Genomic DNA, 230,686 nt, shown 5'->3' on the forward strand with positions numbered 1-230,686 from the left:
CTTGGTGGGGTGGGGGCTGGGCGCTCGTGGCGGGGTGTGTTCCCGGTTCGATTGCGGATCCGCACTCTTTCTCGGCATTCGCCCCAGTGCAGGTCCTGAGAGAGTGCGCAGATTCTGGTTTCGGCTTGGTGGGGTGGGGGCTGGGCGCTCGTGGCGGGGTGTGTTCCCGGTTCGATTGCGGATCCGCACTCTTTCTCGGCATTCGCCCCAGTGCAGGTCCCGAGAGAGTGCGCAGATTCTGGGTTCGGCTTGGTGGGGTGGGGTGCTGGGCACTCGTGGCGGGGTGCGTTCCCGGTTTCGAGCACCGATCTGCACCCTTTTCTCGGCATCGACCCGGCAGTAGGGCCCTAATTCTCGGAATCCGCCCGGCAGTAAGGCCCTAATCCGGGTGTGCGATCCCGATAGAGGTGCCGATTCCGTTGCCCGCGTGGGGGATTGGAAGGTGCTCACCCGTTGTTTGACCTGCACACCCGGTATAGCGGGTGTGCAGGTTAAACAACGGGGGAGCGGTTCAGGCTATTCGCCGTCTACGCGCTCGCGGGCGCGTTCTACCCGTCGTTCGGCTCGGTCGAGTTGCTTTTGGGCTGAACGTAATTGGTCCTGGGCTGTGCGTTCGGCTGTGCGGCTGGACTGGCGTTCTTGTTCGGTCTGTGCGAGTGCTTCTTTCAGCTCGGCGATTCGAGAGTCGATGTCGTTCAGCTGATCTTCGGCGCCTTCGGCGTCCTCGTGTGCTGAATCTCTTGCCGCACGGGCGGATTCGAGCGCTTCCAAAGCCTCGTCCAGCTCCTGGCGAGGGTTGTCGTCCGCCGGGGCGGGAGTGGCGGGTGCCTCGTCTTCGACCGCGACCAGGCCGGGACCGGCGGGGCCGAACCCGTCGTAGGTCGCCGCAGTGGCCAGTGTCCCGGAATGCACCTGCTCGGCGACGGCCGGATCGGCCAGCGCTGCGTTCAACGTCTGCCCGACCTCGCGCAGCACACCCTCGCTCACCGGATGCTCGTGCTCGGCGGCCAGCGTGCCCGCCTTCTTGGCCAGCGCGTTGACCGCCTGCTGCCGCTGCCCGGTGAGGGTGCGCAGCTCGGCGCCGGACAGTTTCCGCTGCGCCGAGCGCAGCGCCGCACCCAGTTGTAGCAGCGCTTCGACGTCGTCGGGCGCCTCGCGGGCCAGCAGATTCACCGTCCACGCGGTGACCGTCGGTTTGCGGAGTTTGCCGATGGCGGTCGCGAGTTTCTTGTCGCCGTCGTCCTTGGCCGCGTTGACCTGGGCCGTGCGGGCAGCGACGAACTCGCTCGGAGCGAGTCCGTACAAGTCGCGGGCAACGTCGTCCAGCGTCATACTGGCCAAGCGTAACGACTCGGTCTGTCGAAGCGAAAGAACCCACGTGTTGGACGAATGTCCACGTTATGGGTAATACGCGAAAGGCATTGCTAGTGAACTCGTTTGGATTTCAATTGCTCGGCCGTCTGCTTCCGAGCATCCTCGGATACGCCCTCCTCGGCATGTGGAGCACCTGGTAGTCCGCGCTGCCCACGCAGTTCGATATCACCCGTAGCGCCGATGCGGCCGTACTCGGCGTCCGGGTATCCTCACCGCGTTCGCGAGCGGCGTGAATGTGTTCGGTGAGAGAGGTTTTCAGGTGAAGTTTCCAGGAGCGAGGCTGCTGGCACGCGTGGTGCTTGCCCTCATAGCGGTGGCGGCGGTGATCGTGACGATCGTCGGTTGTTCGTCGGCCAAGGATGACAGCACGTCCGGCTCGGCCAAGGTCGGTGACTGCATCGTCAAGGGTGGCGCGGCCGACGCCAAGACGGAGAAGGTCGACTGCTCGTCGGCGCAGGCCGTCTACAAGGTCGCGCAGACCTCCGACAAGAAGGTCGACTGCGCGACGGATTACACCGGTTACCAGGCCAGCGGCGCGTTCCTGTGCCTGGCGCCCAATTTCAAGCAGGGCAGCTGCTACAACGAGACCAGCAGCACTGCGGCCAAGAACGTGGACTGCACCTCTGCCGAGGCCACCTTCAAGGTGGTGCAGCGGATCGACGGCCAGGCCGACGAGCTGCTGTGCGGGGCCGACGCGGACAGCTTCCGCCTCATCTCCGAGGCCCCGAAGGCCACCTTCTGCCTCGCCAAGCCCAAGGCCTGATCACTCCAAAAGGGCGACCGACGCGATCCGGTGCAGCGTGAAGTGCCGGATCGCGCCCGTCACCGGGTCGAGCGCGTCGAGCTGGCCGTTGCCGACCTTGAGCGGTTCCACCACGCGCTGCGTCGCGACACCGGACGCGTCGACATAGCCGATATTCACCGAGCGCCGCACCCGCGCCGCCAGTTGCAGCAGGGCCAGGGTCGCCGCGGTATTGGTGCGGGTGCCGTCCATTCGCACCGACTGCCCGGAGCGCGCGCTGGTGGCGCGTTCGGCGGCGCGTAGTTCGGTGACGAGCAGCTCCAGCTGTTCGGTGCTCGGCGGCGTCGGCCGCCACGGCGGCCTGGCATTGGGCCGGGCGGAGATCCGGGCGCCGCGCTGGCGCAGATCGACGATGATGCCCGCCGAATCCTCGCCGGCCGGTGCGAAACCGGCCGCGCGGAGTTGTTCCAGCACCTCGCCGAGTGGTGCCTGGGCGATCGCCACCGTCGGCGCGATGGCCCGCAGCGCCAGCGTCCCCGCCACCGGCGCGGCCAGCACCTGGGCCAGCAGCGCCGGGTCGTCGCTGCGCAGGAACGACTGCGCCATCCCGGCGCGCAACTGCCCGTGCCTGCGGGCGACGTCGTCGATCAGGTAGGTCAGGGCCTGTGGAATCGGGGTCCGCGAGTGCTTCGTGAACAGCGCGTGCAGTTCGGCGGCGGTGAGCCCGGCATCGAGCGCACGCCGCACCGACGTCTCGCCGATTCGGTAAACCGTTGCCGCACCGGCGGATTCGACATCGGCGACGAGCTCGATCCGCTGCTGCAGATCCGCGGTGAGCGGGCCGGGGGCGATCACCGTCAGGTCCGCTTGGACCAGCACGTGATCGACCGGCGCCGGCAACGCCGACTCCATCGCCGCCTCGGCATCGGCCGCGCTGGTCGGCGCGCCGTGCAGCAGCGCGCGGGCCGGTGAGCCGAGCGCGCCGCGGCCGACGAAGCCGAGCGCCTCGGCCTCTGCGAGAGTCTGTTCCACCGCCTCTAGCCGAAAGTGCCTGCGCCAGCGCGGTTGTCGCCAGGCGAGAACCCGGCCGATATCGGCGGGGGTAAGTGCGTTGCCGGACGGATATTCGGCGAGCAGGCCGAGGATGGCGTGCCGGTCGCGGGGCGCGTGCGGGGTGCGCAGCTCCAGCGAGAGGGCCGCCAGGGGTTTGTCATTGGCGTCGCGCAGGCCGATCATCCATGGCATCCGGTCCAATTCGAGCCACCCGAGGGCCAGCACCGTCCAGCGCCGGGCCAGCGGCGCCTCCAGCCAGGCGTCGACCGCGGGGGTCGGCGCCCAGAAGTCGTCGGTCGAATCGACCTCCGGCGGCGGGTCCGGCAAACCCTTTTCGATCAGTCGCGCGGCCGCCAGCAGTTCGACCAGCAAACCCGCTCGCGGCTCGTCGATGCCTGCCTGTTTGGCGATGCGGCGCAACTCCCGCACACCGAGCCCGCCTGCGCGCAAGGCGGGTGCGGGCGCCTGACCGAGGATGTCCAGGATCGCGGCGCAGTGCCGCAGCAGTTCGCCCACTTCGCCCGCGGCGACGGCGTTCACGTCGGCGGAGGTCTGCTTCTTCGGCTTCGGGGTGGGTGGGGTCAGCGCGTGCGGATGCGTGACCGGCTCGTTGCGCAGCACCTGACCCACGGTGACGGGCAGTTCCACCGTCTCATCGTCGATCCGGTTCAACAGCCTGCGGGTAAGTAGCTGCTGGACCGGGCGATCGGCCGGGGTGCCCGGCGCGGCGTCCCTGGTGCGGCCGCGCGGACCGGTGGTGGCCAGCTTGTCCAGCAGGGCCCGCGCGGCCGAGGTGAGTTCGGGCAGCGCATCGCGGACCTCGGGTTCGGTGAGCGAGTCCGGGATCTCGGTGGTGCTGCCGATCGGCCACGGCAACGCCTCGACCGCGGCTGTGATCAGATGCAGCCCATCGTCGCTGGTCCACACCAGTGCGCGGGCGGTCAATCGTTTGATCGCCGCCTCGATCGCGGCGGTCGGCACGCGTTCGTTCAGCTGCACGTGCAACTGGTCACGGGTCAGCGGAGCGCCGTTGCTTTCGGTACGCGTCACCCCGTGCACCGCAAGGGTTTCCAGGATCGCGAAATCGAGAGTGTCCAGGTCATCGGTGGCGCGCAGCACGGAAGCGCGCTGCTCGGCCCGCGCGGCCAGCACGGCCATCGACGAGGGCAGCGGCACAGCCAGATCAGGCCGGAGTTCGAGCAGTGTCACCAGTTGGGCATCACTACGTGCACCGAGCCATCCGGCGAGGGAGGTCGCGGTCATCCGATCCAGCCTACGGTCTTGCTCGGGCGCTCGCCGGTGCGGCGCAGGGCGCACAGCGTATTCCCAGGTCACGATCGATTTCGCGCGCACATCGGTAGCTCGTCGAGCACCGGCTGACGCACACCCTCGGAGCCGTCGATTTGCCAACGCGAGGAGTTTGCCGACTAGGTCCGGCCTGACGGGTCAGCGGGACCGCCAGCCGCTAGCATGTGCTTGTGGTGAACAAATCGAAGAAACCTTATGTCGACAACGGCTGGCCGAAGGTCGCCGAAGGTGATCACGCGGTCACCGAACTCTCGTCGGCCCGTTCCGGTGGCCTCTCGCCGTACGGTGAGGACACCGAGTTTCCGGTCCCGGCAGATCAGCTGCCTTACATGCACCCGAACACGGTGATCAACCGCTGATTTCCGGACGGAAAAGTCCGCAGATACGAATAAGGCCCCGCATCCGAGGATGCGGGGCCTTATTCGTGGTTGATCAGGAAGGCAGCAGACCCTTGTTCGCCTCGTAGAAGTTCACGATGGCGGGATCGAGCTTGGTGTTGCTCGCCTTGGCGGCGTTGAAGAAGTCGAAGGCTTCCTTGGGCACCTGGACGCCCTGGTTCTGCACGACCTCGAGTGCGCGGTCGACGGCCGTGAAGACCTGCTGGGTGCTGTCCGGCGCGGCCTGGGCGGCCTGCGGCGCGGGTGCGGGGTTCCAGCGCGGAGATTCGTTGGTGGCGGCGGGAGCGGAGCGCGGGGTGGGCGCGCTGCTCAGACCCAGCTTGGAGGAGCAGCTCGGCCAGGCACCCCAGCCTTGCGAGGCGAGCACCTTCTCGGCCACTGCGATCTGCTGCTCGCGGGAGGCCTGGTTGGCGCTGGCCGCGTACTCGCCGCCGCCGTGGGCCTTCCAGGTGCTCGGGGAGAACTGCAGTCCACCTTGGAAACTGTTGCCGGTATCGATGCCCCAGTTACCGCCGGCCTCACACTGTGCGAGGCGATCCCAGTCGGAGTCGGGTGCCGCGCTGGCGGTGCCAGCGAGGGCCACACCTGCGGTCCCCATGATCGCACCGGTCACGGCGACCTTGGCTACCGTGCGTCCGGTGGAGCTTGGCTTGCGATGGCGTCCACTCATATCGGGTTCGTCTTCCTCTCGACGCACCTACGAGGTCATCGGTATGGGCTGGACTGAGAGGTCGTCATGCCCGCCCTCGCCCCTACGTTTCCGTCGGGTTTCCGGGTCCCGCGGGGCGAGGTTCGGTGCGGCGGGCCGGTGTGTGCCGGTTGTCCCGGCTCGCTAAGAACCGTACGACGATCGCCGGGAAAAATCACCATTTGATAACCGGCGTGTACGAGCGGGTCTCGGTGCGGTCTCGGGCTGGAGGTCGGCCCTTCTGCGCAGCTAGGAGCGGTGCGCTCAGACCAGTGCCCGGTCGTCACCGGCCCGTGACCTCTCCGTTATGTGATGAGGATCACAACCAGGATTTGGTAACGACAGACTCGGGTAACCCGTTCGCAGCGCACCGGTGACCTCCGGGCCAGATCGGCGGTAATCGCCAGGTCGGATCCCCAGGTGACGACCGGGTAGCTCAGCGCGAACGCCTACCTGAACGCAGTGCGTACAACACCGCGACCAGGAATCCCAGCGGCGCGAGCATCGCGGCGAAGTAGAGCCACAGCCCCGGCGATCCGTCCGACAGCACCGGGATCAGGAAGATCGCGATGATCGCCAGCAATCCCAGCGCGAACAGGCCGAGCGCGAGCTGTAGCAACCAGTCACCCGGCCTGCGCTGCCCGCCTCCGGTCGACGAGGGGTCGGCGTCGTGCGGCGGTGGTGGAGCGGAAGGGTTCGTCACCGGACGACCGTAAAACTGATGTGCTTGCGTTATAGGCACCGGGGTAGACTCGTAGGCAAGCGCGTCCCGCATCACTGCTGGGCGCGTTCTTTTCGCAAACAGACGTGAACCTGTGCGCGGCGTTGTGCCGCACTGGGTTCCGTGAACAGATGTGCTCGGGCCGGTGGGGTTCGAGTTTTTCGATGATGAACAGGTGAGCGCAGTGCCGACCGGCAGGGTGAAGTGGTACGACGTCGAAAAGGGCTTCGGCTTCCTTTCCCAGGACGAGGGTGAGGACGTCTATGTCCGTTCGTCCGCGTTGCCCGAGGGTGTCGAGGGACTCAAGCCGGGCCAGCGCGTCGAATTCGGCATGGCCGCGGGCCGTCGTGGACCGCAGGCGCTGAGCCTGAAGCTGCTCGAGGCCCCGCCGTCGGTTCGACAGGGGCAGGAGCGTCAGGAACGCGAGCGCGTCCGCAAGGAGCCCGTCGCCCGCAAGCACACGCCGGACGAGCTGCACGGGATGGTCGAGGACATGATCACCCTGCTCGAGGCGACGGTGCAGCCGGACCTGCGCAAGGGTCGTTACCCGGATCGCAAGACGGCGCAACGCATTTCAGAGGTCGTCCGCGCGGTCGCGCGCGAACTCGACCACTGAATTATTGGCCGCGTGGCCGCGGCGTGTTCGCGGCCCCTGGGTGTCTCGCGTCCGAGCGTCCGAGACTCGCGCCTGCGGCGCATGCGCTTCGGCCACTCGGACGCGAGACGGGCCGCGAACGGCGCTCGCAAAACTCGCGCTGTGCTTGCTTGACTTGTCGAGTGACGTCGCCAGTCGGGCGTATGCCCTAAGCCGCGGTGCTGATCGACCAGGCCGCGTGGGGGAGGTAGAACTCCTTGCCGGTGTCCTTGTCCCGCGCCAGGATCGGCAGCTGCAGCTCGACCCCGACCAGACGCAGGTCCGGTTCCGGATGCGAGTCGATGCTCACCGCCAGCGCGCCGGCCGCGAAGTCGGCGTGGCTGATCACGCGGTCGATCCGGTCACCGTTGGGCAGCGCGTAGACCAGCTGCGCCAGCCACGGCGCGTCCGCGATCTGCTTCGGCAGCGACAGCTGCAGCGGGTAGTCCTTGGGCACGTCCAGCGCGACGGTCTGCCCGTAGCGGCAGTCCTCCATCCGCACCGAGCAGTACACGTACGGCGTGACGTTCACCGTCTTGCCGTGGGCGTAGGCGGTGATCACCGGATCGTGTTCATCCGCATTACGGACCAGCACCACCAGGACCCCGACGAACGCGACGGTGACCACTAGTAGCGCGGCAAGGATCAGCGCGCCGATCGCGCGAGGGCTGAGCTTGGTCACACCGCCACCCCGCGGACAGTCGGCTCCGCCGTGAGCACAGCTGCCGTGTCGATGGTTCGCTCGCTCACTGGCTGGGGTCTCCTATTCCTCGTTGGATACGGGTCGTCTCGCCGCCGCTCGTCCCCGGTCGACGGTATGCGTTCGAAGTCTGTGGCATCGGCCGGGTCGACGGAACTTCCTGTTCCGCGTGTTGCGGACGATTTCCGCCGAGGCCGGGCAGCAGCGAATGGCCGCGGTAACTGACGAACGTCTGCACCAGACCGATCACGAGTATCGCGGTGACCACCGCGAACCCCTTCCAGTAGTCGGTCGGCAGCAGCACGCCCGCCGCGCCGCCGACGACCCAGCTGAGCTGCAGCACGGTCTCTGAACGGCCGAAGCCGGACGCGATCGACTCGGGCGGCAGATCGTCCTGGATCGAGGCGTCCAGCGACACCTTCGCCAGCGCGCTGGTGCCCGCCGCGACCAGGGTGGCCAGCGCGGCGCCGAGTAGGTTGTTGGCGAAGGTCGCGAACAGCGCGACCAACGCGCAGGCCGCCGTACAGCCGAGCACGATCAGCGTCGGCTTGCCGAGCTTGAGCCTGGCGCCGGTCGCATTGCCGGTGAAGTTGCCGATCGCCGCCGCCGCGCCGACCACGCCGAGCATCGCGGCCTGCTGGGCCGGGCGGTGCTCGGTGGCCTTGGCCACGAACGCGACATAGAAGGTGAGGAACCCGGTCAGCACCCGGATGGCGCTGTTGCCCCACAGCGAGGTCACCACCGAGCGGCCCAGCGGCTGCCTGCGTTTGCGCGGCGGCGTCGCGGCTTCCTTGTCCGGCGAGAGCGCCTCGGTGGGCGCGTGGTAGCTCAGCGTCGCGGGCACCTCGCCCTCGGTGACCTCGACCCAGGACGGGATCCGCAGGCTGAGATACGTTCCGGCGCAGGCGATCACCGTCGCGAAGATCAGTGCGCCGCTGGAGCCCGCGATCGCGGCGGACAGCGCGGCGATCCCGCCCGCACCGATGGTGCCGCCGACCAAACCGAAGACCGTGAGCCGAGAGTTGGTGCGCACCAGGTCGATATCGGGTGGCAGCACCCGTGGCGTCACCGCGCTCTTGAGCACCGAGAACGATTTACTGCCGATCAGCATGCACAGCGCGAGCGGATACAGTGCCCAGCTGTCGAATTCGAGGATCAGCACCACCGCGACCACCGCGCGCAACGCGAACGAGGTGGCCAGCGCGACCCGGCGCCCGTGCTGCAGCCGGTCCAGCATCGGGCCGATCAGCGGGGCGATCACCGCGAACGGGGCGATCGTGATCAGCAGGTACAGCGCGACTTTCGTCTTGCTCTCCGCGGTGGCGCTGGCGAAGAACAGGGTGTTGGCCAGCGAGACGGCGACCGCGGCGTCGAGGGCGAAGTTCGCCATCGTCGCGTAGGTCAGCGCGGTGAGGCCGGATTTGTCGGCGCCGTCGGCCTTCGCCGCGCGCTGGAAGGTGGCGATGCCCTTTTCGGTCAGCTGGCGGCCGCGCATGGCGGCGACGCGGGTTACCGTGAGTTTGCGCGGAACACGTTGGGTGCCAGGCGGAATGGGGGCTTCGCCGGCGGCGTCCGGCTGCTCGGGCAGCGGCGTGGTGGGCGGCGGGAGCGCGGCCTTCGGCTCCGGGCGCGGCGGTTCGGGATGGTGCGGCGGTTCCGGAAGACGTGGTGGTTCCGGACGATGCGGGAAGACGCGGCGCGGGGTGGTGGCGTCCGCGGGATCGGACACGTGGTCGTCTTCGCGCCGAGCTCCCCAGCGCGGTGCGCCGTGGCGGCGGGTCTTGGCGTCCGCCGGATCGGGTGTGGCGTGGCGGCGGGTCTCCGCCTCGGACGGGTCGGGTGACTCGCCGCGCCGGGCTTGCGGGTCCAGCCGGTCGGGGTCGAGCGGTGGCAGCGGCCGACGGCCGGACGGCGTGTTGGGCGGTGGATATCGATCGAAACCCGGGTGCCGTTCGATCGGTGGGTACTCCGCGCCGTCCCACCGATCACGGTCGGGACCGGAAGGTTCGCGGGGAGTAGTCACGTCTTCAATTCTGTCGTACTTCGGTGCTGGGCGTTCACTCGCTCTCGAAGGTGTCGGCGGAAGGTGACGTTCATCGCGTCGTAGACGGCGGTGCATGTCACCGGACTTCCCCGCACAGCGAATCGCATGCGAATCGCTGTGCGGGAAGTCACGGCGATCCGGCGGGCACGAAGCGGACCTCGAAGGTGGTCGGCCAGTTCTTACCGGCCAGCAGGAACCGGTCGGTGCCGGGAATCTGGGCGATCCCGTTGAGCGTGTCCTCGCCCGTCGGGATGATCGTGCGCGGCAGCAGGCCGCTCGCGTTGATCTGCGCGAGCACCTCGCCGGTGTCGGGGTCGATGCGCAGGATGTGGTCGCTCGGCCAGTCGTTGGCGTAGACCGAACCATCCTCGGCGCAATCGAGTTCGTTGAGCCGCGCGTTCTGGTGGCTGGTGAGCCGGATCGAGCCGGTCGGCGCGAAGGTGACCGGATCGCGGAAGGTGAGCGTGTCGGAGCCGTTGCTCATCACCAGTTGTCCGCGGCGGGTGCACAGGCCCCAGCCCTCGCCGTCGTAGGACACGCGGCCGACTTCGGCGAGCGTGTGCGGGTCCCTGGCGAAGGCCGTGTGGTCCTGCCAGGTCAGTTGCCACAGGATGTCCCCGGCGAGGGTCAGTCCCTCGCCGAAGTACGGCGCGGGCAGATCGACCCGGGCCAGTTCCGCACCGGTGTCACGGTTCGTCGCCCGCACACTCGACGCGCCCGACAGGCCGGTGCCTTCGTAAAGCACGTTGCCATCGATTTCCAGACCCTGAGTGAATGCGTGCGGATCATGCGACCGGGTGGCCACGACCTCGACATTCATCGCGGGCGACGCATCTTGCGCGGCCCCACACCCGCTGAAGATGACCAGACCGACCAGCACACCGATGGCCAACGTCCGCCGATTGCGTTTCATACGGCAAAATGTAGGCCGTGAGCGCAGTTTCTGTTTCTGAGTCCGGTGTCAGGCCGATTCTGGCCGATGCCGTCGATCTGGCCCGCCGTGCGCTCCTGGAGTTGGAACCAGCCGGAGTCGGGGCGCATCTCGGCGTGGCTACCGAGGACGACAGCGCGGCAACCCACCGCTTCGAGGCCACGCTGCCCGGTTATCGCGGCTGGCAGTGGGCGGTCGTGGTGGCGGCCCCACCGGAGGCCGACTATGCGACGGTGAGCGAATCGGCGCTGCTGCCGGGGCCGGACGCCCTGGTCGCGCCCGACTTCGTGCCGTGGGACCAGCGGGTCAGGCCCGGCGATCTGGCACCGGGCGATCTGCTCGCCCCGCCGCTGAACGATCCGCGCCTGGTGCCCGGCTACGTCGCCAACGGCGACCCGGCCGTCGACGAGGTCGCCCTGGAGATCGGCCTCGGCCGCACCCAGGTGCTCAGCCTCGAGGGGCGTGAGGAGGCCGCCGAGCGCTGGTACGGCGAGTTCGGCCCCGACGCCGACATGGCCAAGGCGGCCCCGTCCACCTGCGGCCTGTGCGGCTTCTACCTGCCACTCGCCGGTGCCCTGCAGGCCGCCTTCGGCGTCTGCGGCAACGCCATGGGCGCCGACGGACACGTCGTGCACGCCGCCTACGGCTGCGGCGCCCACTCCGACACCGTGGCCCCCACCGGCGGCGGTTCGCCGCTGTACGAGGCGTTCGACGACGCGGCCGTGGAAATGATCCCGACCGAAGCGCTGGTCGCACCGGTCGAGGAAACTCCTGCGGCCGATACCGAATCCGTGGAAGCGTCTGTCGCTGAGGTCGAATCGGTTGTCGATGCGACACCGGCAGAGGTCGTGCCGAGTGCCGAGACTGGATCGGTCGATGCGCCGGCGGTTGCGGATGCCGAGGCCGCGCCGAATGTGCCTGTCGCCGACGCCGAATCGGTCGATGCGCTGGTAGAGCCGGATGTCGAGGCTGTGCCGGATGCCGAAGCTACTGTCGCCGAGGTCGAGTCGACGGACGTGAGTGTCGCGCCGACTGCGGAAGCGACCGGTGTTGTCGAATCAGCTGCGGCTGCCGTCGATGCGCCGAGTGCGGACGTCGAGTCGGACAGTGCATCCGTGAACGCGGATGTGCAAGCCGGTGACGAAGGTGGCGCTGCCACTGCGAGCGCCGAGTCTGCCGCGGACGGCGAGGTAACCGCGGATGGCGGGTCCAGCGTCGAGGTTGTGGCGGAGCCGAGTGTGGAAGAGGCCGTGCTCGCCGATAGTGGTGACTCGGTTGTGGCTCCGAGTGCGGATACGCATGGTGGCGACGAAAGTGGTTCGGCCACTGCGAGTGCTGACTCACCTTCGGCCGATGCGAGCCAGGCGGACACCGACGTCGCAGACAGCCCTGCCGACACCGGTGTGGATGCGGCGCAGGCGACTTCGGGCGACGAGCCGGTTGTCGACGGCGATGGCCGGGCGGTCGAGTCATCGCCGCAGAGCTGACCGAGACGGCCGATCCGTTCGGCACCTCGGGGTTGCGGGTGGGAGTTCTTGCCGCGTGGCGTGATTCGCCGACTCGGTTGCGGGAAGACGCTGCGACCGAGGCGGACCTGGTGCGTGCCGGTTACCGTGACCGGCTGCTGACCGAGCTGGCCCAGAACGCGGCGGACGCCGCCGCCAAGGCCGGTGTCGCGGGTCGGCTGGTGGTGCGGCTCGATGGCGGCGTCCTGCATATCGCCAATACCGGTGCGCCGCTGGATCTCTCCGGCGTGTACGCGCTCACCGCGCTGCGAGCGTCCGGGAAGTCGGAGGTCACGGCCGTCGGCCGGTTCGGCGTCGGTTTCACCGCGGTGCTGTCGGTGAGTGACGAGATCGAACTGCGTTCGGCCACCGGCTCGCTCGTGTTTTCTCGCGATCTGACCTGGGATGCCCTGCGGCAGCACGATATCCGTATCCCCGACAGCTCGGCCGACGACACTGCGGACGGGTTCGCGCCGCCGGTGCTGCGGATGGCCTGGCCGTCCGAGACCGCGCCGGTGGACGGCTTCGACACCGAAGTCGTGCTGCGCCTGCGCCCGGACATCGACGCCGCCGCACTGCTCGCGGGTATGCACGCGGAAGCCATCGACCTGCTGCTGGAACTGCCCGCGCTGCGGCACATCACGATCGAGACCGCGGAATTCACCAGCACCACCACCGATCTCGGCAACGACCTGCAGGAGATCCGCGTCGACGGTCCCGGCGACGCACACCGGGCCTGGTGGCAGTACCGCGCACCGCACGCCCGCTGGCTCCTCCCGCTTCGCAACGGCAGGCCCACCGCCGCGGCCCCGGATGTGCTGCGCGCGCCGACCCGCTCCGACGAGGAACTGTCCCTGCCAGCCCTGCTGATCGCCGACATCGCCATGCAGCCGGACCGCCGCCGCCTGCTCCCCGGCGCCCGCCTCACCGAATTAGCTCTCGGCTACGCGGATTTCGCCCGCGCCCTGCCACCACGCGACCGCCTGGTTCTGGTCCCCACCCCCGCCTTCGCCCGCAGCGAGGCCGACGGCCTGCTCCGCGAGGCCCTCGTCCGAGAGCTCCAGACCCAGCCCTGGCTGCCGATCGTCGTCGCGCATCCCGTGACCGCCGGTGCGGGCGACCAAGCGGCTGAGGACCCGACTGGGGGCCTGTACGACCCCGCGCCGCGACTCGATCAGCCCGCAGCGACCTCGCCCAGCGAGCAGCTGTCCGCGGCTGCCGAATCTCCGGTCGACCAAGGTCTGTTCGACGCCGTGGGCGACCCGTATTCGCCGCAGAGCGGTGCCGCACCGGCGTGGCCCGCCCACGTGGCTGCCGAAATACTCGGCGGCGCAGACCTGTTCGACGTACCGACCGCCGATTCGACCGACGTCGCCATACCGACGCGGGCGAGTGTGCTCACCGGGCTGACCGAGGAATTGGCGCGTCTGCTCGACGATGTGGTCGGCCCGTTGGTGATTCCGGAGTTGTCCGGCCGCGAGCATGCCGAGGCACTCGGTGTGCTGGATGTGCACCGACTCGGTTTGGCGCGGCTGGCGGAGTTGTCGAGCGGTCTGGAGCGGGCACCGCACTGGTGGTATTCGCTGTACGAGGCGCTGGAGCTGTTCGTGGTGGATCCGCTGGCCGCCGAAGAGCTTGGGGCGCTTGCGGTTCCGCTGGCCGACGGGCGGTTGGTCACCGGGCCCCGGACGACCGTGCTCGATGATCAGCTCGAGGTCGCGATCCCGGTGCATTGGGCCAGGCTGGTGCATCCGGAGGCCGCGCATCCGCTGCTGGCCAGGCTCGGCGCCCGTTCCGCGACTGCCGAAGATCTGTTGAGTGAACCCGATCTACGCGCCGAGCTGGAAGATCACCCGGACGACGCGGACACCATCGACGCGGTCCTGCGGCTGGCCGTGCTCGCCGAGCCGACCGCGCTGCCGTCCTGGCTCAGTCTGATCGAATTGCCCGACGTCGACGGCGAATTGCGCCCGGCCGACGAGCTGCTGCTGCCCGACGCGCCGCTGCGCGAGTTGCTGATCGAGGATTCACCGTTCACCGCGATCGACCCTGCCGTGGTGGAAGGCTATGGCGCGCAAGCGCTGCGGGCCATCGGCGTCGGCTGGGACTTCACCGTGGTCACCGAGGCCGATCCGACCGGACCGGACCATAATCTGGACGACGAAGACCGCTGGTGGTCGACGCTGTCGGACGATCCGCCGGAATTCGCCGCGATCCGCGATCTCGACCTGGTGGACGACGCAGCCTGGCCGGAGGCGTTGTGGCAGTTGGCTTCCGCGCCGCGCACTCGTCGTCTGCTCACCGACCGCAATGGTTACACCGCCTGGTGGTTGCGCACCAACGCACGCATCGACGGCACGCCGCTCGGTCTGCTCCGGCACCCGTCGGACACCGAATTCGCCGAGCTGCTGCCGACCTTCACGGTCCCCGGTCTCGCCGACGACGCGAACGCCATGCGCGCGATATTGGCCGACTCGGCCGTGCTCACCCCCGAGCTGGCCGCGGCCTTGCTCAACGCGCTCGCCGATCCGTCGAAAACGCCTACTCCCGAGGTGGTTTCGCGTACGCACGCGAGATTGGCCGGCGCCGTCGCCGCGGATCAGCTGGATCTCGGTGATCTCGACCTGCCCGATCGAGTGCGCGCACTGTCCGGTGCGGTTGTCGATCCGGCGCAGGCTTTCATCCTCGATCAGCCGTGGTTCGGCTTCGCTATCCCGCCAGATCGCTTGGTAGCGGGCGATATCGACACCGCGCCCGCCTTGGCGACCCTGCTCGACCTGCCGCTGGTCTCCGAGTCCGTCACCGCGGAGGTCGTGACCACCGGCCGTCGCACCACCTGGTCCGCCGAGCCACTGGGAGTGGTACTGCGACAACTCTTCTCGTTGCCGCCGCAGGCGGGCGACCTGGTGCTGCACGACGATCTGCAGGTGCGCCTGCACGGCGCGTTCGAAGCCACCGCGTCGGTGCCCTGGTGGCGCGAGGGCGACACCGTGCATTTCAGAGTGCAGCAGTAGTTTTCCGGGAACCGGCGAATTCGACTGTGCCGCAGCTGTTAAGCCGCGTACTCGGCGATCATCTGGCTGAGCAGATCGAGCTGCGAACGCACGCTCTCGCTGTCGTTGTCCACCAGCCAGCGCAGCACGACTCCGTCGATCACATTGAGGGTGAATCGGCTCAACGACTGCAGCGGGACCGACCACTGGTTCGCGGTCGCGTCGCGCGCGTGTTCCAGGATGTCGGCGACGGTGGAGTCATTGAAGTTGTACTGCTCGCGGGCGATCGCGAGTTTCGCCGGAGTTTGCTCACCCTCGCGCAGTGCGTAAGTGGTGGTTTCGTAAGTGAGCAGCTGACGTTCCGGAGTGGCCTCTATGTTCAGCCACATCAGTTCCAGTCCGGCCCGGATCAATTTTTGAAGTGCTTCTTTTCCACTTCCGACGTCTTGCCATACTGTTTCATTGGCGTCGACAGAATCACGTAATTCCATCGACAACGCCTTGACCAGCTCGGTCATCAGCGCGTCCTTGTTTTCGAAACAGTAATGCACCACTCCAAGCGAGACTCCTGCCGCTTGGGCGACATCGCGCGTGGTCACGCCCGCAACGCCCTTTTTTTCGGCAAGACCGATAGCGGCCTCGATAAGGTGGGCCCGTCTTTCTTCGACGCTCAATCGGGAGGACACCCCAGGGAGTTAAGCGCCCGGGGAGCGTGCAGTCAATTCGCCGGTAGAAAAATCTCGACTGGACGAGTGACCAGTTGTATGGTTCGCTGCCATCAGGATCGAAGGAGACGCGTATGCCGCTGTCGCGCAGAACCGTTCTTGCCCGAACCGTTGTCGGTTCGGCGACGCTGGCCGCCGCGGCGGCGGTGCCCGCCATGTCCGGCCCGCTCGGCGCACCGGCCGCGGCCGCCCCCGGTTCCGGTGGCTATGAGTTAGGTGTCGGGATTTCCGACATCACCGGCCCCGCCGCGGAATGCGGAATGATGGGTTATTCCCAGCTCGAGCAGCAGACGGCCGGTATTCACCTGCGTCCGAGGGCTCGGGCGTTCATCATCGGCAGCGCCGGACAGCGCGTCGTTTTCGTGGTCGCCGAGAACGGCATGATCTTCCAGTCCGTGCACCGCGGCGTACTCGCGGAGCTGGCCCGCCGGTTCGGCGATCGGTACACCGAGCAGAACCTGGTGCTCACCTCGACGCACTCGCACGCGACCTGCGGCGGCTCCAGTAACGATTACGCATACAACCTGTCCATCTTGGGTTTTCAGCAGCAGGTGTACGACGCGGAGGTCAACGGCATCGTGGAGGCCATCGCGGCCGCCGACGCCGACCTCGGCCCCGGCTCGCTCGCACTCGGCCACGGCGAGCTGCACGACGCGAGCGTCAACCGGTCCCGGGTGGCCTGGGAGCTCAATCCCGTTGCCGACAAAGAACACTTTCCCGAGGCCATCGACCCGGCGGTGACGGTGCTGTCTCTTGTCAAGGGTGGTCGGCAGGTCGGCGCCATCACCTGGTTCTCCACCCACTGCACCTCGATGACCAATGAGAACCGGCTGATCAGCGCGGACAACAAGGGTTACGCGTCGTTCTCCTACGAGCACCTCGAGCACGGCGTCCGCTACCTCGACGGCGCACCGGATTTCGTGGCCGCCTTCGCGCAGACCAACGCGGGCGACATGTCCCCGAACCTGAACCTGCGCCCCGGCTCCGGCCCCACCGAGAACGAGTTCGACAACACCCGCATCATCGGTGAACGCCAGTACCAGGCGTCGAAAGACGCGCTGGCCCAGGCGCGGTCGATGGGCGGACCGATCGACTCGATGCTCTGTTACATCGACCTGGCCGACATCGCCGTCGACGGCCGGTTCACCCCCGACGGGCAGCCGAGGCACACCGCGACCGCGGCCGCGGGCGTCTCGCTCGCCGCGGGCAGCGTCGAGGACGGACCGGGCTTCCCCGGCGCGCCCATCCCGGAAGGCGTGCGCAATCCCTTCCTGGACGCGCTCGGTGGCGCCAACACGCCATCGCCCGCCTGGCTCGCGGATGCCCAGGCGCCCAAGGCCATTGCCGCGCCGCTCGGCCTGATGCCACCGGTGGCCTGGATTCCGAATGTGTTGCCGATTCAGGTCGTTCGGCTCGGCGAGCTCTACTTGGCCGCCGCCGGTGGCGAATTCACCATCACCTCGGGTCTGCGGGTGCGCCGCGCGGTCGCGGACGCGCTCGGCGTGCCGCTGGAGCAGGTGCTGATGCAGGGTTACGCGAACGCGTACCACGAATACGTCACCACCCCTGAGGAATACGACTCGCAGCAGTACGAGGGTGCCTCGACCATGTTCGGCCGCTACACACTCTGCGCCTACCAGCAGGAATTCACCCGGCTGGCAACGGCATTCGCCGCCCGCCAGCTCGTCCCGCGCGGCCCTGCCCCGCGCGACGTGTCCAACCTGCAGCCGAACTTCCAACCGGGCGCTGGCCCGGACACCACCCCGCCCGGCCGCAACTTCGGCGACGTATTGACCCAGCCCGCCCCGGCCTACGCGCTCGGCACCCAGGTCGCCGCCGAATTCGTTTCCGCCCACCCGAAACACAACACCCGCCGCAACAGCACCTTCCTGGAAGTGCAGCGGCTGCACGCGTCAGGGGAGTGGGTACGGGAGGCCAACGAGGGCGAATGGGCGGTGAAGTTCTTCTGGAGCAAGCGCGGCGCCGCCGAGTCCGTGGCGCGGTTCACCTGGGACATCCCCGCCGACGCGACGCCGGGGCGGTATCGGTTCCAGCACTACGCCGACAGCCTGAGCCCCGACGGCGCGCTGCATCCGTTCACCGGTACTACCAACGACTTCGAGGTCGGCTGAGGCCGGTGCGAGGTCTACAGACCCGTCTGCGCACCCTTGTCGCCGCGGCGTGCCCCGCGCCGCTGGATCAGGAAGATCCCGAGGGCGAGCACGCCGACCACCAGGCCCATCAGGCAGACCGGCAGCACCGATGCCCATCGGTCACCGCTGGCCCACACCACCAGGGTGGCCACCAACCACAGCGCGCTGCCGACCGCAAGCACCGGGCGAGGATCTGTCAGCCGCGGCGGGATCTGTGGCACTTTCTCAGTCACGGCACCAGCGTAGCTGCGAGAACGCGCGTCCGACGCGCACCCGTCCCGTATCGTTCACCTCTGTGACAACGCCATCCGATGTTCGAGCCCTCGCCGGTGAGCTCTCACTGGCAGTGGTTCGACTGACGCGTCATCTGCGCGGCCGCCGCGCCGACTCCCAGATTTCGCTGACTCAGCTCTCTGCCCTCGCGACCCTGGCGCGCGACGGCGCGATGACACCAGGGGCGCTGGCCGCCAGAGAACGCGTGCAGCCGCCGTCGATGACGCGCGTGATCGCCTCGCTCACCGACCTGGGCATGGTCGAGCGCAAGCCGCACCCCACCGACGGCCGCCAGATCATCGTGTCGCTGTCCGAGGCGGGCACCGCGCTCATCGCCGACGAGACGCACGCCCGCGAGGCCTGGATGACCGACCAGCTCTCCAACCTCACCGAAGAACAAATCGTGGTGCTCACCCGCGCCGTCGGCATCATGAAGCAGATAGTCGCCGAATCCGAATAAGGATGAGTCAGCGCGCCCCGAACGGCTGATCACTGTCCACGATGTCGCGCCCGAGCGGGAACAGCGACAGCGGGATCAGCTTCACATTGGCCCAGCCGAACGGGATTCCGATGATCGAGACGAACAGCGGAATGCTGGTCAGCAGGTGGCCGAGCGCGAGCCACCAGCCGGCCACGATCACCCAAATGATGTTGCCGACCAGCGATCCCGCGCCCGCACCCGGCTTCTCCACCGTGGTCCGGCCGAACGGCCACAGCGCGTAGGCCGCGATCCGGAAGGATGCGATGCCCCACGGGATGGTGATGATCAGGATGCAGCAGATGATCCCGGCCAGGATGTAGCCGAGCGCCATCCATATCCCGACGAACACCAGCCACAGGACGTTGAGGATCAAACGAATCGGCGCCATGTGAACAGGATGCCAGTCGAAGCGAGCACCGGGCATCAGGGTTTCCCCCGAGCCGTCGCGTGATCAGTGCGACGTGACCGCCTGCACCTGTCTCACCGGTGGCTCCGAATACGTGCGGGCGTCGAACCTTTGACCGGTGAGGTCCGTCACCAACGGACCGCGACAGGGCGTTCCGTCCAGCTCGTAGAACATCGCACTCGCCGATCCGAGGAACTCGTCGCCGCGCACGGTCACCTCGAACCGCACAACGCCCCGGCATATCGATTCCGGATGCGAGCGGTCGACGGTGAACTCGACGAACGCTCCCGACACCGTCGTGCCATCCGTATGCCAGGTACCCATGCCATTGCTGTCGCTGGTATGCCGGTTACCGTGATCCGGATTCGACTGGAGCATGGTGCCGTCCGCGTGGAACAACATGACATGGTGCGCGAACGGGGCACCGTCGGCCCGCACCTCCCACACTCCGACGATGCTCATCGCGCCCCGCACAGGTCGGCCAATATCGCTATGCCACGGTCGATCTCGGAATGGGACACGTTCGCGAAACTCAGTCGCATGCTGTTGCGCGGTGCGTCCGCCGCGGCGTAGAACATGCTGCCCGGCAGGAAGGCGACGCCGGCGTCCAGCGCCCGGCCGAGCAACAGTTCGGCGTCGAAATCCGCAGGGCCCTCGACCCATACGAACATTCCGCCCTCGGGCTCGGTCCAGGAGAATCCGGACGGCAGGTGCTCGCGCAGCGCCGCGGTGAGCGCGGCCAGCTTCGCGCCGTAACTCTCGATTGCGAGCGCCACATGTGCGGCACCCGCCGCGCTGCGCAGGAAGGCTGCGGCAATCGCCTGGTTGAAGGTCGAGGTCTGCATATCGATGCCCTGCTTCATCGCGAGCACGTGCTCGAGCAGGTGCTCCGGCAGCACCGCGATACCGGTCCGCAGTGCGGGCGCAACGGTTTTCGACAGTGACGTGATGTAGACGGTGTTGTGCGGTGCGTAGGACCAGAAAGCCGGCAGCGGGTCGCCCCGATACCTGAGGTCGACATAGACGTCGTCCTCCACCACCGTCACACTGTGTCGCAGCACAACTTCGGCGATCTGCTGACGGCGCACGGCCGACATCGTTCGCCCGGTCGGGTTCTGGAAGGTCGGCAGCAGATAGACCATTGCCACCTCCTGCCGTGTCAGCGCGACATCCAGTGCCGCGGGCAGGATTCCGTCGATATCCGACTCGACACCGGTGACGACCGCGCCGTGACTGCGGAACACCTTCACCGCAGGCCCGTAGGTCGGTGTCTCCACCAGCACCACCGCGCCTGGATCGAGCAGCGCCATGCATGCGCTGTGCAGGGCACCGGAGCCGCCCGTGGCGATGTGTGTCAGATCAGCAGGGCTGGTGATCCCCCGTTCCCGCAGCAGCACCTGCGCCTGGTCGAGCAGCGGCGGAAACCCCCGGGTCATCCCGTACTGCAGGGCCGAAGTCCCGTGCTCGGCAATGACTTCGGTGGCCAGCGCGGCCATCAACTGGCCGGGCAGCAGGGCCGGATCCGGCGCGCCGACGGCGAACGAGATCACCTCCGGACGCAGGGCCAGCGTCGTGAAGATATCGTCGATCGGCCCGCTGCGCACCGCGGCGGCACCGCGACTGATCACGGCTGTCATAGACCCGCGCCCGCCGGCGCGAGATCACGGCGCAGCCGGGCGACCGCGTCCGCGACCGCACCGTCGTGCTCCGGGGTCAGCACCACATCGTCGTTGAACATCGGATCGGTGCGCATCTCCACCGCGATGAGATCCTCAGTCTCACTGAGGTTTACCGCGGCGTGCAGCACCCCCTCGGGGATGTACACGAACTCCCCGGGGCCGTGCAGATGGGGCGTCAGATCCGGACCGACCAACGTCGCCGCGCGGCCGCGCAGACAGATGACGATGATCTCGCTGTGCGCGTGATAGTGCGCCTTGGACACCTTCCCCGGCGGCATATTCACCATTCCGGCCGAAATCCCCTGGCTCCCAGCAGTTTCCCGAGTGATATACGGGACGAGATGCTGCCCCTGCCTGCCGATCTCCTGCGCGACGTCGGTTGCGGCGACTACGCGTACTGCTCTCGGAGTGTTCATCATCAGCTACCCCAAACTGTTCGGTCGGATGTAGCTGAACTTAAAGGATTAGTACCGATAGAAACTAATCCGGAACCCGAGTTCACCCGGCATTTTCCGGCGCGTATCCGCCCGTCGATCTACCCGCCACCGTAGGCGTCGGGCGGTGGCGCAGTCGGCCTCAGCAACCGCGCCGACCGGCCTAGAAGAACCAGCCGAGGACCGCGTCGCGTTCGGTGGCGAAGGCCTCGTCGAGGGCGCGTGCCTTGGCGGAATCCTTGGCCTGCAGGCGGTTTGCCGCCGTGAAGACGCGCGCGGGGTAGGCGCCGAGGTACATGCTGGCGAGAACGTCGATGCCGAGCTCGACCTCGGCCGGACGGGTGGTCGGTGCGCATTCGGCGATGCCGTCGCGGATGGTGAGGGCGAAGGTGCCACCCGCATTGCGGAACGGATCCGCCACCGCGAGTACGACATCCAGGTCGCGCTGGTAGGTGCGGGCGGTCAGCGCGGCGGGAATGTCCATGAGCCGCAACCACAGTGCGTCATAGCGCGCGTTGGTCCGGACCAGCCGGACGTCAGTGAGCAGGTAGGGCAGCGGGTCGTTGTCGCTGAGCACCGCATCGACTCGCTGCACGAGCTCGAGCCCGACCAGCGCCCGCCACAGCGCGGCATGCGCGTCGGAGGTGACCGCCCGGATCTCGACCACCTCGGCGACATTGACGTTCTCGGCACGGCGGTGGCGGTACAGCGCGTAGCCGTCCGGGTGCACGAGTGTGAAGAGGTCGGTGCCGCCGCCGCGAACCGCCACCGGGTCGGCGAACAGCATCGCCCAGTTGGCCTCCGGGCGCACCTGGGCACCGGGCACGATCCGGCGCCAGCGGTCATAGATCGCCCGCACCTGATCGGTCACCTCGGCGAGCGTGGCCAGTTCGACGCCACCCGGATCCGGTGCCGACGGCCGGAATTCGGCGAACCGCCGATCGATGCTCACCGCGTTCTCCCGCACCGTCGGCCCGTAACCGAAGCGCCCGTAGATGGTGCCCTGACTCACCGTGAAGATGGTCAACGCCACCCCGTCCGCCTCGGTGCGCCGATGCTGCTCGGTGTACATCGCCCGCAGGATGCCGCGCCGCCGATGCGTCGGCGCGACACAGACGGCCGCGATCCCGCACGCCTCGACCGCGCGCTCACCCGGCACCGTCAGCGTCATCCGGGTCGCCTTCGTCGCCCCGACCACCCGTCCGCCGTCGACCGCGACCACGGCGTTCTCGATGGTGAAGACCCTGGCCTCGGGTGCCAGCGTCGCCGAGGGCGACCGCATGCCGAAGGCGGTATCGGCGAGCAGCGTGATGGCCGCGTCGTCGGCCGCGGTAGCCGACCGAATGGTGATTCCGTTTGGCAGCGTCATGGCACGACCTTCGCACGCCGCCCTACCGTGCCGCATTCGAATTACCGCCGGACTCGGCCGAACCGATGGCGGCGCCGCGCGCCCTGCCCAGGCAGGATGTAGCCGTGGCCGAAGTGATCGATATCGACGACCCCGCCGACCCGCGGGTCGATGACTTCCGCGACCTCAACTCCGCCGACCGCCGACCCGATCTGCCAGGACGCAAGGGCCTGGTGATCGCCGAGGGCGTGGTGGTCGTGCAGCGGATGCTTGACTCGCGATTCGCGCCGACCGCGCTGCTCGGCGTCGAGAAGCGGCGACAGGAACTCGCCGACGACCTGGCCGGCGTCGAGGTGCCGTACTACCGCGCTTCCGCCGAGGTGATGGCGGAGGTGGTCGGCTTCCATCTGAACCGCGGCGTGCTCGCGGTGGCACCGCGCCCGGCGGCGCTCACCTTGGACGACGTGCTCGAACAGGCGCGCACGGTGGCCGTGCTGGAGGGCGTCAACGATCACGAGAACCTCGGTTCGATGTTCCGCAACGCGGCCGGCCTGGGCGCCGAGGCGATCCTGTTCGGCGACCGGTGCGCCGACCCGCTGTACCGGCGTGCGGTGCGGGTATCGATGGGCCACGTGCTCCGGGTGCCGTTCGCTTCCGTCCCCGATTGGCCGCACGGTCTGGATATACTGCGGCGCAAGGGTTTCCAGATCATCGCTTTAACCCCGAACCCGGCTGCGGTGAATCTGGCCACGGCGATGACGGGTGAGCGGGTGGCTTTGTTGCTCGGCGCCGAAGGTCCGGGGTTGAGCGAGGACGCGATGCGAGCCACCGATGTGCGGGCGCGAATTCCGATGTCACCCGGCACCGATTCGCTCAATGTGGCGACCGCGGCCGCGATGGCGTTCTACGAGCGGGTGCGCACGTGAGTTACCCGCCGTACCAGGGCCCGACCCCGTGGGGCACGGGCATTACCGTCGCGATCATGGTGGGGCTGCTCGCCACGGTCGCGGTGTTCTCCTTCGGCCGGGCGCTCGCCGAGGTGCATCCGCTGCTCGCGGTGGCGGTGAACCTGATCGCCGCCGGTGGTGCGGCGCCGACCGTGTGGCGGTGGCGGTGGACGCCGGTGACCAGGTGGGTGGTCGGCGGCGGCACGGCGGGTGTGCTGCTCGGCTGGGTGGCGCTGCTGATCAACGGGTTTGCGGGTTAAGAGACCCGGTCGTGGCCGCGCAGCCAGCCGAACAGGCCGCGTCGTGGGCGCACGCTGTCCGGCTCCTCCTGCTGCGGCGGCATGCGGGTGGCCGGGTCGGGCGCTTGGCCTTTCGGATACAGCGTGAACCCGCACACCGCGACGTCGCCGGGCACCAGCGCGCCCTCGGCGGCGGGGGAGCGATAGTGGAAGCCGAGCCATTCGTTGTTGGCGGCGTCGGCGAAATCGGGTGGATCGAACGGCAGCGTCTGCGGGTCGGGCAGCTCGCCCGCGCGCCAGTGGACCGGATGGTCACCCGCCCAGTACGGCCGCTCCCACACCAGCGGCAGGCCCTCGTCCTCCAGGATGTTCACCCGGCTCGAACTGAACGCCCTGCGGAATTCGCCGCGCTCCCAATGCGCGAACGCGCCCCAGCCGTGCGTGGTGTCGAACGACACCAGATAGGTGTGCTCGGAGGCCAGCGGACGGACCAGCAGTTCCGGGATCTCGGTCGGGTGGATCCGCGCGGCCTGCGCCGAGCACACGACCGTCACGCCCGGGTAGCAACCGATGTACACCTCGTCGAGGTCCGGGCCCGCACACCCCGCGAGGGTGCCGACCATGATCGGCAGCACATCCCGGTCGCTGTACAGCTGCTTCGCCAGCGCCAGTGCGGCATCGGGATCTGGATCATGGTTGGCGCGCAGGACCGTCAACGGATCGGGTGCGTCGACGTACCAGAGCGACGAAGCTTTCGATAGCATTTCCGGCACCTCCCGATGGTTGCACGAATCAGCTCCGCGAACTTCGAGCAACGCACGGTGATGTCGAGCGATTCACCGACTCAGTGCTTCGCTCGCCACCTTGCGCGTCGTCGACCACACCCTAAAAATCTACTCTGTTCCGCCTCTCCGCGTATTCAAGCCAGACTTAGGCGCGTTGCGAGTTGCGTTGGCGGCCAGCGGTGATGCGGGTGCGGCGTTAGCCGGTCCCCGACGAGTTACCCATGTGCTCACGAAATCAGTTGCCACGCTGAGAAGTGCATGTTCTCCGGCGGGCAGCGCTGATGTGACACCGTGCTGTGGTCGAAGCCTTTGTACCGTGCAGTTCCACGACGGAAGCAGCGGACAATCGTCTTAATGCCCCGAGCTGCGGACGCCGAGCAGCACGTCCTCCCAGGACGGCATAGGCGCCTTGCCACGCTTGGTGCGGGCAGACTTAGCAGGCGCTTTTCCGTTCGCAGCGGGCTTAGCGGGTTCCTCGACGGCAGGCTTCGTCGACGCGGCAGGTGCGGCGGGGGCGGTCTCCGCAGGAGTGCTCGGCGTCGTCGGCGCAGGCGCGCTCGGCGCGGGCACCGGGTTTGCCGCAGCGGGCGCCGCAGTGGTTGCGGCGGTGGGGGTTGCGGTCGCGCCCGCCGTGATGGCAGGCGTGTTCGCGCCACCGGCCGCGACGGCACGCTGTTCGTAGTACTCGTCCAGGGTGGGCTGGCTCTGCTGGCGTGCCGCGGGGCGCGCGGGCGGCGCGGCGGGTGCGGGACGCGGTTCGACGGTGGGTTCCGGCTGCGGCGCGGGGGCGGCGACCTCCGGCTCGGCGGGCAGGATCGTCGCGAGGCCGCGTAGCGCGCGGCCGAAGTCGGGATCGATCAGGTCGGAGGCGGGGTCGTCGAGCGGGGAGACCGATCCGCCGTGCGCGTCGGGCTGGTAGCGCCAGTGCGCGGCGATCTCGGAACGCCCGTTCTGCCACTGCAATTGGGCGACCCAGAAGCCCTTTTCGTCCTTCCAGGCGTCCCATTCGGCGCCCTCGATGTTGTGCCCGCGCTCGGTGAAGGCGGCGGTGACGACATCGATGAGGATTTCCACGGCGGGGCCGTCGGGGCGGACAGGATGCGCCTTCTGTGCGAGTTCGGCTGCGCGGGCCCGTTCCAGCAGCACGGGGTAGGCGAACCGCTCGACGCGGCTGGCCGGCATGCCGGATTCTTCGGTGACCTGGTCGACGGAGGCGCCGGCACGGATACGAGCCTGAATATCGCGAGGACGCATAGTTGCTTCCATTTCGATCTCGATCTGGCCGAATCGGGCAAGGTCTCCGCGCGCTGCGGCTCGTAGCTTGTCGTCGGCGGGAAGCCGGTATTTCGCGCCGGACTCGGTGTCGATACACACGATGTGCGTGGAGTCGGGCGTCACCCCGATCACTCGAAGTTCACGCACCGTTACCTCCTTACCGCGTCGACCCGCGACACCGCCCACTTTCCGAAACAGTAGTGCACTTCTGGGATTCGTGGGGCGAGACACGCGGGGCGGAAATCTCCGAAGAGACTCCCGCACCCCGCTAATCTGCTCTGTTCGACTTACCGCAGTTCTCGGCGCGGCGTGTCATCTGTGGCGTGTCGCGCTCGATCCCGGTGTGTCAGCCCAGATTCTGCACGACCCAGTCGATGCTGCGGGTGAGCTGGCTGACGTCTTCGGGGTCGATGGCCGGGAACATGCCGACGCGCAACTGGTTGCGGCCCAGCTTGCGGTAGGGCTCGGTGTCGACGATTCCATTGGCGCGCAGCACCTTCGCCACCGCGGCCGCGTCGACCGAGTCGGCGAAGTCGATGGTGCCGACCACCTGCGAGCGGTGTGCCGGGTCGGCGACGTACGGCGTGGCGAATTCGCTCGACTCGGCCCAGTTGTACAGGCGCGACGAGGAATCCAGCGTCCGCTTGACCGCCCAGTCCAGGCCGCCGTTGCCGTTGAGCCACTCGATCTGGTCGACGAGCAGCAGCAGGGTGGCCAGCGCCGGGGTGTTGTAGGTCTGGTCCTTGGTGCTGTTGTCGATCGCGATCGGCAGCGAGAGGAACTCCGGGGTCCACCGGCCCGAGGTCTTGATCTCGTCGACCCTGGCCAGCGCGGCGGGGCTCATCAGCGCGACCCACAGGCCACCGTCGGCGGCGAAGCTCTTCTGCGGCGCGAAGTAGTAGACGTCGGCGTCGGCGATGTTCACCGGCAGACCGCCCGCGCCCGAGGTGGCGTCGATCGCGATCAGTGCGTTCTCCGAACCCGCCGGGCGCTGCACCGGAATCGAGACGCCGGTGGAGGTTTCGTTGTGCGCCCAGCCGATCAGGTCGACGGACGGATCCGACACCGGCTCCGGCGCGCTGCCCGGCTCGGCCGAGATCACGATCGGGTCGCCGATGAACGGGTTGCCCTTGGCCACACTGGCGAACTTCGAGCTGAACTCACCGTTGGTGAGGTGCAGCGAACGCTCCCGGATCAGGCCGAACGCGGCGGCATCCCAGAACGCGGTGGTGCCGCCGTTGCCGAGCACCACCTCGTAACCGTCCGGCAGCCCGAACAGTTCGCGTAGACCCGAGCGCACCCGGGCGACCACATCCTTCACCGGCTTCTGCCGATGACTGGTTCCGAACACCGAGGCACCGACGGTCACCAGGGACTGCAACTGCTCCGGTCGCACCTTGGAGGGGCCACAGCCGAATCGTCCGTCGGCGGGCTTGAGGTCGTCGGGAATCGTCGGGAACGCAGTGGTCATGCGAACAGGGTAAAGCGTGTCGGACCAGCCCGGTTCGTGCGGGTCGGCACCAGTGCTCGAGGCCACGGGCGCCCGCGCGGGCGCGCCACGCCGGATTCGGCACGGTCTGCTCGGGTTGCGGTGGTATTGCTGTGTCGCCGACCACACGCCAGCTAACCTTTGCGCCCATGAACATGGCGTCGGCGAACTCGGGGTGGCGATTGCTCGGACGACGGCCACGAACCTTCGGGCGGCACATCGGCGCGATTTCCGATGGCGCGCGGCGCGAGTTGCTGATGCGTGGCGCGCTGGGTTCGGCGACGATCCTCGGCGTGCGATCGAGCACCAAATCGACGGCGGGCGAACTCGAGGTGAGCGGGGCGTCGGGGCAGGTGTTCTGGGTGCGGGTACTGGTCGACGGCATACCGCCGTACGAGACCAGGGTGCGACAGCGGGTGTCCGAGGCGAATCTGGAATGGATGCAGCCCGGCGATGTGGTGTGCTGCCGCGTCGATCCGGGCGATCGGGATCGGTTGGTGCTCTACGTGCCCGATTTCGCGGAGACCGGCCGGGCCAGCATCTCGAAGATCCTCGCCGACGGCCGCCGCGCCGACGCGACGGTGCTCGCCGCGACCCCGGTCGCCGCGGACTACTCCGGTCGCGACGATCCGGTGCTGCGTCTCGACCTCGAACTGCGCGCCTGGGACGAGCCGAAGCCGTGGCTCGTCCGCCTCGTCCAGCCGGTGCCGCTGGCCGCGATCGGCCTGGTCGATCTGGGCCAGCACCTGGAGGTCGCCTTCTTCACCGTCGACCACGGCGAATCGGTCGCGGTCGACTGGGCGGCTTCGCTCGGCGAGGACTGACCCCGCACGCCTGCTGATTTCCCGCACCGAAAATCGCATGCGATTCTCGGTGCGGCTCGGCGAAAGGCGTGCGGCTCAGAGGTGTACGAAGGTAAAACCCATGTCCCGGATGGTCGGCAGGGCGGCGATCATGCCCGCGCCGGTGCCGGACTGCGGGCGGTGCATGTGCGCGAGTGAAATCGCTCCCGGCGCAGCGGCATTCATCGCGGCCTGCACCTTGGCGGCGGTCGCGGTGGCACCGTAATCGGCATTGATGCTGAAACCGACCGGGGTTTCCCCTAATTCGTTCACGATGGCGACCGCGACCTCGTCGTAGTGCGCCGTGCCCGCCCGGAAGAACCGCGGTGGCTTGCCGACCAGTCCGGTCAGTCGCTCGTGATTGGCCCAGACCTCGTCGGCCGCCTCCTGCGCCGAGCCGGTGCCGTTGATCCCGTAGGCGGCGCGCCCGTTCACCGACAGCGGCCGGTGTGCCACGCCGTGATTCGCCAGTTCGAACAGCGGGCTCATGGCGAGTTGGGCGGCCCGCCCCTGATTCGCATCGATCCAGCGCTTGTTCAAGAACAGGGTGGCCGGAATCTGGTGGGTGATCAGAAAGTTCACCAACGATTCATCTATGTCGTTGTTGCCCGGCCCGCCGCACGCGTCGAAGGTCAGCGCCATCTGCTTGCCGGTGGCCGCGAAAGTGCTGAGGATGCCCGTCATCTCGACGCCCCACTGCTTCGGCTGGTCACCGGCGTGCCTGGCGGCCACGGCGGCGGGGGAGTTGGTCGGCGCGGGCGCGGCCTTGTCGACCACCGGGGAATCGCCCGCGACCGGGTAGGGACTCGTCGAATTCGGCTCCGCGAACGCCGTATCGCTTTGTGCCGTGCCACATCCGGTGGTGGCGAAACCGGCGGCCAGCGCGGCGCCGACGCCGAACATCCGCCGTCGTGACAGCCCTCTGTCGAACATCCGTCAACCCCTCTTTCCGAAGTCAGTCACGGATGCTACGCGAGCCGAACGTCCAACTGGTGCAGGACATTCGGCTCGCGGCCATACCATTCAACTATTGCTATGCGTGCGAGATGGCTGCCCAGCCCGCGACGTCCTCCGGGCGGCGCGGCGCGGGCCCGGTGTAGATGGCCGCCGGACGCACCAGCTTGCCGAGCTGCTTCTGCTCGAGGATGTGCGCACACCAGCCGGCGGTGCGGCCACAGGTGAACATGGCGGGCATCATGTGCGCGGGCACCTCGGCGAAGTCGAGGATCACCGCCGCCCAGAACTCGACGTTGGTCTCGATCGCCCGGTCCGGGCGACGCTCGCGCAGCTCGGCCAAAGCGGCCTGCTCCAGCGCGGCGGCCACCTCGTAGCGCGGCGCGGCGAGTCGCTTGGCGGTGGCGCGCAGCACGCGGGCGCGCGGGTCCTCGGCCCGGTACACCCGGTGCCCGAAGCCCATCAGCTTTTCCTTGCGGTCCAGGATGCCCTTGACCAAACCACGGGCGTCGCCGGTCTTTTCGACCTCTTCGATCATCGGCAGCACGCGGGCGGGGGCGCCACCGTGCAGCGGGCCGGACATCGCGCCGATCGCGCCGGACAGCGAGGCCGCGACATCGGCGCCGGTCGAGGCGATCACCCGCGCGGTGAAGGTGGAGGCGTTCATGCCGTGCTCGGCGGCCGAGACCCAGTAGGCGTCGATCGCCTCGGTGTGCTTCGGGTCCGGGTCACCCTTCCAGCGGGTCATGAACCGCTCGGTGACCGTATTGCACTCGTCGATCTTCTTCTGCGGCACCGCGGGCTGGTAGATGCCGCGCGCGGACTGCGCGACGTAGGACAGCGCCATCACCGAGGCGCGGGCCAGGTTGTCGCGGGCGGTCTCGTCATCGATGTCGAGCAGCGGCTGGTAGCCCCAGATCGGGGCGAGCATGGCCAGGCCGGCCTGCACGTCGACCCGCACGTCGCCGGTGTGCACCGGCAGCGGGAAGGGCTCGGCGGGCGGCAGGCCGCGGCCGAACGCGCCGTCGACCAGCAGGGCCCAGACATCACCGAAGGTCACCCGGCCCTCGACCAGGTTCTCGATATCGACGCCGCGGTAGCGCAGCGCGCCGCCGTCCTTGTCGGGCTCGGCGATGTCGGTGGTGAAAGCCACCACGCCCTCGAGGCCACTGACGAAATCACTGGGTACGGCGGTCTGCCCGGTAGGCACCGCGGGGGTGGTAGTCATGGTGTGACTTCTCCTTGCAACTTCGGGCCGCATGATGCTCGCGTCGATCAGGGGTTGATGAGGCTCGCCGAGCACATGCCGATCACCATCACCTTAGATCCTTGCTACCGCGGAGTAACGTCTGGCCCATGCGTGACCTGGACAATTCACCCGGCGGCCAGGAGACGGCCGATATCCCGCCGAGCACCGATCTCGCGGGCATGCGCGCCGACTACGGCGGCGCCCCGTTCGGCAGCGGCGAAGACGTCGATTTGGACGAAACATGGCTGGCCGGCGGCTGGGAGCCGTTGTTGCGCCACTGGATCGAGCAGGCGACCGCGGTCGGCGTCGCGGAGCCGAACGCCATGGTTCTGGCCACCGTGTCACTGGCCGACGGCACGCCACGACCGGTCGCCAGGACGGTGCTGTGTAAAGGGCTCTCACCGGAGGGTGTGACTTTTTACACCAACTACGACTCGGCCAAGGGCGGCCAGCTCGCCGCGGTCCCGTTCGCCGCCGTCACCTTCGTCTGGCCCGCGCTCGGCAGGCAGGTGCATGTACGCGGCGCGATCGAGCGGGTCGCCGCCGAGACCACCGCGGTGTACTGGCGCTCCCGCCCGCGTGATTCGCAGCTCGGCGCGTGGGCCTCGCACCAGTCCAAGCCGATCGGGTCGCGCGCCGAGATGGACCGCCTGATGGCCGAGACCGTCGCGCGGTTCGACACCGTCGACGAGATTCCGGTGCCGCCGCACTGGGGCGGCTTCCTGCTCCGCCCGGACGAGGTGGAGTTCTGGCAGGGGCGTCGCGGCAGGCTGCACAACCGGATCCGGGTGCTCATCGACAAGGACGAGATGACGGTCCAGCGACTACAGCCCTGAGGTATTCCCGACGCGCGGGTGACAAATATCTATTCGAGTCGATCGGCGTCGACTGGTTACGCTGCCGCCGGTGAGACTGCTGGCCGACACGGCACCACTGCGACATAACGATTTCCGGCGCCTCTGGACCTCGGGCATTGTCACCGTTATCGGTGCGCAGCTGTCCATTGTCGCGGTGCCGCAGCAGATCTTCCAGATCACCGGCAGCTCGGGCTATGTCGGCTTGGCCGGCCTGTTCGGCCTGGTCCCGCTGATCGTGTTCGGCCTGTGGGGCGGCGCGCTCGCGGACGTGATGGACCGGCGCAAGCTGATGCTCATCACCAACGCGGGCACCGGGCTCACCGCAGTGGCGTTCTGGGCACAGGCCGCGTCGGGCATCGACAACGTGTGGGTGGTGCTCGGCCTGTTCGCGGTGCAGCAGGCGTTTTTCGCGGTGAACCAGCCGACGCGCAGCGCGACTATCCCGCGGCTGCTGCCGGAACACCATCTGGCCGCGGCCAATTCGCTGAGCATGACGGTGATGCAGTTCGGTGCCATCGCCGGACCGGTGCTGGCCGGCGCGCTGATCCCGGTGGTCGGGTTGTCCACGCTGTACCTGATCGACTCCATCGCCCTGCTCGCCACGATCTGGGCGGTGTGGCGACTGCCCGCGCTGCCGCCGACCGGATCCGTGCGCCGGGCCGGATTCCGCACGGTGCTGGACGGTTTCGGCTACCTGGCCACCCAGCGGATCCTGCTCGCCTCGTTCGCGGTGGACGTGATCGCCATGGTGTTCGGCATGCCGCGCGCGCTGTTCCCGCAGATCGCGCACGAGACCTTCGGCGATCCGACCACCGGCGGCGTGGCGCTCGGCCTGCTGTTCGCGTCCATGTCGGTGGGCGCGGTGCTCGGCGGGGTGTTCTCCGGCTGGATACCGCGCATTCGGCGGCAGGGCCTCGCCGTGCTCGTCTGCATCGCGCTGTGGGGCGTGGCCATGGTCGGCTTCGGCGTCGCCGTCGGATTCACCGAGCACGGGCTCGGTCTCGGCGTCGGGCTCTGGCTCGCGCTGCTCTGCTCGGCCTTCGGTGGCGCGGTGGACATGGTCTCGGCCGCGCTGCGGGTGACCATGCTGCAGCAGGTCGCCACCGACGAGATGCGCGGCAGGCTGCAGGGCGTGTTCATCGTGGTTGTCGCAGGTGGGCCGCGAATCGGTGATGTTGCCCACGGTTTTGCGGCAGCGAGTCTGGGTACCGCCGTCGCCGCGGCGGGTGGTGGCGGACTGGTGGTGATCGGCGTGGTGATCGCCGCCGTCGCATTCCCGGCATTCGTGCGATACCGGGTAGGCCGCGCACATGCGGAAATAGTGGCACCATGAGCTCGGCGAACATTCGGCAACTGTCGTGGGACGAGTTGTTCGGACCGCACTCGCCCACGAGATGATTGTGCGGAGCCGCAGGACTACCCTCCTGGTTGTCCGTGTCGGTGAACGTCTAGCGTTGAGACAAGTGCATCGTGCGCCGACCGCGACGATGCCTACGGTTCTAGCCTGAGAGGGATCCTTCCGTGCCCGCTGAGAACATCATCAACGTCGACGAAGACGCCAAGCCGGTGCTTACCTACCCCGGCGGGGAGTTCCCGATGACGGTCGCCAAGGCCGCCGAAGGCAACGACGGAATCGAGCTGGGAAAGCTCCTGGCCAGCACGGGGTACGTCACCTACGACCCGGGCTTCATGAACACCGCCCCGACCAAGTCGGCGATCACCTACATCGACGGTGAGGCGGGCATCCTCCGCTACCGCGGTTACCCGATCGACCAGCTCGCGGGCACGTCGACCTTCATCGAGGTCAGCTACCTGCTGATCTACGGCGAGCTGCCCACGCAGACCCAGCTGGACGACTTCACCGACCGGATCCGCAGGCACACGCTGCTGCACGAGGATCTGAAGCGCTTCTTCGACGGCTTCCCGCGCAACGCGCACCCGATGCCGGTGCTGTCCTCCGCGGTGAACGCGCTGTCGGCCTACTACCAGGATTCGCTGGACCCGCGCGACCCCGAGCAGGTCGAGCTGTCCACCATCCGGTTGCTGGCCAAGCTGCCGACCATCGCGGCCTACTCGTACAAGAAGTCCGTCGGCCAGCCGTTCCTCTACCCGGACAACTCGCTGAGCCTGGTGGAGAACTTCCTCCGGATGACCTTCGGGTTCCCGGCCGAGCCGTACGAGGTCGACCCCGAGGTCGCCGCGGCGCTGGACATGCTGCTCATCCTGCACGCCGACCACGAGCAGAACTGCTCCACCTCGACGGTCCGGCTCGTCGGCTCCTCCGACGCCAACCTGTTCACCTCGGTGTCCGGCGGCATCAACGCCCTGTGGGGCCCGCTACACGGCGGCGCGAACCAGGCCGTGCTGGAGATGCTCGACGGCATCAAGGCCGACGGCGGCGATGTGAAGGAATTCATCCGCAAGGTCAAGAACAAGGAAGACGGCGTGAAGCTCATGGGCTTCGGGCACCGCGTCTACCGCAACTACGACCCGCGCGCCGCGATCGCCAAGAAGCACGCCGACGCGATCCTGAACAAGCTCGGCAACGACGAGCTGTTCGACATCGCCCAGGCGCTGGAGGAGGCCGCGCTCACCGACGAGTACTTCGTCGAGCGCCGCCTGTACCCGAACGTCGACTTCTACACCGGCGTCATCTACAAGGCCATGGGCTTCCCGACCCGCATGTTCACCGTGTTGTTCGCGATGGGCCGGCTGCCGGGCTGGATCGCGCACTGGCGCGAAATGCACAGCGAGCCACTGAAGATCGGCCGCCCGCGGCAGATCTACACCGGCTACGGCGCGCGCGACTACCGCGAGATCACCAATCGTTAGTTCCACCGTTTCACCCACCATCACCTAATCGAAGGGGATACGCCGAATGACCAAGCCGGAGATCGAGTTCCAGGGCGGCCCCGCGCCTGCCGAGCTGGTGATCAAGGACATCATCGAGGGCGAAGGCAAAGAGGCCGTGCCCGGCGGCAACGTCGAGGTGCACTACGTCGGTGTGGAATTCGATTCCGGCGAAGAATTCGACTCCTCGTGGAACCGCGGCGAGTCCATCAACTTCCCGCTGCGCGGCCTGATCCAGGGCTGGCAGGACGGCATCCCCGGCATGAAGGTCGGCGGCCGCCGCCAGCTCACCATCCCGCCGGAGCTGGCCTACGGCCCGGCCGGTGCAGGCCACCCGCTCGCGGGCAAGACGTTGGTCTTCGTCATCGACCTGCTGGACGCCAAGTAATTTGCCGCGTGGCCGCGGCGTGTTCGCGGCCCCCTGGTGTCTCGTGTCCCAGCTGTCGAGACTCGCGCCTGCGGCGCATGCGCTTCGACAGCTGGGACACGAGACGGGCCGCGAACGGGTCGCTCGTAAGACTCGCTCCGTAGTGGTTGGGTTGTATGGTCCGTGTGCCAGCTCTCTGGGATACGGGCCATCGCCGTTTCTACTGCCGGACGACCTCGACCGGATCGGTCAGCGCCAGGGCGAGTGCGGACTGCTGGGCTGTGCTGCGCTGGGGGAGGGCATCGACGGCCTTGTCGGTCTGCGTGCTCAGGTTGCCGACGATGGTCTGCAGCTGAGTGATGCCGCCGGTGAGTTGACTGATGGCGCTGACCAATTGGGCCCCGCCCTGGTCGGCCAGCCGAGGCAGGTCTTCGGCCAGCTTCGCGCCCTCGTTCAATTGCGCACTGGCACTGGTCAACCGGTCGACCACGGTGTGCAGCAGGGTGCCAAGATCGGTGTTCGGGTCGACCGCGCCGCCGACCAGCGAGCCGAGGCCGGTGAGCTGAGAACCGGCCTGGCCCGAAATGCCCTGCAGGGCTTCGAGCTTCTTGATGATGTCGGCCAGCGCCGGATCACCGGCGAAGGGCAGCGCGCGCAGCGGCGGGAGGATCTGGTCGAGGCCGGAGTTAACGGTGTTCGCCGTCTGCTCCACCTGCGCGATCGTGATACCGGTCGAATCCAGCGCGGCGGCAAGCTGATTCGCCTGTGCGGTGGCGCCGTCGACGGTGGAGTTCAGCAGCGCGATGGCCGAAGTCAGTTGCGCGGAACCCTCTTTGGCGAAGTTCAGGAAGCCGAGCAGCTGGTCGGTGCCCGAGCTGAACTGCTCGGTGCCCGCGGCGGCCGCGTTCACCCCGGCCTTCAGCAACTGCGCGGTGAACTGCGCCTGCGTCATCTGGCTGCGCGCCTGCCCGACCGCGGACAGCGCGGCATCCACTCCCGCCGCGCCGACCCGATGCGTCACCTCGGTGACCGCGCCGTTCACCAGGCCGGTATCCGCGCCCTTGTGCGTGTCCACGGTGACCTTGGCCCGGCGCGGCTGCGCACCGGCCAAGGTGCCCATGGATTCGGTGAGGTCGGCGGGCAGCGTGATCACCGCGGCGTAGTCGTCGGTGCTCGCCTCGCCCGGCTTGGCCGCGGTCCACTCGTACCCACCCGCATCCTGCAACGCCTTGATCACCTTCGCCCCCGTCGGCCCGGTATCGGCGTTGACCAGGGCAATACCGGTGGGGCCGCTGTCCGATCGGCTACACGCGCTGAGCCCGGCGCCGAGCGCGCCAGCACTGACAAGAGCAACGGCGAGAAGACCCCAGCGGGCGCGTTTTCCGATCACAAGCCTGACCATAGAACCCTCACATAACCCACCCACTGGCGTTTCCATGAGAGTTCACTAAGGACCCTCGCGCACGTTTTCGCCCCTCGCGCACGAATTCGCTAGCGATTTCGTGCGCGGCCCGAGGAGATGTGCGCCGCGCACGAAAACGTACGCGGCGGGGTGATCGGAGTGCCGCGCACAACTCCGCGGGCTGCGCACGGACTTGCCGGCTGTTTCGTGCGCGGGGCGAGGAGATGTGCGCGGCGGTTAGGGGGCGGGGAGGTCTAGGACGAGGCGGATGCCGCCCAGTGTGCCGTCGTCGAAATAGGCTCGGCCGCCGTGCAATTGGGCCTGCTGGGCGACCAGGGCGAGGCCGAGGCCCGAGCCGCCCTTGCTTGCCTGGCTGCCGCGGAAGAAGCGGTCGAATACGGCCTGTCGCTCGTGCGGCGGGATGCCGCGACCGTTGTCGTCGATGCTGATCACGATGTGCCCGCTCGGTGCTCGGTGCGCGGACACCAGGGCCTCGGTGGCGCGGCCGTGCTTGACCGAGTTGGCCAGCGCGTTGTCCACCGCGAGGCGCAGTCCGGCGGGCAGGCCGCGGGTGACCAGCTCGGTATCGCTGTCGATGCGGACCTTCAACCCGGGGAAGTGCCGCATGGCGTCGTGCGCGGCCTGGTCGCACAGGTCGCCGACATCGGTGGCGACATGGTCGCGCTCGTTGGTGAGGTCGCCGGTGGCGAGTCGCTCCAGCGCGGCGAGGGTGGTTTCCACCCGGCCCTGGCTGCGTTGCAGGTCGGCGAGGATCTCCGCGCGCTGCGCCTCGTCCAGGTCGAGGGTGCGCAGTACCTCCAGATCGGTGCGCATTGCGGTGAGCGGCGTGCGCAGCTCGTGCGCGGACACGGCGGCGAAATCGCGCGCGGTCTCCAGCGCAGCGGCCGTCGCCGACTGCGCCTCGTCCACCCGCTGCAGCATCGTATTCACCGCGTCCGCAAGCTTTTCCGCCTCGCGCACGCCCGACCCGTCCACCGGTGTCTGCGGGTTCCGCGGATCGGGCAGGCCGCTGCGCGCGCCGACCTGACGGGTGAGCCGCACGATCGGACGCACCGCGCGCCCGGCCAGCAGCCAGCCCAGCGCCGCGGCGGCCGCGATGGCGAACAGGGCGCCGCCGAGCACCCAGCGTTGCTGCTCGGCGGTCGCCGCGGCCGACGAGGCGGCGGGCAGACCCATCGAAACCACCCGGCCCCCAGGCTGATGCTCGGACGTCGAGAGGATGCGGTAGGGCGTGCCGCCGACCGGGACGGTCCGGGAACCCGGTGCCAGATCGGGCAATTGGGTCGGGGTGCTCGCGATGACATTGCCGTCGTCGCGAACGGTGACGGCGATGTCGTTGTCCAGCCCTGGCACCAGGCTGATGAACCGGACCACGATGACCGGCTCGATCAGCACGATGCGCGAGGCGACCTTGAGCTGCTGATCGGATTGCCGCACATTGTTGCGCTCGATCGCGTGGATGCTGATCACGCTGATCACCGAGACGATCACCACCGCACCGGCGGCAGCGGCGCCCGCGACCCGGGTCCGTAGCGAAAAGGCCGGACGCCGACGGGTTTTCGGCGCGGTGACCGAGGTCATTTGGGCATCCGCAAGACGAACCCGACCCCGCGGATCGTGTGCAGCAACCGGGGCGCGCCATCCACCTCCAGCTTGCGCCGCAGATAGCCGACGAAAACATCGACCACATTGGTGTCGGCCGCGAAGTCGTAGCCCCACACCAGTTCCAGCAGCCGCTCCCGGCTCAGCACCACCCCGACATTGCGCGCCAGCGTGGACAGCAGCTCGAATTCCCTTTTGGTGAGCTCGATTTCGGTGCCGTTCAGCAGCGCGCGATAGCCCGCCACATCGACCTCCAGCGGGCCGACGGTGATCGCGCCCGGTGTGGTCGGCGACTGGGTATCGGTGCGCCTGCGCAGCAGCGCCTTGATCCGCGCGACGAGTTCGGCCAGCACGAACGGCTTGACCAGATAGTCGTCGGCCCCCGATTCCAGCCCCGAGATCCGGTCGTCCACCGACGCCCGCGCGCTGAGCACACAGATCGGCACCTCGTTGCCCATCGCGCGCAACGCGGTCACCACCCCGGCGCCATCGAGCACCGGCATGTTCATATCGAGCACGATCGCGTCCGGCGCGTGCTCGTTCACACTGCGCAGCGCCTGCCCACCATCCCTGGCCACCAGCACGTGGAAGCCGGAAAGCCGCAGCCCACGCTCGACCGACGCGAGCACGTCCTCGTCGTCATCGACGACGAGGACGGTCGGAGTCGTAGGTGTCACGTCAATCATTCTGCCGTCACCGAACGGTCCAGCCGGTCAGGTAGGGCACGCCCGCCTGTCAGTAGTTGTGGCAAGAATCGGCGACGGCTTGGATGGTGCCGCTCAGTTGGGCGAAGCGCGGGTCGTTCTGGGCCTGCTGGGCCGCGTCCGGGTTCGCGTCGATGGCCCGCTGCAGTTCCGCGCGGCGCTGCTCGACCGGCTGGTCGAACTTGCGCTGCAGTTCGGCCTTCTGCGACGGGTTGTCATCGAGCATCTTGGCGAGCTGCGGCGCCTTCGCGTGCAGCGCGGCGTCGACCTGGGCGAACGTACAGTCCGAGTTCAGCAGCGGACCGGCGAGCTCCATCGGACCGGCCGACGCGATCGCCGGGCTGAGCAACACGGCAACGGTGGCCAGCCCGCCCGCGGCGAGTGCGGCGACGGCGGGACGGCCAACAGAACGCTTCATGGGTGTGACTCCAGTTCGTCGAGGGGTTCGTACCTAGCGCCCTCGACGCTAGGCGGCCGCACTGGCACCTGTGTGAACGTTCCCTAAGGAAACTCTGAGCACGCGCCAATCCCTAAGCGGGACGAACGATTTCGCGAGGAAGGTCAGGCGGGTGAGCCCACATCCGGTGTCGCCACCGGGTCCTCGGTAACCGATGTGGCGCGGTTCGCGGCGTGAATCTGCTCCTCCAGCGCCTCGAGCACCGCCGGATCCTCGATCGTCGACGGAACCTCGTACGGCTCACCGGAGGTGATCTGCCGAATCGTCTTCCGCAGGATCTTGCCCGACCTGGTCTTCGGCAGCGCGGTGACGATGACGGCGTCGTGCAGCGTGGCGATCGCGCCGATCTGCGAGCGCACCCGCTCGATCAGTTCGTCGCGCAGCTGCGCCGGGTCGACCTCGACGCCCGACTTGAGCACCACATACGCCAGCGGCCGGTGCCCCTTGAGCTCGTCGGGCAGGCCGATCACCGCGCACTCGGCGATCGCCTGGTGGCCCGAGATGGCCGCCTCGATGCTGCCCGCCGACAAGCGGTGCCCGGCCATATTGATCACATCGTCGCTGCGGCCGAGGACGTAGAGGTAGCCGTCTTCGTCGAAGTAACCGGAGTCGCCGGTGAGGTAGTGGCCGGGGTAGGCGGACAGGTACGAACGCTTGTAGCGCTCGTCGTCGTTCCACAGTCCGGTGAGCGTGCCGGGCGGCAGCGGCAGCCCGATCACGATGTTGCCCTCGATATTCGGCGCCACCGGGTTGCCCTCGGAGTCGAGCACCCGAAGCCGGTAACCGGGCACCGGCACCGACGCCGAACCCGCCTTGATCGGAAGTTGTTGCAGACCAAGAGGATTCGCGCAGATCGGCCAGCCGGTCTCGGTCTGCCACCAGTGGTCGACCACCGGGCAGTCCGTGCGATCGGCGAGCAGGATCTCGTCGGCCCAGGCGTAGGTCGCCGGATCTAGTCGTTCGCCCGCGCAGAAGAGCGCGCGCAGCGACGACAGGTCGTGGCCGTGCGCCAGCTCGGCCTCCGGATCGGCCTTGCGGATCGCTCGCAGCGCGGTCGGCGCGGTGAACAGTACGCGAACATTGTGTTCGGCCACCACCCGCCAATAGGCGCCCGCGTCGGGTGTGCCGATCGGCTTGCCTTCGTACAGCAGCGTGGTCGCGCCGACCAGCAGCGGCGCGTAGACGATGTAGGAGTGCCCGACGACCCAGCCGACATCGGAGGCCGTCCACATCACCTGGCCGGGGCCGATGTCGTAGATATTGCGCATGGACCAGGCGAGGGCAACCGCGTGTCCGCCGTTGTCCCGTACTACCCCTTTGGGTTTCCCGGTGGTGCCCGAGGTGTAGAGGATGTAGAGCGGATCGGTCGCGGCGACCGGGACCGGCTCGGCCGGTGGCGCATCGCGGACAGCGTCGTCCCAATCAAGCCATTGGGCCGCGATGGTCTGTGCGGAACTCGGCAGTGATTCGGTCGCGGCCTGCGGCGCGGAGAAGTGAATCGTCGGGAACTGCGGGCGCTGCTTCACGATCACCGTGCGCGGCGCGGTGGTCTCGGCGAGGTCCAAGGCTTGCAACACAATCGGCGGATATTCGAGCTGTTTGCCCGGTTCCAGGCCGCCCGACGCTGTGATGATCAACACGGGTTCGGCGTCGTCGATGCGCGCCGCGAGCTCGGGTGCGGCGAAGCCGCCGAACACCACCGAGTGCACCGCGCCGATTCGCGCGCAGGCCAACATGGCGATGACGGCTTCGGGGATCATCGGCAGGTAGATGATGACGCGGTCGCCCGCGACGACCCCGAGCCTGCTCATCGCACCTGCGAATGTGGCTACCTTTTCGAGCAATTCGGCGTAGGTGAAAACGCCTCTGGTGCCGGTCATAGCGGAGTCGTATATTAAGGCGGGCTGATCAGCTAAGCCCCCCTCCGCCGCAGCGCCGCCGTGCACATGCCGGTCGAGGGCGTTGAAGGAGGTGTTGAGGCGAGCGTCGGTGAACCACCTGGCCACCGGACGTGCTGCCGGGTCGAGGATCTGGGTTGGTGGCACCACCCAGTCGATCGCTTCAGCCGCCCCGGCCCAGAACTCGGCGGGGTCGACCAAGCTGGTCTGATAGACCGGTCGGTACTCGTGCCGCACGTTCAAACCCGTGACTCCCTAGCCTCGCCTCGATGCCCGCCTCGATAGATCTGGTTGATTGTGGCAGACTTCACGCGACGCCCGGGTGGGTGTTGTGACCTTTGGTTTTGCCTGGAACGGCCAGGTCAAGGATCGCATGCTTACTCGGAGTCACCCAAGAAGTTATTGATCCGTTAGAATCTGATGTCACTTATTTGGGCCGTCGTAGACGCAATTTCTCGGCCAGCCGCAGTTCTCGGCCAGCTCCGCCTGTCGAGCCAGTATGCGTGTGGAGGTTCGCTGATGGCGCGTGGTTGGGGCCAGTTTGGAAAGTGAGTGGGAGATGCGTGAGGCCGCTAGGTCCGGCAGAAGGCGCTGGGCGCTCGGCAACTGGGACCTGCGCTGGAAGGTGACGGCAGTTCTCGCCGTCCCCCTGGCAGTCGCGGTAGGCCTTGGCGTGTCCAGGATTTCATCGGAGTTCACCAACTCGGGTCGGCTCGCCGACGTCGCGGAGAACGTCCAGGCGATCCCCGCCGTCACCGCGCTCAGCGCGCAGACGGCGACGGTGGTCGGCTCGCAGATGATCGCTGTCGCGGACAACGTGTCCGTGGTGACCGATCAGAACCTCGCCGATCTCGACAAGGCGATTGCCAACGCGGACAAGGCCGCCGACAAGCTCAGCGGTGTGTCCGGTGCCCGCGCGGCGTTGGACAGCATGCTCACCCAGGCGAAAGCCGTGCGTCAGCAAGGCAAGGCCGTCAGCACCGGGCGGACCGAGGACGCCATCGCGCTGATCGACCGGGTGCGTAACGACAGTGTGCGGATCGTCGAGACGACGGTCGGCCAGGTCAGCGACACCGCGGTCGACACGGCCAAGTTGCGCCTCGTCGATTCGCTCAACACCCGTGCCACGCTGGTCGGCGAGGTCGCCGCCTTCCCCGCCGTGTTGAAAGATCCCAAAACGGGCACCGCAGGCTTCCTCACCGCGGCCAACACCGAGCGCTCGCTGCTCGGCGTACTGGCACACCGGTTCTCCGACGGCGACACCTCGATCGCCGATCTGCGCGCCGGCATCGATACCCGGGTATCGCTGCTCGGCGGCACCGAGGCGCAGGCCGGGAAGATTCCGGTCGGCGATCTGAAGAAATCGCTGACCGACAGCCTCGCGGTGTACGAGCTCGTGGTGAGCAAGGCGACCAAGGACATCGACGGCGCGATGAACTCGCTGGTGTCCACCGCCCAGCGGGACGCGTGGACCTACACCGCGGTCGTCGTCGCGACCATCCTCGCCGCGCTGCTGCTCGCCGTGTTCGTCGCACGCTCGATGATCGTGCCGCTGCACCGGTTGCGCCTCGCGGCGCTGCGGGTCGCGGAAAGCGATCTGCCGCACGAGGTGGCCCAGCTCCGTACCGGTGCCTCGCCGGAAGAGGTTCCGCTCGAGCCGATGCCGGTGCGCAGCACCGAGGAGATCGGCCAGCTGGCCCGCGCCGTCGACGACATCCACGGCCAGGCGCTGCGGCTCGCCAGCGACCAGGCGCAGATGCGTTCTCAGGTCAACGACATGTTCGAGACGCTGGCCCGGCGATCCAAGTCGCTGGTCGACCATCAGCTCAGCCTGATCGAGGCGATGGAGTACGACGAGAAGGATCCACGTCTGCTGGAAAACCTTTTCCGGCTGGACCATCTCGCCGCCCGTATGCGTCGAAACGGCGACAACCTGCTCATCCTCGCCGGCACCAGGCAGCGCCGCGCCAAGTCCGCCCCGGTCGAGATCGCCGACGTGCTGCGCGCCGCGATCTCCGAGGTCGAGGACTACGAGCGAGTGAAACTGGGTGCCACACCGCGTGGTTCGCTGGTCGAGCCCGCCGCCTCCGACATGGCGCACCTGTTCGCCGAGCTGTTGGACAACGCGCTGCGCGCCTCCCCGCCGGAGACCGACGTGAAGTTCACCTTCGCACAGGCGCACGACCAGGGCATGCTCATCGAGGTGGCCGACCGGGGTATCGGTATGCCGCCGTCGGAGATGGCCGATATCAACCGGCGGTTGGAACAGACCGCCGAGCCGGGGCCCGATACCGCCCGGCACATGGGTCTTTTCGTGGTCGGCAGGCTGGCCGAGCGGCACGGTCTCACCGTGCGACTTCGGCCGACCTTCGACACCGCCCGCGATCCCGGTGTCACGGTGACCGTGCACGTCCCCGGCGGCCTGATCGTCGCGGGCAAGCCGATCACGGCGCAGCCCGTCACGCCGTCTCCGCAGGCCCCCGAGCGGCCGCGGCCGTCTGGCCCGTCGTCGATGCAGATGCGGTCGGTCACCCGTACCCCTGGTGGCAATGTCATGGTGACCGTCGATCCCGGTGTCAGCGGACCGATCCCGGTCAGTAATCCGAATGCCTCGTCCAGCGGGCCGATTCCGGCCGGTGGTGGCCTGCCGCAGCGGCAGCCGGGCAATTCGATGGCGTCCGGGCTGAACGCGCAGCAGTCGGGTCCGACGCTGCGACCCGCGCCGGGTCAGCAGTCCAGCGGACCGCAGCGCGGCAAGCTCGCCGCCGCGAACCTACCCAAGCGCAATCTCAATCCGGGCGGTCCGCCGCCACGCCAGCCGGGTGGTCCGGCCGAGCCGACCGTGACGGGTCTGCCGCCGCGGGACGCGAATTCGGGCGAACTGCCGAAGCGTCAGCCCGGTAGCAACGGCGTGCCGCAGCCGAGTATCAGTGGGCTCGCACAGCCGCCGAGCGGTCTGCCGCAGCGTCAGCGTGGCGAGAACGGGCTCCCGCAACGGGATTCCGCGCCCGGCGTGCTGCCGCAGCGGGACCCGAGCGCGGGTGGACTGCCGCAGCGCGACAGCGGTTCCGGTGGTCTGCCGCCGCGGCAGACCGGCCCCAATGGTCTGCCGCAGCGTGAAGGCTTGCCGCAGCGTGACCCGAATGCCGGTGGCCTGCCGCAACGCGAGCCGAGTGCCGGTGAGCTGCCGCAACGCGAGTCCGCCTCCGGTGGCTTGCCGCAACGGGAGCCGACTGCCGGTGGTCTGCCGCAACGCGATTCGACGGCGGGTGGTCTGCCGCGACGTCAGCGTGGCGAGAACGGGCTGCCGCAGCGCGAGTCCGCGTCCGGTGGTCTGCCGCAGCGTGATCCGAGCGCGGGTGGCTTGCCGCAGCGCGATTCGAGTCTGCCGCAGCGTGATCCGAGCGCGGGTGGTCTGCCGCAGCGGGAGTCCGCGTCCGGTGGTCTGCCGCAACGGGACTCCGCGCCCGGCGTGCTGCCGCAACGCGATCCGAGTGTCGGTGGTCTGCCCCAGCGTGATCCGAGCGCGGGTGGCTTGCCGCAGCGCGATTCGAGTCTGCCGCAGCGTGATCCGAGCGCCGGTGGCCTGCCCCAGCGGCACGCCGCGGCGGCGAACCTGCCGCAGCGGGACGCGACGCCCACCGGGCTGCCGCAGCGCCAGCCGGGCACCCAGGTGCCGCCGAACCTGCCGCAGCGCGAGCCGGGTGACGGCCTGCCGCAGCGGGCCGCATCGCCGGGTCTTGGTCTGTCGCAACGTGGTCGGGGTACGCTGCCCGGCAACGACGAACAGCCGAAGGACGCGGAGGCCGCAGGAGGCGATCCAGGCAGGCACAGTTACCGGGCCAACCCGACCAGGACGGCGTCGTTCTTCCAGACCAGGCTCCAGCCCGCCGTCGAAACCGGTGATTCCGTGATGGGCGGGACACCAATTTTCGCGGAAATGATGTCGGCATGGCTGTCAGACCCGAATATGGACAGGTCCACCGTGGCCGCCTCCTTCGAATCACCGGGTGATGAAGGTTGGCAGGCGGCCCGCGCGGCCAGCGAGGCACAATCCGAAACAAGGACGGCGGCCGGGTTGCCGCAACGCAATCCGGGCGGAAGGCTGGTCCCGGGCGCCGTCAACGGTGCGGTGGAACGAGCACCGAGCCGCGATCCAGAAACGATCAGGTCCAGCTTGAGCCGCCATCAGCAGGGCGTCCGGGATGGCCGCGCAATGAGAGCAATGAACTTAACCGGAGATAAAGGAGACCGATGAACCCCGATCTAGGTGGTACGAATCGTCAGCTGGATTGGCTGGTTTCGAACTTCGCCAACGAGGTTCCTGGCGTAGCCCATGCCGTCCTGGTCTCGGCTGACGGCCTACTCATGGCCGCGAGTGCTCAGCTGCCCGTCGACCGTGCCGAGCAGCTCTCGGCCGTCACCGCCGGACTGGCCAGCCTCTCGGTCGGTGTCTCGAACCTGTTCGAGGGCGGCACCGTGCTGCAGTCCGTCGTCGAGATGGAGCACGGCTACCTGCTACTCATGGCTGTCGGCGACGGCTCGTACCTTGCCGTGTTGACCAATACGTCGTGCGACATCGGTCAGGTCGGCTACGAGATGGCGTTGTTGGTCGAGCGGGTTGGCCAGACAGTGCAGGCCACGCCACGTGTCACGATGGGTTCCTGATGGTGGGATGGACATAGAAGATCACCGCTTGGGGAGCGCCGAGCCCAGTCTCGTTCGCCCATACTCGTTGACCGCAGGCCGAACGAGGCCCGCGGTCGAGTTGGCGTTGGAGGCACTCGTCGCATCGCATCCGGTCGCCCTGGAGCGGCAGTTCGAACTGACCAACATCGAGACGTCAATCGTGGAGTTGTGCAGAGAATCGCCGTCCGTCGCTGAGGTAGCAGCCCGATTGGGTATCCCCATCGGGGTGGCTCGCGTGCTGGTTGCCGACCTGATCGAGGCCGGGCATGTACGCGTTTCGGCGACTTTGAAAGACGATTCCAGCGACGATGAACGTCGCGAGCTGATCGAAAGGGTTCTCAGTGGACTCCGGCGTATTTGATTCGACGGCGCAGGTCGACACCCGCACCAGCAAGCCAACGTCGGCGAAGATCGTTGTCGCGGGTGGCTTCGGTGTCGGTAAGACCACGATGGTCGGTGCTGTCTCGGAGATCGTTCCGCTGCGCACCGAGGCATTGGTAACCAATGCCAGTACCGGAATCGACAATTTGACGGGCATTCCGATGAAGTCGACCACCACCGTGGCGATGGACTTCGGCCGGATCAGCCTCGCCGACGATCTGGTGCTGTACCTCTTCGGTACGCCGGGCCAGTACCGATTCTGGTTCATGTGGGACGACCTGATCCGCGGCGCCATCGGCGCCGTGGTGCTCGTCGACACCCGCAGGCTCGAGGACAGCTTCGCGGCCGTCGACTACTTCGAAGCGCGCGGCCTGCCATTCCTGGTGGCGCTCAACGAATTCGACGACGCGCCGCGATACCCGATCGAGGACATCCGGCAGGCCCTCGCGGTGCCTGCGGACGTGCCGATCCTGTCCATCGATGCCCGGCGTCGCGAGCCGGCCAAGCAGGCCTTGGTCGCGCTCACCGAGTACGCGCTGCGCAAGGTGATGCAAGGCTACTGAGTGCGCGCGCGGCAGCCCGCCCGTCCGAATACGAGTGGATAAGCTCCCTCGGTGAGGATTTCGGCGCGCGAGCTGCTCGGGCAACTGCTCGACACCGACTCGTATGTCAGCTGGGACCGGCCACCGATCACGGTGGCCGCGACCCCGCGGTACCGCGAGGCGTTGCACAAGGCTGCGGTCGCGGCGGGCACCGATGAGTCGGTGCTCACCGGCGAAGGACTGCTGCGTGGCCGTCGGGTGGCCGTAATCGCCTGTGAGTTCGGCTTTTTGGCGGGTTCGATCGGCGTCGCCGCGGCTGAACGGATCGTCACGGCGGTCGAGCGCGCCACCGAGCTCGGGCTGCCACTCGTCGCCTCGCCGACCTCCGGCGGCACCCGCATGCAGGAGGGCACCGTCGCGTTCGTGCAGATGGTGAAGATCGCCGGTGCCGTCGCCGCGCACAAGGCCGCGGGCCATCCCTATCTCGTCTACCTGCGTAACCCGACCATGGGCGGCGTGTTCGCGTCGTGGGGTTCGTTGGGGCACATGACTTTTGCCGAACCCGGCGCGCTGATCGGGTTTCTCGGACCGCGCGTCTATCAAGCCCTGTACGGCCAGCCGTTCCCCGAGGGCGTGCAGACGGCCGAAAACCTTTACCGCCGTGGCGTTATCGACGGTGCCGTGCCGATCTCCATCTTCCGCCGCATCGCGCACCGTGCGCTCAGTGTCTTCGGCGGCATCCCGGTGCCGGATTCGACTGCGGGCGAACAAGTTCCGCTCCGTGATCAGCAGCGGGCGACCGAAGCGGTCTCGGCGTGGGAGTCCGTGGTCATTTCGCGACGGCCGGACCGGCCGGGCATTCGCGACCTGCTTCGTCATGTGACACAACGGGTTCCGTTGAGTGGCACCGGACAGGGCGAGTCCGATCGCACCGTGGTGCACGCCCTGGCGCGCTTCCGCGGCCAGCCGTGCGTGGTGTTCGGACACGACCGCGCCGGACAGCAGGGCGGGTACTCGATGGGGCCCGCCGCACTGCGGGAAGCACGCCGCAGCATGGCGCTTGCTGAAGAGTTGCGGTTGCCCCTCGTCCTGGTGATCGACACGGCGGGGGCGGCCTTGTCGAAGGAGGCCGAGGAGCGCGGATTGGCCCCCGAGATCGCTCGCTGCATCGCGGATTTGGTGACCTTGGACACGCCGACCATCTCGGTGCTGCTCGGCCAGGGCACCGGCGGCGGCGCGCTGGCCCTGCTGCCCGCCGACCGCGTCCTGGCCGCCACCCACGGCTGGCTCGCCCCGCTGCCCCCGGAGGGCGCGAGCGCCATCGTTTATCGCGATACCGAACACGCTGCAGAACTGGCTCAGTCGCAACGCATCCGGGCCGCCGACCTGCTCGCCGACGGCGTGGTCGACCGCATCGTCGGTGAATTCCCCGACGCGGCCGACGAACCGGTCGACTTCGCCCGCCGCATGGGCATAGCCATCGCCGACGAGCTCGCCGGGCTACGTCAGCGACCCGCCGCCGAACTGCGCGCACTGCGCAAGCAGCGTTACCGACGACTCGGTCTCCCGAACGCGGTCAACGGCTGAGTGCCGTGCCCTACGCCGCGCTGAGCGCCGCGATCAACTCGCGATACCGCCCGAACGCCGGCTTCGGCGTGTAATCCGAACGCAGCAGTCCGAATTCGAAGTTCATATCCTGTCGCCTGCTGTCGGCGTCGCGCAGCGCGAAGTGCTCATAGGTGTCGATGTTGAGCGTCGGCGCGAGTGTGTCGACCGTGCGAATCACGGTGTCGAGCACCTCTTCCTGCCGTGCGTACGGCCGATCCGGGCCGGTCGGCCAGCCGTTCTCGGTGACGTGGATCGGTGTGGACTCCGGAATACCCGCGGCGGCGAGGCTCTGCTCCCGGAAGCCGGTCAGCACCGCGGTGACCGCGTCGGCCAACGGTGTCGAATCGATGGGCCGGAACACATCTGGAAAGAAGTCGAGGCCGACATAGTCGAGCGCGTCGACGAACTCACTGCCACCGCGCCGACCCAGATCGGCCCAGAACTCCTGGGCCGGATCGAAAATCGGCGTCGAATTACACCCGATCCGCACATCGAGCCCGAGTCGACCGACCTCCTCCTTGGCGGCGAGCACACCCTCGACAATCGCTTGCCGCACAGCGGGATACCCGCCGTCGCCGCCGGGACCCGCATGGTTGGCCTCCTCGGCGACCTGCAGTGACGCGAGCCGCGACCCGAACCGGCGCAATTGGGTGCGGAGGTGGTCCAACCACCCGGTCAGATCGCTGCCACGTTCCCGGAAGCTCACCACCAGATCCACCTTTCGGTTCGCCCCTGCGTATTGCGCCACGTCCGGTGGTGCCTCCAGCGTGCCGCCGATGTCCTCGCCATAGAGCAGATATCCCCGGGCCAAGAACGGATGCTGGCCATGCAACGCGTCGAGCGCCGCAGTGATGTGTTCTGCCTGTTCCGGCGGGCCCGGTGTGAGATTGCCGTGTTCATCGGCGCCGAGGCCGCCCGCGTAGATCCCGAATCGAAGAGCCATGGCCCGACCGTAGCATCGATTCTTGGTGTCACACCAAAATTGGTGTCACGCTATAGTTCGACCCGTCGACAAGGAGGAACGTGGCGCTGCGCGAGGAAAAGAAGCGGGCCACCCGGCTGGCCATCGCCGATGCCGCGCTCGGCCTGTTCGTCGCGCACGGCTTCGACCGGGTGACCGTCGCCGAGGTGGCCGAGGCGGCCAAGGTCTCGATCAACACCGTCTTCAACTACTTCCCGACCAAAGAGGACCTCTTCTTCGATCGGCAAGACGAGGTGATCAACCGGCTTGCGGTCGCGGTGCGCCAGCGCGCCGACGACGAGTCGCCCGCCGCGGCGGTGCGGTGCCTGTTCATGGACGAATTAAGGCAGCACGAGCCGACTTTGGGCCTGTCCGCCGACGCAACGACGTTCTGGCGGGTGATCGATGCGAGCCCTGCGCTGCAGGCCCGCCAGCGCCTGCTCGGCGAACAGGCCGAAGCGGCCCTGGCCGAGGCCATCGCCGAGTCGGTCGGCACCACTGAACGCGACATCAGGCCTCGGCTGTTGGCCGCCGCCCTCGCCGGGATAGATCGCGCGCTGCACGCGGAGATCCGCCGCCGGGTCACGGCAGGCGACTCCGTGAACTCGGTGCGCCGCGACATAGGCAAGGCCGCAGCGGCCTTCGACGCGGTGGCGGACCTAGGTGCGTAGTGCGCCTTACCGAGTTTCTTAGCAAGGCTTACTGAGTCGTGACCGTCACTGTCAGCCAGCGAGAAAGTGCAGGTCGAGCGGTAAACCGAGGGCCAACACGCCAAGGGCCAGCGTTGACGGCTCGCCGCCACACTTCTACCGTCGCAGGGTGACCTTCAGAAGCGAGACCTCCGCTATCCCCTCGATCGTCCTGAACGACGGCAACGTGATCCCGCAACTGGGCTTCGGCGTTTTCCAGGTGCCCGACGACGATGTGACCCCGGTGGTGACCGCGGCGCTGGAGGCCGGCTACCGCAGCATCGACACCGCCGCGATCTACGGGAACGAGGAAGGCACCGGTCGCGCGATCCGCGAGTTCGGCCTGCCGCGCGACGAAATCTATGTCACGACCAAGCTCTGGAACTCCGAGCAGGGCTTCGACTCGACGCTGCGCGCGTTCGACACCAGCATGAAGAAGCTCGGCCTGGACTACCTCGATCTGTACCTGATCCACTGGCCGGTGGCCGTGGCCGATCGCTATGTCGACACCTTCCGCGCCTTCCAGGCACTGAAGGCGCAGGGGCGCATCAAGTCGATCGGTGTGTCGAACTTCACCGCCGCCCACCTCGAGCGGCTCATCGGCGAGACCGGCGAAACCCCGGTGGTGAACCAGATCGAGCTACATCCGCGGCTGGCCCAGCGCGAACTGCGCGACTTCCACGCGGGTCATGCCATCGCCACCGAGGCGTGGAGCCCGCTCGGCCAGGGCACCCTGCTCGACGACAAGACCATCGCCTCGGTCGCCGCCGCGGTCGGCCGCACCCCGGCCCAGGTGATCATCCGCTGGCACCTGCAGCTCGGCAATATCGTCATCCCGAAGTCGGTCACCCCGTCCCGGATCGCGGAGAACTTCGACGTCTTCGGCTTCGAACTCACCCGCGACCAGATGGACGCGATCAACGCACTGGACACCGGCTCCCGCGTCGGCTTCGACCCGGACGAGATGACCGCGGGCCTGGACTAACCCAGGCCCAGATAGCCGGTGAGCTCCACGGCCGCCGCCCGCCCCGCGCGGTTCGCGCCGATCGTGCTCGCGGACGGTCCGTAACCGATCAGGTGGATGCGCGGATCGGCGGCCACCTGGGTGGCCAGTCGTCCGGTCATGGTGATGCCGCCGCCGGGCCCGCGTAGTCGCAGCGGCGCCAAATGGTCCAGCGCGCTGCGGAATCCGGTGGCCCACAGGATCACCTCCGCGTGCTGGAACGAGCCGTCCGCCCAGCGCACCCCGTCCGGTTCGATGTGGTCGAACATCGGCAACCGGTGCAGCACGCCGCGTGCTTTGGCGGCCTGGAGCCGGTCGTCGAGCCGCAGCCCGGTCACCGAGACCACCGACCCGGGCGGCAGCCCTCTGCGCACCCGATCCTCCACCTTGGCGACCGCCGCGCGCCCGTCCTCCGGGCCGAACGACGCGTCGCGGAAGATCGGTTCGGTCCGCGTCACCCAGGTGGTCGAGGTCACCTGGGAGATCTCGTCGAGCAACTGCACCGCGGAGATACCGCCGCCGACCACCACCACGTGCTTGCCCGCGAACTCCGCCGCGGTGCGGTAGTCGCGGGTGTGCAGCTGGCGTCCGGCGAAGGTCTCCGCGCCGCGATAGCGCGGGATGAAGGGATGTTCCCAGGTACCGGTCCCGTTGATCAGGCCGCGCACCCGGATCGTGCCCGCCGAGTCGGTCTCGACATTGAGGATCGGGCCGTGTTCGGCGGGGCTGCCGTCCTCGGTCCGGTCGCACACCACTTTCACCGACACCTGTCGGTGGACCCGCAGGTCGAAGTGCTTTTCGTAGAGCTCGTAATAGTGCGGCACCGCGGTCGCCGCGGGCGCGGCCTCGGAACCGGGCGGCAAGGTCTCCGCGAACGACATGCCCGGGAGGTCGTGCACCCGATTGACCGTGGTCAGGGTGAGCGACGGCCAGCGGAACTGCCAGGCCCCGCCCGGCCCAGGTGCATGGTCCACGATGAGAAAGTCCTGCTCGGGGCGCAGCCCGAGGCGCTGGAGGTGATACCCGGCCGACAGCCCTGCCTGACCAGCGCCGATCACCAGGATAGCGAAGTCTGTCGGCACAGCCGAAGATCGTATCCGCTTCAGCGGTCTGCGCCGTCGGCTGTGGCAAAGTGAATGTAACTAGACGGATCGTTCAGTTGGGGAGGTCGCATGCTCGGAGTTAGCCGAGACGGTGACGTGGTGACCATCGAACTTCAGCGGGAGGAACGGCGCAACGCGCTGAACCTCGAGCTCATCACGCTGCTGCGCGAAGCCGTACTTGCCGCCGTCGCCGACGACGCGCGGGTAATCGTGATAACCGGACGTGGCCCGATCTTCAGTGCGGGCGCGGATTTGTCCGGTGTCTATTCCGACGAGTTCCTCACGGGCCTGCAGGACATGCTGCACACCATCGAGTCGGTCCCGGTGCCGGTGATCTCGGCGATCAACGGTGGCGCGCTCGGCGCGGGCGTGCAGCTGGCGCTCGCCTCGGACCTGCGGGTCATCGCGCCGGACGCCTACATCGCGGTGCCCGCGGCCAAGCTCGGCATCTCGGTGGACCGGTGGACGGTGCGCAGGCTGGCGTCACTGATCGGCGGCGGCCCGGCCAGGACCATCCTGCTCGGCGCGGAGTCGGTGACGGCGGCCGACGCCTACAGCTTCGGCTTCGCCAACCGGCTCGGCTCGTTGGCCGACGCGCAGGCCTGGGCCAAGCAGATCGCCCAGCTCGCGCCGCTGTCGTTGCGGCACATGAAGTTGGTGCTCAACGACGACGGCACCCGCGAGCCGGACAGCGCGCAGCAGCGCGCCGCGCTGGAGGCGGCGTGGACCAGCGCCGACGCACAGGAGGGCCGATTGGCCAGACAAGAGAAGCGCGCCGCGAAATTTGTGGGGCGATGATGAACCTGCGCAGCATTGTCGGCACGGCGGCGGGCGCGCTCGGCCTCACCTGGGTGGTCCGCGCGGCGTGGGGCATCCCGTCCGCGATGGGCGCCTCGATCTCGGCCATTCAGCCGTACGCGACCGGCGCGACCACCTACCGCGACCGGCAGTTCCACAACACCGAGCCGAGCAGCCAGCTGGCCGCGGGATCGGCTCCGTCGCTGTTGATTTCGGCGCTCACCAAGCGCAACGCGGGCCGCCCGACCGGGGTGATCCCGCTGCAGACGCCGCAGCTGCCCGAGACCGCCGCCGATCTGGCCGTCACCTGGTACGGGCATGCCACCGCGCTCGTCGAGATCGACGGCTACCGGGTGCTCACCGATCCTGTTTGGAGCGAACGGGTTTCGCCGTCCGCGCTGGTCGGCCCGAGCCGGATGCATCCGGTGCCGACGCCACTGATCGAGCTGCCCGCGCTCGACGCGGTGCTCATCTCGCACGACCACTACGACCATCTGGACAAGGACACCGTCCGCGAGCTGGTGCTGCGTCAGAACGCGCCGTTCCTGGTCCCGGTCGGCATCGGCGCGCACCTGCGGCACTGGGGTGTGCCGGAGCATCGGATCATCGAATTGGATTGGGGCGGTTCGGTTTCGCTGTCCGCGCTGGGCCGGGCGCACGAGGGCTCGGACCTGGTGCTCACCTGTACCGAGGCGCGGCATTTCTCGGGGCGCGGCCTGGTCCGCAACACCACGCTGTGGGCGTCCTGGTCGATCGTCGGCCCGACCAAGCGGGCGTACTTCGGCGGCGACACCGGATACACCAAGGCGTTCGCGGAAGCCGGTGCGGCACTTGGCCCGTTCGATCTGACGCTGCTGCCGATCGGCGCCTACGACGAGCGCTGGCGCGACGTGCACATGAACCCGGAGGAGGCGGTCCGCGCGCACGCCGATCTGTGCGCGGGCGACCCGGGCCACGGCCTGCTGGTGCCGATCCATTGGGCGACCTTCAATCTGGCGTTCCACGGATGGTCGGAGCCGGTGCGGCGGATGGTGACCGCGGCCGAAGCGGCTGGTACCGCGATCGCGGTGCCGATGCCCGGTCAGCGGGTCGACCCCGGTAGTGCCCCACCACGGGATTCGTGGTGGGAAGATGTGGGTTGACGACATCCTGCTAGTGGGCTAGAGGAAGGAACGAACGCTATGAGCTTCGCGGATACTCTGAAGGGCCTCGTCGGCAAGGGCAAGGACGCGGCGGCCAAGAACGCCGACAAGATCAACGACGCCATCGACAAGGGCGGCGACTTCATCGATCAGAAGACCCAGGGCAAGTACTCGGACAAGATCGCGAAGGGCAAGGAGGCCGCCAAGAAGGTGGTCCCGCCGGAAGATCAGCCGGGTGCGCCTGGCCAGCCGGGCGGTGCCGGTGCGCCGGGCACCACGCCGGAGTCGCCGAGCGCCACCGATACGACGGGTACCGACACCGCGGGCACCGACACGTCGAGCTCACAGATCTGACGAGCGGCGGGGAACCGGCAACTTGTCGGTCCCCGCCTCTAAAATCGGACACATGGCATCCCGCCGGAGCTTCGGTGGCATCGAGGTTGAACTCAGCAACCTCGACAAAGTGCTGTATCCGGCCACCGGCACCACCAAAGGCGAAGTCATCGCCTATTACTCGGCCATCGCGCCCGCCATGCTCCCGCACATCGCCGGTCGCCCGGTCACCAGGAAGCGCTGGCCCAACGGGGTAGACGAGCCGTCCTTCTTCGAAAAGAATCTGCCTGCGCACGCGCCGTCCTGGATCGAACGGCACACCATCCAGCATTCCGACCGCAAGGTCACCTACCCGGTGATCGATTCCGAGGCCGGGCTGGCCTGGCTCGGGCAGCAGGCGGCGCTGGAAGCCCATGTGCAGCAGTGGCGTTTCGACGGCGACGCGGTGGGCCCGGCGACCCGGCTGGTGTTCGACCTCGATCCGGGGCCCGGCGCCGAACTGGCCGATTGCGCGCGGGTCGCGCTCGCGGTCCGCGACATGATCGAGGACATCGGCCTGCGCGCGTTCCCGGTTACCAGTGGCAGCAAGGGTATTCACATCTACGTGCCGCTGGATCGCGAGGTGAGCTCGAGCGGCGCGTCCACCGTGGCCAAGCAGGTGGCCACGAATCTCGAACGGCTGCACCCGGATCTGGTGACCGCGACCATGTCGAAGTCGGTGCGCGGCGGCAAGATCTTCCTCGACTGGAGCCAGAACAACGCGTCGAAGACGACGATCGCGCCGTACTCGCTGCGCGGGCGCGCGCAACCCAACGCGGCGGCACCTCGCTCCTGGAAGGAGATCGAGCACCGGAAGAAGCTGCGGCACTTGCGGTTCGACGAGGTCCTGGCCCGCTGGCAGGACGACGGTGACCTCCTGGCCGAGCTCGATCCGCCACTGCCGAAGGGCGCCACCGGTTCGCCGGAGTCGGGTGCCGACGCGCTGGCCAAGTATCGGTCGATGCGCGATCCGGCGCGTACCCCCGAGCCCGTGCCCGCCGATCGGCCGGAGCCGGGGGAGGGCAATCGCTACGTCGTGCAGGAACACCATGCGCGGCGGCTGCATTGGGATGTGCGGCTGGAGCGCGGCGGCGTGCTGGTGTCCTGGGCGGTGCCGAAAGGCCCACCGACCAGCACGGACCAGAATCGGCTCGCGGTGCACACCGAGGATCACCCGCTGGAGTATCTGGACTTCCACGGCGCCATCCCGAGGGGGCAGTACGGCGCGGGGGAGATGACGATCTGGGATTCCGGCACCTACGACACCGAGAAGTGGCGCGACGACGAGGTGATCGTCGAATTCCACGGCCAGCGGCTCAACGGCCGCTACGCGCTGATCCAGACCAACGGCAACCAGTGGCTGATGCACCTGATGCGCGAGCAGCACGACGACAAAGCGAAAGCGCTCGGTGCGGAGCCGAACGCGCCGTCCGGCCGGATCATCCGGGTGCCGAGCGGACCGTCACCGTTCCCGCGCGGACTCGCGCCGATGCTCGCCACCCCCGGTGACGTCGCCGATCAGGACGCCGGCGAATGGTGCTTCGAGACGAAGTGGGACGGCTTCCGGCTGATCGCTGAAATAGAGTCCGGCACACTGACTTTGCGCAGCCGGGTGGGCAATGTGGTGACCGCGAGGTATCCGGGCATCGCGGCGCTCGCCGACGAATTGGCCGGGCACAGCGTGGTATTGGACGGCGAGGCGGTGGTGTTCGACGACCACGGTGTCGCCAATCTCGGCCTGCTGCAGGCGGACGCGGCGCGCGCGGTGTTCGTCGCCTTCGACGTGCTCTACCTGGACGGCACTTCGCTTGTCCGCAAACGGTATTCGGATCGGCGCCGGGTGCTTGAGGCGCTCGCCGCGACCGCGCCATCGATGATCGTGCCACCCCGGCTGGACGGATCCGGCGCCGACGCGGTGCGCTACAGCCAGGAGCACGACATGGAGGGCGTGGTCGCCAAGCGCAAGGATTCGGTGTACCTGCCTGGCAAGCGCGGTCACTCGTGGGTGAAGCAGCGCAACTGGCGCACCCAGGAGGTGGTCATCGGCGGCTGGCGGCGCAGCGACGCACGCGACTTCAAGTCGCTGCTGGTCGGCATCCCGTACGAGGGCAGGCTGATCTACGTTGGCCGTGTCGGCACCGGATTCAACGAATCCACCATGCAGGAGCTGGCCAAGCGACTGAGCCCGACAGAGCGCAAGACCAGCCCGTTCGACAACGACCTGACCGCCGAGGAACGCAAGGAAGCGGTCTGGGTGACGCCGAAAATCCATGGCACCGTGCGCTTCATGAACTGGACCGAAACCGGCCGCCTATGGCACCCGGCCTGGCTGGGCACCTCGGACTGAGCGCGGACCAACGGCAGGCGACTCGGTTCCGCCACGCCTATTAAAGTGATCCCCGGCGGGACCGATCTCGAACGAGGAGTACACGGTGGACTTCAAGAACTTGGCGAACAAGGCGCTCGACCTGGCCCAGCAGAACGCGGACAAGGTGGAGACCGTCATCGACAAGGCGGGCGATCTCATCGACCAGAAGACCGACGGCAAGTTCGCCAGTCAGGTCGACTCGGCCCAGGAAGCCGCCAAGAAGGCGCTCCACCAGGAGAAGTGACCTCCGTCCAACGAAGCATGGCGGCGGATGGCTCTGGAACTCGACTGCGCCAACGGCACTTTCGACCGCTCGGGCCAGCAGCCGACGGACATCCGCGGCGATGCGACTGACCATGAATGACCGCTGCCGGGCCCGCTGATCTGCCAGTACCGTGAATGCCCCGAGGCCGGAGCGCGTCGGCGGCAGCGTGGCACCCGCCGCACTCCGTCGCGCCTCGCCGGACAGGGGAGGCCTCCATGTGCAGCATCCACGGAGCGGCCGGGGTCGATTCGCCCGCGCTGATCGTGCGGCTCGGCCGAATGTGTCGTTCCGGCAACAAATTAGGGGCGTCGGCGAAACGTCGAGCGAGTGCCGACGGGTTCGGCCACCGGCAAGGTAGGTTGCCTGCCATGGCGACTCCGGACGGAATCGGTAGGGGGACATCGCTCCTCGGCAGCACGGCAATATCCGAGACACCGGTCGGGCGGATCGGCGCGGCGCTAGCGAGAGTCGGCTCGTCGGCGGCGGTCGCCGCGGCGTTGGTGCTGGCGTCGTCGCTGATCACGGCACCGGCCGCGCACGCTCAGGTGCCACCGCCCGACGCTGATCCGTTCTACGCCGCGCCCGCCGACCTCGCCGCCTATCCAGAAGGCGCGATTGTGGACTCGCGCCAGACCGCGTTGTTCGGTCTGCCGCTGCCGGTTTCGACGTGGCAGGTGAAATACCGCAGCACCGACGCGCGCGGCGCCGCGGTGGCCGATGTGGCCACCGTCATGGTGCCGATGGTGCCGTGGCTCGGGCCAGGCCCGCGGCCGCTGCTGTCGTATCAGATCGCCGAAGACAGCCTCGGCTCCCGCTGCGCGCCGTCGTACGCGCTGCGCGGCGGCGGCGACCCCGGCGGTACCCAGGCGTTGATCGACACTCCGTTCATGGCCGTCGCGCTGAGCCGCGGCTGGGCCGTGGTGACCAGCGATCACGAGGGCCCGCAGTCGCGGTTCCTCGACGGCGTCAATTCCGGACGCGGCGTGCTCGACGGTATCCGGGCCGCCCGCGACCTGCCCGCCGCAGGCCTCGGCCCGGCGACTCCCCTTGCCGCGTGGGGCTATTCAGGCGGCGCCTTCGCCACCCTGTGGGCCGCGCAGATGCAGCCGCAGTATGCGCCGGACATCCATTTCGCTGGCATCGCCGCCGGTGGCGTTCCGTCGAACTGGCCCGCCATCGCCCAGCACGTGGACGGCACCATGCAGGCGGGCTTGGCCATGCTGATCGTCATCGCGGCCACCCGCGACAACCCGGGCGCCGGAATCATGGACCTGCTCAACGACCGTGGCCGCGCGATGATCGCCGCCGACAGCGCCGCGTGCGGTCCGGACCTGGTGACGAAGTACCCCAACGCCCGCGTCGACGACTACGCCACGGTCCCGAACCTGTTGGGGCAGCCCGCCTTCCGTGCGGCCACCGACCCGCACGAACTCGACGCCCCGGCACCGAACGTGCCGATGTACCTGTACCACAGCACCAGCGACGACGTGGTCCCCGTTGCCGGGTTCACCGACCTGCTCGGCCGGTACTGCGCCCAGGGTGCCGCCATCACCTCCGTGCATTCCGTACTGCCCGGCCATAACCCGGCCGCCGTCGGCGAGTCGTTCGGCGCGATGGCCTATCTGGCGGACCGGGTCGCGGGTGTGCCGGTCGCACCGGGCTGCCACGAGCGATAACGCGCGGTCCCGGGCGGTCGGTATGCCGATTGCCTTGGCGCACAAACAAAGACGCGGCCCGTACCGAGATTCGGTACGGGCCGCGCCGGTAGTTGTGCGTCAGTTCTTGGAACGGCCGGTCTCGTCCATCCACTTGGTCGTCCCCGGCGCCGCGGTGAGCGTGCTGATCAGGTCGATGCCCGCCACGATCAGCGTCGGGCCGCCCGCGACGATGGTGCCGATGATCCCGCCGACGGCCGCCCCCGCCAGCACGCTGGCGATCACGGTCGGTCCGCCGAGGATGCCGGTCAGCCCGACCAGGGCGCCGATCGCGGTGCCGATGAAACCGCCGATCGCGGTGGCGATGCCGAACGAGGACAGGAACGCGTCCTGCGCGCGCTGGTTCTCGAACGGCGAGGCGATCGGGGTCGCGGTGACCGGACGCGCCTGCGCGACGTCCTTGACCACGGTCAGTTCCAGCACTCGGCCCGCGTCGCTGACCGTGTGCGGCAGCGGGAACTCCAGCCCGTCCTGCCGGAACGCCAGCGGCATGCTGACCACCGTGTTCCCGGCCTCGTCGCGCACGTCGACGACATTGCCGACCACTTCGAACGATCCGCCGGTCAGCGTGGTGATGATCGTGTCCCCCACCAGTTTTGCCTCATAGCCGATCTCGGGAGTCGACGCCACGGCAGGCTGAGCATAGGCAGTGCCCGCGCCGACCGCGACGGCGGCGACGAGGGGCACGGCGGCCGCGGTGATTTTGCGGAGAATCATTCGGGTGTTCCATTCTTCATCAGGTTTCAAGCATTGGAGAACGCCGCGCACGTCGAATTCCTTTCCCCCACTGTGGTGCGCGGTCGAGATGTGATCCAGAGAACAGCTACTCCGCAGATAACTCTACCTCTAGAAAATAGGTTCAGCCCCTGAAATAGGGGGCAAAGGTCCTGTTTAAAGACCGCGAATCAAGTTATAGCAGTTGGCTATTCGGGTTGGTTCAGTGCAGCACATTGATCGCGCGCGCGATGACCAGGGCGGCCAGAATCAGCGAGATCGCCGACTGCGCCATCATCAACGCCTTCGCCCAGCGCGACATCGGCATCACGTCGGTCGGGCTGAACGCGGTCGCGTTGGTGAACGACAGATACAGGTAGTCCATGAACTGCGGCTCCCACTCCGGGCTGGCCAGTTCCGGGTTCTGCATCTGGACGAACATGAAGTCCGGCAACGGCTTTCGGGCATGCGCCCGGGCGGCGGGGCCACCGCGGTCGAACTCCCAGTAGCCGAGGCCGAACACCACCACGTTGGTCAGCCAGACCGCGCCGCCCGAACCGAGCAGCCGGGCCGGATCGTCACTGAGCGTCCCGTCGATCAGTCCGACCACCAGTCGGTCCGCCGAGTACGCCGTCGCCACCGCGAGCAGCCCGACCAGGCCGAGCCCGAGCCAGCGCAGCCAGGTCTCCTCCCGGTCGACCCGGACCGGGTTCGCGATCACCACGACCACCAAAAGCAGCGCCTCCAGCCCCGGCAGCAACCATCCAGGCTCGGGCAAGAATCGATCCGGCAACACCAACTGCAGCCCAATTATGGCCAGCACGGCGGCCGTCGCGGCCAGCCGCGATTCGCCCGCGGTCCGCCGCTGCCAAGCCGGTACTCCGTCGCCGTCGCTCACCCGGCCAGTATCGCCCGCGACGGTCGGCTCGCGCGTTAGGCGTGCGGCCTCGGACCCTCGTCCTCGCAAGCGCTCCTAGCGGCCCTACAGCAGCGACATGCCGAGCGCGAAGGCGCCCGCGCACACCGCAACGACGATGACCAGCGCGATGGCATCACTACGCCCAGGCGAACTGGGATACGCGGCGAGCTCACCCGTGCCGCCCCGCGCGGTGATCGCCTCACCGAGTTCGCCTGCGCGGCGGGTGGATACGGCCATCGCGGCGGTGAGGATATCGATGAGCGGGTTCTCGGTGGCCAGGTAGAGCGGGTTGTCCTTGGGGCGCAGCTTGCGGGCCGCGCGCAACACCCGGATCTCGTCCATCAGCAACGGCAGACCGCGCAGGGTGAGCGCGACCACGACGGCCCATTCGTCCACCGGCACCCGGAGCTTGCGCAGCGGCGCGGCGAGTTTGGCCAGCGCGGGCGCGATATCGCTCATCGGCGTCGTCCAGGCGACGACGAACGACGCGGCCACCATGATCAGGGCGAAGACCACCGTCTGCGCGTAGCGCACCACGGCCTGGGTACCGACCGGCACGTTGATCGCGCCGCCGAGGAGGAGCAACGCCCAGAACCACCACGGCAGCCGTGGCAGGGTGCCGAGCGGCAGTCGTGCGAGCACCCCGATCAACACCAGGAACACGATCATCACGCCGAGCACCGGCCAGGTCGGCAGGAACATCAGCAGGAAGCTGATCAGGAACGCGCTGATCATCTTGGTGCCCGCCCACAGATTGTGGATCGGGCTCGACACCGGCACCCGGCGAAACAGCACCATAGTCATGATCGGCCTCCGCGCTCGAGCCGCCAGGCGGCGTCTCCCGGCTGCCGCAGCGGTGCGGCAGGACGTGAATCATGTTGCTGCGCCGCGTCCTTGGGGACGGCGGCGGCGTCGGACGCCGAGTCGGCGGCGAGTAGTCGACCGGAGCGCAGGTGCACCGTCCGATCGACCACCGCGGCCATGTCCGCCACGTCGTGCGAGATGACGATCAGCGTTAATCCGGAATCCCGCAGCCGCGCAAGCAGTTCCACGATATCGGCGCGGCCCTCCGGGTCGAGTCCGGCCAGCGGCTCGTCGAGCACGACCACCTGCGGGTGGCAGGCCACGATCGCGGCGAGCACCACCCGTTTGGCCTGTCCGCCGCTGAGCTCCTCGATGGACCGCGCGGCCAGCGACCGATCCAAGCCGACCGCGTCGAGCGCCCGTCCGACGGCGCCGGACCCGGTGGTCCGCCCGCCCCAGTCCGCGATCTCCGCGCCGACCGTCTGCTTCTGCAGTTGCAGCCGAGAGTGCTGGAACGCCAACTCGACTCGGCCGATCTGCTTGGTGACCGCCTTGCCCGCGAGTTCGCAGCGGCCGGAGCTCGGTGCGATCAAGCCGGCCATGATCCAGGCGAGGGTGGACTTGCCCGACCCGTTGCCACCGACGATGAGCAGCGCCTCGCCGCGCCGCACCGTCAGGTCGACCGAGTGCAGCGCCGCTGCCTCCCAAGGTGTTCCACGGTTGTAGGTGTATTGGACGTCGCGCAGTTCGAGGATCGTGTCGCCCATCGGCCTGCGCCGCACGTCCCGCACCGGCCGCGGCCAGGCGGCCAGCCGCTCGACCGCGCGGCCATGGTCCAGGTGCACCACCCGGTCCGCTGCGGCCGCATCGGCCTCGTGATGGGTCACCAGCACGACCGCCATCGAATGCCGTTTCGGCAGTGCCGCAAGCAATTCGACGAGCTCGCGTCGTCCTTCCGGATCGATCATCGAGGTGGCCTCATCGGCGATGAGCAGCGCGGGTTTCCTGGCGAGCGCCGCGGCGACCGCGAGCCGCTGCTGCTGCCCGCCGGACAGCGTCGCCGTTTCCTTGTCGCCCATGCCGTCCAGGCCCACCTCACCGAGCAACGCGTCGACATCGACTTCGGCGGCGAGCCCGGTCGAGAGGCCCCACACGACATCATCGGCGACGAGCACGCCGAGCGTCTGACTCTCCGGCCGCTGCAACACCAGTGCGGTACCGCCTTGATGTCCCAGCCCCGCGGACCCGGGCCGCTCGACCGTTCCCGCGGTGGGCGGGAGCCCGGCCAGCAGCCGGGTCAGCGTCGACTTCCCGGAACCGTTGTGCCCGACGACCGCGACGAATTCGCCGACCTCAACGGTGAGGTCGATCTCGCGCAGCGCGTCGCGCACGGTACCCGGGTAACGGAAGGCCGCCCCGCGCAAGGTCACCGGCAGCGGCGCGATCGCGCGATCGTCCAGCGGCGCGTCGAGCCGGTCCTGGCCGGGCAGCCAGGTCAGCCGGTCCAGCACCGAGCCGAGCACGAACCAGGAGAAGATCGCGGTCGCCACCATGCCCGACGCGACGCCGCCGCCGACCCAGGCCCACCACCAGCGCAGCACCGAATCGGTGAGGTCGGCGGCCGCGCGCCCGAGCGGCTCGAGCTGCTGCTGGCGCGCCGCGAGATCCTGGAGGCCGCGCGAGGTGTTGCGCAGGGTGTCGAACAGCAGATTCCGCCCCGCGGAGAACAACTGCAGCAGGCCGACCGCGAACCCGGCCCACACCAGGCCTGCGATGGTGGAAAGGCCGAGCACCGAGACGAATCCGCCGCCGCGCCGTTTCGTGGTCCCGATGATGCCCGCGATCGTGGCCGTCGCCATCAGCCCGGTGGTGGCGAGCAGGCCGGTCGCGACGAAGGTGACCACCGTCGCCGCGACGGCGGCGGTGACCAGCGCGCGCAGCCGGTAGCGCTGCGCGATCAACCCCATCGGCACCGCGGCCACCAGGTTCAGCGCGGCCGCGAACGGCATGACCGAGCCGACGGTGACCAACCCGACGGTGGCACCGCCCAGCACGGCGCCGACGGCCAGCTCGATCGGTCGTAGCGGCCCGTGTTCGGCCGTTCCGTCAGCTATCGGGCGTCCAGTCACGGCACAAGTCTGCCAGTGTGTGCACTCGGCGCGCCGTCAAGCGGCCGGGCGGCTTCGGACATTCGTCCTCGCAAGCGCTGCTAGGTGAGGGTGTAGTCATTCGGGTCGAGCCTGCGGATGCGGCGGCGGTAACTGGTCTGCGAGCCCGGCCAGTTGTTGGTGATGCGGCCCGCGGCGTTGCGGTACCAGCTGGAGCAGAAGTTCCACGGGGTGCGGGCGAGCCGTTGCTGCAGGGCGGCGTTGAAGCGTTCTTCCTGATCAGCACGGACCTCGAGGCAGCGCCCTCGGCGTTGATCGAGCAACTCGACGGCCTGCCGGATGTAGCGGGTCTGCGATTCGATCATGTAGATGATCGAGCCCGCACTGAGATTGGTGTTGGGCCCATAGACAAGGAACAGATTCGGGAAGTCCGGCACCGAGATGCCGTAGTAGGCATGCGCGCCGTCGGTCCACGCGTCGGACAGCTTGTGGCCAGCGCGGCCGTAAATGTTCATCGGCCACAGGAATTCGGTGCCCTTGAACCCGGTGCCGTAGATGATCACGTCCACCGCGTGCACGGTGCCGTCGGCGGTGCGCACACCCTCGGGCACCACCTCGGTGATCGCGGTGGTCTCCACCCGCACGTTCGGCTGCGTCAACGCGGGGTAGTAGTCGTTGGAGAACAGGGCGCGCTTACAGCCGATCGGATAGTCGGGGGTCAGTGTGGTCCGCAACGCCGGATCGGTCACCTGCTTGTGCAGATGACGGTCGGCGATCCGCGCCACCAGCCGGGCGATGGCCGGGAATTCGACGAGGCCGAGCGACACGAAATCCGCGATGGCCCACCAGCCGAAGCGCTCGACCAGCAGCGCGCCGGGCAGCCTGGCGAACAGCCGGTGCTGAATCGGCGAGTAGTCGGTGTCGAATTTGGGGATCACCCAGGCCGGGGTGCGCTGGAACAGGGTGAGCTCGGCGACCTTCGGCTGGATCTCCGGGATGTACTGGATGGCGCTGGCGCCGGTGCCGATGCAGGCGACGCGCTTGCCGCTGAGTTCGACGCCGTGGTCCCAGGTGGCGGAGTGGAACGCCGGGCCCGCGAAGGTGTCGAGGCCGGGGATGTTCGGCAGCGCGGGCCGCGACAGCTGGCCGACCGCCGAGATCAGGACGTCCACGGTTCGCGCCGCGCCATCCGCGGTGCGGACGGTCCAGTGCCCGGCCGCGTCGTCGAATTCGGCGTCGGTCACCTCGGCGCCGAACCGGATCGCGTCGAGCACACCGTTGCGCTCCGCGACACCGCGCAGATAGCCGTGGATGGCGTCGCGGCCGGAGTAGCGCTGCGGCCAGTCCGGTTTCGGCTCGAACGAGAAGGAGTACAGCGGGGACGGCACGTCGCAGGCGGCGCCGGGATAGGTGTTCTCCCGCCACACTCCGCCGAGGTCGGCGGCCCGCTCCAGGATGGTGATGTCGTGGAACCCATTGCGGCGCAATTCGATCGCCATGCCGATGCCGCCGAAGCCCGCGCCGATGATGAGGACCGACGGTCGATTGCCCGTTGTCATGTGACGCTCCTCACAAGACTGAAGATAATTCCACTGTAGGGGGCGTCGGGATAGTTGATCGAGAAATTCGGCCATACTGAGCGGCGTGGAGCGGGTGCAGGATCCGGGAATCCGCGACTGGAACTTTCCGCGCGGGATAGCCAGCGTGGCGCTGATGGTCGGCTACGCGGCCGAGCGTGGCGTGCCGGTCGGGCGGATGCTCGCCGGAACGGGCTTGTCCGAGCCGGTGCTGCGCGACCCGGACGCGCAGATCGACGCGCACATCGAGCTCACCGTGGTCCGCAATCTGGTGCGTGAACTGGCCGATTGGCCCGCGCTCGGCGTCGAGGTCGGCCGCCGCTATCGGATCACCACCTTCGGCATCTTCGGCTTCGCGTGCGTCAGCAGCCCGACTCTCGGCGAGGCGATCTCGTTCGCGCTGCGGTATCTGGAGTTGAGCTTCACCTTCAGCCTGCCCGTCGCCGAATGGCGTGAGGGGGAGTTCATCGCCTGGGTGCACGATGAGCTGATACCCGCGGATGCGCGGCAGTTCCTGGTCGAACGCGACGTCACCGCCATGCATCAGGTGATGAGCGATCTGCTCGGCAGGCACTTGCCGCTGGCCAGGGCCGAGTTCCGTTTTCCGGAACCGGATTACGCCGATCGGATCGAGGCGGTCACCGTGGTGCGCCCCAAGTTCGGGCAGCCGCGCAACCTGTTCGCGATCGAGCCCGCGGTGCTGGATCAGCCACTGCCGCAGGCGAATGAGCAGACCTGGGCCATGTGCCTGGCCCAGTGCCGCGACCTGGTGCATCGCCGCCGGGCCCGCACCGGCATCGCCGCCGAGGTGCGTGAACTGCTGGTGCCCGGCGGCATCGACGGATTCGCCGGGCCGCCCGGAATCGACTCCGTCGCACGCGATCTCAACATGAGCACCCGAACCCTGCGCCGCCATCTCGACGCCGCGGGCACCAGCTATCGCGCGCTGCTCGACGAGGTGCGCCGCGCGCTGGCCGAGGAAATGCTCTCCGCCACTCCGCTTTCGGTGAGCGACGTGGCGATCCGGCTCGGCTACGCCGAATCCTCGACGTTCATCTACGCGTTCAAGCGCTGGACCGGCGCGACGCCCGCGGCCTATCGCCGCGAACGGGCGGTCCGCCGCTGACCGGCTCGGGTCAGCTCGGCAGCGCGCCGAGCCAGCCGCTCATCGGGACGGTGCGGAAATGTGTTGTCAGGCTGTGTTTCTCATCGATCAGATGCAGCGCGACGGCCGGGTCGGGCGCGTAGTCCATCACGTGGTCGGGCAGGTCGAGCTCCCAGACGCCGCCCAGGACCGACGCGGTGCTCGGCGCCACCAGCAGTGGCCGTCCGGCGAATGTCGTTGTCGCCGAGGAATGTGCGTGACCGGTGAGCACCGCGATGATGCGTTTGTCGCCGGCCACCAGTTCGGCGAACTTCTCCGGCTCCTCCAGCGAGATATCGTCGACGACCGGGCTGAACAGATACGCGGGCGGGTGATGTAGCGCGAGCAGGATCGGCTTGTCGGCCGGGGCAGTGGCGAGCACACCGTGCAGCCAGGTGTACGTCTCGTCGCCGATCCGGCCGCTGTCCGCGCCGGGAATGCTCGAATCCAGCAGTGCGACGGTCAGATCCCCGACGCGGTGGGCGTGATTGATCGGTGCGGTCGAGGCGGCTTCGCCGAGCAGCGTGCTGCGGAAGGTGGCGCGATCGTCGTGATTGCCGGGGATCGCATACACCGGAATGTCGATGTCGAACGCGAGTCTGGCCTCGGCGTATTGCTCGGCCTTGCCGGAATTGGTGACGTCACCGGTCACCAGGATCGCGTCCGGCTTGCGGCGTAAGCCTGCGAGAAAGGTCATGACCCGCTCGACCCGTTCGGCGTTGCGGGCGCCGAGATCGAAATGTGTGTCGCTGACCTGAGCCACCAGGATCATCGGCATTCGCTTTCTCTGGGGGATCGCTCCGTTGCGTCAGAGTGTGCCCGCCTCCCGTGCGCGACACATACTAAGGCTAGTTGACCTGCGTGTTACGCGTCGCCATGAGGCTCACCACCAGCGGAAACCTGCGCGGCGGTCTGTGTTCGCGCTCACGGGGACTGCTCGCCGACGGTCGCCGACAGCGTCTGCAACGACCGCAGGAAGGCCCGCCGATCCGCCGCGGGCAGCTGCGACAGCAGGCGATTCTCCTGCTCCTGGATGTCGGCCTGCACTCGGTCGCGCAGCGTGCGCCCGGCCGGGGTGATCGACACCAGGTTGACCCGCCGATCCGCTGGATCCGGGGCGCGCTCGATCAGCCCGCCCTGCTGCAGTTCATCGAGCACTCCGATGATCCGAGTCTTGTCGGCATTGATCGACTTGGCCAGCGCCGCCTGCGTATAGACGGGTTCCTTACCGAGTCCGAGCAGCACGGAATATCCCCACATCGACAGCTCATGCCGTTCGAGCACGGGCAGTTCCGCCGCGATGAGCCCCCGGATCAGCGGGGCCATCATCGCGGCGAGGTCGGGGCGAGGAGCTTCGGACATGGCTAGAAAATACCGCTCGACAGATGATAGGCGTGTGCATACGATGTGCTCGTACTTATTATTATGGACTGAGGAGCAGCCGACTATGACCGCCGAACCGAATATCAGCGCTGAACTGCGCACCCTCGACACCTTGCAGAGCAGCATCGACCTCATCGCGTTCAACGCGCAGGCGGTGCGGACGAGCATCGGCCTGGTCGACCAGTTGACCAGCGCTGACCTGAGCAAGCCGACGCCGTGCGCCGGTTGGACGCTGCACGGGCTGCTGACGCACATGATCGCCCAGCACTACGGATTCGCGGCGGCGTCCCGTGGTGACAGCGACCCGGTCCGGTGGAAACTGCGCCCGCTCGGCGCGGATCCGGTGGCGAGCTATCGCGCCGCCGCCGAGCATGTCATCGAGGCGTTCGCCGAGCCCGGCGTGCTCGACCGGAAGTTCTCGCTGGCGGAGTTCAGCGCCGACTACGAGTTCTCCGGCGCTCAGGCGGTGAGCTTCCACTTCATCGACTACGTCGTCCATTCCTGGGACGTGGCAAAGACTTTGGGACTGACCGTGCACTTCGACGCGGAACTGGTCGAGGCCGCGTTCCCGGTGGCGCAAGCGGTCCCCGGCGGCGATATCCGACTCGCCCCCGGCGCCGCGTTCGGCCCGGAGGTCCAGTGGTCCACCGAGGATCGGCTCGACCAGATCATCGCGATGCTCGGCCGGTCACCGGAGTGGCCGCGCTGAGCTAGCGGGTACCGCTCAGCAATTCGCCTGCGCGGCGGAGCAATTCGTCGGTCTCGTCCGGCTCGGCCTGGATCGGACGCCAGAAGTCCGTGTCGGGCGTCGCTGCCAGGGCGAGTTCCGGCGGGGTGCGCCAGTCCGCCGTCAGGCCGAGTCGCCACGAATGCAGATAGGTCCGCTCGTGCGCGCCCGACTTGTCGAAGAGTGGATCGCCGACGATCGGGTGGCCGATCCACGCCAGTTGCACCCGAATCTGGTGGCGGCGCCCGGTGATCGGGCGCAGCGCGAGCACCGCGTGCTCGTCGCGGCGCAGCACCGTCACGAAGTCGGTGCGTGACGGATAGTTCTTGGTATCGAGCAGATCGGCGTCGTCGACGAACCAGCGATCCGCCGCTCGGTGAATGCTCTCCCGCGGCGCCGCGATGCGGACGCGGTTCTTGCGCCCGACGCTCAGCGGCAGGTCGATCACGCCCGCGTCGGGCAGCTCGCTCGACGCGACGATGGCGAGGTACGCCTTCTCCGCAGTCTGCTTGTTGAACTGCCTGGTCAACTGCCCGTGCGCGCCCAGTTCCTTGGCGAGCAACACCAGCCCTGAGGTCACCTTGTCGATCCGGTGCACCGGGTAGAGCGTCTCGCCCGCCGCGGCCGCCAACTCGACGAGATCGGTGTCGTGCCGCTCCCCGGTGACGGAGATCCCGGCGGGCTTGTGCAACGCCAGGATCGCGTCGTCCTCTTCGACGAGGAATCGCGCACGCAGCTCGGACCAGTCCATTTCCACTGGCACGAGCTTAGATCGCGGTAGCGGCCGGGCTCGAGCGCGGTGGCCTCAGTTGTTCTTCTCGTTGCGGCGCAGGATGTGCGGGCGCAGGCGATTGAAACCGCGGACGCGGACGCTGCGCAGGTTCTTGATGATGAACTCGGGATCACCGTCGAGCGCGACGGCGGCCTCGTCATCGACGAGCACCGTGCCGGGCCGGGCGACGCCGGTGAGGCGGGACGCGATGTTCACGACCGAGCCGTACAGGTCGCCGAACCGTTGCAGCACTTCGCCGTACGCCACGGCGACGCGCAGTTCGGGCGTGCCGCCGACCATCATCGTCGACTCCTGGATGGCCAGCGCGATGCGGGCTGCGTTGGCGGCGCTGTTCGCCGCGAACATGACTTCGTCGCCGACGTTCTTGACCACCCAGCCGCCGTTCTCGGTGATCGCGGCGGTGGTGGTGGATTCGAACGACTCCAGCAGCAGCGAGAGCTCGTCCGGGTGCAGGTGCCTGGTCAGCCGGGTGTAGCCGACCATGTCCGCGAAGCCGACCGCCAGCTCGCGGATGGTCTCGCCGGCCGAGGTGCCCGGGTCGAGCGACCGGGACAGCGCGGCGGCGAGGTGCCGACGCCAGGCGTAGGTGTTGAGCTGTTCGAGCGTCGCGATGGTGCCCTCGGTGGCGGTGCGAATGGTTTCCTCGGGATCGGCGGCCGGGTCGGCCGCGGCGATGCGTTCGCCGATCTCGGCCAGCACCAGGTCGACCTGCCATTCCGCCAGCCGGGCCATGCCCTGGCCCAGGGTGCGCGCGGTCGCCGCCTGCTGCCTGGCGTCGGCGGAGGAGAGGATGTTCAGGTCGCGGAAATTCCGCAGCGCCGAGATATCGGCCTCGGTGTAGTCGATGGCATCGTCGTCCAGCCCCGCCGGAAAGCCGAGTGCGGTCCATAACCGCTTGGTCAGCGCGGTGGTCGTCCCCGCCTGCCCGGCCACATCGGTGCGGCTGTACTGCCGGTTCCCGTCCAGCAGATACGACTCGACGATCGACTGCACCAGCTCGGACTTCTCGGTGGGCACCATGCCCGTACCTTACGACGACCACCCCACTACCCGCCGTGAACACCGCCACCATTGGGTGACCTCACAGCGGGCGGCTCACTCCGGCTCGGCGGATTCGCCGACATAGGCCGCAAGGGAGTCCCAGGACCAAGTCAGCGTGCCCGCGGCGAGATCGCCGACAACACCGTCGACCCAGCGCAATTCGGCCTCGGTGACAGCGCGCAGGTATTCGTCCTCCAGCATCACCACCCGCGGCAGGTCGATGCCAGCCATCTGTTCGGCATCGGCGTCCATCTCGGCCAGCTGTTCGCGCAAAGTCGTTGCCCGCCGGGCTAATTCGGTGCGGGCGCGGTCCGGGCCGAGCAGCATCAGCAACGACAGCGCGGCCGGGAAGTCGGGGTACTCGTTGCGTGGTATCGCGATCATCTCGGCCAGCCAGGTCGTGCAGGCGGCGCGGCCCGCATCAGTGATCTCGTAGACCGTGCGCTCCGGGTACTGCTGATCGCGCCCGGTCTCGCGGATCGCGACCAGCCCGGCCTCCAGCAGCCTGCCGATCGTCTTGTAGAGCGCGGCGCGCTGGCTGACGTTGACGACCTTGTCCTTGCCCCACTCCTTGATCCGGCGCTGGATCGCGTACGGGTGCATCGGCTCGAGATTCAGGATGCCGAGCACGACCATCGCCAGGGGGGAGCGCTTGAACTGCGCCGATGCCGTCATACCACTCATTCTAATGGTCGCCGGAAAACTAGGGTTATAAAAACTAGTTGCCAAAGAACTAGTTCTCATGTCACTATTGATTCAGCCCGAGGAACCACCCCCGAAAGGACTTCCCGACATGATCACCAAGGCCACCCCCGTCCAGATCCACGTCGATCACGGCACCACCAAGCGCCTCGGCGACTGGACCGACGCCACCGCCTTCGACCTCACCGTCCGCTACGGCAGCGTCGTCATCGACCTGCGCTCGCCGCAGCTGGCCGGCGACGGCGATATCGAGGTGCACGCCAACCTCGACCACGCCATGGTCAAGCTGCTCGTCCCCGACGACGCCGTCATCGACCAGTCGGCGCTGCAGTGGACCGGCCGCGGCCGAGTGAAGGACTTCGCCCGCCCGCAGCAGGCCGCAGGCCGCGTCATCCGACTCACCGGCACCAGCACCACCAGCGAATTCCGCGTGCACCGCGGCGGCATCGCGGTGCTGTCCGCGATGTTCTCCCGCGAGTTCTTCGAGGACGCCCGCCGCGCCAACCGTGAGGGCCGCACCCCGACCCTCGCCGACCCGGCCAACGCCCCACGTTGACCGAAAACGCAAGAATGCCCCGGACTTTCGAGTCCGGGGCATTCTCGGTGGTAGCTCGATACCGGATCAGGCGGCGACCGGTGCGGAACCTGTGTTCTGCCAAACGGTTCCGCGACGTTCGTAGGAGATCAGCTGCTCAACGGCGTGCGCGACGCGGGGGCCGAGTTCACGTTCCAGCAGATACAGCCCGACGTCCAGACCCGAGGTCACGCCTGCGCCGCAGATCAGATCGCCGTCATCGATGACGCGGGCGGGCACCGCGATCGCGCCGGTTCGCGCGAGCGCCTCCATGCCCAGCGGATGCGTGGTCGCCGGACGGCCTGCGAGTAAACCGGCGAACCCGAGCAGCAGTGAGCCGCCACAGACGCTCGCGACGGTCACTCCTGGCCGGTCGACGGCTTCCTTCAGTAGCGCAGGCAGTTCGGTGCCCAGGGCACGGGTGAGGACGGTCAGGACGCTGTCGTCCCCGTGATCGTCCGCATCCGTCGGCATGCGGCCCATCCCGCCCGGCACGATGACCACGTCCGTGCGGCTCGGGTCCAGTTTTCCGGTGGCGCGCAACGCAATCGGCGGCACCCCGCTCGGCACCTCGCGCGCTCCCTCAGCGGACACCAGCTCGACCTCGAGCAGGCCGCCGGTGACCGTGTCACCGGCGCCGAGCACCTCGAACGGCGCGATCACATCCAGCGGGTCGAATCCATCGAATAGCACGAACTGTGCGAGCATCGAAATCTCCTTCTACCTCGGTGATTACGACGCTAGGTGCCCAGCCGACGGTCGAGAAGTAGCTCGATCGTCAGCTTCCAACGGATTCTCGCCAGTTGGGTTGTGGCCGAACCGGTTACTTGACGCGGGCCAGGAAAGCGTCGATGGCGGCCCACATCTGCGGGTTGAGCTGGGTGTGTGTGCCGGTGCCCGTGACGGTGTGGAAGTCGACGCCGTTGGCGGCGAACTGGGCGGCCAGGGTCGCGTGCAGCGGCGACGGGACCGTCGTGTCGGTGACGTTGAGCAGTAACAGGATCGGGGCGTCGTAGCCGGACGCAGGCACGGTCAGGTAGGACTCGTAGGCGGTGCGAACCCGGCTGTCGGACAACGGCTTCGACAGCAGCTCGCCGATGCCCATGCCCTCCACTCGCGCTTCGATCTCCGGCTTGCACATGGTGCCGATCTCATCGAGCAACTCGTGCCCCACTGGGCTCAGATACTGGTTGAAGTCGATGTCGGTGCGCGCGGCCCGCACGCCGGCGAAGATGGTCGATATGAAGCCGAGCGTTTCCGCCGTGCCCGGCACCGTCGGTATCGCGGGTCCCGCGATGGGCAGCGCCTTTTCGACATCGGACGCCGGGTCGATCGCGACCGTGCCGCGGTAGTCGAGGTCGGGCGCGTAGCTCGACTGCAGATAGCCGGTGCCGAGCGCCGCGTGCCCGCCCTGCGAGGGGCCGAACGCGGCCCAGGTGCGCGACAGCTCGGGATGCGCGGAGCGCGCGGCGCGCAGCAGGTCGATGGTTGCGGTCGCCTCGGTCTTCAGTTCGAGGTACGGGTGCGGCCCGGTATCGAACAGGCCGAGCCCGAGATAGTCCGGAGCGACCACCGCGAAGCCCTGTCCGATCAGGCGCTGCATGATGTCGTCTTCTTCGGCATGCCAATGCGAGTTCGGCGCCGTGCTCGGATCGGATTCACCGCCACACCCGCGCCCGAGCCCGGTCGTGCCGTGATCGAACGCGATGACCGGCCACCCGCCGGGCGGCGGCGTGCCATTGGGGATGAACAGCGCCCCGCTCGCCTGCTTCGGCGTGCCATCCGACCCGGCCATCCAGTAGGTGATCACCGAACCGTTCGGCATCGGCCGCCAGCCGTCGGCCTGCGGAGTGTCCGAGATCAGCATCCCCGGAGTTTCCGCGGTGGCCGGCGCCGCCTGCAACCCGAGCATGACGCTTGCCGAGACCGTGGCCACTGCCACAGAACTCTTCCAACCACGATTAACGCGCATCGAAGACTTCTCCTTGGTGCTGGACGGTCGTCCAGTTGAAGAGCAGCTTAGGACGGTTGTGTATCTACCACATCTATCAGTGGCGAATTGTAAGCAAACCCACGCTACCTCGCGCCGTCGCAGATAAGAGGAAGGCGGGCGAGTAACTCCGTGCGGCTACTGAGGCACGTCCAGCTCTATCGCGGCGGCGCGGAGTGCTTCGGCGGTCCTGGCCGCCGCCTCGCTGAGCGGGGACGGCAGCCGGGCGAGCACGAGTCGCCGGTGTTCCTGCGGGCCGCCGCGGACCGGGAGGACGCGCACGCCGGGCAGGGCGGCGGGGGCGAGCACGGCGGGGATGGTCGTCAATCCGCAACCGGCGGCGATCAATTGGAGTTTGGCGAGCCAGTCGCGGGCGGTGTGCGCGATCTCGGGGCGTTCGTCCAGGCCGGGCCAGACGCCCATCAATCGGTCGTCGCTGGTGTTCGGTCCGGCGATCCATTGCTGGCCGTGCAGGTCGGCGACGTCGATGTAGTCGCCGCGCGCGAGCGGGTGCGTAGCGGGGACGGCCACGCACAGGCTGCGTTCGGTGAGGGTGCGCAGGATCAGTGCGGGCGACTCGGTGTCCGGCGGTCGGAACGGCGGCTCGGAGCCGATCAGCGCCAGGTCGACACTGCCCGCGCGCAGTGCGCGGACCAGCGCGGGTGTGCTGCCTTCCCGGCTCTGGACAGTGATGCCGGGATGAGTCTGGCGCAGCACCGCGATGGCCTTCGGCAGCAGAGCGGCACCCGCGCTGGGGAACCAGCCCACCCGTACCGTCGCGGCCTGGGCGGGCAACCCCGACAACTCGCGGGCGGTCGCGTCGATCTGATCGAGCACGGCGGTGGCCCGCCGCAACACGAGATGCCCCGCCGCAGTGAGCTTTACGCCCTCCCGACGCCGCTCCAGCAGCTCCGCGCCCGCCACCCGTTCGATCGAGGCGATCTGCCGCGATACCGCGGACTGCGTGTAGCCGAGCGTGCCCGCCGCCGCGGTGAAGGTGCCTTGCTCGGCAACGGTGCGGAAGACGCGCAGCGCGGTCAGCGAGACATCGGTGAAGTCCATGACTAATACGCATACCATGCGTGCCCAATTCTCGTTGGACTCATGGATGGCCGCTGCCTAACTTGGAGTCATGAACAACCCACGCATTGCCCTGGTGACCGGGGCGAATCAAGGTCTGGGCCGGGCACTCGCCGAGGGCCTCGCCGCCCGAATGGACCCGGCGGATCTGGTGCTGCTGACCGGACGCAACCTGCAGCGGGTTGCCGAGGCCGCGGCCGAGATCGCCGCCGCGTCCGGCACCCGCAGCCAAGTGCAGGGCCGAGTCCTCGACGTCGCCGACGCAGAAAACATCACCGCACTCGCCGCCGAACTGCGGGAAAGCCACGGCGGAGTGGACATCGTCGTCTCCAACGCCACCACCCGGGTCCTGCCGAATCAGTCCCAGTCCGCGCTGGCGGACGAGTACATCGACGTCGCCAACACCGCGACCCACACGATCCTGCGCTCCTTCGCCCCGATCCTGCGCCCCGGTGGCCGGCTGCTCGTCGTCGCCAGCTCGCTCGGCACCCTCGGCCACCTGCCCGTGCAACTGCAGCCGCTGTTCGACAACGCCACCCTCGACCAGGTCGAGTACGCCGTCGAATCCTGGCGCAGCGCAATCCATTCGAAGACGGCCGAAGAGGCGGGCTGGCCCCGCTGGCTGAACACTCCCTCGAAGGTCGCCCAGGTCGCCGCCGTGCGCGCGGTAGCCGCCGAGCGTCGCGCCGAGGACCTGGCCACCGGCACGTTGATCGCCTCGGTCTGCCCCGGCATGGTCGACACCGCGACCTCTCGCCCGTGGTTCAGCGACTTCAGCGACGCCCAGACGCCCACCGAAGCCGCCCGCGCTGTCCTCGATCTGGCGCTGACACCGGGCGTCGACCCGGATCAGTACGGCGAACTGACCCAATTCGGCAAGGTGGTGCCGTGGCATTCCGGCACCCCGCTGGACGAGCAAGCGCTGCAGCTCATTCCATGAGTCAGGCGATACCGAAGTCCTTGATCTTCCGATAGATGGTGGCCCGCGACATGCCGAGTGCCGCGGCCGCCTCGGACTTGCTGCCGCCGTTCTCCTGCAGGCTGCGCACGATCGCGTCGCGCTCCAGCGCCTCGAGCTGGCTGAGCCTGCGCCTGGTCAGCGAACGGCATTGCGGCGGCAGTTTGTCGGCCTGGATCAGGCCGGATCGTTGCACGGCAATGGTTTCCGCGAGAATCCGGCGGAGCTGGGTGACGTTGCCCGGCCACGGCAGCTTGCCGAGTTGGCGCATGGCGTCCGGGGCCAGCCGGACGTCGGCGCCCTTGGTGAGCTCGCGCAGCAGGAACGGGACCAGGTCGTCGAGGTCCTCGATGCGATGTCGCAGCGCGGGCACGCCGACGGTGTGCGTGAAGAACGGCAGCAGCAGCGAGTCGACGGCGGGCGCCCTGGTCGCCGAATTCATGGTCGCCGCAATCCAGCCGCGACCCGCGCAGGCCTGCAGGATCTCGGCCAGCGGCTCGATCACGTCGGTGGGCAGCCGCTCCAGATCGGTGAGCACGACATTGAACTCGTTGCTCGCGGTCTCGGTGCTCAAGGCGCTGAGCATGTGCTCCGCGTCGGCGAAATCCGAGGTCCGCAGCACCCGGACCATCTTGTCCGCACTCACGTGGGCGGCGACGGCACGGGCCAGTCGCGTTCGCCCCGAGCCCTTTTCGCCGTCGAGAACCACCCATTCGCGATCGCGACAGCAGCGCTCCACCTGCTGACAGCTGCGCCGCCACGAGCTACTGCGTCCTGCGACGCCGGGCACCGTGAAGGTAGCCTGCCCGATCGTTCGGCGCACGGCGCGATCGACGGCCAGCTGCACGTGCAGCACGACGCCGCGCACCCCACCGCGCACCAGAATCCGCTCCACCGCCGTGACTTTCGTGGTGTGCCCGCTCGGCAACTGCGCGACCAGGGTGTCGACGTTCCCGGCGCCACTGGCCAGATCGGCCGAAAGTTCCAGCAGCGCAACCTGATCGTGCGCGTCCAGCGCGTGCCGCAGGTACTGGTTCATCAACACCACGTCGCCGCCGATCGCGAGCACACCGAGCGGGTACCGGCGACATTGGCGCAGATACGTTTCCAGCAGCGCCGTTTCGCTCTCGCTGGCCAACGAGCTGAGCCGATCCTCGATCTGACTGCTCGCGCTCTTGGCGAGGGTGAACAGCAGCGGATCGGATCGGCTTGCCCAGCAGGTCAGGTCGATCACCCCCAGTACCGCCCTGGTCAACGGATGTCGGATGGGCGAGCCCGCGCAGGCCAGCCTGCCCAGCGTGCCCAGATAGTGTTCGCCGCCGCGAATGAAGGTGGGGCTGGCGGTTTCCAGCGTGGTGCCGATGCCGTTGGTGCCGACGAACATCTCGGCGTAGCTGTATCCCGGCGCGAGCTGCACGCTGTCCAGCAGGTGCATGATCGTCACCTCGGAGGCATAGCGCTCGAGCACCAGTCCGTCCGACGAGGTCAGGATGACGCTGACGGTCTGTGCCGCAAGATCATTGGCGAGCCGCTGCAGCACCGGCGCGGCGGCATTGGTGAGCGGCGAATCCAGATTCGGGTCGCGCACATACGGCAGTTCCACCCGGTCCGGGTGCACGCGCAGCGCGCGCGAACGACGCCAGGAATCGAGCACCGTGCTGCGCACCGGCAGGGTGTCCACGGGTCCGGCGGTAAGAAACCTTTCCCTGGCTTGCTGCAGGCTGACAACGGCGTCGACATGGGGATCCGACATTGCTCTCACCTCGAAACTGGCCAGCGGTAATCCACGCTAACCGCGTCTCAATGTGCGACGCGTCTCACATTGAGACGTCCAGCGTATCGCTTTCACTGTGTCATGGGTCACAGGAAACGTGTACCGCAGCCGCAGCAGGAGGAAGACGTTGAGCAGGCAAAGCCTGAGCAAGGCTCATAAGAAGATCACCGAACTGTCGTGGGAACCAACCTTCGCGACACCGGCCACCCGGTTCGGCACCGATTACACATTCGACAAGGCGCCGAAAAAGGATCCGCTGAAACAGATTCTGCGCTCCTACTTCCCGATGGAGGAGGAGAAGGACAACCGGGTCTTCGGCGCGATGGACGGCGCGATCCGCGGCAATATGTTCCGTCAAGTACAGCAGCGGTGGATGGAATGGCAGAAGCTGTTCCTGTCGATCATCCCGTTCCCGGAGATCTCCGCGGCCCGCGCGATGCCGATGGCCATCGACGCGGTGCCGAATCCCGAGATCCACAACGGGCTCGCGGTCCAGATGATCGACGAGGTACGGCATTCGACGATTCAGATGAATCTCAAGCGCCTGTACATGAATCACTACATCGATCCGGCCGGTTTCGATATCAGTGAGAAGGCGTTCGCCAACAACTACGCGGGCACCATCGGCCGCCAGTTCGGCGAGGGCTTCATCACCGGCGACGCGATCACCGCGGCGAACATCTACCTGACCGTGGTGGCCGAAACCGCCTTCACCAACACGCTTTTCGTCGCGATGCCCTCGGAGGCGGCAGCCAATGGCGATTACCTGCTGCCGACGGTGTTCCACTCGGTGCAGTCCGACGAGTCGCGGCACATCTCCAACGGCTACTCGATTCTGCTGATGGCGCTGGCCGACGAGGACAACCGGCAGCTGCTCGAGCGCGACCTGCGCTACGCCTGGTGGAACAACCACTGCGTGGTGGACGCTGCGATCGGCACCTTCATCGAGTACGGCACCAAGGACCGGCGCAAGGATCGCGACAGCTACGCCGAGATGTGGCGGCGCTGGATCTACGACGACTACTACCGCAGCTACCTGATCCCGTTGGAGAAGTACGGCCTGACCATCCCGCACGACCTGGTCGAGGAGGCCTGGAACCGGATCGTGAACAAGGGCTACGTGCACGAGGTCGCCCAGTTCTTCTCCACCGGTTGGCCGGTCAACTACTGGCGCATCGATCCGATGACCGATCAGGACTTCGAGTGGTTCGAGGAGAAGTACCCGGGTTGGTACAACAAGTACGGCGTGTGGTGGGAGAACTACAACCGCCTGCGCTACCCGGGGCGCAACAAGCCGATCGCCTTCGAGGACGTCGACTACCAGTACCCGCATCGGTGCTGGACGTGCATGGTGCCGTGCCTGATTCGCGGCGACATGGTGACCGACAAGGTCGACGGCCAATGGCGCACGTACTGCTCGGAGACCTGTGCGTGGACCGATATCAAGGCGTTCCGTCCGGAGTACGAGGGCAGGCCGACCCCGAACATGGGACGGCTCACCGGCCATCGCGAGTGGGAAACCCTGCACCACAACCAGGATCTCGCCGATATCGTGCAGCACCTCGGTTATGTGCGTGACGACGGCAAGACCCTGATCCCGCAGCCGCACCTGGATCTCGACGATCCGAAGAAGCTGTGGACGCTGGATGACTTGCGCGGCATCAACTTCCAGAGCCCGAACATCCTGTTGAACGAGATGTCGGACACCGAACGCGAGGCGCATGTCGCCGCGTACACGGCCGGCGGTCCAGGCGGTCGTCCGGCGAAGGTCGGCTGATCCCATCGACGCCCGGCGTCCGTGCACGCGGGCACCGGGCCCCACCCGAGGAGTTTCCCGTGGGGGACACCCATCGCATCCGGTTCGAGCCGGTCGAGCTGGAGATCGAGGTCGACGAGGACGAGACCATTCTCGATGCGGCTTTCCGCCAAGGGGTTTCGCTCATGCACGGCTGCCGCGAGGGGCAGTGCTCGGCGTGCAAGTCGTTCCTGCTCGACGGCGACATCCAGATGGATCGCTACTCCACCTTCGCGCTCGCCGACTACGAGAGCGAGGAAGGGTATGTGCTGCTGTGCAAGTCGCATGCCTACAGCGACTGCGAGATCGAGCTGATCAACTACGACGAGGACGAGTTGCGCAATGCGGTTCCGCTGCAACAACTGCTGACTCGCATCGTCGCGTTGACCGACCTCACGCACGACATCGTCTCGCTGGAAGTGGAGCTGATCGAGCCCGCAGCCTACACCTTCAAGCCGGGTCAGTACTCGGACGTGATGATCCCCGGCACCGAGGAGCACCGGTCGTTCTCGATGGCGACCACGCCGACCGAATCCGGGCGGCTGCAATTCATCATCAAACGCTATCCAGGAGGCCGGTTTTCGGGCCTCTTGGAAGGTGAGCTCGCCGTCGGCGACGAATTGCGGCTGCGCGGCCCATACGGCTCGTTCACCATCAAGAAGGATTCCGAGCGCGACATCGTCTGCATCGGCGGCGGGGCGGGGATGGCGCCGATTCTGTCGCTGCTGCGCCATCTCGTCGAGATCGGCAGTACCAGGCCGGTGCATTACTACTACGGCGCCCGCACCGCCGCCGACCTGTTCTATCTGCCCGAGCTCACCGAACTCGGCGATCGACTGGCTGACTTCACCTTCGTCCCAGCGCTTTCCGAGCAGACCGACGCGGACTGGGCCGAAATCGGAGTCACCGACGGCGATTTCGGCTTCGTCACCGACGTGGTCGACCGGCGCGAGCCCGATCTGACCGAAGCCGAGATCTACCTCTGCGGACCACCGCCGATGGTCGATGCGGCGATGCGGATGCTCGACGGCAAAGGGGTTGCGCGCGAACGGATCCACTTCGACAAGTTCACCACGACGATTCCGCAGACCTGAATTCCAGAGAAAGAGAGCAACAGTTATGAGTGCACCCGCCGCCGAGCCAGCGACGAAACCGGAGCGCAGTTTTCCCAAGCCGGAATTCACCGACGCCGAAGCGGGCGCCCTGGAATTTCCCAGCTCGGGCAGCCGGTCCTACAACTACTTCACGCCCGCGAAGCTGCGGGCCACCACCTACGAGGACGTCACGTTCGACGTGCAGCCCGACCCGGCGCGTCACCTCAGCCAAGGCTGGATCTACGGCTTCGGCGACGGCCCCGGCGGCTACCCGCACGAGTGGACGGCGCTGAAATCCAGTGACTGGCACAAGTTCCGCGACCCCAACGAAGAGTGGGAACAGACGATCTACCGCAACAACGCCAACGCGGTGCGGCAGATCCAGCAGAACCTGGACAACGCCAAACTGGCCGACGCCTACAACTCGTGGACCCCGGCCTGGACCAAGTTCGTCGAGCGCAACCTCGGCGCCTGGATGCACGCCGAACACGGCCTCGGCCTGCACGTTTTCATGGCCGCGCAACGCTCCGCCCCGACCAACATGATCAACAACGCGATGGCGGTGAACTGCGCGCACAAGCTGCGTTTCGCGCAGGATCTCGCGCTCTACAACCTGGATCTCAGCGAATCGCTCAGCGGCTTCGACGGTTCCGCGCATCGGGCGGTGTGGCAGACCGATCCGGTCTGGCAGGGCGTCCGGCGCAACGTCGAATTGCTCACCGCCGCAGGCGATTGGGCCGAGGGACTGTTCGCGGCGAACGTCGTCTTCGAACAGCTCGTCGGCGTGCTGTTCCGCAGCCACCTGGTCATGCAGATCGCCGCACGCAACGGCGACTACGTCACACCGAGCCTGGTCGGCTCCGGCGAGCACGACTACAACCGCGATCTCGGCTACTCCCGCGTGCTGTTCTCGCTGCTCACCCGCGACGAGGAGCACGGCGCGCACAACCGCGAGGTGCTCGGCGGCTGGCTGGCGAAGTGGGTGCCGCTGAGTGTCGCGGCCGCCCGTGAGCTGCAACCGATCTGGTCGCAGCCGCAAGAACGAACGATCCCGTTCGCCGAATCGTTCGAAGCCGCCAAGTCCGGCCTGCGCAGCGTGCTTGCCGACCTGGATCTCGACCAGCCCGAGGAGCTGAACCGATGAGTACTGCAATGGAATTCGGCACCGGCGTCGGATCGTCGAACATGTGCGGCATCACCCTGATGAACAACCAGAACGGCTACGTCGTCGCGGAAGTGATGGGCCGCAAGGACGGTGTGAAGATCACCGAGTATCCCTCGATGATCCGGGTCGACGGCAACAAGGTGCTGACGTTCGACTTCGCCGAGATCACCGACGCGCTCGGCATGGAGTTCACCCTGTCCGACTTCGAGGAGATCATGTCCACCCACTACGGGCGGATGGTGCATTTCGACGACCGGACAATGCTTTTCGCTAATCCCGAGGACGCCGCCGAGTACATCGATTTCGACCTGAAACCGGTGTGATGACCGTCGCGCTCAGCCGCACGCACGCCCCGGCAGGCCTCCAGTCGGTCATCGCCCGACTGGAGGCCGCCGGTTGGCGGATCGACGAGGTGTGGATCAGCCACCGCACTGCCGCCGCCACCAACAGCCCACAGACTCGTTAAGCATCGGAGCACCACCATGTACGAAAAGGACGGCGAGAAGTACTTCATCGTCGACGGCCACATCCACTTCTGGGACGGCGGACCGAGCAATCAGAAGAACCGGTACGGCAAGGGCTTCACCGGCTGCTTCTACGACTATCACCGCAATCTCTCACCGGCCGAGGAGGTTTGGACGTTGGAGAAGTTCGGCAGCTACACCGAGGCCGACCTGATGCACGACCTGTTCGAGGTCGGCTATGTCGACAAGGGCATCTTCCAGCCGACGTATCTCACCGACTTCTACGTCAACGGTTTCAACACCACCGAACGCAACGGCGCGCTCGCCGAGAAGCATCCGGACAAGCTGATCACCAACGGCGCGTGGGATCCGCGCGACGGCGAGGGCGGTCTCGACGAGCTCGAGGCGCTGCACCAACGCTGGAACCTCAAGGGCGTCAAGCTCTATACGGCCGAGTGGAAGGGCGAATCCAAGGGCTACAAGCTGACCGATCCGTGGAGCTACCGGTACCTGGAGAAGTGCGAACAGCTCGGCATCCGGAATATCCATATTCACAAGGGCCCCACCATCTATCCGCTCAATCGCGACGCCTTCGACGTCGCGGACGTCGACGACGTGGCGACCGCGTTCCCCAACCTGAACTTCATCATCGAACACGTCGGCCTGCCGCGGCTGGAGGACTTCTGCTGGATCGCGACCCAGGAACCCAACGTCTACGGCGGCCTCGCCGTCGCTATGCCGTTCATCCACACCAGGCCAAGGTATTTCGCGCAGATCATCGGCGAGCTCCTGTACTGGCTCGACGAGAACCGGCTCACCTTCGCCAGCGACTACGCGATCTGGAAGCCGGCCTGGCTGATCGAGAAGTTCGTCGACTTCCAGATCCCCGAGGACCTGCAGTCGGAGTACGGCACCATCAGCACCGAGGCCAAGAAGAAGATCCTCGGCCTGAATCTGGCGCGGCTGTACGGGTTCGAGGTGCCCGGTGAGGCGGTGCCGTCGCAGGACGGTCAGCCCGCCGCCAACCGGGTTCCGGCATGACCACCGTCGCACAGTCGAATACCGTCGCCGAGCGCGTGTGGGCCGCGCTCGACGCGGTACGGGACCCGGAGCTCGACGAACCGATCACCGCCCTGCGGTTCGTCAGCGAGGTACTGGTGACGGACGGGCGCGACGTCCGCGTTCGGCTGCGGTTGCCCGCCTACTTCTGCGCGCCGAACTTCGCGTATCTGATGGTCGCGGACGCCCACGACGCGGTCGCGGCGCTGCCGGAGGTCGATTCGGTCACGGTATTGCTGGAGGACCATTTCGCGTCCGAGCAGATCAATGCCGGTGTCGCGGAGGGCGCGGGATTCACCGGCAGTTTTCCCGGCGAGGCGACGCGCGAACTGGACGAGCTGCGAAAGACGTTCCAGCGCAAGGCCTACATCGCGGCGTTGGAGCGGGTCGTGCGCAAACTGTCGGCGGCGGATCGAATGACCGACGCGCCACTGGAATTGACGCTCGGCGACATACCCGACGGGCGCGAGCGCGCCTCACTGGAACGTCGGCGTGCCGCCATCGGCCTCGAAACCAGTCCTGGCGCAATGCTGCTCGTCGATGAGCACGGCGCCGCGCTGCAGTCCGGCGATCTGGCGATTCGACTGCGTTACGCCCGTGCGGTGCGGGTCAGCATCGAGGGCAACGCGCATTTCTGCCGTGGCCTGCTCGCCACCCGTTACGGCGAAACATCCAGTACCACAACGTATGAGAACGGAGCAGACCGATGAAGGCCGTGCAATTGGCCGCCTACGACTCGAAGCCGGAACTGGTCGAGGTCGCGGATCCGACGATCGAGTCGCCACTGGACGTGATCGTGAAGATCGGCGGGGCCGGTGTCTGCCGCACCGATCTGCACATCATCGAGGGGCAATGGGAGCAGAAGAGCGGCGTCACGCTGCCGTACACGATCGGCCACGAGAACGCGGGCTGGGTCGAGGCGGTCGGTCCGGCGGTGACCGGTTTGCAGGCGGGCGATCCGGTGATCCTGCACCCGCTGATGACCTGCGGTCTCTGTCGCGCCTGTCGCGCCGGTGACGATGTACATTGCGCCAGTTCGCAATTCCCCGGCATCGACACCAATGGCGGTTACGCCGAATACCTGCGCACGAACGCCCGCGCGGTCGTGAAACTGGATTCGGCACTGGTGCCCGCCGACGTCGCGGCACTCGCCGATGCCGGTCTCACGGCCTATCACGCGGTCGCCAAGGCCGCGCGGGCGCTGCGGCCCGGTGACAAGGCGGTGCTGATCGGCGCTGGTGGGTTGGGGCACATCGGTATTCAGGTGTTCGCGGCGCTGTCCGCCGCGGAAATGATTGTGGTTGACCGATCTCCGGCCGCCTTGGCCTTGGCGCAGGAGATCGGCGCACACCACACGGTGCAGGCCGACGGAAACGAGGCCGACGCCGTCCTCGAGCTCACCGACGGCAACGGCGCCGAGGCGGTGATCGATTTCGTCGGCGAGGGCGGTGCGATCGAGGCCGGTGTCGCGATGTTGCGGCGGGCGGGCAACTACTACGTCATCGGCTACGGCGGCGTGCTGTCGGTCCCCACCATCGACATCATCTCCACCGAAATCAACTTCATCGGCAATCTCGTCGGCTCCTACAACGACCTCGTCGAGCTGATGGTGCTCGCGGCGCAGAACCGGGTGCGGCTGCACACGACGCGATACGCGCTGGACGACTTCGCGACCGCGCTGAGCGATCTCGACGCGGGCCGGGTCCGCGGCCGCGCGATTCTCGTGCCCTGACCGGGCTTTTCGACAACTGAACTTCGACCAAAGGTGTGTGCGATATGGCCAAGGAACTGCGCTTCGGCGCGAACGCCCGCGGGCTGCTCGAACAGGGCGTCAACGCCGTCGCGGACGCGGTGAAGGTGACGCTCGGGCCGAAGGGCCGCAACGCGGTGCTGGAGAAGCTCACCGGCGCCCCGACCATCACCAACGACGGCGTCACCATCGCGAAGGAGATCCAGCTGCGCGATCCCTTCGCCAACATGGGCGCGCAGCTCGTCAAGGAGGTGGCCACCAAGACCAACGGCGTGGCCGGCGACGGCACGACCACCGCGACCGTGCTCGCCCAGGCGATGGTGCGCGAGGGGCTGCGCGCCGTGGCCGACGGCGCGAATCCGATCCAGCTCAAACGGGGTATCGAGCATGCGACAGCTGCCGTCGTCGAGCTGCTGCGGGAACGCAGTCGTGGCATCACTGAGGAGGCGGAGCTGCGGCACGTCGCGATGCTCTCGGCGAACAACGACAGCGAGATCGGCGACGTGATCGCCGCGGCGCTGGCCAAGGTCGGCGTGAATGGTGTTGTCACCGTGGAGGAGTCGCCGCAGCTCGGGCTCGGGCTCGGCTACATCGACGGCCTCGAGTTCGACCACGGGTACCTCTCGCCGTACTTCGTGACCGACAAGGACCGGATGGAGGCGGTGCTCGACAACGCGTACGTGTTGCTCACCAATCAGAAGATCTCCACCGTGCAGACGCTGATGCCGGTGCTCGAGCAGGTGCAACGCGCCGGGCGACCGCTGGTGATTCTCTGCGAGAACATGGACGGCCCGGCACTGAGCATGCTGGTGACCAACAACGTGCACGACACCTTCCGCTCGGTGGTCATCCGCGCGCCCGGGTTCGGGCATCGCCGGGTGGCCGAATTGGAGGATCTGGCAACGGTTCTCGGCGGCACCGTGGTGAGTGCCGACTCGGGCGTCGCGTTGGAGAACATCCGGATCGAGCACCTCGGCCGGGCGCGGAAGGTGACCGTCACCGAACGGTCGACCACCCTCGTCGACGGCGCGGGCGCGCCCGACGACGCGAAGGCGCGGATCGCTCAGCTCGAGCGCGAACTCGAACGCGCCGAGAACGAGCATGATCAGGACAATCTGAAACTGCGCATCGCCAGGCTGTCCGGGTCGGTCGCCGTCGTGCACGTCGGCGCGGCCACCGATGTCGAGCTCAAGGAGAAGCTGCACCGGGTGGAGGACTCGCTGTCGGCGACGCGGGCGGCGATGGAGGAGGGCGTGGTCGCGGGTGGCGGCACCGCGCTGCTGCAGGCGCAACCGGCGCTCGACCTGCTCGAGCTCACCGGCGATGCCGCCGAGGGGCGCGAGATCGTGCGCCGTGCCGTCGAGGAGCCGTTGCGCTGGATCGCGATCAACGCCGGATACGACGGCGACGAGGCGGTGGCCACCGTCGCAAAACTGCCGGTCGGGCATGGCTTCAACGCGATGACCGACGCCTACGTCGACATGTTCGAGGCGGGCGTGATCGATCCGCTCAAGGTTACCCACTCGGCGCTGCGCAGCGCCGCGTCCATTGCCGCGCTGCTGCTCACCACCGAGACACTGATCGTCGAGGAGATCATGGTGAACCCCGGTGCGATCATCGCGCCCGGATTCGGTGACCTGGCCGAGGGGCTCGTTCGGCCCTCCAACATCTACTGACCGTCCGACAATGGGGTGTTCGTCACGATCGCCGCCCGGCACCAGCGGGAGTCGGGCTGTGTCGCGGCAGCCCGACCCACCGCAGAGGGAGCGCCATGATCTTCATCGTCGTCAAATTCAAGACCAAGCCCGAATGGACGGACAAGTGGCTCGATTTCGTCGCCCCGTTCACCGCTGCCACCCGCGCGGAAGAGGGCAACCTGTGGTTCGACTGGTCCCGCAGCGTCGATGATCCGGCCGAATTCGTTCTGGTAGAAGCATTTCGCGATGCGGCGGCCGGTGGCGCGCACGTCGGCAGCGACCATTTCAAGGCCGCGATAGCGGACTTGCCGCAGGCCCTCGCGTCCACGCCGAAGATCATCAGCCAAACCATCGATGCGAGTGGCTGGTCCGAGATGGGGGAGATGAAGGTGGGGTAGGCCCCGGGGTTTCGGCCTCAGCGGGAGACGATGTCGCGGAGTAGGTCGGCGGTGGCCTCCCACAATTCGCGTTGGACGGTTTCGTCCCGCCCCGGTTGCGGGCATTGCAGGGGAGCGGCGTCTTTCACCGAGAAGTAACCGCCGGTGGTGCCCGCTAGCGAGGGGTCGGTCGCGAGTCTGGCGATGATTCCAGCGCCGCGCCCGGGATCGCCTATTCGCAGACGCTTAAGGATCCTTTCGAGCGTGCCCGCGAAGGGCAGTTCGCGCCCGAGGCCGCTGGTGTTGAAGCCCGGGTCGCAGCAGTTCGCGGTGACACCGGTGCCGGTCAGTCGCCGGGCGAGTTCCTGGCTGAACATGATGTCCATCAGTTTTGTTCGCCCGTACCGCCTCGACGATTCCCGGCGGCTGTAGTCGTCGGTGCGGGTGAGGTCCCGGGTGGGGTCGATACCGCCGCTGTGTCGCGCGGCCTCGGACGCGACGGTGACGACGCGTGCGGGTGTCGATGCGACGAGCTTGCCGCGCAGGGTATTGGTCAGGACCCAGGGGGCGAAGTAGTTGACCGCGGTCATCTCGCTGAACCCGTCCGGCGTTACGCGCTGCGAGAAAGCATGCAGCCCAGCATTATTGATCAGAACGTCGATGCGTGGGTAGTAGGCGTCGACCTCCTCTCCGGCGCGCCGGACCTCCGGCAGCGACGTCAGGTCGGCCGCGAACGAGTCGACGGGCGCGGCCGGGGCAAGCGTCTCGATCTCGGCACGAAGGTCGTCGACCTTGCCGGGGTTGCGGGCGATGATGCCCAGTCGGAACCCGCGGTGGGCGAGGTCGAGGGCGACGAGACGGCCGAGGCCATTGGTTGCCCCGGTGATGACAGCTACCGGTCGATCGTTCATGGCATGCTCCGCTTCACCCGATAGTGAGGTACCTCAACAATGTAGCATTGCTGAGGTACCTCACAATCTAGGGAGTGTCGATGGGCAAGCAGGGGCGCGACGTCGAGACCGTCGGGCTGCGCTATCTGTCAGTGGCTTATCAGGTGCGCAGGGCGGTCGACGGGCACATGGCCGACAATGGGCTGTCGCTCGCGCGGACGAAGATTCTGCGCATCCTCGACCAGCATGGACCGGTCCGGCAAGGTTCCCTCGCCACCGAGCTCGGGCTCGCCGCCCGTTCGATTACCCAGGCCGTCGAAGGCCTGGAGCGCGATGGGCTGGTCGAGCGCGACACCGATCCCGCCGACCGCCGGGCCAAACTGGTCGCCCTTACCGCGGCAGGCAGCGCGGCACTCGCCGCGGGCACGGTCGCTGGGGAGCGAGTCCTTCGGCAGATATTCGGCAGCCTCACTCGGGAGCAGTCGGCGAGCCTGGACGACCTGCTCGGACTCATCGAGGACGCCGCCGCTAGTGCTCGCCGCTAATGGAGTGTGCGTGTCTGCAGTCTGTGCTTCGCGGCAGCTTCCGGCCGGCCGAGGGCAGTGGCGAGCTCGGCCAGGTAGTGGGCGACCGGCTCGAGGGTGATCAGGCCGCTGCCTGCTCCGGCGAGTTCTGTTGCGGCGGGCAGTAATTGGTCGTAGCAATGGCGCATTGTCGGTTCGTCGCCGAGGGTGAGGGCGGCGCGGGCGAGCAGGCAGGTGCGTAGTTCGAGCAGCAGGTCTCGTGGCGAGCCGGGGACGGTTTTCAGTGCTGCGGCTGCTTCGTCGCGAAGTCCGTTGTCCAAGAGGATGATCGGGCGGACCCAGGGTTCGTATGGTCCCCATCCGGTGGGCGCGTCTTCAGCTGGCATTCCGTGTTGCAGGCGCAGACAGAGCAGGGCGAGGGGGAGCAGGCCCTGTTCGACTCCGGGCATCCCGCTGCCGGTGAGCAGTTTGGCGGCGGCGCGATACGCGGTCTCCGCGTCGTGGTGGCTGCCGGTGATCGCGGTGCGGAGGGCGGCGTACCAGTGGGTGAATACGCTGACCATCGGTAGTCCGTAGTCGGCGGCCAGTTGGTCTGCTGCGGCTGCGTGAGTGGTTGCGGAGGTGAGATCTGCTGTTGCGCAATCTGATTGAATGCGGACGAGATGGCCGAGGACCTCGAAGACGACCAATCGATGTTGGCTGCCGAGCGTGATGAGTTCGTCGCCGATGCGGGCGCGTTCCGCGCTCAGGCCGGTGCGCTGGAACGTGTGCATGAATCGGCCGTTGAGGGCGAAGGCCAGCAGTGCGGGATCGTCGAGCTCCCTGGCGATCGTCTCGGCTTCCTCGGCCGCGTGGAGTCCGCGGTCGTCGGCGGCGCCGCGGAGTTCGAGGGCAATCGTTGTGCACAGTCTTGCGCGCAGTTCACGGTCTTCGGCGGGGAGGACCGCGAGGGTGTGCTCGGCGGCGGTCACGACGTGGTTTGCCAGGTCGGGATCGTCGTTGGTGGTCCACACGGCGGGGACATCGAACGCACTGATCACGCGGGCGGCTCGTACTGGGTCGGCCCATTGTTCGGCTTGTGTGATGGCCAGCCCGCGGTAGTGGCGAGCCTCGGCGAGGCCGCCCGTGACCGCCAACGTCCTGGCGAGTCCGATGGTCGCTTCGAGTTGCGCGGGGAGGTCAGGTTCGGGCATTCGGTCGAAGGCCTCGAGGGTTGCGCGCCACTGCCGTACCGCCTCGGTGAGGGCGAATGCTCGTTCGGCCTCGAGTGCCGCGGCTCCGGCGTACCGCGCGGCGCTCGCCGCGGTGGCACGGCTCTGTGCTCGGACGAAATGATGTGCCAGAACGGAAACATCTGTGGTGCTGATCTTTTCGAGGAGTACACCGATCTCGCCGTGCCACTGGGCGCGGCGTGGGCCGCTGATGTCGCCGTACACGGTATCGCGAACCAGAGTGTGGGTGAAGCGCAATCCACCTGGTATTTCAGTGAACAACCCTGCTGTGAGCGACATTTCGAGGCCGTCCAGTGCGCGGCTCTGGTCGCCCGCGAGGTCGATGAGGATCTCGCGATCGATGTCTTCGCCGAGCACGGCGGCCTGCTGGACCAGGGTCTGCGCGGACCGCGGCAGCATGGACATGCGATGCCGGATGACCTCACGGACGCCTGGAGGGATGGTGTCCAGCGCCGCTGCCCCTTCGTCGCGGAGCAGCCGGGCCAGTTCGCGAACGAAGAAGGGATTTCCGTTGCTACGCCGGTGAATTCGCGGGCCGTACTGTTCGGCGGTATCGGGTCCGGCGATCCCGTTTACCAGTGCGGCGGTGTCGGTTTCGGATAGGCCACCCAGGTACACGCGAACCGGTTCAAAGGGAGCCACCTTGCCCAGCGTGGCGGTGAGTTCGGTGCTGATCTCCGTGCTGCGGTATGTGGCCAGTATGAGCACCGGGCCTGCGACGCCTGTGGTGACGAGAGCAGAGAAGAGATCGAGGGTTTCCGCACCGGCGTTGTGGATGTCGTCGAAAACCAGTAGAACGGGGGTGCTTTGGGACACCGAGGCCAGATAACCGGCAGCGGCCCGATGAAACAGGAACCGTGCCTCGGCCGGATCTGCGGCCACGACCTCGGCGGGACCGCGCGCATCCGCTGGCGGTGCTGCTCCTGCAGCGGTTAGTCCCGCGAGAATCCTGGTCCACGCCCAGCCCGGCGGGACGCCGAGGTCCGCTGGACTTTCGCCACGTGCAGTGATCCAGCCACTGGCGGCGAGGGCGGACGAAATCTCTTCGGCGAGCGCGCTTTTCCCGGCACCGGCCTCGCCTGCCAGCAAAGCCAACCGCACCCGGTTGTGCCGGGCAGAGTCATTGGCGGCGTGTTGTATCGCAGTGAATTCCAGTCGTCGCCCGACGAAATCCCTTCCGGACGGCGAAGTTCGGGCGGCGGGGAGCAGGTGTGGCGGGTGCGCGTCGATGTCTGCCGCCACACTTCGACGCCCGACGAAACCCTGTCCAGGCGGCGTAGTTCGAGCTGCGGGGAGCAGGTGCGGTGCGTGCGCGAGGATGTCTGCCTCCACACGCTGGAGCTCAGGACCAGGGTCGGCGCCCAACTCGGTGCGCAAAAGGTGACGGATGCGGCGCAGCGCTGCCAGGGCGTCGCTCTGCCTGCCCGATCGGTAGAGGGCGACGGCGAGCAACTGCCACGCGTGTTCACGCAAAGGATGCTCGGAGAGCAGGGAATTCAGTGCAGGCACGGCTTCGGCGGCCCGCGCGAGATCGATCAACGCGGCAGCACGATGCTCGACGGCCAACACCCGCAGCCCGTCGAGCCGATCGACTTCCGCACGCGCCCAACCCTGTTCGGCAAACTCCGCATACGGCGGGCCTTGCCACAGCGCCGATGCCGCATCGATCGTCGTCAACGCTCGATCGAACTGTTCGGCCGCGAGCAACTCGGTGGTACGAACAACAGCGTCCTCGAACCGGTCCGCGTCCACCGCCGCCGCCTCGGTACGCAACGCATATCCGGTCGCGACCGTAACCAGCACCTCAGCCGGTGCACGCGGTGCACGATCGGGTTCCAGCACTCGCCGCAAGTCGGCGACGAACGTCTGAATCGCCCCCACCGCACCCCGCGGCGGCCGCTCCCAGAGGTCATCGATCAGCTGATCCACCGAGACCATCCGCCCCCGCGCGACGAGCAATCGCGCAAGCACCGCCCGATGCCGCGGCCCCTTCAACGGAAGTGCTTCTCCCGCCCGCTCAGCGCCGATGGGGCCGAGCACACCGAACCGGAGCTGGGTCATGCGCCCACCGCCGCACTCAGTCGCTGCTGACCCGTTGCTGAGTGCGCGCGCAAAGACTGTCCGGCGTCACCCACGAACACCAAAAGGACACCTCATGACATCGAAGATTACCGGATTCACCTACCAGCGAATCCCCGTCGCCGACCAGGTAGAACTCAACGTCGCAGTCGGCGGCACCGGCACCCCCATCGTGCTCCTACACGGATTCCCACAGACCCACCTCATGTGGCGTCACGTCGCCGCCGACCTGGCCGCCGACCACACCGTCATCTGCCCCGACCTACGCGGCTACGGCGACAGCGACAAGCCGATCGAGACCGACGCCAGCACCTACTCCAAGCGCACAATGGCCGCCGACATCATCGCGGCCGCCCGCACCCTCGGCCACGACCGATTCGCACTGGCAGGCCACGACCGCGGCGCCCTCGTCGCCATCCGCGCCGCCCTCGACCACCCCGACACCATCACCCACCTGGCGTCACTCGATGTCCTCCCCACCCTCGACATGTGGGACGTCATGCACGGCGTCACCGCCGCAGTCGGCTTCCACCTCTACCTGATGGCACAACCACCAGGCCTCCCCGAACAAATGATCGCGGCAACGTCCGACGCCTTCTTCGGCCACTTCCTCGACATCTGGACCCGCGACCCCGCCGCCATCCCACCCGAAATCCGCACCGCCTACCTCCGCGCCAGCGCCGCCGCCGTCCCCAGCATCGTCGCCGACTACCGAGCCTCCGCAGGAATCGACCTCGAACACGACCAAACCGATCGCACCGAAGGCAACCACCTCCGCATGCCGGTCTCTGTCCTCCAACAAGATTGGGGCGCCGCCCTCGGTTTCAACGCCGAATCCCTCTGGCGCACTTGGGCCCCCAACCTGAAGCACACCACCGTAAGCTGCGGCCACTTCATGGCCGAAGAATCCCCGGCCACCGTCACCCAAGCCATACGCGAGCTCCTGACCCGCTGACATACCGCGCGCCCGCACTGATCCCGCAGTGCGGGCGGCACGCCTAGTGTTGCCAGACGTCAGCGAAACCCGGTACCGCCGTTAATTCTTCGACCCACCGCCACCGATGCAAGTCTGCGCGCTCTTCTTCAAGGCTGGTCATCATTCTCGGCACCAAGGGCGCCGCCACCGCAACTGTGCCATCGAGAACTGACGGGAACTGTTCGACACGCAAAGATCTCGTGCGCCCTCGGCAGGGCAAGGTAGTGCGGGTGCCAATGGATGATGATTCATATACCGATCTTCAGGCACTCTCTTAGCAAGTGATCGATATATGAATCTTTTCGGTCTCCGAGTACGTGTGCCCGCTCGCGTAGCGGCTGATGGTGACGCCGCATGCCTGGCATCGATCACCGCTCATTGTGTCCTTCTAGACGCTCTCCGCTGCACTGAGCTGGGCGAACCAAGTCATGATGGATCGCTTGTAGCCGTCTGGCATGTTCAAGCCCGCTATCTCGCCTTCACCAAACAACCCGACTTCCTTGTGTTCGTGGGACAACACTGGCTCGGCGTCGGTGTCCGGGTAGCAGCCGTAGGTCACGACGAACACATGCTTCTCGACCGCGTTGATGTAGTAGATCCATGAGTCGAGAATTGGCCCGGTGGTGACCGGCCACTGCGTCTCCTCAGTGATCTCCCGAGCCACGCATTCCTCAGGCGTTTCGTCGATTTCGATTCTGTCGCCTGGCAATTCCCACTCTTCGCGCTCGTTCTTCAGCAGCAACACCTGGCCGTCGCGGACAACCACGCCTTTAACTGAAATCGAGTACATGTGCGGCACGTAACCGGAAGTCATGCCGCGACGCTAGCACCGGCCACCGCCTAGGAACTGCTGGTCGGCGTTGACCGTTTGTCAGTGGACGCCCCAGTGACCCACAGCGCACGGTTGAGCCCATGTTGGTTGACTTGCAGCAGGATTGGGCGGCAGGTCAGCAAGTCGAAATTGACGGAGTGATCGCTCGGTTCAGGTCGGCACACTCGCAGGCTGCTCGAGAGGGCGACCGATCCGGCGGGCCGAAGCGGACGGTCAATGGCCTTAGCGCCGACGACGATGATCGGTGACAGCGGAAGGCAAGCGCCGGGCGTTCGGATGACTGCCATCTGGTGATTTCCCACAACACACCTCGGTTTGGCGTTGTGTGAGCAGTTCAGCGTCGGGGGCCTTCGGTAAGGCGGATCGCCGATTGGCAGGGTTCACGGCCAGCCCTCCAGTAGTATGCATTTCGTTGGGTAATAGCCTACTGAATGCATACTCTTTGGGAAGGTGGTGCTGGTGACTGAGCGTCGCAGCACTTTGTTGCCTAGTGAACTCTGGCGAGTACCGCTGCGGACCGTGCGGCCGCAGGACTTGGCTGGTATCTACGCTCAACCGCGGCCCGAGGTGGCGCGGCTCGTCGATCGAGGTGTGTTGCACCGCGTTGCTCACGGCTACTACATCATCGTCCCGCCGGACTATGTCGGCCGGATCTGGTTGCCTGGACTCGAGGCGGCCGCCGCAGGTATCGCGTCGTCGATTTACGGAGCGGATCGGGCCATTGTCATGGGCATCAGCGCGGCGCGCATGCTGGGAGCCGTACCTCGTGCGCTGGCGAACGCGGTGGTTGCGGTTCCGAGTCAGCATCGGCCGATCGCACTGACCGACCGCTCGGCACAGGTTCGTTTTGTCCGTCGTGATACCGGCGCACTCGACGCTGAGCGCGTCGAAACGCCACTGGGTCCAGCACTGGTGACCACTTCGGAACAGACCGTACTCGATCTTGCCCGTCGCCCGGAGCTGGGCAATGCCGAGGCCGAGGTACGTTCGGCGATCGCGACGCTCTACCGTCGTAGCGATTTGTCGAGACTTGCACAGCTCGCTGCAGATCAGCATTTGGGCGCGGCACTTCGACGTGTGGAAGGTTGGGTCGGGGCATGAGTGTCGGCGAACGTGACAGTGTCGCAGTGCAATTCGGGGTCGCCCCGGAGCAGGTAGAACGCGACCACCTGATCTCCCATCTGTTAGCGGCAATCAGCCGCGGGTTCGGTGACCGGGTGCACTTCATCGGCGGAACTGCTCTTGCCCGTACACATCTGGTGAACGGCAGGCTCAGCGAAGACATCGATCTGGTCGCGTTGGACAACCGGACGGTACTGGCAGCCGAACTGGACGCTGCTTTGCCGCGATCGGTCGCGCGGAGTTACGGTCGGCTGGAATGGGCACCGACGCTGAGCGGCGTCCCGGATACCGGGGCCGCCAATCTTCGCTCGGCATCCGGTGTGTCCGTCAAGATCCAATTGCTGTCGGCCCTAGGCCGAACGGTGTGGCCGACCGAACTCCGCGGTCTCGAGCAGCGATACAGCGACGTGCCACCGGCCGAGCTGTTCGTACCAACTTTGCCGGCCTTTGCGGCAGGCAAGACTACGACATGGCACGACCGGCGCGCAGCACGCGACCTCTGGGATCTTTGGGCGCTGAGCGACATCGGCGCGATCGACGGCGCTGCGGGAGCGCTCTACCGCAAGTACGGTCCGACCAACCGGCTCCCCGCCCCGCAACTGTTCGATCGTGCGCCAGATGAAGATGACTGGAACGCGCAATTGGCCGGGCAGACACAGTTGGTGATCAGTGCCGAGATAGCGCGGGCCGCGGTTCGAGATGCCTGGGAGCGTGTTGTGCAGGGACGGGCGTAGCCCTGCGCCAATACTGTGCCCTCGGCAGGATTCGAACCTGCGACACCCGCTTTAGGAGAGCGGTGCTCTATCCCCTGAGCTACGAGGGCTGGCCCGGTGGAGACCGGGACGTCGGGGAGTCTACCGGGTGGAGGGGCTGAGGCCGAAACGGATTCGTTGGTCAGGGTTTCTTGGTGCCGATGGCGATGATGTAGTCGGCCCATGGGCCCCAGAGGGTGAGGCCGGGGCGGCTGAAGGCTAGGCGGAGGGCGGGGTTTACTCGGCGCATGTCTTGGTCGCGGAGGCGTTTGGTGAGGTAGGTGGCGAGGGGGGCGTAGACCTCGCGGCGGATGGAGTAGGTGGTGACGTTGCTGAAGCCTGCGTCGATCAGGGCCTGGCGGTAGTGGTGGATGTCGAAGAAGTCGCGTTCGTGCAGGGTGCCGGGGAGGTTGCGGACGCCGGGGCGGTCGGAGAGGCGGACGATGGCCTTCGAGGCGCGGTTGGTGCGCGGGACGATGTCGGCGGTGACGAGTTTGCCGCCGGGCCGCAGCACTCGGTAGGCCTCGGCGAAAAACTTTGTGTACGAAGGGAAATGGAAGGCGGATTCGAGGGCGGTGACCTTGGTGCAGGATTCGTTCTCGCGCGGCAGGTCGATCGCGGAACCGTATTCGTAGCGGATGCGGTGGTCGAGGCCGAGTTCGGCGGCGCGTCGGCTGGCGATCTCGATCTGTTCGACGGCGATGTTCATGCCGATGATCTGCTTGGGTTTGAATTCCTCGGCCCACAGGAAGTCCTGGTCGCCGTAGCCGAAGCCGACATCGAGTTGGATGTCGTCGGGGCCGAGTTCGGCCTCGCGGGCCACCAGGCGGGCCAGATCTTTGCTCGCCTCGTCGAGGGTGGCCGGATTGTCGCGCCAGTAGCCGAGATTGATGAACAGCGAGTCCTCGCCGAAGAGGTTCTGCGGGCCGACTACGTCGTAGACCCGGCCGACCCGCTCGCTGGACGGCAGGAACGGCACCTTCGACCACTCGTAGCATTCCCTGGCCCAGCGCCGCGATCGCGTGCGCAGGTCCTCGACCGGAATATCGGCTGTGGTCAGCGTCATGAGCCCTCCCAGCATTGCTCTCGACCGGCTGCCGCCAGCCAATCCGGAATCGAGATGCTGACAGTCTCAGACAGTTTCGCCTGGACGTCAAGAGCCGTTGGTCAGCCAGCGGGCCGCACGGTCGAAGGCGGAGTCGCGCTGCTGATCGAATTCCTCGTCGGTGAAGACGGGCTCGGTGAACTCGGGTGGGATGCCCGCGCCGTCGAAGGTCCGGCCATCGGAGGTCAGGAATTCCTCGTTCGGCACGCCGAACCACCAGTCCGCGTGTGCGGTGCCGGGCAGCTTGCGCTCCATCACGTCGGAGAAGACCCCCTGGGTCGATTGGCCGATTCTTGTTGTGCGCGAAGGGCGTTCCAGTAGTGCCTGGGTGAAGGTCTCGCCGGCGCTGACCGTGGAGCCGTCGATCAGCAGCGCGATGGGTCCCGCGAAACCGGCGCGGGCAGGGTCGACCCGCTGCGCCTGGGGTTCGGTGGTGCGAGTCTTCTTGGCGTAGGCGAAATACGGTCGGTCGGTGAGGCGAGCGGCCAGTTGCAGGCCGAGGCTGTCCGAGCCGCCTCCGTTAACGCGTAGGTCCAGGATCAGTCCGCGCAGCCGGGACAGCCGGTCCGCAGTGAAAATCGCGTCGAGGGCACGGTCGAGTTCGGCGCTGTCGGCGGCGAAGGTCCGTTCCGCGGTGTAGCCGCTGAACGAGGAGACCCGGAGGTAGCCGTAGTCCTGTCCGGGCAGATCCGCGTAACCGATGCGGCCGTTGGCGTACTCGGTCAGCGGGTGCTGGAGGTCGCGACGCTGGACGAACTCTTTGACCCGCTGGTCGAGTTGCGGGCTCGGGATGGCCGTTCCCGGCCTGCCCGCGCCGAAGAATCCGGTGTCGCCCGCCGACACGACCACGTGTGCGTCGCGCAGCGGTGCGACCATGTCCCGGAGGATCGCGAAGAGTTCGGCGTCGTCACCGCGCTGCTCGGCAAGGTTGGCCTGATCCCGATAGCGGTCCCGAACCTGCTGCCAGTCAATGCCTTTCGCCGCGAAGAACGGATAGTTCTCCTGGAACGTCTGCCAGAAGACATCGAAGGCGGTGGGCTCGGCAGTGCCGGTACACGTTGTCGGCAAGGCGGGAAGTCGCCGGAGAGTGCGGTCACCCGGTGATCCGTCGATGTGCAGCGTGGCCCGATCGCGGTCACCGGGCCGCAGGGTGAGCACGTCCTTGCCGTCCGTGACGTACCTGCCCAGGTTTCCGGAGCGGGCGGCGGTCTCGTCTTTCAGGCAGCTGAGTGCGGTGAGCTGGTAGGTCTCCAAAGTGTCGCCGTGCACCCACAGCGCACTGCCGTAGTCGTCCACCTGCCAGAACCCGGCCGGAAAATCGGCTGCCGCGTTCCCGCACGCCGTGGTGATCGCGCCGACAGCCACCAATGCGGCGGCAATGACCGCGGTTCTCCTGCGCTGCATGATCATTCGTCAACCGTCCAGCACAGCAGGGTAGGGCCGCAACCGTGCAGGCGCGCGGGTCGGGGTGGGGCTAGCCGTACGCCGGACTAGACCCGCTCAGAAACTGCCGCCATCGAACCCGCCACCGCTGTCGAACCCGCCACTGTCGAACCCGCCACCGTCCCAACCACCACCGTCGAATCCGCCTGCGTCACTGCCGGAGTCGTAACCGGAGGTGTCACCGGAGCCGCCGACATCCCCGCTCGCGTCGTACCCGCCGTCACTGCCCCCGGCCGCCAACCCGTCCTGATACCCGTCCCCATATCCGCTCTCGAACCCCTGCGCGTCGTACCCGATCCCGGACATCCCGGAGAACAGCGACGAAAACAGCAGCGCCGAACCGAGACCCCACGCCCCACCGATCAACGCGGGCTTCCACCACGGCTCGGAGTACCACCCCGCGGGCACGGGGCGACCCGCGACTCGACCGCCGGGGTAGTAGTTCGGTGTCGCGGCAGACGGATCCGGCGAGGCCGCGATCTCTCGGCCGTCGTGCTCGACGACTCGGTTCTCCGTGACCTTGCCCGCCGCGTTCTGTCCGTCCAGGACGGGAACTTCAGGACCGGGATCCATCCCCATCGCACTACGCGCGGCCCGAATGTAATAGAGCCCTTCCAGCGCGGTCTGCTTCGCCAACCGCGCCTGCGCGGGCGTGCGCGCCTGATCGAGCTGCGATCCGGCGGCGAGCTGCCGCTCGGACGCGTCGACCAGGGCCTGCTTGGCCGCCTCGTTCGAGCCGGTGAGGTTGTAGATCTGCCCGCCGAGCCGCTCGTTGACCTGGCGAGCGTCGGCCAATGCGTCGGCGAGTTCGTTGGCCGTGCGCTGCTTGCTCTGCCGGGATTGCACCACGATGAGGGCGCCCACCGCCACGATCACCACGACGATCAGTAGCCACAACACCGTGCGTACCTCTTCCATTGCCGGGTCCGGAACAATGCCCAGTTTACTGGGCACTTGCTGAGATTCGGCTGAAAACAGACGGCGCGGTACGAAAGCTAGTGCACCGCGGCCAGTGGCCGTTCGGCCTGCGCCTCGTCGTAGTCGGCCAGGTCGAAAGTCTTTGTCTTCCAACGATAGAGCACGGTCGCGCCCGGCCAGTTGTTGGTGATGCGGCCCGCCGCGTTGCGATACCAGCTGGAACAGAAGTTCCACGGCGTGTCTTTCAGCCGCCGCTGCAGCCAGTCGTCCCACTGCTGTTCGGCGTTCGCGCGGGCGGCGAGGTAGCGGCCCGGCCGGTCGGTGAGGTACTGCACCACCTGCCGGATGTAGCGCGCCTGCGATTCCAGCATGTAGATGATCGAACCGGAGCCGACATTGGTGTTCGGGCCGTACATCATGAACAGGTTCGGGAAGTTCGGCACGGACAGGCCCAGGAAGGCGCGCGCCCCCTCGTCGCCCCAGACGTCGGCCAGCTTGCGGCCGCCTACGCCGTAGATGTTCATCGGCGCGAGGAACTCGGTGCCCTTGAATCCGGTGCCGTAGACGATGACGTCGACCTCGTGCTCGACGCCGTCGGCGGTGCGGATGCCGGTGGGCGTGATCGCCTCGATCGCGGTGGTCTCCACCGTGACGTTCGGCTGGGCCAAGGCCGGAAAGTACTCGTTGGAGAACAGGCCGCGCTTGCAACCGGCCGCGTAGTCGGGGGTCAGCTTGTCGCGCAGTTCGGCGTCGGGAATCTGCTTGACCCGATGCCGGTCGGCCAGCGCGATCACCGGCGTCTTCATCGCCGGAATGTCGGTCAGCGCCAGCGCGAGCACCTCGAACAGCGACCAGATCGCGAACCGTTCGGCGAGCCGGGTCGGCGGCAGGTACTTGAACACGGCCTTGTGGGCGGTGCTGTATTCGGTATCGAACTTCGGCAGCACCCACGCCGCCGAGCGCTGGAACAGCGTGAGGTGCGCGGCCGCGGGCTGAATGCGCGGAATGTATTGGATCGCACTGGCTCCGGTGCCGATGCAGGCGACGCGCTTGCCGGTGAGGTCGACCGTGTGATCCCACTCGGCGGAGTGGAAGGCGGGCCCGGCGAAGGTGTCGATGCCGGGGATGTTCGGCATGGCAGGGCGCGACAGCTGACCTACCGCGGGCACCAGAACGTCCGCGGTCAGCCGCGCGCCGTCGGTCGTGCTGACCGTCCACTGCCCGGTCTGCTCGTCGAACTCGGCGTCGGTCACCTCGGTGCCGAACCGGATGAACCGCTCCAGGTCGTGCTTCTCGGCGACGCCGCGCATGTAGGCGTGGATATCGCGCTGCTCCGAAAACCGCCGTGGCCAATCGGATTTGGGCTCGAACGACCAGGAGTACAGCGGCGACGGCACGTCACACGCGGCACCGGGATAGGTGTTCTCCCGCCACACGCCGCCCAGATCGGCGGCGCGTTCCAGGATGGTGAACGAGTCGAGCCCGGCCCGCCGCAGCTCGAGCGCCACGCCGAGCCCGGCGAAACCCGCTCCGATGATGATGATGGACGGCGTTGTCATGTTCCGAGCCTAAATGCCGAACCCGCAGGTCCGAAGAGATCCGCGGTCACTGAATCGGCATTTTCGGCCACGATGGGCGGTCAGTTTCCCGCGAGTTGGCGGGCGATGACGAGCCGCTGGATCTGGTTGGTGCCCTCGAAGATCTGCATGACCTTGGCCTCGCGCATGTAGCGCTCGACCGGGAAGTCCTGGGTGTAGCCGTAGCCGCCGAGCACCTGGACGGCGTCGGTGGTGACCTTCATGGCGGCATCGGTGGCGATGAGCTTCGCGACGCTGGCCTGGCGCGAGTAGGGGAGTCCGGCGTCGCGGCGCCGGGCCGCGTCGAGGTAGGTGGCGCGGGCCGAGTCGACGGCGGCGGCCATGTCGGCGAGCACGAAGCCGAGGCCTTGGTGATCGATGATGTGGCGACCGAACGCCTCGCGCTCCTTGGCGTAGGCGACGGCATCGTCGAGCGCGCGCTGTGCCAAACCCGTTGCGACGGCGGCGATGCCGAGGCGGCCGGAGTCGAGGGCGCTGAAGGCGATCGAAAGTCCTTGGCCCGCTTCGCCGATCAGTCGCTCGGCGGGCAGGAACGCGTCGTCGTAGGCGGCGGTGGTGGTCGGCACGGCGCGCAGGCCCATCTTCTCCTCGGGCTTGCCGAAGCTCAGGCCCTCGGTGTCGCGTGGCACCAGGAAACACGAAATGCCCCGGGAGCCTTCGCCGGTCCGTGCGAACAGGGTGTAGAAATCGGCGCGACCGCCGTTGGTGATCCACGCCTTCGCGCCGTTGATCCGGTATCCGCCTTCGACTTTCGTCGCCTTGCAACGCAGCGCCGCCGCATCGGAACCCGCGTGCGGCTCGGAAAGGCTGTAGGCGCCGACGGTTTCGCCGGACAGCATGCCGGCGAGCCAGCGCTGCTGCTGCTCGCCGGTGCCGAAGGTGAACAGCGGATGGCACGACAGGCTGTGCACGCTGACCGCCACCGCGACCGCCGCCCAGCGTGCCGCGAGTTCCTCCAGCACCTGCAGGTACACCTCGTAGGGCTGGGCGCCGCCGCCGAACTCCTCGGGATACGGCAGGCTCAGCAGGCCGGCCGCGCCGAGGGCGGGAAAGACGCCGTCGGGGAAGGTCCCGGTCTTCTCGCATTCGACCACCCGCGGCTCGAGCACCTTGTCGGCGATATCGCGGGTCAGCTCGAGCAGGTCCCGAGCCTCGGACGTCGGCAGCATTCGATCCACTGGCATACCCCTACGCTAGCGAGCGGACGCGCGCGGTGGGCGTCGGACCGCTATCGACCATGCAGGCGCGTCGCGTGACGGATGTGATCGATCGCTCATGGCGCGTGTAACCCACTGTGCCCGTTCGTCATCCGGCGGACGGTACATTCGATACGAACCTCGCTGGAAGGAATTCGACGATGCGCGGTATCCCTCGCGGTCGCCTGACGATCGTCGTGCTCGCCCTGATCGCGCTGAGCATGCAATTCCTGCTGGCCGAACCGGCATCGGCGCAGGCCGCGCCGGTGGTCGAGCGCAGCTTCGCCAACGCGGCGGGTGCGCGGGACTACTACCTGCATGTGCCGCCGGGAGATCCGACGGGCAAGCCGCTGATGATCTACCTGCACGGCTGCACCGACCCACAGCGCCAACTCGCCGACACCGGATTCTCGCTGACCAGGATCGCCGACGAGCTCGGGTTCGTGCTCGCCTACCCGATCCAGACCGAGGCGGCCAACGAGCGGTACTGCTGGAATTGGTTCGATCCGGCGAATCAGCCACGCGGACAAGGGGAGTCGTCGATCATCGCCGATCTGACCACCGCCTTGATCGGCGAGTTCGGGCTGGATCGTTCGCGCGTGTACATCGGCGGATACTCGGCGGGCGGCGCGATGTCCACGGTGCTGGCCGCGGCCTACCCGGACCTGTACGCGGCCATCGCACCCATGGCGGGCGGGCCGTATCAACTGGATCCGCAGACGTTCAGTGCGGATCTCAGTGGCGCGTCGATCGTCGCGGCGATGGGAGCGCGGGCGCGGCCGGTGCCAGGGTTCTTCTTGCAGGACTTGGCCGATCAGACCAGCCTGTATCCGATCGGCCGTGCGAACCTGGCGCAGTGGCTCGGCGCGTACCGGCTCGCGGGCGACGCTGCGGTGCCCACGATGCCGAGTATGGTCACGGCGACCTCGGATCCGGTGCCGACTACGGTCGAGCGGTACGACGCGGGTAGCTGTGCCCTCGCCGAATTCCGCACGCCGATCGGGCCCGACCACATCGCCGGCGGGTTGCTGATGCAATCTGAACGTGGCATCGGGCTGCAACGCGACATGATGAATTTCCTTCTGGCCCATCGGCTCGGCGGATCACGCCAGGCCTGCGGATGAGTATTCTGTCGGTAAATCCGACATAGACGACCGGTCGGCCTTCTATAGGCGTGCAAATGTAATTGCATTTCGCGGGCGCGAGCCTTGCTGTGGCATGGGCGAATTCGCGCTGGTCACGGCGGTAGCCGCTAGTTGTCCGGCTGCGGCCGGATGTCGGGTTTTGTCTCATTCGGATGTTGTTCGGCAGGTTAGCTGGCGCAGTAGCGCCAAAGCGACTAAGACAGTGAACGGTTCGATGGGGACGGACCGGCATGTCGGCGGCCACGCAGGGGGTGTCGCCGCCATTCCGGTCCGGTGGGGATTACTTCGGCAATTCGAGGTAGTCATGACCCATTCGGCTGGTCTATTATCTGCGTATGAATGCAGATAGCCAGGAAGGTCGGCCGTCACTCGCGGAGGACCAGGTCGGCCTGGTTGTCGAGGTTTTCCGGATGCTGGCCGACGCGACCCGGGTCCAGGTGCTGTGGGCACTCGTCGACCGCGAACTGTCGGTGAACGACCTCGCGGGCTACATCGGCAAACCCGCGCCCTCGGTCTCCCAGCACCTGGCCAAGCTGCGGATGGCGCGCCTGGTCAGCACTCGCCGCGCCGGCACCACGATCTACTACAGCCTGGAGAACGAGCACGTCCGGCAGCTGGTCGTGGACGCCGTGCACAACGCCGAGCACGCGGGTCCCGGCGTGCCGCCGCATCACCGTGGCGACGCCGTGCGTGAGCTGCCGGCGCACCGTACCGGAACCGCGGAATGACCTGCACGAAATAGAGGACTGGACAACGGATCTCGGAGCGTGGCGTGGTGAATACGACGGATAAGAACGGCGACGACCGGAACGGGCATTCCCACGGGCATGGCCAGGAATCCGGGCACGTCCATGACCACGCGGCGACGCACACGCACGGCGAAAGCCACCGGAACCATGCAGGTTTCGCGCACCAGCACGCGCACGGCGAGCACACCCACGAGCATCCGACGGGATTGCGCGGAGTCATGCGCGAGATCTTCGTGCCACACAGCCACGACGCCGCCGACAGCGTCGATGACGCGCTCGAGGCCAGCACCGTCGGCATTCGGGCGGTGAAGATCAGCCTTGTGGTGCTCGGTGTGACCGCGGTACTGCAGGTACTGGTGGTCGCGGTCTCCGGGTCAGTGGCGTTGGCGGCGGACACTATTCACAACTTCTCCGACGCGTTGACCGCGGTGCCGCTGTGGATCGCGTTCGCACTCGGGCGACGCGCGGCCACCCGGCGCTACACCTACGGGTTCGGTCGCGCCGAGGATCTCGCGGGTCTGTTCGTCGTCGCGATGATCGCGCTGTCCGCCCTGATCGCCGGGTACGAGGCGGTCCGCCGACTGATCTCACCGGTGCCGATCGAGCATCTCGGCTGGGTCGCCCTCGCGGGCGTGATCGGCTTCCTCGGCAACGAGACCGTCGCGCTGTACCGTATCCGGGTCGGGCGGCAGATCGGCTCGGCCGCCCTGATCGCCGACGGCCTGCACGCCCGCACCGACGGCTTCGCCTCACTCGCGGTGCTGGTCGGCGCGGCAGGCGTCGCGCTGGGCTTCCCGCTGGCAGATCCGATCGTCGGCCTGCTGATCACTGTGGCCATCCTCGCGGTGCTGCGCACGGCGGCCCGAGATGTGCTGCGCCGCCTGATGGATGCGGTCGAGCCGGGTCTGGTGTCCGCCGCCGAACAGGCCCTCGCCGCCGAACCGGACGTGCAGGGCGTGCGCAGCCTGCGGATGCGCTGGATCGGCCACCGGCTGCACGCCGACGTCGAACTGGACGTCGCCCCGACCATCACCCTCGCCGACGCCCACCGCGTCGCCCACGAGGCCGAACACACCCTCACCCACGTCGTCCCCAAACTGAACACCGCGGTCGTGCACGCTTACCCCGCCCACGCCGGGTAGGCGACGACACCGATGCCAGGTCAACAACTGATTTCGTGAGCACATGGGTAACTCGCCGGGCACGGGCCAAAACACCCACGATGCCCCCGTCGGCCGCCAACGAAACTCTCGCAGCGCCTGAGTCTGGCCTGAATACGCGGAGAGGCGGGCAAGCGCTGCCCCAGTGCCTTTACTCTTCGGTAGCATTCGCCATGTGATGTGGCTCATGGTTGGTATGTGCTGAACCATGCTGACGCGCGTCCGGAACCTCTCGAAGCTGCCTGACCTGCTCCATCGGAGCCGGATCCCGGACGATCTCGAGTCCGTCGCGTCCATCGGCACCGAAGCTGAGCCGACTGCTCTCGGGTTGCCGTCCGACTACGCCGAGCGGATCTGGCGGCGGATGCAGGTGGTGTACCGCAGCGGCGTCCATCCGGCCGTCCAGGTGTGTATTCGTCGGCACGGAGTGGTCGTCTTCGACCGCGCACTCGGCCACGCACTCGGCAACGGCCCGGACGACGACGCGGCGACGCCGAAGGTGCTCGCCACCCCGAGTACACCGTTCGTCACCTACTCGGCCTCGAAGGGCGTCACGGCGTTCGTCGTGCATCTGCTCGTTGATCGCGGCTTGATCGAGCTGAACGCGCCGATCAGCCAGTACATTCCCGAATACGGTTGTCACGGTAAGGAATCCATCACCGTAGGACAGGTGCTCGCGCACCGATCCGGGGTGGCGAACCTGCCGAGGGAGGCACTGACAGCCGAGGCCGTCGCGGATCGTGCACTGCTGGTACGGAATCTATGCGCGGTGCGGCCGTCCGTGCCACCTGGCCGATTCCAGTCCTACCACGCACTATCCGGCGGATTCATCCTCGGCGAGGTGGTCCACCGCGTCACCGGCAAGGACATCCGCACCGTCCTGGACGAGGAGATCCTGCGCCCGCTGTCGTTCCGCTGGACCAATTACGGTGTGGCGCCGCAGGATTTCGCCGCTCTCGCCAGGAACTACCGGACCGGCCTCACGCCGCTGCCGCCGCTGTCGCTCGCGATGGAACGGCTGCTCGGGGTGTCCTTCGCGGAGGCCGTCGAAACCGGCAACGACCCCGCCTATCTCGGTGTCATCGCGCCCGCCGCGAACGTGGTCAGCACCGCGAACGAGCTGAGCCGCTTCTACGAGATATTCCGGCGCGGCGGCGAACTCGACGGCGTGCACGTGATGCGCCCGGAAACCATTGCGGCCGCGCTGGTTCCGCAGTCCCGGATCGAGCCCGACCTCTCGCTCGGCATGAACTTCGGCTTCGGCTACGGCCCGATGCTCGGCGGCCGGGTGGTGAGCCTTTTCGGCCCCGACACCCGTAAAGCCTTCGGCCATCTCGGCTTCACCAACAACGCGGCCTGGGCCGACCCGGAACGCGCGCTGTCGTGCGCCGTGCTCACCAGCGGTAAACCGATCCTGTATCCCGAGCTGATCCGCTGGGTCGCGCTGCTCTACGGGATCACGTCGGAGACACCGAAGGTGGCCGAAACAGACTTGGCTTTCTGAGTGGAAGTCACTGAAGAAAAAGGAGTTCCGATGTTGAGCACTATGCAGGACGAGCCTTTGTCGCTGGCGACGTTGCTGCGCTACGCATCGACGTTTGTCGGCGATTCGACCGTGTCCACTTGGACCGGTACGGGCGTGCGCACCATGACCTATCGCGAAGTCGGCGCGGACGCGGCGCGGCTGGCGAACGCGTTGCGCGAGTTGGGCATCGGCATCGGCGATCGAGTCGGCACCTTCATGTGGAACAACAACGAGCACCTGGTGGCCTACATCGCGGCACCCGCGATGGGCGCGGTGCTGCACGCGCTCAATATCCGGCTGTTCCCCGACCAGCTGGTCTACGTGGCCAATCACGCCGAGGACAAGGTGGTGCTGGTCGACGGCACGCTGCTGCCGATGTTCGCCCAGTACCTGCCGAACCTGAAGACGGTCCGGCACGTCATCGTGGTCAACGGCGACGCCTCGACGCTGTCCGCCCCCGAGGGCGTGCAGGTGCACTCCTACACCGAACTGCTTGCCGCGCAGCCGGATACCTACGACTTCCCGGTGATCGACGAACGGTCCGCCGCGGCAATGTGTTACACCTCCGGCACCACCGGCGACCCGAAGGGCGTGGTGTATTCGCACCGCTCGAACTGGTTGCACGCGATGCAGGTGTGCTCGCCGAGCGGCATGGCCTTCACCGGCCGCGACACGATCCTCGCCATCGTCCCGCTGTTCCACGCGAACGCGTGGGGCATCCCGTACGCGGCGCTGATGTCGGGCGCGAATGTGCTGATGCCGGACCGGTTCCTGCAGCCGGGCCCGCTGCTGGAGATGATGGCGGCCGAGAAGCCGACGTTCGCCGCCGCGGTGCCGACCATCTGGGGCGGCGTGCTGGCCGGCCTGGCCGCGCACCCGCAGGACATCACCCACCTGCGCACCGCCGTGGTCGGTGGCTCCGCGGTGCCGCCGTCGATGATGCGCGCCTTCCAGGAAAAGCACGGCGTGCGCATCCTGCACGCGTGGGGCATGACCGAGACCTCGCCGCTCGGCAGCGTCGCGCATCCGCCGACCGGCGTGACCGGCGAGGACGAGTGGGAGTACCGCTACACCCAGGGCCGGTTCCCGGCGAGCGTGCAGGCCAGGCTGGTCGGGGACGACGGCAGCGTGGTGCCGAACGACGGAGCAGCGCTGGGCGAGTTGGAGGTTCGTGGTCCGTGGATCACCGGCTCCTACTACTCGCCGGACGGCACCGAAGTCGACCCGGACAAGTTCGACGACGGCTGGCTGCGCACCGGTGACGTCGGCAAGATCAGCAAGGACGGCTACCTCACCCTGGTGGACCGGTCCAAGGACGTGATCAAGTCCGGCGGCGAATGGATTTCGTCGGTGGACCTGGAGAACGCCGTGATGGGCCACCCGGCCGTCGCCGAGGCGGCGGTGATCGGGGTGCCGGACGAGAAGTGGGACGAGCGGCCGCTGGTGGCGATCGTGCTCGCCGAGGGCGCCGAGGCGAAGGCCGACGAGCTGCGTGACTTCCTCGCCGACAAGTTCGCGAAATGGCAACTGCCGGAACGCTGGACGTTCATCGCCGAGGTGCCCAAGACCAGCGTCGGCAAGTTCGACAAGAAGCGCCTGCGCGCCCAGTACGCCGATGGCGACCTGACGGTCACCACGCTGTCCTGATCGCGGACTGCCCGGCGCGGCCTGAATTCGCTTGCCGCGCCGGGCTTGTCCGTGCGTCGATCAGCAGTTACGCAGTTCCGGGCTCTGATTCAGCAGCTGGGCCCTGGTGCCGATGAACGTGCTGTAGGTCTCGCCACCGACCGCGGAAAGCGGGAAGGCGGCCACCCGATGGCAGTTCTGGAAGGCGAGCTTCACGCCGAAATGCCGCTCCAGTCCGCCGCGGATCGCGTCGGAGGCCATGGCGCGCAGCAGCTGCCCACGTGCCACCTCGTCCGGCGGCGCGACCAGGTTGTCGGCGTATTCTTCACTGCCGGAACGCAGTTCACCGGCGACCCGGCTGACGACTTCGTAGGCGTAGGGCAGCGACTGGCGGACCACCTCGACGAAATCGGCGTCATCGACTTCGCCGCGTTCGGCACGTTCGAGCAGTGGGGCTGGTACATCGAGGGACATAGCGCTCTCCTCCACGGGTGGATGGCTGATGCGATGCGACTCGATTCTAATCGAAAGTCGTTGTCAACAATCCTGGATTCGCCGCGAAAGTGCCGAGTTCAGTGCGGTTTTCGTGTCGGCCGCAAGCGTGCGGACCAGTTCGCCAGCTGGTAACTCCGGTGCCAGGGTGTGGGTCTGTCCCGCCCAGAGATTGACGTTGTCCGAGTTGCCCGCGGCCCGTGCCTCGGCGCGCAAAGGCGCGGTGGCGTAATGGATCTCCGGGTACGCGACGGGCGCGGTCGCACTGTGCTCCACCATGAATTGATTGCGCAGGCCACGGGCCCGGCGGCCGGTGAAGGCGCGGGTCAACATGGTCGGGGTGCCGGCGGCCAGGGCGGCGCGGTGCACCGGATTGGTACCTGCCTCCGGGCAGCGCAGGAACACCGTGCCGAGTTGTACGGCCGCCGCGCCCGCGGCGAGTGCTGCCGCGATGCCCGCACCCGTGCCGATGCCGCCGGTGGCCACCACCGGCTTGTCCGTCGCGGCGGTCAGGAGTTGCAGCAGGGCGAGCACGCTGAGCGGATCGGTGGCGTCGTCCTCGGGCCGGTCGACGAAGGTCGCGCGATGTCCGCCCGCCTCCGCGCCCTGCGCGATGAGTACATCGGCACCGCGCTCGACCGCGATCCGCGCCTCGGCGACCGAGGTCACGGTCACCCAGCTCTCTGAGCCGACGGCACGCAGCCGCGCGATCTCCTCGGCGGTGGGGCAGCCGAAGGTGAAAGAGACGACCGCGACCGGATCGGCGACGAGCAGATCCAGCTTGGCGTCCCAGTCGTCGGTGTCGTACTTGGCGTCGCCGAGCGGATGTTCGCGCGCGAGTTCGGCAAGGTAGTCGGCGAATGCGGCGGTGGGCGTGGCCGGACCTGGCACGAAGAGATTGACGCCGAAGGGAGAGTCGGTCGCGGCGCGAGTGGCGGTGATCCGGGCTGCGGTGTCGGCTGCGCTCAGGTAACCGGCGGCCAGCAGGCCGAAGCCACCGGCCTCGGTGACCGCGACAGTCAACTCGGGCGTAGAGGGTCCACCGGCCATCGGGGCGAGCACGATCGGGACTGCCAAGTCATCGATGATCACGGTCCAAGTCTGACCTACTGGACGTGTGACCCGGTATTTACCTGCGTCTTTGCCGCACAAGGTTGCGGAATGGTCACGGCGAGGTAGAGTTCCCGTCACAGCGGATGCCAAACCGTTACATCGCAGGCTTCACCGGATCGTTACCGAAACCGGTTGGCGACAGGCCCGGCACCGCTGAACCAACTGTTCTTCGGACGCAAGGACGCAGCTGTGTCGCACCATCGGGTAGGCCCCAGTTCCATTACCGTCATGAGCCTCATCGGCGATGATATCTCGGGTCGGCCGACGCGGCATCGCGTCGAGTCGACCGCGACCGAGCGGGTGAAGGTCGCCGCCGGAGTCGCGGTCGCCGCGGGTGCCCTGATCGGCACCGTCTCCCAGATCGCGCCCGCCGTCGCCAGTCCGCTGCTGCCCGGTGCGCACGACGGTGACGAGGCCGACGCGCCGATGACCTTCCGCGGCACCGGTATTCTGCCGGTCGCCCAGGTCAAGGCCGCCACCCCGGCGCCGGAGGCCCCGGCCCCCGAGGTGCCGGTCGCCAGTCAGATCGCCGCTCCCGCCCCCGCACCGTTCGGCCTGCAGAACCTGCCGCCGGAGATCGCGGGCCCGCTGGCCCAGGCCGAGCAGATCCTCAAGGGCGTGCAGCAGCAGACCGCGCCCGCAGCTCCGATGGGCGCCGTGCGCCCGGTCGGCGGCGAGATCAGCTCCGGCTTCGGTAGCCGTTGGGGCGAAATGCATTACGGCCTCGACTTCGCCGACCAGATCGGCGCCCCCATCCACTCGGTGAGCAGCGGCACGGTGATCGAGGCGGGCCCCGCGTCCGGCTTCGGCCTGTGGATGCGCGTGCAGCAGGACGACGGCACCATCGCCGTCTACGGCCACGTCAACGAGATGCTCGCGCACGTCGGCCAGCGGGTGAACGCGGGCGATGTGATCGCCACCGTCGGCAACCGCGGCAACTCCACCGGCCCGCACCTGCACCTGGAGATCTGGGACCAGAACGGCACGAAGATCGACCCGATGCCGTACCTCGCCGCAAAGGGTGTGCCGTTGCAGTGGGGCCCGTCGGCGCACTGATTCCGCTGCCCGGCTTGTTAATCCGTCGATCCCCCCGTCCGCTGGCGGGCAGGATGCCCCATGAGGACCGGTCGGTCGATAGGCTCGGGCCGTGACAGAGCTGGGCGACATCTTCGAGCCTGGATCACCGCACGGGCGCACCTACGCCGTGCTGGTGCATCATCCGCGATCGAGTCTCGCCGATATCGCGCAGTACCTGGGCGTTTCGGAGGAGACCGCGGCGGCCTCATTGAACGTGCTTGCCGATTTGCGCGCCGCCGTGCGCGTGCCGGCCAGCGAGGGCGCGCCCGCGGTGTGGGACGCCCATGCCCCGGAGTCGTTGTCGGAGGCCGAGGCTCGGCGCAGGCAACAGCAGATCAACCAGATGCACACGGCCGCAGCGCGGCTCAGCGAGACGTTCCGTTCGGTGCGCCGCTCGCCGCGCAGCAACGGCGCCGTGGTGCCGGTCTTCGAACGCCTGGAAATGCTCGCCGATTTCGAGGAGATGCAGACCAGCGCGCGCACCGGCGTCAAGGTCGTCGAGCGCGGGCCCTACCTCAGCGATATCGAGCGCGAGCGACAGTTGTTCCAGCTCAAGCGAAATCGGCTCGGCGAGGGCATCCGCTATCAGACGCTGTACCAGGACACCATCTATCAGGATCCGGAACGGCTGCGCCACGCGCTGTCCACCAATGCCAGTGGGGCGCAGGCGCGGACGCTGCCGGAGCCGCCGTTCAAAATGATCATCAGCGACGACGAACGCGCTAGCCTGGTGCTGCACGTCGACGAACGCCGCCCGGACCCCATGGGCTTGCGGATCACCGGCTCACCCGCGCTGGACATCCTGATCAAAACGTTCGACGTGCTGTGGTCACTGGCCGCGCCCATTTCGGTGAACCCGACCGCGGAGGCCCTCGACGAACGCGACCGCGCCATCCTCACCCTGATGGGTCTCGGCGCGACCGACGACACCATCGCGCGACGGCTGGGCATGTCTCGGCGTACTGTGGTCCGCCGGACCGCGCGACTACTGGAGCGGCTCGGCGCGAGCACCCGATTCCAGGCCGGGGTGCAGGCAACCCGGCGTGGTTGGTTGTGAACTAGTTCACCGATCCGGGTACTCCTGCAACGCGACCGGTTCTAGACCGATATAGACCGTGGCATCTGGCAAGACACCGCTTCCATGGGGGTAGCGGCGGATGTGTGACCAAGAACAGGAGCCGAACGAGGGGGGAGCGGACCGCTGTCAGTGGTCTGTACGAATCCAAGACAGCACGCGTGGACACCGATCAGTCCCTTATATGATTGCTCGGAACCGCGCTGGCCCCGGACGATATGCCCTGTATATGGGTAGGGCCGGGTCCTAGCTCGATGCGAGAGGTGAATGCACTCGAATGGAAACTGCCCGTCGTTCCGCTCGTGGTAGCCGTCGCCGCAGGTCGGGCAGCCCGCTGTTCGGGCAGTTGCTGACCGCCGCCGTCGAATCCGAGGCCAATGAGGTCGCCGTTCGCTTCAATCCGTCGGGTCAGCTCGACGACGAACGCCAGCTCACCTACGCCCAACTGGACGCGACCTCCTCGCGGCTGGCCAGGGAACTGATCGAGCGCGGTGTCGGACCGGGCGACGTGGTCGCCATCGGCATCGCCCGCAGCCTGCAGTCGGTGGTCGCCGTGTGGGCCATCGCGAAGACCGGCGCGGCGTACGTGCCGGTGGATCCGGCCTACCCGACCGACCGCATCAACCACATCCTGTCCGACTCCGGCGCCACGGTCGGGCTCACCACCTCGGCCCACCGCGCGGTGCTCGGCACCGGCGTGTACTGGATCGAGCTGGACGACCCGGTGCAGGCCGCGCGGATCGCCGCGCGCCCCGAGCACCCGATCTCCTACACCGACCGGGTGCGTCCGCTGGACGAGCGGCACCCGGCCTACGTCATCTACACCTCGGGTTCGACCGGACGGCCCAAGGGCGTCGTGGTCACCCACACCGGTCTGGCCGGCCTGGTGGCCGCCGAACGCGAGCACTACGGCGTGACCGCGGATTCGCGGGTGCTGCATGTGTGCTCGCCGAACTTCGATGTGTCGATCCTGGAGTTGCTGCTCGCTTTCTCGTCGGGTGCGACGCTGGTGATCGCGCCGCCGTCGGTGTTCGGCGGGTACGAGCTGGCCGATCTGCTGCGCCGCGAACAGGTCACGCACATGCTGATCACGCCGGGCGCGTTGGAATCGGTCGACCCGACCGGCCTGGACGACCTGCGGGTCGTGGTGGTGGCCGGTGACAAGTTCGGGCCGGAGCTGGTCGGCCGCTGGGCCGCCGATCGCGAGTTCTACAACGGTTACGGACCCACCGAGGCTTCTATTCTCGCGACGAGTTCGGCGCGGATGCTGCCGGACGAGCCGATCACCATCGGCTCGGCGATTCCGGGAGTCGGTGCGTTCGTGCTGGATTCGCGGCTGCGGCCGGTGCCCGCGGGCGTGGTCGGCGAGCTGTACCTGTCGGGACCGGCGTTGGCTCAGGGGTATCTCGGTAAGCCGGGGCTCACCGCGGAACGTTTCGTGGCCAGCCCGTTCGGCGCCGACACCGATACGCCGGGAGCGCGGCTTTATCGCACCGGAGACCTGGTGCGGCGCATGCCCACAGCATCGCGAAGCGATTCCATGGGGGGTGGTGGTCGGGAGACGGGCGGGCCCGAGGACGGCGGCGCCATCGAGTATCTCGGGCGCTCCGACTTCCAGGTCAAGATCCGTGGCTTCCGTATCGAACTCGGCGAGATCGATAACGCGCTCACCGCGCACCCGGACATCGACTACGCGGCCACGCTCGGCAAGACACTGCCGTCCGGCGCGACCGCGCTGGTGTCCTACGTGCTGCCGCGGGCCGGAACCGTCGTGGACACCGGTGAACTCGCCGAGTTCATCGGAGAGTCGCTGGCCGCGTACATGATTCCGGCCGCCATCATGGTGCTCGACGAGATCCCGCTGACCCCGGTCGGCAAGCTGGACCGCGCGGCGCTGCCTGCACCGGTGTTCGCCGCCAAGGCTTTCCGCGCCCCGTCCACCCCGGTGGAGGAGATCGTCGCCGACGTGTTCGCGGCGCTGCTGGTGGCGGGCGACGACGGCCGGGTCGGCGTGGACGACGACTTCTTCGAGCTGGGCGGCAACTCGCTGCTCGCCGCGCAGGCCGCCGCCCGGATCGGGTCGGCGCTGCAGGTGCGGGTGCCGGTGCAGCTGCTGTTCGAGGCGACCACGGTTGCCGCGCTCGCCGAACGCGTTGAGCAGCATGCGGGTTCGGCCGCCGGTCAGGCGTTGCACGCCAGGCCGCGCCCGTCCAAGGTGCCGCTGTCCTACGCGCAGCAGCGGATGTGGTTCCTGAACCGGTTCGATCCGGCCAGTGCCGTCAACAACATTCCGGCGGCCGTGCGCCTGTCCGGTCACCTCGATATCGAGGCGATGCGCGCCGCCGTGCGCGACCTCACGGAGCGGCACGAGGTGCTGCGCACCCTGTACCCCGAGGTCGACGGCGAGGGCTACCAGCGGGTGCTGGCGACCGGAGATCCGCGCTCGGTACCGGAATTCGTGGTCGAGCAGGCCACCGAGGCCGAACTGCCCGGACTGGTCGCCGCGGTGGTGACCGAGGGCTTCGACGTGACCGTGGCGCCGCCCGTGCGGGTGCGGCTGCTCGAGCTGAGCGAGACCGAGCACGTGCTGGTCTGCGTGGTGCACCACATCGCGGGCGACGGCTTCTCGATGGGCCCGCTGACCCGCGACCTGATGGCCGCCTACCTGGACCGGATGCGTGGCGGTGCACCGGAATGGCCGCCGCTCGAGGTGCAGTACGCCGACTACGCGATCTGGCAGCGCGAGATCCTCGGCGCCGAAGACGACCCGGAATCGGTGCTGGCCGAGCAGATCGACTACTGGCGCACCGAATTGGCCGCGCTGCCCGAGCAATTGGAGCTGCCCGCGGATCGGCCGCGGCCCGCGGTCGCGTCCAACCGTGGCGCCACCTTGGCCTTCGAGATCGGCCCCGACGTGCACGGCGCGCTGAGTCGTCTTGCGCACGGACACAATTCGACCCTGTTCATGGTCGTGCACGCCGCGCTCGCGGTGCTGCTGGCCCGGTTGTCCGGCACCAGGGACATCGCCGTCGGCACCCCGGTCGCCGGTCGCGGTGAGGCCGCGCTGGACGACCTGATCGGCATGTTCGTCAATACCCTGGTGCTGCGTACGGAGATCGACTCCGGTGCGACGTTCGACGAGCTGCTGCGCGCGGTGCGCCGGATCGACGTCGAGGCGTTCGGCCACGCCGATGTGCCGTTCGAGCGGCTGGTGGAACTGCTGGATCCGGCGCGCTCCGCGGCCAGGCATCCGCTGTTCCAGGTGATGCTGACCTTCCAGAACCTGGCGCGCACCGAACTGGAACTGCCCGGCCTGTCCGCCTCGGCGGTGGATCTGGCGATGCCGCTGGCGAAGTTCGATCTGCAGCTCGCGCTGGTGGAGCGGATCGACAGACACGGTGCGGCGGAAGGCATTTCGGCGGCCTTCACCTATGCCACCGATCTGTTCGACGAGGCGACCGTGCAGGACTTCGCCGATCGCTTCGGCCGGATCCTGGCCGCGGTCGCGGGCGATTCCGACATCACCGTCGGCGATATCGACGTGCTCGCGCCCGGCGAACGCGACCTGGTGCTGCACGAGTGGAACAGCCCGGGCGCCGAGGTGCCCGAGGTGACCCTGGTCGATCTCATCGGTGCGCAGGCGCGCAGGCGGCCGGACGCGGGCGCGATCCGCTACGGCGACACCACGGTGACCTTCGGCGAATTGCAGCGCCGTGCCAACAAGGTGGCGCGGGCGCTGATCGCGCAGGGCGTCGGCCCGGAAGCGCTGGTGGCCGTTGCGGTTCCGCGCACCGAGGAGCTGCCGGTCGCGCTGCTCGCGGTGCTCACCGCCGGTGCGGGCTACCTCCCGATCGACACGACCTACCCCGCGCAGCGGTTGGAGTTCATGCTCTCCGACGCCGCTCCCGCGTGCATCCTGACCACCGCGAGCGAGCTGGAATCCGTTCCGGCAGGCAATATTCCGGTCATCTTGCTGGAAGACACGGCCGACTTCGCCGATGCTCCGGTCCGTACGTCCGAGCGGACCGCACCGCTGCGCCCGGACAACCTGGCCTACGTCATCTACACCTCCGGCTCCACCGGCGTGCCCAAGGGGGTCGGCGTCGCGCACCGCAATGTGGTGCAGCTGTTCGCGAACACTCAGGAGGTGTTCGAGTTCGACGAAACCGACGTGTGGACGCTGTTCCACTCGTTCGCCTTCGACTTCTCGGTGTGGGAGCTGTGGTGCGCGCTGGCCAACGGCGGCACCGTCGTTGTGGTCGACTACCTGACCTCCCGGTCGCCGGAGCTGTTCCGCGAGTTGCTGATTCGCGAACAGGTCACCGTGCTCAACCAGACCCCGTCGGCGTTCTATCAGCTCGCCGAGGCCGACCGGGCCGCGCAGACCGCCGATCAGGCCAAGTTCGCGCTGCGTTACGTGGTGTTCGGCGGTGAGGCCCTGGATCTGCGCCAGCTACAGCGCTGGTACGACCGGCACGCGGTGGACGCGCCGTGGCTGGTCAACATGTACGGCATCACCGAAACCACGGTGCACGTATCGTTCCTGTCGCTGGACGAGCAGATGGTCGACAACGCGGCGAGCGTCATCGGCCGCGCGCTGCCCGGCCTGGACGCCTACGTGCTCGAGGATCGGCTGCACCCGTCGCCGGTCGGCGTGGCGGGCGAGATCTACGTCGCCGGTGCCCAGCTGTCCCGCGGCTACCTCGGCCGCCCCGGGCTCGCCGCGACCAGGTTCGTCGCGAATCCGTTCGGCGCGGCCGGTTCTCGGATGTACCGCACCGGCGACATCGGCCGCTGGGTCGGCTTCGGCGGCCAGGCGACGCTCGAGTACGCCGGTCGCGGCGATCAGCAGGTGCAGTTGCGCGGCTTCCGCATCGAACTCGGCGAGATCGAGTCGGCGCTGGTGCGCTGCCCCGGCGTGAGCCAAGCGGTGGTACTGGTGCTCGCGGACGAAAACGCGGGTGACCGCCTCATCGGATATGTCGTGCCCGACACCGGGTCTCAGCTCGACTCGGCCGAATTGCGTAGCCAGGTAGGCGAATTCCTCACCGGCTACATGGTTCCGGACGCGATCGTGGTGCTGGACGTGCTCCCGCTGACGCCGAACGGCAAGCTGGACCGAAAAGCCCTGCCCGCACCGGAATTCCTCAGCACCGCCACCTTCCGTGCCCCGAGCTCGCCGGTCGAACAGGCCGTCGCCGAGGTGTTCGCCGGACTGCTCGGCGCCAACGAGATCGGCCTCGACGACGACTTCTTCGGCCTCGGCGGTAACTCGCTGCTGGCCACCAGGGTGGTCGCCCGGATCAACGAGGCGCTCGACGCGAACCTCGTGGTGCGCGAGCTGTTCGAGTCGCCCACCGTCGCCGCGCTCGCCGCCCGCGTCGTGCCGGGCGCGGCCAAGGCATCCGGCGCGCGGCCGCCGCTGGCCCGGATGCCGCGGACCGATCAGGTGCCGTTGTCCCTTGCCCAGCAACGGATGTGGGTGCTCAACCAGTTCGATCCGGACTCGCCCGCCTACAACATCCCGCTGGCGATCCGGCTGTCCGGCGTGCTCGACGTGCCCGCCCTGCGCAACGCCGTCGCCGACGTACTGGAACGGCACGAAACCCTGCGCACCCGCTACCCGTCGGATCCGTCCGGAGTGGCCTACCAGGAGATCCTCTCGGTCCGCGAATCGCTGCCCGGCGGCCTGGAGACCGTGTCCACCGCCGATCCGATCGGCCGCATCACCGAGCTGCTGTCCACCGGATTCGATGTGACGCAACAGGTTCCGGTGCGCGCGCTGCTGCTCGCGGTCGGCCAGGACGAGCACCTGCTCGCGCTGGTCGTGCACCACATCTCCGCCGACGGCGCCTCGATGGCACCGCTGGCGCGCGACCTGGTGACCGCGTATCTCGCTCGGATCGGCGGCAATTCGCCGCGCTGGTCGCCGCTCGAGGTGCAGTACGCGGACTTCGCCAGCTGGCAGCGCACCGTCATCGGCACCGATGACGACGAGAACTCCATCGCCGCACGGCAATTGGCGTACTGGCGGGACCAGCTGAACGGCCTGACCGGCGACCTGAACCTGCCGCTGGACCGCCCGCGCCCCGCGGTGCCGTCGATGCGCGGCGCCTCGACCGGCTTCGCCGTCTCGCCGGACGTGCACGCCGCACTGGTTCGGCTGGCCCGCGAACACAATTCGACGCTGTTCATGGTCGTGCACGCCGCGCTGGCCGTGCTGCTGGCCAGGCAGTCGAACAGCAGTGATATCGCCATCGGCACGCCGATCGCGGGTCGCGGCGAGCGCGCGCTGGACGAGCTGGTCGGCATGTTCGTCAACACGCTCACCCTGCGCACCGCGGTCGAACCGAGCGTGAGCTTCGCCGAGCTGGTCGATCGGGCCCGCGAGACCGACCTGGCCGCCTTCGCCAACGCCGACATCCCGTTCGAGCGGGTCGCCGAGGTGGTCGCCGCCGGTCACGCGACGGTCTACAACCCGTTGTTCGGCGTGGTGCTGTCGTTCCAGAACAACGAGCAGCCGTCGCTGGAACTGCCCGGCCTGACGATCACCGGACTGGACGGCGGCGAGATCGCGGCCAAGTTCGACCTGCAGGTGAACGTCGACCCGCGGCACAGCGCCGACGGTGCGCCCGGCGAGCTGATCACCGCGATCACTTACGCGACAGACCTTTTCGACGAGTCGACGGTGCAGGCGCTGTGCCGCAGGCTGGAGCGAGTGCTGGCCGCGGTGGTCGCCGATCCGCAGGTGCGGGTCGGTGACATCGACCTGCTCGACGCGCAGGAGCGCGAGCGGGTGCAATCCGCCGTCGAATCGGCGCAGGAGCCAACGGCTGCGGGCGCGACGGCCACCACCGGAACCGCGCTCACCCAGGCGCTGACCGCAGTGGTCGAGGACGACCCGGACGGACCCGCGCTGGTCGCCGGCGAGGACGCGGTGTCCTACCAGGAACTCGACGCACGCTCGTCCCGGCTGGCGCGCGTGCTCGCCGCCCGTGGCTGCGGCCCGGGCGACGGTGTCGCGCTCCGGTTCGGCCGCGGCGTCGACGCCGTCGTCGCGACCTGGGCGGTGCTCAAGGCCGGTGCCGCGGTGGTGCCGCTCGCCTCGGCCGACGCGCCTATTCCGGCCGGACCGGTCGTCAAGGTCGGGCTCACCAGCGCTGCGGCGCCCGCCACCGGCGACGTCGACTGGCTCGTGCTCGACGATCCGGCGGTGGCCGCGCAGATAGCGGCCGAATCGCCACGGCCGGTCACCTACGCGCACCGCACACGAGTGCTGCGCGGCACCGACCCGGCCTTCGTCGGGACGCGGACGCTCGGCTACGACGAGCTGGCCGGTGCGGCGGACCAGCTGCGCACGGGCACCGAGCTGACCTTCGAGTCGCGCACCTTCCAGTTCGGCGGCCCGGCGGAGCTGGCGCTGATCGAGGTGGTGGCGGCGGGTTCCTGTGGTGCCTCCATGGTGCTCGTCCCCGAGGATGCCGACCTGACCGAGGCGCTGGCCGACGAGTGGGTCAGCCACCTGCTGACCGACCGCGCGGGAGCCAGTACCCTCGATCCGACGGCCCTGGAGGATCTGCGGGCCGTGGTGCTCGCCGACGGCGGCGATGTCAGTAGCGCATGGACGCAGGTGGCGACGGTGGTCGCGCTGTCCGATCTGCTGCGTGCGGGGTAAAACCCAGCTGGTAACGGGTGCAAGCCCCTAAAAACATGACTAGGGTCACTCGGGACCGGTTTGCCGAATCAGGGCGGCCGTTGCAAGGTGTGGCTTCAACATGTTCGACAGGCAGGATGAGCAGAGTTTCATGGTTCGTGTTTTGGGGGACGTGCGTCCGAATGCTCGGCGGGGAAGCAAGACCCTGGCACTGGTGAACGCATGACGCGTTCCGCTCGTGTCCGTCCAGCTCGGACCCGGCGCCCTCGGGTCATCACGCTGCCGCAGCTGATGGCGACCGCCGTCGAAGCGAACCCGGACGGCATCGCCCTCACCTATGCCGACGCCACAGCGACACTGTCGCAACTGAGCTACGCCGAGCTCGATGAGCGGTCGACCCGATTGGCGCGGCTGCTGATCGAGCGCGGCGTCGGCCCGGAAGATCTTGTCGCGATCGGCGTTCCGCGCTCGATCGACTCCGTGGTCGCGGTCTGGGCGGTGGCCAAGTCCGGCGCGGGCTTCGTGCCGGTGGACCCGAACTATCCGGCCGACCGGATCGAACACATGGTGAAGGACTCCGGCGCGGTCTTCGGCCTGACCACCGCGCAGTCCGCCACCCAGCTGCCGGGGCAGGTCGAATGGCTTGTCATCGACAGCGATTCGACGCTGCGTTCGCTCGAGCGGCACTCGACCGAGCCGATCACCAATGCCGATCGGGTGCGCCAGCTGCGCGCCGAGCATCCGGCCTGGGTGATCTATACGTCCGGTTCGACGGGCGCGCCGAAGGGCGTCGTCGCCACCCAGGCCGGCATCGCCGGGTTCTGCGAGGAGCAGCGCACCCACTACGGCGTCACGAGTACCGCACGGACCCTGCACTTTTCATCACCGTCGTTCGACGCGTCGATGCTGGAGCTGTTGCTCGCCCTCGGCGGCGCGGCGACCATGGTCGTGGTGGCGCCGACGGTGTTCGGCGGCGACGATCTCGCCGAGCTGCTGCGCCGCGAGCGGGTGACCCACGCGTTCATCACGCCCGCCGCGCTGGCCTCGATCGATCCCGCCGGGCTGGACGATCTCGGAGTGGTCGCGGTCGGCGGCGAGGCCTGGCCGCCGGACCTGGTGCGGCGCTGGATACTTCCGGTCACCGGCGGCGTTCGCGCGCTGTTCAACGTCTACGGGCCCACCGAGACCACGATCGTGGTGAACATCGGCGAGCCGCTGGTGCTCGACGCCCCGCTGACCATGGGCGGCCCGATTCGCGGCGTCACCGAATACGTGCTGGACGAGCGGCTTTCGCCGGTGCCGGACGGCGTGATCGGCGAGCTGTACATCGCGGGCGCGCAGGTGGCGCGCGGGTACCACGAGCGTCCTGCGCTCACCGCCACTCGTTTCGTAGCGAACCCGTTCGACCCCAACGGCTCTCGGTTGTATCGCTCCGGCGACCTGGTTCGCTGGACCGCGGAAGGTCGACTGGAGTACGCGGGGCGCAACGATTTCCAGGTGAAGGTGCGTGGTTTCCGCATCGAGCTCGGTGAGATCGACGCGGTGCTCGCCGCCAACGACAGTGTCGACTTCGCGGTGACCATAGGCCACCAGCTCGACAGCGGCACAACGATTCTGGCCTCCTACGTGCTGGCCGCCCCCGGCGCGACCGTGGACACCGACGAGCTGATCGCGGCCGCCGAGCAGCGGTTACCCGCGCACATGGTGCCGACCACGATCACCGTGCTCGACGAGATCCCGCTGTCGCCGACCGGCAAGCTGGACCGGCGCGCACTGCCCGCGCCGCAGCTGCAGACCAAGGAATTCCGCGCGCCGAGTGGCGAACTGGAACAGCTGGTCGCGCACATCTTCGCGGAACTGCTGGACACCGGTGCCGAGATCGGTGCCGACGACGACTTCTTCGAGCTCGGCGGTAACTCGCTGGTCGCCACCAAGGTGGTGGCCAGGATCGGCGCGCAGATCGGCGCGCGGGTGCCCGCGCGCACGGTCTTCGAGGCGCCGACGGTCGCCGGTCTGGCGGCCCGGCTCGCCCCGTTCACGGGGGCGGGGGGACGGCAGGCGCTGGCGCCGATGCCGCGCCCCGAACACATTCCGTTGTCGCTGGCGCAGCAGCGGATGTGGTTCCTGAACCAGTTCGATACCGCGTCGGCGGCGAACAACATTCCGTTCGCGATCCGGCTCTCCGGCGCGCTGGACGTGCCCGCGTTGCGGGCGGCGGTCGCCGACCTGGTCGAGCGGCACGAGACGCTGCGCACGGTCTACCCGGCGGTGGACGGCACCGGCTACCAGGTGGTTCTGCCTGCGGCGCAGGCCATTCCGGAGCTGGCGGTGACCGAGGTCGCCGAGTCCGAGCTGCCGGGCAGGCTGGCCGAGTTCATGCTGGCCGGGTTCGATGTGGCGGCCGAGGTACCGCTGCGGATGGCGCTGCTGCAGTTGGGCGTCGACGACCACGTGCTCGCGGTGGTGGTGCACCACATCGCGGCCGACGGCACCTCGATGGCGCCGATGGTGCAGGACCTGACCATCGCTTACTTCGCGCGCTCGGGGATGGCAGGAGGCGGAGCCGACGGGGCGGGTGAACACGGCGCGGGCTCCGCGCCTGGCTGGGCACCCTTGCCGGTGCAGTACGCCGATTACGCCCTGTGGCAGCGCGCGATGCTCGGTGACGAGAACGATCCGAGATCGGTTGCCGCCGAGCAGATCAGTTACTGGCGCACCGCGTTGGCCGGTCTGCCGGGTCGGCTCGAGCTGCCGACGGACCGCCCTCGCCCGGCGTTGGCCTCCGGTCGCGGCGGCGTCTACACCTTCGAGGTGGACGCTCCGATCAGGGCCAAGCTCGACGCGATCGCGCACGAGACCGGTGCCTCGCTGTTCATGGTGGTGCACGCGGCCTTCGCGGCGCTGCTGGCCCGGCTGTCGGGTTCGGCCGATATCGCCATCGGCACGCCGGTGGCGGGCCGGGGCGAGGCGGAGCTGGACGGCCTGATCGGCATGTTCGTCAACATGCTCGTGCTGCGCACCGAGAATGCGCCGGGCAGGTCGTTACGCGAGCTGGTCGAGTCCGCCAAAAAGGTTGACCTCGAAGCATTTTCGCATGTGGAACTGCCGTTCGAGCGGCTCGTCGAGGTGCTCGACCCCGCGCGCTCGCAGGCGCACCACCCGCTGTTCCAGGTAGCGCTGTTCTTCCAGAACATGGACAAGCCCGCGTTGGAATTGCCGGGGCTGTCCGCGTCGGCCCTGGATCTGGACGGCGCGGCAGCCAAATTCGACCTGCAGCTGACCGTTACCCCGCACGAGGGCGAAAACGCCGGTCTGTCGGCCATGTTCAGCTACGCCACCGACCTGTTCGACGAGGCGACGGTGGCGCGCTTCGCCGCCCGGATGCGCCGACTGCTGCGTGCGGTCACGGCCGATCCCGACCGCGCGGTGGGCGATGCCGATCTGCTGTCGCTGGTCGAGCGCGACCGAATCCTGTTCGAGTGGAACGACACCCGGCAACGGGTGGCGCCGCATCTGCTGCTCGACGGCTATCGGCAGGCGGTCGCCGCCAACCCGGATGCCGTCGCAGTGGTCTACGAAGGCATCGAGCTCACCTACCGCGAGTTCGATGAGCGGGTCAATCAGCTTGCTCGATTGTTGATTTCGCAGGGTGTTGGTGCGGAGTCGTTGGTGGGTCTGGCGATTCGGCGTTCGCTGGATCTGGTTGTCGGTATGTATGCGATCGTGACTGCCGGTGGTGCGTATGTGCCGTTGGATCCGGATCATCCGGCCGAGCGGATCGCGCACATCCTCGACACCGCCCAACCCGCCTGTGTCGTGACAACTTCCGCTGACGCCGTCGCCTTGCCGGATAGCGTTGCCGCGGTGGCCATAGATGCCGCCGATCTGGCGCAGTTCGACGGCACGCCGGTCCGCAAGGACGAGCTGCTCCGGCCGGTGTCGCCGCTGAACCCGGCGTACGTCATCTTTACCTCCGGCTCCACCGGTCGCCCCAAGGGCGTCGCGGTGTCGCACGCGGCGATCAACAATCAGATCGAATGGATGCTCGCCGAGTATCCGCTCAACGGCGACGACGTGTACCTGCAGAAGACCGCGACCACGTTCGATGTGTCGCTGTGGGGCTTCTTCATGCCGCTGCGAGTGGGTGCCAAGCTGGTCGTCGCGACGCCGGACGGCCATCGTGACCCGGCGTATGTCGCGGAAACCATTGTCGCGCAGTCGGTCACGGTTACCGACTTCGTGCCGTCGATGCTGACGATCTTCGCCGCACACACCGCCAAGGGTGCCGTGCCGACGCTCGAGCAGATCTTCGTGATCGGTGAGGCATTGCCGCCGGAGACGGTGACCGCGCTGCACGCGGTGATCGACGCGGACGTGCACAACCTGTACGGCCCGACCGAGGCCGCGGTGTCGGTGACCTACTGGCCAGCGGACGGTTCGGATACCCGCTCGGTGCCGATCGGGTTGCCGCAGTGGAACACTCGGGTCTACGTCCTGGACGCGCGACTGCGCCCCGTGCCCGACGGCGTGGCAGGTGAGCTGTATCTGGCCGGTGATCAGCTGGCGCGTGGATACGTCCGCAGGCCGGATTTGACGGCCGATCGTTTCGTGGCCAATCCGTTCGGTACCGGTCAGCGCATGTACCGGACCGGCGATCTCGTGGTGTGGCGCAAGGCTTCCGGCGCGGACGCCGACGAGGACATGGTGCTCGACTACATCGGACGCACCGACTTCCAGGTGAAGTTCCGCGGCCAGCGCATCGAGCTCGGCGAGATCGAAACCGCGCTGCTCGCCCAGCCTTCGGTGAGTCAAGCCGTCGCGCTGGTCAGCCAGTCGACGCTCGGCGATCAGCTGGTCGCCTACGCGGTCGCCGCACCCGAGGCCAGGATCGAGCCGCAGGAGCTGCGGGCCGCCATCTCGGAAACGCTGCCCACCTACATGGTTCCGGCGGCCATCGTCGCGCTCGACGCGTTCCCGCTGAATCCCAGCGGCAAGCTCGATCGCAAGGCGCTGCCCGAGCCGATGTTCACCGCCCGCGAATTCCGTTCGCCCGCAACACCGGTCGAGGAGATCGTGGCCGGCGTCTTCGGCGAGGTGCTCGGGCTGATCAGGGTCGGCGCGGATGACGATTTCTTCGCGCTCGGCGGCAACTCGCTGGTCGCCACCCAGGTGGTGGCGCGGCTCGGTGCCGCCGTCGGCGGCCGGGTGCCGGTGCGGACGCTGTTCGAGGCGCCCACCGTGGCCACCCTTGCGGCGGTGATCGATTCGCAGGTGCACAGTCGTCCCGGGGTCGCGCTCGGCAGCATCGCCCGGCCGGACGAGCTGCCGCTGTCGTTGGCGCAGCGCCGGATGTGGTTCCTCAACCGCTTCGACCAGTCCGACGACCAGGCGATCGGATCGGGCGCCTACAACCTGCCGTTCGCTTTGCGGCTGACCGGTGCGCTGGATGTCGCGGCGCTCGGTGCGGCACTGCACGATGTGGTGGCGCGGCACGAGGTGCTGCGCACGGTCTACCCGGAGACGGCCGCTGGCCCGATCCAGGTTGTGTTGCCGCCCAACGGCGTTGCGCTGGACGTCGCGCCGAGGCTGCTGAGCGAGACCGAGGTGGCGAGCGCGGTGTACGCGCTGGCGTCGGGTTCGTTCGACGTGACCGCCGAGGTCCCGGTGCGGGTTGCCCTGCTGCAGGTCGACGGCCAGGCGGACACGTATGTGCTCGCCGTCGTGGTGCATCACATCGCCGCCGACGGGTCCTCGATGGGACCGCTGGTGCGCGACGTGATGATCGCCTACGCCGCGCGAACCGCGGGCGAAGCGCCGAACTGGGCGCCGCTGCGGGTGCAGTACGCCGATTATGCGCTGTGGCAGCGGGCGGTGCTCGGTGACGAGGCCGATGCCGAATCGATTGCCGCGCAGCAGATCAGCTTCTGGCGCTCGCACCTTGCCGAGCTGCCGGATCTGCTGGAGTTGCCGACGGATCGACCGCGTCCCGCCATCGCGTCGATGGCTGGTGCACGGGTGGATGTGCAGATCGATGCGGCCACGCACGCCGGTCTCGTGGAACTCGCTCGCGCGCATGGCGCGACGTTGTTCATGGTGGTGCATACCGCGCTCGCCGTGCTGCTGGCCCGGCTCTCGGGTTCGGTGGACGTCGCCATCGGTACGCCGCTGGCCGGTCGTGGCGAGCGTGAGCTCGACGACCTGATCGGCATGTTCGTGAACACGGTGGTGTTCCGGACGCAGTTCGAGTCCGGTGAGTCGTTCGTCGAATTGCTCGGCAGGCAGCGCGAATCCGATCTGCAGGCGTTCGCGCATGCCGACATTCCGTTCGAGCGGTTGGTGGAGGTGCTCAACCCGCCGCGCTCGACCGCGCATCATCCGCTGTTCCAGGTGGGGCTGTCGTTCCAGAACATCGCGCGGGCCGCGCTCGAACTGCCCGGTCTCACGGTGTCGGGGCTGGACGCGGATCTGGCTGTGTCGCAGTTCGATCTGCATCTGATCGTGGGCGACGGCTACGACGAGTCCGGCGTGCCGACCGGCCTGGGTGGCTTCTTCACCTATGCGACAGATCTTTTCGACGCCGCGACGGTGCAGGGCTTCGCCGACCGGTTCGCGCGGATCCTCGCCGCCGTGGTGGCGGACGCGACGACGCCGGTCGGGGATATCGAGGTACTCGACGCGGACGAGCGCGACGACGTGCTCGGCCGATGGAACGCTACCGAGCAGCAGGTCGACCAGTCGGCGACGTTGGTCTCGCTGTTGGACGCGGCCGTGGCGGCCGATCCGCGATCCGTGGCGCTCGTGGTCGATCTGCCTGCGGGGCGCGAGAAGGTGACCTACGCGGAGCTGGACGCTCGGGTGAATGCCCTTGCCCGGTACCTGATCTCGGTGGGGGTCGGCCCGGAGTCGCGGGTGGCGCTCGCCTTCCGCCGTTCGGTGGACCTGGTCGTGGCCATGTACGCGGTGGCGAAATCCGGTGGCGCGTATGTGCCGGTGGATCCGGATCAGGGCGCCGAGCGTACGAGTTACATCCTCGAGACCGCCGCACCGGTATGCGTGTTGACCAACGCCGAGGCCGAATTCGGCACTGATGTTGCGCCTGTGGTGCGGATCGACGAACTCGAGCTCGATGGCGTGGATACGTCTCCGATCACCGATGCCGATCGGGTCACGCCACTGCGTCCGGAGAACACCGCGTACGTAATCTTCACGTCGGGTTCGACGGGTCGCCCGAAGGGTGTCGCGGTTTCGCACGCGGCGATCGCGAATCAGTTGCAGTGGAAGGTCACTGAGTTCGGTCTTGATGCGGCGGATGCGATTCTGCTGAAGACTGCTGCCACGTTCGATCTTTCGGTGTGGGAGTTCTGGTCCGCGGCGGTGTGTGGTGGCCGTCTGGTCATTGCCGCGCCTGACGGTCACCAGGACCCGGCCTACCTCAACGAGTTGATGGCTCGCGAGTGGGTCACCACTCTGCATGTGGTGCCGTCGATGCTCGACGCCCTCACGACGGGTGATTTCCCGACCTCGTTGTGGCGCGTGTTGGCGATCGGTGAGGCGCTGCCAGGTGGATTGGCGCAACGCTTCCTGCGCGACTACCCGCGCGTCGAACTGTTCAACCTGTACGGCCCGACCGAGGCAGCGGTGTCCGTCACCAGCCACCGGGTCACGCGAAACGATCAGCCGTCGGTGCCCGTTGGCGCGCCGGAGTGGAACAGCCAAGTCTTCGTGCTGGATTCGCGGCTGCGGCCCGTTCCGGTGGGCGTTTCCGGCGAGCTGTACCTGGCCGGTGCGCAACTCGCGCGTGGCTACTTCGGTCGCGCGGATCTGACGTCGGATCGGTTCGTGGCCAACCCGTTCCAGCCTGGCACGCGGATGTATCGCACCGGCGACCTGGTGGCGTGGCACGCCTCGGGTGAGCTGGAGTACCGGGGCCGCACCGACTTCCAGGTGAAGATCCGCGGCTTCCGCATCGAACTCGCTGAGATCGACGCCGCGCTACTTGCCCTGCCACAGATCGCGCAAGCCGCGGTCATCGCGAGGTCGGACCCGCGTACTGGTGACCGCTTGGTCGCCTACGTGGTCCCGGCGAGTGCCGATGTCGATGTCGCACAGGTGAAGTCGGCACTTGTCGCCGGTTTACCGTCGTACATGGTGCCTGCGGCGTTCGTCGTTCTCGATGCGCTGCCGTTGAACGTGAACGGCAAGCTGGATCGGAAGGCGTTGCCCGAGCCCGAGTTCGAGGCTCAGGCGTTCCGTGCGCCGTCGACTCCGATCGAGGAGATCGTGGCCTCGGTGTATGCCGAGGTGCTCGGTGTCGAGCAGGTCGGTGCGGATGACGACTTCTTCGGTCTCGGCGGTAACTCGCTGCTGGCCACGCAGGTCGCCGCCCGCATCGGTGCCGCGTTGGATTCCCGTGTCCCCGTTCGTACTTTGTTCGAGGCATCCACCGTCGCCGGTCTGGCGTCGAAGGTCGAACAGCACGCAGGCACCGGTGGCCGCAAGGCGCTGGTCGCAGGCCAACGCCCGGAACAGATTCCGCTGTCGCTGGCTCAGCAGCGCATGTGGTTCCTCAACCAGTTCGACACCGGCTCCGCCGTCTACAACATCCCGGCCGCCATCCGCCTCTCCGGCGACCTCGATGTCGCCGCACTGCACGCGGCGGTGACCGATCTGGTGGCCCGCCACGAGATCCTGCGCACCACCTACCCGCAGGCCGAGCAGGGCCCAGTGCAGTCCATCGCCACTGAGGTGCCGGTCGACCTCACGCCCGCGCGGATCGGCGCAGCGGATGTGGCGGACGCGGTATACCGTGTCGTCGCCGCGGGTTTCGACGTCACCACCGAGATTCCGTTCCGCGCCAGGCTGTTCCAGGTCGCCGACACCACCGACTACGTGCTGGTTTTCGTGGCCCACCACATCAGCGCCGACGGCTGGTCGATGGGTCCGCTGACCCGCGACCTGATGCTGGCCTATGCCGCCCGCACCGGTGGCGCGGCCCCGGCCTGGGCCCCGCTCCCGGTTCAGTACGCGGACTACAGCGTCTGGCAGCGCGACGTGCTCGGTGCCGAGGACGACCCACAGAGCCTGATCGCCAAGCAGTCCGACTACTGGCGCACCGCGCTGGCCGCACTGCCGGACGAACTGTCGCTGCCCGCGGACCGCCCGCGACCCGCGGCCGCCTCGTACCTGGGCGCGACGTTCAGCTTCGAGATCGACGCGGAACTGCACGCCGCACTCGATCACGTTGCCAAGCAACACAATTCGACCCTGTTCATGGTGGTGCACGCCGCACTGGCGGTCCTGCTCGCGCGGCTTTCCGGCACCACCGACATCGCCATCGGCACCCCGGTCGCCGGTCGTGGCGAGGCCGAACTCGACGACATGATCGGCATGTTCGTCAACACCCTGGTGCTGCGCAACGAGATCGAGCCAGGCACCACCTTCGACGCGTTGCTCGCCGACGTGCGGGACACCGACGTCGCGGCTTTCGGCCACGCCGACCTGCCATTCGAGCGCCTGGTCGAACTGCTCGACCCGGTCCGCTCGGCGGCCAGGCACCCGCTGTTCCAGGTGATGCTGGTCTTCCAGAACCTGGCCCAGACCTCGCTCGAGCTGCCCGGTCTCACCGTGTCCGGCATCGATCCGCAGGTCCAGGCGGCCAAGTTCGACCTGCAGCTCACCGTCGCGGAACAGCAGGGCACCCAAGGCCTTTCGGCGATCCTCACCTACGCGACGGACCTGTTCGACGCCTCGACCGTGCAGAATTTCGCCGACCGCTTCCGCCGCATCCTCGCGGCGGTGGCCGCCGATGCCGCAGTGGTCGTCGGCGATATCGATGTGCTCGCCGCCGGCGAACGCGAGCTCGTACTGCACGAATGGAATTCACTCGGCGCCTGGGTGCCCGGTGCCACGCTGCCCGGCCTCATCGCCGATCAGGTCTGGCGCCGCCCGGACGCGGTCGCCATTCGATTCGGTGGCCGCACGCTCGCCCACCCGTCGCCCGACCACCACCCCTCATCGAGTCGCTCCGCGACGCTGACATACCGCGAACTGCAGCGTCGCGCCAACCAGGTGGCCCGAGCACTGATCGCCCAAGGTGCGGGCCCGGAATCGCTGGTGGCCGTTGCCGTGCCACGCACCGAGGACCTGCCGGTCGCCTTGCTCGGCGTGCTCGCCACCGGCGCCGCCTACCTGCCGATCGACTCCACCTACCCGGCACAGCGGCTGGAATTCATGCTCGCCGACGCCGCCCCGGTCTGCGTGCTGACCACGGCGGACGAACGCGACGCGGTGCCCACCGGTGACCTGCCCGTTGTCTTGTTCGAGGAGACAACGACATTCGCCGATGCGCCCGTGCACGATGCCGACCGGCTCGCGCCGCTGCACCCGGACAACCTGGCCTACGTCATCTACACGTCCGGCTCGACCGGCGTGCCGAAGGGCGTCGGTGTCGCACACCGCAATGTCGTCGAACTCTTCGCGAACACCCAAACCCTGTTCCGCTTCGACGAACACGACGTCTGGACGCTGTTCCACTCGTTCGCGTTCGACTTCTCGGTGTGGGAGTTGTGGTGCGGCCTCGCGCACGGCGGCTCGGTCGTGGTGGTCGACTACGGCACCTCGCGGTCGCCGGAACAGTTCCGCGAGTTGCTGATTCGCGAGCGTGTGACGGTGCTGAACCAAACTCCGTCCGCCTTCTACCAATTGGTGGAGGCCGACCGTGCTGCTGAGCAGGCTGACTTGGCGCTTCGCTACGTCGTCTTTGGCGGCGAAGCCCTCGACCTGCGCAAGCTCGAACGCTGGTACGAACGGCACGGCGCGGCAACCCGTCTGGTCAACATGTACGGCATCACCGAGACCACGGTGCACGTGTCGTTCCTGCCGCTGGACGAGCAGGATCGGCACACAGCGGCCAGCGTTATCGGCCGCGCGATCCCCGGCCTGGACGCCTACGTGCTCGACCCACGCCTGCACCCGACCCCGCTCGACGTACCCGGCGAGATCCACGTCGTCGGCGCGCAACTGTCCCGCGGCTACCTGGGCAAGCCGGGCCTCACCGCGACCAGGTTCGTGGCAAACCCGTTCGGCGCGCCCGGTTCTCGCATGTACCGCACCGGCGACATCGGCCGCTGGCGCGACTGCGGCGACAAGGCGATGCTCGAATACGCCGGTCGCAGCGACCAGCAGGTGCAGCTGCGCGGCTTCCGCATCGAACTCGGCGAGATCGAGGCGGCGCTGGTGCGCTGCGACGGCGTGAATCAGGCCGTCGCCCTGGTCCGTTCGGATACGCACGGCGACCGGCTCATCGGTTACGTCGTGGCTGACGGCGAGATCGATCCGATGACTGTCCGTTCCGAGGTCGCCCGGTTCCTCACCGGCTACATGGTGCCGGACGCGATCGTGCTGCTGGACGCGCTCCCGCTGACCCCGAACGGCAAGCTCGACCAAAAGGCGCTGCCCGCGCCGGAATTCGTCAGCGCGCGCACCTTCCGCGCGCCGAGCACGCCGCTGGAGCAGACCATCGCCGCGGCCTTCGCCGACCTGCTCGGCGTCGAAACAGTCGGCCTCGACGACGATTTCTTCGCACTCGGCGGCAACTCGCTGCTGGCCGCGCAGGCGGTCGGCCGACTCCGCGACGCCGTCGGTGCGACGGTCAGCGTGCAGTGGTTCTTCACCGACGCCACGGTGGCCGGACTCGCCGCACGGATCGACGCGCAGGCACCGGGGGAGACCGACGACAACGCCGCGATGAACGTCCTGCTGCCGATCCGCACCACGGGCACTGCGGCACCGCTGTTCTGCCTGCACCCGATGTACGGCCTGGCCTGGAGCTACGCCGGGCTCGCTCAGCACCTGCCCGCCGATCAGCCGATCTACGGCGTGCAGTCGCCCGCCCTGTCCGAGGACGGCGACCTACCGGACTCGATCGCCGCGCTGGCGCACCGCTACGTCGCCGAGATCAGGACCGTGCAACCGCACGGCCCGTACCGGCTGCTCGGCTGGTCGCTCGGCGGCGTGCTCGCGCACGCGATCGCCACCGAGCTACAGGCCGCAGGCGAACAGATCGAGCTGCTGGCCATGATGGACAGCCACCCGAACCCCGACGTCGCGGGCTTCCGCGCGGCGGTGCGCGGTGCGCTGGCCGAACTCGGACTCGGTGGTGACCTCATCGGGGCCGAGGACGACATCTACGACCTCAGCGACCAGGCGCTGGCCGCGCTGCACGCGATGATCCCGCCGGAACTGGTCGCGCTGACCCCCGAACGGTTGCGTCGTATTTATCGCAGCGCGGTCCGTTCGGCCGAACTGATCGCCGAGCACCGTCCAGGGGTGTTCACCGGCACGCTGGCGTACTTCAGCGCGGCGGTGGCCGATCCCGCGGATGTGCTTCGCGCCACGTCGACCGACTGGTCGCCGCACGTGACGGGCGCGGTGGTCGATCGGCCGGTCGGCGTGACGCACGCGCGGATGACCGCACCGGAGGCCCTGGCCGAGATCGGCGCCGAGCTGGCGATTCTGCTCGGCCGGCTGAGCTGAGCAGGTCCTGTCGACGTGGGGTCACCAATCGCGCGTCGGCAGGGAATAATCGTTCCCGGCGCGCATTTCGCGCGGTCGGATCGCGGTCCGCGGCACGGATCGCACGGGCTGTGTTCGGCGCGCGCCGATGGGGTCGGTAACGATGGGCATACGCGCGTTCGATGATCATGGGGGCGGGGAGCATCGAGGCGGGTTTGCGGCGACAACAGGCAGGGTGAGGCTTTTCCATGGTTCGGTCGGTCGGGCAGCGGTATGACGACGCGCGTGCTGCGGTGTGCGCGTGACCGAGCGCAGCGAGGGAGCCATGTTACAGCCCGCCTGGGGCATGATGGAGCCGAGCGCCAGCGAGGTGGAGTCATGACCCGACCGGCACGCGTTCGGCCGACCCGAACCAGGCGATCCCGAGTCACCACCCTCCCGCAGCTGATGGCGACGGCCGTCGAGGCGAACCCGAGCGGCATCGGTGTCGCCTTCGCCGACGCCACCGGCACGCTGACGGAACTGAGTTACGCCGAGCTCGATGATCGGTCGACCCGGCTGGCCCGACTACTGATCGGCCGCGGCATCGGGCCCGAGGACCTGGTCGCGGTCGGTATCCCACGGTCGATCGAATCGGTGGTCGCGGTCTGGGCGGTGGCCAAGGCGGGCGCAGGCTTCGTGCCGGTGGATCCGAACTATCCGGCGGACCGGGTCGAGCATATGGTCGCCGACTCCGGCGTGGTCTTCGGACTGACCGTCGCCGCGGTGCGGGGCGAGCTGCCGGACCGGCTCGACTGGTTGCCGATCGACACCGCCGACTGCGCGCGGCTGCTCGAGGAGTTTCCCGCCGACCCGGTGACCTATATCGATCGGGTGCGGCCGTTGCGGGCCGAGCACCCCGCCTACGTGATCTATACGTCGGGATCGACCGGCAAGCCCAAGGGCGTCGTCATCACCCAGGCCGGCCTGTCCAGCTTCTGCGACGAGCAGCGCGAGCGGTATCGGGTGACGAGTGATTCGCGGACTTTGCATTTCGCGTCGCCGTCGTTCGATGCCTCGGTGCTCGAGTTGCTGCTCGCGATCGGCGGCGCGGCCACCATGGTCATCGTGGCTCCGACGGTGTTCGGCGGCGAGGAACTCGCGGCGCTGATCCGCCGGGAGGGCGTGACGCACGCGTTCATCACACCTGCCGCGCTGGCATCGGTGGACCCGGCCGGGTTGGACGAGTTGCGCGTGGTGGTCGCGGGCGGCGAGGCCTGCCCGCCGGAGTTGGTGCGGCGCTGGGCGGCACCGGTCTCCGGTAGACGGATCCGGGAGTTCTTCAACGGGTACGGGCCCACCGAGACCACGATCATGACGAATATCAGTGCGCCGCTTGCCCCGGACGCGCCGGTGACCATCGGCGGGCCGATCCGCGCGATCACCGAATACGTGCTCGACGAGCAGCTGGTGCCGGTGGCCGGTGCGGCCGTCGGCGAGCTGTACATCACCGGCGCGCAGCTGGCCAGGGGATATCACGACCGGGCCGGGCTGACGGCGGCTCGTTTCGTCGCGAATCCGTTCGATGCCAACGGCTCCCGGCTGTACCGGACCGGCGACCTCGTGCGCTGGACGGATTCTGGTGAACTGGAGTATCTGGGCCGCAACGACTTCCAGGTGAAGATCCGTGGCTTCCGGATCGAGCTCGGTGAGATCGATGCGGTGCTCGCAGCGCACGAGACCGTCGATTTCGCGGTCACCGTCGGGCACGATCTCGACAGCGGCGCAACGATTCTCGTCTCCTACGTGCACTCCGCGCCCGGAATGGACGCCGACGCCGCCGAATTGGCCGCCGTCGCCGAGCGGAGCCTGCCCGCGCACATGGTGCCGACGGTGGTCATGGTGCTGGCCGCGATCCCGCTGACTCCGGTCGGCAAGCTGGATCGGGCCGCGCTGCCCTCGCCACGCCTGCAGACCAAGGTGTTCCGCGCGCCGGTCGGCCCGCTGGAGGAGCTGGTCGCCGATGTCTTCGCCGAGCTACTCGGGCCGGGCGCCCCGGTCGGTGCCGACGACAACTTCTTCGAGCTCGGCGGCAACTCGCTCATCGCGACGCAGGCCGCCGCCCGGCTCGGCGCGGCCCTCACCGCGCGGGTGCCCGCGCGACTGATCTTCGAAACGCCGACGGTCGCCGGGCTTGCCGAGCGGATGGAGTCGTTGAAGGGCGCCGGTGATCGGCGCGCGCTCGCGCCCACCGAACGGCCCGAACACATTCCGCTGTCGCTGGCGCAGCAGCGGATGTGGTTCCTGAACCAGTTCGATACCGCGTCGGCGGCGAACAACATTCCGTTCGCCATCCGGCTGTCCGGCTCGTTGGATGTGTCGGCGCTGCAGGCGGCGATCACCGATGTGATCGAGCGGCACGAGACGCTGCGCACCGTGTACCCGGCCATCGACGGCATCGGCTACCAGGTGGTTTTGCCTACGGCACAGGCGGTTCCGGACCTGGCGCCCAAGCCGCTGGCCGAGCACGAGCTGGCGGACTGGTTGCGTGGATTCGCGCTGACCGGCTTCGATGTCGCCGCCGAGGTGCCGCTGCGCATCGCGCTGGCCGAGCTGTCGCCCAGTGCGCACGTGGTGGTGGTTGTGGTGCACCACATCGCCGCCGACGGTGCCTCGGTCGCGCCGTTCCTGCGGGATCTGCTCGGCGCCTTCCTGTCTCGCCGCAACGGCGCCCCGCCCGCGGTGCCGCCGCTACCGGTGCAGTACGCCGACTACACGCTGTGGCAGCGTGAGGTGCTCGGCGACGAGAACGATCCCGATACGGTGGCCGCCGCGCAGATCGCGTACTGGCGCAACGCCTTGGCGGGCATCCCGGATCGGGTCGAACTGCCCGCGGACCGGCCGCGCCCGGCGGTAGCCACCGGCGGGGGCGCGGAGTACACCTTCGACGTCACCGCCGACGTGCATCGCGGGCTCATCGAGCTCGCCCAGCGTGCGGGCGCCTCCGAATTCATGGTGGTGCACGCCGCGTTCGCGGCCCTGCTGGCCCGGCTCACCGGCACCGACGACATCACCATCGGCACGCCTGTCGCGGGTCGTGGCGAGCGAGAGCTCGACGGGCTGATCGGCATGTTCGTCAACACCTTGGTGTTGCGCACGCCGATCGATCCCGGCGCCTCGTTCGTCGACCTGCTCGCCGCCACCAAAGAGACGGACCTTGCGGCGTTTTCGCATGCCGAGCTGCCGTTCGAGCGGCTGGTCGAGGTGCTCGACCCGGTGCGCTCGCAGGCGCACCACCCGCTGTTCCAGGTGGCGCTGTTCTTCCAGAACATGAACAGGGCGCAGGTCGAGCTGCCCGGATTGTCCGCGCAGGCGGTCGAATTCGACGGCGCGGTGGCCAAGTTCGATCTGCAGCTGACGGTGGTGCCCAAGGCCGAGCAGGGTTTCTCGGCGCAGTTCCTTTACGCCACGGATCTGTTCGACGAGGCGACGATCGCGGAATTCGCGCAGCGCTTCGAGCGGCTGCTCGTCGCGGTGGTCGCCGACCCGGACCACGCGGTCGGTGAGATCGATCTGCTGGCACCGGCGGAGCTGGCGCGGATTCTGGTCGGCTGGAACGAGACCCGGCACTCGGTGGCGCCCGAGCTGCTGCTCGACGGATATCGGCGGGCGGCGGCCGCGCATCCGGAGGCCGTCGCGCTGGCCCACGAGGGCGCGACGCTCGCCCACCCGTCGCCCGACCACCACCCCTCATCGAGTCGCTTCGCGACGTTGACGTATCGCGAGTTCGATGAGCGGGTCAATCAGCTTGCTCGATTGTTGATTTCGCAGGGTGTTGGTGCGGAGTCGTTGGTGGGTCTGGCGATTCGGCGTTCGCTGGATCTGGTTGTCGGTATGTATGCGATCGTGACTGCCGGTGGTGCGTATGTGCCGTTGGATCCGGATCATCCGGCCGAGCGGATCGCCCACATCCTCGACACCGCACAGCCGACCTGCGTGGTGACCACCTCGGCGGACGCGATCGAAGTGCCCGCCGGTACCGCGGTGCTGACCCTGGATACGGTCGACACCAGTGCTTTCGACGGTTCTCCTGTGCGCCAGGAGGAACTGCTCCGGACGGTGCTGCCGCAGCACCCCGCCTACGTCATCTTCACCTCGGGCTCGACCGGGCGGCCCAAGGGCGTTGCGGTGTCGCACGCGGCGATCAACAATCAGATCGAATGGATGCTGGCGGAGTATCCGCTCGGTGCCGACGACGTGTACTTGCAGAAGACCGCGACCACCTTCGACGTGTCGCTGTGGGGCTTCTTCATGCCGTTGCGGGTCGGCGCGAAGCTGGTTGTCGCTACCCACGACGGTCACCGCGATCCCGTGTACGTCGCGGAAACCATTGCCGCACAGCGAGTCACGGTCACCGACTTCGTGCCGTCGATGCTGACGGTGTTCGCCGCGCACACGGCTGCGGGTGCCTGCCCGACACTGCGGGACGTCTTCGTGATCGGCGAGGCCTTGCCGCCGGAGACCGTCGCCGCGTTCCGTGCGGTATCGCAAGCGCGGGTGCACAACCTGTACGGCCCGACCGAGGCCGCGGTCTCGGTCACCTACTGGCCCGCCGACGGTTCGGATACCCGCTCGGTGCCGATCGGGTTGCCGCAGTGGAACACCCAGGTCTACGTGCTGGATGCGCGGCTGCGCCCGGTGCCCGCCGGAGTGCCCGGTGAGCTGTACCTGACCGGTGATCAGCTGGCGCGTGGGTACGTCCGGCGTCCCGACCTGACCTCGGATCGCTTTGTCGCCGACCCGTTCGGCTTCGGCGAGCGCATGTACCGCACCGGCGACCTGGTGGTGTGGCGCGACGGCACCGCCGGTCGCTCGCATCGGCTGGATTACCTGGGCCGCACCGACTTCCAGGTCAAGTTCCGCGGCCAGCGCATCGAACTCGGCGAGATCGAGACCGCGCTGCTCGCCCAGCCTTCGGTGAACCAGGCGGTGGCGCTGGTCAGCCAGTCGACGCTGGGCGATCAGCTGGTGGCCTACGTTGTTGCCGCGCCGGGACATTCGGTCGAGCAGCCGGAACTGCTCGCGGCGATCGCGGAAACGCTGCCCGCCTACATGATTCCGACCGCGCTCGTCGCGTTGGACGCCTTCCCGCTGAACCCCAGCGGAAAGCTGGATCGCAAGGCGCTGCCCGAGCCGACCTTCACCGCGCGCGAATTCCGTGCGCCCGCAACGCCGGTCGAAGAGATCGTCGCCGAGGTATTCGGTGAGGTGCTCGGACTGGACCGGGTCGGCGCCGACGACGACTTCTTCGCCCTCGGCGGCAACTCGCTGATCGCCACCCGGCTGGTGGCCCGGCTCGGTGCCGCGGTGGACGCCAAGGTGCCGGTGCGCACGCTGTTCGAGACGCCGACGGTGCAGTCGCTGGCCGCCGCGATCGAATCCCGGACCCACGACGAGCGCGGCATCCTGCTGGGCAGCATCGCCCGGCCCGAGCAGTTGCCGCTGTCGCTGGCGCAGCGGCGGATGTGGTTCCTCAATCGCTTCGACCAGTCCGACGACGAGGCAGCCGGTTCGGCCGCCTACAACCTGCCGTTCGCCCTGCGGCTGACCGGTGCGCTGGATGTCGCGGCGCTCGGCGCGGCCCTCGACGACGTGGTGAGTCGGCACGAGGTGCTGCGCACCGTGTACCCCGAGACCACCGACGGGCCGGTGCAGGTCGTGCTGCCCGCGAGCCTGGTCAACCTGGACGTCACCGCCCATCCGGTGGCCGCGGCCGAGGTGCCCGGCGAGGTGTACGCCTTGGCGTCGACACCGTTCGACGTGACCGACGAGGTGCCGGTGCGCGTGCGGCTGCTCGAAATCGTCGACGGCACAGCGGGACCGGACTATGTACTCGCGGTGGTGGTGCACCACATCGCGGCGGACGCGTCCTCGATGGGCCCGCTGGTGCGCGACGTGATGGTGGCCTACGCCGCGCGAACCACCGGCGAGGCGCCCGGCTGGAATCCGTTGCGGGTGCAGTACGCCGACTACGCGCTATGGCAGCGGGCCGTGCTCGGCGACGAGACCGATCCGGAATCGATTGCCGCGCAGCAGTTCCTGTTCTGGCGCAAGCAGCTCGCGGGTCTGCCGGACCTGCTGGAGTTGCCGACGGACCGTCCTCGTCCCGCGATCGCGTCGATGGCGGGTGCGCGGGTGGACGTGCGGATCGATGCCGCCACCCACGCCGGTCTCGTGGAACTCGCTCGCGCGCATGGCGCAACGCTGTTCATGGTCGTGCACACCGCGCTTGCGGTGCTGCTCGCCCGGCTGTCGGGCACCGGCGATATCGCCATCGGCACCCCCGTGGCCGGTCGCGGCGAGCGTGAGCTCGACGACCTGATCGGCATGTTCGTCAACACCGTCGTCTTCCGGGCCACCTTCGACGGCGGCGAAGCGTTCACCGATGTGCTTGCGCGGCAACGCGATACCGACCTGCAGGCGTTCGCGCACGCGGACATTCCGTTCGAGCGCCTAGTGGAGGTGCTCAACCCGCCGCGCTCGACCGCGCATCATCCGCTGTTCCAGGTGGGGTTGTCGTTCCAGAACATCGCGCGGGCCGCGCTCGAACTGCCCGGTCTCGCGGTGTCGGGGCTGGACGCGGATCTGGCTGTGTCGCAGTTCGATCTGCATCTGATCGTGGGCGACAGCTACGACGAGTCCGGCGCGCCCACCGGCATCGGCGGGTTCTTCACCTATGCGACAGATCTTTTCGACGCCGCGACCGTGCAGAGTTTCGCCGACCGACTGTCGCGGATCTTCGCCACGGTCGTCGCCGACGCCGCGACAGCGGTCGGCGAGATCGACCTGCTCGCGGCCGACGAACGTGACGCGGTCCTGGTGCGGTGGAACGACACCGCGCATCCGGTCGATACCGCCGCGACGCTGCCGTGGTTCCTGCAGCGGGCGGTGCTGGCCGCGGCACCCGAGGCCGTCGCCGTGGTGGCCGACCTGCCCAACGGCGCCCGGCACGAGCTGAACTACGTCGAGCTCGACACCCGAGTGAATCGTCTTGCCCGGTACCTGATCTCGATCGGCGTCGGACCGGAAGCCCGGGTGGCGCTCGCCTTCCGCCGTTCGGTGGACCTGGTCGTCGCGATGTACGCGGTCGCCAAAGCCGGTGGCGCGTATGTGCCGGTCGATCCGGACCAGGCCGCCGACCGCACCGACTACATCCTCCGGACCGCGGCACCGGTCTGCGTGCTGACCAACGCGGACGCGGACTTCGACACCGAGGTCGCGCCCCTGGTACCCATCGACGAGCTCGTGCTGGGTTCCTTTGCGAGCACGCCGCTCTCGGATACCGAGCGCGTCGCGCCGTTGCGGCCCGAGAACACCGCGTACGTGATCTTCACGTCGGGCTCGACCGGCCGCCCGAAGGGCGTTGCGGTCTCGCACGCCGCCATCGCCAATCAGTTGCAGTGGAAGACAGCCGAATTCGGGCTCGCCGACGACGATGCCGTGCTGCTCAAGACGGCCGCCACCTTCGACCTCTCGGTCTGGGAGTTCTGGTCGGCGGTGGTCTGCGCGGGCAAGCTGGTGATCGCCGCGCCGGACGGGCACCGTGATCCGGCCTACCTCAACGACCTGATCGCCAGGGAAGCGGTGACGACGCTGCACGTCGTCCCGTCCATGCTGGACGCCCTGCTGGTGCACACCGGCACCGAGGCCACGTCGGAACCGTCGCCGCTGCGGCGCGTGCTCGCCATCGGTGAGGCGCTGCCCGCCGCGCTGGCCCAGCGGTTCCTGACGGCGCACCCGGAGGTGGTGCTGGCCAACCTGTACGGCCCGACCGAGGCCGCCGTGTCGATCACCCGTCACCGGGTGACCGACGCCGACCAGAGCTCCGTGCCGATCGGTACACCCGAGTGGAACAGCCAGGCGTACGTGCTCGACGGTCGACTCCGTCCGGTGCCGATCGGCATCTCCGGCGAGCTGTACCTGGCGGGCGGTCAGCTGGCCCGCGGCTACTTCGGTCGCGCCGACCTGACCGCGGATCGGTTCGTGGCCAACCCGTTCCAGCCCGGCACCCGCCTGTACCGCACCGGCGACCTGGTGGCCTGGAACCGCGTCGGCGAACTGGAGTACCAGGGCCGCACCGACTTTCAGGTGAAGATCCGTGGTTTCCGGATCGAGCTGGGTGAGATCGAGGCCGCGTTGCTGGCGTTGCCCGAGGTCGCGCAGACCGCGGTGGTTGCCAAGTCCGATCCCAAGACCGGTGATCGCCTGGTGGCCTATCTGGTCGCCGACGAGCCGGGCACTCCGGCCGGGCTCGCCTCTTCGTTCGCCGTTCAGGCCGCTGCCTTCGCCGCGCAGGCCGCCGCCGAGGCGGGGGTGCCGGATGAGGCCGCCGGTCTCGATGTGGCACAGGTGAAGTCGGCACTGAGCGCGGCGCTGCCGTCGTACATGGTGCCGTCGGCGTTCGTCGTGCTCGATGCGTTGCCGTTGAACGTGAACGGCAAGCTGGATCGAAGGGCGCTGCCGGAGCCCGAATTCGAGGCGCTGGTGTTCCGTGCGCCATCGACGCCGATCGAGGAGATCGTGGCATCGGTGTACGCCGAGGTGCTCGGTGTCGAACGGGTCGGCGCCGACGATGATTTCTTCGCACTCGGCGGCAACTCGCTGCTGGCCACCCAGGTCGCGGCCCGCATCGGTGCCGCGCTCGATTCACGGGTCCCGGTGCGCGCTCTCTTCGAGGCGTCCACCGTCGCCGGACTCGCGGTCAAGGTCGAACACACCACGAGCGAGCACACGCGCAACCCGCTCGTCGCCCAGCCGCGCCCCGACCACATTCCGCTGTCTTCCGCCCAGCAGCGGATGTGGTTCCTCAACCAGTTCGACACCGCCGCCGCCGTTTACAACATCCCGGCCGCCATCCGCCTGTCCGGCGACCTGGATGTCGATGCGCTGCAGCAGGCTGTCGCCGATCTCGTCGCGCGCCACGAGATCATGCGCACCGTCTACCCGGAGACCCTGGCGGGTCCGGAGCAGCGAGTGCTTGCGCCACACGAGGTTTCGGTGGATCTGGCACCCGCGCAGATCGGTGAGGAACGCGTCGCGCACGAGGTGCAGCGCATCGTCTCCGCCGGTTTCGACGTCACCATGGAGGTGCCGTTCCGCGCCAGGCTGTTCCAGCTCGCGGGCAGCGAATACGTTCTGGTGTTCGTCGCGCACCACATCAGCGCCGACGGCTGGTCGATGGGCCCGCTCACCCGGGACCTGATGCTGGCCTACGCCGCTCGTAGCGGCGGCGAGGCGCCGTCCTGGGCGCCGCTGCCGATCCAGTACGCCGACTACGCGCTCTGGCAGCGCAGCGTGCTCGGCAGCGACGACGATCCCGAGTCGCTCGCGGGCGCGCAACTCGCTTACTGGACAACCGAACTCGCCGACCTGCCGGACGAGCTGAGCCTGCCGGCCGACCGGCCGCGTCCGGTGGCGCAGAGTTTCGCGGGCGGCAAAACGGATTTCGTCGTCGAGGCCGACGTGCACGCCGCGCTGGTCGGATTGGCCAAGCAGCACAACGCGACCCTGTTCATGGTCGTGCACACCGCGCTCGCGGTGTTCCTGGCCCGGATGTCCGGCACCGAGGACGTCGCCATCGGCACCCCGATCGCGGGCCGCGGCGAGGCCGAACTCGACGACCTGATCGGCATGTTCGTCAACACGCTGGTCCTGCGCACCCGGGTCGCGGCCGATCTCGGCTTCACCGACCTGCTCGCCGCGAACCGGGAGACCGACCTGCGGGCCTTCGCCAACGCGGACACCCCGTTCGAGCGGCTGGTCGAGGTGCTCGATCCGGAGCGTTCCTCGGGTCGGCACCCCCTGTTCCAGGTGGCGCTGTCCTTCGAAAACCTCGCTGCGACAAGCTTCGAGCTGCCCGGCCTGAACTTCGCCGCGCTCGATCCGGCGGCCGACACCGCCAAGTTCGATCTGCTGCTCACCATGCGCGAGCAGCGCACCGAAGCGGGCGCGGAAGCCGGGCTCGCCGCCGAATTCACCTATGCCCGCGACCTGTTCGATGAGCAGACGGTCTCCGAGTTCGGCCGCCGCTTCCGCGGCATCCTGGCCGCCGTCGCGCAGGAGCCCGGCACCGCGGTCGGCGACCTGGAGATCCTGGACGAGTCCGAGCGCGCCGATCTGGTCTCCCGGGCGGGGGCCGAGGCCGCCGCGCCGCGCAGCCTGCCCGAGCTGATGGCTTCCGCGGTTACCAGGAACCCCACCGGTGCCGCTCTCGTCGTTGGGGGCCGATCCTTCAGCTACGTCGAACTCGACGCCGCCTCTTCGCAATTGGCGCGTACGTTGATCGATCGCGGTGCAGGCCCTGATGTCCTGATCGCGCTGGCGATCCGGCGGTCGGTGGAGTCGCTGCTCGCGCTGTGGGCGATCGCCAAGACCGGGGCGGCGATCGTGCCGATCGACCCGACCTATCCGGCCGACCGGATCGCGCACATGGTGGCCGATTCCGGTGCGGCGCTTGGTGTCACGCTGACCGCCGAACTCGGCGGCCTGCCAACGATGACGGGTGGCAGGCCCTGGTTCGTGCTCGATGATCGCGACTTCACCTTCGACGTCGCATCCCGGTCGGACCGCCCGATCAGCCTCACCGAACGCCACGGCCCGATCCGCAGCACTAACGCCGCGTACGTGATCTACACGTCGGGCTCCACCGGCCTGCCCAAGGGCGTGGTGGTCACTCACGCCGGTCTGGCCAACTTCAGCGCCGAGCAGGTGGAGCGGTACGAGCTCGACCAGACCACGCGCGCACTGGGTTTCGCGTCCCCGTCGTTCGACGCCTCGATGCTGGAGCTGCTGCTCGCGCTCGGCTCGGCGGGCGCGCTGGTGGTCGCGCCGCCGCAGACCTTCGGCGGCGACGAACTGGCCGAGCTGATCCAGGCCGAAGGCGTGACGCACGCCTTCCTCACCCCGTCCGTGCTCGCCTCGCTCGACCAGGACGCGCTGTCCGGCATGCGGGCCATCGTGGCCGGCGGCGAAGCGGTGCCCGCCGACCTGGTCGCCAAGTGGGCCGGTGCCGAGAACCGCCGCTTCCACAACGGTTACGGGCCCACCGAGACCACGATCATGACCAACATCAGCGACCCGCTGCGCCCGGGCGAGCCGGTGACCATCGGCGGCCCGATCCGCGGCATGCGTTCGCTGGTGCTCGACCGCAGGCTGCGCCCGGTGCCCGAAGGTGTTGCGGGCGAGCTGTATCTGGGCGGCATCCAGCTGGCCCGCGGCTACCACGCCAGGCCGGGCCTCACCGCGGCTCGGTTCATCGCCGACCCGTACGGCCTGCCCGGCGAGCGGCTCTACCGCACCGGCGACGTCGTGCGCTGGGCCCGGGGCGCGGGCGATCCGGTGGTGGAGTATGTGGGGCGCAACGACTTCCAGGTGAAGGTGCGTGGCTTCCGGATCGAGCTCGGCGAGATCGACGCCGCGCTCGCCGCGCAGCCGGGCGTCGAGTTCGCGGTCACCCTCGGCCGCGAATCCGGGGCGGGCGCAACGATGCTCGTCTCCTACGTGCTGCCTGCCAAGGGCAGCACGCTCGATGTCGCGGCACTGACCGAACAGCTCGGCAGCACGCTACCGGAGTACATGGTGCCGACGGCCATCGTGGTGCTGGACGAGATCCCGCTGACACCGGTCGGCAAGCTGGACCGGCGCGCACTGCCCGAACCGGCCATCGAGACCACCGCGTACCGCGCGCCGCAGACTATGGCCGAGCTGACCATCGCCGAGGTGATCGGCGAGGTGCTCAATATCGAGCGGGTCGGGCTCGACGACGACTTCTTCGCCCTCGGCGGCGACAGCATCGTCTCCATCCAGGTGGTGTCGCGCTGCCGCGGCCGCGGCGTGACCTTCACGCCGCGTGACGTTTTCGAGTCGCGCACCGTCGCCGCGCTGGCCAAGGCCGCCGTGGTCGAGGACGGCCCGGGCGACGAGTCCGGCGACCTGCCGCTGACACCGCACGCGGCGCGCCTGCTCGAAACCGGCGTCGAGGTGCGCGCCATCGCGCTCGATGTGCCGGAGAGCTGCGCCGTCGAAGCGGTACACACCGCGGTCGGCAAGGTGCTCGACCAGCATCCGATGCTGTGGGTGCGACTGGACCGCGAGGGCGACACCCCCGTACTGCGGATCCCGCCCGCCGACGAACGCACCGGCGAGGCGTTCCGCCGCCTCGACGCGCAGCACGGCGAAACCACGCTGCCCATCGACGATGTGGTGCAGGCCGCCGCGGCGGCGCTCGATCCCGAGCAGGGCCGCAACATCCACTTCGTGCTGACCGGTGGGCCCGAGGGTCGCTCCACGCTGATCGTCGTCGCCAACGGTCTTGTCGTGGACGACATCTCGTGGCGCACCATCGTCGATCAGCTGACCGCGGCCTGGAGCCGCGGCAGGCACGCCGCCCCCGCCGCGCCGGAATCCGGCCTCGGCGTGCTCATCCGCGCGCTCTCGGCCAAGGCGCACGATCTGCGGACCGTCGGCGAGTTGGGCTGGTGGGAGCGGGTTTTGGCGACCGTCCCCGAGGGCACGGTGGCCGATGGGCGCGATCTGCGGGCGCGCAGCCGAGTCTCGCTGGCCATCACCGCGGAGGGCGCTGCCGCGGTCGCTGCTGCCGCTGCGGCCTATCACGCCACCGTGGACGACGTGCTGCTCACCGCGGTCGCGCTGGCGCTGCAGACGTCGGCGGGCGAACCCGTCACGCGCGCACTCGGTTCGGTGATCCGGCTGTCCGCCGACGAGCGGTCCGCGACCGACGCCGACGAGAACATGGTCGGCGGCTTCACCACCGAATACCCACTCCCGTTGCGGCTCACCAGGATCGACGCCGACGACGCGCTCGTCGGCGGTCCCGCCGCGGGTGCCGCGCTCGCGCAGATCAAGGAGCTGCGCCGATCGGTGCCCTCGCAGGGCGTCGGCTACGGCCTGCTGCGCTACCTCAACGCGGATACCGCCGCCGACCTGAGCGAGCTCGGCCGTGGCCGGTTCGCGCTGCGCTACCGCGATCTGCGCCCGGCGCGGGTGCACACCGACACCATGGCCGAGGACCTGCTGCTCGATCTCACCGTCGACGCCGCCGACGACGGCCTGGTCGCCCGGTTCGACTATGCCTCCGCCGCGTTCGCCGGTGACGCGGTGAAAACCTTTGCCGAGCACTGGATCTACGCGCTCGGCGGGCTGGCCGAGCACGGCCTGCGGGCGGACGGCGTCACCTTCACGCCGTCGGACTTCACGCTGGTCCGGCTGAAGCAGCCCGACATCGACCGCCTCACCACCACCTACCCGAACCTCACCGACGTGTGGCCGGTGACGCCGCTGCAGTCCGGCATGCTGTTCCACGCGCTGCTCGCCGAGTCCTCGGTGGACGTCTACACCACCCAGTTCGTGCTCGACCTCGGCGGCGACGTGCACCCGGGGCGGATGCACGCGGCCGCGCAGGCCGTGCTGGACCGGCACGACAACCTGCGCGTCGCCTTCGCCGAGGACGCCGCGGGCAATCCGCTGCAGATCGTGCAGGATTCACTCGAAGTGCCGTGGCGGCTCATCGATCTCGGCCAGCTCGAGCCCGACGCCGCGGCCCAGGAACTGGCCGATATCAAGGCGGCCGACCTCGCCGATCACTTCGACATGCGGACCGCGCCGCTGCTGCGGTTCGCGCTGATCCGCTCGTCCGCCGACGCCTTCCACCTGCTGGTGACCAGCCATCACATCCTGATCGACGGCTGGTCGATGCCGCTGCTGATGAAGGACCTGCTGACGCTGTACGCGCTCGGCGGCAATTCCCGGCACCTGCCCAAGGTGCCGTCGTATCGGGGCTACCTGGCCTGGCTGGTCGCCCAGAAGGCCGACGCGGCCCGCGAGGCCTGGCGTACCGCGCTTACCGGTATCACCGAGCCGACGCCGCTGGCACCGGTCGATCCCGGCCGTGAAATCTCCGCTGGGGTAGGCGAAGTCGGCTTCGAGCTGGCGCAGTCCGACACCACCGCGCTCACCCGGCTCGCGTCGGGGCTCGGCGTCACGGTGAACACGGTCGTGCAGGCGGCCTGGGGTCTGCTGATCGGCCGTAGTGTCGATCGTGACGATGTGGTGTTCGGCGCCACCGTGTCCGGCAGGCCGCCGCAGCTGGACGGCGTCGAGAGCATGGTCGGGCTGTTCCTCAACGCGATCCCGGTGCGGGTGCGCCTCGGCGCCACCGACACGCTCGGCGGGCTGCTGCGTCAGCTGCAGGGCGAGCAGGCCGGACTGCTGGATCACCACTACCTCGGGCTGAGCGATATCCAGGAAATCATCGGCGTGGAAGGGCTTTTCGACTCCCTCGTGGTGTTCGAATCGTTCCCCGTCGACCGGGACGGCCTGGACAAGGCCAGCGATATCGACGGCCTGAGCGTCACCGGCGTCGGCGCGGTCAACGGCACCCACTACCCGCTCACCATCATGGTGGTGCTGGACAGTCAGCTGCGGGTGTCGGTGAAGTACCTGCGCGACCTGTTCGACGAGGCGGCGGCACAGGCACTCGCGCAACGGCTTTCGGCGTTGATCCGTCGTTTCGTCACCAACCCGCAGGCGCGCATCGCCGATATCGACGTGCTGCTCGACAGCGAACGCGCCGTGCTCGCCGCCCGCAACGCCACCGAAGTGCCGGACCTACTGGACGATTCGACGCTGCTGACGCTGTTCGACGCGCAGGTGGCACGCACGCCGGACGCTCCCGCGCTGCGCTACGGCGACGTCACGCTCAGCTACGCCGACCTCGACCTGCGCTCCCGGGCGCTGGCCGGGGAGATCGCCCGGTGGGGCATCGGCGCGGAATCGCGGGTCGGCGTGGCGATGCGGCGCGGGATCGACCTGGTCGTGACCATCTACGGCGTGCTGCGGGCCGGCGCGGGCTACCTGCCGATCGACCCGGATCACCCGTCCGAACGCAACGAGTACGTGCTGGCCAGTGCCAACCCGGCCTGCGTCTTGACCACCAGCGCCGATGCCTTCGTGACCGATACCGACATCGCGGTCGTCGCGGTGGACACGCTCTACCTGCCGTTGGACGCGGTCTCGTTCACCGACCCCGACGTGCACCCGGACAACGTCGCCTACGTCATCTACACCTCCGGTTCCACCGGCCGCCCCAAGGGCGTGGTGATCACGCACCGGCAGATGGTCAACCAGTTCCGCTGGGCGCAGTGGACCTACCCGCACGATGCCGGCGACGTGGTGCTGCACAAGACGCCGATCACCTTCGACATCTCCACCTGGGAACTGTTCTGGCCGTTGCAGACCGGCGCCTCGATAGTCGTCGCCGAACCGGACGGTCATCGCGATCCGGCGTACCTGGCCGAGACCATCGCCGAATATGGCGTCAGCACGGTGCATTTCGTGCCGTCGATGCTGGACGCGTTCCTTGGTCCGGAGTCGAGGGAGTTCCCGAGCCTGCGTCGGGTCTTCGCCGCGGGCGAGGCGCTCACCGCGGAGACCGTGGCCGCCTTCTCCGCCGCCCTGCCGGACATCAACCTGGTGAACTGGTACGGGCCCGCCGAGGCGACGGTGGTCACCGACTACCCGGTGGACGACACTGCCGCACTGACGGTTCCGATCGGCACGCCGGTCGCCAACACTCAGGTGCATGTGCTCGACCGGCAGCTGTGCCCGGTGCCGCTCGGTGCCGCGGGCGAGCTGTACCTCGCGGGCGTCCAGCTGGCTCGTGGGTACCTCGGTGCCCCGGCCCTCACCGCGGAGCGTTTCGTCGCGCACGAGGGCGGTACGCGCCTCTATCGCACCGGTGACATCGTCCGCTGGCGCGACGGAGCACTGGAGTACTTGGGCCGCAGCGACTTCCAGGTGAAGCTGCGCGGCCAGCGGGTCGAGCTCGGTGAGATCGAAACCGTGCTGCTCGCCCTCGATTCGGTGCGGCACGCCGCCGTCTCACTGGTCAGCGGTACCGCCGGGGACCGGCTCGTCGCCTACCTGGTCGCCATGCCGGGGGAGACCATCGACCAGACCGCCGCTCTGCTGCACGCGCGTGGTTCGCTGCCGTCCTACATGGTGCCGTCGGCGTTCCTGGTGCTGGATGCGTTGCCGCTCAACGCAAGCGGCAAGCTGGACCGCAAAGCGCTGCCGGTTCCGGAGCTGGGCGCGCGTCCGTACCGGCCGCCGACCACCCCGCTGGAGCGGACCATTGTCGAGGTCTTCGCCGAGATCCTTGGCGTCGACCGGGTCGGGCTCGACGACGACTTCTTCGATCTGGGCGGCAATTCGCTGGTCGCGACCCGCGCGGTCAGCCGGTTGCGCACGCTCACCGGCGCCGAGGTCCGGGTGCAGTGGTTCTTCACCGACTCCACCTCGGGCGCACTGGCCACCCGCATCCTCGCCGCGCTGGCCGGTGACCACGACTACGACCTCGACTCGAACGCCGCGCTCGGCGTGCTGCTGCCCATCCGGACCAGGGTGCCGCACGATATGGCCGCCGCCGAGCCGCTGTTCTGCATCCACCCGATGTACGGATTGTCCTGGTGCTACGCCGGTTTGGCCCGCTACGTGCCTGCCAGCAGGCCGATCTTCGGTCTGCAGTCGCCCGCGCTGTCGGAGGACGGCTACCTGCCCGCATCGCTGGCCGAGATGGCCGCCCGGTACGTCGCGGAGATCCGCGCCGTGCAACCGCAGGGTCCGTACCGGCTGCTCGGCTGGTCGCTCGGCGGTGTGCTCGCGCACGCCATCGCGACCGAATTGCAGGCCGCGGGTGAACAGGTCGCGCTGCTGGCCATGCTGGACAGTCATCCCGACATCGACGTCACGGACTTCCGCGCGGCGATCCGCGAAGCCCTGAGCGAACTCGGCATCGGCGCGGATGCCTTGCTGCCCAGCGACGGCGACATCCACGACCTCAGCGACGAGGCGCTCGCCGCGCTGCACGCCACCATCCCGCCGGACATGGCCGTGCTCACTCCTGAGCGGGTGCACCGGATCTACCGCAGCGCGGTGCGTTCGGCCGAGCTCATCGCCGAGCATCGGCCGGAGGTGTTCCACGGCAGGCTCGATTACTACAGCGCGGCAGGTCACGACACCGCGGCAGCGGGCTGGCAACCGTTCGTCGATGGTCGGGTGGAAGATCACCCGATCGGTGTCACGCACGATCAGATGACCACGCCGGAGGCGCTGGCCGAGATCGGTCCGAGCCTGTCCGACCTGCTCGATCCGCGGGCGCACTAGGTGCGGCCGCGCGCATTCGCGGATCGCTGGTGCTTCGCGCTGCGAAGGTGGGTCGGGCGCGCGAAGATCGGGGTTGCTCAGGCATGATGGGCAACGCCGAGGTAACGATCACCTCTTTTGCCACGACTCCATACCCCGTATGGTCTGCCGTGGTGTGTTCAGGGCATCCACCGCAGCGCGCGTGGGGAATGCAGATGGAATCTCGAGACGAAGCGAAGGTGCGAAATTGATACGTCGACAGACCCGGCGCAGCGGCCTGCGTGCCGCCGCGGCGATCGCGGCCACTGCGGTCCTTGCGGGAGTGATGACCGGCCTCGGCGTAACGACAGCCACTGCCGCTGACCCGATCATCGATGGCAAGAGCCTGCTCGCCAACCCGACCTCGCCCGACGGCTCGAAGATCACCAAGGCCGAATACAAGGACACACGCAACATTCGGCTGTACGTGTACTCGGCGGCGATGGACCAGAAGGTCATCATCGACGTCCAGCGCCCGGCCGACGCCTCGGTGCCGCGCCCGACCCTGTACCTGTTGAACGGCGCGGGCGGCGGCCAGGACGACGCCTCCTGGCAGGCGAAGACCGATGCGCTGGCGTTCCTTTCGGACAAGAACGTCAATGTGATCCAGCCCATCGGTGGCAAGTGGAGCTATTACACCGACTGGATCAAGGACGACCCGACGCTCGGGCGCAACAAGTGGAAGACCTTCTTCACCGAGGAGCTGCCGCCGCTGGTCGACGGCGCGCTCGGCACCAACGGCGTGAACGCGATCGCGGGCCTGTCCACCTCGGGCACCACCGTGCTCGCGCTGCCGATCGCCAAGCCCGGCCTGTACAAGGCGGCCGCGGCCTACAGTGGCTGCGCCCAGACCAGCGACCCGGTCGGCTCGGAGTTCGTCAAGCTCACCGTCGAGACCTGGGGTGGTGGCGACACCAACAACATGTGGGGCCCGCAGGGTTCGGCGGACTGGGTGGCCAATGATCCGTATGTGCATGCCGAGGGCCTGCGCGGACTGGACCTCTACATCTCGACCGGCAACGGTCTGCCCGGCCAGTACGACACCCTCGACGGCAAGTACGCGCTCCCCGGCGCCTACGGTCTGGCCAACCAGATCATCATCGGCGGCGTGATCGAGGCGGGCACCAACTTCTGCACCAACAACCTCAAGGGGAAGCTGGACTCGCTGGGCATCCCGGCGACCTACAACTTCCGCAACACCGGCACCCACTCGTGGGGCTACTGGCGTGACGAGTTCCAGCTGTCGTGGCCGGTGCTGGCCCGCGGCCTGGGCATCTGACCGGGAGCATCAGGCGACGACTGATTTCATGAGCACATGGGTAACTCGCCGGGTACGGGCTGACCCGGCGAGTTGCTTTTCCGCCGGACGCCAACGTCAGTCTTAACGCACCTGAGTCTGGCCTGAAGTCGCGGAGAGGCGGGGGAGCCTGGCTTTTACGGGTAGGGCTAACGAAAAAGTTCGGGAACCCGTAAAATCTTGTTCTGTGAGTACCACCCTGGCAGAGTCCGCTAGATCTGCGTCCCAGCGGGCCCGTGCGGCCAGCCTCTTGCTCGGCCCTGCCTTCGTGGCGGCGATCGCGTACGTCGACCCCGGCAACGTGGCGTCGAATATCAGCGCGGGCGCGAAGTTCGGGTACCTGCTCGTGTGGGTCATCGTGATGGCCAACGTGATGGCCGGTCTGGTCCAATTCCTTTCGGCCAAACTGGGATTGGTGACCGGCATGTCGCTGCCGGAGGCGGTGCGGGCCCGGTCGAGTCGCACGACCCGGCTGGCCTACTGGGGCCAGGCCGAGACCGTCGCGATGGCCACCGACCTCGCCGAGGTGGTCGGCGGCGCGATCGCGCTCAACCTGCTGTTCCAGCTGCCGCTGCTGCTCGGCGGCGTGATCACCGGTGTGGTGTCGATGGGTCTGCTGCTCGTGCAGGATCGGCGTGGGCAGAAGCCGTTCGAGCGAGTGATCACCGGGCTGCTCGCCGTGATCGCGATCGGCTTCCTCGCCAGCCTGTTCATTTCACCGCCCTCGGTCGGCGGCACCCTCGGTGGACTGTTGCCCAGGTTCCAGGGCGCGGAGAGCGTGCTGCTCGCCGCGGCCATGATCGGCGCCACGGTCATGCCGCACGCGGTGTACCTGCACTCCGGCTTGGCCAGGGATCGGCACGGTCACCCGGCGGTCGGCCCGATGCGGGTTCGGCTGCTGAAGATCACCAAGATCGACGTGGTGCTCGCGATGGTGCTGGCGGGCACGGTCAACTTGGCGATGCTGCTGATGGCCGCAAATACGTTGCGCGACCGCGAGATCGAAACACTGCAAGACGCACACACCGCCGTAGGCGACGCGCTCGGCCCGGTCGCGGCACTGCTACTCGCCATCGGCCTACTGGCCTCCGGCCTCGCCTCGACCTCGGTCGGCGCCTACGCCGGCGCGATGATCATGCAGGGCCTGCTACGCCGCCACATCCCGATACTGGTGCGCCGGGTGATCACCCTGATCCCGGCGCTCGCCATCCTCGCCGCAGGCATCGATCCCACCCGAGCCCTGATCATCTCCCAGGTAGTGCTGTCCTTCGGCATCCCCTTCGCCCTGATCCCCCTGGTGCGCTTCACCAGCGACCGAGTCCTGATGGGCAACGACGTCAACCACCGCATCACCACCGCCCTGGCCTGGCTGATCGCCGCCATCATCTCAGCCCTCAACATCGTCCTGATCTACCTGACAATCACCGGCGCCTGAACCCGAACAGCCCGCCGACAACAGCGCCGACTCCGTGAATCTCCCCGTATATCACCAGATTTCACCGCACCGGCGCTCTCGGACCACCCTCACGGCCCGATCATCACTCCAGAACCCGGCCGCTCACCCTTTGTGTAAGCCGGACACCCGGTGTAGCGGGTGTGCAGGTTAAACAACGGGTGAGCACCTTCCAATTCGCCACGCGGGCAGCGGAATCGGCACCCTGTATCGGGTTCGCGCACCCGGATCAAGACCCTACTGCCGGGTCGATGCCGAGAAAGGGTGCGGATCGGTGCTCGAAACCGGGAACACACCCGCCCCGAGCGCCCAGCGCCCCACCTCACCAAGCCGAACCCAGAATCTGCGCACTCTCTCGTGACCTGCACTGGGGCGAATTCCGAGAAAGAGTGCGGATCCGCAATCGAACCGGGAACACACCCCGCCACGAGTGCCCAGCCCCCACCCCACCAAGCCGAACCCAGAATCTGCGCACTCTCTCGTGACCTGCACTGGGGCGAATTCCGAGAAAGAGTGCGGATCCGCAATCTAACCGGGAACGCACCCCGCCACGAGTGCCCAGCACCCCACCTCACCAAGCTGAACCCGGAATCTGCGCACTCTCTCGGGACCTGCACTGGGGCGAATGCCGAGAAAGAGTGCGGATCCGCAATCGAACCGGGAACGCACCCCGCCACGAGTGCCCAGCACCCCACCCCACCAACCCGAACCCAGAATCTGCGCACTCTCTCGGGACCTGCACTGGCTTTAGGGCCCTATTCCGAGTGCCGATCCCGAGACGGAGTGCAGATCCTGGGGACACCGACTCGGGCAGCGCCTCGCGGGTCTGATCGGGCATCGAAACCGCCGCCGACCACCCGCTCTTGTCCAAAGCGCTTGTTACGCAACCACAGCCAGATGACCACCTCAGCAACGCGACATCGCGCGCCTGACGTGCACCTAAAGCCGGGTACGGCACACGACGCGCCCAGCACTACTCACGGGAAAATGTGGATAGGTCTTCAGCTTCTCTGAGCTGTCCACGTGCGGAGGTCTAAGAAGCACTTGCCCGGATAGGTGCACTATTCCGAGGGTCTCTGGGTGTACTGGTTCGGGTTGGTGTGCTGAGAGATCTCCGGTGGTGTGCTGTCCCAGAGGTTTTCGACTGGTTCATCGGATGACCGGAGTAGTGCTGAGCACGTCAGGTGGGGTACCCGACCTTCTCTTCCGCAGCCTCTGATGGGCAACGCCTGTGTTCCAGCGTGAGGACTGGCTGTGGTCCGGTTGAAAGATGCTGGGGAAAACGAGGCGAGTCAAAGGGTTGTTGGGTGGCATCGAGTCGAGTCAAATGGTTGCTGTTGAAGATCGTTTAGCGACCATATGACTCGACTCGAATATGGCGTCTGCGTTGCTGTCTGGGCCTCAGACCCAGTTCTCGATCCAGTACTTCCAGATCAGTGGGGCGTAACCGGCCAGTGGTGGCACCTTGATGTCGGTGCCCTTGAGGGCGGCGGTGGTGTTGCGGCAGTCGAACCAACAGGTGAATTCGCTGTGCTCCAAGATGTCTCGGGGGACGCCGACGCGGGGGAGGACCCAGCTCGCGCCGGGCACCTGCAGCACCATGTCGAGTGCGCGCTTGGGCATCACCTCGACCAGGTGTGGTGCGCCTGCCTCGTCGGCGAACAGGTTCAATGCCTCGGCCACGCTTTGCCGGCGCGGGTCGACCAGGTGGTAGGTGGTGGCGTTCGAGCCCGGTTGGTGCGCAAGATGATCCAGCGCGCGAGCCACGAAATCGACCGGGACCATGTTGGTTTCGCCGAGCTTGGGCACTAGCACCGGCAGGATTCGCGGCAGCTGCGCGCCCATCCGGAGCAGCCGGAAGAAGTAGTAGGGGCCGTCGATTCGGTCGATCTCGCCGGTTCTGGAATGGCCGATCACGATCGACGGGCGGTAGATCCGCCAGGGCAGTGCGGCACCACGGACGATCCGTTCCGCCTCGAACTTGGCTCGCTGCGTCGGCGTGGCCAGCACCTGGCCCTCGTCGAACATGTCCTCGGTGAACAGACCCTCCGACGAACCGGCCACCTCCACCGTCGAGACGTGATGCAGCAGACCGGCTTTCAGGGCTTCGGCGACATCGACCAGATGCCGGGTGCCGTCGCTGCGTTCGGCGAGATCATAGCTGGACGCCAGATGGAAGACATGATCGATCGAGCCGCGATGCTCGGCCAGCCACGCCGGATCGATACCTAGACCAGGCGCACCGAGATCGCCGGGCACCGGCCGCACCCGATCCGCCGCACCCCACTCCCGGGCGCAGCAGGTGAACCGGTCGGCGGACTCAGCGCCCGGCCGCACCAGCACATGGATGATCCCCTCGCGTTTCAGCAGCTCGGGGACGAGGAACCGACCGATGAACCCAGTTGCCCCGGTAACCAGGTAGCCCATAGCGGAGGAGCTTAGCTCTGTGCCGCCTCTCCGGGACTTTAGGCCAGACACGCGCGCGTTGAATGTCGCGTTGGCGACCGGCGGTGAGGTGGTGGGTTGAGTTAGCCCGTACCCGATGAGTTACCCATGTCGTCGCGAAATCAGTTGGCTGGTCCGCCTCTCCGCGACTCCAGGCCAGACTCGTGTGCGCTGATCGTGACGTTGGCGACCGGCGGTGGCGTGGTGGGTTGGGTTAGCCGGTGCCCGGCGAGTTACCCATGTGCTTGCGAAATCAGTTGTCGCCTTGGTGGAGTCTCGGGCGGACGATCAATCTTCGAATACCGGCTTGCGCTTGGTGAGCATGGCGGTTGCGCCCTCGAGGAAGTCGGGAGACGTCAAAAGTTCGGCCTGGCCGGACTTTTCGGCTGCGAGGGCTGGGTCGAGGGAGGTCAGGGTTGCTTGGTTGAGGGCTTGCTTGGTGAGTTCGAGGGCGCGGCGGGGGCCGGTGGCGATCTTCGCGGCGGCGGCTTCGACCCTTGCGTCGAGTTCGGCTTCGGGGAGGACCGCGGTGAACAGGCCTGCCTGTTTTGCGGCGGGGGCGGGGAGGCGCTCGCCGAGCAGGGCCATCTCCGCGGCGAGGGGGCGGCCTGCCGCGGCGGCGATCATGGCGGCCGCGCCGCCGTCGGGCATCAGGCCGATGTTGATGAAGGCGAGCAGGAGGTAGGAGTCCTCGCTGGCGTAGACCAGGTCGGCGGCCAAGGCGACGGCGACGCCGACGCCTGCCGCGGCGCCCTTGACGCGGGCGATCACCGGGACCGGACAGTCGACGATCGACTTCACGAAGCGGTTCGCGACGTCCATCGTCATATCGGGGGTGATGCCGCGTTGCGCCTCGCGCACGGTCGCCGAGAGGTCGGCGCCGGTGCAGAAATCGCCGCCGTCGCCGGTCAGTACGATCACGCGCACCGAGCGATCCGCGGCGGCCGCTATGAAGGTGTCGCCGAGGGCGAGCATGGTGTCGTAGTCGACGGCGTTCTTGCGCTTCGGGTTGGTGATGGTCACCCGCAGCACCTTGCCGTCGTGCACCGCCGTAAACCGCGGCTCGGGCGCGGCAGGCGCCGCGGAATCGGTATTGCTCATGACTCCGCCTCGCTGGCGCTCGGCTGCGTCATGCGCAATGCGCGCTGGCACATGATTCGTTCGCTTCGCTCACTCATTGTCTGCTCCTACGCTGGAACTCAGCGGCTACCCTGCCATGAATACTGGTTAACTTTGCGAATTGTGGTTAACTTAGGTTCCATTGTCGGGCGCTGTCAACCAGCGGCGCCGCCGGAGAACGGAGAGGTGCATGGTCGCGGATCGCAGCGAGGTCGGCCTCGCTTCCGCGCGGCCGGACGCCGATACGCCGGCCTCGCGCAGTGATCCCGCAGGCGGTCGCGCGACGGGTGCGCCGGTGCGGCGTCGGCCCAAGGATCGCAAGGTGCAGATCATCCGGGCGGCCGCGCGCGCGTTCAGCGATCGCGGGTACTACCCGGTCGGCGTCGACGAGATCGCCGCCGAGGTCGGCATCTCCGGGCCCGCGCTGTACCGGCACTTCACGAACAAATACGCGTTGCTCGTCGCCGCCGCCGAAGAGGGCGCCAGACACCTGCTGAATGTCGCCCGCGCCGCGGACAACCCGCAGCTGGCACCGGCCGAGCGGCTGGACGCGCTGATCCGGGCGACCAGCGAACACACCATCGAGATCCGCCGCGAGGCCGGGCTGTACCGCTGGGAGCGGCGCTACCTGGAACGCGAAGATCGAGTCCGGATCAGGAAGATCTACGACGACCTGAACGGCACCCTCGCCGCACCCATCGCGCTGCTGCGACCCGACGCCCCGCCCGCCGATGTGGCGATGCTGGCCGCCGCCGTGCTCAGCGCGATCGCCAGCATCTCCGCGCACCGCAGCGCGCTGTCCGGTGCCAGGCTGCTGCCGCTGTTGCACGACATGGCGTGGGCGATCCTGCGCGCCGAGCTGCCGCCGGCGTCGCCGGAACCCGATCCGGGACCCGTCACGCGCGGCCTGCCGGTGTCGTCGAAACGCGAACAGCTGCTCACCGAGGCGATCCGGATCTTCGGCAGGCAGGGCTATCACGAGGCCAGCATCGAGGAGATCGGCGCGGCCGTCGGCATCAACGCCTCAAGCGTGTACCGCTACTTCGCCAGCAAGTCCGACCTGCTCGCCGCCGCGTTCTACCGGACCGGCGATCGGGTCGCCCTCGCGATCACCGAGGCGCTGGCCGAGGCGACCAGCCGCGAGGACGCGGTGCGCCGCATCGCCGAGCGTCAGGCCCGGCTCACCTTCGCGATGCCCGAGATCATGCCGGTCTATTACGCCGAATTCAGCAACCTGCCGCCGGCCGAACAACACAAGCTGCGCGCCATTCAACGCCAGAACGTCCTCGAATGGGCCAATCTGCTGGACGGCGATCCCGTCGAGGCGCGTTTCCGCGTGCACGCGGCCATCGGCCAGGTAATCGATGTCGGCCGACTCATCCGATTCGATTCCCGCCCACCACAATTGGCCCGGGTCACCGCCCTCATGCAAGCCGTCCTACTCGGCAACAAGGCCTAACCGCGCACGCCTTCTGATGTCCCGCACCGGAAATCGCATGCGATTCCAGGTGCCGGAAATCAAGAAGCGTGCGTCAGGTGCTACGACCGTGCCGGATGCGGAAGATGGTCTTGGCCAACCGTAAATGGCGTGGGTGCCGGTCGAACGTGGACAGATTGACCGGTGCCTTGTAGCGCTTGCGGGCGATGGCCAAGGTGTGGCTGAACTCGCGCAGTCCCTGATCGCCGTGACTGTGGCCCTGACCGTATTCGCCGACGCCGCCGAAGGGCAGCGCGGGGATACCCGCGTAGGCGGTCGAGGAATTGATGGTGACCACCCCGACCCGCAGGTGCTCGGCGAAGGTCTCGATCTCGTGCACGTCCCTGGTGAACACCGAGACCGCGACGTCGTGGCCCACCGCGTTGATGCGTTGCGCGGCCTCTTCCATGCTGGCCACCTTGTTCACGACCAGGACCGGCCCGATGCCCTCGCCGGTGATCGCCAGACTCTCCTCGGGCACCTCGGCAAGCACCACCGGTTCGATGTACGGCTCGCGAATCGAATCCATGCCGCCGACCACGGCACGGCCGCCGCGGGCCAGCGCGTCGCGAATCTGCTTGCGCACCACCTCGACCTGCGATTCCAGGATCATCGGGCCGTAGGACGCGCGCTTGTCGGCGCCGGGCCGCAGCTTGCCGGCCTGCGCGACCACGAGCTCCAGGAACGGTTCATAGACCGACTCCGCGACGTAGGCCCGCTGGATCCCGGTGGCGTTCTGCCCGGCATTGGCCATCGCCCCGAACACCGCGGCCTCGGCGGCGTCGTCGAGCTTCGCGTCGACGTGCACGACCATGCTGCCCTTGCCGCTGCGCTCCACGACCACCGGCGTCATCGTCTGCGTACACAGCGCGATCACCTCGCGCGCGCCGGAATCCGAACCGGCATAGGCGATCTTGTCCACCTTGGCCCGGCACAGCGCGTTGCCGGTCGCGTGATCGCCGGTAACCACCTGCAGCACCGGCTGATTCGGCGCCAGCCTGGTCCAGCTGTCGGCCAGCCAGACGCCGACACCGGTGGTCAGCTCGTGCGGTTTGAACACCACCGTGTTGCCCGCGGCCATCGCGTAGGCGATCGACCCCATCGGCGTGAACACCGGGTTGTTCCACGGACCGAGCACCCCGATCACGCCGAGCGGCAGGTAGCCGACCGAGGCGCGCTGGTTGCGGGTCAGCCAGGTGGAGCCGAGCTTGTGCCTGCCGAGCGCGCGCGCCGCGTTGCGGGCGGCCCAGTCGAGGTTCTCGACCGCGAGCATCACCTCGATTACCGCGTCCGCCTCCGGTTTTCCGGTTTCCTCGGACAGGATCTCGGCCAATTCTCCTGCGCGACGGGCGATATCGCGCTTCCAGTCGAGCAGCCAGCGCTTGCGGCCGCTGAATCCCAGCTCGGCCCACCATTTTTCGGCCGCGCGGGCGGCGCGCACCGTTCGATTGATTTCGCCCGCGCCCATCACGGCGTAGTTGCCGACGGTCTCGCCGGTGCGCGGGTCATAGGACGTCAGCACGTTCGATCGGCCCGATCCTCCGGGCTGCGCCGCCACTTGTGGCTGCGCGGACTCGGCCATGATCACCTCTCGCAGTATCGAAATCGGCGTACGGGCCACTTGCGAGGCGGCCGCCGCGGACGAGTGAGTGTTCCCCCAATTAGCAGACTATGGTCGCCGCGACGGGCCGACAAGGCTCGTTCGCCGCCACCACGCTGCCCTTGACACGGTCCACCAGCGCCGATTCGCGTCGCGCCGGACCGATATCGGCGGGTGTGAGTAAGGACACATTTAGTCTGCGCTCCTGTTGGGTACTGCGCGGGCGGCCCGGCGCGAAGGCTGCATGCCGGTAACATCACGCCAAGCGCTACGGATCTCCTAGGGGGACGTATACGCGCGCGCTCCGGCGACCAAGAGTCGCCGCAATTGCCGATAGTGGAGAGTTGATGCCGAGCTTGAACCAAGCAGATCTGCATGCCAGTGAGCCAGCGGTCCGGGTGACGGACGTGCGGAAGTCGTTCGGCGATGTGCATGCACTGCAGGGGGTCAGCTTCGTTGCCGACCGCGCCTCCGTCCTCGGCATTCTCGGGCCGAACGGTGCGGGCAAGACGACGATGGTGAAGATCCTGTCCACGCTGCTTCGCCCCGACTCCGGCACCGCCGTGGTCGCCGGGCACGACGTGCTGAAGGACGCGGCAGGGGTGCGCCGGTCGATCATGATGACCGGCCAGTACGCCGCGCTCGACGAGAACCTCTCCGGCCGGGAGAACCTGGAACTGTTCGGCCGCCTGATGGGCCTGACCAAGTCCGCCGCGCGCAAGCGGGCCGACACCCTGCTCGAGGAATTCGACCTGGTGAGCGCGGGCCGCCGGGCCGTGCGGCACTACTCCGGCGGCATGCGTCGCCGGGTCGACATCGCCTGCGGTCTGGTGGTGCGGCCGGAGGTGGTGTTCCTCGACGAGCCGACCACCGGCCTGGATCCGCGCAGCCGCCAAGGCGTCTGGGATCTGGTGAACGCGCTGAAGGCCCAGGGCATCACGGTCCTGCTCACCACGCAGTACCTCGAGGAAGCCGACGTACTCAGCGACAACATCATCGTCATCGACAAGGGCACGGTGATCGCCGAGGGCACCGCCGACGAGCTCAAGGAGAAGACCGGCGGCAGCTACTGCGAGGTGGTCCCGCTGGACCCGAAGCAGCTGCGCCCGACCGCCACCGCGCTCGGCGACCTGGTGCCCGCCGCGGTGCTCGCCGGCCTCAACGGCGGTGACCGGCTCTCGATTCCGGCGCCGGAGGGTGCCGCCACGCTGACCGAGGCGCTGCGCAGGCTCGACTCCGCTGGCATCCAACTGGCCGACATCGCGTTGCGCAGGCCCTCGCTCGACGACGTCTTCCTCTCCATCACCGGGCATTCGGGCGGCGCAGCGTGACAACCGCTACCGCACCCGACCGGGCCGCCGACGCGGCCGCGTTGTTCGCGGATCTACCCGAGGCCCGGCTGTCCTCGTTCGCGCAGTGGCGCGCACTGTCCGGCCGCATCGTCTGGACCATGGCCACCAAGGGCGAGTTGATCGTCGCGGTGGTGACGCCGCTGGTGTTCACTCTCGGGTTCTATCTGCCGCTGCGCTTCGTGATGAAGTTCCAGGGCATCGACTACGCCCAGTACGTCATGCCGATCATCGTGTTGCAGACGATGGCCTTCACCATGATGTCGAACGCGCAGTTGGCCGCGTTCGAGGCGTTGACCGGGTTGAGTACCCGAATGCAGACGATGCCGATCGGCATGCTGGTTCCGCTGTCCGCGCGGATCGGGGCCGGGTTGATTCGGTCGATCACCTCGCTGACCGCCGCGGTGCTCTTCGGCTACATGATCGGTTTCCGGTTCGTCGCCGGATTTGGTCAAGCGGCGTTGTTCTGCTTGTTCTCCTTGGCGGTCGGCACCACGCTCGCGCTCGGTGCCGATGCGCTCGGCAGTCTGACCAAGAGTCCGGAATCGCTGAGCCAGGCGCTGACTTTGCCCACGTTGATCTTCGGCATGCTGTCGTGCGGATTCGTCCCGGAACGCAGCTTCCCGACGTGGATCCAAGGTTTCGTGCGCAACCAGCCGGTCTCCCAGTTCTCCTTCGCGCTGCGTGACATGGCCTCGGGCGGAGTGAGCTGGCAAGTGTTGTGGGTGCCGCTGGTCTGGGTGATCGGGCTCGCGCTCGTCTTCATCCCGCTGGCGATCTGGGCGAGCGTGAGGCGGTCATGAGTTCTGTGGAGGCACCCATCGCGCCGATCGAAGACACCGAAAAGATCTCGTGGAACACGCTGTTGCCCGAGGTGACGGCGAAAACCGAGAACTCGCTGAGCAACTGGGTCACGCACAGCCTGATCCAGTGCAAGCGACTGCTGCTGGTCTGGGCCCGCGATCCCGCGACCACGATCCAGACGCTGGTGTACCCGGCGCTCACCCTGTTGATGTTCAAGATCGTGCTCGGCAAGTCGATCACCAACTACACCGGTGTGCCGAGCATCTACGCCCAGATGGCCTTGCTCACGCTGGTCGCCGCGATGTCGGGTGCGGTCGTGAGCGCGCTCGGCTTCAAGGGCGAGAAGATGACCGGCCTGCTCGGCCGCTTCTGGACCATGCCGATCCACCGAGCGGCGGGCTTGACCGGACGGCTACTGGCCGAGGCCGTTCGCGTCCTGGTCACCACCCTGTTCGTCGTCGGCGTCGGGGTGCTGCTCGGCTTCCGGTTCAACCAGGGACCGCTCGCCGGCATCGCACTGATCGGGATCCCGGTGCTGTTCGGCGTCGCCTTCGCGGTGCTCGTCACGGCGCTGGCCACCATCACCGAGGGGGTGATGCTGGTGAACATCATCGGCATCATCAACACATTGCTGATGTTCTTCAACACTGGCTTCGCACCGGCCATCGCATACCCGACGTGGCTGCAGTCGACGATCCAGAATCAGCCGATGAGCTGTGCGATCGACGCGATGCGCGGACTGTCCTATGGCGGACCGGTCGCGGAGCCGCTGATGAAGACCGTGCTGTGGACGCTCGGCCTGATCGTGGTGTTCGCCTACCCGGCCGTGCGCGGCTATCGACGGGCGGCGGAGACCGGCGCCTGATCGAAGTCATAGTCCAGCCAGCGATTGCGGTGGGTCCAGCCGACCAGGTCGTAGCGCCAGCGGAACGGCCAGGTGTGCGCGACGGTATTGAACAGGACGGCGCCGAGGGCGGTGTAGTCGTCGTGCGCGGACAGTAGGGCGCGCTGTCCGCGCGGGGAGGCGCTGAAGAAGGCGTCGAACATGGCGATCGACTGGTCGGTGGTCAGGCGGCCCATGCCCCATAGGCCGCGCATCCGCATCCAGTACACCAATCGGGCTGGGTGCGGCCACAGTTCGGCGACGGGGTCGCGGCCCTGCTGCAGCGCGGTGATCGCGGTGTCCACCAGGGCGAGTGAGTCGGCGACGCTGTAGCCGGTGCAGGGGTGCATCATGCCGCCGCGGGAGCCGAACGGAACCGCCTGGGCGACGCCCTTTTTCGGCGGCGGCTGATCGAGCGGATAGTGCGCGGCCTCGGTCGGCTCGTCGCCGGTCAGTCGAATGCCGTGCGCGGCAAGGCGATTCAACGTACGTTTGCGCAGCTCGTGCTGTGGCATGCCGCCGCGCAGGCCGAGGCTGGTCTCCTCGAAGATCACGGTGCCGTCGCCGAGCGGTACGGAGTAGAGGAACGAGGGTGGCTCGTCGGGGCCCGCGCCGTTCTCCGGGCGCCAATCCAGCAGCAGCCCTTCGCCGTCCTGGACCATGGGCGCGGCCGTCTCGGCGGCGACGAAGATGCCGTGCGCGCTGGCGGCCCGGCGTCGGCCCAGGGTGGGCAGGCCGCGGGTGTCGAACACCGCGGCAGCGGTGATCGTCGTGCCGTCGGCGAGTTCGACGACGTGCGCGTCGACCCGGGTGGCGCGGCCGGTGTGCACGGTGGCGTCGTCGAGCGGGAGTGCCTCGCGCAAGCCGGTTTTCGACAGCACGCAGTAGGGGCGATCGATGCGGTGTTCGGTCTTGGCCCACACGGTCGGCTGCGGAATCGTGCTCGCGATCGCGCTCGACGGCAGCCAGTTCGGCAGCTCATCGACCCAGCAGGAGTAGGTGGGCGGCCAGAGCCGATCCGGTCGCGGGTCGACGGCGGCCACGCTGAGTCCGGCTCGCATCGCGCGATGCGCCAGCGCCCGGCCGGTCGGACCGAGCCCGACCACGCACACGTCGACATCTCGGACCGCGCTGACACCCATGAGGGCATTCAATCCGCTGCGGCGGGGGCGACGCAACTACCCCGGCACATCGGGCCCCCGGAAATCGGGTCTCCCGGCAAAGCAAACATAGTGAAAGCACGCATTCCGATAATCGCGCACATTCGTGCCCCCAGAATTGGTGGCCCTGCAACTTCAGTGATGAAAAGGTGCTGTTTCTCCCCGTAGTCTTGGCGCCGTACGCGGGTGGTTTCGCGTTCTGGAGAAGGGGAATCATGAGAGGCAGCAACCGCGGCTGGCTAAGTGTGCTCGCAGTCACAGTCGGTGCAGCTGTTATAGCAATTATGCCTGCACCGGCGCACGGGGCGCCTGCTGAGTCGTCGATTGTTTCGGTGCAAGAGCACGATGCGCGAAAGCTCACGTTGACAATTCATTCCGCCGCGATGGATCGCGATATCCAGGTGGAGACGCAACGCGCGGCCGACACCAGTGTGCCCCGGCCGGTGCTCTACCTGCTGCAGGGCGCGAGCGGCGGCGAGGACGGCGTCACCTGGGCGACGGAAACCGATGCGATGCAGTTCCTTTCGACGAAGAACGTGCATGTGGTCTCGCCGATCGGTGGCATGTTCAGCTACTACGCGGACTGGGTCAACGACGATCCGCGGCTGGGCCGCCAGAAGTGGAAAACCTTTCTGACTCGCGAATTGCCGCCGCTCATGGACAAATACTTCGCGACCAACGGCCGCAACGCCATCGCGGGCTTCTCGATGGCAGGCACCACCACCCTCGCCCTCGCCGCCACCGGCGGCGCGCTGTACTCCAGCGTCGCCGCCTACAGCGGCTGCGCGCAGATCAGCGACCCGGTCGGCCAGGAGTTCGTCCGGCTCACCGTGGAGACCTGGGGCTGGGCGCACCTGGACAACATGTACGGCGCGGCCAACGATCCGCGCTGGGCCGCCAACGATCCGTACGTGCAGGCCGAGGGGTTGCGAGGCAAGTCCATCTACATTTCCAGCGGCGGCGGGCTGCCCGGAAAGTACGACGAATTGAACGGCAAGTATTCGCTGCCCGGCGTCGACGGTTACGCGGCTCAGATCATCAAGGGCGGCGTCATCGAAGCGGGCACGAATTACTGCTCACGAAATATGCAAACTCGCCTGAATAGTCTCGGCATTCCGGCGACATATGACATTCACCCGGACGGCACCCATTCTTGGGGATATTGGGAAGACGCGTTGAAGAACTCGTGGCCTGCGCTGTCTGCTCCGTTGGGAATTTAACGATGTGGATTCGGAAACAGGCCGCGAGAATCGCCGGCCTGACCCTCGCTGCCGCCTGCGCGGCCGTATTGCACGCACCCGCCGCGGCCGCCGCCCCGCCGATCCCGGCCTTCGCGGGCGCCAACGACATGGCCTGCCACCCCTCGGCCGAGCGCCCACAGCCGGTGTTGCTCGTGCACGGTTCCGGCACCGACGCACCCAACAGTTTCGCCCTGCTCGCGCCGCTGCTGCGGGCCGAAGGCTACTGCGTTTTCGCGGCGGACCTGGGCCCGACGCCCGGCCTGCGTGAGGTGGTGAGCGGCCAAGCCGGTTCCGGCACAATGGGTATCGGCCCGGTCGGCGCGGCGATGCTCGGCCGCACCATCTACGGCGTCGGCGACATCGATCGCATGGCCACCGAGCTCAACGAGGTCGTGCAGACCGTGCAGCGCGCCACCGGCGCCCGCCAGATCGCGCTCGTCGGGCACTCCACCGGGGGCAACGTCATCCGCCAATACCTGCGCGCGCAGGGCGCGGCCGCGGTGACCCAGGTGGTCACCCTCGGCACCCCGTATCGGGGCTCCACCTGGGGCGGGCTCCGCACGAACTACCCGGATCTCGCCTCGCTCGGCCTGGACAACGCGGAGATCGCGGCCCAGGTCTTCGGAACTCCGGGCCAGCAGCAGGTGGTTGGGTCACCGCTGCTGAACCGGCTGAACGCGGGAGGCGAGACCGTGCCCGGTGTCCGGTACACGGCCCTCGCCTCCCGCGCCGACGAAATCATCACCCCGCAGGAGACCGCGCTGCTCGCCGCGCCCACCGGCGACGATCGCAATATCTGGCTGCAGGACGGCTGCCCGGCCGATATCGCGAATCACAGTGGCCTGCTGGGGGATACGCGGGCCGCCGCGATAGTGCTCAGCGCACTGGCGAACGACAACCGCGCCCTGCCCTGCTGACGAACTAGGCCGGGGTGACCCAGGTGGTGATGTCGGCGTGCACGACCTCGAGGCCGTGCTTGTCGTAGACCGAGACCGGCACGATCAGGTTCTGGCCCGCGGTGATCGTCGTGAAGTCGGGGATCTGGTCCAGCTTCGCGACGGCCCGCAGGCTGGTCTCCGCCTTGGCCAGGTACTGCACGTTCATCGCCTTCGGGATCCAGCGATGGGTGCTCGGCACGGTCGCCTCGCTCAGCATGCCCATCGCCACCTCGGCCAGGTTGCACGCGGCGATGGCGTGATAGGTGCCGAGGTGGTTGTGGATGCCGAACCACTTCGGCGAGGTCACCTCGCACAGCCCCGGCTCGAGGCGGACGACGCTCGGCAGCACCGTGCCGAAATACGGCACCCTGGCCACCATGCCCAGCGAGAACAGGGTGTGGCCGAGCCGGTTGTCCGGCAGCTTCTTCCAGCTGCGGAGAGTCGCAGTCTCTTTCGTCATGCGCTCATCTTACTGCTGAGTAAGTTGGGTCTGTCGAGTGTGCCCCAACTCACTGGGGGCGCGGTACTGTCGTCGCCGTCATGCCGATGACCTGGGCGGAGCCGCTCGCGGGGGCCGGATTTGAAGTAGCAGACCGCGTCGGGCATACTGTTCGGGTTGCCTTGTACCAGTGCCGTGCCTGTTTCCGTGTGAGACGGGATGGCTAGGCGAGGCGAGTACCAACAATCGTGTACCTCATCGGGTCAACCGATGTGGGTACGTCCGGGAACACGGTTCCAGGCCTGAGATGAAGTTTTATCCGGGGCCGAGGAATGAGCGGCTGTGTCAATGCTGGTCGGAGACCAGAACGACACGCCCGACCGCGTGGACCGGAGAACCATGACAGATGAACAGCGGCGAGGGTTAGGCATGCGTGCCTGATCGCGGTCTCACGTGAGACGTCTTCGTGTGTTCGGGCTGTGCAAATTGAGGGTGGTACGGAAGCCAGCTTCCGGATCACGAAGGTATAAGCGGAGAAAAGGACACTTAGCGTGGCGGGACAGAAGATCCGCATCAGGCTCAAGGCCTACGACCACGAGGCGATCGACGCGTCAGCGCGCAAGATCGTTGAGACGGTGACCCGCACTGGGGCCCGCGTCGTCGGCCCGGTGCCGTTGCCGACCGAGAAGAACGTGTACTGCGTCATCCGTTCGCCGCACAAGTACAAGGACTCGCGCGAGCACTTCGAGATGCGTACGCACAAGCGGCTTATCGACATCCTCGACCCGACGCCGAAGACGGTCGACGCGCTCATGCGCATCGACCTGCCGGCCAGCGTCGACGTCAACATTCAGTGACGGGGACTGGAGATATGACTGACAACAAGAACAGGCCCGCGGCAGGCATCCTTGGCACCAAGCTCGGGATGACCCAGGTGTTCGACGAGAAGAATCGCGTCGTCCCCGTGACCGTCATCAAGGCCGGACCGAACGTAATCACCCAGATCCGCACCGTGGAACGCGACGGCTACAGCGCCGTTCAGGTTGCCTTCGGCGCCATCGACCCGCGCAAGGTGAACAAGCCGGTCTCCGGCCAGTTCGCCAAGGCCGGCGTCACCCCGCGTCGCCACGTTGCCGAGATCCGCGTCGCCGACGCGTCCACCTTCGAGGTCGGCCAGGAGATCAACGCCGACGTCTTCGAAGAGGGCGCCTACGTCGATGTGACGGGTACCAGCAAGGGCAAGGGCTTCGCCGGCACCATGAAGCGTCACGGCTTCGCCGGTCAGGGCGCCTCGCACGGTGCGCAGGCTGTGCACCGTCGTCCCGGCTCCATCGGTGGCTGCGCCACCCCCGGCCGCGTGTTCAAGGGCATGCGCATGTCGGGCCGCATGGGCAACGACCGCGTCACCACGCAGAACCTCTCGGTTCACAAGGTTGACGCCGAAAACGGCCTGCTGCTGATCAAGGGAGCGATCCCGGGTCGCCGCGGCAACGTCGTGATCGTCAAGAGCGCAGTGAAGGGTGGTGCGCACGCATGACCAGCCTGGAGAAGAAGGCCAACCTGACCCTGCCGGTCAAGGAACTGGGCGGCAAGACCAATGGCACCGTCGAACTCCCCTCGGAGATCTTCGACGTGACCGCGAACATCTCGCTGATGCACCAGGTGGTCATCGCGCAGCTGGCCGCGGCCCGCCAGGGCACGCACTCCACCAAGACCCGCGGTGAAGTCCGCGGTGGTGGCAAGAAGCCGTACCGGCAGAAGGGCACCGGCCGCGCCCGTCAGGGCTCGACCCGCGCGCCGCAGTTCACCGGTGGTGGCGTCGTGCACGGCCCGCAGCCGCGCGACTACAGCCAGCGCACCCCCAAGAAGATGATCCGCGCCGCACTGCGTGGAGCACTTTCGGACCGGGCGCGTAACGAGCGCATCCACGTGATCACCGAACTTGTTGCCGGGCAGGACCCGTCGACCAAGTTGGCCAAGAGCTTCCTCGCGGAGATCTCGGACCGCAAGAAGTTCCTCCTCGTCCTCGGACGTGAGGACATCGCGGCCTGGAAGAGCGTGCAGAACCTCGAGTTCGTGCACCCGATCGCACCGGACCAGCTCAATACCTATGACGTGCTGGAAAGCGACGAGGTCGTGTTCAGCGTGGAGGCACTCAACGCCTTCGTGCACGGCCCCGCCGAGGCTGCACAGGAGGAGAGCAAGTGACCACCATCGCCGACCCCCGCGACATCCTGCTGGCGCCGGTCATCTCGGAGAAGTCCTACGGACTGATCGAGGAAGGCACCTACACCTTCATCGTGCACCCGGACTCCAACAAGACGCAGATCAAGATCGCCGTCGAGAAGGTCTTCGGTGTCACGGTTACCAGCGTCAACACCGCCAACCGTCAGGGCAAGCGCAAGCGGACCCGCTTCGGTTACGGCAAGCGCAAGAACACCAAGCGCGCGCTCGTGACCATCTCGGCCGACAGCAAGCCCATCGAGATCTTCGGAGGCCCGGTCGCGTAAGCGCCTGGGACTCCAGAAAGAAGAGAAGAACTCATGGCAATTCGTAAGTACAAGCCGACAACCCCCGGTCGCCGCGGGTCGTCCGTTTCGGACTTCGCTGAGATCACTCGGACGACGCCCGAGAAGTCGCTGGTCCGCCCGCTGCACAGCAAGGGTGGTCGTAATGCGCATGGTCGCATCACCACTCGGCACCGCGGTGGCGGCCACAAGCGGGCCTACCGTCTGATCGACTTCCGTCGACTGGACAAGGACGGCATCCCGGCCAAGGTCGCGCACATCGAGTACGACCCGAACCGCACCGCGAACATCGCGCTGCTCCACTTCGTGGACGGCGAGAAGCGATACATCATCGCGCCCAAGGGCATCGCGCAGGGCACCCCGATCGAGTCCGGCCCCACGGCCGACATCAAGCCGGGTAACAACCTGCCGCTGCGCAACATCCCGACCGGTACCACCATCCATGCGGTGGAGCTGCGTCCGGGCGGCGGCGCGAAGATGGCTCGTTCGGCCGGATCCAGCATCCAGCTGCTCGGTAAGGAAGGCACCTACGCCACGCTGCGTATGCCGTCCGGTGAAATCCGTCGCGTCGACGTGCGCTGCCGCGCCACCGTCGGCGAGGTCGGCAACGCCGAGCAGTCGAACATCAACTGGGGCAAGGCCGGCCGTATGCGCTGGAAGGGCCGTCGCCCCACCGTCCGTGGTGTCGTGATGAACCCGGTCGACCACCCGCACGGTGGTGGTGAAGGTAAGACCTCCGGTGGTCGCCACCCGGTCTCGCCGTGGGGACAGCCGGAAGGCCGTACCCGCAAGCCCAACCGCCCGAGCGACAAGCTCATCGTCCGCCGCCGCAAGTCCGGCAAGAACAAGCGCTGAAGGAGGAGGTAAGAAATGCCACGCAGCCTCAAGAAAGGCCCGTTCGTCGACGACCACCTCCTCGCGAAGGTGGACGTGCAGAACGAGAAGGGCACGAAGCAGGTCATCAAGACCTGGTCGCGTCGTTCGACCATCATCCCCGATTTCATCGGCCACACCTTCGCCGTCCACGACGGTCGCAAGCACGTGCCGGTGTTCGTCTCGGACAACATGGTCGGGCACAAGCTCGGTGAGTTCGCGCCGACCAGGACGTTCCGAAGCCACATCAAGGACGACCGGAAGAGCAAGCGGCGATGACGACTGAGACGCAGAACCCGACCGCACGCGCAACGGCCAAGCACGTTCGCGTGACCCCGATGAAGGCTCGTCGTGTCGTGGACCTGGTCCGCGGCAAGCGAGTCGAGGACGCACTGGCGATCCTCCGGTTCGCGCCGCAAGCCGCGAGCGAGCCGGTTGCCAAGGTCGTGGCCAGCGCCGCGGCGAACGCCGAGAACAACCTCGGCCTGAACCCGGCCACCCTGGTCATCTCGACGGCCTACGTCGACGAGGGCGCGACCATGAAGCGGTTCCAGCCGCGTGCCCAGGGTCGTGCGTTCCGCATTCGCAAGCGCACCAGCCACATCACCATCGAGGTCGAGAGCATCCCCACCGCCGGTGGAGCAACTCGCAACCGCCGGAAGGGAGGGGCAAAGTAAATGGGACAGAAAATCAATCCCCATGGCTTCCGCCTCGGTATCACCACCGACTGGAAGTCGCGTTGGTACGCGGACAAGCAGTACGCGGACTACGTCAAGGAAGATGTCGCCATCCGTAAGCTCCTCGCCACCGGCATGGAGCGGGCGGGCATCTCCAAGGTGGAGATCGAGCGGACGCGGGATCGCGTCCGGGTCGATATCCACACCGCTCGTCCTGGCATCGTCATCGGTCGCCGTGGCGCCGAAGCCGATCGCATCCGGGCCGAGCTGGAGAAGCTCACCAAGAAGCAGGTGCAGCTGAACATCCTCGAGGTCAAGAACCCCGAATCGGATGCGCAGCTCGTTGCTCAGGCCGTGGCCGAGCAGCTGTCCAACCGCGTGGCGTTCCGTCGTGCGATGCGTAAGGCCATCCAGTCGGCCATGCGTTCGCCGAATGTCAAGGGCATCCGCGTGCAGTGCTCGGGCCGCCTCGGTGGCGCCGAAATGTCGCGCTCGGAGTTCTACCGCGAGGGTCGCGTCCCGCTGCACACGCTGCGTGCCGACATCGACTACGGCCTCTACGAGGCCAAGACCACCTTCGGTCGCATCGGCGTGAAGGTCTGGATCTACAAGGGCGACATCGTCGGTGGCAAGCGTGAGCTCGCCGCCGCCAGCGCTCCGGCAGGCGATCGTGATCGTCCGCGCCGCGAGCGTCCGTCTCGCCCGCGTCGGTCCGGCTCCGCCGGTACCACGGCGACCAGCACCGAGGCCGGGCGCGCCGCCACCGCGGTGGTGGACGCTCCGGCAGAGACACAGGAGGGCTGACGCAATGCTGATGCCTCGTAAGGTCAAGCACCGCAAGCAGCACCACCCCGGTCGTTCCGGCATGGCCAAGGGCGGCACCTCGGTGGCGTTCGGCGAGTACGGGATCCAGGCGCTGGAGCCGGCTTACGTGACCAACCGGCAGATCGAGTCGGCACGTATCGCGATGACCCGCCACATCAAGCGTGGCGGCAAGATCTGGATCAACATCTACCCGGATCGCCCGCTCACCAAGAAGCCTGCCGAAACCCGCATGGGTTCCGGTAAGGGTTCGCCCGAGTGGTGGATCGCGAACGTCAAGCCCGGCCGCGTGATGTTCGAGATGAGTTACCCCAGTGAGGAGATCGCTCGCGAGGCCCTGCGCCGCGCGATGCACAAGCTCCCGATGAAGTGCAGGATCGTGACCAGGGAGGAGCAGTTCTGATGGCTACCGAAACACCGGCCGCAGAGCTCCGCGAGCTCACCGAAGAAGAGTTGGTGCAGAAGCTGCGCGACTCCAAGGAAGAGCTGTTCAACCTGCGCTTCCAGATGGCGACGGGTCAGCTGGACAACAACCGTCGGCTGCGCGTGGTTCGTCACGAGATCGCGCGCATCTACACGGTCATGCGCGAGCGCGAGCTCGGTCTGGCCTCCGGACCCGCTGACAAGGGAGATGCGGCATGAGCGAACAGAAAGAAGAGCAGCGCGCCAGCCGCAAGGTTCGGGTCGGTTACGTTGTCTCGGACAAGATGACCAAGACGATTGTCGTCGAGCTGGAAGACCGTAACCGGCACAAGCTCTACGGCAAGATCATTCGCACCACCTCCAAGGTGAAGGCGCATGACGAGAACGAGATCGCCGGCATCGGCGACCGCGTCCAGCTGATGGAGACCCGACCGCTGTCGGCGACCAAGCGCTGGCGTCTGGTCGAGGTGCTGGAGAAGGCCAAGTAAGCCTTTCCGGTCTGAAAGTCGAAGGCCCGCTTCCTGTTTGGAGGCGGGCCTTCGCCGTTTCCGGGGCTGACCTGAATTCCACGTGATTTCCACGTGGTCCACGTGATATCCTGTGGCATGGCCAAAAGGAATCTGACGCTTCAGTTGGATGAAGAGGTGATCACCTCCACCAAGGTGATTGCGGTACAGCGGGGTACGTCGGTCAGCGCGATGGTGGCGCAGTATCTGCGCGAGATCGCTCAAGATGCTGAGCGCTACGAGTATGCGAAACAACAGGCCCTCGAGTTGATGGCGAATGCCGAAGGGCATGGCGGTCACATCAACTGGAGTCGGGAGGATCTGTACGACCGAGGGGAGCGGAGGCACGCGTGACCGAAGTTGAGCGCACCTTTATCGATACCAACGTCCTCGTCTATGCGCACGATATCGAAGCGGGCCACCGCCACCGCATCGCGCAGGACGTTCTCGCGGATCTGTGGTCTCGCGGCGCCGGACTGCTCAGCACACAGGTGCTTCAGGAGTTCTACAACACCGCAACTCGCAAGTTGACGCCGCGGATGAGCCCCTCGAAGGCCCGACGCGTTATCGCGATTTACAGCGAATGGTGTACCCGCGACACGGACCCCTTGATCATCATGAATGCCTCATTCCTCGCTGAACAACACACAGTGTCCTGGTGGGATGCGTTGATCATCGAGGCAGCGTCCCAGTCCGGTGCGAAATATCTACTGTCGGAAGACCTTCAGCACGGGCGCGACTTCCTCGGGCTCGAGGTCCGGAACCCCTTCCTCGAACGAGCGGAGTAATCGGACACCCACAGTCCCTCCTTGTAGTGTCGTATTGACGGCGAAACTGCGTCGATGCGCCTGGCCTCGGTAGCAGCGTCGGCCGATGCGGAGGTGGGATTGTTGGTGCAGCCATATGATCGGGCGCTGTTGCGGAAGCATCTGCTGCAGACCCGGATAGCGGGGGATGTCGCGACGCCACGGGAGGGGAACCTGGCGCACTACCGCAGGATGGTGGCGAAAGATCCTGGGTACCAGTTCGGTTTGGTGCTGAAGGATTGGACGTTCGACCAGACGCTCGACATGATGGCGCGGCTGTGCGGAGTCAACCCCGATCCGCGGCATCGGCAAGGAGCCGACACCATCGGCGTGGATCTGACCATCGCGGCGCTCGATGAGATGGGTGCCAGGATCGGGCGTGCGGCGCGCGATCAGGAGACGGTGCTGCTGGCGACCGGTCACCCGGGACCGCTGATGGGTGTGTATCGAGCTGTCGAGGATGCGCTGCATGCCGCGGGCTGCACCGTACTGACGCCGGCGGCCGGATGGTCGTACCAGGTCATCACCGTGAACGGATCGCGGGTCCGCGAAATCGTCTACACCTCAGGCGTTGCCGCGCTCAGTACCGGCGGCCGGCTGCAGCACACCCACGACCCGAACCCGATGCAGGCCATGCTGCAGGAACTGCGCGACAGCCCCGAACCCCGCGCCTGGCCCGACCTCGTCATCGCCGACCACGGCTGGGCCGGGACCGCGGGCGAAGCAGGCATCGACACCGTCGGCTTCGCCGACTCCAACGACCCCGCCCTCTTCGCAGGCCACGCCGAAGGCAAGATCGCCGTCACCGTCCCCCTCGACGACGGCGTCTTCCCCGAGTACTACGAGCCCATGACCGACTACCTACTCGACCGTGCCGGGCTCACGGACTGAACCGTTCCCGTGCCCACGCCCGGTAGTCAACAGCCGCAATCCCTTTCGGGATCTGCACCCTTTCTGGGCGTCGAATGGGGACAGTTCATGATCACCGGAACCGGCGTCGCCGCGAATGCTCGCGGTGTCACCCCGCGCATAAGTTGTGTCGGCGCGCATGAAGTTGCTAGCAAGTTGAGGCGCAGCGCGCAAAAAGGTGCGCGGCAGCCGCGCAGTATGTCGGCTGCGCGGGCAGCGGCGAAAGGTGTACCACCGCTTGCTCGTTGAGCGGTGCGGCGGCGGCCCGACGCGGAGGCCGAATTCATGGGATAAATCGGTAGCGGCTTGTCGGTGGGGCATGACAAGCTCGGTCGGTGCGGTCCTATCGGGTGGTCTTGTCGAGTGCGGCGGTGCGTAATGTGCTGCTGCTCGGGGCCTTGGTGCGCATCCCGTTCTTCGCCGGGGCGGTGCTGCTCGCGCTGCACGTCGTGCAGACGCTGCACGGGTCGTATGTGCAGGCCGGTGCGCTGAGCACGATCGTCACGGTCTGCATCGCGCTGAGCGGACCGTGGCGCGGGCGGCTGCTCGATCGGTTCGGGCTGCGCCGTACCATCGCGCCGTCCATCCTGGTCGGCGCGGTGTGCTGGTCGATCGCGCCGTTCGTCGACTACGTTCCGCTGCTCATCCTGGCCGCCATCGCCGGACTCTTCGACGTCCCGATTTTCACCGTGGTCCGGCAGGCGGTCATCGCCGCGACCACCGAGCAGAACCGTCAACCCGCGCTCGCGTTGGAAGCGGTGTCCGTCGAGTGCGCGTTCATGGTCGGGCCGATCGTCGGCGTCGCCGCAGCGGGCGTCTGGTCGACGACGATGGTGTTGTTCTTCGTGCAAATGACTTTGGTGCTGGCCGGCGTCCTGCTCTGGGTGCGGAATCCGCCGCTGCGCTCCGCCGCGGACGCCGACCGGTCGAGTTCGGCCGTCCCGCGCCGCAGCTGGTTCCGCATCGAATTCGTCGCCCTGTGCGTCGGCGCGAGCGCGGCCATCGCCGTCCTGTCCGGCTCCGAACTCACCTTCGTCTCCGCCATCCGCGAATTCGGCGCCCAGCAGTGGCTCGGCGTGGTCCTGGCCGTCTGGGGTTTCGGCTCGGTCGTCGGCGGCCTCGTCTACGGCGGACTACGACGCCCCATCTCGACCTACCTCCTACTCGCAGGCCTCGGTGCGGTCACTATCCCGATGGCCTTCGCCATCGGCCCCATCTCCCTCGCGATCACCGGCCTCATCGCCGGATTATTCTGCGCCCCAACGATTACCGCCTCCATCGACCAAATGAGCCGCATCGTCCCCGAAGGCGGCCGCGGCGAAGCCATCGGCTGGCACGCCGCCGCCCTCACCCTCGGCAACGGCATCGGCAGCTCCCTGGCCGGCATAGCCATCGACGCAGGCGGCTTCCCAGCAGGCTTCGCCGCCGCCGCAACCCTGGGCATAGCCATAGGTCTAGGAATCCCCTTACTCCTCACCCTCCGCGCCCGCCGTCGCACGGCAATCCTCAAAGAGCCAGCGGTAACTCGAGTCGGCGCCTGAACGCATCCGGTACGGACGGCTAACCGGCGTCCGTGCAGGTGGCCGAACTGGTTGCGGCACTGCGAAGTCCGGTATTGGCGTTATATGCCTGCCTCGGCTCGGGACGTGCGCGCTGGATGTGCTGGAGGTCTTCCGCTGACCTGCTGCAATCGTTCTGTGGGCGCTGTCGGCAGATCGGCATGCTGCTAGGTCTTGCGCTATACGTATACATCTACATATAGTGGGGCGGGAACGGGCCGTTGGGATGCGGCGGCTCGGGACTGGAAAGAAATGAAGATCCGAGGGGGTCGGCGAGGGCTTATGCGGGGTTCGCCGACTGGAGGATCTATGCGCGCATGCGCACTCACTTATGGATGGAGTCGTCATGGAATCACAGCATGTGGTTGATGAGGTTGTGAGCTTCTCGAAGGGGGAGACGGAGGAGTTTCGGGAGGTGATCGTGAAGGTGGGGCCCGGGGGCGGGCGGACGCAGCGGTTCGTCGGTCGGCTCTTGGGGGAGTCGACGCAGTTCAACAGGGTTGGCGTCGAGCTGGTTCGGGTTTATCTGGGCCGCAAGGGCAAGTATGCGGTGCACAAGAAGACGACGGACTGGACCGATCTCGCGGTGATGACCGACTGGGTCAAGGAATTGAAGAAGAAGGACTGGCGCGGCGGGTTCGATGTCGACGAGCAGAGCTGGGGCGACTCCATCCTGGAGGTGGTGGATTCGTTCGAGGAACTGCGGGATCGGATTCCGGCCAAGATCTTCCGCACTCTCGTCGACACGACCGAGCACCCGCCCATCGAGGATCTCGACATCTGAGCTGCGGCTCGGATACCGAAAGGACTTGTCCCCCATGTTTGCTCGACTCGGGCAGTTGGTCGTACACCATCCGTGGAAGGTGATCGGCCTGTGGCTGCTCATCATCGTCGGTGTGGTGGCCGCGGCGCCGACCCTCACCTCGACCACCGACCAATCCGATTTCCTGCCTTCGCATTACGAGTCGATCCAGGCACTCGACATGCAGCAGAAGGCTTTTCCGCAGAGCGCGGCGCCCGCGGCGCTGATCGTCTTCGCACGTGCCGACAATGGGCCGCTGAGCGAGACGGATGCGGCCTCGGTCGCGTCGATCGGCGCGAAACTCACCGGCGCGAACATCAAGGACGTCACCGGATTACAGGCGATCCCACCGTCGGAGAACCGGCTGATTCAGGTGATGGCCGTGCAGTTGACGAAGGTGACCAGCGCGAGCGACACGAAGCAGAGCGATGCGGTCAAGGCGCTGCGCAGCGAGCTGAAGGCGCAGGTGCAAGGCACCGAGCTGAAGGCGGGCATCACCGGCCAGGCCGCGCAGATGCTGGATCAGGTCGAGTCGAGCAATAAGGGCATGGCCATCATCGGGGCCGCGACGATCGTCTTGATCCTGGTGTTGTTGCTGATCATCTTCCGCAGCCCGGTGATCGCGCTGCTCCCGATCGTCACCATCGGCGCGGTCTCCAGCGTGGTCACCGGACTGATCGCCATGGTGGCCAAGGCTTTCGACCTGAAGATCGACAGTTCGGTGAACGCCATCCTGCTGGTGGTGCTGTTCGGCGTCGGCACCGACTACATCCTGTTCCTGATGTTCCGCTACCGGGAACGGCTGCGGGCGGGGGAGGACCCGAAGACCGCCATGGTCAGTGCGGTCACCCGGGTCGGCGAGGCGATCACCTCCGCGGCGGCCGCGGTGATCATCGCGTTCATGGCGCTGACCCTGTCCACCCTTGGCATGTTCCGGGCGCTGGGTCCGGCACTGGCGATCGCGGTCGCGGTGGCGCTGTTGGCCGGGCTCACCTTGGTCCCCGCCATCGTTTCGCTGTTGGGCACCAAGGTGTTCTGGCCGTCCAAGGCGTGGCAGACGGAGCCGAAGGGTGCGCGGTTCGCCGCAGTCGGCGGCGCGCTCGGGCGTCGGCCCGCGGCGTTCGCCCTGGTCTCCGGTGGCGTGCTCGTCGCGCTGGGCATCGTGGCCGTCGGGTTCAATCCGACCTTCGATCTGAGTTCGGGCTCGACCTCGGCCGCGTCCGAATCGGTGGTCTACAACAAGGAATTGCTCAAGGGCATGCCCGCCGGTGCCACCCAGCCCTCGGACGTGCTGCTTCGCTCGACCGAAGGCGCGCTGACCAGCGACCAGCTCACGAACTACCGGGCGGCGCTGACCACGGTGCCCGGCGTGGGCCAGGTGGGCGAGCCGCAGTTGTCCGCGGACAAGGCGACGGCTGACTTCCAGGTGACGCTCACCTCCGCACCCGAGTCGGACGCCGCGATCGAGACGGTCCGCAATCCGCTGCGGGATGCCGCGCACGCGGCAGCACCGGCCGGCACCACCGCGGCCGTCGGCGGCATGACGGCGGTCTTCGTCGACTTCCAGGACGCGATGAACCACGACTACGCCATCGTGTTCCCGGTGGCCGCCATCTTGATCATGATCGTGCTCGCCCTGCTGCTGCGCAGCCTGGTCGCGCCGTGGTATCTGATGGCGTCGGTGTTCCTCGGATTCGCGGCCACGCTCGGCGCGGCGGTGCTGGTGTTCCAGCACATTCAGGGTGAATCCGGGCTGATCTTCACGCTCCCGGTGATCATGTATCTGTTCGTGGTCGCGCTCGGCACGGACTACAACATCCTGATGGTGGCGCGATTGCGGGAAGAGGCTCGCGAGGGAAACGACCCGAAACAGGCTGCGGCACTTGCGTTGCGGCATACGGGTCCGACGGTCGCGGCGGCGGGCTTGATCCTGGCGGGGACCTTCGCCTCGATGATGTTGGCGGGCAACAACGTGCTCTCGCAGATGGGATTCGCCATCTCGGTCGGCATTGCGATCGCGGCCTTCGTGATGGCGATGTTCTTCACCCCGGCGCTGACGGCGTTGCTCGGGCACCGCGCCTGGTGGCCGGGGCACGGGGACGAGAGGTCCGGTGGGTCATCCGAGCGGGACGAGTCGCTGCACTCCGCGCGGGACGATCGTCCGCTGACCGCGCCCAGTGGTGCGACGGGCGGCTGGTCGAGTACCGGTGAACGGCGGTAAGTAAGACCGAAGGGCTGCCCTCCAGTGTTTCTGGAGGGCAGCCCTTTTCACTGCTCGGGTCTTACCGGTCGCGTGACGACCAGCTCACGTGTATGTCAGCCGCTGATGGCGTAGGGGCGGCGGACCTTGATCCCCGCCTCCACCGCCCGGGCCACGGCGGCACGGGAGACGCCGACTTCGTTGGCGATGCCCGGGGTCAGCCAGGATTCGTCGGCGAGACGAAAGATCTGGGTGAGTTGCTCGACGGAAAGGTTCGACATGCCGCGACGAGTGATCTCGCGTGCGAGAGCGGTGATTTCGTCCTCATCGATCTCGTCCTCGTCGTCCACCAGCTCCGGGTCCACCTCGACCTCGACGGGGATGCGGCCGACCATGCCGGCAGGCGCGGTGCGCACGGTGGGACGCGGCGGCTCGAGGTTCTCGTCGAAGACCAGCTGTTCGATCTCGGTCTCGGAGGTGGTGTGGGTGGCTGACTTTCGGCGGCTGGCGGCGGGGCGGGGAGCAGCCTCACCCGAGATCGCCTGGGCGACAGTGTCGGCGATCGTTGCGGCGGCCTTACGAATGGGGTCACCAGTGTGAGGCTCTTCTGGCTCGTCGCCGCGATGGGCGTCGGTGGTCGTTTCGGGAGCCGGGGTGACGGTGTCGGGATCGGTGCGTTTGCGCGGGATGTCATTCACCGGAAACAGCTGCATGGCATGGCCGTTGAGAGCGGCGTGACCGTTGGTCGGCACGACGCGGCCATTGTCGACGGCGTGGCCGTTGGTTGGTGCCGTGTCACCGTTGGTCGGTGTGGTGCGGTTGATCCCGTTGACCGGCTGGTCGTTGGTCCGTGCGGGGCGCTCGCCATCCACAGCGTGCCCGTTGGTGACAGCGTGCCCATTCGTGATCGTCGAGTGGTCGTTCGTCACCGCGTGTCCGTTGGTGGCAGCGTGGCCGTTGGTCGCGGACGAATGACCATTGTTGGAGGCGTTGCTGCGCGACGACTGTTGGTCAGATGTCTCGGCGGCGCTCGGGCCCGCCGCCTGGCGGGAACCGTTTGCCGAGTCAGCCTGTGCCGCAATGCCGTTAGTCGAGGAACGAGCGTTGTCGACTGATGCGGTAGAGCGCGAGTCACGCGGCTCCGCAGACAGCGGGTGGCCGTTGATTGCCGAGAACGGAATCGCGACCCCGGCATTGTCGGACTCATGCGCGCCGACCGGTGACTGCTCCTGGTGATGATCGTCAGCCGGAACCGCCTGAACGGCATGCCCGTTGGTCAGCGGCCGCGCGTTGTAGTCGTTGGGCGCATCGGGCAGTCGATGGGCCGTGTCAGCAGAGGACGCCTGAACAGCATGTCCGTTGGTCGCCGGTCGCGAGTCGCTAGGTGCGTCGGTCAGTGGGTGCGCAGTGTCGCCTGAGAAGGCCCGCACGGGATGCCCGTTGGTGGACGGCCGGGAGTCGTAGCTGTCGGGAGCTTGTGGCAGCCGGTCGGCAGTGTCGGCTGGAACCGCCTGAACGGCATGGCCATTGGTCGATGGCCGCGCGTTGTAGCCGCTAGGTGCGTCGGGCAATCGGTGGGCGGGTTCGGTCGAAGACGCCGGCACGGCGTGTCCGTTAGTCGACGGCTGAGAGTCGTAGTCGCCGGATGTGTCGGGCAGCGGGTCGGCAGTACCAGTCGGAACCGCTTGCGCAGCATGTCCGTTGGTTGCCGGTCGCGCGTTGTAGTCGTTGGGCGTGGCGGTCAGTGGGTAGGCAGCGTCGGCCGAGAACGCCTCAACGGCATGTCCGTTGGTTGCCGCTCGCGAGTTGTGCTCGTTGGGCGCATCGGGCAGTCGATGAGCAGTGTCGGCCGAAGAGGCCCGCACCGCGTGTCCGTTGATCGACAGCTGAGAGTCGTTGGGTGCTTGGCGGACAGCATCTGCCGAGGACGCCTGAACAGCTTGCCCGTTAGTCAACGATCGAGAGTCGGTAGGCACGTCGGTCAGCGAGTACGCAGTATCAGCCGAGAATCCCCGCACCGCATGCCCATTGGTCGACGCCGCGATGACGGGCTCCGTATGGTCGGTCCGCGATCGATCCGTCAACGTGTCGACGTCTTCCACCGGACCGACTTCAGCGCCAGGCAGCCGAGCCGCGGTGGTTGCCGCGTAGGGATCGACTCCGCTGAGCAACCAGCGCCGATCGTCCGGCGCATCGACGGTGAGCCCGACGCGCGCGTCCCGGTCGCTGACGCGATGCCGAACCACCGTCGCATCCCGATCCACCACCGGCGCCCCATCGATGAGCAGCGCGTACCGCGCGGAAACCCACGCGTGCAACCAGATCACGACCCCGACCATGACGGGTGCGATCGCGTATTCCGCGGCGCGTCCGAAGGAACCCGAGGCCAGGTGTGGTCCCGCGTTCAGCGCGATGGTGGTGCCGAGCAGTGCGGTTTCGAAGAACACCACCTTGCCGCGTGCGAGCTCGCGGCCCCAGCGGGCGGCGGTGGTCGCGGCGACCATGATGGTGATGATCGGGATCGAGATCATCGCTTCGATCCCGTAGCTCAACCAGTACAGCGGGTCGGTCATGTCCCCGCTCGGTACCAGGTTGTGCTGCACGTTCACGCCGGCCCACACCATGCCGAGCACGACAACGGCGATCAGCGCCCGCGAGGACCACTCGGCCCGCCGATACAACTGCGCCAGCCGCGCATCCTCGCTCGATACCCGCCGTCGCGCGGCCAGCGCCCGCCGATGCCACCGCTCGTCCGCCTCGTCGGCGCGCCGAATTTTGCCCGCGCTGCGCCGGTCTCGCTTCTCGGCGGCCAGTTCCTCTTCGACCGCCCGACGGCGCTGCTTGCGTCGCTGCGCCCGAACCCATTCCGCGAGTTCGCGTTCCGCCCCGATCTCGCCCTCGGATAGCACCTCGAACAGCGCGGCGTCGTGCTGCAGCGGCAGTTTTCCGCGAGCCGTCTCGACCCGCTGCGCCAACGCGGCGATCTCGGAACTACCGGTGGATTGTTCGTCGCGCATCGCGAGCCTTCCCGGAGCAGATCGTCAGCAGACCTACTTGCTCGAACGTATGTGTGATCGCACTGAGGCTAAACCGGCCACCGGCCGAGGTCAATGCCGACGCTCGAAAACCAGTGCGAATACTTCGCTGATCTTGTGACACGCCGATTTGAGCAACACGCCGTCGACGGCGGTTCGGAATGCGGCCGAATACCGGCGGGAATTCCGGTGGGCTGTGCCCGATTTCGACGTCGGGCGGCGTCGGTTCAGGACAAAGTTGTATGCCAAACAATGGCGGCGGCCAGCGCGCCCGCACCATTGACGGACCAATGCAGCGCGATCGGCGCGAGCAGGCTCCCGCTGCGGCGGCGCAGCCAGGTGAACACGACGCCCGCCCCCGCGGTGGCAATCACGGCGAGCAGAATGCCGATGAGCTGACCCGCGACACCCCCGCCGACGAACCCGGACAGACCGCGATTACTACTGGTCAATCCGAGCGACGAGGCGATATGCCAGAGCCCGAAAAGCAGCGATCCCGCCGCGAAGACACCCCGCGCCCCGTAGACCCGATCGAGCGTGCCGTGCAGCACCCCACGAAACGCCAGCTCCTCGGGGATCACCGTCTGCAACGGAATCACGATCATCGAGGCGATCAGCGCCCCGGAGATGGTGGCGTAGCGATCGGCCAGGAAGAACGGACGGGTTATCGGCAATATCGCGCCGATAGCGACCGCGGTGAGCACGACGCCGACCGCGCCGAGCGCATAGAGCGTCCCGCGTCGCCAGTATCGCGGTGAGAGGCCGAGCTCATGCCAATGCAGTCCGCGCCGGCGCATCATCGCCAGCAGCACGACGGCGGCCACGGGCACGGTCAAAATACTGGCCCAGGCGGTGGTGAAGTGCGCGATCAGGTTTGTCCCCACCAAGACGACGACAACCACGGCCACATCGGCATAAGCATGCAATTTGTGGCGGGGTGCAGCCGCTTCCTCGAGGTCCTGTGCGAGCATCCCGCCCAGTGTACGGATGGGTGCCGGGGCCGCCGCTTGATTGGTCATTTGCTATCCGCCTACCCGAATTCGCCGGATATACGGGACTCGATGTGGCGTGGTCGCGCTCGGGTTACTCTGACTAGAACTTGTTTCAGTTCAATGAGCCGCGCCCGGCGTGGCCTGAGCCCCGCGGCGGGCGCATGGGCCGGCTGACCTTCAGTGCCGTCAGCCGGCCCACCCGGCCGGATCCGTCCAGGCCTGCAGCTTGCGGGTGGTCACGAACCGCCGCGGCTCGTGACTGATCGGATCGGTGAACTCGAGCGACGCCGCGAGCAACTGCAGCGGACGGGTGAAATCGTCCACCGGCTTATCGGTGATCACCGGATAGAAGTCGTCGCCGAGGATCGGGACGCCGAGACCGTTCATGTGCAGCCGGAGCTGATGGGTGCGCCCGGTCAACGGTCGCAGCCGATACCGCCCGAGCCCGTCGTGGTGCTCCAGCAGCTCGATCGAGGTCTCGGCATTGGGCTCGCCCTCGACCTCCTGCGCCGCGAGCACGTGCTTCTCCTTCACGATCCGGCTGCGCACCACGCGCGGCAGCGCCAGCTCGGGATCGAACGGCGCGATCGCCTCGTATTCCTTGCGGACCGTGCGCTTGTGGAACATCGTCTGATACGCCCCGCGCCGCGCCGGGTTGATGATGAACAGCACCAGCCCCGCCGTCACCCGATCCAGCCGATGCGCCGGAATCAACTCCGGCAGCTCCAGTTCCCGGCGCAGCCGCACCAGCGCGGTCTGCAGAATGTGCTGGCCGCGCGGGATGGTCGCGAGGAAATGCGGCTTGTCCACGACGAGCAGGTCCGCGTCGCGATGCACGATGGTGAGGTCGAACGGCACCGGCGTCTCGATGGGCAGATCGCGGTGGAACCACACGGCGGTGCCGGGAGCGTAGGGCGCGTCGGGCGCGATCGGGCCGTCGAGATCAACGATCCCGCCTTCACTCAACAGCTCATCGATACGTGCCGGATCGACTCGGGGCAGCCGCTCGACCAAATGGTCGCGAATAGTCGCCCAGTCACCGTCCTCCGGCAGCCGGAGCCGGGCCGGGTCCAGGCCGTGCCGCTTGGGCAACGGCGGTTTCTGCCGCCTTCTCATCGGCATCGACCCTAGTCGTCGGCTATTTCATCGGGCGCTGCCGCCCTCGGTCAGTGGGCGCGCAGAGCGATGCCCGGGTAGTCGAGGACGAAGCCGGACTCGTCGTAGGTGAGCGTGCTGGTGAAATCGAACTGCGGTGCGGTGTAGGCGAAGCGTTGGTGCGGACCGTCGTCGTCGATTCGGTGGTAGCCCTGATCCAGCCGGGTCACCTCCAGCCCGACGGCGTGTACGTAGGCCGCAGGCGCATCCGCGGTCGTATCGATGGTCAAGCCGAGCCGGTGCACCGGGAACGCGTTGGTCAGTGCCGAAGCTTCCAGGTCGACGTCGAGGCAGCCGCTCAGTGCGGGGTTCGGCACGCCGTCGACCGTCCAGTTCCCTGCTCCGTCGGTGTTCAGCTGGACCGTGTGCCAGCCGCCGCGACGACGGGTCGCGACCGTGGCTCGTCTGGTGTGCCACGACGGGTCGAGGACGATCTGGTAATCCACCGCCCATACCTCGCCGTCCTCGACGGCCGTGGTGCATCCGTCGATCTGCACACCGGTCTCGGTCACCTTGAAGTAGGCGATCTCGAAACCGGAGCGTGCGCCACGATGCTGCCACGCGGCAGTCGGGTGTGGCAGCTCGAACATCACGGGCTCCGAATCAGAAGCCGCGCAGGCGATCCGGGCGGATCCGGACGATCGCGGAGTACTTGGCGAAGAACTCCTCGGCGGTCAGCTTGATGTCCTGCAGGCCGGTGACGTATTTCGCTGCGTACGTGGCGATTTCGTCGGGCGAGGCGGGAGTGTCGTCGATGCGTGCGGTGCCGGTGAACACCGCGACGTCACTGCCCCACTCGGTGCTGTTGAAGTTCAGCGAAACGCGCGGATTGCGGACGAGGTTGCGCAGCTTGGCCTGGTTGGGCTCGCTGAACAGCAGGAACTCGTCGTCGCGCCACTGGAACCACACCGGGTTGGGTTGCGGGGTCCCGGTAGAGCCGACAGTGGTCAGCCAGATGACGGGTTCCTTGTCGAGGCGCTCGATCACCTTGGCGCCGAAGGCCGTGCTCGGGTCGACGACGGGCGTTGATCGATCGGATGCCGTTGTGGTCATGTGGGGAACAACACCGCGACGGCCGGGAGGATTCCGCGCTAGGGCGTCGCCCGCTCGTCGAGCACCATCCGCCGCGCCTCGACCAGCGTCCGGCGCGCGCGACGGCGCACCCGGCACACGTCGACGCTGCAATTCAAATGCACCTGCATGGCACGGTGCGCCTGCTCGGGTGTCAGCTCGCCGGGATCGACCGAGCAACGCGCAATTGTGGAAATGACCTGTGTAACAAACATATTCACGACTCCAAACGCGGTACTTCTGTATGGAGAAGAAGCTAGCCATGTATCGGCGCTATCGGGCCTGGTTGGACCGTCGTTCATGGAGCATTCCGCCGCATGACGGGCAGCCGAAAGGCGCGAGTATTGCGCCGTTTTCGCAGATGGCCGGAACAAGTCCACAGTGCGACAATCAATTCTGCGATAAACGCGAACATTTCTGAAAGTGGATCGAATGGACATCCGTTCGGACCGAATGTGACATGGGTCGCCCGTCGGTGCGCCGGATGGGCTCTGGCTACCGCCGCTGACCAGCCCTTGCGTAGATAACTTAGGCTAACCTACATTCCTGGCGCATCTTGTGTGAGGATGAGTCCGGTTCGTTGAGCAGATCCAACGATGGCGAGAGGCAACAACCTATGACGGTGGAGGTCGCGCCGCTTCCTGCGGCGGAGACGCGGAACCGACCGCCCCGAGCGGTGCAGAAGGCGCGCAAACAACAGGAAGCGCTGGCGCGGAAGGAGATTCTCGCGCCGGTCCAGCGAACATTGACGCTGGCCGGCATTGTGATGGCGGTCGCTTCGGTGTGCGCCGTCGTGCCGTTCATCCTGATCGTCGAGGCCTGTCGCGAGCTGCTCGCCGATCAGGTCGACACCGATCGGGTGTGGCGCCTGGTGTGGGCGGCGATGCTCGTGCTGCTGGCCCGCGGCCTGCTGCAGGCGCTCGCGCTGACCTGGTCGCACCTGGTTGACGCGGGCTACCAGCTCACCGTCCGCCGGGCGCTCGCGGCCAAGCTGACCAGGGTCCCGCTCGGCTGGTTCGGCGAGCGCACCTCCACCGAGGTGAAGAAGTACCTGCAGGACGACGTCGAGGCGCTGCACTATCTGGTCGCGCATGCCAGGCTCGAGTTCGTCGGCGCCGTGATCGTGCCCGTCGTCACCCTCGGTTACCTGGTAACCGTCGACTGGCGCCTGACGCTGGTGCTGTTGATTCCATTGGTGGCCTACGCGATCGCGCTCAGCAAGATGATGGACCAGGACAACAGGGACAAGCTGGCCGTCTACAACCGGTGGGAACGCCAGGCGCAGGAGGCGACCATCGAGTTCGTCGACGGCATCCAGGTTGTCCGCGCGTTCGGCCAGGCGGGCAAGGCGCACAGCGAGTTCCAGGAGGCGGTGGACGGTCAGGCGCGCAGCCTGGACCGGTGGAAGACGCCGATGATCCGGCTGCAGTCCGTCGCCGATGTGGTGATCGCGCCGGTGTTCGTGATGCTGCTGATCGTCCTCGCCGGGCTGGTCGGCGTCGGGCTCGACTGGTTCGGCCCGCTCGACGTGTTGCCGTTCCTGCTGGTCGGCCTCGGGCTCGGCAGTTCGCTGCTCGGGCTCGGCTACGGCGGACAGGCGCTGCGCGCCGCAGGTGCCGCGGCGCTGCGGCTGTACGAACTGCAGCAGACGCCGGAACTGGTTGCCGGGACGCAGAATTCGCTGGAGGTGGACGCCGAGCATGGCGTGGTCCGGTTCGAGTCGGTGAGCTTCGGCTACCGCACGGACCATCGGGTGCTGCACGATCTCGACCTCGAGCTGCGACCGGGCACCCTCACCGCACTGGTCGGTCCGAGCGGGTCGGGCAAATCGACCCTCGGCAAGCTGGTGCCCCGCTTCTACGACGTCGACTCCGGTCGAATCACCATCGGGGGCCGCGATATCCGCGAGTTCGCCACCGAAGAGCTCTATCGCACCGTCGGATTCGTCTTCCAGGACGTGCGACTGATCCGCGGCACGATCAGGGAGAACCTGCGACTGGCCGATCAGCAGGCCGATGACGCGGCGCTGGAGCGGGCGGCGCGGGCCGCGCAGATCCACGACCGGATCATGGCCTTGCCGCGCGGCTACGACTCGGAGATCGGCGTCGACGCCAGCCTGTCCGGCGGTGAGGCACAACGACTTTCGATCGCGCGGGCGTTACTCGCGGACAGTCCCGTGCTGGTGCTCGACGAGGCGACCGCGTTCGCGGATCCGGAATCCGAGGCCGCGGTGCAGGACGCGCTCGCCGTGCTGGTCGCCGGACGGACCGTTCTGGTGATCGCGCATCGGCTGCACACCATCACCGGCGTCGACCGAATCCTGGTGCTGGAGAACGGAACCATCGTCGAACAGGGCGACCACCTGAGCCTGCATACCGCCGGTGGCACCTATCAGCGGCTCTGGGAAATCAATGAGGCGGCGCTCGGTGCCGTCTCCCTCATCGAAAAGGAGGCGGCGCGATGATTCGCAAGGTGCTCGGGCTCGTCCCGGACGAGTTCGCCCCGCTGACACCGAAATTGTTCGCCGCGATCACCGCGCAGGCGCTGAGCCAGGCGGCCGCGTATCTGCTGCTCGTTCCGGTGTTGTCGGCGCTGTTGGATCGCGATCTCGGCCGGGCCTGGTTCTGGACATTGCTGATGATCGCGGCCATCGCGGGCGTAGCGATATTCGGCTATCTCCAGACGGTCCTGGGTCTGCGCATCGCGGTCGGTCTGCAGCTTCGCCTGCAGACCAGGATCGGCGATCACCTCAACGCACTTCCGCTCGGCTGGTTCGAAACCCGCAGTGCCGGAAAGCTGTCCAGGATCGCGGTGGAGAACGTGCGTGAAATCCAGGGCACCGTCGCCTATTTGCTTGCCAAGGTGCTCAACAGCATCGTGGTTCCGCTCGGAGTCGCGGTCGGCATGCTGTTCATCGACTGGCGCATCTCGCTCACCATGCTGGTCGCGGCGCCCGTGCTCTTTCTGGTGAACGCCCTGGCCAACCGGGCATACACAGGGTCAGATCAGCGCGCGCACGCCGCCGCGTCCGAGGCCGATTCGCGCGTGGTCGAATTCGCCCAGGCGCAGCCGGTGCTGCGGGCATTCGGTGCGGTCGGTGCGGGCAATCGTGCGCTCGACTCGGCACTGCACCGCCAGCGTTCGGCGATGATCAGGATGGTGTTCACCGCGGTGCCCGGCTTGATCGTGTTCTCGCTGTTCGTGCAAGCGGTCTTCCTGGTATTGACCTACGTGGTGATAGGCCGGGTCACCGACGGCGCGATCTCAGCTGCGGCCGCGATCGCGCTGATCGCCGTCAGCTCCCGTTTCATCGAGCCGCTGAATCAGGCCGCCCAGCTCAGCAATGGCTTGCGTGCCGCCGCCTCCGCCGTCGACCGGGTAACCGACCTGTTGGCCGAGCCGGTGCTGCCCGAGGCGAAGACCGCTGTCACGCCGGGCGTTCCATCGGTGGTATTCGATGATGTGAGCTTCGGATATCGCCCCGGTGAGCCTGTCCTTTCCGGCCTGACGTTCAGCGTGCCGGCAGGCACCACCACTGCGATCGTCGGACCGAGCGGCGCGGGCAAGACCACATTGCTCCGACTGGCCGCGCGGTTCTACGACACCGACTCGGGCCGGGTCGTTGTCGGCGAACACGACGTGCGTGACCAGCCAGCGGAGACCCTGCTGAATCAGCTGTCGCTGGTCTTCCAGAACGTCTACCTCTTCAATCGTTCTGTCGCGGAAAACATTCGGATCGGTAGCCCCGACGCGACCGAAGCCGAGGTCTGGCGCGCGGCCGAGGCGGCCAGCGTGGACGAGATCGTCGAACGGTTGCCGGACGGTCTCGACACCGCGGTCGGCGAGGGCGGTGTCGCGCTGTCCGGCGGTGAGCGGCAACGGGTTTCGATCGCTCGCGCGCTGCTCAAGGACGCGCCGATCGTGCTGCTCGACGAGGCGACCAGCGCGCTCGACCCGCACAGCGAAGCGGTGGTGGTGCGCGGTGTGCATCAGCTGACCAAGGACAAGACGGTCATCGTGGTCGCGCATCGGCTCGCGACCATCGCGCACGCCGACCAGATCCTGTTCCTGGACGGCGGCCGGATCGTCGAGCGTGGCACGCACGCTGAGCTTTTGGCGGCGGAGGGGCGCTACGCCGACTTCTGGAACGAGCGCTCCCGCGCGACGGGCTGGCGGCTGGAGCCGGTCGCGGTCTGATCGAAACTGGCCTGCTCGCGTCGTCGATCGTCGCGAGTAGGTCTAGCGCACCGGCCCACCGTGGATATCCCGGTAGCGCGCCGCGGCCGCCGCGACATCACCGCGACCGCCACCGAACGGCTCACGCAGGAACGCGGTCAGTATGTCGTTGGTGGCCCGCTGTGTTTGCCGGGGTCCCCTGGCGCCGCCCATCAGGTGGGCCATCAGGAATCTGGCGGGATCGGCGAAGAACCGCGGGGCATCGGTGAAGCTGTAGTGGTTGGCCTCGGCGATCTCGTAGCGGAAGCCGCCCGCCTGTAGTCGGGCGAGCAGCGCACGATTGCCGTCCAGATACGCTGCGCCGTGGCCGGTTTCCTCGTGATCGCTTTCCAGCAGGAGGAACGGCTTCGTCAACGACTGCTGCGGCAGCGTGCCGTACAGCGTGCCGTCGATATTCGCCGCCGCTTTGAGCCGAGGATCGGTCGCCAGTGCGGCGGCCGCGGTCGCCCCGCCGAACGAATGCCCGATCGCGGCAACATGTTCGGTGTCGAGGTGCCCGAAAAGCCTGGAGCCCATGATGTCCGGGCGCTCGAGCTGATCGACCACGAAACGCAGATCGGCGGTACGCACGTCGAGTTGTCCGCTCATATAACGGGTTTGGTCCGGATCGTCGTCGAGAAAGCGCTCGTGCGGCGTCGCGATGGTTCCGTCGGCGAGTTCGGTGACCGCCGCCTCGTAGGGATGGTCGACAGCGAGTACAACGAACCCGCGACTGGCCAGGTCAGCGATCAGCCCGGTGTAAAAGGCGCGAGGCGCACCATATCCGGGGGAGAACAGCACCACCGGCCAGCGGGCCCGATCGGGGTTGACCGGCACGTCGAGCAGGGCGTGCGTATCGATGCGGTCATACCCACGCATCATGCAGCTGGGCAGTACCGTGACCCGCTCCGGCAACCGACCGCGGCCGTCGAGATAGGCCGGCCGCTTTCCGTGCGCCGCCGGGTCGGCCGGATACCACGCCTGCACAACGACATTGCGGTGGTCGTTCGGCGCATCGGTGGCCGGCTCCGGCCGATTCGCATCGACCAGCCGAAGCACCTCTGTACCCACGGCGTAGGACCCACTCGGCCGGGGCAGGTTGGGAACGGGCACCAGCGCCCAGGCCAGAGCGGCAGGCACCAGCAGCAGTCCGACTCCGACCCTGGCGACCGTCGCCCACCCGCCGCCACGCGATTTCCGCTGCCAGACAACGAGTCCGGTCGCCGCAGCCAGCAGCAGATACGTCGGCGCGAACTGCCAGTAGAACCCCTCGATCAGCCACTGCGCCACGCACCCGGCCAGCAACGCGGGCAGCGCGATGGACGCCACCCGCTGCGCGATGGACAGCGCGGCCACCGCCGTCACCGCGAACGCGAGCACGGCAAACCCGAGTACCGCATCCAGGATCGACATGCCAGTAGACCTCCCACTCCGGCACCGGGCCACGCCGGTGTTGCGCGACCGGCCTCGAGTACGAGTACAAGCCTGGCGGACGAGGGCGTCATCGCGCGTCGACAGCAGGTCGTGATCGGGTCATCCTCTGGGATGAACCCGGACCCCGCCGATCGGCGGACCGGCGCGCTACTTCCAGTAGGCCTGATATTTAATCGCGGTTTTGGGCACACCGTGCATTTGCTTGAACGACTTGACGATCGAACGCGTGGTGTGGCCGTCGCAGGCGATCCAAGCGAACGCGCCGTCCGGGCAGTCGAGTTCGTGCGCGGCTTCCCGGAGCAACCGGCCGTCATCGATGCGCTGCACCCAGGTCACCTTGTGGTGTGGCTTGCCGCGCACGGGAATCTGCAGGTCGGACTCGAACTGCCATTCCAGCCAGACCCTGGCCGGGACGTCACCGATCGCTTCCAGCAGCGAGTTGATCGCGGGCAGTGACGCGGTGTCCCCGAAAACGAGGTACTCGCTCGGTGTCGACTCGGGCAGTTGGAAGTCCGACCCGAGGACTGTCACGTCGAGGATGTCACCGATGGACGCGTTTTGCGCCCATTGCGCGGCGGGGCCGTTGTGCAGGGCGAATTCGATCGAGAACCGGTCGCCGTCGGGATCTTGATCGACGAGGGTGTAGCCACGCTGCTGTAGCTTCTCGTCGCTGCCGTCCGGGAACCAGCCGCGCACCCATTGCGTCGGGTGCACCGGGTGGTCGGCGAACAGCCCACCCGCGGTGAAGCCCAGCCGCAGGTACTTGTCGGTGACGAACTCGGTGGAAGTCACCGTGAGCTGGTAGTCAGCGCCGCCCCACGCCTTCATGATCAGACCATTGATTCCCTTACCCATGTCATTAGGTTAGCCTAACGAAACTAAATTGTCGCGCGGTAGCCGCGCTGCGAAATTCCTGGGCGGCCCAAGGCTGAACATCACGCGTAATATCCTGGGCCGCTGTCAGTTCGACCTAGGGAGGCGCGGTGACCCCGACGGTATCGACCGGGCTCGCGGCCTCGGTGCTGACGTTCGCGCTGGTTGTCGTGGTGGCCCGTTGGCTATTGATGGACAAGACGTTCGGCAATCGTCTTGTCAACCGCGCGCTGAGCTGGATGACCGGCGCGGCCGCCATTCAGGTTGCCGGCACGGGCACCGAGGTCGCCGACGTGACGTACCGGATGTTCCTCGGCGGTGGTGCCTACCCGCTCGCCTACGCCTACGGCATCGCGGCATTGTTCGCCGGCGTGGACGAAGACAGTGCTCGGCGTCGGCAGCCGCTGTACAACGCGGTAGCCGCCGTCGGCGCCGTGATCGTCGTGTGCATCGGCCGTCCGGCTGATCCGACGGATCCGAGCTTCGGCTGGCAGGCGCCGCTGGTCTGGGCGATTTTCAACGTCCCGACGGGGCTGTTCGGCATCCACATCGTGCGTGCATGCGTGCGTGAGCTGCGGGTAACGGGGACCACGATTCGGGAACGGCTGGTTTTCTCGGCGCTGCTGCTTGCGGGCATATACGCGACTTACGCCGCTGTCGTGTCCGGTGTTCGGGTGGTCGGCGGCAGGCCGGCCGACAGCCCGCCCGCGGACTGGACCACGGCGTCCTGCCTCACTTTTCTCATGATCACCGCTTTGCTGTCGGCGCCGGTGCTCGCAGTGCTGCTCGCTCGGGCCGGATGGGATCGCGCAGGCCGCCGCTGTCGGCGGCTGTTGCCACTGTGGCGCGACCTCACCACCGCGGTGCCCGGCATCGTGCTGGAGCAGGGACCCGCTGGCCGTGACCCCGAGCTTCGGTTGTACCGCATGCTCGTCGAGATTCAGGACGCGTTGCAGCATTTGAAGCAGTACATACCGCCTGGTGATCGGCGCGAGCAGTCCGTCGAAAAGTATGCCGCGCAGATCGCGCTGGCCGTCGAAGGCAAACAACGCGGCAGCGAACCGGCGGGCACGGTCGTGGTGGGAGACCGGTACGAGCTCATCGCGGAGGATCGGGATACCGAGTTGGACCGCCTGCTCGACCTGGCTCGGGTCTGGCCGACGGCGCGTACCGCGGCGTCCGAGGCCGCGCTCGTGCGTTGATCCGCGGTCGCTGCCGGCGGCCATCGAGGTCAGGTCGATACCGTAGGATCGGCTCCCGCTGATCACTTGGACGTGTACGGAGGTGCCGATGTCCCCTCGGATGCCTACCGACATCTTCGCCGCACCGTGTCCGGACGGACCGCGCCGATGACAGCGCCCGCGCCGATGTGGGTCGTCATCGCGGCGATCGCGGTGCTGTGCGGGGTCACGCTGGCCCGATGGATTCTCATCGTCGGCTCGCCTGCCGCCCGGCTGGTCAATCGTGCGATCTTGTGGGTATCGATCGGCGCGGTGACGCAGTACAGCATCGTCGCGGCCGGTCACGACGAGTTGGCGGTTCAGTTCTTCCTGTTCTGCTCGGGTCTGGCCGCCGCCAATTTGTATAGTCTGGCAAAGCTTTTCGTCGGCGCCGATCCCGCCGCTGTCCGCGATCGGCAGCGGATCTATAACGTCGCGGCGGTGCTCGCCGGCACCACGGTTGTGCTCGTTGGTGCGCCGGAAGGTACTGGTGGAGCGGGCTTCTGGGTGCGGGCGGTGCTCAGTTGGACGGTGTTCAATATGCCGCTGCTGGTGGCCGGAGTGCACATCGCGCGGGCCTGTCTGCGGGACATCCGGGTCGAAGCCTCGTTGTTGAAGCAGGTTCCGTACATCGGTCTGCTCGTGCTGGCCAGCGGATGGTTTGTCGGCGCGGCTCTCACGGTGGTGCAGGCCTTCGACGGCAAGCCGCCCGGAACCATATCGATCAAGTGGAGCTGGGCATCGTGCCTGTTCTGTGTGCTGGTCGCGCTCGTGACCGTAGTTCCGCTGGCGCAGGGAATCCTGGCGCGTGCCGGCTGGGATCAGACCGGGCGAAACCTGCGCAGGCTGGAGCCGCTGTGGCGGGACCTCACCACGGCGGTACCCGAGGTCGTGCTGCCCGCGGACATCGGACTCGGCCGGGATCCCGAGTCGCGGCTGTACCGGATGACCGTGGAGATCAGAGACGCGTTGATGCACCTCAGGCCGCATCTGGTCGTCGATGATGTGCCCGAGTCGTCCGTCGAGACCTACGCCACGCAGATCGCCCGCGCGGCGCGTGCCCGAGCGCGGGGGATCACTCCGCTGGGCGCCCCGCCGTCGCACTTTCAGCGGATATCAGCGCGCGACATGACTTCCGAGCTCGGTTATCTGCTCGATCTGGCGCGCCACTGGCCGAAGGCGCGCGATCTGGTCAGCGGTCGCGTGCAGGTGAGCCGACGATGATGCTGCCGACCGCGCATTCGGTCAGCTCGTCCACGGCGGCCGCGGCGGCGAAGGCAGCAGGATCGCCGAGGCCTTCGGCGTACGCGCCGAGTCCCATTGCTGTCGCGATGAGGGAGACGGTCTGTGAGACGGCGCCGACGTGTTTCAAGATGTCGGCGTAGGCCACCTGCCCGTAGCTCCGCGTGATGTGCCCCGACCGCGCGGCGAGCAGCAACACCAGTTGTGGTTCGTCGCCGTCAGCGAGAGTTATCGAGGCGGTGGCCAAAAGCCGTTGCACCGCAGGTGAATCCAGGTCGGCGACCGGACGGAGCACGTGGTCGAACGAGTTGTAGTGGTACATGCCCGGTGCGAGTCCGTCGACATGTCGCGCGATCGGGTAGAACTCGAGTTCGTCGACGCTGTCGCCCGACGAGCGGTGGCGAGCTGCCAAAACCGCACCGGCACTTCGGACATCGGCCGTCCGATACAGCAGCTCGGCCAGTTGATCGCGGGTGATCGGGTTGGCGTCATCGCACGCGGGGGTGGACCGCCGGTCGGCCAGCACCACCGTCAGCGTCGGGTCGGTGGCGCGCAGCACTGCTAAGTCGGGCGTCGCGAGCGGAATCGGTTCGCCGGAGTAGTTCGGCTTCCGCGCGGGTGGCTGCGGGAAGCTGTCCTCGGCCCGCGAGTCGGGGTGATCTATGTCGGCAGTGCGTCCGCCGAGCGTGCTGCGGCGGTGAAACCACAGGTCGGCGGCATGCCAACTGCGAGTGGCGAACTCCCGCTCCTCCTCGTCCGGATCGGCAACCAGAAACCCGCACCAGTGCAGATCGGCCGCCAACTGCGACTTGATCGAGACGTGCAGGGGCGACTCGGCCGCGCCGAAACCATCGAGCAGGGAGAGCAGCCTCGGGTCATGGATCCGCACGTCGCACCAGGACAGCGGGTGCTCGAGCACGAAGCCGTCCGAGTCCCGGTGCAGCACAGCGAATTTCGACAGCGTCGCGTGCCACGGGAGCCTGGTGGCGGGGCGAGGTGGCGGCTGTCCGAACGGCTGGATGCTGTACAGGTTGCGGCCGCCATCGCGCACGGTGACCGACAGCCAACCGCCGTCGGTCAGCCGGTCCATCAGCCCGGCGACATCGTCGGTGCCCGATCCGTCGGACAGTTGCGACACCGTCGCCGGGCCCTGGTTCAGCGTTCGCAGCGCTTGCAGCTGTCCGAGGCCGAGTCCGGACAGCTGTTCGTTGCGCGGCGGATGGAGCAGCGTCGCGCCCGCCGATGTCGTCAGACAGGTGACGCCCGCACGCAGTGCGTACCTGGTCTGGTCGGGATATGTGACGGCGGACAAAACCGCTGACCTCCGCTTGTCGATCCGATGTGGTGGTGCTACCTATTTCGCCGCGGCGGCGAACGCCGGCTCCAGCTTGTTCAGCGTGTAGGGCACCGACAGCGCGGTCGGCTGGTTGATCGCGCTGATTTCCTGGGTGGTGAGGAACACCACCGAACCCTTCTTCACCGCAGGCAGGTCGGCGTATCCGGGCAACTGCCGATACTTTTCGTCCAAGCCGGGGGAGTAGCCCGCGAGCAGCAGGTCGGCGGTGAGCTGGTCGACCCGTTCCGGCGACAGCGCGACCCGTCCGCCCTGGTTGCCGGGGAGTTCGCCGAACCCCTTCGGAATGTCCATGCCCAGCTTCTGGAACAGCTTGCTGGAGCCATCGTTCGGATCGGTGAGCACCATGAGTTGCGTGGGGCTCGCCAACCAGGTGCTGGCGAAGGTCTTGCCTTTGAGGCCAGGGTTGGCCTGAGCGATCTTGTCGATCTGCTTGTCGACGTCGGCGATGAGCTTCGTGGCGGCATCGTCCTTGTGCAGCACCTTGCCGAGCGTGGTCACCAGGTCTTGCCAGGGCGTTACCGCGTCCTTGCCGAGCGCGGGCAGGGTCGGGGCCACCTTGGAGAGCTCGTCGTAGGTCTTCTGATCGGCGATGAACGGATCGGCCAGGATGAGGTCCGGCTCCAGCGCCGCCACCTGTTCGGCGAGATTCCCGACTCGATCCAGGGCCTTAGCGGGTTCCAGTGTCTTCGGCTGCCACGGCGGTGTGCTCTTGGACATCGTCGCGATCTGGTCCACATACCCGACCGGGGGCACCCCGAGTGCCAATGTGGTGTCGAGCCACTGACTGCCAAGGGTGACGATCTTCTTCGGTGTTCCGGTCACGGTGGTCGAGCCGCGCGCGTGCGTGATAGTGACCGACTCGCCGCCGGAACCGGCGTCGTCGCTCGATGAACCGCACGCTGCCAAACCCAATGTCAGCGCGGCGGCGACGGTGGCCACCGTCGCTCTCGCCCAGCGTGACATCCGAACAGCCTTCATCAGTTGCCCCTTCGAGGAAGTTGTCGCCGGCTCGAGATACCTGCCAGCAATTCAGCCAAGGCTAACCTATCTAGCCCTAGAGGTGACCAGCCCCTCTTGATGGTTAGATCCGCTAATTATATAGTTTGCGGAGATAACCATTCGCGAGGGGACGCCGTGACGATGCCATCCACCGATCTCGATCTAGGCGAGGTTTCGACCATCCGCCGCAGGTTGCGCTACGACCGGGACCATCCGCACTACAAGTGGATCGTGCTGACCAACACCACGCTCGGGGTGCTGCTCACCGCGATCAACTCGTCGATCGTGCTGATCTCGCTGCCCGCGATCTTCCGCGGCGTCGGACTGAACCCGCTCGACGCGGGCAACGTCGGGTACCTGCTGTGGATGTTGATGGGCTACCTGCTCGCGACGGCGGTGCTGGTCGTCATGTTCGGCAGGCTCGGCGACCTCTTCGGCCGAGTTCGCGTGTACAACATGGGTTTCGCGGTCTTCGCGTTCTGTGCGCTCGCGCTGTCCTTCGATCCGTTCCACGGTGGCGCGGGTGCTATGTGGATCATCATCTGGCGGGTCGTCCAAGGTGTCGGCGGCGCGATGCTGACCGCCAACGCCACCGCCATCCTCACCGACGCGTTCCCGGCCAAGCAGCGCGGCACGGCGCTCGGCATCAACATGGTCGCGGCGGTCGCGGGTTCGTTCCTCGGCCTGCTCATCGGTGGCGTGCTGTCGGAATGGGATTGGCGCGCGGTGTTCTGGGTCAGCGTCCCGATCGGCCTGCTCGGCGCGTTCTGGTCGTACCGGTCGTTGCACGAGGTCGGCATCCGTTCGGTGGGCAAGGTCGACTGGGCGGGCACGATCACCTTCGGGTTCGGGCTCACCGCACTGCTCACCGGCATCACCTATGGCATTCAGCCCTACGGCGGCCACGCCACCGGCTGGTCCAGTCCCTGGGTGCTCGGGGCGGTGATCGGTGGTATCGCGCTACTCGGTGCGTTCTGTGTGGTGGAGAGCAAGGTCGAGGACCCGATGTTCCATCTCGCCCTGTTCCGCAACCGCGCCTTCGGGCTCGGCAATTTCAGCAACCTCATGGTCTCCATCGGCCGTGGCGGCATGCAGTTCATGTTGATCATCTGGTTGCAAGGCATCTGGCTTCCGTTGCACGGCTTCAGTTTCGAGTCGACGCCGCTGTGGGCCGGTATCTATCTCCTGCCATTGACCGTCGGATTCCTTGCGGCAGGACCGGCTTCAGGCTGGTTGTCGGACCGCTACGGTTCACGTCTGTTCACCACCGGTGGTGCGTTGATCGCGGGCCTCACCTTCGTGCTGCTGCTGATCCTGCCCGTCGACTTCAACTACTGGGTGTTCGCCGCGATCATCCTGCTCAACGGCATCGGCAGCGGACTGTTCTTCTCGCCCAACACCGCAGCCATCATGTCCAGCGTGCCCGCAGCACAACGCGGTGCGGCCTCGGGTATGCGCGGCACGCTGTTCAACGGCGGCAACGCACTGTCCATGGGAATCTTCTTCTCCCTCATGGTCGTCGGCCTTGCCTCCAGCCTGCCGTCGGCCCTGGACGCCGGGCTGCGCGCCCAGGGTGTCTCCGCCGGCGCCGCCGCCGATGTCGCCGGTCTGCCCCCGGTGGCCAGCATGTTCGCGGCGTTCCTCGGCTACAACCCGATCCAGGAATTGCTCGGCCCGACAGGCGAATTGGCCAAACCCGGTGTCAACGCCGACACCCTCACCGGCCAGGAGTTCTTCCCGCACTTGCTCACCGGCCCATTCCACACCGGCTTGGTCGTCGTCTTCGTCGCTGCCGCGATCATGATGTTCCTGGCCGCCGCCGCATCGTTCTTCGCGGGCAACAAGTACGTGCACGACGAGCAGTCCGAACTGGCCGAGGCCAAGGAGCTCGCGCACACCGCGCCCGTTCCCGCGCGCTGATCGGAGGTCGCACCACCCAACGGTTCGAGGCGGGCGCGCGCGGCACCTATTGTCACAACAATGCAGTCCGCGCCGCCCTTGCTCGCTGGGATCGTCGTCCTGTTGACCTGCCTCGTCCTCGGTGGTCGGTGGTTGCTGGTCAACGAGACGACCATCGATCACCTGGTGAATCGATCCCTGAGTTGGAACACCGGCTCGGTTCTCGGGTACGCGTGCGCCGCCGGCCTCGGTTACCCAGATTTCGGGCAGCGGCTTTTCCTCGCGATCGGCGTGATATCGCTGTCCAATTTCTTCGGGTTCGTCGCGCTACTCGACGGAGCCGATCCTCGGACATCGCGCAGCCGTCAGCGCCGGTTCGACACGTTCGCCGGGTCTTTCGGACTCTTCGTGCTGATCTGCGCGGCCGCCGAGGAGACCGGTCTGTACCTACACCGCTTCGTCGACTGGGAGCGGGGGGCGTGGGTGTCGGTCTATGTCTTCTGCCTGTGGGGCAGTGTGTTGCTCGTCCGTGCCTGCGTTCGTGAACTCCGTGCCGCGGCACCGACGAGGCGCGAAAAGCTGACCTACTCAGCCTTGCTGGTCTTCGGCGTCTACTGCGCGGACAGCGCGTTCTACGGGGTCCTGAAACAGATAGCCGGCGAGTCACCGGGACGGCCGGGGCTGTTCGCGGCCGCGGCATCTTTTGCCTGCATGGCGCTACTTTCCGCGTTGGTCGCGATCCCGTTGATCAATGCCGTTGTCGTCTGGGCTGAACTGGATCAGGCCGGCAGGCAGTGTCGCCGTCTGCACCCACTATGGCGCGATCTCACCGACGTCGTCCCCGAGGTGGTGCTGCACCCGGAGGCGTCGGCGCACCGAGACTCCGCCGCCCGCCGGTACCGCATGACTGTCGAAATCGGCGATGCCTTACTGCATTTGCGGCAGTTTGCCCCCGACACCGATTCGCCCGGCGCCGAGACGATCAGCGCCCATGCCCGGCGGATCACCGAAGCCGCTGAGCTGAAACGGCGCGGTATTCCTGCGCCACATCGAAACGACAAGTCCCGCAGTGTCATTCATCCGCCTGCCGAAGATCGCGCCGCCGAACTGGATAACCTGCTTGCCTTGTCGCGCGAATGGCCCCGTGCCTTCGCTGCGGCCAAGACTTCCCGCACACCGAATCGCGTGCGAAACGATGTGCGGGAAGTCGAAGGGATCAGAAGGTGACGCGCTGGTCCTGCGGCATGAAGAGTTTGTCGCCGTCCTTCACGTCGAAGGTGCGGTAGAACTCCTCCAGGTTGCGGACCACCTGGTTGCAGCGGAATTCGGCGGGGGAGTGGGTGTCGGTGGCGAGGTAGCGGACCGTCAGCGCTTTGGTCTGCTTCTCCCGCCAACTGCGGGCCCAGGACAGAAAGAAGGTCTTGTAGTCCGGGTTGTCGACACCACGGCGCTTCTCCGAGATGCGGAAGGCCGCCAGCGTGATCTGCAGGCCGCGCAGGTCGGCGAGGTTCTCGCCGACGGTGAGTTCGCCGTTGATGTGCTGGCTCGGGTCGAGACCCTCCGGCACCAGGACGTTGAACTGATCGATGAGCTGCTTGGTCTTGGCCTCGAACGCGGCCCGGTCCTCCGGCGTCCACCAATCCCGCCGGTTGCCGTCGCCGTCGTATTTGGAGCCCTGATCGTCGAAGCCGTGGCCGATCTCGTGGCCGATGGTCGAGCCGACGGCGCCGAAGTTGACGGCGGGCTGGGCGTCCTTGTCGAAGAACGGCGGCTGCAGATACGCGGCGGGGAACACGATCTGGTTGGAGGTCGCCGAATAGTAGGCATTCACCGTCTGCGGCGACATCCCCCATTCGGTCTTGTCGACCGGGGTGCCGAGCCGGGCGAACGCCCGCTTGGACTCGAAAGTATTGATGGACAGCAGTGATTCGACCAGCTTGCCCCTGGTGATCTTCATCTGCGAGTAGTCGACCCACTTGTCCGGGTAACCGATCTTGGGATCGATCTTGTCCAGCTTCGCGATCGACGCCGTCCTGGTCGCCGGGGACATCCAGGTCGAGTTGGTGAAGTTGTCCCGATACGCGGCGATCACATCGTCGAGCATTTCCTTGGCCCGCTGCTTGGCCTCGGGCGGAAAGTACTTGTCCACGTACACTTTTCCGAGCTGCTCGCCCAACTTGTCGTCGACGATCCCGACCCCGTACTTCCAGCGGTCCGGACGCTCCTCCTGGCCGTTGAGCACCTTGCCCTTGAACTCGAAGTTCGCGTCGTTGATGGCCTTGGGCAGATACGGCGCGAAGTCCCGAATCACGCTGATCTTGAGATAGTCACGCCACGTGGCGATGTCGACCTCGGTCCACAACTGCCCGGCCGCCGTGAGGAACGACGGCTCGCCGACCACCATCGTCTCGAACAGCGACCGCGGCCGGTCGGTGTTCCCGGCCATCCACGGGTCCCAGTCGAATGTCGGTGCCAGCGCGGTCATCTCGGCCCACTTGAACACGTTGTAGGTCGCGTCGGTATCGCGGGTGCGCACGTTGTCCCAGTGCGCGGGCGCGATTCGCTTCTCCAAGTCGAACACGCGCTGCGCCAAGCCCTCCGGATCGGGCAGCCCCGCGCCGGCGGCGATGCGCCCCAGGAAGATTCGATACTGCGCGAGCACGTCGGCGTATTCGGGCTTGCGGTAGTACTGCTCGCCGAGCCCGAGTCCGGACTGCCCGACCGACGGGATGTAGGCGTTCGAGTTCTTCCGGTCGGTGCCGATGCCGATGCCGATCAGACCGGAGATCGGCAGCTCGGCCATGACCTTCGCCAGGTCCGCCTTGGCCGCGGCGCCGTCGATCTTGCCGAACAGCTCGGCCAGCGGGGTCATGCCGAGCCGCTCGATCTCGTCCCAATCCACCCTCGCGTCGAACAGGTCGCGGATCTGCTGCTCCTCGGAGCCCGGCTTCGGATCCTTGATGCCGTCGATGATCTCGCGCAACTGTTGCTCGGTGCGTTCGGCCGCCTCGCTCGTCGAACCGTAGGAGACCTTGTCCGGCGGCAACTGGTAGTCCCGCAGCCACTTCCCGTTGACATACCGGTACAGGTCGTCCTGCGGACGGATCGCCTCGTCCGCGCCACCCATGTCGACGCCCGTGAGCGGTTTACTCGCCTCTTTGGTGTCGCTCGAGCAGGACGCCAGCGCGGCAGCGGCGGGCACCACCCCGAGCGCGATCAGGAAGGCACGACGGTCCAGCTGTCCGAGACGTGTCACGAGGATTTCCTCTCCCGATGCGGCCACACCGCATCCTCGTCAGGCGCAATTAGTTCGCCCGAGGCTACCCGCCCGCCGCGCTACTCGGCTGTTCATCTCAGAGGCTGACGCGCTGGTCCGGAGCCAGGAAGAGTTTGTCGCCCGCCACCACGCCGAACGTGCTGTAGTACTCCGCGATATTGCGGACCACCTGATTGCCGCGAAACTCGTTGGGCGCGTGCACGTCCCTGGCGAGCAGCATCTCCTTCTTCTGCTTGGTCGCCTGCTGCCGCCAGATCCTGGCCCAGGACAGGAACACCGTCTCGAGGTCCGGCTGCTTGCCGTCGCGCTCGGCGGCGGCGCGGTAGGCGGCCAGTGCGATCTGCAGGCCGCGCAGGTCGGCGAGGTTCTCGCCGACGGTCAGCGCGCCGTTGACGTGCTTGCTCGGATCGAGGCCCTCGGGCACCAGCGCGTCGTACTGCGCGATGAGCTGTTTGGTCTTCGCCTCGAACGCGGCCGTGTCCTCGGGGGTCCACCAGTCGCGCCGGTTGCCGTCGCCGTCGTACTTGGCGCCCTGATCGTCGAAGCCGTGCCCGATCTCATGGCCGATGACCGCGCCGATGCCGCCGAAGTTCACCGCGGGCGCGGCGTCGGCGTCGAAGAACGGCGTCTGCAGGATGGCGGCGGGGAAGGTGATCTGGTTGGCGTTCGGGTCGTACATGGCGTTCACCGTCTGCGGCGGGAAGCCCCATTCGGTCTTGTCGACCGGCGTACCGAGCTTGTTGAAGGCGCGAGCGACCTCGAAAGTCCTTACGGCGCGCACAGATTCGACCAGCTTGCCCTTGGTGATCTTCACCCCGGAGTAGTCGATCCACTTGTCCGGGTACCCGATCTTCGCGACGATCTTGTCGAGCTTCGCGAGCGCCGCGGTCTTGGTCGTCGACGACATCCACGAGGAGTTGGTGAAGTCCTGCCGGTACGCGGCCATCAGATCGGCCACCAGCGCCTTGGCCCGATCCTTGGACTTCGCCGGAAAGTGCTGGGCCACATAGAGTTTGCCGAACGGCTCGCCGAGGTTCTGGTTGACCGTCGCGAGGCCGTCCTTCCACGCCTCCTGGCGCTGATCACTGCCCTGCAGTGTCTTGTCGACGAATTCGAACGAGGCGTCCGCGATGGTCTTGGGCAGGTAGGGCGCGAACTCCTTGACGACACCGAGGCGCAGGTACTCCCGCCACTGCGCGATGTCGACGTCGGCCCACAGCTGGCCCGCGGTCGTGACGAAGGAGGGTTGCCGGACCACCAGGCTGTCGAACAGCTGCGGCGACCGGTCGGTGCTGCCCTTCAGCCACTGATCCCAGTCGAATTGCGGTGCCAGCTTGGTCAATTCGGCCCAGCTGAGCAGGTTGTAGGTGGTGTCGGGATCGCGGTCGCGGACGCTGTCCCAGTAGCCCGCCGCGATCCGGGTCTCCAGGTCGAGCACCCGCTGCGCGGTGCCCGCCGGATCGGGCAGGTTCGCGCCCGCGCCGATGTGCTCCAGATAGGTCCGGTAGGCGGCGATCTGCTCGGCGTATTCGGGCTTGCGGTAGTACTGCTCGTCCAGATTGCCGTCGATGCCCGACTGGCTGATCATGGCGATGTAGTTGCTGGAGTTCTTCTGATCGACGACGACCTGCAGCCCGATCAGACCCGAGATCGGCAGCGAACCCATCACCCGGGCCAGGTCCGCCTTGGTCGCCGCGCCGTCGATCGCGGCGATCAGGTCGGCGATCGGTGCCAGGCCGAGCCGCTCGATCTCATCGCGATCGAGCCTGGCGTCGTACAGATCGCGGATCTGCTGCTCGGTCGAGCCTGCCTTCGGATTGCGGATGCCCTCGACGATGCCGCGCAGCTGCTGCTCGGTGCGGTCGTTCGCCTCGTCGAAGGTGCCGAACGACGACTTGTCCGGCGGCAGCTGATACTGCGCCAGCCAACTCCCGTTGACGTGCCGGTAGAGATCGTCCTGCGGCCGGATCGCCGGGTTCGCCCCGGCCAGGTCGACGCCGGTGAGCCGGACGTTCGAGACTTGCGAATCCTGTGCGCAGGACGCCAACGTCGCCGCGGCGGGCACAGCCGCGAGGGCGAGCAGGAAGGCGCGGCGATCGAGACGAGCGGACGAACTCAAGAGCATCCCCTTTTCGGTACGGTCGAGCCGAACGGTGCTTCTCCATATTGATCTTGCTCGACCCGAGGGTAGTGGCGCCCGATGGCGCGCCCGGGGAGACGCGGGTCTCAACCAGGGGCCCGATTTGGGACGACCTGCGGGTTCACCTACACTGGACCAGTTGCCTGCGGGAGCTATGCCCGCAATTCGGCAGTGAACCCCCAGTGGTTGGTTCTCGAGTTGCACATTCGGAGCCACGAAACCGCTGGCAGGCGCGCGTCCGGAGGGCAACTGACCATGCCCGTCGGGTCGGCAATCCGGCGTGCGTATACATCCAGGTCCAGGAGGAGCTGAAGTGATTCAGCAGGAGTCGCGACTGCGCGTCGCCGACAACACGGGCGCGAAGGAAATCCTTTGCATCCGCGTTCTCGGTGGTTCGTCGCGTCGCTATGCCGGTATCGGCGACATCATCGTCGCTACCGTGAAGGACGCTGTCCCCGGTGGCAACGTCAAGAAGGGTGAGGTCGTCAAGGCCGTCATCGTGCGCACCACCAAGGAGCGCCGTCGCCCGGACGGTTCCTACATCAAGTTCGACGAGAACGCGGCCGTGCTGATCAAGGCGGACAACGACCCGCGTGGCACCCGCATCTTCGGCCCGGTCGGCCGCGAGCTGCGCGAGAAGAAGTTCATGAAGATCGTTTCGCTGGCCCCGGAGGTGCTCTGACATGAAGGTGCACAAGGGCGACACCGTTCTGGTCATCTCGGGTAAGGACAAGGGCGCCAAGGGCAAGGTCATTCAGGCCTACCCGGAGCGCAACCGGATCCTGGTCGAGGGCGTGAACCGGATCAAGAAGCACGTCGCGAACTCCACCAACCAGCGTGGTGCCTCTTCGGGCGGCATCGTGACCCAGGAAGCTCCGATCCACGTGTCCAACGTGATGATCGTCGACTCCGATGGCAAGCCGACCCGCGTCGGTTACCGGACCGACGAGGAGAGCGGCAAGCGGGTCCGGATCTCCCGTAACAACGGGAAGGACATCTGACATGACTACCTCTGAGCAGACCCAGCCGCGCCTGAAGGCGCGCTACCGGGCCGAGATCAAGGACGCGCTGAACAGCGAGTTCAACTACGCCAACGTGATGCAGATCCCCGGCGTGGTCAAGGTTGTCGTGAACATGGGTGTCGGCGACGCCGCCCGCGACGCGAAGCTGATCAACGGCGCGGTCAAGGACCTCGAGCTGATCACCGGTCAGAAGCCGGAGATCCGCAAGGCGACCAAGTCGATCGCGCAGTTCAAGCTGCGTGAGGGCATGCCCATCGGCGCGAAGGTCACCCTGCGTGGCGATCGCATGTGGGAGTTCCTGGACCGCCTGGTCTCCATCGCGCTGCCCCGTATCCGCGACTTCCGCGGCCTGTCGCCGAAGCAGTTCGACGGCAACGGCAACTACACGTTCGGCCTCAGCGAGCAGTCGATGTTCCACGAGATCGACGTGGACTCGATCGACCGTCCGCGCGGTATGGACATCACCGTCGTGACCACCGCGACGAACAACGAAGAGGGCCGCGCCCTGCTCAAGCACCTCGGCTTCCCGTTCAAGGAGAACTGACGATGGCCAAGAAAGCACTGCGGATCAAGGCTGAGGCCAAGCCGAAGTTCGCCGTCCGCGCCTACACCCGCTGCCAGCGTTGCGGTCGCCCGCACGCGGTCTACCGCAAGTTCGGCCTCTGCCGTGTCTGCCTTCGCGAGATGGCGCACCGCGGTGAGCTGCCGGGCGTGCACAAGAGCTCCTGGTGATCCTGCTCTCCTCGTGAGTGCAGTCGTCTAGGACTTTAAAACTGAACAAAGGCACGGTCTCCACTGGAGGCCGTGCCTTTGTGCGTTCTCGCCGTTGATAATTCGTCAGTTATGCCTGCCCAGCAGTTCCAGCGAGCGCTGGTGCGCGCTGACCGCCAAGGCGGTCTCCCGCGCGGCGTCGGAGCCGCCTTGTCCGGCGAGGTACGTATGCAGATTGGCTTTGGCCTCGTACCAGGCCGCGCGCTCGATATCGCCGGCCTCGGCAGTGGGGCGGCTCAGAGTCAGAGCGGTCATTTCGACCAGGACGTTCACCCGCGGATCCTCCTCGGCAATGTTTCAGATGTATCGCTTAGTACACCGTGACCTGCGTCCGGAGTGTTACGCCCGTCGCGAGCACCTACGTAGTATGTGCAGCTCTGCCACCCGCCCAATAGAGGTCACGTGACGTTCGCTGAGATGTCCTATCGAGGTTGCTGGGTCGCGTCGAAGTCGCCTAAGCCCCAGCAGAACTCCCGTGTAAAGCCACATTGCGGCATTGTTGCATCCAATGTGCTGCATAATTGCCGCCGGATTCGGGACCCATCCTGGCCCCCAGCGAGCGATGAACCTGGTGAGCTGGTTGAGTCCGATCCAAGAACTTGATTGCACAAGGGCACGGCCTCCACTGGAGGCCCTGCCCTTGCGTGTTCCAGATATGTTGCGGCAGTTCAGAAGTCGAGCTCAGACCAAGGGATGTGGATTGGGAAGGGGAACTCGATATCGATCCCTGCGGTGTCTTTCGGTGTCCATTTGCCGGTCAGCAGGTAGTTGGCTGGGTAAAGCGGATGCACTCCGGCGGGGAGGTCGCCGTGGTTCGTCTCCAGAGCAAAAGCACGAACCATAGCGATCGCACTCTTTTCGCGCTCCAGCGTTACTTCCCAATACCAGGGAATGCCAGCCCTGGCGTATCGCGCCTTCTTCTCGTCCATATCGGTCTGACTGTTCGACGGAGACAGCACCTCACCTGCAACGACGACGTCTTGTGCGCGTATGTCCTGGTAAGGGGCGTCGAGACACCGGTAGACCAGGAAATCGGGCGTGACGAAGTCAGACTTACCAGATTGGCCGAAGAACACGTTGGTCTCGAAGTCGGCGCGCCAGCAGTGCTGTGGCCGCTCCGTCGTCTCCGAACGCGCGCATCGCTTGAGGGCGCTGGTCAACGCGAACGTAAACGCCTGGTGTTCGGCCGGTCCCCGTCGTAGCCAGACAACCCGCCCTTCCCACAGCTCGATCTGCCCGGCGATATCGTCGGGCAGTTGCTCTAGCTCCTCCCAGGTCATGTACTCAGGGAGGTCAGGCCGTTCGATGCGCGGCAGCGACATGATCCAATCCTAGCCTTGACCAGCAGCTGCCGAGACCCTCGTCGTGCGCGGAATCCGCTGGAACCGAGGCCGCGTCTGGTGCGTCATAGTAAGGACGGAGCAACGTTGAGTCACCATCGAGAGGAGCTGGTCGGCCATGGGAGATCCATCGTCGCTATCGGTCGAACCCGAAGAGGTGAAAGCGTTGGGACGCCTGGCCTACCAGATCGCGGAAGAGTTGAAGTCCGGGTATTCGTCGCTGGTTACCGATACCAAGGTCACGATCGACAGTTGGGCGGGGAACAACGCAGGTGCATTTACCGCCGCGTGGGACGAGTTCCATGAAGGCGCGGACCAGGTGTGGGATGCGTTGCTCGAGCTGGCGGAAAAGCTGGGCGTGACTGCTGAAACGCTCCGTACGACCGACCAGTCCTTCGCCTCGGGCCTCAGCTCCCTGGACCTCCCTTGAACGGGGGCCGAACTCATGTCTGCTGACACGCCGGCATTTTCGGTCGACCTCGACAAACTCGAGGAGTTGGCCGCACGCATGCGCGCGTACAAGGCCGCGGTGGCCGATCGTCTGGCGCAGCTCGAGGCCAAAGCCAAGGAGGTCGAGGGCGTATGGGTCGGCGCCGCAGCCGTGGCCTACAGCCAGGCGCACACGGAGTGGGCAGTGGGGGTAACCGACATGCAGGACGGGCTCGCGGCCCTGGAGGCAGCGTTGAAGACCGCCCATGACAGCTACATCAACGCCGCATCCCAGACCCTCCGGATTCTCGGCATATGACCAAGCTCGAGGTAGATCCGAAGGTCTACTACCAGGCGGCGATCAACTGTTTCGATGCCGCCGCCGCACTGAACGACAGCTTCAAATACGTCTTCGGCGAACTCAACAGCTGCGGGCAGATGGCGGGCCGAGACGAAGACGGCCGCGCCTGGGCGAGCTCTTATGACGAGTCCGCCCGCGACGCCGTCTCGTTCTTCGACCAAACCTTTTCCACCCTGCGCGCCTACGGCACCGCCCTCAACGACCTGGGTTTCGAACACGCCAAATCCGATGCCTCGCTGAAAGGCACAGCACAGCCGGACAGACCGGCCGACGCCGCATCGACAGTGACGTTCGGGCCCTACGCACTCCCGGCATCAGCAGCGGGCGGAACTCCGCAAGGCCTGGCGAAAACGTCGATCGAAGTACTCGACGCCATCAATTGCCCACTCCCAGACGGCAACACCGACACTCTGACCAAGGCTGCCGACGCCTGGGACTGCCTCGGCACGATCTACCAAAACACCAACGCCAAAGACAAAATCACCATCGCCGCCAGCCTCTTCGACGACGTCACCTCCAAGGACGCAGTCCAGGTCCGCGAAGACCTGAAAACCCTGGAAACATCCATCGGCCAACTCCTCACCACCTGCACCCAGATCAGCAAAACCTGCCTCGACTACAAAGAGTCGATCGTCGAACTCCGCAACGAGATCAAGGGTTTCATCGAATCCATCATCGAGGAAGCCGCAATCAACGTGGCAGTCATCGTCATAGCCTCCTGCCTAACCGGCGTCGGCGGCCTGATCGCCGGCGCCAAAGCCGCAGAATCGGCCCGCAAATGGGCTGTGAAGATCAAAGAAGCCGTCTCCGCCTGGCGAGCGCGCAAAGTCCTGCAGCTCAAGGGACTCGCCGAGGACGCGAAGACCACCCTCGCAAAGGGCAGGCAGGCCGTCAAAGACCTACGCGACCGGTTAGGAAAGAAGGGCGATGGCTTTGGAAAGCTTCCCAAAAGTCGCGGCAAAATCGATGAAACGGAGAAGGTATTCTCTCCGGAGGAGAGAAAGATTGCTGATCTGTTGGCAGACGAAGGAAAAGATGTAAAGTCCGTCAAGGAAGGCGCAAATCGGACTCCTGATTCTACTGTTGATGGAGTGCCGACGGAATTCAAGTCACTGGACGAGGGTGCGTCGAATGTATCCGTTAAGAACGCCCTGAACAGTGCGGGCGGCCAAGCTGAGCACGCTATTATCGATGCACGAGCAAGTGGGATCTCGCAGGAAGAAGCTCAGCGTGGGTTGAATAGATTCTTGGGTGCCAGTCCTGGCAAGATGAAGGGTGTTCGAATTGTTGGAGACGGCTGGGAGATCAATTGGCCATAGGAAGGACTTCCCGTGAGTGCCTACCATGAAATATTTCTGAAGACCGCAAAGCCGTTCGATGAAGTGATCGAAGATGTCGGCGAAGCTGTCGGGGCCGAACTCGCCTCTGAGTCATCGTCGAATGCCGTTATGTTATATCGTGCAGTGACGGACTCTTCTGTTATCGAGGTTGAGTCTTCACACGCATACGAGGACGATTATGGTATCGAATTCTCGAGGTTCCCCATCCTGATCACAGTCCGCGACCTGGACTCTGACAAGGGTCGAGAAGAATCCGCAGCGCGCTCGCTCCTTCAGGGCTTGGCAAAGGATGGCGGCTACGCAGGTCTGCTGGTTTTCGATCTGAAGAGACAGCTTGCCGAGATTTGAGCGACAGCGAGAAATCTCGAGAATATTGTGGACTCAATATGCTGATCTCCGAAACTGTCTTCGATCTGTATTGAGCTGGTATTCCTAGAGGTGCTGGGCAGGAGTGCAGGAAGCTTTTGTAGGAACCGACCTGTTCTTTCCCGCGTCGCTCGCGGCAAACGAGGTGGCGGCAGATGTATGTCGCAGGCCCGGGGAGATTGGTCGATTCGCTAGGTGGGAAGTAGATGCGATGAGCTATGTCTTCGATGTCGATGGTAAGACGGTCTGGAGCCCGTCACTGCGGGTGGGCGAGCTGTACGTCCGGATGCTTCGGGATGTCGGAGCTGTTTTGGGTGCGCCCACTGGGCTCAACGCACTTTCTGCCGATATGTGGGACATTGATATCGACGCCTTTGAGGAACTCATAAAGATAATGTATGAAACATACTTCGCGAGCGGGCATCAGGCGTTCAAAGCTCTGATCGGGGGTGTCCTCGCACCGTCCATTGTGATCCTGGAGCGTGGTGGCAAGGAAATTCGCCCCGACACTGATGAAGAGCGGGAGTTTTACGGTAGAGCGCTTGGGTTATCGATGGCCTGCTGAAGTGGGCTGAGGGGGCAGGGAAGGCTGGTGATTCGATGAATTCGGTGATTGACCTTCGTGCTTTTTGGCCGGAAACGCGGAGGGGGGTGCGCAGCTGGTACGAGTGGCAGGCTGCGGCGATGCGGAGCCGAGGAGAGTTCGTGGGTCGAGGTCGAGTCGCCGGTGCTTGCACGGAGTATGAATTCTGGCTCGCCAATCCACCGCGATTCAATGACGATCGACTGTGCCTCGACATCGGCGGCCTGGAGTGGGTTACTGCGCAGGCAAAGGATGGGTGGCTTGTTGCGAAAGTCGAGCGAGATCTTCCCAGCCCCGTTGGCGTACTTCGCAGCTTTGTGGATATGGAAAAGTATCTACTGTGCCTGATGGGAGGGGTGCCGTATATCGGAGAGCTTCGTGCAATGGCGCCAGGCACAAGATGGTACCGAGAAGGTCTCAGTCCTCGTGTCCGGCTCGAGAAGAAGGATCCGACGCTCGATTATTCGGATATATCCCTCTATGTCGATGATGAAGTCGTCGATCGCGGTCACCTCGGAGAAATTGATGCGATCCGATTCTCGCATCCCCTTGTGATGACGTATGAACAGGTGGACTTGAGTTTCAAAGCCGGGTTGCCGCACGAATGGTTCGCACTCGACGTCTCCGTGATCGAATGACTCCTATCTCTGCTGATGTCCTAATGGCAGGGGTATGTCCAGGTCCAGAGGGTTCTGGTGACCTGTAGATCGGGCCAGTCTTCGTCGAATTCGACGAAGTGTGTTCCGCCTAGGAAATCGAGGTCGGCTGGTGCGGGTGGTCGAATCGGTTTCAATGATGAGGGCTCTGCTGGGGAGGTTTCGACCCAGCCGCCTGAATAGGTGAAGCGTTGGGTTTCCGAGACCGGGCGGAATCCGTTGAAGTAGTCCTCAGACAGGAAGATGGTTACCTCGGAGCTGAACAAATCGGGTGTGCTGACCAGGCATGCGATGCGGCTGTGGGGCGGGCGGCGTGAGGATTGTTCGACTGCTTCGGCCGCGGCGAACACGGTAGCGAGGCAGGTCTTGCGGATCGCGTTGGTTGTTTGCGGTGAATCGACCAGCTTGTTGAAGACCGGAATCTTGAAGTTCCAGTAGCGACGGTCGGCGAGGATGTCCGCGTCGGGGATCTGGTCGGCGATCCACTCCGGCCACTGCGCGAGTTGGCGCAGGTGACGTCCGGGGTTACGGAGCTTCTTGTCCGGATTCAGGTCGAGTCGACGCATCTGTGCGGAGTCCGATCCTTTCGAGGAGCCGTGGGTGGGCAGATGGTCAGATCACTGCTGCCGGGGCGGTGCTGTGTACCGCGCTGTTCCGCTCGCCGACATGTACCAGCATGCCGGCGTGGGTCATTCGACGTAGCAGCAAGCTGGCTTGCTGAGGCGTGATCATGCGCAGTTCGGATGCCTGTGCTCGGCCTATGGAGCCGAACGATATTGGATCGTTTATGCATAAATTTGCGTAGAACAGGTCGACCGATTTGATCGGTGCAAATATATTTGATCGGTGCAAATATATGCGACGAGCCGGATGGTCCCGAGATGCGCTCGGAGGCCGAGCCGCGCGGCTATCGGGTCAGGTCGGCGAAGCTGATCTCACCGAGCACGACATGCTCGAGTTCGAGGAAACCTTCGCGATGCAGCCGGTGTAGTCGATACTCGGCGGCGTGCGCGTCGAGTCGGAACTCGCGGACCTCTTCGATGTCGTACTTGGTGTCGAGAGAAACGACCAGATACGCCGGAATGCCTGCGCGGGCATACTGAACCTTTTTGTCGAGCAGATCCTCGGCCGCGGTAGACGGTGACGAAACCTCGATGACGATCAGCGCATCGCCTGCCTCCGGCTTCGCGCCGCGTTCTGGCAGACAGCGGTAAACCATCACATCCGGTCGGCGGAATGTGAACTTCGGTACCCGCCAAAGGACAACGTCGATATCAGTTTCGACGCGCACGCATGGTTCGGTACTCGGCAACTGCTCCATGGCGCCGGCGAGTCTACGGGCGACCCGATTGTGCTCCGGTACCGGTGATTCGCAGACGATCACATGCCCGTGCACAACCTCGATCTCGCGCGAGATGTCCTCGGGCAGGCTGCGGTACTCCTCCTCGGTCATCTCGTGCGGCAGGCCGGCCGACACGTCGATGGTCATACTTGGCAGCGTACCCAGTCGGTCCTCCGTCGGAGCTGCGTAGTGGCGGCATCGTAGCCATCGAACGCCCCGGATTTGGCCGTCAGCTGGGGGTTGTCTACACTAGACCGGTTGCCTGGGCACCTCTGTGTCCGCAGGTCTGTGTGCAGTGACTGGCCGGACTCCTGCGGCCCGCCCTGGCACCGAGAACTCATTTTGAGAACTCATCCGGTCGGCAAGCGTCGACCGGACCAGCCCAATTGCTGTAGGCCCACGATCGGCATGCCTTGTGCTCGCTGATGTTGCATGGGAACCGTAGCGAGAAAGGTGTCGAGGTCTAACCATGACCATGACTGATCCGATCGCGGACTTCTTGACTCGTCTGCGCAACGCCAACTCGGCGTACCACGATCAGGTGAAGGCTCCGCACTCGAAGCTCAAGGCGAACATCGCCGAGATCCTCAAGCGCGAGGGCTACATCGCCGATTACCGGACCGAGGACGCGACCGTGGGCAAGGCCCTCGTTGTCGACCTCAAGTACGGCCCCAGCCGTGAGCGCAGCCTGCAGGGCCTGCGCCGCGTCTCGAAGCCGGGTCTGCGTGTGTACGCGAAGTCCACCAACCTGCCCAAGGTCCTGGGCGGCCTCGGCGTGGCGATCATCTCCACGTCGACCGGTCTGCTCACGGATCGCCAGGCGGCCAAGCAAGGTGTAGGCGGGGAAGTCCTCGCCTACGTCTGGTAAGGGGAGGTAGACAAATGTCGCGTATTGGCAAGAAGCCCATCGCAATCCCGGCCGGTGTCGAGATCACCATCGACGGCCAGGACGTCTCGGTGAAGGGTCCCAAGGGCACCCTGACGCTGACCGTCGCCGAGCCGATCACCATCAGCAAGGGTGAAGACGGCCAGCTCGAGGTCGTTCGCCCGAACGACGAGCGCCAGAACCGCTCGCTGCACGGCCTGACCCGCACCCTCGTCTCCAACATGGTCGAAGGCGTGACCAAGGGTTACGAGAAGAAGATGGAAATCTTCGGTGTCGGTTACCGCGTGCAGGCCAAGGGCTCGAACCTGGAGTTCGCCCTCGGCTACAGCCACCCGGTGCCGATCGAGGCCCCGGCGGGCATCACCTTCGCGGTGGAATCGCCCACCAAGTTCTCCGTGTCCGGTATCGACAAGCAGGCGGTCGGCCAGATCTCCGCTGTGATCCACGGACTGCGCAAGCCCGACCCGTACAAGGGCAAGGGCATCCGCTACGCCGGCGAGGTCGTTCGCCGCAAGGTCGGAAAGACGGGTAAGTGATCATGGCGCAAACCGAAAACCAGATCGCCAAGCGCAAGCCGCGTGGCAAGGACGCGTCCACGACGCGTCGTCTGTCGAAGACCCGCCGTCACTTCCGCCTGCGCAAGAAGGTCGAAGGCACCACCGAGCGTCCGCGCCTGGTGGTCAACCGCTCCTCGCGGCACCTGCACGCGCAGCTGATCGACGATTCGATCGGCCAGACCATCGCCGCCGCGTCCTCGATCGAGGCCGACGTGCGTGCGCTGGACGGCGACAAGTCGGCCAAGGGCAAGAAGGTCGGCGAACTGCTGGCCGCGCGTGCCAAGGCTGCCGGCGTCGAGGCCGTCGTGTTCGACCGTGGTGGTCACGACTACCACGGCCGCATCGCGGCGCTCGCCGACGCTGCTCGCGAAGGTGGGTTGAAGTTCTGATGATCAAGACCAACGGAAGGAACGTCTGATGCCGGGACGTCAACGGCGTGACGGCGGCAGCGGACCCGCCGGACAGCAGAATGGTGCCGCCGGTGGCGGTGCCGACAACCAGCGTGGTGGCGGCCGCGACCGCCGCGGTGGCAACGACCGTCGCGACCAGCAGGCCGAGAAGAACCAGCTCGAGCGCGTCGTCGCGATCAACCGCGTCTCCAAGGTCGTGAAGGGTGGTCGTCGCTTCAGCTTCACCGCCCTCGTGATCGTCGGTGACGGCAACGGTCTGGTCGGCGTCGGCTACGGCAAGGCCAAGGAAGTTCCGGCGGCCATCCAGAAGGGTGTCGAGGAGGCTCGCAAGAGCTTCTTCCGCGTCCCGATGATCGGCTCCACCATCGTCCACCCGGTTCAGGGTGAGGCGGCGGCCGGTGTCGTCATGCTGCGTCCGGCCTCGCCCGGTACCGGTGTGATCGCCGGTGGTGCGGCTCGTGCCGTGCTGGAATGCGCTGGCATCCATGACATCCTGGCGAAGTCGCTCGGTAGCGACAACGCCATCAACGTCGTGCACGCGACCGTTGCGGCGCTCAAGATGCTGCAGCGTCCGGAAGAGGTCGCGGCTCGCCGTGGCCTGCCGCTCGAGGACGTTGCCCCTGCGGGCATGCTGCGTGCGCGCGCCCAGGCTGCGGGAGGTGCCAGGTAATGGCAGATCTCAAGGTGACCCAGATCAAGAGCACGATCGGCGCCAAGAAGAACCAGCGTGACAGTATGCGCACGCTCGGTCTGCGCAAGATCCGGCAGACCGTGGTTCGCGAGGACAACTCGCAGAACCGGGGACTCATCAACGTCGTGCGCCACCTCGTGACAGTTGAGGAGGTCTGACATGACCATCAAGTTGCATCACCTGCGTCCCGCGCCCGGTGCCAAGACCGAGAAGACTCGGGTCGGCCGTGGTGAGGGTTCCAAGGGTAAGACCGCGGGCCGTGGTACCAAGGGCACCAAGGCACGCAAGAACGTCCCCGCCTCCTTCGAGGGTGGGCAGATGCCGCTGCACATGCGGCTGCCCAAGCTCAAGGGCTTCACGAACCGATTCCGCACGGAATACCAGGTCGTGAACGTCGGCGTCATCGCCAAGCTCTTCCCCGAGGGCGGCGAGATCGGCAAGGCCGAGCTCGTGGCGGCCGGTGCGGTTCGCAAGAACCAGCTGGTGAAGGTCCTCGGCGACGGCGAGATCGGCGTCGCGGTCCAGGTGACCGTCGACAAGGTGACCGGCGCGGCCAAGGAAAAGATCACTGCGGCCGGTGGCTCTGTCACCGAGCTGGGCTGACGGTACTCTGCAGTCAATGGCACCGGACGAGTGAAAGCTCGTCCGGTGCCACTGTTAGAGTTCAAGTTGTTGTCTGCCAAGCCTCGTCATGGTTTTCAGCGTCCCCAGATGCCGCATCGTCGGATCTGGGGTATTGCTTGAATTCCCATGTCCTGACCACCATGTCGTTCGCCAGGAGGATCTGTGCTTTCCGCCTTCGTATCGGCCTTCCGGACTCCGGACTTACGGCGGAAGATTCTCTTCACGCTGGGGTTGATCGCGTTGTACCGTCTGGGTGCCGCGCTGCCGTCCCCCGGCGTCGATTACCGGGCCGTCCAGGACTGCATCAAGCAGGTATCCGGCGGTGATTCCGGTGGTATCTACCAGCTGATCAACCTGTTCTCCGGTGGAGCGTTGCTGCAGCTGTCGGTGTTCGCGATCGGCATCATGCCGTACATCACCGCGAGCATCATCATCCAGCTGCTGACCGTCGTCATCCCGCGGTTCGAGGAACTGCGCAAGGAAGGCCAGTCCGGCCAGAACAAGATGACGCAGTACACCAGGTACCTGTCGATCGCGCTGGCGATCCTGCAGGCAACCGGTCTGGTCGCGCTCGCCTCCCGCAAGCAGCTGCTGCAGGGCTGTGACAAGGACATCATCGCCGACAACGGCATCTTCGGCATGATCATCATCGTGCTGGTGATGACCGCCGGTGCGGCCCTGGTGATGTGGTTCGGCGAGCAGATCACCGAGCGCGGTGTCGGCAACGGCATGTCGCTGCTGATCTTCGCCGGTATCGCCGCGCGCATCCCCACCGAGGGCAAATCCATCCTGGACAGCCGTGGCGGTCTGGTGTTCGGCCTGGTGTGTGTCGCCGCCTTCGCGATCATCACTGCGGTCATCTTCGTCGAGCAGGGCCAGCGCCGAATTCCGGTGCAGTACGCCAAACGCGTGGTCGGCCGGAAGATGTACGGCGGCTCCTCGACCTATCTACCGCTGAAGGTCAACCAGGCCGGCGTCATCCCGGTCATCTTCGCGTCCTCGCTGCTGTACCTGCCCAACCTGGTTTCCCAGCTCACCTCCTCGAAGAACAACCCGAATCCGAGCTGGTGGCAAGACATCATCGCCAAGTACCTGGTGAACCCGGGCAACCCGGTCTACATCGCGATCTACTTCGGTCTGATCGTGTTCTTCACCTACTTCTACGTCGCGATCACCTTCAACCCGGAGGAACGCGCGGACGAGATGAAGAAGTTCGGTGGCTTCATCCCGGGGTACCGCCCCGGCAAGCCCACCGCGGATTACCTCAACCATGTGCTGAGTCGCATCACCCTCCCCGGCTCGGTCTACCTCGGTCTTGTCGCTGTCCTGCCGAATCTTTTCCTCGATATCGGCGCTTCCGGTAACGGTCAGAACCTCCCGTTCGGCGGCACCGCGGTGCTGATCATGGTGAGCGTCGGCCTGGACACGGTGAAGCAGATCGAAAGTCAGCTGATGAATCGAAATTACGAAGGGTTCCTCAAGTGAGAGTTGTACTGCTCGGTCCGCCGGGTGCCGGCAAGGGCACTCAGGCCGTCCTGCTTTCGGAAAAACTGGGCGTTCCGCACATCTCCACCGGGGATCTGTTCCGCGCGAACATCAGCCAGCAGACGCTGCTCGGCCGCGAAGCACAGAAGTACATGGATGCCGGCGATCTGGTGCCGAGCGATGTCACCAACCGCATGGTCGAGGCGCGGGTCAACGAGACCGACGCCGCGAACGGCTTCGTGCTCGACGGCTACCCGCGCACGGTCGACCAGGCCGACGCGCTGGAGAAGATCCTCGCCGAGATGGACAAGAAGCTCGACGCGGTGCTGAGCTTCGATGTGCCGGAAGAGATTCTGATCGAGCGCTTGGTCGACCGCGGTCGCACCAGCGGGCGCAGCGACGACAACGCGGAGGTCATCCACAACCGGATGGTGGTCTATCGCGACGAGACCGCGCCGCTGCTCGAGCACTACGACGGGATCGTCGTCCCGGTGGACGCCGTCGGCACCATCGACGAGGTGCACGGCCGCGTGCTGCAGGCCCTGGGCCGCTGATGCTGTTCACGACGGGCCACTGATGGTCTTCGGCCGGAAGAACAAGAAGGTGGTGCCTTTTCGCACCAGCGGTGAACTCGACGCCATGGCGGCGGCGGGCGCGATCGTCGGTCGCGCCCTCGTCGCCGTGCGCGCGGCCGCCAAGCCAGGGGTGTCCACCCTGGAGCTCGACGAGGTCGCCGAGCAGCTCATCCGCGACGCGGGTGCGGTGCCGTCCTTCAAGGGCTACCACGGTTTTCCCGGCTCGATCTGCGCGTCGGTGAACGACCGTGTGGTGCACGGGATTCCGACCGCGGGCGAGATCCTGACCGAGGGCGACCTGGTCTCCATCGACTGCGGCGCCATTCTCGATGGCTGGCACGGTGATTCGGCGTGGACGTTCGGCGTCGGCAACATCATCGACGCCGACCGGCTGCTGAGCGAGGCGACCAAGCTGTCCATGGAAGCCGGTATCGAGGCGATGGTGCCCGGTAACCGGCTCTCCGACGTGTCGCACGCCATCGAACTCGGCACCCGCGCGGCCGAACAGTTACACGGCCGCGCCTACGGCATCGTCGACGGCTACGGCGGGCACGCCATCGGCCGCGAAATGCACCTGGATCCGTTCCTGGCCAACGAGGGCGATCCGGGCAAGGGCCCGAAGCTCGTGGTGGGATCGGTCCTCGCGATCGAGCCGATGCTCACGCTCGGCACCACCCAAACCCAGGTCCTCGACGACGACTGGACCGTCGTCACGGTAGACGGCACCCGCGCCGCCCACTGGGAGCACACGGTAGCCGTCACCGAAAACGGTCCCCGCATCCTCACGTTGCGCCCGGAGTAAGCGAAACATACGGCGGCCCCACCATCGGCGCCGTCGATCCCTGCCGACCCCTCCATGCGGAAGATCGAGCGGCGCAACGTTATTCGAGACACTGGGGGTCGGAGGCGCTGCGTGGCGAGGAGTCGATACGCACCGACGCCAGCGGGGGTGGCGGCCCCCGTCTGGACGATCTCGCCTGATGGCGATACCCAGCCGCTTCGCTGGATCGGTGTCGTCGTTCCTTGCGCCCGTGGCGCGCGACCGTGACGTTTGGTGTCGGGCGGCGCTGCCCGGGTGTCGGAATCAGGTCGACGTTGAGGCCTGATCGCTACGTTCTGAACTATGCCGTCAGCGTATGTTCGAGCGGGTGGGTGCGACGCGAGTAGACCACTACTCGAATCCGGTTGGCGCACCACGCGGTTCGCGTTCAGCACCCGCGTACCCGGCAGGCGCGACGTCCGGAAATTGTGTGTGGTGTGCGAATTCCCTTGCGGCAGGTAGTCGATGGGTGGCCGAGCTAGCCGGACGAATCGGTCAGCGGGGCCGAAGGACGGCGCGGAGCACCAAAGTCACCATGGGAAGGTCGAATTCGCCTTCGGCAGTCTCCGGCCTGCTGTGCAGGTAGTCGGAGATGCGCTGCAATACTTCGGCCCGCTGCTGCGGGGGCACCACCAGAGTGTGCGAGTGCGTTCCGATGGTCGCGGTCAGCGATGCCGCGGTCCGCCGCTGGCTGTGCGGGAATTGGGCGGTCTCGAAGGTCTCGAACAGCGGGTGCTCGGGTAGTTTCGCCGGCCCGGGTTCCAGTGGCGGTGTGGAAGCCTCCGAACGCGAAACGCGCCCCAACTCGGCGACCCAGTCGACTCGCACGTCGTCGGTGTTCCACAGTGCCGCGAAAACTCCGCCTTTCTGCAACACCCGCGCGAACTCCGGAAAGGCACGCTGTTGATCGAACCAGTGGAACGCCTGCCCGGCCACGATCGCGTCCACCGACCCGTCCGCGAGCGGAATCGCCTCCGCCGTCCCCTCATACGCGCGCACGCCGGGCAGTCGGCGCATCAACTCGATGCGCATGCCGTCGTCGGGTTCGACCGCGATCACCGTGGCACCGGCGGCGAGCAGCCCCTCGGTGAGCTTGCCGGTGCCCGCGCCGAGGTCGAGCACGATCGGCGCGGGCACGGTCGGCACGGCCTCCAGCGCCCAGCGAATGGCCGCTATCGGATAGTCCGGCCGGTGTTCGGCGTAGTCCGTCGCGTTGGCGCCGAAGGAGGCGGCCCGACGGGCATACAGGGCACGCTTGCTCGCATCTCGATCCGTCGTATTGCCCATGCGCCCCACCCTAAGTCCGGGTAGCCGCCGCGCGGGGGAGATTTACGACGCGCCGGGCAACCGGCGTACGCCCGCGCTCACCTCCGCGGCCAGGTCGTCGTAGCCGACGGCCAGTTCCGCGAGGCGCTGCCACGCGTCCCACAGGTCCCATTCGGACGCACTCGCCAGTGCCGCATAGGCGTTGGCGGTGAACTGGGCGAGCCGGTCGATCACGGCGCCGACCGTCTCGGTGTGCACATGCGCGGCGCCGTGCGCGGGCGGCAGCTGCACGGTGATCCAACGGTCGATGTCGCGCACCAAACTCGCTCGGAGCGCGTCGATTTCGTCGGTCGCCTCGGGGCCCGCGCCGAGCCGTCGCTCGTGCAGTGTGGTGAGTTCGTGCGCGCCGCGCAGCAGCGGGTTGTTTTCCGGCGGCTCACCCCGACATGCTTGCAGCACTTGATGTTTCGCGGGGAGTTGGCCCGTGGTCATCGCGGCCCCATGTTCCGGCACGAGCGCACGGTGTCCACGATGGCGGCACCGGACGGCCGAAAGGTGTTCTCCGGGGCGACAATCCACTCGCGGTACCCGGCGTTCGCGTCGGCGGGAGAGGGCAGCGCGATCTCGCCACCGATCGGCACGATCGACACGTTGAGCCGGAACAGCTCCGCGAACAGGCGGACGTCGTCGGGCAGGTCGGGCCGGATCAGAAAGGTCCAGCGTTTTGAGCGCACATGAGAAATAACGGGGCCCAATGGATTTCGATGATGTATCAAATCGTCGTGGACCTGCTGACCAAGCGACGCGGGCATGGTGATCGCGCCGACGAATCCGGCCCGGACGATGATCCGGCCGATCTCCGGAAGAAATCCGGCGGGTAGGTCGCAGGTATGGCGGTAATAGGCGCATCGGGCGGCTGGGGTTTCCGCCAACGCCAGTTGATCCATGAGAAGAGCCTCGACTAGCATCGTGTGTCTGGTGAAGCCGCCCGAGCCGGTCCGTCATGGTCACTGAGGGTGACCTACGACACCGTTCGGGCGTGATCTCAGTAGAGCACTCCATGCCGGGGCATAAACGTTCCGTTCAATTAGTTCTCGAGAAGTTCGCCTGCGGGTTTTGCGCCGTCCGCCCGGCTGACGGGCAGACCGCACGTCGCCCCGCGATTCCGGCATTCAGGGCAAACGGTGCTGCCGCGACTGCTGGGTACTTTAATACTGAATTGTCCGCCGCCACCCTGATGCCGGTCCGCTCTCAACGTCGTATGCGAGGTCATCCCTGCGGCGTACACCGTCGGTCATATCCGCGATAGCAAATTCAGGGTTAGTCACCGATGTGCCGAGGTGGGGTCGATCCCTACGCTGAATGGCATGACAACAATTGCTCTCGCTTCCGCTCCCGCCCTGGCCAGTGCCGCCGAGACGGCAGGCTCGATCGCCTTCGGCGTCTTCGCCTTCGCCATTGCCATCGGTGCCATCGCATTGTTCATCGCCGGGGTGGTGAGCGCGCTACGGTCCAGCAACTATGCGGCGGCCGGTAAGGCGATCTGGGTGCTGCTCATGCTCGCGTTCCCGTTCCTCGGCCCGGTGGTGTGGTTCATCTGGGGCCGCAACTCGACCATTCAGCCGGTGCGCCCGACCGTTGCCGGGTGACGTCTCAGGGCGTCGTACGGAAGAACAGCACGCGATCACCGTGCTCGGCGAGCGGGGTGGTCGCGCTGATCTGGCGCAGGCCGCTCGACGGCAGATAGGTGAGGTTGGCGAACATCTGGGTATTGCCGAACGCCGCGCGAAGTTTCGTCTCGTTCGCGCGGTCGGCGTTCAGATCGGCCAGCATCTTGAAGTCCAACGGCGCCAGCGGTTTATCCAGCGGCGCCTGCCCGGCCGGCCTGCCGAGCGCGGCGTATTGGGTGGCCGCCCCGTGCTCGTACCAGCACAGCTCGTAGGCGACGTGCTCGGTCACCGTGATCGCGGCCACCGGCCAATCCTGGGACAGCCGCCGCGCCAGCGGATGCTTGCCGACCGGCGTCAGCTCCCAGTGCAGGCTCAGCACCGTCACCCAGCCGCCATAGGGCTGATCGATCAGCACCACGTCGTCGCTGAGCTTCTCCGCGGTGTTCACCTCGGCGTCGGTGATCTTCCAATGTTCCTCGCGCGCACCGAGATAGCTCTCCCGATCCAGCGGATAGGCGTCGTCGGTCGCATAGGCGCCGATGATCGCCGCGCGGATCTGCGCGATCGCGTCCGGCACCGGGCAGTACACGCTCAGCGCGCCGAAGCTGGTGCCGATCTGCACCGGCATCGACGGCGGATCGGGTTCCGCGCCGGGCAGCAGCGGTCGCAGGCCGACCAGGGCAAGCTTCCAGTTGATCTCCTCGACGGTCGACAGATCGCCCGAGGACTTGAACAGGATCTGCTGCTGAGTCAGCCGCCCGGCCTGCTCCAGCGTGCGGACACCGAGTTCGGCGAGCGCCTTGTACGACTTCGGCGTCAGGTCGAGGTCTTGAACTCCGCAGGCGCGCAACCGGATCGACATGCTCGTCGAGGTGAACGCGGAGTACCGCTCGCGATACATCGACAGGGCCTGCTTGCGCGACCGGCCGACCATCAGCGTCCGCAGCAACGTGCTCAGGCTGGCCAGGTATTTACCGGAGAGCTCCGGCGCGGCAGCTGCCAGCGCGCTGCGGATTCGCGCCGCCTCTTCGGTCGCCGCGACGGCGGCGTCCTGATCGAGACGACCAAGCCACACACCACATTTCGACAGCCCGTCGGCGCACAGGCCGGCGACCTCCGGATGGATGCGCGCCACCTGCCGGTAGGCGTCGCAGGCGCGGCGGATGGTGGTGGTCGCGAGTTCCCGGCGACCGCTGTCCCTTGCCGCGAGTTCGACCGACCGGAGTGCCTCGTTCAGCTCACCCGCGAGCCGAGCGTTCAGTACCTGTCCGGTGGAGAGCAGCCGTAGCCGAATGGCGACCGCCTCCTCGGCGGGAGCCAGCGCGTCCCTGGTCCGGTCGCGAACCGACCCGTTGGTCTTGGTGGCGATAAAGCCCTTCGCCAGATCGGCGAGCGAGGTGGCCAGTCGCAGATCCGCCTCGATCGAACGATCAAGCGCCGCATACCGATCCGCGGCGACCCGACGCTCCAGCGCGTCCAGATCCATCGCGTCCCTCGTTTCCAGCATGATCCTCCGCTAACCGGCGGCATCGAGCCACCCGCACCTTCTAACGCACGAGTCTGTCACGGTTATCGGCTCGGCGCACCAGGATCCTTCGCGGGGATGTGCGCGGAACCGGCGGCGTCAAAGCTGGAACTCGTGGGTAGGCGCGGTCAACCTTCCAGCAGCAGTGTGACCGGTCCGTCATTGACGAGTTCGACGTGCATATGTGCGCCGAACCGGCCGGTCGAAACAGTCGCGCCGAGTTCGCGCAGCGCTTGGACGAACGCCTCGAAGAGCGGCTGTGCGACGGGACCCGGCGCGGCCGCGTTCCAGGACGGGCGGCGGCCCTTCGCGGTGTCGGCGTAGAGGGTGAACTGGCTGACCACCAGGATCGGCGCGGCCAGGTCGGCGGCGGAGCGTTCGCCGTCGAGGATGCGCAGCCGCCATACCTTGTCGGCCAGCGTTTTCGCGGTTGCCTCGGTATCGCCGTGGGTGGCGCCGACCAGCGCGACCAGGCCGTGCGGCACCCCGGACGCGGCCGGGTCGATGCGGCCGACGATCTCGTCGTCGACGGTCACCTGGGCCGAGCTCACTCGTTGCAGCAGCACACGCACAGCCATTGATCATGCCGTGCCGGATGAGGCGGAGCGCCGCGGGTCGCCATGCGCGCAGGCGTGGGTATGCGATACCGCTGCCTACCAGAGGGAACGGGGCCGAATGTCGTTCGCCAGATCGATCAGCGCGTAGCGATGCAGTCGATTCGGTGTGGTCCGCGCGACCGCGCGCAGCGTCGATTCCAGTCCGCCGCGCAGGCCCGTCTCGGTATAGCGGAATCCGAGGATGGTGGCCCGCGACTCTGGTTGTCCACCTCTACTCAGCCAGGCCAGCGCGGCGGTCAGGACGATGGCCTGCAGCTGCATCAGTCGCGGATCGTCCGGCAGCGCGTGCAGGTGTGCCGCCGCCGCGTCGAGGTCGGTTTGGGTCAGCTCGGTCACCGGACGGGTAACCAGCAGCAGGCACGCGGTCATCTGCGCGGCGTTGTGATGGCGCGACGAATCCGGCACCTGCCGCAGCGTGGCGACCGCGGTGAACACGTCGCCGTCGACGGCGAGCCTGCGCGCCAGACCGAACGCCGCGCTCGCCACACCGCGGGTGTTCCGCCAGACAGATCGGTAGTACTCGGTCGCGGCGCGCCGCCACTGATTCGGCTCGTCGGCGTTCGTCTGCAGCAGCAGTTCGGCGGTCGCGGCCAGCGCGAGCAGCGGCGCGATCTCGCCGGGGACCATGGAGTGGACCCGATCGAATTGTTCGTAGGCCTTGGCGTAGTCGGCGCAGGACAGCTCCGCGATGCCGGTGTACCAATCGATCCGCCAGTCCGCACGGTAATCGGGCAGCAAGCGCGCGAGGCATTCTCGTGCCTGCTCGACCGCGCCGAGGTCCAGGTGCGCCCGGACCGCGGTCAAGGTGCCTTCCAGATCGAAGGTCTCGGGTGTGCCGATGGCTCCTGCGCTCATGTCGGCGGTGCTCTGCCGCAGCGTGTCCAGGGTCTGCTGCGGGTCGCCGTGCAACAGCGGTGACAGCAGTTCCGCGCTCGGATCCTCGCTGTCGATCAGCGGCACCGGCAGTGCGGCCACGACACTCGGCGGGTCGAGCATGGGCACCTGATGCACACCCTCGATGACCCCTTCGGTCTGCCGAATCAACGTATCGATGCCGAAATCGCCACGCAGCGAACCGAATACGGCGGAGGTCTGCGGGTATTCCCGATTCGTGTCCTCGGCGAGGACGGTACGCAGCACGCCGGCCAGCTGGCGGTACATCGCGTAGGCGGTGGGAAAACGCTGGTCCGGATCTGGGTCGGTCGCGCGCAACAGCAACCGCTCGAAGGCGGGATAGCGGCGCAGCACCGGCTCCTCGTCGGCCGTCGGGATGCCGGGAAGTTTCGGGCCGCGCGGTTCGGTCGGCATGTCCAGGGTCAACGCGGCCAAGGTCCGGCCGACCGTGTGGATGTCGGAGGCGATGGTCGGACCGGTATTGGTGAATTCGGGTGCCTGATATCCGAGGGTGCCGTAAAGACTGCCGCCGGATTCCCTGGCCGCCACCGCGCCGAGGTCGATGAGTTTGACCTCGTCCTCGGTGACCATGATGTTGTCAGGTTTCAGATCGTTGTAGGCCAGGCCGAACGAGTGCAGATAATCCAGTGCGGGCAGCACCTCCATCACATAGGCGATGGCCTCGGCGACGGGAATGTGTTCGGGTGCGCGCAGATCGAGCATTTCCTTAAGCGATTGCCCACCCACGTACTCCATCACGATGTACCCGCACGGAATTCCGTCCGCCGAGCGATGTTTGACGAAGTTGAATATCTTGACGATGCCCGGATGCGCCATTTCCGAGAGGAACTGACGTTCGGCCAGCGCCACGACGTGCGCCTCGAAATCGAGCGGGTTCTGCAATCCCTTCAGGACCACCCAGCGGTCGCTGACATTGCGATCGCGGGCCAGGAATATCCAGCCCATACCGCCGTACGCGAGGCAGCCCTGCACCTCGTATTGGTCGGCCACCAGGTCGCCGGGCGCCAGCAGCGGCCGGAAGTTGAACGGTGATCCGCAATGCGGGCATTTGCCCGCCGATGCGACGGGTCCGTCGCCGGTCGAGCGGCCGACGGGCTTCTGGCATTTCCAGCAGAACCGTTTGTCTTCGGGCACTTCGGGATTGGTCAGTATCGCGGTGGCCGGGTCGACCTGCGACACTCGCGGTAGCTCGACCAGGCCCGCGCTGAGCCGGCGAACACTCGGCCTGGATCGAACGCTGCGTTCCGAACCCGGGTCGGCCTCCGCCGCCGTCGAATCGTCGTGCTCGGGCGACCAGGGAGTGGTTTCGGAGGGCGATGCTCGTCGGGTCGCCCAGGCGTAGGTGGCCCGGAACGCCGCTTCGGCGGGGTCCTGGGTGAGTGTGGTCGATTGCGCCGCCGGGCTGAGGTCATCGGAGCCACTGAAGTGTTCCGGCATTCGACCCTCTCAGCACCAACGCGTACAACATCGGGCCGAACCCGCTCCGCTCCGCGACACCGGTGGACAACCGTGGTAGCGGAGCGGGCGGGGATAGGTCGGCCTATCGCGATTCTGCCTCATTGTTCGTTGCGGTGTTGTTGCTTGCCGGGGATATTTCGGCGATACGAGGGTCGCGATGTTCCATCGGACGCTCCGCGACCACCGGGAATGCACCGGTATAACCTTCGCGTAATTCCGCGAGACGCATGACCCTGCCGCGCGCGAAGAACCAGCCGATGACCATGGCCGGGATCATGATCACGCCCATCGCGATGACCGCGCCGCGCTGCACCTCGCTGCTGCTGAACAGCATGAGCAGCACCACCGCCGCCAGGAAGATCAGCGTCGCGATGCTCGTGTACGGCGCGCCGATCAGCCGGAACGACGGGCGCTCCATCTTCCCTTCCTTCGACCAACGCCACAGCTTGAGCTGGCAGACCACGATCGCCGCCCACGCCGTGATGGTGCCCAAGGCCGACATGTTCAGCACGATCTCGAAGGCCTTGTCCGGGACCAGGGCATTGAGCCCGACACCGATCAGCGCGACCGCGCCGGTGGCGAGGATGCCGACATAGGGCACACCTCGTTTGGACATCAGTCCCGCCATCGCGGGCGCACTGCCGTTCATCGACATGGACCGCAGGATGCGGCCGGTCGAGTACAGCCCGGCATTGAGGCTGGAGAATGCTGCGGTCAGCACAACCAGGTTCATGATCGTGCCCGCGCCGCCGACACCGATCTTGGAGAAGAAGGTGACGAACGGGCTCTCGCCGGACTTGAAGGCGGTGTAGGGCAGCAGCAGCGAGAGCAGCACCAGCGAACCCACGTAGAACAACGCGATACGGGCGATCACCGAGTTGATGGCCCGCGGCATGATCTTTTCCGGGTTCTCCGCCTCACCGGCGGCGGTACCGATCAATTCCACTGCGGCATAGGCGAAGATGACGCCGGTGGTGCACAGCACGATCGGGACGATGCCGTTCGGCAGCAAACCGCCGTGATCGCTGATCACGCTGATCCCGGTGTTCTTGCCCTCGATCGGGTGCCTGCCCGCGAGGAAGATGGTGCCGACGATGAGGAAGGCCACCAGCGCGATCACCTTGATCAGTGCCGCCCAGAATTCCATCTCGCCGAACCAGCGCACCGACACCATGTTGATGCTGACCACCACGGCCAACGCGATGAACGCGATCGTCCACTGCGGGATCACCTGCATGCTGCCCCAGTAGTGGACATAGGTGGCGATCGCCGTGATGTCGACGATGCCGGTCATACACCAGTGGAAGAAGTACATCCAGCCGACGCCGAACGCCAGCTTCTCGCCGTAGAACTCGCGAGCGTAGGAGACGAACGAGCCCGACGACGGACGATGCAGGATCAGCTCACCGAGTGCCCGCAGGATGAAGAACACGAAGACGCCGCACACGGCATACGCCAGGAAAAGCCCCGCGCCTGCGTCTTTCAGTCTGCCGCCCGCACCTAGGAACAGCCCGGTACCGATCGCGCCGCCGATGGCGATCATCTGCAGTTGGCGTGGGCGTAGCGCCTTGTGATAGCCCGCGTCCTCGGCGTGCAGGGCCCGTGCGGCGGCCGGCTCCTGCGTCTCTGAGGGAGGTCGAACGATGGTCATGCCTGGGCCTTTCATGTGACGGCAGTCATATCGCTAAGTAACGTACCGCTGTTTAACGGCACGTTCAATAGATGTACATGAATGTCATCTCATGAAACTCGATCGTCATACGGGCTCGGCTGACCTCGGACAGCGATCAAGCCAGGTTTCGGTGTGGTTTCCTTGAGCTATGGCAGCAGGTACGGAGTTTACGATCGACGAGCTGGCGCGTGAGGCCGGCACGACCGTGCGGAGCCTGCGCGTCTATCACGAGCGCGGCGTGCTGCCGCCGCCACAGGTGAAGGGGCGCACCGGTTTCTACGGGTCCGATCATCTCAACCGGGTACGCACCATCGGCCGGTTGCTGGATCGTGGCATCAAGCTGAACGGCATCCGGGAATTGCTCGAGGCGTGGGACCGCGGCGACGACCTCGGCGACATCCTCGGTGTGCCCGAGCCGGAGGGCATGGCCGAGCCAGGTGTTGTTGCTGATATCGGCGCGCCGAGTGAGCCGGGTTCGATGCATGCCGTCCGCGAAAAGGTCGTTGCCGCAACAGAACTCGCGGATCGGTATCGTGACGTCCCGCATGGTCTCGCCCGGGTTGTCGCGGCCGGGATGTATGAACCGCTCGATGCCGCCACCTACGTGGTGGCCGACCAGCAGCTCGTTCGGATCGCCGAGCAATTGGCGGCGGCGGGGGCGTCGCCGGCCCAGGTGCTCGATGAGGTGGAGCGGTTGCGCGGCGATTGCGATCGCATTGCCCGTCGCTTCGTCGACGTGTTCGAGCGGACCGCGTGGCAGTCGTTCCGGCAGTCGGGGCGCACGCCGGAGGATCGGGCGGTGCTCGCTGAGCGAGTGGCCGCCGCCCGGGTCGTGCCTGGTCAGGCGGCGGCCGAGCTGGTCAATCGATTCGTCGCGTGGTACCTCGAACGCGACATCGCCGAGCTGGCCGACGAGCTGCCCGGCCAGTAGAACAGGCTGTTCTCGCGGGTGGGATTGCCGTTTGGGAACTTGCCGCTAGACAGCGGCACATTGATTGATGTAACATCAAAGTCGGGATCTGGGGGCATGCACAAAGCGACGCCAATCTGCGCATGCCCCCGGAACCTGGCAGCCGGGCCGCCCGCGTAGGCGCCCGCTGACTCCCGCGACGTAGCTGATGCCGTGTGCGGTTGAGATCCCTCCCGTGAGATGGCCGAGCCGTTTTCGATCAGTTCGAGATACATGTGGTGTCGTGCCGACCGGCAGTGCTGTCGGTGGCGGTGTGTTTGCCACCTCGGCTCCGCGCTCGCAACACCTTGTCTCCCAACGCTTCAGCGATCGACTCGGTATTGCGCCGCTGAGGCTTTGGCCGTCATGGCCGGCAATCCGCGTACAGTCGGTTCGATTCGGCCGCTGACCTCGGAGTCTATCGTTCGTAGAGCCGGGTTCACCCAGTCGCCGAACATTAACGCGCGTAGCACATTTCGTCAGGTGAACGGCTAGGTGTACCCAGTTGTTGCATGTAACTGTTGCGGCACTTTCCGTTCATGTGCGAGCAACAGGGGAGTTGCTATCGGGTGTCATCGTCGGATGCGTACGAGCTGATGTAGGTGCGGGGTGATCCGCACATACGCGGAGGGAACGCGGTGGCGGACAAATTCCAGTACGACTCGGTTCTGTTCTACAAGGCAGCCAAGAAGACCGGAGACGCGCGCGACCGAATCAACACGGTGCTGCACACCCTGCAGGCGTCGCTCAACGCGCGCGGAAACCCTTGGGGCAACGACTCACTCGGCCGCAACTTCGCGACCGGCTACACCTCCTCGCGGGACAACATGATCACCGGCGCGCAGAACATCGCAGGCTCGCTCGACAACTTCTCGACCGGCCAGGCCAAGAGCGCCGAGCTGCTGGACAAGATGGAACACGGCAACCGCGACGGTTTCTCCTGACCGAGGGTCCGGCCCGGATGACGATCGGACCGGCCGGGGCCGGCCGCCGAAACCCGTTGCGGGGCGGCCCGGTCGCCCGCGCGAGCCGCTGATATCGGAATAGTCGAACATGATCGAACTGCCGGGCTTCCTGGAGTGGCTCGAGCCGATTGTCGGCATGGAGTGGCCCGAGGGCAACGAAGACGAGATGTGGGCCCTCGCCCAGGATTGGCACACCGCCGCCGCCGATCTGCGCACCATCCTCGGCGATATCGACGCCGCGAAGAGCGCCTCGCTCACCGCCTATCCCGAGGGCGACGGCGTCGAGGAGATGATCAAGGGCTTCGACAGCATGCGGTCCGGCGACGGTTCGGACAAGGACCAGTCGCTGACCAAGCTGGCCCAACTCTTCGACCAGATCGGCGAATCCGCCAACGGCGTCGGCACCGAGATCGAATACGCCAAGCTGATGTACTGGTCGTCGCTGGGCCTGCTGGCCGGTGAAATGGCTGCGGCGTGGCTGTTTCCGCCGACCGCGCCCGCGGTCGAGGCGGCCGCGATCGGGCTCACCCGGCTGGCGGTGCGCATCATCGGCGAGCGGGTGGTTTCCGCGATCATCCGGCACGCGGGCAAGCTGGTCGCGTCGAAGTTGGCGCAGTTTCTGCTGCGGCACGTGGCGATCGATACGGTGCTCGGCACGCTGCAGGAACTCGGCGTGCAGCAGTGGCAGGTCGAGCACGGTCACCGCAAGGAGATCAACTGGGACCAGGTCGTCGTCACCGCGGTGAGCTCGGCCGCGGGCGGTGCGGCGGCGGGCCCGTTCGGGGACTGGCTCGGCCACCGGCTGAGCTCGGAGATGAAGCCGTGGATGCGGGCCGCGATCACCGGCCCCGCCGCCGGTCTGATGGGCGCCGGTGCGGGATTCGTCGCCGCGACCGGCACGCAGTTCGGGCTCGACGTCGCACACCACGGCGTGGGCGACGCGTGGAACAACCTGAAGAACACCCAGGTCGATTGGCGGATGTTCACCGCGGGCGCGTCGAACGGCGCGATGTCCGGCTTGAACAAGGTCGGCGCGCAGCATGCTTGGGGCAACATGCGGCCGGACCTGTTCAACAGGCCGGGGTTCGGGGCTCGCTTCGACGATATCTTCAATGGGTCCGGCGGGGATGGAGCGAACTCGAGTGACGGTGTCCGCGTTGGGCTTCGGCCGGATGGCGCCGGACTGCCCGCCGGTGCGGGGGATGGCAGCGGCCGTGGCACGACCGGTGACGGCGGTGCGACCAGGCCTGCCGGGGCCGGGGACGCGAACAGCCGTGCCGGGGGAGATAGCGGAGCTCGGCAGAACGGCGCGGACCCGGGCAACGGGCGGAATTCGGGTGAGAGCAACGGATCCGGTGACAGTCGGAATTCGGTCGATGCCAACGGGTCTGGCGATAGTCGTGGAGCGGGTGACGGGCGGAACTCGAGCGAGACCAATGGGGCTGGCGATAGTCGAGGAGCGGGAGACAGCCGGGACCCGGGCGATACCAGCGGGTCTGGGGATAGCCGGGGAGCAGGTGACGGGCGGAACTCGAGCGATGCCGACGGGTCTGGGGATAGCCGCGGAGCGGGCGACAGTCGGAACTCGGGCGGAATCAATGGGTCCGATGACAGCCGTGGTGACGGCCGGGATTCAAGCGATACCAACGGATCTAGCGGCAGTCAGAGAGCCGGCGACGCTGGGAGTCGATCGGGCGACGCGGCGAACACGGACCGGGCGGCCGGGGATTCGACGCAGGCCCATGCCGATGGCGACGGCCGAACCAATACCGGCGACGGCAGCGCTCGGCCAGTCGACGGTGCCGCACCGGGTGCCGACCGCGCTGCGGCGCATGCTGATTCGGGCGATGCCCCAACCCAGCGAGCGGGCGTGGCACCGGAGACGGATGCCGTGCGCGGCGTGGGTTCAGACGGTCGGATAGACGCCACATCGACTGGCAAAGACCAGGTTTCGCTGCACAACGGCGATGGAGGACTGGTCACCAACGCGCCTATCCACACAACGCCCGCCAACCCGGGCGCTGCGCCTGTCCATCCGACCTCGGCCAACCCCGGGACGGGCGGCGAAAGCCGCAGCACCCCAGCTTCATCCAGTTCGCCCCGCCCGGCATCCAGTGAGGTGCGTGCACACACCGGATCGGACGCGCCGCGCGTCGAGCAACCGCGGGCCGGAACTCCGGATGGACGACCGGCGGGCGACGGGCGCCCGGCCACCGATCGCCCCCGCGCGAGCGATGTCCGTGGTGACGGCACCGCACCGCGGACCAGGTCCGAGCCGAGTCGCTCCGGCATAGCGGACGCGCCCCGTGGCACCGACCATCGGTCGGCCCTGCAGTCGGGTTCGAGCGGTGAACACTCGCCGCGAGCACGGGTCGATGCGGATGACTCCGTGCCGCGGCAGGTCGATTCCCCGGTGGATGGTCCGCAATCTCGACACGAGGGCGACGGCCCGTCGCCGCTCGACGCCGCAGGTCTGCTGCCGCTCGCCCTGGTGAACGGCTCGGATTCGTCGCCGCGCGCGGACCGGACCACGCACCCGGATCCCGTCGCAGGCACCGACGACGACCACACAGCCGCGCGACCGGATCCGTCCGACACCGAGCAGCCGCGCGACTGCGCGATCCGCAGCCTCGAACTGATCCGCCAGGTCACCGGTAGCGACGTGATCGAAGTGCCGACCAGGGAGATCGGCCTGGACGGCGTGTCACAGGGCGAAATCGAGCAGGCGGCCAAGGCGCCACTGCGAGATGTCGGGAATCACAACGAGATTCACGATGCGCTGATGTACGAGACCAGGCCGGACGGGAGCTTCGTGCTCGACTCCGACGGCAACCGGATCGAGCGCCCCGACGGGGTGGCCGCGCTGGTCGTCGACGTGTACGGCAAATCCGACGAGCACAACGTCGGCGCGCATGCCTACGTGTTGCTCAAGGAGAACGGCGAGATCGTGGTGCACGATCCGACCGTCGGCCCGCCACACGACTTCCCGCCGATCCTGCCGGGCTCCGACTATCCGGTGCAGGTCACCCGCACGATCCTGTTCGACGAGAACGGAGTTCCGCACCAGCACGGTGATGCCGACGTGCCACCGCGGGAATCGGCGATGCGCAATGTCGATGTCGGGCAACGGCCGCCCGGCGATCCGGTCGAGCCTGCGTCGGGTTCGGACGGCGGTGGCAAGAAGCCGCCCAGCGAACTACCGCCGCCAGCCTCGCCCGGCGATCCTGGTGACGACTCGAACCCGAACCGCGACAATGGCTCCGGCGTGCCCAAGGCCCTGGAACCGGACGAGGTGGTGCTGGCCGAGGACACCCATCCGCTGACTCTCGACGTCGACGGCGAGCGGGTGCCGCTGGCACTGCATCCGGACGGCGAGGATCGTTGGCGCGCGGTGCCCGCCAGCGAGGGGGAACCGCCTGCGCGGCAAGAGGGTTCGGGCGAGCTCGAGAAGAAGTCGCCGGTTCGCCGTGCGTGGGAACGCATTCGCGACAAGATCTACGTTCGCGGCTACGAGGGGGACAACCCGAAGTACCCGTCGGGCTCCGGTGAGGACGGCCGCGGACAGACGGCGCTGCGCGATGGTGTCGCCAACGCGCCGCATCTGTTCGATCCGGCTCCGGCCCCCACGCCGCACGTGCCGCAGTCGCCCGACGTCCCGCACGTGGGGCCCGCACCGGACTCATCGGACAAGGCGCCCAACGTCGCTCGCATCCTGAAAGAGGGCGCGACGATCTGGAAGAACCGCGAACACCTCCCGATCTTCGGTCAGTTGTCCGGCCGAACCCCTGATGTCGCGGGCGATTTCGTGGCTCCGCGCACCGCGGACGGCGAGGAGTACCGCTTCTGGGTCAGCGACGCCGACCCGGACCTGGTGCGCGAGACCATTACCGATCTCTTCGAGGTCAAACAGATTTCGGCGGACGAGGCCAGGGCGATCCTGGAAGACGCACTCGCCGTGTCCGATCCGGACCAGCGGCAGCGGATCGTCGACGACATGGAGCGGTTGGGTCTGGTCTCCGAAGACGAGGCCAGAGTGCTCGAGCAGGAACCGCTCGAGCACCCGGAGCCCACGCCCGAGCCGGACGGTCCACCGCCCGAGCACGAGTCGTTCTCGGACATGGCGGATCGGCTCGGCTTCGACCTGCCCGATGAGGATCCCGCGTCGGTGCGCCGGGTGATCGACGAGCAGGAGTACCGCACCCTGCGCGAGGCGGCGGCGATCGAGGGCCTCGCCGATGCGCACCGGCGATTCAATGAAGAGCAGACCAGGCCGTACACCAAAGAG

185 protein-coding genes, 1 tRNA gene and 2 pseudogenes (1 of these 188 running past the window's edge) are annotated in these 230,686 nt (G+C 67.1%); 109 read left to right on the plus strand and 79 right to left on the minus strand.

The features are described 5' to 3' along the window. Nucleotides 1-516: 516 nt before the first annotated feature. A complete protein-coding gene (locus ACIBK2_RS08290) occupies nt 517-1,332 on the minus strand; it encodes a hypothetical protein (protein WP_396964990.1) in 816 nt (271 codons plus the stop codon). A 301-nt stretch (nt 1,333-1,633) separates the two neighbouring features. Here ACIBK2_RS08290 and ACIBK2_RS08295 point away from each other — a divergent pair, with 301 nt between their 5' ends. Further along, nucleotides 1,634-2,137, plus strand: coding sequence for a hypothetical protein (locus ACIBK2_RS08295; RefSeq protein ID WP_396964992.1), 504 nt, complete (start codon nt 1,634-1,636; stop codon nt 2,135-2,137). On the opposite strand, the gene ACIBK2_RS08300 is transcribed toward ACIBK2_RS08295, so the two are convergent. Next, complete coding sequence (locus ACIBK2_RS08300) at nt 2,138-4,432, minus strand: helicase-associated domain-containing protein (protein ID WP_396964994.1); 2,295 nt, start codon at nt 4,430-4,432, stop codon at nt 2,138-2,140. Between the two features lie 215 nt (nt 4,433-4,647). On the opposite strand from ACIBK2_RS08300, the gene ACIBK2_RS08305 reads away from it, so the two are divergent. Then, on the plus strand, nt 4,648-4,836 hold the full coding sequence (locus ACIBK2_RS08305; RefSeq protein ID WP_396964996.1) for a hypothetical protein: 189 nt from the start codon (nt 4,648-4,650) through the stop codon (nt 4,834-4,836). A 73-nt stretch (nt 4,837-4,909) separates the two neighbouring features. On the opposite strand, the gene ACIBK2_RS08310 is transcribed toward ACIBK2_RS08305, so the two are convergent. Further along, the gene (locus ACIBK2_RS08310; protein ID WP_396964998.1) at nt 4,910-5,545 is read right to left on the minus strand and encodes a resuscitation-promoting factor Rpf1 domain-containing protein; all 636 of its coding nucleotides are present in this window, start codon (nt 5,543-5,545) and stop codon (nt 4,910-4,912) included. Between the two features lie 454 nt (nt 5,546-5,999). Further along, nucleotides 6,000-6,266, minus strand: a complete 267-nt coding sequence (locus ACIBK2_RS08315) for a hypothetical protein (RefSeq protein WP_396965002.1) — start codon at nt 6,264-6,266, stop codon at nt 6,000-6,002. Between the two features lie 202 nt (nt 6,267-6,468). On the opposite strand from ACIBK2_RS08315, the gene ACIBK2_RS08320 reads away from it, so the two are divergent. Next, the gene (locus ACIBK2_RS08320; protein WP_379282337.1) at nt 6,469-6,900 is read left to right on the plus strand and encodes a cold-shock protein; all 432 of its coding nucleotides are present in this window, start codon (nt 6,469-6,471) and stop codon (nt 6,898-6,900) included. A gap of 187 nt (nt 6,901-7,087) precedes the next feature. Here the strand turns inward: ACIBK2_RS08320 and ACIBK2_RS08325 are convergent, their stop codons facing one another. The 3 genes from ACIBK2_RS08325 to ACIBK2_RS08335 all read right to left on the minus strand — a co-directional run bounded on the left by ACIBK2_RS08325 (nt 7,088) and on the right by ACIBK2_RS08335 (nt 10,575). After that, nucleotides 7,088-7,600, minus strand: a complete 513-nt coding sequence (locus ACIBK2_RS08325) for a DUF2771 domain-containing protein (RefSeq protein WP_396965004.1) — start codon at nt 7,598-7,600, stop codon at nt 7,088-7,090. Nucleotides 7,601-7,664: 64 nt separating this feature from the next. After that, nucleotides 7,665-9,641, minus strand: a complete 1,977-nt coding sequence (locus ACIBK2_RS08330; protein ID WP_396965006.1) for an MFS transporter — start codon at nt 9,639-9,641, stop codon at nt 7,665-7,667. A gap of 148 nt (nt 9,642-9,789) precedes the next feature. Further along, the gene (locus tag ACIBK2_RS08335; protein ID WP_396965008.1) at nt 9,790-10,575 is read right to left on the minus strand and encodes a glutaminyl-peptide cyclotransferase; all 786 of its coding nucleotides are present in this window, start codon (nt 10,573-10,575) and stop codon (nt 9,790-9,792) included. A 17-nt stretch (nt 10,576-10,592) separates the two neighbouring features. Here ACIBK2_RS08335 and ACIBK2_RS08340 point away from each other — a divergent pair. Next, nucleotides 10,593-11,400, plus strand: a pseudogene (locus ACIBK2_RS08340) (DUF3027 domain-containing protein); the annotation flags it as partial. A 718-nt stretch (nt 11,401-12,118) separates the two neighbouring features. After that, nucleotides 12,119-15,112, plus strand: a complete 2,994-nt coding sequence (locus ACIBK2_RS08345; protein WP_396965010.1) for a sacsin N-terminal ATP-binding-like domain-containing protein — start codon at nt 12,119-12,121, stop codon at nt 15,110-15,112. A gap of 38 nt (nt 15,113-15,150) precedes the next feature. On the opposite strand, the gene ACIBK2_RS08350 is transcribed toward ACIBK2_RS08345, so the two are convergent. Further along, nucleotides 15,151-15,765 (minus strand): TetR/AcrR family transcriptional regulator, encoded by a 615-nt coding sequence (locus ACIBK2_RS08350; RefSeq protein ID WP_357385947.1) that lies wholly within the window; start codon nt 15,763-15,765, stop codon nt 15,151-15,153. Nucleotides 15,766-15,890: 125 nt separating this feature from the next. Between ACIBK2_RS08350 and ACIBK2_RS08355 the strand changes: the two genes are divergently transcribed. Continuing rightward, complete coding sequence (locus tag ACIBK2_RS08355; protein ID WP_396965012.1) at nt 15,891-17,948, plus strand: neutral/alkaline ceramidase; 2,058 nt, start codon at nt 15,891-15,893, stop codon at nt 17,946-17,948. A 14-nt stretch (nt 17,949-17,962) separates the two neighbouring features. Here the strand turns inward: ACIBK2_RS08355 and ACIBK2_RS08360 are convergent, their stop codons facing one another. Further along, nucleotides 17,963-18,202: a DUF2530 domain-containing protein gene (locus tag ACIBK2_RS08360; protein WP_357385951.1), complete on the minus strand. Its 240-nt coding sequence runs from the start codon at nt 18,200-18,202 to the stop codon at nt 17,963-17,965. A gap of 62 nt (nt 18,203-18,264) precedes the next feature. Between ACIBK2_RS08360 and ACIBK2_RS08365 the strand changes: the two genes are divergently transcribed. After that, entirely contained in the window at nt 18,265-18,702 is a 438-nt protein-coding gene (locus tag ACIBK2_RS08365; protein WP_379282211.1) for a MarR family winged helix-turn-helix transcriptional regulator, read from the plus strand. Between the two features lie 7 nt (nt 18,703-18,709). Here ACIBK2_RS08365 and ACIBK2_RS08370 read toward each other — a convergent pair whose 3' ends face one another. From ACIBK2_RS08370 to ACIBK2_RS08390, 5 genes are all read right to left on the minus strand, one after another. Continuing rightward, on the minus strand, nt 18,710-19,111 hold the full coding sequence (locus ACIBK2_RS08370; RefSeq protein WP_396965015.1) for a YccF domain-containing protein: 402 nt from the start codon (nt 19,109-19,111) through the stop codon (nt 18,710-18,712). Nucleotides 19,112-19,174: 63 nt separating this feature from the next. Continuing rightward, the gene (locus ACIBK2_RS08375; protein WP_396965017.1) at nt 19,175-19,591 is read right to left on the minus strand and encodes a hypothetical protein; all 417 of its coding nucleotides are present in this window, start codon (nt 19,589-19,591) and stop codon (nt 19,175-19,177) included. Continuing rightward, nucleotides 19,588-20,766, minus strand: coding sequence for a PLP-dependent aminotransferase family protein (locus ACIBK2_RS08380; protein WP_396965019.1), 1,179 nt, complete (start codon nt 20,764-20,766; stop codon nt 19,588-19,590). The genes ACIBK2_RS08375 and ACIBK2_RS08380 overlap by 4 nt, the downstream gene beginning before the upstream one ends. After that, entirely contained in the window at nt 20,763-21,224 is a 462-nt protein-coding gene (locus ACIBK2_RS08385; RefSeq protein WP_396965021.1) for a cupin domain-containing protein, read from the minus strand. Before ACIBK2_RS08385 ends, ACIBK2_RS08380 begins: the two co-directional genes overlap by 4 nt. A 181-nt stretch (nt 21,225-21,405) precedes the next feature. After that, on the minus strand, nt 21,406-22,611 hold the full coding sequence (locus ACIBK2_RS08390; RefSeq protein ID WP_396965023.1) for a GNAT family N-acetyltransferase: 1,206 nt from the start codon (nt 22,609-22,611) through the stop codon (nt 21,406-21,408). A gap of 104 nt (nt 22,612-22,715) precedes the next feature. On the opposite strand from ACIBK2_RS08390, the gene ACIBK2_RS08395 reads away from it, so the two are divergent. After that, complete coding sequence (locus ACIBK2_RS08395; RefSeq protein WP_396965025.1) at nt 22,716-23,516, plus strand: TrmH family RNA methyltransferase; 801 nt, start codon at nt 22,716-22,718, stop codon at nt 23,514-23,516. Then, on the plus strand, nt 23,513-23,797 hold the full coding sequence (locus ACIBK2_RS08400; protein WP_396965027.1) for a DUF2537 domain-containing protein: 285 nt from the start codon (nt 23,513-23,515) through the stop codon (nt 23,795-23,797). Before ACIBK2_RS08395 ends, ACIBK2_RS08400 begins: the two co-directional genes overlap by 4 nt. Here ACIBK2_RS08400 and ACIBK2_RS08405 read toward each other — a convergent pair. The 3 genes from ACIBK2_RS08405 to serC all read right to left on the minus strand — a co-directional run bounded on the left by ACIBK2_RS08405 (nt 23,794) and on the right by serC (nt 27,307). Next, nucleotides 23,794-24,540, minus strand: a complete 747-nt coding sequence (locus ACIBK2_RS08405; RefSeq protein WP_396965029.1) for a DUF6928 family protein — start codon at nt 24,538-24,540, stop codon at nt 23,794-23,796. The genes ACIBK2_RS08400 and ACIBK2_RS08405 overlap by 4 nt on opposite strands. Before the next feature lie 372 nt (nt 24,541-24,912). Next, nucleotides 24,913-25,983: a septation protein SepH gene (gene sepH, locus ACIBK2_RS08410; protein WP_396965031.1), complete on the minus strand. Its 1,071-nt coding sequence runs from the start codon at nt 25,981-25,983 to the stop codon at nt 24,913-24,915. 199 nt (nt 25,984-26,182) lie between these two features. Next, nucleotides 26,183-27,307, minus strand: a complete 1,125-nt coding sequence (gene serC, locus ACIBK2_RS08415; RefSeq protein ID WP_396965033.1) for a phosphoserine transaminase — start codon at nt 27,305-27,307, stop codon at nt 26,183-26,185. A 167-nt stretch (nt 27,308-27,474) separates the two neighbouring features. On the opposite strand from serC, the gene ACIBK2_RS08420 reads away from it, so the two are divergent. Then, nucleotides 27,475-28,149: a hypothetical protein gene (locus ACIBK2_RS08420; protein ID WP_396965035.1), complete on the plus strand. Its 675-nt coding sequence runs from the start codon at nt 27,475-27,477 to the stop codon at nt 28,147-28,149. A gap of 75 nt (nt 28,150-28,224) precedes the next feature. On the opposite strand, the gene ACIBK2_RS08425 is transcribed toward ACIBK2_RS08420, so the two are convergent. Together ACIBK2_RS08425 and ACIBK2_RS08430 are read right to left on the minus strand one after the other, a co-directional pair. Continuing rightward, nucleotides 28,225-29,100: a polysaccharide deacetylase family protein gene (locus ACIBK2_RS08425; protein WP_396965037.1), complete on the minus strand. Its 876-nt coding sequence runs from the start codon at nt 29,098-29,100 to the stop codon at nt 28,225-28,227. A 100-nt stretch (nt 29,101-29,200) separates the two neighbouring features. Then, a complete protein-coding gene (locus ACIBK2_RS08430) occupies nt 29,201-30,349 on the minus strand; it encodes a citrate synthase 2 (RefSeq protein ID WP_396965039.1) in 1,149 nt (382 codons plus the stop codon). 128 nt (nt 30,350-30,477) lie between these two features. Here ACIBK2_RS08430 and pdxH point away from each other — a divergent pair, with 128 nt between their 5' ends. The 4 genes from pdxH (at nt 30,478) to ACIBK2_RS08450 (ending at nt 34,465) form a co-directional block, all read left to right on the plus strand. After that, on the plus strand, nt 30,478-31,206 hold the full coding sequence (gene pdxH, locus ACIBK2_RS08435; RefSeq protein WP_396965041.1) for a pyridoxamine 5'-phosphate oxidase: 729 nt from the start codon (nt 30,478-30,480) through the stop codon (nt 31,204-31,206). Between the two features lie 70 nt (nt 31,207-31,276). After that, complete coding sequence (locus ACIBK2_RS08440) at nt 31,277-32,560, plus strand: MFS transporter (RefSeq protein ID WP_396965043.1); 1,284 nt, start codon at nt 31,277-31,279, stop codon at nt 32,558-32,560. Between the two features lie 188 nt (nt 32,561-32,748). Further along, entirely contained in the window at nt 32,749-34,059 is a 1,311-nt protein-coding gene (locus ACIBK2_RS08445) for a citrate synthase (RefSeq protein WP_379282228.1), read from the plus strand. 46 nt (nt 34,060-34,105) lie between these two features. After that, nucleotides 34,106-34,465, plus strand: coding sequence for an FKBP-type peptidyl-prolyl cis-trans isomerase (locus tag ACIBK2_RS08450; protein ID WP_396965045.1), 360 nt, complete (start codon nt 34,106-34,108; stop codon nt 34,463-34,465). A gap of 199 nt (nt 34,466-34,664) precedes the next feature. On the opposite strand, the gene ACIBK2_RS08455 is transcribed toward ACIBK2_RS08450, so the two are convergent. From ACIBK2_RS08455 to ACIBK2_RS08475, 5 genes are all read right to left on the minus strand, one after another. Then, entirely contained in the window at nt 34,665-35,834 is a 1,170-nt protein-coding gene (locus tag ACIBK2_RS08455; protein WP_396965047.1) for a hypothetical protein, read from the minus strand. 249 nt (nt 35,835-36,083) lie between these two features. Next, nucleotides 36,084-37,448, minus strand: coding sequence for a sensor histidine kinase (locus tag ACIBK2_RS08460; protein ID WP_396965049.1), 1,365 nt, complete (start codon nt 37,446-37,448; stop codon nt 36,084-36,086). After that, on the minus strand, nt 37,445-38,155 hold the full coding sequence (locus ACIBK2_RS08465; protein ID WP_396965051.1) for a response regulator transcription factor: 711 nt from the start codon (nt 38,153-38,155) through the stop codon (nt 37,445-37,447). The genes ACIBK2_RS08460 and ACIBK2_RS08465 overlap by 4 nt, the downstream gene beginning before the upstream one ends. A gap of 49 nt (nt 38,156-38,204) precedes the next feature. After that, on the minus strand, nt 38,205-38,591 hold the full coding sequence (locus tag ACIBK2_RS08470) for a hemophore-related protein (RefSeq protein WP_396965053.1): 387 nt from the start codon (nt 38,589-38,591) through the stop codon (nt 38,205-38,207). A gap of 143 nt (nt 38,592-38,734) precedes the next feature. After that, on the minus strand, nt 38,735-40,771 hold the full coding sequence (locus tag ACIBK2_RS08475) for an AMP-binding protein (RefSeq protein ID WP_396965055.1): 2,037 nt from the start codon (nt 40,769-40,771) through the stop codon (nt 38,735-38,737). A gap of 316 nt (nt 40,772-41,087) precedes the next feature. Here ACIBK2_RS08475 and ACIBK2_RS08480 point away from each other — a divergent pair, with 316 nt between their 5' ends. Genes ACIBK2_RS08480 through ACIBK2_RS08500 form a run of 5 tightly spaced genes read left to right on the plus strand, consistent with a single transcriptional unit; the run spans nt 41,088 to nt 47,727 of the window. After that, entirely contained in the window at nt 41,088-44,786 is a 3,699-nt protein-coding gene (locus tag ACIBK2_RS08480; protein ID WP_396965057.1) for an ATP-binding protein, read from the plus strand. Beyond that, nucleotides 44,783-45,196 (plus strand): roadblock/LC7 domain-containing protein, encoded by a 414-nt coding sequence (locus ACIBK2_RS08485; protein ID WP_011207200.1) that lies wholly within the window; start codon nt 44,783-44,785, stop codon nt 45,194-45,196. Before ACIBK2_RS08480 ends, ACIBK2_RS08485 begins: the two co-directional genes overlap by 4 nt. Before the next feature lie 7 nt (nt 45,197-45,203). Further along, entirely contained in the window at nt 45,204-45,578 is a 375-nt protein-coding gene (locus ACIBK2_RS08490) for a DUF742 domain-containing protein (RefSeq protein ID WP_040731099.1), read from the plus strand. Then, the gene (locus ACIBK2_RS08495) at nt 45,559-46,161 is read left to right on the plus strand and encodes an ATP/GTP-binding protein (RefSeq protein WP_014981574.1); all 603 of its coding nucleotides are present in this window, start codon (nt 45,559-45,561) and stop codon (nt 46,159-46,161) included. The genes ACIBK2_RS08490 and ACIBK2_RS08495 overlap by 20 nt, the downstream gene beginning before the upstream one ends. 51 nt (nt 46,162-46,212) lie before the next feature. Beyond that, complete coding sequence (locus ACIBK2_RS08500) at nt 46,213-47,727, plus strand: carboxyl transferase domain-containing protein (RefSeq protein ID WP_396965059.1); 1,515 nt, start codon at nt 46,213-46,215, stop codon at nt 47,725-47,727. A 10-nt stretch (nt 47,728-47,737) separates the two neighbouring features. On the opposite strand, the gene ACIBK2_RS08505 is transcribed toward ACIBK2_RS08500, so the two are convergent. Then, nucleotides 47,738-48,691, minus strand: a complete 954-nt coding sequence (locus ACIBK2_RS08505; RefSeq protein WP_396965061.1) for a hypothetical protein — start codon at nt 48,689-48,691, stop codon at nt 47,738-47,740. A gap of 80 nt (nt 48,692-48,771) precedes the next feature. Here ACIBK2_RS08505 and ACIBK2_RS08510 point away from each other — a divergent pair, with 80 nt between their 5' ends. Further along, the gene (locus ACIBK2_RS08510) at nt 48,772-49,380 is read left to right on the plus strand and encodes a TetR/AcrR family transcriptional regulator (RefSeq protein ID WP_396965063.1); all 609 of its coding nucleotides are present in this window, start codon (nt 48,772-48,774) and stop codon (nt 49,378-49,380) included. Between the two features lie 148 nt (nt 49,381-49,528). Next, entirely contained in the window at nt 49,529-50,383 is an 855-nt protein-coding gene (locus ACIBK2_RS08515; RefSeq protein ID WP_396965065.1) for an aldo/keto reductase, read from the plus strand. On the opposite strand, the gene ACIBK2_RS08520 is transcribed toward ACIBK2_RS08515, so the two are convergent. Next, entirely contained in the window at nt 50,380-51,483 is a 1,104-nt protein-coding gene (locus tag ACIBK2_RS08520) for an NAD(P)-binding domain-containing protein (RefSeq protein ID WP_396965067.1), read from the minus strand. The two genes, ACIBK2_RS08515 and ACIBK2_RS08520, sit on opposite strands and share 4 nt — an antisense overlap. A 90-nt stretch (nt 51,484-51,573) precedes the next feature. On the opposite strand from ACIBK2_RS08520, the gene ACIBK2_RS08525 reads away from it, so the two are divergent. The 6 genes from ACIBK2_RS08525 to ACIBK2_RS08550 all read left to right on the plus strand — a co-directional run bounded on the left by ACIBK2_RS08525 (nt 51,574) and on the right by ACIBK2_RS08550 (nt 58,125). After that, the gene (locus tag ACIBK2_RS08525) at nt 51,574-52,302 is read left to right on the plus strand and encodes an enoyl-CoA hydratase (protein WP_396965069.1); all 729 of its coding nucleotides are present in this window, start codon (nt 51,574-51,576) and stop codon (nt 52,300-52,302) included. Further along, nucleotides 52,302-53,444 carry an MBL fold metallo-hydrolase gene (locus tag ACIBK2_RS08530; RefSeq protein WP_396965071.1) on the plus strand — a complete coding sequence of 381 codons (1,143 nt, stop codon included), beginning with the start codon at nt 52,302-52,304 and terminating at the stop codon, nt 53,442-53,444. Before ACIBK2_RS08525 ends, ACIBK2_RS08530 begins: the two co-directional genes overlap by 1 nt. A gap of 39 nt (nt 53,445-53,483) precedes the next feature. Then, nucleotides 53,484-53,798, plus strand: coding sequence for an antitoxin (locus ACIBK2_RS08535; protein ID WP_396965073.1), 315 nt, complete (start codon nt 53,484-53,486; stop codon nt 53,796-53,798). A gap of 52 nt (nt 53,799-53,850) precedes the next feature. Further along, nucleotides 53,851-56,163, plus strand: coding sequence for an ATP-dependent DNA ligase (locus tag ACIBK2_RS08540; RefSeq protein WP_396965075.1), 2,313 nt, complete (start codon nt 53,851-53,853; stop codon nt 56,161-56,163). An 85-nt stretch (nt 56,164-56,248) separates the two neighbouring features. Continuing rightward, the gene (locus ACIBK2_RS08545) at nt 56,249-56,428 is read left to right on the plus strand and encodes an antitoxin (protein ID WP_396965077.1); all 180 of its coding nucleotides are present in this window, start codon (nt 56,249-56,251) and stop codon (nt 56,426-56,428) included. 389 nt (nt 56,429-56,817) lie between these two features. Continuing rightward, on the plus strand, nt 56,818-58,125 hold the full coding sequence (locus ACIBK2_RS08550) for a lipase family protein (RefSeq protein WP_396965079.1): 1,308 nt from the start codon (nt 56,818-56,820) through the stop codon (nt 58,123-58,125). A gap of 99 nt (nt 58,126-58,224) precedes the next feature. Here the strand turns inward: ACIBK2_RS08550 and ACIBK2_RS08555 are convergent, their stop codons facing one another. The 5 genes from ACIBK2_RS08555 to ACIBK2_RS08575 form a co-directional block, all read right to left on the minus strand. Further along, nucleotides 58,225-58,881, minus strand: coding sequence for an ammonium transporter (locus tag ACIBK2_RS08555; RefSeq protein ID WP_396965081.1), 657 nt, complete (start codon nt 58,879-58,881; stop codon nt 58,225-58,227). A gap of 220 nt (nt 58,882-59,101) precedes the next feature. Beyond that, nucleotides 59,102-59,776: a hypothetical protein gene (locus ACIBK2_RS08560; RefSeq protein ID WP_396965083.1), complete on the minus strand. Its 675-nt coding sequence runs from the start codon at nt 59,774-59,776 to the stop codon at nt 59,102-59,104. Between the two features lie 84 nt (nt 59,777-59,860). Further along, entirely contained in the window at nt 59,861-60,601 is a 741-nt protein-coding gene (locus ACIBK2_RS08565; protein ID WP_396965085.1) for an energy-coupling factor transporter transmembrane component T family protein, read from the minus strand. Continuing rightward, nucleotides 60,598-62,730 (minus strand): ATP-binding cassette domain-containing protein, encoded by a 2,133-nt coding sequence (locus ACIBK2_RS08570; RefSeq protein WP_396965087.1) that lies wholly within the window; start codon nt 62,728-62,730, stop codon nt 60,598-60,600. Before ACIBK2_RS08570 ends, ACIBK2_RS08565 begins: the two co-directional genes overlap by 4 nt. 80 nt (nt 62,731-62,810) lie before the next feature. Further along, entirely contained in the window at nt 62,811-64,268 is a 1,458-nt protein-coding gene (locus ACIBK2_RS08575; protein WP_396965089.1) for a flavin-containing monooxygenase, read from the minus strand. Between the two features lie 85 nt (nt 64,269-64,353). On the opposite strand from ACIBK2_RS08575, the gene ACIBK2_RS08580 reads away from it, so the two are divergent. Further along, nucleotides 64,354-65,412, plus strand: a complete 1,059-nt coding sequence (locus tag ACIBK2_RS08580; protein WP_396965091.1) for an AraC family transcriptional regulator — start codon at nt 64,354-64,356, stop codon at nt 65,410-65,412. A 10-nt stretch (nt 65,413-65,422) separates the two neighbouring features. Here the strand turns inward: ACIBK2_RS08580 and ACIBK2_RS08585 are convergent, their stop codons facing one another. Both ACIBK2_RS08585 and ACIBK2_RS08590 read right to left on the minus strand, forming a co-directional pair. Next, a complete protein-coding gene (locus tag ACIBK2_RS08585) occupies nt 65,423-66,208 on the minus strand; it encodes a metallophosphoesterase (protein ID WP_396965093.1) in 786 nt (261 codons plus the stop codon). Nucleotides 66,209-66,354: 146 nt separating this feature from the next. After that, entirely contained in the window at nt 66,355-66,792 is a 438-nt protein-coding gene (locus ACIBK2_RS08590) for a MarR family winged helix-turn-helix transcriptional regulator (RefSeq protein ID WP_396965095.1), read from the minus strand. A gap of 85 nt (nt 66,793-66,877) precedes the next feature. Here ACIBK2_RS08590 and ACIBK2_RS08595 point away from each other — a divergent pair, with 85 nt between their 5' ends. Next, nucleotides 66,878-67,522 carry a TIGR03086 family metal-binding protein gene (locus ACIBK2_RS08595; protein WP_396965097.1) on the plus strand — a complete coding sequence of 215 codons (645 nt, stop codon included), beginning with the start codon at nt 66,878-66,880 and terminating at the stop codon, nt 67,520-67,522. 1 nt (nt 67,523) lies between these two features. Here the strand turns inward: ACIBK2_RS08595 and ACIBK2_RS08600 are convergent, their stop codons facing one another. From ACIBK2_RS08600 to ACIBK2_RS08610, 3 genes are all read right to left on the minus strand, one after another. After that, nucleotides 67,524-68,291: a pseudouridine synthase family protein gene (locus ACIBK2_RS08600; protein WP_396965877.1), complete on the minus strand. Its 768-nt coding sequence runs from the start codon at nt 68,289-68,291 to the stop codon at nt 67,524-67,526. A gap of 54 nt (nt 68,292-68,345) precedes the next feature. After that, complete coding sequence (locus tag ACIBK2_RS08605) at nt 68,346-69,353, minus strand: adenylate/guanylate cyclase domain-containing protein (RefSeq protein WP_396965099.1); 1,008 nt, start codon at nt 69,351-69,353, stop codon at nt 68,346-68,348. Between the two features lie 75 nt (nt 69,354-69,428). After that, nucleotides 69,429-70,049, minus strand: coding sequence for a PadR family transcriptional regulator (locus ACIBK2_RS08610; protein WP_396965101.1), 621 nt, complete (start codon nt 70,047-70,049; stop codon nt 69,429-69,431). Nucleotides 70,050-70,167: 118 nt separating this feature from the next. On the opposite strand from ACIBK2_RS08610, the gene ACIBK2_RS08615 reads away from it, so the two are divergent. Then, nucleotides 70,168-70,632: a hypothetical protein gene (locus ACIBK2_RS08615; protein ID WP_396965103.1), complete on the plus strand. Its 465-nt coding sequence runs from the start codon at nt 70,168-70,170 to the stop codon at nt 70,630-70,632. Nucleotides 70,633-70,698: 66 nt separating this feature from the next. Here the strand turns inward: ACIBK2_RS08615 and ACIBK2_RS08620 are convergent, their stop codons facing one another. From ACIBK2_RS08620 to ACIBK2_RS08630, 3 genes are all read right to left on the minus strand, one after another. Continuing rightward, the gene (locus tag ACIBK2_RS08620) at nt 70,699-71,358 is read right to left on the minus strand and encodes a DJ-1/PfpI family protein (protein WP_396965105.1); all 660 of its coding nucleotides are present in this window, start codon (nt 71,356-71,358) and stop codon (nt 70,699-70,701) included. A gap of 115 nt (nt 71,359-71,473) precedes the next feature. Beyond that, the gene (locus ACIBK2_RS08625) at nt 71,474-72,562 is read right to left on the minus strand and encodes a lipase family protein (protein ID WP_396965879.1); all 1,089 of its coding nucleotides are present in this window, start codon (nt 72,560-72,562) and stop codon (nt 71,474-71,476) included. Between the two features lie 216 nt (nt 72,563-72,778). Continuing rightward, nucleotides 72,779-73,702: a LysR family transcriptional regulator gene (locus ACIBK2_RS08630; protein ID WP_396965107.1), complete on the minus strand. Its 924-nt coding sequence runs from the start codon at nt 73,700-73,702 to the stop codon at nt 72,779-72,781. A 70-nt stretch (nt 73,703-73,772) separates the two neighbouring features. Here ACIBK2_RS08630 and ACIBK2_RS08635 point away from each other — a divergent pair, with 70 nt between their 5' ends. Continuing rightward, the gene (locus ACIBK2_RS08635; protein WP_396965109.1) at nt 73,773-74,660 is read left to right on the plus strand and encodes an SDR family NAD(P)-dependent oxidoreductase; all 888 of its coding nucleotides are present in this window, start codon (nt 73,773-73,775) and stop codon (nt 74,658-74,660) included. A 1-nt stretch (nt 74,661) separates the two neighbouring features. On the opposite strand, the gene ACIBK2_RS08640 is transcribed toward ACIBK2_RS08635, so the two are convergent. Further along, entirely contained in the window at nt 74,662-76,431 is a 1,770-nt protein-coding gene (locus tag ACIBK2_RS08640; RefSeq protein ID WP_396965111.1) for a sigma-54-dependent Fis family transcriptional regulator, read from the minus strand. Nucleotides 76,432-76,579: 148 nt separating this feature from the next. On the opposite strand from ACIBK2_RS08640, the gene ACIBK2_RS08645 reads away from it, so the two are divergent. From ACIBK2_RS08645 to ACIBK2_RS08690, 10 genes are all read left to right on the plus strand, one after another. Further along, entirely contained in the window at nt 76,580-78,229 is a 1,650-nt protein-coding gene (locus ACIBK2_RS08645; RefSeq protein ID WP_396965113.1) for a methane monooxygenase, read from the plus strand. 59 nt (nt 78,230-78,288) lie between these two features. Then, complete coding sequence (locus ACIBK2_RS08650) at nt 78,289-79,341, plus strand: NADH:ubiquinone reductase (Na(+)-transporting) subunit F (protein ID WP_396965115.1); 1,053 nt, start codon at nt 78,289-78,291, stop codon at nt 79,339-79,341. Nucleotides 79,342-79,366: 25 nt separating this feature from the next. After that, nucleotides 79,367-80,485, plus strand: coding sequence for an aromatic/alkene monooxygenase hydroxylase subunit beta (locus ACIBK2_RS08655; protein WP_396965117.1), 1,119 nt, complete (start codon nt 79,367-79,369; stop codon nt 80,483-80,485). Next, a complete protein-coding gene (mimD, locus tag ACIBK2_RS08660; protein ID WP_379282271.1) occupies nt 80,482-80,829 on the plus strand; it encodes a propane 2-monooxygenase effector subunit MimD in 348 nt (115 codons plus the stop codon). The genes ACIBK2_RS08655 and mimD overlap by 4 nt, the downstream gene beginning before the upstream one ends. Continuing rightward, nucleotides 80,829-80,972: a hypothetical protein gene (locus ACIBK2_RS08665; protein WP_396965120.1), complete on the plus strand. Its 144-nt coding sequence runs from the start codon at nt 80,829-80,831 to the stop codon at nt 80,970-80,972. Before mimD ends, ACIBK2_RS08665 begins: the two co-directional genes overlap by 1 nt. Before the next feature lie 16 nt (nt 80,973-80,988). Further along, on the plus strand, nt 80,989-82,011 hold the full coding sequence (locus tag ACIBK2_RS08670) for an amidohydrolase family protein (protein ID WP_396965122.1): 1,023 nt from the start codon (nt 80,989-80,991) through the stop codon (nt 82,009-82,011). Further along, nucleotides 82,008-82,739 (plus strand): iron-sulfur cluster assembly protein, encoded by a 732-nt coding sequence (locus ACIBK2_RS08675; RefSeq protein ID WP_396965123.1) that lies wholly within the window; start codon nt 82,008-82,010, stop codon nt 82,737-82,739. The genes ACIBK2_RS08670 and ACIBK2_RS08675 overlap by 4 nt, the downstream gene beginning before the upstream one ends. Further along, the gene (locus ACIBK2_RS08680) at nt 82,736-83,761 is read left to right on the plus strand and encodes an NAD(P)-dependent alcohol dehydrogenase (protein ID WP_396965124.1); all 1,026 of its coding nucleotides are present in this window, start codon (nt 82,736-82,738) and stop codon (nt 83,759-83,761) included. Before ACIBK2_RS08675 ends, ACIBK2_RS08680 begins: the two co-directional genes overlap by 4 nt. 44 nt (nt 83,762-83,805) lie before the next feature. Then, nucleotides 83,806-85,455 (plus strand): chaperonin GroEL, encoded by a 1,650-nt coding sequence (groL, locus tag ACIBK2_RS08685; RefSeq protein ID WP_396965126.1) that lies wholly within the window; start codon nt 83,806-83,808, stop codon nt 85,453-85,455. A 95-nt stretch (nt 85,456-85,550) separates the two neighbouring features. Beyond that, on the plus strand, nt 85,551-85,874 hold the full coding sequence (locus ACIBK2_RS08690) for a putative quinol monooxygenase (RefSeq protein WP_396965128.1): 324 nt from the start codon (nt 85,551-85,553) through the stop codon (nt 85,872-85,874). Between the two features lie 17 nt (nt 85,875-85,891). Here the strand turns inward: ACIBK2_RS08690 and ACIBK2_RS08695 are convergent, their stop codons facing one another. Beyond that, nucleotides 85,892-86,764 carry an SDR family NAD(P)-dependent oxidoreductase gene (locus tag ACIBK2_RS08695; protein WP_396965130.1) on the minus strand — a complete coding sequence of 291 codons (873 nt, stop codon included), beginning with the start codon at nt 86,762-86,764 and terminating at the stop codon, nt 85,892-85,894. Nucleotides 86,765-86,844: 80 nt separating this feature from the next. On the opposite strand from ACIBK2_RS08695, the gene ACIBK2_RS08700 reads away from it, so the two are divergent. Further along, entirely contained in the window at nt 86,845-87,288 is a 444-nt protein-coding gene (locus tag ACIBK2_RS08700; RefSeq protein ID WP_396965132.1) for a MarR family winged helix-turn-helix transcriptional regulator, read from the plus strand. On the opposite strand, the gene ACIBK2_RS08705 is transcribed toward ACIBK2_RS08700, so the two are convergent. Beyond that, entirely contained in the window at nt 87,285-90,560 is a 3,276-nt protein-coding gene (locus ACIBK2_RS08705) for a BTAD domain-containing putative transcriptional regulator (protein WP_396965134.1), read from the minus strand. The genes ACIBK2_RS08700 and ACIBK2_RS08705 overlap by 4 nt on opposite strands. Nucleotides 90,561-90,654: 94 nt before the next feature. Here ACIBK2_RS08705 and ACIBK2_RS08710 point away from each other — a divergent pair, with 94 nt between their 5' ends. Then, entirely contained in the window at nt 90,655-91,533 is an 879-nt protein-coding gene (locus ACIBK2_RS08710) for an alpha/beta fold hydrolase (RefSeq protein ID WP_396965136.1), read from the plus strand. Between the two features lie 409 nt (nt 91,534-91,942). On the opposite strand, the gene ACIBK2_RS08715 is transcribed toward ACIBK2_RS08710, so the two are convergent. Next, nucleotides 91,943-92,368, minus strand: coding sequence for an NUDIX domain-containing protein (locus ACIBK2_RS08715; RefSeq protein ID WP_396965138.1), 426 nt, complete (start codon nt 92,366-92,368; stop codon nt 91,943-91,945). Between the two features lie 468 nt (nt 92,369-92,836). Here ACIBK2_RS08715 and ACIBK2_RS08720 point away from each other — a divergent pair, with 468 nt between their 5' ends. After that, the gene (locus ACIBK2_RS08720) at nt 92,837-93,487 is read left to right on the plus strand and encodes a type IV toxin-antitoxin system AbiEi family antitoxin (RefSeq protein ID WP_396965140.1); all 651 of its coding nucleotides are present in this window, start codon (nt 92,837-92,839) and stop codon (nt 93,485-93,487) included. Next, nucleotides 93,484-94,242, plus strand: a complete 759-nt coding sequence (locus ACIBK2_RS08725; RefSeq protein ID WP_396965142.1) for a nucleotidyl transferase AbiEii/AbiGii toxin family protein — start codon at nt 93,484-93,486, stop codon at nt 94,240-94,242. The genes ACIBK2_RS08720 and ACIBK2_RS08725 overlap by 4 nt, the downstream gene beginning before the upstream one ends. A 16-nt stretch (nt 94,243-94,258) precedes the next feature. On the opposite strand, the gene ACIBK2_RS08730 is transcribed toward ACIBK2_RS08725, so the two are convergent. From ACIBK2_RS08730 to ACIBK2_RS08755, 6 genes are all read right to left on the minus strand, one after another. Further along, a tRNA-Arg gene (locus ACIBK2_RS08730) sits at nt 94,259-94,331 on the minus strand. 71 nt (nt 94,332-94,402) lie between these two features. Next, on the minus strand, nt 94,403-95,326 hold the full coding sequence (locus ACIBK2_RS08735; RefSeq protein WP_396965144.1) for a methyltransferase domain-containing protein: 924 nt from the start codon (nt 95,324-95,326) through the stop codon (nt 94,403-94,405). An 87-nt stretch (nt 95,327-95,413) separates the two neighbouring features. Next, nucleotides 95,414-96,769: a S41 family peptidase gene (locus ACIBK2_RS08740; protein WP_396965146.1), complete on the minus strand. Its 1,356-nt coding sequence runs from the start codon at nt 96,767-96,769 to the stop codon at nt 95,414-95,416. Between the two features lie 96 nt (nt 96,770-96,865). Next, nucleotides 96,866-97,726 (minus strand): DUF1542 domain-containing protein, encoded by an 861-nt coding sequence (locus ACIBK2_RS08745; protein ID WP_396965881.1) that lies wholly within the window; start codon nt 97,724-97,726, stop codon nt 96,866-96,868. Between the two features lie 77 nt (nt 97,727-97,803). Continuing rightward, nucleotides 97,804-99,285, minus strand: coding sequence for a flavin-containing monooxygenase (locus tag ACIBK2_RS08750; protein WP_396965148.1), 1,482 nt, complete (start codon nt 99,283-99,285; stop codon nt 97,804-97,806). Nucleotides 99,286-99,365: 80 nt separating this feature from the next. Then, nucleotides 99,366-100,508, minus strand: coding sequence for an acyl-CoA dehydrogenase family protein (locus ACIBK2_RS08755; RefSeq protein WP_396965150.1), 1,143 nt, complete (start codon nt 100,506-100,508; stop codon nt 99,366-99,368). A 173-nt stretch (nt 100,509-100,681) separates the two neighbouring features. Between ACIBK2_RS08755 and ACIBK2_RS08760 the strand changes: the two genes are divergently transcribed. The 5 genes from ACIBK2_RS08760 (at nt 100,682) to ACIBK2_RS08780 (ending at nt 106,746) form a co-directional block, all read left to right on the plus strand. Continuing rightward, on the plus strand, nt 100,682-101,644 hold the full coding sequence (locus tag ACIBK2_RS08760; RefSeq protein WP_396965152.1) for an alpha/beta hydrolase family esterase: 963 nt from the start codon (nt 100,682-100,684) through the stop codon (nt 101,642-101,644). Between the two features lie 356 nt (nt 101,645-102,000). Further along, a complete protein-coding gene (locus tag ACIBK2_RS08765) occupies nt 102,001-102,393 on the plus strand; it encodes an ArsR/SmtB family transcription factor (RefSeq protein ID WP_396965154.1) in 393 nt (130 codons plus the stop codon). 227 nt (nt 102,394-102,620) lie between these two features. After that, nucleotides 102,621-103,556: a cation diffusion facilitator family transporter gene (locus ACIBK2_RS08770; protein WP_396965883.1), complete on the plus strand. Its 936-nt coding sequence runs from the start codon at nt 102,621-102,623 to the stop codon at nt 103,554-103,556. Between the two features lie 226 nt (nt 103,557-103,782). Next, nucleotides 103,783-105,078, plus strand: coding sequence for a serine hydrolase domain-containing protein (locus ACIBK2_RS08775; RefSeq protein ID WP_396965156.1), 1,296 nt, complete (start codon nt 103,783-103,785; stop codon nt 105,076-105,078). A gap of 30 nt (nt 105,079-105,108) precedes the next feature. After that, nucleotides 105,109-106,746: a long-chain fatty acid--CoA ligase gene (locus tag ACIBK2_RS08780; protein WP_396965158.1), complete on the plus strand. Its 1,638-nt coding sequence runs from the start codon at nt 105,109-105,111 to the stop codon at nt 106,744-106,746. 60 nt (nt 106,747-106,806) lie between these two features. Here ACIBK2_RS08780 and ACIBK2_RS08785 read toward each other — a convergent pair whose 3' ends face one another. Beyond that, nucleotides 106,807-107,199: an SCO5389 family protein gene (locus tag ACIBK2_RS08785; RefSeq protein ID WP_375914966.1), complete on the minus strand. Its 393-nt coding sequence runs from the start codon at nt 107,197-107,199 to the stop codon at nt 106,807-106,809. Nucleotides 107,200-107,262: 63 nt separating this feature from the next. Continuing rightward, entirely contained in the window at nt 107,263-108,309 is a 1,047-nt protein-coding gene (locus ACIBK2_RS08790) for a nitronate monooxygenase (protein WP_396965161.1), read from the minus strand. Between the two features lie 249 nt (nt 108,310-108,558). Between ACIBK2_RS08790 and ACIBK2_RS08795 the strand changes: the two genes are divergently transcribed. From ACIBK2_RS08795 to ACIBK2_RS08825, 7 genes and pseudogenes are all read left to right on the plus strand, one after another. Next, a complete protein-coding gene (locus tag ACIBK2_RS08795; protein WP_396965163.1) occupies nt 108,559-109,386 on the plus strand; it encodes a M23 family metallopeptidase in 828 nt (275 codons plus the stop codon). Nucleotides 109,387-109,477: 91 nt separating this feature from the next. Further along, on the plus strand, nt 109,478-110,464 hold the full coding sequence (locus tag ACIBK2_RS08800; protein WP_379282304.1) for a DNA-binding response regulator: 987 nt from the start codon (nt 109,478-109,480) through the stop codon (nt 110,462-110,464). Between the two features lie 295 nt (nt 110,465-110,759). Then, nucleotides 110,760-118,157, plus strand: a complete 7,398-nt coding sequence (locus tag ACIBK2_RS08805; protein WP_396965167.1) for an amino acid adenylation domain-containing protein — start codon at nt 110,760-110,762, stop codon at nt 118,155-118,157. 201 nt (nt 118,158-118,358) lie between these two features. Beyond that, nucleotides 118,359-130,670: pseudogene (locus ACIBK2_RS08810) on the plus strand (amino acid adenylation domain-containing protein); the annotation flags it as partial. A gap of 357 nt (nt 130,671-131,027) precedes the next feature. Then, a complete protein-coding gene (locus tag ACIBK2_RS08815; RefSeq protein WP_396965169.1) occupies nt 131,028-147,869 on the plus strand; it encodes an amino acid adenylation domain-containing protein in 16,842 nt (5,613 codons plus the stop codon). Nucleotides 147,870-148,173: 304 nt separating this feature from the next. Beyond that, on the plus strand, nt 148,174-149,166 hold the full coding sequence (locus ACIBK2_RS08820; RefSeq protein ID WP_396965885.1) for an alpha/beta hydrolase: 993 nt from the start codon (nt 148,174-148,176) through the stop codon (nt 149,164-149,166). A gap of 217 nt (nt 149,167-149,383) precedes the next feature. After that, nucleotides 149,384-150,619, plus strand: coding sequence for an Nramp family divalent metal transporter (locus tag ACIBK2_RS08825; RefSeq protein WP_396965887.1), 1,236 nt, complete (start codon nt 149,384-149,386; stop codon nt 150,617-150,619). A 1,419-nt stretch (nt 150,620-152,038) separates the two neighbouring features. Here ACIBK2_RS08825 and ACIBK2_RS08830 read toward each other — a convergent pair. Both ACIBK2_RS08830 and ACIBK2_RS08835 read right to left on the minus strand, forming a co-directional pair. Further along, on the minus strand, nt 152,039-153,064 hold the full coding sequence (locus ACIBK2_RS08830; protein WP_396965171.1) for an SDR family oxidoreductase: 1,026 nt from the start codon (nt 153,062-153,064) through the stop codon (nt 152,039-152,041). Between the two features lie 306 nt (nt 153,065-153,370). Beyond that, complete coding sequence (locus ACIBK2_RS08835) at nt 153,371-154,183, minus strand: enoyl-CoA hydratase-related protein (protein WP_396965173.1); 813 nt, start codon at nt 154,181-154,183, stop codon at nt 153,371-153,373. A 208-nt stretch (nt 154,184-154,391) separates the two neighbouring features. Between ACIBK2_RS08835 and ACIBK2_RS08840 the strand changes: the two genes are divergently transcribed. Further along, nucleotides 154,392-155,660 carry a TetR/AcrR family transcriptional regulator gene (locus ACIBK2_RS08840; RefSeq protein ID WP_396965175.1) on the plus strand — a complete coding sequence of 423 codons (1,269 nt, stop codon included), beginning with the start codon at nt 154,392-154,394 and terminating at the stop codon, nt 155,658-155,660. A gap of 73 nt (nt 155,661-155,733) precedes the next feature. Here the strand turns inward: ACIBK2_RS08840 and ACIBK2_RS08845 are convergent, their stop codons facing one another. Further along, a complete protein-coding gene (locus tag ACIBK2_RS08845) occupies nt 155,734-157,260 on the minus strand; it encodes an aldehyde dehydrogenase family protein (protein ID WP_396965889.1) in 1,527 nt (508 codons plus the stop codon). A gap of 365 nt (nt 157,261-157,625) precedes the next feature. Between ACIBK2_RS08845 and ACIBK2_RS08850 the strand changes: the two genes are divergently transcribed. Genes ACIBK2_RS08850 through ACIBK2_RS08860 form a run of 3 tightly spaced genes read left to right on the plus strand, consistent with a single transcriptional unit; the run spans nt 157,626 to nt 160,296 of the window. Next, nucleotides 157,626-158,609: an ATP-binding cassette domain-containing protein gene (locus ACIBK2_RS08850; protein ID WP_357386103.1), complete on the plus strand. Its 984-nt coding sequence runs from the start codon at nt 157,626-157,628 to the stop codon at nt 158,607-158,609. Further along, a complete protein-coding gene (locus tag ACIBK2_RS08855; protein WP_396965178.1) occupies nt 158,606-159,430 on the plus strand; it encodes an ABC transporter permease in 825 nt (274 codons plus the stop codon). The genes ACIBK2_RS08850 and ACIBK2_RS08855 overlap by 4 nt, the downstream gene beginning before the upstream one ends. After that, the gene (locus ACIBK2_RS08860; protein WP_396965180.1) at nt 159,427-160,296 is read left to right on the plus strand and encodes an ABC transporter permease; all 870 of its coding nucleotides are present in this window, start codon (nt 159,427-159,429) and stop codon (nt 160,294-160,296) included. Before ACIBK2_RS08855 ends, ACIBK2_RS08860 begins: the two co-directional genes overlap by 4 nt. Here the strand turns inward: ACIBK2_RS08860 and ACIBK2_RS08865 are convergent. Beyond that, the gene (locus ACIBK2_RS08865) at nt 160,266-161,456 is read right to left on the minus strand and encodes a lycopene cyclase family protein (protein ID WP_396965182.1); all 1,191 of its coding nucleotides are present in this window, start codon (nt 161,454-161,456) and stop codon (nt 160,266-160,268) included. The two genes, ACIBK2_RS08860 and ACIBK2_RS08865, sit on opposite strands and share 31 nt — an antisense overlap. A 233-nt stretch (nt 161,457-161,689) precedes the next feature. Here ACIBK2_RS08865 and ACIBK2_RS08870 point away from each other — a divergent pair, with 233 nt between their 5' ends. Next, nucleotides 161,690-162,694: an alpha/beta hydrolase gene (locus tag ACIBK2_RS08870; protein ID WP_396965184.1), complete on the plus strand. Its 1,005-nt coding sequence runs from the start codon at nt 161,690-161,692 to the stop codon at nt 162,692-162,694. A 2-nt stretch (nt 162,695-162,696) separates the two neighbouring features. Next, entirely contained in the window at nt 162,697-163,632 is a 936-nt protein-coding gene (locus tag ACIBK2_RS08875) for an esterase/lipase family protein (RefSeq protein WP_396965186.1), read from the plus strand. Nucleotides 163,633-163,636: 4 nt separating this feature from the next. Here ACIBK2_RS08875 and ACIBK2_RS08880 read toward each other — a convergent pair whose 3' ends face one another. Beyond that, complete coding sequence (locus ACIBK2_RS08880; protein WP_357386111.1) at nt 163,637-164,113, minus strand: hotdog fold domain-containing protein; 477 nt, start codon at nt 164,111-164,113, stop codon at nt 163,637-163,639. A 530-nt stretch (nt 164,114-164,643) separates the two neighbouring features. On the opposite strand from ACIBK2_RS08880, the gene rpsJ reads away from it, so the two are divergent. The 17 genes from rpsJ to ACIBK2_RS08965 all read left to right on the plus strand — a co-directional run bounded on the left by rpsJ (nt 164,644) and on the right by ACIBK2_RS08965 (nt 176,218). Continuing rightward, entirely contained in the window at nt 164,644-164,949 is a 306-nt protein-coding gene (gene rpsJ, locus ACIBK2_RS08885; RefSeq protein WP_003938093.1) for a 30S ribosomal protein S10, read from the plus strand. 14 nt (nt 164,950-164,963) lie between these two features. Further along, nucleotides 164,964-165,629: a 50S ribosomal protein L3 gene (gene rplC / locus ACIBK2_RS08890; RefSeq protein WP_150404057.1), complete on the plus strand. Its 666-nt coding sequence runs from the start codon at nt 164,964-164,966 to the stop codon at nt 165,627-165,629. Beyond that, nucleotides 165,626-166,300, plus strand: a complete 675-nt coding sequence (gene rplD, locus ACIBK2_RS08895) for a 50S ribosomal protein L4 (RefSeq protein WP_396965189.1) — start codon at nt 165,626-165,628, stop codon at nt 166,298-166,300. Before rplC ends, rplD begins: the two co-directional genes overlap by 4 nt. Next, the gene (gene rplW / locus ACIBK2_RS08900) at nt 166,297-166,602 is read left to right on the plus strand and encodes a 50S ribosomal protein L23 (protein WP_040731336.1); all 306 of its coding nucleotides are present in this window, start codon (nt 166,297-166,299) and stop codon (nt 166,600-166,602) included. Before rplD ends, rplW begins: the two co-directional genes overlap by 4 nt. 33 nt (nt 166,603-166,635) lie before the next feature. Continuing rightward, nucleotides 166,636-167,475, plus strand: coding sequence for a 50S ribosomal protein L2 (gene rplB, locus ACIBK2_RS08905; RefSeq protein WP_396965192.1), 840 nt, complete (start codon nt 166,636-166,638; stop codon nt 167,473-167,475). A gap of 15 nt (nt 167,476-167,490) precedes the next feature. Then, nucleotides 167,491-167,772 (plus strand): 30S ribosomal protein S19, encoded by a 282-nt coding sequence (gene rpsS / locus ACIBK2_RS08910; protein ID WP_357386117.1) that lies wholly within the window; start codon nt 167,491-167,493, stop codon nt 167,770-167,772. Then, nucleotides 167,769-168,170, plus strand: coding sequence for a 50S ribosomal protein L22 (gene rplV, locus ACIBK2_RS08915; RefSeq protein WP_357386119.1), 402 nt, complete (start codon nt 167,769-167,771; stop codon nt 168,168-168,170). Before rpsS ends, rplV begins: the two co-directional genes overlap by 4 nt. Then, complete coding sequence (gene rpsC, locus ACIBK2_RS08920; RefSeq protein ID WP_040731339.1) at nt 168,171-168,974, plus strand: 30S ribosomal protein S3; 804 nt, start codon at nt 168,171-168,173, stop codon at nt 168,972-168,974. It begins immediately after the preceding gene. A gap of 4 nt (nt 168,975-168,978) precedes the next feature. Next, nucleotides 168,979-169,395 (plus strand): 50S ribosomal protein L16, encoded by a 417-nt coding sequence (gene rplP / locus ACIBK2_RS08925; RefSeq protein ID WP_357386121.1) that lies wholly within the window; start codon nt 168,979-168,981, stop codon nt 169,393-169,395. Further along, complete coding sequence (gene rpmC, locus ACIBK2_RS08930; RefSeq protein ID WP_039822417.1) at nt 169,395-169,634, plus strand: 50S ribosomal protein L29; 240 nt, start codon at nt 169,395-169,397, stop codon at nt 169,632-169,634. The genes rplP and rpmC overlap by 1 nt, the downstream gene beginning before the upstream one ends. Continuing rightward, entirely contained in the window at nt 169,631-169,903 is a 273-nt protein-coding gene (gene rpsQ / locus ACIBK2_RS08935) for a 30S ribosomal protein S17 (RefSeq protein WP_364736281.1), read from the plus strand. Before rpmC ends, rpsQ begins: the two co-directional genes overlap by 4 nt. Before the next feature lie 117 nt (nt 169,904-170,020). Continuing rightward, nucleotides 170,021-170,275, plus strand: a complete 255-nt coding sequence (locus ACIBK2_RS08940; RefSeq protein WP_396965197.1) for a DUF6364 family protein — start codon at nt 170,021-170,023, stop codon at nt 170,273-170,275. Beyond that, the gene (locus ACIBK2_RS08945; protein ID WP_396965199.1) at nt 170,272-170,709 is read left to right on the plus strand and encodes a PIN domain-containing protein; all 438 of its coding nucleotides are present in this window, start codon (nt 170,272-170,274) and stop codon (nt 170,707-170,709) included. Before ACIBK2_RS08940 ends, ACIBK2_RS08945 begins: the two co-directional genes overlap by 4 nt. A gap of 105 nt (nt 170,710-170,814) precedes the next feature. Then, complete coding sequence (locus ACIBK2_RS08950; protein ID WP_396965891.1) at nt 170,815-171,618, plus strand: phosphatase; 804 nt, start codon at nt 170,815-170,817, stop codon at nt 171,616-171,618. Nucleotides 171,619-171,971: 353 nt separating this feature from the next. Further along, nucleotides 171,972-173,177, plus strand: a complete 1,206-nt coding sequence (locus ACIBK2_RS08955) for an MFS transporter (protein ID WP_396965201.1) — start codon at nt 171,972-171,974, stop codon at nt 173,175-173,177. Nucleotides 173,178-173,541: 364 nt separating this feature from the next. Continuing rightward, nucleotides 173,542-173,979 carry an EXLDI protein gene (locus ACIBK2_RS08960; protein ID WP_396965203.1) on the plus strand — a complete coding sequence of 146 codons (438 nt, stop codon included), beginning with the start codon at nt 173,542-173,544 and terminating at the stop codon, nt 173,977-173,979. Between the two features lie 34 nt (nt 173,980-174,013). Then, on the plus strand, nt 174,014-176,218 hold the full coding sequence (locus ACIBK2_RS08965) for an MMPL family transporter (protein ID WP_396965205.1): 2,205 nt from the start codon (nt 174,014-174,016) through the stop codon (nt 176,216-176,218). Between the two features lie 95 nt (nt 176,219-176,313). Here ACIBK2_RS08965 and ACIBK2_RS08970 read toward each other — a convergent pair whose 3' ends face one another. From ACIBK2_RS08970 to ACIBK2_RS08995, 6 genes are all read right to left on the minus strand, one after another. After that, the gene (locus tag ACIBK2_RS08970) at nt 176,314-179,214 is read right to left on the minus strand and encodes a hypothetical protein (protein WP_396965207.1); all 2,901 of its coding nucleotides are present in this window, start codon (nt 179,212-179,214) and stop codon (nt 176,314-176,316) included. A gap of 245 nt (nt 179,215-179,459) precedes the next feature. Further along, on the minus strand, nt 179,460-180,203 hold the full coding sequence (locus tag ACIBK2_RS08975; protein ID WP_379286662.1) for a CPBP family intramembrane glutamic endopeptidase: 744 nt from the start codon (nt 180,201-180,203) through the stop codon (nt 179,460-179,462). A 207-nt stretch (nt 180,204-180,410) separates the two neighbouring features. Continuing rightward, nucleotides 180,411-181,340, minus strand: a complete 930-nt coding sequence (locus tag ACIBK2_RS08980) for an RluA family pseudouridine synthase (protein WP_396965210.1) — start codon at nt 181,338-181,340, stop codon at nt 180,411-180,413. A gap of 50 nt (nt 181,341-181,390) precedes the next feature. Continuing rightward, nucleotides 181,391-181,969, minus strand: coding sequence for a putative glycolipid-binding domain-containing protein (locus ACIBK2_RS08985; RefSeq protein WP_396965212.1), 579 nt, complete (start codon nt 181,967-181,969; stop codon nt 181,391-181,393). A gap of 13 nt (nt 181,970-181,982) precedes the next feature. Next, complete coding sequence (locus ACIBK2_RS08990; protein ID WP_396965214.1) at nt 181,983-182,432, minus strand: TIGR03667 family PPOX class F420-dependent oxidoreductase; 450 nt, start codon at nt 182,430-182,432, stop codon at nt 181,983-181,985. A gap of 38 nt (nt 182,433-182,470) precedes the next feature. Further along, nucleotides 182,471-182,665 carry a hypothetical protein gene (locus tag ACIBK2_RS08995; protein ID WP_396965216.1) on the minus strand — a complete coding sequence of 65 codons (195 nt, stop codon included), beginning with the start codon at nt 182,663-182,665 and terminating at the stop codon, nt 182,471-182,473. 401 nt (nt 182,666-183,066) lie between these two features. Between ACIBK2_RS08995 and ACIBK2_RS09000 the strand changes: the two genes are divergently transcribed. Both ACIBK2_RS09000 and ACIBK2_RS09005 read left to right on the plus strand, forming a co-directional pair. Next, nucleotides 183,067-184,914 (plus strand): ABC transporter ATP-binding protein, encoded by a 1,848-nt coding sequence (locus tag ACIBK2_RS09000; protein ID WP_396965218.1) that lies wholly within the window; start codon nt 183,067-183,069, stop codon nt 184,912-184,914. Beyond that, the gene (locus tag ACIBK2_RS09005) at nt 184,911-186,647 is read left to right on the plus strand and encodes an ABC transporter ATP-binding protein (RefSeq protein ID WP_396965221.1); all 1,737 of its coding nucleotides are present in this window, start codon (nt 184,911-184,913) and stop codon (nt 186,645-186,647) included. The genes ACIBK2_RS09000 and ACIBK2_RS09005 overlap by 4 nt, the downstream gene beginning before the upstream one ends. Nucleotides 186,648-186,689: 42 nt before the next feature. Here ACIBK2_RS09005 and ACIBK2_RS09010 read toward each other — a convergent pair whose 3' ends face one another. Together ACIBK2_RS09010 and ACIBK2_RS09015 are read right to left on the minus strand one after the other, a co-directional pair. Next, complete coding sequence (locus ACIBK2_RS09010) at nt 186,690-188,078, minus strand: alpha/beta hydrolase family protein (protein WP_396965223.1); 1,389 nt, start codon at nt 188,076-188,078, stop codon at nt 186,690-186,692. A 168-nt stretch (nt 188,079-188,246) separates the two neighbouring features. Continuing rightward, entirely contained in the window at nt 188,247-188,954 is a 708-nt protein-coding gene (locus ACIBK2_RS09015) for a siderophore-interacting protein (protein ID WP_396965225.1), read from the minus strand. Nucleotides 188,955-189,082: 128 nt separating this feature from the next. On the opposite strand from ACIBK2_RS09015, the gene ACIBK2_RS09020 reads away from it, so the two are divergent. Beyond that, the gene (locus ACIBK2_RS09020; protein WP_396965227.1) at nt 189,083-190,174 is read left to right on the plus strand and encodes an MAB_1171c family putative transporter; all 1,092 of its coding nucleotides are present in this window, start codon (nt 189,083-189,085) and stop codon (nt 190,172-190,174) included. Between the two features lie 147 nt (nt 190,175-190,321). Further along, the gene (locus tag ACIBK2_RS09025; RefSeq protein ID WP_396965230.1) at nt 190,322-191,416 is read left to right on the plus strand and encodes an MAB_1171c family putative transporter; all 1,095 of its coding nucleotides are present in this window, start codon (nt 190,322-190,324) and stop codon (nt 191,414-191,416) included. On the opposite strand, the gene ACIBK2_RS09030 is transcribed toward ACIBK2_RS09025, so the two are convergent. Beyond that, nucleotides 191,385-192,746: a SagB family peptide dehydrogenase gene (locus tag ACIBK2_RS09030; protein WP_396965232.1), complete on the minus strand. Its 1,362-nt coding sequence runs from the start codon at nt 192,744-192,746 to the stop codon at nt 191,385-191,387. The genes ACIBK2_RS09025 and ACIBK2_RS09030 overlap by 32 nt on opposite strands. 42 nt (nt 192,747-192,788) lie before the next feature. Then, on the minus strand, nt 192,789-193,769 hold the full coding sequence (locus ACIBK2_RS09035; protein ID WP_396965234.1) for an ABC transporter substrate-binding protein: 981 nt from the start codon (nt 193,767-193,769) through the stop codon (nt 192,789-192,791). A 162-nt stretch (nt 193,770-193,931) separates the two neighbouring features. Between ACIBK2_RS09035 and ACIBK2_RS09040 the strand changes: the two genes are divergently transcribed. Continuing rightward, entirely contained in the window at nt 193,932-195,710 is a 1,779-nt protein-coding gene (locus tag ACIBK2_RS09040) for an MFS transporter (RefSeq protein ID WP_396965893.1), read from the plus strand. Between the two features lie 60 nt (nt 195,711-195,770). Continuing rightward, nucleotides 195,771-196,916, plus strand: a complete 1,146-nt coding sequence (locus tag ACIBK2_RS09045; protein WP_396965236.1) for an MAB_1171c family putative transporter — start codon at nt 195,771-195,773, stop codon at nt 196,914-196,916. Here the strand turns inward: ACIBK2_RS09045 and ACIBK2_RS09050 are convergent. Continuing rightward, a complete protein-coding gene (locus tag ACIBK2_RS09050; RefSeq protein ID WP_396965238.1) occupies nt 196,906-198,945 on the minus strand; it encodes a M13 family metallopeptidase in 2,040 nt (679 codons plus the stop codon). The two genes, ACIBK2_RS09045 and ACIBK2_RS09050, sit on opposite strands and share 11 nt — an antisense overlap. A gap of 97 nt (nt 198,946-199,042) precedes the next feature. Continuing rightward, nucleotides 199,043-201,085 carry a M13 family metallopeptidase gene (locus ACIBK2_RS09055; RefSeq protein WP_396965240.1) on the minus strand — a complete coding sequence of 681 codons (2,043 nt, stop codon included), beginning with the start codon at nt 201,083-201,085 and terminating at the stop codon, nt 199,043-199,045. A gap of 334 nt (nt 201,086-201,419) precedes the next feature. On the opposite strand from ACIBK2_RS09055, the gene rplN reads away from it, so the two are divergent. The 4 genes from rplN to ACIBK2_RS09075 are packed head-to-tail and all read left to right on the plus strand — an operon-like array spanning nt 201,420 to nt 202,860. Then, entirely contained in the window at nt 201,420-201,788 is a 369-nt protein-coding gene (rplN, locus tag ACIBK2_RS09060) for a 50S ribosomal protein L14 (RefSeq protein ID WP_107654146.1), read from the plus strand. Between the two features lies 1 nt (nt 201,789). Beyond that, complete coding sequence (gene rplX / locus ACIBK2_RS09065) at nt 201,790-202,107, plus strand: 50S ribosomal protein L24 (RefSeq protein WP_150404095.1); 318 nt, start codon at nt 201,790-201,792, stop codon at nt 202,105-202,107. 1 nt (nt 202,108) lies between these two features. Further along, nucleotides 202,109-202,672, plus strand: coding sequence for a 50S ribosomal protein L5 (gene rplE / locus ACIBK2_RS09070; protein ID WP_107654148.1), 564 nt, complete (start codon nt 202,109-202,111; stop codon nt 202,670-202,672). A 2-nt stretch (nt 202,673-202,674) separates the two neighbouring features. After that, complete coding sequence (locus tag ACIBK2_RS09075; protein WP_040731429.1) at nt 202,675-202,860, plus strand: type Z 30S ribosomal protein S14; 186 nt, start codon at nt 202,675-202,677, stop codon at nt 202,858-202,860. 105 nt (nt 202,861-202,965) lie between these two features. Here ACIBK2_RS09075 and ACIBK2_RS09080 read toward each other — a convergent pair whose 3' ends face one another. Both ACIBK2_RS09080 and ACIBK2_RS09085 read right to left on the minus strand, forming a co-directional pair. Next, the gene (locus tag ACIBK2_RS09080; RefSeq protein ID WP_357386189.1) at nt 202,966-203,154 is read right to left on the minus strand and encodes a hypothetical protein; all 189 of its coding nucleotides are present in this window, start codon (nt 203,152-203,154) and stop codon (nt 202,966-202,968) included. 413 nt (nt 203,155-203,567) lie between these two features. After that, nucleotides 203,568-204,221: a Uma2 family endonuclease gene (locus tag ACIBK2_RS09085; protein ID WP_396965245.1), complete on the minus strand. Its 654-nt coding sequence runs from the start codon at nt 204,219-204,221 to the stop codon at nt 203,568-203,570. 136 nt (nt 204,222-204,357) lie between these two features. Between ACIBK2_RS09085 and ACIBK2_RS09090 the strand changes: the two genes are divergently transcribed. The 6 genes from ACIBK2_RS09090 to ACIBK2_RS09115 all read left to right on the plus strand — a co-directional run bounded on the left by ACIBK2_RS09090 (nt 204,358) and on the right by ACIBK2_RS09115 (nt 207,956). Beyond that, nucleotides 204,358-204,669 carry a WXG100 family type VII secretion target gene (locus ACIBK2_RS09090; RefSeq protein ID WP_396965247.1) on the plus strand — a complete coding sequence of 104 codons (312 nt, stop codon included), beginning with the start codon at nt 204,358-204,360 and terminating at the stop codon, nt 204,667-204,669. Nucleotides 204,670-204,684: 15 nt separating this feature from the next. Further along, complete coding sequence (locus ACIBK2_RS09095; protein WP_396965249.1) at nt 204,685-204,987, plus strand: WXG100 family type VII secretion target; 303 nt, start codon at nt 204,685-204,687, stop codon at nt 204,985-204,987. Further along, nucleotides 204,984-206,348, plus strand: a complete 1,365-nt coding sequence (locus tag ACIBK2_RS09100; protein WP_396965251.1) for a hypothetical protein — start codon at nt 204,984-204,986, stop codon at nt 206,346-206,348. The genes ACIBK2_RS09095 and ACIBK2_RS09100 overlap by 4 nt, the downstream gene beginning before the upstream one ends. 12 nt (nt 206,349-206,360) lie before the next feature. Next, nucleotides 206,361-206,717, plus strand: coding sequence for a hypothetical protein (locus ACIBK2_RS09105; RefSeq protein ID WP_396965253.1), 357 nt, complete (start codon nt 206,361-206,363; stop codon nt 206,715-206,717). Nucleotides 206,718-206,946: 229 nt separating this feature from the next. Continuing rightward, nucleotides 206,947-207,300 (plus strand): DUF6086 family protein, encoded by a 354-nt coding sequence (locus ACIBK2_RS09110; protein WP_396965255.1) that lies wholly within the window; start codon nt 206,947-206,949, stop codon nt 207,298-207,300. A gap of 35 nt (nt 207,301-207,335) precedes the next feature. Further along, the gene (locus tag ACIBK2_RS09115; protein WP_396965257.1) at nt 207,336-207,956 is read left to right on the plus strand and encodes a hypothetical protein; all 621 of its coding nucleotides are present in this window, start codon (nt 207,336-207,338) and stop codon (nt 207,954-207,956) included. Between the two features lie 20 nt (nt 207,957-207,976). On the opposite strand, the gene ACIBK2_RS09120 is transcribed toward ACIBK2_RS09115, so the two are convergent. Together ACIBK2_RS09120 and ACIBK2_RS09125 are read right to left on the minus strand one after the other, a co-directional pair. Further along, nucleotides 207,977-208,540, minus strand: coding sequence for a DUF3916 domain-containing protein (locus ACIBK2_RS09120; RefSeq protein WP_396965259.1), 564 nt, complete (start codon nt 208,538-208,540; stop codon nt 207,977-207,979). Nucleotides 208,541-208,881: 341 nt separating this feature from the next. Continuing rightward, nucleotides 208,882-209,463 (minus strand): Uma2 family endonuclease, encoded by a 582-nt coding sequence (locus ACIBK2_RS09125; RefSeq protein WP_396965261.1) that lies wholly within the window; start codon nt 209,461-209,463, stop codon nt 208,882-208,884. 322 nt (nt 209,464-209,785) lie between these two features. Between ACIBK2_RS09125 and rpsH the strand changes: the two genes are divergently transcribed. The 9 genes from rpsH to map all read left to right on the plus strand — a co-directional run bounded on the left by rpsH (nt 209,786) and on the right by map (nt 215,346). Continuing rightward, nucleotides 209,786-210,184 (plus strand): 30S ribosomal protein S8, encoded by a 399-nt coding sequence (gene rpsH, locus ACIBK2_RS09130; protein WP_069161946.1) that lies wholly within the window; start codon nt 209,786-209,788, stop codon nt 210,182-210,184. A 14-nt stretch (nt 210,185-210,198) separates the two neighbouring features. Further along, nucleotides 210,199-210,738, plus strand: coding sequence for a 50S ribosomal protein L6 (gene rplF / locus ACIBK2_RS09135; RefSeq protein WP_396965264.1), 540 nt, complete (start codon nt 210,199-210,201; stop codon nt 210,736-210,738). Between the two features lie 2 nt (nt 210,739-210,740). Next, on the plus strand, nt 210,741-211,148 hold the full coding sequence (gene rplR, locus ACIBK2_RS09140) for a 50S ribosomal protein L18 (RefSeq protein ID WP_379286733.1): 408 nt from the start codon (nt 210,741-210,743) through the stop codon (nt 211,146-211,148). A gap of 28 nt (nt 211,149-211,176) precedes the next feature. Further along, nucleotides 211,177-211,839, plus strand: coding sequence for a 30S ribosomal protein S5 (gene rpsE / locus ACIBK2_RS09145; protein WP_379286735.1), 663 nt, complete (start codon nt 211,177-211,179; stop codon nt 211,837-211,839). Beyond that, the gene (rpmD, locus tag ACIBK2_RS09150; RefSeq protein ID WP_396965266.1) at nt 211,839-212,018 is read left to right on the plus strand and encodes a 50S ribosomal protein L30; all 180 of its coding nucleotides are present in this window, start codon (nt 211,839-211,841) and stop codon (nt 212,016-212,018) included. Before rpsE ends, rpmD begins: the two co-directional genes overlap by 1 nt. Nucleotide 212,019: 1 nt before the next feature. Next, the gene (gene rplO / locus ACIBK2_RS09155; RefSeq protein ID WP_379286737.1) at nt 212,020-212,463 is read left to right on the plus strand and encodes a 50S ribosomal protein L15; all 444 of its coding nucleotides are present in this window, start codon (nt 212,020-212,022) and stop codon (nt 212,461-212,463) included. Nucleotides 212,464-212,646: 183 nt separating this feature from the next. Then, nucleotides 212,647-213,969: a preprotein translocase subunit SecY gene (gene secY, locus ACIBK2_RS09160; RefSeq protein ID WP_379286739.1), complete on the plus strand. Its 1,323-nt coding sequence runs from the start codon at nt 212,647-212,649 to the stop codon at nt 213,967-213,969. After that, complete coding sequence (locus ACIBK2_RS09165) at nt 213,966-214,523, plus strand: adenylate kinase (protein ID WP_396965269.1); 558 nt, start codon at nt 213,966-213,968, stop codon at nt 214,521-214,523. The genes secY and ACIBK2_RS09165 overlap by 4 nt, the downstream gene beginning before the upstream one ends. Nucleotides 214,524-214,545: 22 nt before the next feature. Beyond that, complete coding sequence (map, locus tag ACIBK2_RS09170; RefSeq protein WP_396965271.1) at nt 214,546-215,346, plus strand: type I methionyl aminopeptidase; 801 nt, start codon at nt 214,546-214,548, stop codon at nt 215,344-215,346. A 513-nt stretch (nt 215,347-215,859) separates the two neighbouring features. Here map and ACIBK2_RS09175 read toward each other — a convergent pair. The 3 genes from ACIBK2_RS09175 to ACIBK2_RS09185 are packed head-to-tail and all read right to left on the minus strand — an operon-like array spanning nt 215,860 to nt 217,577. Next, nucleotides 215,860-216,651 (minus strand): class I SAM-dependent methyltransferase, encoded by a 792-nt coding sequence (locus tag ACIBK2_RS09175; protein ID WP_396965273.1) that lies wholly within the window; start codon nt 216,649-216,651, stop codon nt 215,860-215,862. A gap of 42 nt (nt 216,652-216,693) precedes the next feature. Further along, nucleotides 216,694-217,122 carry a DUF4254 domain-containing protein gene (locus ACIBK2_RS09180; protein ID WP_396965275.1) on the minus strand — a complete coding sequence of 143 codons (429 nt, stop codon included), beginning with the start codon at nt 217,120-217,122 and terminating at the stop codon, nt 216,694-216,696. Beyond that, complete coding sequence (locus tag ACIBK2_RS09185; protein ID WP_396965277.1) at nt 217,119-217,577, minus strand: DNA-directed RNA polymerase subunit beta; 459 nt, start codon at nt 217,575-217,577, stop codon at nt 217,119-217,121. The genes ACIBK2_RS09180 and ACIBK2_RS09185 overlap by 4 nt, the downstream gene beginning before the upstream one ends. 420 nt (nt 217,578-217,997) lie before the next feature. On the opposite strand from ACIBK2_RS09185, the gene ACIBK2_RS09190 reads away from it, so the two are divergent. Continuing rightward, the gene (locus tag ACIBK2_RS09190) at nt 217,998-218,279 is read left to right on the plus strand and encodes a PLD nuclease N-terminal domain-containing protein (protein WP_396965279.1); all 282 of its coding nucleotides are present in this window, start codon (nt 217,998-218,000) and stop codon (nt 218,277-218,279) included. Nucleotides 218,280-218,283: 4 nt separating this feature from the next. Here ACIBK2_RS09190 and ACIBK2_RS09195 read toward each other — a convergent pair whose 3' ends face one another. The 4 genes from ACIBK2_RS09195 to ACIBK2_RS09210 all read right to left on the minus strand — a co-directional run bounded on the left by ACIBK2_RS09195 (nt 218,284) and on the right by ACIBK2_RS09210 (nt 224,466). Next, complete coding sequence (locus ACIBK2_RS09195; RefSeq protein WP_396965281.1) at nt 218,284-219,807, minus strand: hypothetical protein; 1,524 nt, start codon at nt 219,805-219,807, stop codon at nt 218,284-218,286. 146 nt (nt 219,808-219,953) lie between these two features. Further along, nucleotides 219,954-220,397 carry a D-aminoacyl-tRNA deacylase gene (gene dtd / locus ACIBK2_RS09200; RefSeq protein ID WP_396965895.1) on the minus strand — a complete coding sequence of 148 codons (444 nt, stop codon included), beginning with the start codon at nt 220,395-220,397 and terminating at the stop codon, nt 219,954-219,956. A gap of 81 nt (nt 220,398-220,478) precedes the next feature. Further along, entirely contained in the window at nt 220,479-222,794 is a 2,316-nt protein-coding gene (locus tag ACIBK2_RS09205) for a serine/threonine-protein kinase PknG (protein ID WP_396965283.1), read from the minus strand. A gap of 103 nt (nt 222,795-222,897) precedes the next feature. Continuing rightward, on the minus strand, nt 222,898-224,466 hold the full coding sequence (locus ACIBK2_RS09210) for an amino acid permease (RefSeq protein WP_396965285.1): 1,569 nt from the start codon (nt 224,464-224,466) through the stop codon (nt 222,898-222,900). 169 nt (nt 224,467-224,635) lie between these two features. Here ACIBK2_RS09210 and ACIBK2_RS09215 point away from each other — a divergent pair, with 169 nt between their 5' ends. The 3 genes from ACIBK2_RS09215 to ACIBK2_RS09225 form a co-directional block, all read left to right on the plus strand. Then, complete coding sequence (locus ACIBK2_RS09215; protein WP_396965287.1) at nt 224,636-225,418, plus strand: MerR family transcriptional regulator; 783 nt, start codon at nt 224,636-224,638, stop codon at nt 225,416-225,418. 656 nt (nt 225,419-226,074) lie between these two features. Continuing rightward, nucleotides 226,075-226,380, plus strand: coding sequence for a hypothetical protein (locus tag ACIBK2_RS09220; protein ID WP_396965289.1), 306 nt, complete (start codon nt 226,075-226,077; stop codon nt 226,378-226,380). A 109-nt stretch (nt 226,381-226,489) separates the two neighbouring features. After that, nucleotides 226,490-230,686, plus strand: the start of a protein-coding gene (locus tag ACIBK2_RS09225) for a hypothetical protein (protein WP_396965291.1). Its footprint extends 5,205 nt past the window's final position; the window shows 4,197 of its 9,402 coding nt (coding positions 1-4,197); the start codon lies at nt 226,490-226,492; its stop codon lies beyond the right edge, outside the window.

This window comes from Nocardia sp. NPDC050175 (assembly GCF_044459885.1).
Taxonomy (GTDB): domain Bacteria; phylum Actinomycetota; class Actinomycetes; order Mycobacteriales; family Mycobacteriaceae; genus Nocardia.

Bases quoted from the DNA above. Each gene is read 5' to 3' on its own strand.
- ACIBK2_RS08290 (WP_396964990.1), bottom strand. From the start codon at position 1,332: ATGACGCTGGACGACGTTGCCCGCGACTTGTACGGACTCGCTCCGAGC.
- ACIBK2_RS08300 (WP_396964994.1), bottom strand. From the start codon at position 4,432: ATGACCGCGACCTCCCTCGCCGGATGGCTCGGTGCACGTAGTGATGCC.
- ACIBK2_RS08310 (WP_396964998.1), bottom strand. From the start codon at position 5,545: ATGAGTGGACGCCATCGCAAGCCAAGCTCCACCGGACGCACGGTAGCC.
- ACIBK2_RS08335 (WP_396965008.1), bottom strand. From the start codon at position 10,575: ATGAAACGCAATCGGCGGACGTTGGCCATCGGTGTGCTGGTCGGTCTG.
- ACIBK2_RS08355 (WP_396965012.1), top strand. From the start codon at position 15,891: ATGCCGCTGTCGCGCAGAACCGTTCTTGCCCGAACCGTTGTCGGTTCG.
- ACIBK2_RS08370 (WP_396965015.1), bottom strand. From the start codon at position 19,111: ATGGCGCCGATTCGTTTGATCCTCAACGTCCTGTGGCTGGTGTTCGTC.
- ACIBK2_RS08375 (WP_396965017.1), bottom strand. From the start codon at position 19,591: ATGAGCATCGTCGGAGTGTGGGAGGTGCGGGCCGACGGTGCCCCGTTC.
- ACIBK2_RS08380 (WP_396965019.1), bottom strand. From the start codon at position 20,766: ATGACAGCCGTGATCAGTCGCGGTGCCGCCGCGGTGCGCAGCGGGCCG.
- ACIBK2_RS08385 (WP_396965021.1), bottom strand. From the start codon at position 21,224: ATGAACACTCCGAGAGCAGTACGCGTAGTCGCCGCAACCGACGTCGCG.
- ACIBK2_RS08390 (WP_396965023.1), bottom strand. From the start codon at position 22,611: ATGACGCTGCCAAACGGAATCACCATTCGGTCGGCTACCGCGGCCGAC.
- ACIBK2_RS08405 (WP_396965029.1), bottom strand. From the start codon at position 24,540: ATGCTATCGAAAGCTTCGTCGCTCTGGTACGTCGACGCACCCGATCCG.
- serC (WP_396965033.1), bottom strand. From the start codon at position 27,307: ATGACCACTGCGTTCCCGACGATTCCCGACGACCTCAAGCCCGCCGAC.
- ACIBK2_RS08420 (WP_396965035.1), top strand. From the start codon at position 27,475: ATGAACATGGCGTCGGCGAACTCGGGGTGGCGATTGCTCGGACGACGG.
- ACIBK2_RS08425 (WP_396965037.1), bottom strand. From the start codon at position 29,100: ATGTTCGACAGAGGGCTGTCACGACGGCGGATGTTCGGCGTCGGCGCC.
- ACIBK2_RS08430 (WP_396965039.1), bottom strand. From the start codon at position 30,349: ATGACTACCACCCCCGCGGTGCCTACCGGGCAGACCGCCGTACCCAGT.
- pdxH (WP_396965041.1), top strand. From the start codon at position 30,478: ATGCGTGACCTGGACAATTCACCCGGCGGCCAGGAGACGGCCGATATC.
- ACIBK2_RS08450 (WP_396965045.1), top strand. From the start codon at position 34,106: ATGACCAAGCCGGAGATCGAGTTCCAGGGCGGCCCCGCGCCTGCCGAG.
- ACIBK2_RS08460 (WP_396965049.1), bottom strand. From the start codon at position 37,448: ATGACCTCGGTCACCGCGCCGAAAACCCGTCGGCGTCCGGCCTTTTCG.
- ACIBK2_RS08465 (WP_396965051.1), bottom strand. From the start codon at position 38,155: ATGATTGACGTGACACCTACGACTCCGACCGTCCTCGTCGTCGATGAC.
- ACIBK2_RS08470 (WP_396965053.1), bottom strand. From the start codon at position 38,591: ATGAAGCGTTCTGTTGGCCGTCCCGCCGTCGCCGCACTCGCCGCGGGC.
- ACIBK2_RS08480 (WP_396965057.1), top strand. From the start codon at position 41,088: ATGCGTGAGGCCGCTAGGTCCGGCAGAAGGCGCTGGGCGCTCGGCAAC.
- ACIBK2_RS08485 (WP_011207200.1), top strand. From the start codon at position 44,783: ATGAACCCCGATCTAGGTGGTACGAATCGTCAGCTGGATTGGCTGGTT.
- ACIBK2_RS08490 (WP_040731099.1), top strand. From the start codon at position 45,204: ATGGACATAGAAGATCACCGCTTGGGGAGCGCCGAGCCCAGTCTCGTT.
- ACIBK2_RS08505 (WP_396965061.1), bottom strand. From the start codon at position 48,691: ATGGCTCTTCGATTCGGGATCTACGCGGGCGGCCTCGGCGCCGATGAA.
- ACIBK2_RS08525 (WP_396965069.1), top strand. From the start codon at position 51,574: ATGCTCGGAGTTAGCCGAGACGGTGACGTGGTGACCATCGAACTTCAG.
- ACIBK2_RS08530 (WP_396965071.1), top strand. From the start codon at position 52,302: ATGAACCTGCGCAGCATTGTCGGCACGGCGGCGGGCGCGCTCGGCCTC.
- ACIBK2_RS08535 (WP_396965073.1), top strand. From the start codon at position 53,484: ATGAGCTTCGCGGATACTCTGAAGGGCCTCGTCGGCAAGGGCAAGGAC.
- ACIBK2_RS08540 (WP_396965075.1), top strand. From the start codon at position 53,851: ATGGCATCCCGCCGGAGCTTCGGTGGCATCGAGGTTGAACTCAGCAAC.
- ACIBK2_RS08550 (WP_396965079.1), top strand. From the start codon at position 56,818: ATGGCGACTCCGGACGGAATCGGTAGGGGGACATCGCTCCTCGGCAGC.
- ACIBK2_RS08555 (WP_396965081.1), bottom strand. From the start codon at position 58,881: ATGATTCTCCGCAAAATCACCGCGGCCGCCGTGCCCCTCGTCGCCGCC.
- ACIBK2_RS08565 (WP_396965085.1), bottom strand. From the start codon at position 60,601: ATGACTATGGTGCTGTTTCGCCGGGTGCCGGTGTCGAGCCCGATCCAC.
- ACIBK2_RS08575 (WP_396965089.1), bottom strand. From the start codon at position 64,268: ATGACAACGGGCAATCGACCGTCGGTCCTCATCATCGGCGCGGGCTTC.
- ACIBK2_RS08585 (WP_396965093.1), bottom strand. From the start codon at position 66,208: ATGCCGATGATCCTGGTGGCTCAGGTCAGCGACACACATTTCGATCTC.
- ACIBK2_RS08590 (WP_396965095.1), bottom strand. From the start codon at position 66,792: ATGTCCGAAGCTCCTCGCCCCGACCTCGCCGCGATGATGGCCCCGCTG.
- ACIBK2_RS08595 (WP_396965097.1), top strand. From the start codon at position 66,878: ATGACCGCCGAACCGAATATCAGCGCTGAACTGCGCACCCTCGACACC.
- ACIBK2_RS08600 (WP_396965877.1), bottom strand. From the start codon at position 68,291: ATGGACTGGTCCGAGCTGCGTGCGCGATTCCTCGTCGAAGAGGACGAC.
- ACIBK2_RS08605 (WP_396965099.1), bottom strand. From the start codon at position 69,353: ATGGTGCCCACCGAGAAGTCCGAGCTGGTGCAGTCGATCGTCGAGTCG.
- ACIBK2_RS08610 (WP_396965101.1), bottom strand. From the start codon at position 70,049: ATGACGGCATCGGCGCAGTTCAAGCGCTCCCCCCTGGCGATGGTCGTG.
- ACIBK2_RS08615 (WP_396965103.1), top strand. From the start codon at position 70,168: ATGATCACCAAGGCCACCCCCGTCCAGATCCACGTCGATCACGGCACC.
- ACIBK2_RS08620 (WP_396965105.1), bottom strand. From the start codon at position 71,358: ATGCTCGCACAGTTCGTGCTATTCGATGGATTCGACCCGCTGGATGTG.
- ACIBK2_RS08625 (WP_396965879.1), bottom strand. From the start codon at position 72,562: ATGCTCGGGTTGCAGGCGGCGCCGGCCACCGCGGAAACTCCGGGGATG.
- ACIBK2_RS08630 (WP_396965107.1), bottom strand. From the start codon at position 73,702: ATGGACTTCACCGATGTCTCGCTGACCGCGCTGCGCGTCTTCCGCACC.
- ACIBK2_RS08635 (WP_396965109.1), top strand. From the start codon at position 73,773: ATGAACAACCCACGCATTGCCCTGGTGACCGGGGCGAATCAAGGTCTG.
- ACIBK2_RS08640 (WP_396965111.1), bottom strand. From the start codon at position 76,431: ATGTCGGATCCCCATGTCGACGCCGTTGTCAGCCTGCAGCAAGCCAGG.
- ACIBK2_RS08655 (WP_396965117.1), top strand. From the start codon at position 79,367: ATGAGTGCACCCGCCGCCGAGCCAGCGACGAAACCGGAGCGCAGTTTT.
- mimD (WP_379282271.1), top strand. From the start codon at position 80,482: ATGAGTACTGCAATGGAATTCGGCACCGGCGTCGGATCGTCGAACATG.
- ACIBK2_RS08665 (WP_396965120.1), top strand. From the start codon at position 80,829: ATGACCGTCGCGCTCAGCCGCACGCACGCCCCGGCAGGCCTCCAGTCG.
- ACIBK2_RS08670 (WP_396965122.1), top strand. From the start codon at position 80,989: ATGTACGAAAAGGACGGCGAGAAGTACTTCATCGTCGACGGCCACATC.
- ACIBK2_RS08675 (WP_396965123.1), top strand. From the start codon at position 82,008: ATGACCACCGTCGCACAGTCGAATACCGTCGCCGAGCGCGTGTGGGCC.
- ACIBK2_RS08680 (WP_396965124.1), top strand. From the start codon at position 82,736: ATGAAGGCCGTGCAATTGGCCGCCTACGACTCGAAGCCGGAACTGGTC.
- groL (WP_396965126.1), top strand. From the start codon at position 83,806: ATGGCCAAGGAACTGCGCTTCGGCGCGAACGCCCGCGGGCTGCTCGAA.
- ACIBK2_RS08690 (WP_396965128.1), top strand. From the start codon at position 85,551: ATGATCTTCATCGTCGTCAAATTCAAGACCAAGCCCGAATGGACGGAC.
- ACIBK2_RS08695 (WP_396965130.1), bottom strand. From the start codon at position 86,764: ATGAACGATCGACCGGTAGCTGTCATCACCGGGGCAACCAATGGCCTC.
- ACIBK2_RS08700 (WP_396965132.1), top strand. From the start codon at position 86,845: ATGGGCAAGCAGGGGCGCGACGTCGAGACCGTCGGGCTGCGCTATCTG.
- ACIBK2_RS08705 (WP_396965134.1), bottom strand. From the start codon at position 90,560: ATGACCCAGCTCCGGTTCGGTGTGCTCGGCCCCATCGGCGCTGAGCGG.
- ACIBK2_RS08710 (WP_396965136.1), top strand. From the start codon at position 90,655: ATGACATCGAAGATTACCGGATTCACCTACCAGCGAATCCCCGTCGCC.
- ACIBK2_RS08715 (WP_396965138.1), bottom strand. From the start codon at position 92,368: ATGACTTCCGGTTACGTGCCGCACATGTACTCGATTTCAGTTAAAGGC.
- ACIBK2_RS08725 (WP_396965142.1), top strand. From the start codon at position 93,484: ATGAGTGTCGGCGAACGTGACAGTGTCGCAGTGCAATTCGGGGTCGCC.
- ACIBK2_RS08735 (WP_396965144.1), bottom strand. From the start codon at position 95,326: ATGACGCTGACCACAGCCGATATTCCGGTCGAGGACCTGCGCACGCGA.
- ACIBK2_RS08740 (WP_396965146.1), bottom strand. From the start codon at position 96,769: ATGCAGCGCAGGAGAACCGCGGTCATTGCCGCCGCATTGGTGGCTGTC.
- ACIBK2_RS08745 (WP_396965881.1), bottom strand. From the start codon at position 97,726: ATGGAAGAGGTACGCACGGTGTTGTGGCTACTGATCGTCGTGGTGATC.
- ACIBK2_RS08750 (WP_396965148.1), bottom strand. From the start codon at position 99,285: ATGACAACGCCGTCCATCATCATCATCGGAGCGGGTTTCGCCGGGCTC.
- ACIBK2_RS08755 (WP_396965150.1), bottom strand. From the start codon at position 100,508: ATGCCAGTGGATCGAATGCTGCCGACGTCCGAGGCTCGGGACCTGCTC.
- ACIBK2_RS08760 (WP_396965152.1), top strand. From the start codon at position 100,682: ATGCGCGGTATCCCTCGCGGTCGCCTGACGATCGTCGTGCTCGCCCTG.
- ACIBK2_RS08765 (WP_396965154.1), top strand. From the start codon at position 102,001: ATGAATGCAGATAGCCAGGAAGGTCGGCCGTCACTCGCGGAGGACCAG.
- ACIBK2_RS08775 (WP_396965156.1), top strand. From the start codon at position 103,783: ATGCTGACGCGCGTCCGGAACCTCTCGAAGCTGCCTGACCTGCTCCAT.
- ACIBK2_RS08780 (WP_396965158.1), top strand. From the start codon at position 105,109: ATGTTGAGCACTATGCAGGACGAGCCTTTGTCGCTGGCGACGTTGCTG.
- ACIBK2_RS08785 (WP_375914966.1), bottom strand. From the start codon at position 107,199: ATGTCCCTCGATGTACCAGCCCCACTGCTCGAACGTGCCGAACGCGGC.
- ACIBK2_RS08795 (WP_396965163.1), top strand. From the start codon at position 108,559: ATGAGCCTCATCGGCGATGATATCTCGGGTCGGCCGACGCGGCATCGC.
- ACIBK2_RS08805 (WP_396965167.1), top strand. From the start codon at position 110,760: ATGGAAACTGCCCGTCGTTCCGCTCGTGGTAGCCGTCGCCGCAGGTCG.
- ACIBK2_RS08815 (WP_396965169.1), top strand. From the start codon at position 131,028: ATGACCCGACCGGCACGCGTTCGGCCGACCCGAACCAGGCGATCCCGA.
- ACIBK2_RS08820 (WP_396965885.1), top strand. From the start codon at position 148,174: ATGACCGGCCTCGGCGTAACGACAGCCACTGCCGCTGACCCGATCATC.
- ACIBK2_RS08830 (WP_396965171.1), bottom strand. From the start codon at position 153,064: ATGGGCTACCTGGTTACCGGGGCAACTGGGTTCATCGGTCGGTTCCTC.
- ACIBK2_RS08835 (WP_396965173.1), bottom strand. From the start codon at position 154,183: ATGAGCAATACCGATTCCGCGGCGCCTGCCGCGCCCGAGCCGCGGTTT.
- ACIBK2_RS08840 (WP_396965175.1), top strand. From the start codon at position 154,392: ATGGTCGCGGATCGCAGCGAGGTCGGCCTCGCTTCCGCGCGGCCGGAC.
- ACIBK2_RS08845 (WP_396965889.1), bottom strand. From the start codon at position 157,260: ATGGCCGAGTCCGCGCAGCCACAAGTGGCGGCGCAGCCCGGAGGATCG.
- ACIBK2_RS08850 (WP_357386103.1), top strand. From the start codon at position 157,626: ATGCCGAGCTTGAACCAAGCAGATCTGCATGCCAGTGAGCCAGCGGTC.
- ACIBK2_RS08860 (WP_396965180.1), top strand. From the start codon at position 159,427: ATGAGTTCTGTGGAGGCACCCATCGCGCCGATCGAAGACACCGAAAAG.
- ACIBK2_RS08865 (WP_396965182.1), bottom strand. From the start codon at position 161,456: ATGGGTGTCAGCGCGGTCCGAGATGTCGACGTGTGCGTGGTCGGGCTC.
- ACIBK2_RS08870 (WP_396965184.1), top strand. From the start codon at position 161,690: ATGAGAGGCAGCAACCGCGGCTGGCTAAGTGTGCTCGCAGTCACAGTC.
- ACIBK2_RS08875 (WP_396965186.1), top strand. From the start codon at position 162,697: ATGTGGATTCGGAAACAGGCCGCGAGAATCGCCGGCCTGACCCTCGCT.
- ACIBK2_RS08880 (WP_357386111.1), bottom strand. From the start codon at position 164,113: ATGACGAAAGAGACTGCGACTCTCCGCAGCTGGAAGAAGCTGCCGGAC.
- rplC (WP_150404057.1), top strand. From the start codon at position 164,964: ATGACTGACAACAAGAACAGGCCCGCGGCAGGCATCCTTGGCACCAAG.
- rplD (WP_396965189.1), top strand. From the start codon at position 165,626: ATGACCAGCCTGGAGAAGAAGGCCAACCTGACCCTGCCGGTCAAGGAA.
- rplB (WP_396965192.1), top strand. From the start codon at position 166,636: ATGGCAATTCGTAAGTACAAGCCGACAACCCCCGGTCGCCGCGGGTCG.
- rpsS (WP_357386117.1), top strand. From the start codon at position 167,491: ATGCCACGCAGCCTCAAGAAAGGCCCGTTCGTCGACGACCACCTCCTC.
- rplV (WP_357386119.1), top strand. From the start codon at position 167,769: ATGACGACTGAGACGCAGAACCCGACCGCACGCGCAACGGCCAAGCAC.
- rpsC (WP_040731339.1), top strand. From the start codon at position 168,171: ATGGGACAGAAAATCAATCCCCATGGCTTCCGCCTCGGTATCACCACC.
- rplP (WP_357386121.1), top strand. From the start codon at position 168,979: ATGCTGATGCCTCGTAAGGTCAAGCACCGCAAGCAGCACCACCCCGGT.
- rpmC (WP_039822417.1), top strand. From the start codon at position 169,395: ATGGCTACCGAAACACCGGCCGCAGAGCTCCGCGAGCTCACCGAAGAA.
- rpsQ (WP_364736281.1), top strand. From the start codon at position 169,631: ATGAGCGAACAGAAAGAAGAGCAGCGCGCCAGCCGCAAGGTTCGGGTC.
- ACIBK2_RS08940 (WP_396965197.1), top strand. From the start codon at position 170,021: ATGGCCAAAAGGAATCTGACGCTTCAGTTGGATGAAGAGGTGATCACC.
- ACIBK2_RS08960 (WP_396965203.1), top strand. From the start codon at position 173,542: ATGGAATCACAGCATGTGGTTGATGAGGTTGTGAGCTTCTCGAAGGGG.
- ACIBK2_RS08965 (WP_396965205.1), top strand. From the start codon at position 174,014: ATGTTTGCTCGACTCGGGCAGTTGGTCGTACACCATCCGTGGAAGGTG.
- ACIBK2_RS08970 (WP_396965207.1), bottom strand. From the start codon at position 179,214: ATGCGCGACGAACAATCCACCGGTAGTTCCGAGATCGCCGCGTTGGCG.
- ACIBK2_RS08975 (WP_379286662.1), bottom strand. From the start codon at position 180,203: ATGCTCGCACAGGACCTCGAGGAAGCGGCTGCACCCCGCCACAAATTG.
- ACIBK2_RS08980 (WP_396965210.1), bottom strand. From the start codon at position 181,340: ATGAGAAGGCGGCAGAAACCGCCGTTGCCCAAGCGGCACGGCCTGGAC.
- ACIBK2_RS08985 (WP_396965212.1), bottom strand. From the start codon at position 181,969: ATGTTCGAGCTGCCACACCCGACTGCCGCGTGGCAGCATCGTGGCGCA.
- ACIBK2_RS08990 (WP_396965214.1), bottom strand. From the start codon at position 182,432: ATGACCACAACGGCATCCGATCGATCAACGCCCGTCGTCGACCCGAGC.
- ACIBK2_RS08995 (WP_396965216.1), bottom strand. From the start codon at position 182,665: ATGTTTGTTACACAGGTCATTTCCACAATTGCGCGTTGCTCGGTCGAT.
- ACIBK2_RS09000 (WP_396965218.1), top strand. From the start codon at position 183,067: ATGACGGTGGAGGTCGCGCCGCTTCCTGCGGCGGAGACGCGGAACCGA.
- ACIBK2_RS09005 (WP_396965221.1), top strand. From the start codon at position 184,911: ATGATTCGCAAGGTGCTCGGGCTCGTCCCGGACGAGTTCGCCCCGCTG.
- ACIBK2_RS09010 (WP_396965223.1), bottom strand. From the start codon at position 188,078: ATGTCGATCCTGGATGCGGTACTCGGGTTTGCCGTGCTCGCGTTCGCG.
- ACIBK2_RS09015 (WP_396965225.1), bottom strand. From the start codon at position 188,954: ATGGGTAAGGGAATCAATGGTCTGATCATGAAGGCGTGGGGCGGCGCT.
- ACIBK2_RS09025 (WP_396965230.1), top strand. From the start codon at position 190,322: ATGACAGCGCCCGCGCCGATGTGGGTCGTCATCGCGGCGATCGCGGTG.
- ACIBK2_RS09035 (WP_396965234.1), bottom strand. From the start codon at position 193,769: ATGAAGGCTGTTCGGATGTCACGCTGGGCGAGAGCGACGGTGGCCACC.
- ACIBK2_RS09040 (WP_396965893.1), top strand. From the start codon at position 193,932: ATGCCATCCACCGATCTCGATCTAGGCGAGGTTTCGACCATCCGCCGC.
- ACIBK2_RS09045 (WP_396965236.1), top strand. From the start codon at position 195,771: ATGCAGTCCGCGCCGCCCTTGCTCGCTGGGATCGTCGTCCTGTTGACC.
- rplX (WP_150404095.1), top strand. From the start codon at position 201,790: ATGAAGGTGCACAAGGGCGACACCGTTCTGGTCATCTCGGGTAAGGAC.
- rplE (WP_107654148.1), top strand. From the start codon at position 202,109: ATGACTACCTCTGAGCAGACCCAGCCGCGCCTGAAGGCGCGCTACCGG.
- ACIBK2_RS09075 (WP_040731429.1), top strand. From the start codon at position 202,675: ATGGCCAAGAAAGCACTGCGGATCAAGGCTGAGGCCAAGCCGAAGTTC.
- ACIBK2_RS09080 (WP_357386189.1), bottom strand. From the start codon at position 203,154: ATGACCGCTCTGACTCTGAGCCGCCCCACTGCCGAGGCCGGCGATATC.
- ACIBK2_RS09085 (WP_396965245.1), bottom strand. From the start codon at position 204,221: ATGTCGCTGCCGCGCATCGAACGGCCTGACCTCCCTGAGTACATGACC.
- ACIBK2_RS09090 (WP_396965247.1), top strand. From the start codon at position 204,358: ATGGGAGATCCATCGTCGCTATCGGTCGAACCCGAAGAGGTGAAAGCG.
- ACIBK2_RS09095 (WP_396965249.1), top strand. From the start codon at position 204,685: ATGTCTGCTGACACGCCGGCATTTTCGGTCGACCTCGACAAACTCGAG.
- ACIBK2_RS09100 (WP_396965251.1), top strand. From the start codon at position 204,984: ATGACCAAGCTCGAGGTAGATCCGAAGGTCTACTACCAGGCGGCGATC.
- ACIBK2_RS09110 (WP_396965255.1), top strand. From the start codon at position 206,947: ATGAGCTATGTCTTCGATGTCGATGGTAAGACGGTCTGGAGCCCGTCA.
- ACIBK2_RS09115 (WP_396965257.1), top strand. From the start codon at position 207,336: ATGAATTCGGTGATTGACCTTCGTGCTTTTTGGCCGGAAACGCGGAGG.
- ACIBK2_RS09120 (WP_396965259.1), bottom strand. From the start codon at position 208,540: ATGCGTCGACTCGACCTGAATCCGGACAAGAAGCTCCGTAACCCCGGA.
- ACIBK2_RS09125 (WP_396965261.1), bottom strand. From the start codon at position 209,463: ATGACCATCGACGTGTCGGCCGGCCTGCCGCACGAGATGACCGAGGAG.
- rpsH (WP_069161946.1), top strand. From the start codon at position 209,786: ATGACCATGACTGATCCGATCGCGGACTTCTTGACTCGTCTGCGCAAC.
- rplF (WP_396965264.1), top strand. From the start codon at position 210,199: ATGTCGCGTATTGGCAAGAAGCCCATCGCAATCCCGGCCGGTGTCGAG.
- rplR (WP_379286733.1), top strand. From the start codon at position 210,741: ATGGCGCAAACCGAAAACCAGATCGCCAAGCGCAAGCCGCGTGGCAAG.
- rpsE (WP_379286735.1), top strand. From the start codon at position 211,177: ATGCCGGGACGTCAACGGCGTGACGGCGGCAGCGGACCCGCCGGACAG.
- rpmD (WP_396965266.1), top strand. From the start codon at position 211,839: ATGGCAGATCTCAAGGTGACCCAGATCAAGAGCACGATCGGCGCCAAG.
- rplO (WP_379286737.1), top strand. From the start codon at position 212,020: ATGACCATCAAGTTGCATCACCTGCGTCCCGCGCCCGGTGCCAAGACC.
- map (WP_396965271.1), top strand. From the start codon at position 214,546: ATGGTCTTCGGCCGGAAGAACAAGAAGGTGGTGCCTTTTCGCACCAGC.
- ACIBK2_RS09175 (WP_396965273.1), bottom strand. From the start codon at position 216,651: ATGGGCAATACGACGGATCGAGATGCGAGCAAGCGTGCCCTGTATGCC.
- ACIBK2_RS09180 (WP_396965275.1), bottom strand. From the start codon at position 217,122: ATGACCACGGGCCAACTCCCCGCGAAACATCAAGTGCTGCAAGCATGT.
- ACIBK2_RS09185 (WP_396965277.1), bottom strand. From the start codon at position 217,577: ATGGATCAACTGGCGTTGGCGGAAACCCCAGCCGCCCGATGCGCCTAT.
- ACIBK2_RS09190 (WP_396965279.1), top strand. From the start codon at position 217,998: ATGACAACAATTGCTCTCGCTTCCGCTCCCGCCCTGGCCAGTGCCGCC.
- ACIBK2_RS09195 (WP_396965281.1), bottom strand. From the start codon at position 219,807: ATGCTGGAAACGAGGGACGCGATGGATCTGGACGCGCTGGAGCGTCGG.
- ACIBK2_RS09205 (WP_396965283.1), bottom strand. From the start codon at position 222,794: ATGCCGGAACACTTCAGTGGCTCCGATGACCTCAGCCCGGCGGCGCAA.
- ACIBK2_RS09210 (WP_396965285.1), bottom strand. From the start codon at position 224,466: ATGACCATCGTTCGACCTCCCTCAGAGACGCAGGAGCCGGCCGCCGCA.
- ACIBK2_RS09215 (WP_396965287.1), top strand. From the start codon at position 224,636: ATGGCAGCAGGTACGGAGTTTACGATCGACGAGCTGGCGCGTGAGGCC.